The organism is Paraburkholderia sp. GAS333, from assembly GCF_050435665.1.
Classification (GTDB): Bacteria; Pseudomonadota; Gammaproteobacteria; order Burkholderiales; family Burkholderiaceae; genus Paraburkholderia; species Paraburkholderia fungorum_A.
Genome location: NZ_JBNDKS010000006.1, coordinates 230687 through 461372, shown reverse-complemented (window position 1 = coordinate 461372; position 230686 = coordinate 230687). Strand labels below are relative to the sequence as shown.

The window sequence follows — 230686 nt, the reverse complement described above, 5'->3', positions numbered from 1 at the left end:
GCGGCGCGTGCTACGAGCAAGGCCACTCATTCATTCGACCGTGTCGCGTTGAAGAAGACGCTGCGGCATCTGATTCTATTTCATAACGCGGTTGCGTCTGCGAGCGTCAATTTCCTCCTGCGTCATTTGAGATGTACGGCAATGCGGCAAGAGTAGCCCGCCGCGTATGCCGGTTATCTTCATGACCGTTCGCTGCAAGGGTGTTCTTTAATCTACTTGCTATTAAGCCCTAGCAACGTGCGTATCTGTTGCTCTGTCTCGTCATAGCGACCCTCGCCGAAATGGCTATACACCAGCCGGCCGTTTTGATCGAACAGATACAGCGCCGGCCAGTACTGATTGCCATAAGCATTCCACGTCGCGTACTGGTTGTCTTGCGCGACCGGGTATTGGATGCCGAAACGCTTGACAGCATTCTTCAGATTGTCCGCATTGTGTTCGAACGAGTACTCGGGCGTATGCACGCCGACAACAACGAGCCCCTTGTCGCGATAACGGGAGTACCAGTCCTCGACATGAGGAATCGTGTGTGCGCAGTTGATGCAATCGAAAGTCCAGAAATCGACCAGTACGACTTTGCCTTTTAACTGTTTCACGTCGAGTGGCGGACTGTTGAGCCAGCCGTCGATACCCTTGAAATCGGGCGCCGATGCACCGGTTTGCAGGGAAGCGGCGGGTGTGGCCGCGTTGCCGGTATAGGCGAGGCCGGCCAGCAATGCGACAGCGCTGACACCCGCAGCGACAGCGGCCATCCTGAGTCGATCGAACATGAGAAACCTCCAATAAGTCAGCAATGAACGTATTGGAGCGCGCGGACGTATCTCGCATATGTCCGGCGTAGTGGTGATACGAAACGTCCTGTATCGGTGAAACGCGTAGATACGTGGCGATACAAAACTGCGCGGTATTCGAGCTGCGATGGCCGCGCTGGTGCTTGCAACTGGCCAACTGGCCGCGTATCAAGACGCCCGCCATCGAGATACATTTCGATACGTCGCGGAAACACGCAGGATACATTGGGCGGTTCTAATCTCCCTATGCAGCCTCACCATGCAATGACGCCGATGTGTGCTGGCTCCACGCGTTTCTCACGTTTCACCAACCGAAAAAATAAGGATAAGACGATGAACCTTCGACAAGTTGTGGTGAGTGGCAGCCTTGCTGCGTTATTGGCGGCATTTTCAACCGTACCGGCATTCGCAGCGGACGCAACCGACGCGGCCCAGAATACCAACGCGGCAAACGCCGTAACCAGCCAACCCGCGCCTGCGACGAAGAAGTCGATTCGCGCGGCGAATCGCGCATTCTCCCGCACGGTGCAAAAAGCGCTGCAGAAAACCAAGGGTCTGGAACAGGCATCGATCGCGGTCTTCGGTAATGCGAAGACGGGTCAGGTGACGCTGGCGGGCCAGATCCTCAGCGAAGATCAGGAAGCGGTGGCGGTCAACGCGACGAAGCAGGTGCATGGCGTCACGCTGGTCAGCAGCAAGCTGTCGCTGCATCAGCAAGGCGGCGGCTAAGCTCGCCGCTTCGGCACGCTGAAGCATCGCACGACGGGGGCGTCCTCGTCGTGCGATGCCGTGTGAGCGCGGCCGCTTTCGCCCTACGATCACACCGGCTACTGGAGATCAGTCGATGACGTCGCTATCCGACGACAACATCGTGGTTCGCACGCTGCTGAACGTCCTCGATCCGTCTGCGGAACAACTCGACGTATGCGCGAGAAAACGCCATGTGGCGCTAACCCGATGCCGTATCAACAAGCGCTTGTCTACCGCCGAAGCGTGCCATCGCGCGATCAGACGGCCTGCGCAAATCACGGTGACGGAATGGTTGTCGTCAGCCACGATCAGCGTGTCGTGGGGCGACTCGTGCAGCGGTCGCTATATCGAGCAGATCTGGTGCAGCGGCTTGTCCCGCGTCACGTCCACCTGCGTGCTGACAGGCCGCACTATCAGGCGCGGCGACCGCGTATTTCGGCCCCGTACTCGCGGACTGCGCGTGCCGGCCAATGAAGATCAGATGATCCTCGCCGACGCGGTCGAGTACCGCACCGATCTGCCAATCGGTTGATCGGATCTCGCAACGCGCGACTCCCAAATCAAATTCAGCCTGTTTTCCAGCCTGCGGCTGACGCCGTGCGCCACGTGTGTCGCAATGTATCTGCCGCGCGCCTGGAAAAAGTAGCTTGCATTTTTACCATCGACAGACATACACCAGATACGTCGACCCGGTTAAATAAGAACCTGCAAAAAAAGCGATTCGGTCCAGACGTGGACGGCCATGTGCTGCGCCATACCGGACGCTGGAATCTGCAACGATGTGCGTGTGCACAAATGCTCACGCAGCCGGAATTCCGTACAACGTGCTTATTGGAGGCAACATGAGTGAACTATGGCGATTGTCCGCAGTTGAACTGGCCACGCGTGTGAAGACCCGCGAAGTGTCCGCGCGCGAGGCGGCGGAGTCCGCGCTGCAGCGTCTGGAAGCCGTGAATCCGATGATCAACGCGGTGGTCGCGCATCGGCCCGAGTGGGTGCTGCAACAGGCGGACGACATCGATCGCGCAATCGCACGTGGCGAGGATCCAGGGCCGCTTGCGGGCGTGCCCGTCACCACCAAGATCAACATCGATCACGCCGGGTTTGCGACCACCAACGGCACGCGTCTGCAGGAAGACCTGATCGCGGAAGTCAGCAGCCCCGCCGTGAATAATCTGCAAAAAGCCGGCGCCATCATGCTCGGCCGCACCAATTCGCCGACCTTCGCTTTACGCTGGTTCACGTCGAATCAGGTTCACGGTCGCACGTTGAATCCGCGCAATCCGTCGATCACGCCCGGCGGCTCGTCGGGCGGCGGCGCAGCGGCGGTCACGGCGGGCATCGGGCAGATCGCGCTCGGCACCGATATCGGCGGCTCGGTGCGCTACCCGGCGTATGCGTGCGGTGTCCACGGACTGCGGCCGACGTCGGGGCGCGTGCCCGCGTTCAATGCGTCGTCGCCGGAGCGCGCGATCGGTGCGCAACTGATGTCGGCAGCGGGCCCGATGGCGCGCACGATCGGCGATCTGCGGCTCGGTCTTCTCGCGCTCGCCGCGCCCGATCTGCGCGACCCCTGGTATATGCCGATGCCCTTGGTGGGGCGCGACGTGCCGTTGCGTGCCGCACTCTGTTTGCGTCCGGGCGGTATGCAGATCGCCAGAGAAGTCGAGGATGCCTTGCGTGATGCTGCGCAACGCCTCGCCGACGCGGGCTGGACGATCGAGGAAATCGACGACACGCCGTCGATGCGCGAAACGGCGCTGTTGCAGGAACGGCTGTGGCTCGGCGACGGCTTCGACGCGCTGGTCGATTCGGTCGCGCGTGACGGCGATCCGGGTGCGCAGGCGGTCGTCAACGCGGCGCGTCTGAAGGTGAAGGATCTCCCTGCCGATGTCATCAGCCGTTCGCTGGTGCGGCGCACGACGTTGTTGCGTCAATGGCGTCTGTTCCTCGATCAGTATGCGGTCGTGTTGATGCCGGTATCCGGCGAGCTACCGTTTCCCGACGATCTCGATCAGCAAGGGGCGGCGGGTTTCGATCGCGTGTGGGAAGCGCAGCTCACGATGCGCGCGCTGCCGGCAATGGGGTTGCCCGGTCTTGCAGTGACAACGCAACTCGTCAACGGGGTGCCCGTGGGTGTTCAGATTGTCGCCGCGCATTATCGCGAGGATCTGTGCCTGCTCGCGGGCGAGGCAATCGAAGCGCGCGGCGTGCCGGTTTCTCCGGTCGATCCTGGCGTTTGAGCGAAGGGCCAAGGGCGGTGGCATCGCTTTTGGCACTGATGAACCGATGAAATCACGCAGACGGGCGCGCATCGCCGTCTGCATTTTTTGCTAACCCATCCAATGGAGCATTGCATGAGCAGCCATGACGTCTACGCAAAACTGAAGGAACTTGGAATCGAATTGCCGTCTGTCGGTGTGCCGGCAGCAGCGTACGTGATGAGCGTACAGAGCGGCAATATGGTGTACCTGTCAGGCCATCTGGCAAAAAAGGACGGCAAGGTATGGGGCGGCAAGCTCGGCGATACGCTGAACACCGAAGAAGGCCAGGCCGCTGCTCGCGCGGCCGCAATCGATCTGTTCGCCACCTTGCACGCGCAGATTGGCGACCTCAACCGTGTCGCGCGGATCGTCAAGGTGATGAGCCTCGTCAACTCGACACCGGACTTCGTCGAACAACATCTCGTGACCAACGGCGCGTCGGACCTGATAGCCCAGGTGTTCGGCGAGAACGGCAAGCACGCGCGCTCGGCATTCGGCGTCGCGCAAATACCGCTTGGTGCATGCGTCGAAATTGAAATGACGGTTGAGATTGCGGCGTAATCGTGCCTGGAAACGAAACGGAGATGAAGTACCTCTCACTCATTCGATCTCAGCTACGTTGATAGAAATTATTGACGTCGGCGAGTTGCTACCGGGCGCGAGCGGTCGTCGAATAGCGCGCCGATGGTCTGTCGAGCCCGTGAAAGCCGGCTCATGATTGTCCCCACCGGCACGCCGAGCGTCTGAGCTGCTTCGTTATAGCTGAGTCCTTCGATTCCTACCAGCAGCATCACCCGTCGTTGGGTTTCGGGCAGACGTTGCACAGCCTGAACAATCTGCCGGTTCATTGCCTGTTGTTCGGGCGTGCATGCAGCCGGGTCGGCTACCGTTTCGAGAAAGAGGTCGTCCCAATCCATCCCGATTCGGTTACGCACGCTTCGCGAGCGCAGTTCGTTGATCCACGTTGATTGCACGATAGAGAACATCCAGCTCAGCGGAGCAGTTCCCGGTTGCAGCTGATGCGCGCGTTCGAGCGCGCGCAGGCACGCGCGCTGCACGAGGTCGTCGGCGTCGTGCCGGTCTCCTGAGATGCGCAGCGCGAACGCCCACAGCCGGGGAAGCATCGGCGGCAGCAGAGCCGGCAATTCTGTTGTCATCGACATAGGCTGTCGCCGATAGTGCGCTGCTTCGTCGCCAGTCTCAACGCAGCGGACGAAATGCCGCGCGAACTTCAGTAGCGAAAAGCTCCGGTTGCTCCCACGCGGCGAAGTGACCGCCTTTATCGACCTCGTTGAAATAAATGAGGTTGTGATACGCGCGTTCGGTCCAGCTACGCGGCGCGCGATAAATCTCGCCCGGGAAAATCGTCACCGCGGCGGGCATTGAAATATCGACGGCGTTGAAGTTGTTCGAATGATCTTCCCAGTAAATCTGTGCAGCCGATGTCGCGCTGTTCGTGAGCCAGTACAGCGAAATATCGTCGAGCATTTCGTCGCGCGACAGCGAACGCTCCGGCACGCCGCCGCTATATGTCCACTGCGAAATTTTGTCGTACATCCACGCGGCCTGTCCGACCGGCGAGTCGGCGAGCGCGTAGCCGACCGTTTGCGGGCGCGTCACCATCATCGACGAGTAACCGCAGTTGTCCCGATAGAACACGCTCAGCGATTCGTACGCCGCTTTTTCTTGCGGCGACAGGCTGGCCGGTGCGGGATCGCTGAGTGAAAGCGAACGGGCGATATCGGGTGGCACGGTTGCAGGCATGTTGACGTGAATGCCGATCAGGCCTTTCACTTTCTGCATGGCCATGCGGTGCGAAATCACCGAGCCGCAATCGCCCCCTTGCGACACGAAACGCGTATAGCCAAGCCGCGCCATCAATTCGCCCCACGCGCGCGCGATGTGATCCGAGCCCCAGCCGGTTGTTTTCGGCTGCTCCGAAAAACCGAAGCCAGGCAGCGACGGGATGACGATATGGAACGCGTCGTCGGCGCTACCACCATGTGCGGTGGGATCGGTGAGCGGTGCGATAACCTTGATCAATTCGAAGATCGAGCCAGGCCAGCCGTGAGTCATGATCAACGGCATCGCGTGTTTATGGCGTGAGCGCACGTGAATGAACTGAATGTCGAGTCCGTCGATTTCGGTCATGAACATCGGCAATGCGTTGAGCTTCGCTTCGCCTTTACGCCAGTCGTAGTCGGTGGCCCAGTAATCGACTAGCGCCTGCATTCGCGCCAGCGGCACGCCTTGCGATTCGTCGTTGACGGTTTCTTTCGCGGGCCAGCGCGTGGCCGCGATGCGCCGACGCAGATCGTCGAGTGCGGCCTCGGGCACGTTGGCTTTGAACGGGCGAATCGGGTCGCCGCCGGTTGCGGCGAACAACGTGCCGGGGATCAATCCCGCTGCGGCCACGGCGGCGGAGGCCGCGAGAATCTGGCGTCGGCGAGGCGAGAACGGTGATGAAGTCATGGTTATTATCCTGGCGCTAAAAAAAGCCGGCGCACCGATTACGGTGCACCGGCGTGTTATTCACGAGAAGGGCGCTCGATTTCGCGCGGCAGTTTTTAATACCTGAGCCGGCGGCGAGCCTTGAGTGCGGGTAAAACCCGCAACGCCGATCAAACGACCGTGATGACCACATCGATGTTGCCGCGCGTGGCCTTCGAGTACGGGCAGGTCTGGTGCGCGGCATCCACGAGTGCCTGGGCGACTTCGCTATCGACACCCGGCACGCTCACGTTCAGGCGAGCCTGCAGGAAGTACGCGCCGTCGGCGGTGACAAGATCGATTTCGGCATCGACAGCGGTCTCTTTCGGCAACGCGACTTTCAGCTTCTGCGCGGCCAGTCCCATTGCGCCGATGAAGCATGCCGACCAGCCCGCCGCCAGCATCTGTTCGGGGTTGGTGCCAGGCGCGGCCGAGCCGGGGCTGGACAGCTTCACGTCGAGGCGGCCGTCCGAACTGCGCGCAGTACCATCGCGTCCGCCGGTGGTGTGGGTCTTGCCGGTGTACAGCACTTTTTCAGCTTGGGTCATGATCGATTCCGATTGTTCAGGTTGAGTGATGAACGATGAATGTTCTGTTGGCTGAGGCTGGCTTAACTGCCTTGATAGAACTTGTTCAGCGCGGCGAGCTGACCGTCTTTCTCGGCGCGCACGAGTTCCTGTCGAACTTCGGCACGCGTTTTCGCGTGCGGAGTGTTTTGCGAGTCGAAACTGGCTGCGTGTGTGTCGGCAATAGAATTAGCTGTCGGATTGGCTGCATAAGCGGAGCCAGTCATCGCGCAGGCCGCCAATGCCAAAGCGAGCATCGTTACTTTCATGTCGTTCTCCTGAAACAGGGACCAGATTGGAAGCATCCGTTCGGTATCCGCAGACCGCAGAGCGTGGTGTCTGCATGAATGTCTTCAGCGGATTCCGTCGTTGGATGCATTAAAGCCAAACGAGGTATCTGGGTTATGTCGGGAGTGGGAGGTATTGCAAGGCTGTGTATCTGCGCGAACGGCATACACATTGGGAAACAATTCTGTCAGTTTGCTTGCGATGAATTAACGAAAGAGCAGGCATGCGGCCTCGATACGTCGAGTTCATATCGGACTTATTTCTGCCGCCGGCTTTTGTATCCCAATGTATCTATCCCACGTCTGGATAAGGACGCTTGCATAGCGTGGGCACAGCGAACACATTGCAGATACATCCGCGAGGTTAAATGTGCGGACGCAAGGTTGATCCAACTCTGCGTTGAACTCGGGCTGCGCGGCGATCTGCGTGCACTGATTTCATTCCCTCACCCGTACCTATGATCCTGGTGCCTTATGCCTGTCAGCGGGTCGCTCAATTCAACGCTATTTCAATTCCGCCGGAAAGAACCATGACTGATTTTCTGAAAAGATTCCTCGGCTCCGCAGTATTGATCGGTGGCCTGTGCGCATTTCAGGTTTCGCACGCGGCACCGCCACAGGATCTGAAGGGCAAGAATGTCGTGCTCGTGCATGGCGCATTCGCCGATGGTTCGAGCTGGGAGAAAGTGATTCCGCTGCTCGAAGCGCGCGGCCTTCATGTGGTCGCCGTGCAGAATCCGTTGAGTTCACTGGCAGACGACGTTGCCGCGACCAAACGCGTGGTCGATCAGCAGACCGGCCCGGTGGTTCTGGTCGGCCATTCCTGGGCGGGCGTGGTGATTAGCGAGGCGGGCAATGACGACAAGGTTAAAAGCCTCGTCTATGTCGCGGCGTTTGCACCCGATGGCGGACAGTCAATCGACGATATGACGAAGGGTATGCCTGCGCCCGTCTGGGCAAGCGAATTGCAAAAGGATTCCGCCGGCTATCTGACGCTTTCCACCCAAGCCGTGCTCGCCGATTTCGCGCAGGATCTGCCGCTGCCGGAGCGTCGCCTGATTGCCGCGACTCAAGGGCCGTGGGCCGCCGCGTGCATCGGCGAAAAAGTCACGACCGCTGCGTGGCATGACAAGCCGTCTTATTTCGTGGTCGCAGCGAAGGACAAGATGATCGATCCGAACCTGCAACAGAGCATGGCCAAAAACATTGGCGCGCATGTCACGAATGTCGATACGAGTCACGTGGCGATGCTCAGCCAGCCCAAGGCCGTCGCCGATACGATTATTGCTGCTGCGCAATCCGCACAGTAAGTGGGAATGCCCGGTTTTCCCCACAAGGCGAGACCGGGCATTTCCGAATCGTGCAGACTATGCTGTGTTATTGCGACCTGCGCCATGTGCCTGGCGGCACGCCGACGATCTGCGAGAACATCCGCGAAAAATGGCTCTGATCGGAAAATCCGCAAGCGACCGCAATCTCCGCGAGCGACGCATCCGAACTCACCAGCAGCCCACGCGCGCGCGCAATGCGTTGCTGAATCAGCCACTGATGCGGCGTGCAATGCGTCGTCTCACGAAACGCGCTGATGAAGTAACTGCGCGACAGATTGCACGCGGCCGCAATCTCTTCGATGGATATATTCCCGTCGGCTTCCGCAAGCAGCATTTCCTTCGCGCGGGCCTCCTGCGCACGCGACAGGCGCCGCTTCGAGCGGGTAGGTGCACCGGACGGTCCGGCATACTGGTCGACTACATACGTCGCGATCGCGGTGCCGAGTTGCTCGACGAACAGTGGACTCGCTTTGCCCGGACCTTCCAGCGTGAGCGCGAGAATTTGCGCGAAGTGACCCAGCACCGGGTCCTCGCGAACCAGCGGCGTCGCAAAGCCGCGCGGTTTGGCGCCTTGACGTTCGTCTAAAGCTTTAGCGATCGATTCAGTGGACAGTTCCATGAGTACAAAGTCGAAGGCGCCGTACATGTCGGCCTGGTAGTCGTCGGAGAAATCGCGAAGGTAAACCGAGTCGCGGCCGAAATGTTGCGACGCCTGATGCCGACCGGAAATCACCCGCCTGTGATGTCCCGTTTTCAACGACACGCCCACCAGCATGCCCCGATCGGAAGCGGGCGTCGCGACCGAACTGAGCGGGCCATTGCGCGTGCATTTTCGATAAAATTTGAATTCGCCTGCATCCAGTTCGAAGTCTTTGAGCAAGCGGTTCGACACGCAGCCCAACGAGTCTTTGGATCGTACCGGTGCCGCAACGGAGCCGTTTGTCTGGGAGGGCATGCTTCGTTACCTCGATTTCTTCACTGTCGGAGCGAATCGTAAGCTACCGAAATCGGGTTTGCGGGAATATGAACGATATTTAAGGTAAGACTTGCCGCGCGATCTCCGAATATGAACAAAATTTAATCCGTGACGCGCGGCATTGCGGGTAGATTCCAGCCCGATAATGGCCGTAGAGTACGTTGCGCCATCGTTTGACCAAACTGAACGTGCATCACCATAAGAGAGCCGAATGAAGATCTTGCTCGTCGAGGACAACGAGCCGGTTGCCCACTTCCTGAAGAAGGGTCTGGCAGAAGCAGGGCATGCAATCGACCACGCGGACAACGGGCAAGCCGGCTTGCAACTGGCCACGCGCGGGTCCTACGACGTGATCGTGATGGACCGGATGCTGCCGGGCGACCTCGACGGGCTGGAAATCATCGCGAGGCTGCGTGCTGCGGGCAATAAGGTGCCGATACTGATCCTCAGCGCGCTCGCGGCCGTCGACGAACGCATTAGCGGCCTGAAAGCCGGTGGCGACGACTATCTGGTGAAGCCTTTCGCATTCGGCGAACTGCTCGCACGAATCGATGCGCTGGTGCGGCGTACGCAGGAAGTGCCCGCCGACACCACGCTGACGGTCGACGGCCTGACTATCGATCTGATCTCCCGCAAAGTGACGCGCGACGGCAAGCCCATCGCGCTCCAGCCCCGCGAATTCAAGCTCCTCGCCTACCTGATGCGGCACGCGGGGCAGGTCGTCACGCGCACCATGCTGCTCGAAAATATCTGGGACTATCATTTCGATCCGCAGACCAATGTGATCGATGTCCACGTCAGCAAACTCCGGCAGAAAATCGACGCGGGTTTTGCGCGCTCGCTGCTCCACACGGTTCGCAATTCCGGCTACATGTTGACGGCCGACGACTGAACCCCAAGCTCAGCCGGCGGGTTGGCCGGGCTATCGAGGAACGCGTATGTACGACCAGACCATCGTTGCGCCTGAGGTCCTCGTGGACGATGGGGAGCTTGTGCTGTCGCGCGTCATCGGCAGGCAGGACGGTGAAGCGGCGCTTCTGCTGACGCCATCTCACGATTGCCGCTTGCCGTCCGCCCGCGTGGTCGAGCGACTCACGAATGCTATGTCGTTGCGTGCATCGCTTGATATACGCGGTGTCGCGCGGCCGCGCCGGTTGATCGAACTCGATGGTCAACCCGCGCTCGTCCTCGACGATCCCGGCGGCCTGCCGCTCGCGGGCATGCTCGGTGCGCCGTGGCCGCTCAGACGGTTTCTCGACGTGGCACGCGCGCTCGCCGCCGCACTCGCCGGCTTGCATCGACACGATCTGATCGTGCGCGACGTGCGGCCCGCGACCATTCTCGTGACGGATGAAAACTCGGTTGCGCTGACGCGCTTCGGCATGACGTCGGTTGCATCGGATGACGGCGCTGCGCCCGATCCGTCTGTTCTCGCCATGACGGAAGTCGGCTCGCTGATCTATATCGCGCCGGAATTGACCGGCCGCATGAGCCGCCGGGTCGACCGGCGCTGCGATCTTTATTCGCTCGGCGTCGTGTTGTATCAGATGCTCACCGGCGAATTGCCGTTCGACGCAACCACCGCCGCCGAGTGGATTCACTCGCACATGACGCGGCAGCCCGCGCCAATTGCGGGGCGCGTAGCCGACGTGCCGCCCGTGGTCGCGTCGATCGTGACGACGCTGCTCGCGAAGAGTGCCGACGACCGCTATCAGAGCGCGACCGCGCTCGAAGCGGACCTGGGTCGCTGTCTCGATCAATGGATCGCGCAGGCCGCAATCGACACATTCGAACTGACCACGCACGATGCCGTGCAGCGTTTGACGATTCCCGACCAGCTATACGGACGCCGCGCGCCGCTCGATGAACTCGACGCGGCGTTTGCGCGTATCGCGCGAGCGGGGCGCTGTGAACTGGTGCTGGTGGCCGGGCATTCCGGGGTCGGCAAGTCGGCGCTGGTCAGTCGCTTTGCACGCGATCTGACAGGCCGCTACGTCGCCGGAAAGTTCGATCAGTACAAGCGCGACATTCCATATGCAACGCTCGCGCAGGCGTTTCAGACACCAATCCGCCAGATTCTGACGGGCAGCGACGAACAGGTCGCGCATTGGCGCGAGCGTCTGCGCGATGCGCTCGGATCGAACGGGCAGTTGCTGGTCGACGTCATTCCCGAACTGGAACTGGTGGTCGGCGCGCAGCCTCCGTTGCCCGCGTTGTCGCCGCAAGATGCGCAGGCGCGCTTTCACACGGCGATGCGCCGCTTTATCGCCGTATTCGCGCAGCCGGGCGAGCCGCTCGTGCTCTTTCTCGACGACTTGCAGTGGATCGACGCGGCTACGTTGTCGCTGCTGGAACAACTCGTGGCCGTCGCGCCGGTCCACGATCTGCTGATTGTCGGCGCCTATCGCGACAACGAAGTCGGCGCGACGCATCCGCTGGCTCGCGTGATCGAGTCGATCAGGACGGCGGCCGGCCATGTCAGCGAGATCGTGCTGCAGCCGCTCGTCGCGGACGATCTGTGCCAGTTGACCGCCGACGCGTTGGGTAGCGACTGCGCGAGCGCGCGTCCGCTTGCGGGTTTGCTGTACGACAAAACCGGCGGCAATCCGCTGTTCGCCAGCCAGTTGCTGATGACGCTCGCCGACAGCGGCCAACTCGTGTTCGATCGCTCGTCGAGCGCATGGCGCTGGACTGTCGATACGATTCGCGAGCATCTGTCGTCCGGCGATATCGTCGATCTGATGGTGGACAAGATCGACGGGTTATCGGCCGAAAGCCGGGACGCGCTGGCCTATCTCGCCTGCCTCGGCGACGCCGTGCCGCTCGCCACGCTCGCGCAGGTGAGTGGTCACGCGCCCCGGCGAATCGAAACCGCGCTCGCGGATGCGGTGAGCGTCGGCCTGGTTCAGCACGTCGACGGCGCGTACCGGATGACCCACGATCGGGTGCAGGAAGCCGCCTACGCGCGAATCGCACCCGACGCGCGCCCGGCGCTGCATCTGAAGATCGCGCGCGCGTTGCTTGCGCAGACGCGGCCCGATCAGATCGAACGCGGCGTGTTCGAAATCGTCAGCCAGTTCAATCGCGCGCTCGATCTGCTGGCGAGTCCCGCCGAACGCGAGCAGGCCGCAACCCTGAATCTGATGGCCGCGCGGCGGGCGAAAAGCTCGACCGCGTTTGCGTCGGCGCGGCTGTATCTGACAACCGGGCTCGCGCTGTGCGACGCGAACGCGTGGACCGACAACTATCCGCTGGTGTTCGCGCTCGACTACCTTCTCGCCGAGTGCGAATTCTTGACCGGCGAGACGGAGCACGCGCGAATCCGCCTCGAAACGCTGGCAACGCGGGCCGCGAATCTCGTGGACCGCGCGTCGGTCGCCTGGCTGCGCGTCACGCTTTTCACGGCGCTCGATCGCAGCGACGTCGCGGTGGAGCTGTGCCTGGAGTATCTGCGCAGCGTCGGCGTCGATTGGTCCGCGCACCCGACGCGCGACGCGGCGTGCGACGAATATCAGGCGTTGCTCGCGCAGATCGACGGGCGGCCGATTGCATCGCTGATCGACTTGCCGTTGCTGAACTACCGCGACCGTCAGGCGACGCTCGACGTGCTGACCGCCGTGTTGCCGCCCGCGTTTTTCAGCGACGAGAACCTGGTCTGCCTCGTGTTGTGCCGGATGGCGAATCTCGGTCTCGCGCATGGAAATAGCGATGCGTCGTCGCTCGGTTACGCGTATCTCGGCATGGTGGCGGGGCCCTGTTTCGGCGACTACGAGGCGGGCTTCCAGTTCGGCGAACTCGGTCTCGCACTGGTCGACGAGCGCGGGCTCGACCGCTTCCGTGCGCGCGTCTACATGTGTTTCGCGTACCACGTAATGCCGTGGACGCGCCACATCGGCGCGGGCCTGCCACTGCTGCGGCGCGCGTTCGACGCCGCCAGCGAGCAAGGCGATCTCACGTACATGGGCTTCAGTTCATGCACGCTGATCACGAGCCTACTGGCCGCTGGGACGAACCTCGCTGAGATCGAGCGTCAGGCGCAGGAGCGGCTGGAACTCGTGCAAGCCGCGAAGTTCGGCCTGATCGTGGATATCATCACCGGCCAGTTGCGACTGATCCGTATGCTGCGCGGCGTGCCTCAGGATGCGGCATTCGACGAAGCCGATTTTGAGGCGCATCTTGCGTCCGACCCGTGCCTGGCGATTGCCGCCTGCTGGTACTGGATTCGCAAATTGCAGGCGTGCTATCTGGCCGGCGACATCGACGGTGCGCTGATAGCGGCCGATTTTGCGGAGCCGTTGCTATGGACGTCGTCCGGGCATTTCGAAGTTGCCGAATTTCATTTCTACGCGATGCTGGCGCGCTCGTCGAAGCTGGAGTTCGGCGCGGCGCTGCCGACCAGGTTGCACGCGCATTACGGGCAGTTGTCGCAATGGGCTGATCACGGCCCGGATAATTTTGGTTGCCGGTTCAGCCTGGTGCAGGCGGAACTGGCGCGCATCGCCGGTGCACAAATGGACGCGATGCGTCATTACGACAGCGCGATTGCGCAGGCCCGCGCGCATGGTTTCGTTCAGATCGATGCGCTCGCGCACGAACGGGCCGCCGCGTTTTACGATGCCGCAGGTTTCGCTGCCATCGCGCAGCTTTATTGGCGCAATGCGCGCGTTGCGTGGTCAACATGGGGCGCGGCGAGCCGGGTTGCGGCTATCGACGCGCGTGGCCTCGGTATCGAAGAAACGCCTGGCTCCGCGATCGTGCGGACGGCAACGAGTGTGGCGCCGTCCGTCCACGGGATGCCGCTCGACAGTCTCGATCTTGTCGGGATCGTCGAATCGTCGCAGGCGCTGTTTGGTGAGGTAGAACTGGAGCGCGTCATCCGTATTCTGATGAACGTGATGCTCGAACATGCCGGTGCCGAACGTGGACTGCTCGTGATTCCGCGAGGCGACGCGCTGTGTATCGAAGCCGAAGCCACGACGGGCCGCACCGGCATTCAGGTGGGCGTGAATGCCCGCGCGGTGGCGGAGAATGCGCTGCCGCTTTCGTTGCTGCACTACGCAATCCGTACCCGGCAATTCGTCCTGCTCGACAACGCGCAACCGTTGCCACCCGAGTTTTCCGCCGATCCCTATCTGCTCGCCGCGCGGCCGCGTTCGGCACTGTGTTTGCCGTTGATGAACCAGAAGCGGCTGATCGGCGCGCTATACCTCGAAAACAACCAGATGTCCGGCGTATTCACGCCGTCGCGCGTGTCAGTGTTGCGGTTGCTCGCATCGCAGGCCGCCATCTCGCTCGAAAATTCATCGCTACAACAAAGAGAAGCGCTGCTTGAAGAGAAAGACGCGCTGCTGAAGGAAGTCCATCATCGCGTGAAAAACAATCTGCAACTGATCAGCAGTCTGCTTAATCTGCAGGCTGCCAACGTGACCGATCCGGCCGTCGCCGAACTGTTTTCGGATAGCCGCAATCGCGTTCGCTCAATGGCGCTCGTGCATGAAAACCTGTATCGCGCCGGCAATTTCGCGCGTATTCCGATGGCGACGCATATCGAGCGATTGTGCGGGCACCTTGCGCGTGCGTACGATCTGCACCGTCAGCGGGTCGTGCTGGAACTCGCTGTCGACGAGGTTGATCTCGACATGAACACGGCAACCTCATGCGGGTTGATCATCAACGAACTCGTGTCGAATGCGCTCAAGCATGCGTTCGCGGGACGCGGCGGGAAGCTGTGCGTGTCGTTGCAACGCGATGTGCAGCACGATGGCAACGCGCACTACGTGCTGCGTGTCGCGGACGACGGCGTCGGCATCGACAAGGACTTTGCTGCGGGCAATGCAAGTTCGCTCGGCCTGCAACTGGTCGGCGACCTTACGCAGCAGATAGGCGGCGTGCTTGCTGTCGAGACCGGGCCGGGCACCGCCTTCACGGTCACGTTCAACACCGCTGGCGAGCGGGCTCACTGATATGGAGCATGCACGCATTCTGATTGTCGAAGACGACCGGATCGTCGCCCGCGATATCCAGCAACAGCTTCAGCGCATCGGCCATACGATTGTCGGCATGACCGCGCGCGGCGAAGACGCGTTGCAACTCGCACTGGATACGACGCCCGATCTCGTGTTGATGGACGTGCGTCTCGAGGGCGAAATCGACGGGATCGAAGTGGCGCGCGAGTTGCGCGATTGCTGCCATATTCCGGTGGTGTTCCTGACTGCGTACGCTGACAGCGAAACGGTAAAACGCGCGGCGCTGGCCGAACCGTTTGGCTACATCCTGAAGCCGTTTGAAGATCTTCAACTGGTGACGGTTGTCGAGATGGCGCTGTACAAGCACCGCGCCGAAGCGCGTTTGCGCGAAAGCGAGCGGCGCTATGCGATCACGCTGTCGAGTATCGGCGATGCGGTGATCGCGACCGACTGCGAATGCAGGATCACGTTTATCAACGCAGTGGCCGAGCGGCTCACGGGCTGGCAGCGTAGCGATGCGTTAGGCCGCAGGTTCGACGAAGTCTTCGTCGCGATCGACGAAGCGAACGGACTGGGCATCGAAGATCCGGTGCCGCGTGTGCTGAAATCCGGCACGCGCACGTCAACGCTTACCGGCACGTTGCTGGAATCTCTCGACGGCCGCCGCACGCCGGTCGAAGCGAGCGTGTCGCCGATCACCGACGATCGCGCGAAAGTCGAGGGCGTCGTCGTGGTATTCCACGATGTGTCCGAGCGACGTCAGGCCGAGCAGGCCGCGTGGCTGCGCAAAACCAACGCACGTCTCGAAGCTGCGATGTGCGGCTCGGACATCGGCGTGTGGGAAGTCGACATGCCCGACGGCGATGTGATGAGCGGCCGCGTGCATCTGACGAACATCTGGGAACGTCTCGGCTATGGTCCCGCAGCGGAAACGATGACCTCGGCGCAGTACATGCAGATCATCCATCCCGACGATCGCGGGAAGACCGAGCGTGCGATCGAAGATTATCTGGGCGGAAAGACCGCGTCGTTCGAACTCGAAAATCGTGTCATGCGCGCGGACGGCGCCTATCGGTGGATGCTGGTACGCGGGACCGCGCTGCGCAATCAACAGGGGCTGCCGGTGCGTTTCACCGGCACGGTGGTCGATATCACCGAGTTGAAGCGCGTGCAGGCCGAGCTGACCGAGATGATGCACGGCGTGCGCAACGTGTCGAATGCGATTGCTCACGATCTGCGCACGCCGTTGGCGGAGTTGCGCTCGCGTCTCGAATCGTTGTCGGTGTTACGGCCCGGCCCGGACGAAACGTTTTCCGAAGTCGATGCGGCGCTCGTCGATATCGATCGCGTGATGGCGATTTTCAATGCGCTGCTGCGGCTTGCGGAGATCGACTCGGGCATCCGTCGCGCGGGTTTCGTCGAGGGCGATATCGGCGATCTGGTGTTGGAGGCCGCCGAGTTCTATCTGCCGGTCGCGGAATTGCGCAATGTGAGCTTGTCGGTCGAATGTGCGGGCGATTTGCGCGCGGTGGCGGACCATCTGCTGATTGCGCAGGCGGTCGGCAATCTGATCGACAACGCGCTGAAATACGCGCCGGTTCAGGGGACCATTCGCGTGTCGGCCACACGCAATGCAGACGGCGCGATATCGATTGCCGTCGCGGATAACGGCCCCGGCATTCCCGACGCGGAGAAGGCCAAGGTCACCGGGCGCTTCTATCGCGGTGACGCAAGCCGGGGAACGCCGGGGGTCGGGCTCGGGCTCTCGCTCGTTGCCGCGGTGGCGACGTTGCACGGCGGCAGCGTCGCGTTCACGGACAATCATCCCGGCACGGTGGCGACGTTGCTGCTGGCGGTTTAGGCGTGTGACGCAGGTGCATGACTCAGGCGGAGACGGCGAGAATCACGCCGTCTCACCGTGAGCGCTCACCGCCGTGGCAGGCTGGAGTTGCGCCAGATGGCGCAGCAGTTTCGTCACCATCACCACGACGGTAATCGCGAGGATCACGAAAAACACGGCCAGCGGCGTCAGTTCCTGCACCGACACGAAGCCGGCCAGTCCCATCATCGCCGACGACACCAGCAGCAGCGCGCAGCCGAGAATCGCGCTCGTCAGACCGGCGATGTGCGGGAACAGCGAGTTGCCCTTCGCCATCAACGTGGGATACATCGCACCGGCGCAGAAGCCCATTACGAGCACGGGCGTTGCGAGCGTCCAGACGCGCAGGCCGACGGTCAGCGCGAGCACCAGCATCGCCATCGACGCGGCCGCCATCAGACGTGCGCCGAAGCGCAGCCGTTGCTCGGCGCTCGGCAGACGCGGACCGTGAATGCGATTCGACAGACCGCCCAGGAAGTACATCATCCCGATGCCGAGCGCGAGATAGCCGAAGAAGGTCGGCGGCTTGTGCAACGTGTTCTGCACCATGAACGGACCGACGATGTTGAACACCAGCAGGATGCTGTAGCAGAGACCCTGCGCGAGGAAACAGCTCTGGAACACCGGGCTCGACAGCACCTTGCCCGCGTTTGCCATCAGCGTGCGCGGCGCGAGATGCACGGGCCGCGGCAACGTCTCGCGATAACGCCACAGCAGCCCCCACATCACCAGCGAATAGACGAGCAGGAAGACGAGGCAGGCCTGCCAGCCGAACCACGTCTGCAGATGCGCGCCGATCACCGGCGCGACGATCGGCGCGAGTCCCCACGCGATCGACATGTAGGTGAACGCATGCACGAGCGCGTGTCCGGCGAACGAATCGGTGATGATCGCCTTCGCCAGCAGGTTCGTGGTGGCGATGCCGAAGCCCTGCAAACAGCGGGCGAGGATGAAGGTTTCCAGATTGGTCGCGGCGAGCGACAGCAGACAGCCGATCGTATAGATGACGAGCCCGAAAGCCAGCACGGGCTTGCGTCCGTGTGCGTCGGCGATCGGCCCGAAGATGAGCTGGCCGAGCGCGTAGGCCACCATGTAGCCGGACACGCTCGACTGGATCGCCTGCGGCGAGGTCGCGAAGAAGCGCGCCATGGCCGGCAGCGCGGGCACGTAGATGTCGATCGCGAGTTGCCCGGCGGACGCGAACAGGCAGATCAGAAACAGCAGGAAGCGCGGCGAGTTCGCGGCGTTGGGGGCGCGCGCGGGAGTGGCGGGGCGGTCGGCGGTAGGGTTGTTCATGACAGCAGTGAGAGAGGCGGTTTTTTCGGTGACGCGGTGTGAGTGCGCTGTTAGCCGGTCGATTGACGAGCGCGCTTTCTGGCGGCCGTTGGCGCACGGATCGGCGCGATTGACGGTGAGAACGCGAGAATTGATCGTCGACGGCGCCCGGCATCGGCCCGGAAGACGCGCGCGGCAAAGGTAGGATTATGTGCGTTTAGCCGCCGGCGTGCCTGGCGGCGCGCCGGCAGTTGTCGGACGCTATTGTAGCGGAGGGGTTTTGGAGACGGCTTTGGCGGGGGGGATCGTTGAGCGTGCGAGCGCGATCCGGTCGAGGGTTTGCCGCCGGGCTGTCCGGCAGGAGACAGCCCGGCGTTTTATCGGTGTGTCTCAGGCACACGCGACGACAGCGATCTCGACCAGTAACTCCGGCGTGGCTAGCTGCGCCTGCACAGTCGCGCGCGCGGGTGCGTGGCCTTGTGGAACCCATGCGTCCCACACTTCGTTCATGCCTGCGAAATCCCGGCTGATGTCCGCGAGCCAAACCTGTGCGGAAACAAGCCGGGTTTTGTCGATGCCGGCTTTCTCCAGAAAACCGTCGATTTTCTCCAGCACCCTAGCGGTCTGACCTTTGACGTCGAGCGTGACGTCGCCCGAAGTCTGGCCGCCGACAAATACCAGACCGCCTGCCTTGACGACGCGGCTCATACGTTGATTGGTGTCGATACGAACGATATCGCTCATTGAAATCTCTCCAGGGAAATAGAAAAGCAGATCGGAAAAACCCTCACGCAACCGGTTCGACAGCGCGATGGGATGACAAAACGAATCGGCGCTAATGCGCGACCGGCGATGCAGCTGCCGCGTGAGACGAAAGCGGGGAGGCGAGCGGGGCAGCGGCCGAGGCACGGCCGAACCGGTCGATGGCGAATGCGTCGAGGGAAAGAGAAGGCGTGCCGTCGAGCATCAGTTCCGACACGAGCTTGCCGCAGCCCGGCCCCAACTGAAAGCCGCTGCCGCAATAGCCGAACGAGTAATACAGATTCGACGCGGCGCGGCTCGCGGATATCACCGGCAGTTCATCTTGGGTAAACGCTTCGACGCCTGCCCACGCCCGGTTCACGCCGAGATGACGCAGATGCGGAAACAGATCGGTGACGGTCCGCGCGCTGCGCACGAGCCGGGCGAAATCGATCTCGCCGTGGCGGCCTGCCAGGTCTGCGATACCGATCAGCTTGCCGCCGATCACCACCGTGCCGTTGTCGAACTGTTTGAACGACAGCGGCCTGCCGGTTGCGCCGAGCGTCGCGTTGCAGAACGGTGCGACGCGGTGCGTGACCATCAGCATCAGACCTTCGGGATGCACGGGCACCGCTTCGCCGACCTGTTTCGCCAGTTCACCGGACCACGCGCCTGCCGTGACGAGCAGCTTGTCGGCGCTGAACGTGCCGCGCGGCGTGTGCGCAAACCAGCGCGTGCCGCGCTGTTCGATACGGCGCACGGGCGTGCCTTCGAGAAAGTTCGCACCGAGCCGTTGCGCCGCCAGCCGGAAAGCCGTGGTGGTTCGATAAGGCAGCGCGTAGCCATCGCGCGCGACCCAGATGCCGCCTGTCACATGCCGGGCGAGCGCCGGCTCGAGTTCGAGTACGGTCTCACGGTCGATCACCTTCTCGTGCGTGAATCCGTGTGATTCCAGCAACGCGACGCGCTCCCGGCACGCATCGAGTTCGGCGTCGGTCTCGGCGATTTTCAACTGACCGGAGGCGACGAAACCGCCATCCTCGCCATCGCCGAGCAGACTGGGCATGCCATGCCAGATTTCGCGCGACATCAACGCGAGCGGAATTTCCGGCAACGGGCGACCCAGCGTGCGCACGCCGCCTGCATTCACGCCCGACGAGTGGCGCGCGACGTAATCGGCTTCGAGCACGATGACTTTCGCGCCGCGTCGTGCGAGGTGGAAAGCGCTGCTTGTGCCGTGCAGACCACCGCCGATCACCAGCACGTCGGCTTCCTGAACCATGGTTGCGCGGTTGACGTCGGACGTGTCATTCACCGGCGAGTTCTCCGAGCGTGAGCGGCTTGATCGGCGGACGAATCCGGTAGTAGCCGACTTCGGCGGGCGAGACGCGGCGCGCGTCGGCAATCACCTCCGTGACCGTGAGCCCGCACATGCGCCCCTGACACGGTCCCATGCCGCAGCGTCCAAACGACTTCGCCTGATTCGGCCCGACGCAGCCGAGTTCGACGAACTTGCGCAACTCGCCGGCCGTGACTTCCTCGCAGCGGCAGACGACGGTTTCGTCGCGCGGAATGCGGTTGATGTCGCGCGGACGATACAGGCTGTCGAGAAACGGCCTGATGCGCATGACTCCCGCCAGCGCATCGCGAAGCGCGGCGGCTTCTGCATCGCGCGCCGTGCCGGTAATGGCACCGAGTTGCGCGGCGGCGGCGAGACCTGCGAGCGAGCCCTGCAACGCGGCTGCCTGCGCACCGCCGATGCCCGCACCGTCTCCCGCGACGAAGATGCCAGGCACGTCGAGTTCGCCCCATGCGTCGACGTTGGGCGTGAAGCACAGTTGGGCGTTGTCCCAGCGATGCGACGCCCGCAGCGCCTGCGTGAATTGGGTGTTCGGCACGACCCCCTGGTGCAGCAGGATCACATCGGCTTCGACACGATGTGCATTGCCTTGCGTGGTGAAGTGCAACGCGGCGGCACGCCCGGTCTGATCTTCGCCGATGCGCGCTTCGACGCGCAGATCGTCGGCCGCCTCGAAAATCGGCACACCCGCCTGCCGCAGCGTGCGAATCAGTTGCAGGCCTTTGCTCAGGAACGGCCACGCGCGCAGCGCCGCGAACATATGCCGTTTCGCGCGCCAGCGATCTTCGTGGCGCGTGGTGTCGACCAACGCGCGGATCGGCACACCGGCGCGCACGTACTGCCAGCCGAGCAGGTACAGAAGCGGCCCGCACCCGGCCAGCACGGGCGGCGCGGCAGGCACTTCGCCCGCGCTCTTCAGCAGGATCTGTGCGGCGCCTGCCGTGAGCACCCCCGGCAGCGTCCAGCCCGGAATCGGAAAAGGCCGCTCCAGTGCGCCGCTCGCGAGAATCACCCGTTGCGCGTCGAAGCTGCCGATCTTGCCGTCCTTCAGATAATTGACGCCGCGCTCTCTCGTGACCTGCCAGACGCTCGCCTGGGTGATGTGCTGTGCGCCGGATGCCGCGAACGCGTCGGCGATCGCGCTGCCGGCGGCATAGTCGGGTCCGAGAATCTCCTTGCGACGCGCATCGGCGCGGCCAATGCCGCGATAGATCTGGCCGCCCACGGCGTCCTGTTCGTCGATCAGCACGGTTTTCAGGCCCGCGCGCGCCGCACGCGTCGCGGCGCTCATGCCCGCAGGACCGGCGCCGACCACGACGACGTCGACAGATTCAGCAGCGAAATCAGCGGGCATGGGCATTCTCCAAAGGGGCGTCGATCGGATCGGCCGTACCGAACGGTGGCAGATCGCGTGCGCCTTCCTGCGAGCGGATGCGCATCCCTGCCTTGACTTCGACCATGCAGCTCTGGCGGCTCGGCACACCGTCGATCTCGACCAGACACTCGAAGCACGCGCCCATCATGCAGAAGGGCGCGCGCGGGGCGCCCGATACGGGCGTCGCACGAAAGCGCGAGACGCCGGCCGCGAGCAACGCGGCGGCAACCGAGCGGCCTCCCGGCACGGACAGAGGCTGATCGTTGAACCAGATGGCGACGTTCGCGGCGGTCGCGCCCGGCAGCGGCTTGAACAGGGTAGGAATCGATTGGGCAGTCATATCGGTTTCAGTGAGCAGGAGTCAGTTCCCGGGCGTGCTCGAAGCGCCGCGCGGAGAAAGTGGGCAGTTCGTCGGGCATGGGCGCGCCCATGATCCACGGCGCCACGCGCAGCGCATGAGCCGCCGCCAGCGTCACACCGCTATGGCAGGTAACGACGAACGCACCGGGGTGCGCATCGGACTGGTCGTAGACCGGAAAGCCGTCGGGGCTGTAGACCCGCAATGCCGCCCACATGCGCACGAGCCGCACATCCTTGAGCATCGGAAAGGCGCGTATGCCGCGTCGCGCGATATCGGCGAGCACATGCGTCGTGGTGAAGTCGTTGAAGCCGACTTCTTCCATCGAGTCGCCGAACTGCACGCTGCCTTCGTCGGTCTGGCGCACGTTGAGCGTCGGATAGTCGAGAAAGCGCGCGACGCGCTCGCTGACCAGCACCTGTCCGCGATTGGGCGCGACCGGCGCATTCAGTCCGACGAACGGCGCGAGCATGCGGTTGCCGAGTCCGGCGGCGAGCACCACTTTCGACGCGCGATACGTGCCGCGTTTTCCGTGTACGACGAAGCCATTCGCCTGCGGTTCGATCCGTTCGGCCCGTTCGCCGGAGACGAGCCGCACGCCGCGCGCCTGCATGGCCGTGTGCAATCCGCGCAGCAGCTTCAGCGGATTCACGTGACCGTCCATGGGCGAGTAGCTTGCGCCGATCACGTCGGGTCCTATCTGCGGGATGCGTGCGCGGACGTCCGCGGCATCGAGCATCCGGTACGGGTAGTCGCCCAGTTCCGTTTGCAGCGTCGAGAGGCGCTTGTCGCGTTCGGCGAGTTCGTCGTCGGTGAAGCAGAAGTGAAAGCCGCCCGGCTGACGCAGCGCGACATCGACGCCGGTTTCGTTGCGCAATGCGTCGGCGAGTTGCGGCCAGCGCGTCGCCGAACTGCGCGACCAGCGTGCGTAAGGCGACAAACCATAGCCCTTGCCCTGAATCCACACGAGGCCGAAGTTGCCGCGCGACGCACGAAAGCCGCCGTCGTCTTCGTCGAGCACGGTGACGCGCGCGCCTTCGCGGGCGAGTCCGTAGGCCACGGCCGAACCGACCAGGCCGCCGCCAAGCACCAGCACGTCGGGACTGGTAGTGCCTGTCAATGTCATCGGGCTTCTCCAATCAGAATGCGGTCCAGGCCGACCATGCGGTCGAGCAGGACCATCAGAAGAACCGTGCCGACGATCAGCACCGCCGACACCGAAGCGACCAGCGGATCGATCGTCTGCGCGATCTGGTTGTACATGGCGACGGGCAGCGTGGTGGTGCCGGGCGTCGCGACGAAGATGGTCATGGTCAGTTCATCGAAGCTCTGGATGAACGACAGCACCCAGCCGCCCGCGACCCCGGTGCGGATCATTGGCAGGACCACGCGGCGAAATGCGGTGAAGCGGCTCGCGCCACATGACAGCGCCGCGCGCTCGGCGTCGCTATCGAGTCCGACCGCCGCCGACAGCGCCAGCCGCAACGCGTACGGCAGCACGATGATCACGTGCGCACACACCAGCGACCAGAACGACCCGGACAGATGCAGCAGCGACAGAAAGCGCAAAAACGCGATGCCGAGCACGACGGCGGGAATCATCATCGGCGAGAGGAAGAAGCTGGTCAGCGCGGCGCGGCCCGGAAAGCGGTAGCGTGCGATGGCGAGCGCAGCCGGCACCGCAAGCAGCACGCCAATGGTCGCTGCCGCGAACGCGAGCCGCACCGACAGCCAGAAAGCCGACACGATGTCGTCGTTGGCAAGGATCGCGCGGAACCAGCGCAGCGACGCGCCATCGAAAGGCATCGAGATAAAGCCTTTGTCGGTGAACGCCACCAGCATGACGACCGCCAGCGGCGCCAGAATGAAGGTCAGGAAGAACGCGTTGTAGACGAGCCCGAGAATGCCGTTCTGTTTCATGATCGCTCTCCAACGCTTAATCGAAGATGTGCCGGAAGCGGCGTTCGGCGAGACGGCTGCAACCCATCACGATCGCCACGTTGGCGATCAGCAGCAACACGGCGATGCTCGCGCCGAGCGGCCAGTTCAGCGTGCCGAGGAATTCGTCGTAGGCGGCGGTGGCGACCACCTTCAGGCGCCGTCCGCCGATCAGCGCGGGCGTGGCGAACGCCGACGCCGACAGCGCGAACACGATGATCGAGCCGGATAAAACGCCGGGCAGGATCTGCGGCAGCACAACGCGGCGGAACACGGCGAACGGCGAACCGCCGAGCGAACGGCCGGCCCATTCCACTTGCGGATCGAGCTTCTGCATGTTGGCCCATACCGACATCACCATGAAGGGCACCAGCACATGCGTCAGCGCGATGATCATGCCTGTCATCGTGAAGACGAGGCGGATCGGTTCGTCGGTGATATGCAATGCTTGCAGGAGGTTGTTGAGCACGCCGTTGTTGCCGAGCAGAATCTGCCAGCCGAGCGTGCGCACCACCACCGAGATCAGCAGCGGGCCGAGCACGATCAACAGACACAGCGATTGCCACGGACGCTTCATCCGGGCGAGCACGATGGTCTCGGGCACGCCGAGCACGATGGACAGCAACGTGACGCCGAACGCGAGACCGGCGGTGCGCAGGAAGATCGTGCCGTAGTACGGATCGCTAACGACTTCCCAGTAATTCGACAGCGTATAGGCGGAGGTAACGCCCGCCGTGTCGCTGAAGACACGAAACGACAGCATCAACGTGAGCAGCAGGGGCACCAGCAGCAGGCCCACGAAAAGCAGCAGCGCAGGTCCCGACAGCAGCCAGGGCGCAGCGCCGGGACGGCCGTCCTCAAGCGTGGCCATGAGCGGTCTCCTGATCGTCTTGCGTGAGTACGCGCAGGTCGTCGTCGGTCCAGACGAGGCCCACCCGATCGCCTTCATCCGGTGGCGGCGCGCCGTAGTTCGGCTGCGCGACGCGCAACTTGCCGAGTTCGGTCTCCACTTCGAGCAACCACTGATTGCCGACGAATACCCGCGTCGCAATGCGTCCGTGCAGGCGCGCATTGCCGTTGGCGAGGTGAACCTTTTCCGGGCGGATATAGACGTTCACTGCGCCCTGCACATGACGTCCTTCGTGCGGTACGTGGAGCGTCGTTCCCGCAACCTCGACTTCCGCGCAACGTAGATTGCGCCGTAATACTTCCCCGGCAATCGCATTGGTGCGGCCGAGAAAGGTGGACGCGAACGGCGTGGCCGGACGTTCGTAGGCGTCATACGGTGTGCTCAGTTGCGCGATGGTGCCGCGATGCATCACCGCGATGCGATCGCTCATGGTCATTGCTTCGACCTGATCGTGCGTGACGAGAATCGTCGTGATGCCGAGGCGTTTTTGGATCGCGCGCAACTCGATGTGCATCTCTTCACGCAGCTTCGCGTCGAGGTTGGACATCGGCTCGTCGAGCAGCAGCAGTTCGGGCTGCATGGCGACGGCGCGGGCAATGGCCACGCGTTGCCGCTGGCCGCCCGACAGTTCTTTCGGATAACGATGACCCAGTCCGTCGAGACGCACGAGCGATAGCGCTTCGGCCACGCGCGCGTCGCGCTCCTTGCGTTTGACCTTGCGCATCTCCAGGCCGAAGCCGACGTTGGCCGCCACCGTCATGTGCGGAAACAGCGCGTAGCTCTGGAACACCACGCCGAGACCGCGCTTTTCGGGGCGTTCATGGGTGATGTCGCGTCCGTCGAGCAGAATGCGGCCGGTGGTCGGCGTGACGAAGCCCGCGACCATTTGCAGCGTGGTCGTCTTGCCGCAGCCGGAGGGGCCGAGCAGTGAGAGCAGTTCGCCGCGCTCGACCGACAGGTCGAGTTGTTCGATTGCCGTGAAGTCGCCGTAGCGTTTCGAGATGCCCTGCAGAGTCAGGAAGGCCATGCGTCTTGCTCCTTCATCAGATCGCGCGCCGCGCGGAAAGAAATGCCGGTGACGGAGTTCAACGCTCGACCGAGCGGTTCCAGCGTTCGGTCCACTCGGTCCGATGCTGGTTGATCGTCGCCCAGTCCATTGCGGTCAGCTTCGAGATCTGTTCGGGACCGTAAGGCACGCGCGCGGCGATGTCTGGCGCGAGCTTGACGGTCTTGTTGACCGGACCCAAACCGATGCCTTGCGCCTGTGCCGCCTGCACTTCCGGGCTCAGCAGGTATTGAACGAACTGCTGCGACAACTGCGGCTGGGCGTTTTCGGCGATCACGCAGGCTGCTACCTGCAACGCGACCGCACCTTCTTTCGGGTAGACGAATTTGAGCGGGAAGCCGGTGTTCTGCAAGGCCACCGCGCGGCCGCTGCCGTAGGGGGCGAGGATCACGTCGCCTGCCTGCATCTGGCCGTCCATCTCGCCTGGCGTCGGCGCCCAGGACAGCACGTTCGGCGCAACCGCCTTCGTCATTTCGGCGAAGCCAGGGTCGATGTTCTTCTCACCGCCGCCCGACAGACGCGCGAGCATGACGAGCGTATGCAGGCCGTAGGTGTTGGTGATCGGCGGCACACCGATCTTGCCTTTGATGCGGCTATCGGTAAGCGCTTTCCACGAATCGGGCGGCGGCAGGCCGGCCTTCCTGAACGCTTCCTCGTTGTAGCCGATGCCGGTTGCGACCATACCGACGCCGATCGAAGTCGGTCCGAGTTTCGCCAGCGGGTAGACGTCCTTCATCACCGGCGCGTCGTCGAGCTTCGCGCACAGGTTCAGTTGCATCGCCTGATACATGGGACCGTCGTCCATCACCGCGACGTTAATCTGCTGATGCCCTTTCTGCGCCTGCAGCTTGGCAAGCGTATCGCTCGAATTGCCCGCGACATAAACGATCTTGACGTTGTGCGCCTTCTCGAACGCCGGGATGATTTTTTGCCGGTAGACCTGTTCGTTCGAGCCGCCCACATTGGCGACGTACAGGGTGGTCTCGGCGTGGGCGACGAGCGGCGCGGCGAGGGCGGAAGCGAAGGAAAGCGCCGCGACGGCGGCGCGCGAAGGGGCGGACAGACGGCGATGCAACGCGCTTTTCATGACGACGATCTCCAGTTCCGATGTGGGTGGCGCGGGCTAGTCGGCCCGTCGATAAAATGCAGTGTCGCGCTGGCTGGCTATGTCGTCCAATACGAATAAAATACCTATCCATGCAAGAATGATATGGGTTGAAGGTGCTGGTCTAAGGGAAAATACGTATGAATCTCAAGCACATAGAGGCGTTTCGGGCCGTGATGGTGTCGGGTTCCATGACGGCTGCGGCCAAGGCGCTCTTCACGTCCCAGCCGAATGTGAGCCGGCTGATCGCGCAACTGGAACGCGACACGGGCTTGCAGCTTTTTCAACGCAGCGGTGTGCGGCTGATTCCGACCAGCGAGGGCGAAGCGTTCTTTCGCGAGGTCGAACGCGCGTTTGTCGGTTTGCAGGGCCTCGCGAACGCCGCCGCGCAGATTCGCAATCTCGGCAGCGGGCGATTGCGCATCGCGGCCATGCCGTCGGCGGGCATGACGCTGGTGCCGCATGCAATCAAACGCTTCGTCGGGTTATTCCCCGACGTCACGGTGTCGCTTCACGTCAACACGTCGGCGACCGTCAATCACTGGACGGCGTCGCAGTTCTGCGATCTCGGCGTGGCGGTGTATGTGAGTGAGGCATCCGATTGCGAAGTCGAGCAGTTGTCGAACGTGGCGGCCGTTTGCGTGATGCCGGACACGCATCCGCTCGCGGCAAAGCGCACCGTCAAGCCTGAAGATCTGGAGGGGGAGTCGTTCATCTCGCTGTGTCACGGTGACGGTACGCGAGCCATGATGGATGAAGTGTTTCTGCGCGCCGGCGTGCAGCGTGTCCTGGCGATCGAGGCGCAATACACCGCGATGTGCTGCGAGATGGTTCGCCACGGTATGGGCGTGACGTTGGCCCACCCGATCGTCGCTCGCGACTTTGCCGGGCCGGGCATCGCGATCCGGCCATTTCTACCGGCTACGCTGTTTCCAACTTACCTGCTATTCCCGCCGCACAGGCCGCGGGAGCGACTCGCTTCGGCATTCGTCGACGTGTTGAGGGGATTGCACGAGGAACTGCTTGCGGAAGTCGTGACGCCCATGCCGGGCGCGACGAAAGGCGCCCGGCGCAGAGCACGGACGCAGGCGTAGTTGCCTGCGCCCGAATTCCGCACCGGGCTGTTTGAAGATATCCGCTGTGCCGGTTTGGAAACGGCCACGCCCAATAACAGCGAGACTGCCCAACCGGGGCATCTGGACAGCCCCGGTTGGGGTTTCTGCCGCATCCTCAGAACTTGTGAACCAGACCCACTCCAATGCCGCGCGTATTGGTACCGGGAGTGACGGCGAGGCCCGAATAAGCGGTACCCGACAGCGTGTATTGAGCCTGGTTCCTGTTCTGGATAAAGCCGGCCGCCGTATAGAGTTCAGTCGACTTGGACAGTGAGTACTCGAAAAGCAGACCCAACTGCTGCGCGTTGTTGCCTTCTCCCGTGCGGTCGTACAGGTAACCGTACATCAGCGAAATCAACGCAAATGGCGAGATCTGATACGAGTCCGAGATCTGGTAGACGTCGTGCTGCTTGTATTTCGGCGTATTCGTCAGATGCTCCGTGTGATAAGCCAGCCAGATGCGGTTGGCTCCGATCGCATACGAAGCACCCGCGTTAAACACGGTAAATACCGCCCCCGGACCTGCCAATGCACCGCCTGCGAGCGTATAGCTGCCGCCGGCGCCGACGCTCGGCTCGTCACCGCGTTCATAGCCGGCCGCCACATTCAATGGCCCGTTGATGTACTGGAGAACGACGTTGTAGAACCCAATGCCGTTGCCCGACCCACCTGCCGACGAATCGCGCAATGCCACCATGAACTTGGCATTCAGACCATCGAAGGTCGGCGTGTAGTAGGAGATACCATTGTTCGCGCGGATGATCAGGCCATTGAAGTTATTCATCGGCGACGCGATGCTCTTGACCCAGGACGGGTCCATTGCTGCCTGGAGGACGTCGTAGGAAGGCGAGTTCTGCAACCCGAAGCGGACTTCGCCGAAGCCGCCGGACATGCCGACATACGCCAGACGATTGAACGCGTCGGCCGGATTGGTCGCGGCGCCCGTTTGACCTGAGAACGCTTGCTCCAACTGGAAATTGACGTGCAGGCCGCCGCCGATATCCTCAGTGCCCTTGAAGCCGTAACGTGTTGCGAAGAGTCCGCCTGGTACCGCGCGGACCGCCGAACTGTTGCTGCCCGACGAACTTTGATAGACGAAACCATTGTCGAGCACGCCGTAAAGCGTGACCGACGACTGCGCGAACGCGGCCGAAGTGGACGCGCACGACAAGACCGTGCCGCATGCGAGAGTGGCAAATTTCTTCAAGCGATATCTCCGTTGTTATCTGCATCTGGTTGCCGATGCTTTTTTGAATATTTATTATTCTGGATGCCTAATATATTGGCGATGAATCGACCATCGAGCATTCCTGTGTGCTCGCGTATGCCGGGGTTATAACGAGGAAAGTCTGTTCGGATCGGATGCCAAAATTATTGGCTGCCGAATCGAAGACCGGTAACGACGACGCAAACCAACAGCCTCAGTTCATTTCTCCATTCAATTCGATCTCCGTTGACTGCAGGTATTTATTGCCTGTTCGTTATCGATTCGGGAGAAAAAGTTATCGAAGCTCATTCGTTAAGGTTAAGTGCGCGGGAGGCGATCGGTCCATGCATAAAACTTAGATTGAATGGCATTTTTTAACTGACAATCTGGCCGGGTAAACCAGTATCGGCCACGCAGTGGAATAGCGTCCAAACCGCTGCGCCACCGTGCGAGCGGCGGCTTATCTGCGACGTTTGCCGTTGTTTCGCACTCGACGATGCAAAGGTCCTCGACGAGTGTCAGTGCTGGCGTTGTAGCGAGTCGGAATGGCAGCGTCGCTATGAAGCGGAAATCCGCACAAGGGTAAAATGCGGTGAAAACCGTGTGCGGAGTACCGCCTGCGGTGACGAATACGGAGACCTGATGAGTCAACTTGACTGGTATTTGACTGCAAATCTGAAAGCGCGCCACTTGCGTTTGATCCTGGCCGTCAATGACTTTGGAAATCTAAGCGAAGTCGCGTCGAACTCCTTCATTACGGTGTCGGCGGTTTCAAAATCGCTCAGTGAAATCGAGGGCGCACTCGGTGTAAAACTGTTTGAGCGTACCGTCAACGGCTTGCGACCCACCGCATATGGTGAATGCGTGGTCCGTCATGCTCGGGTTCTTCTGAGTGGGTTGGGGCGTGTTGCCGAGGAAATCAAGGCACTGCAAACGGGACAGTCAGGAAAGGTTCACGTTGGGGCGCTCCCCAGTCTGATTCCAACGATCATGCCGAAAGCGCTCGCGCGGCTCAAGCAACAATCGCCGCACGCCAATGTGTCGATTTTCGAGGGGCCGATGACGACACTATTGCAGGAACTACGGCGAGGCGAGCTGGATCTCGTGGTTGGACGGCTCCCTAATCAGTCGGCGATGGTTGGATTACAGGGGAAGGTTCTCATGTATTCGCAGGTCCGGCTGGTGACCGGGCCGCATCATCCGCTGGTGGGAAGAAAGGATTTGAAATGGAAAGATCTTCAGGACTTTCCGTGGGTGCTTCCGCCTCCAGGATCGCTATTGCGGGAGCCGATCGAAAGTACCTTTGCGCGTAATGGCATGTCCATGCCGCTCAATTACATCGAGACCCTTTCCGCTCATCTTAGCCGCGCCTATATCCAGTCCGAAGATGCAATCGCGCTGTACACGATAGATATCCAGTATCCGTACGCAGAAGTCAGTCCTATCCACGTATTGCCACTCGATCCAGGTTTTGTCAGATCTCCGCTCGGCGCTGCCTGGCGCGCCGATAAACCGCTCGTGCCAAGCGCAATGCTGATGCTGGGTTGCCTCGAAGAGGTCAGCCCGCTACTGGTGTCTACCGAGGTGGAGCGGTCGGCGGGCTCCGTGGGCTCAGGCGGGCAGTGATCCGCGAGGCGTGATGCGCGTCATCGGCAAAATTTCCTTCGATACCTCGTATTCCCGAGGTTTTACCATTTGGTTAAGGCTCAAGTAATTTTATTCAATCGACCGCATGACCGTGCGCTGGCAACATCCTGATCGCCTGACAGCCGGGTGTGGGGGGAGCGTGAATCATTGTCTCGACCTTCCGGCACTGAACAGCCGGCCCATTCCGGAAGGCCAGAAATTTTTTGTGGTGACGAGTCGCAGGCGCGGATCGGGTTTCGCCACAGCCAATTATTCAGGAGAGACAGATGTCAACGAAGGTTCACCTCAAGATCGCCATTGCGGATCATCCGCAGACGTCGGCCGTTCGTAACGGATCAATCCCCATTGAAGGTGTGGACGCGGAATTCGTCACCGTCAAACCGCAGATCGGCGCATTCCGGCGGATGGTGCGTGACGTCGAATTCGACGTGTGTGAACTGGCGCCGACCACCTACATCATTGCGCGCGCCTACGGCGCACCGTTCGTTGCCCTGCCGATCTTCGTGGTGCGACGCTTCCATCATGGCGGACTACTGGTGCGGCCTGACGCGGGCATCAAGCATCCGAAAGACCTCGAAGGGAAAAAGGTCGGCGTGCGTGCGTACTCGGTCACGACAGGCGTATGGACCCGCCAGGTACTGATGGATGAATTCGGCCTGGATTCGTCGAAGGTTACGTGGGTAGTCGACGATGAAGAACACGTCACGCAGTTGAAGCTGCCGTCGAACGTGATTCATGCACCCGAGGGCAGCTCGCTCGCCGACATGATGGCGAAAGGCGAACTCGCCGCAGGCTTCGGCGCGAACGCGGGCATTGGGCGCACGGGTGCGCCCACAAGTGGCTGGAAAGAAGTCGAAGCCGACTATCCAGATCTGCTGCCGAACGCAACCGAACTCGAAACGGAATACTACGCACGTACCGGCGTTTATCCGATGCATGGCACGATCGTCGTGAAAGATTCGGTGCTGGCCGAGCATCCGTGGATCGCGAAGTCGATTTACGACGCGTTTGCGCAGGCGAAGAAGGAGTGGCTGGCGCGTCTTGATGCAGGCGAGTCGACTAGCGCAGGCGATAACAAGTACCTGAAGCTGCGTCAGATTGTCGGTCACGATCCGCTGCCTTACGGTATCGAGGAAAATCGCAAGACCATCGAGGCACTGGAAGCCACTGCGTTCAAACAGGGCCTCACACCGCGCCGGATGTCGATGGACGAGTTGTTTGTCGACCTGCGTGTCTGAGTTGTGTGGTCATGAGCGGGTGACTGGTCACGGCTGCCATGCGATCAATGCGGATCGCTGGCGCCCTTTCACTAAGTAGACGCCCGGCTTTTGACAACCAGTTCCCGTCGCGCTTCGAGAGCGAAGGATCCTGTTCGACTATCGTTTGCGCTTTCGACAACGCGTCGTCCGGCGGGGAAGTTTCTTTTCCGCTGGACGACGCGTGCTCCGTTGCATCGCCCATTCGCGGCCTCTGCAGATTTCACAGGCTCGTTCCGAGCCGCTCCAACGCCGATCCTCCGCACCCGCTTCCCTCTATCGGAAGCGGGTACTTTGCATGGCCCCCCTATGCCTGACGATCCCGTTTTTTCATTCACCTGATCGATACGCGTCTTGCTGCCAATCGAACTCTTCGGCGAATCACTTGACGGTTTCCTCAAGCCACGACCAGATTATTTCAATAGACCTACGGCGACAAGCTAGCAAGAATTGCGGTGCTTCGAATCAAAAAGCAAAACAGAGACAACGCGATCCACCTCGAGACGGCCAACGTCTATGAGGCGTCACAAAGATGGATCGCGGATTACTACATGGAGACAGAAGCAGATATGAATCACAAGCTCGCATTGTGCGCTTGCGTGGCGTTGATGTATGTTGGACCGGCATCGGCTCAGGAAGTCAGCTCCAGCTCGGTTACGTTATACGGCTCGATCGACGAAGGCGTGCAGTACCTCAGCCATGCGGCCACCGGCAAAACGACTGGCAGCGCTTTCCAGATGGGATCGGGCATGGCGACCTCGTTCTTCGGCATGCGCGGGACAGAGGATCTCGGCGCGGGAGTGCAGACCATCTGGAACCTGGAAGGCGGTTATTCGCCGCAGAACGGTACGTCGAGCCAGGGCGGACGTCTGTTCGGACGCCAGGCCTACGTGGGTCTCGACGGCCCCTATGGTCGGCTGACGTTTGGCCGCCAATACACGATGCGCTTCTATGCCATGTCCGCGATCAACCCGTTTGGCGACGGTGCGCAGGGCCTGACTACGCTGGACAATGGCGTGGCGAACCCTCGTGCGGACAACGCCGTGAGCTATCGCGTCCACCTCGGTGCATTGGAAGGCGGCGTGAATTACAGCTTCGGCCGCGATGGAGTCGCAGCCACTCCTGTCAGCGTGGTCGGCAGTAATTGCCCCGGCGGAACAACCCCTTATCAGGAGTGCAAGGAATGGTCCGCGCTGCTCAAGTACACCGGCAACAACTGGGGTGCGGCCACCGCCTATGAGCGCAACAATGGCGGTACATCGGCGACCTACGGAGGACTCACGGCCCCGAACCTGACAGATAGCCGATACGTCCTGGGCGGTTACTTCAACGTAGACGGAGCGAGGTTCGGCGTTGGCTGGATCCGGCGTATCAACCTGGGCATCGCCACACCGAGAAGCGATCTGGTCTGGGTGACGGGAACGGTGCCTGTGGGGCACAACATTTCAATCGACGGCATGGTCGCCAATCTCAGATACGATCATTCGCCGAATAAAGCTCTGGTCGAAGTATTGCGCGGCGTCTATACGCTGTCCAAGACCACCTCGCTGTACGTCACGGCTGATCACATTCATAACAGCGGCAATCTCGCTCTTGCGGCGAGCACCATGTTGCCAGTCCAGGCGCCACCGCCGGGCGGCTCGCAGTTGTCCGTCATCGCCGGCATCAAGCATCGTTTCTGATCGCGGCGAGCCCGACCGAACTTCGTTGATCTGGTCCCCGGAAATTCAGCTTATATTGAACGTTTCGGGTGCCTAATTGAAATGGGGTAGAAAAGTAATCCTCTCGCAGATACCTCAATAGGGTGTCGCGCGAGGATTCAGTGATCGTGCCAAAGTGGTTCCGCTAACGTGTTCCGACGCGCAGCATCGCTGCGTCGTTTGCCGGCGACATATCCGCTATCGAATGGAAAGGCAGTTTCTGCTTCAGGCTGCCAAAATTGATCTCCATATCCTGCAGATAGTCGATGTCGTCGTGGGTCAACGACAGGTCCCGTGAGTAGGGTCGCTGGACCTGGTTGAAATTCCAGACTGCCTGCGCCGAAGCCTTATCGAATTTCTTTTGCGCATGCTTGCGCGCTTCGAAGAATGCATCATGCGCAGCCGGCGACATCAGGTAGTCGTAGAGCGCGCCGTAAGCCGCCATGACCGCGACGATGTTCGCGTGCTGGTCACGGAGAGCGGAATCGGCGGCATAAGCGGTCTGGAAAACACATCGGGGCAGAGTCTCCCACAAGTTGCCGCCGCTGATGGTCACGAGCCCATCATCGTCATTCAGATGCGAAATGCTCGAACAGCAAGCATCGGCCTCGCCTTTAACCACGGCTTCATGGCATTCGTCGTTGCTTCCCTTATCGATGAAATTTACCTGCGAAGCGTCAATGTTCGATTCCCGTAAAAGCTGGATTACCAGCATATGCAACAAGCCCTTTGCGGGGCCCACGGCGACTGATTTTCCTGTCAGGTCGGCAAGCGTTCTGATGTCGTCGGGCCGGGCGAAAATGGTCAACGCGCACTTTCGCATCCCTGCACCGACGATCTTCACCGGTGCGCCTTCAGCAATTCGCGGCAGCACGATGTTGGAGCCCGATACCATGCAGATATCCGCGGCGCCTGTGGCGATTGCGTTGAATGGACCGCTGGTGCCCGCGGCTTCGACGATGAGCGCATTGGCACCGAATTGCCTGAAGAAGCCCTGTTGCTCCATCAGTATGTTGAGCGTTGCATTCTCCAGGCCCGGATTGCTGACCACTGTCAGACGTGACGCACCGGCTTTCGCAATATACGGTGCCGTCAATGGGGCTGCGACGGCGCTTAGTGCGAGGCGTCCTGTCGTGCGCAAGAAATGGCGACGATTGAAAGTCTGCGGCATCTGAAATCTCTGTCTATGCTGTCGATGCACGTGTCGTGCGGCGCCTTGCGTTGTTGTCTGCTTCGGCGCGTGGACATTCACGGCGTTCGAGATGCCGGACGCACAAATCGCACTTCACGGTCTCGCGAGCCGCTCGCACCGACGCAATCCGCGATCGACGGTTGTTGAAAGATCCGGATATTGCGCGCGACAGATCCCATGGTCGATTGAATAAGATTACCGTGGACTTAACCAGATGGTAAAACCTGCGAGGGAGACACAACGTGTCAGAGCTTGATTGGTATCTCAAGATTAACGTGAAGGCGCGGCATCTGCGTTTGCTCGCGACCATCGACACCTACCGCAATCTGACTCAGGTCGCCGAGATCACACATGTCTCAGTGCCGGCGGTGTCCAAGTCACTGGCCGAACTTGAACGTGGACTCGGACTCACGCTATTCGAGCGCACCACGCACGGCATCGTGCCCACGCCGTACGGCGAGTGTCTGATTCGACATGCGCGATCGATCCTGACCATCCTGCATCAGGCCAGCGACGATCTGAAGGCGCTGAACTCGGGAACGGCGGGGAAGATTCACATCGGCATGTTGCCGGCTTCGGCGTCGGTGTTGCTGCCGCAGGCGCTCAATCTGCTGAAGCAACGCTCGCCCGGCACCAATGTGATGGTGACGGAGGGCACCACAGCGTTGCTGCTGCCGGAGCTTTGGCAAGGCCAACTCGACCTCGTTGTGGGCCGCTTGCCACCGACCGACACGCTGGGCAGCTTCGAGGAGAAAGAGCTTGTCGAGGAACCCGTGACATTGATGACGGGCGCACATCATCCATTGGCGCGCAAGAAGTCGTTGAAATGGTCCGACCTGCGGCCTTATCCGTGGATCCTGCCGCCACCCGGTTCGATCTTGCGCGATCCGCTGGAGCGGACGCTGGAAGCGCACGATGTGCCTCTGACCAACAATTACATCGAAACACTTTCGATTCACGTTGCACGAGCTCATCTTCAGGTGTCGGAGTGCATTGCGGTGATGGCCGGCGCACCTGTCAACGATTCGGGTCCGCGTCTGCACACGCTGCCTCTGAGCCTGCCGCAATTGCTGCGGCCCGCAGGCGTGTTGTGGAATCGTAATCGCGGCCTGAGCCCCAGCGCGAAACTGATGGTCGCGTGCCTGGAGGACGCTGCGCAGAGTATGGCGGTTGCCTCTGACAGCGCAGGCCGGGCGTCGTCCGCGCGCAAAAAGAAGTGAATGATTAAGCGCTTCCGCGAGCGTTCAAAGTTTGATGAGGCGGTCGTTGCTTCCTGCCTTGATTTGCTCCGGTGCGAAGTTCCTTTCCGGTTCTAACATCCCCCGCACACGAATCCGAACGACTTCGCGCCGTGACATAAAGCATTGGCGCAACGCATTCGGCCGACGAGACAGTCGTCGCTGCAGGGTCAGTGGAATCCTGCGATCATGCTTTCGCGCTCGGCTTGACCATTTGCTCAAGTGCAGCCCAGTTTTTATCAATTGACGGAAAGCGGCGTAGTGGCAAAAATTCGTTCTGTCGACTCGCTAACTGCTGGCGACAACACGAGCCACTATCGGTGGCAGCGACCTCGCACAGCTTGCCGTGATGACGGATCGCACAACAATCGGAGACATGCAGAACTATGAACTACAGGACCGCATTGCGCGCTTTCGCGGTGCTGATGGGGGTCGCCACCACGGCGGTTGCCGCGCCGGCTTCTGATCAGTCAGTTGAAAGTTTCTACAGCGGCAAGACGGTCACGCTTGTGGTCAGCGCCGATGCCGGTACACCCACCGATATCATTGCGCGGCAATTTGCACGCTTCTTCGTCAAGTACATGCCGGGACATCCGCAGGCAGTCGTGATGAACGTGATCGGAGCCGGAGGGATGGTGGCGGCAGCGTCCCTTCAGTCCCGACAGCCGGCCGACGGCACTGTCATGGGCTTCCTTCAGCGCAACAATCTCTATATACCGTTGCTCGATCCACGGCAAAGCAGGTTCGACCCGCGCAAGGTGAAGTGGCTTGGCAGTCTGAACAAAGTCGATTACTGCATGGTTGCGATGACTCGTTCAGGCGTCACGACCGCCGACGATCTGTTTAAAAAGAAGATGTTCAGTGGCGCGACAGGGTTCTCCAACGAGGATCGGACCTTACCGGCGCTATTGAATGAGTATCTCGGCACGAAGATGAGCGTCGTACCGGGTTATACGGGACGAGGCGAAGTTTATCTCGCGATGCAACGTGGCGAAGTCGACGGTTGGGCGTCGACCGTCGACGGGTTGAAGCAGGGCGATCCTGTGAGGCTGCTCGCCAGTGGAAAGATGAAAGTGTTGCTGGAACTCGGCTGGAAAAGCCCGCCTGAGTTTCCCAATGTTCCAAACCTGAGCGCCTATATCACCAACCCGGAGGTGAAGGCGGTCTTCAATCTGTTCCTTCTTCCCTTCGCGGCGGGACGGCCCATTGCGGTGCCTGCCGGCGTGCCGCCCGATCGACTCGCGGCGTTGCGTTCAGCCTTCGCCAGGACGATTGCCGATCCCGGGTTCCAGTCGGCGATGACAAGCGCCGGATTTCCAATCGATCCGATCGACGGCGCGGCAGTGGAGCAGATTGTCGACAAGCTTTACGCGACACCCGCGCCGCAACTGGAAAGCGCACGCAAGCTCATCTTTAGTCCGGGTTGAAGAGCGCGGGAGCGCGCAGGTTTTGCATCTGATTCCGCGCGCTCCAGGTCGTCATTGAAATAGCCTCAAGTCGGGTAGGTCATACATCTGTCGGAGATGGATGACATTACATTAGTTAGGAATACGGATAAATGAAAATGGAAATAATCGATATTCATCCCCATATCGTTTCGAATGACACGGTCCGCTATCCGATTGCTCCGCAACATGGGCATCGCTCTGACTGGTCCGCCACGCGACCGGTGACATTCGAAAGAATGATCGCGGAGATGGACGAGGCGGGCGTGTCGAAGGCCGCAATCGTGCACTCCTCGACAACCTACGGTCATAACAACGCGTACGTTGCGGACAGCGTGGCGCAACAGCCGAAGCGATTCACGGGCGTCTATTCGTTCGATCTGCTGGCGGTCGACGCGCTGGCTACGTTCGACTACTGGCTGGCCCGTGGAATGGGCGGCATTCGACTTTTTACCGGCGGCGCGACCCATCAGGGGGACGGGCGCTGGCTCGTCGATCCGGCGACTTTCCCGATCTGGGAGCGTTGTGCGGAGATCGGCATGACGATGGTGGTCCAGACGACGCTTACTGGTGTTCCCATGGTGGCCGAGCTGGCTGCACGATTTCCGAACGTAAGGATCGCGGTCGATCACTGCGCGCGGCCGGTTCTCGAAGGCGGACCTCCATACGCCGCTTGTGCTGAATTGTTCGAACTGGCGAAATACGAGAACGTCTATATGAAGGTAACGCCTCGCACTTTCGACCTCGCGCAGGCAGCGCCGGGCGGAGCAGATGCGTTCTTTCCTCATCTCGTGAAAGTGTTCGGTGCCGATCATCTGGCATTTGGTTCGAACTACCCGGCGTCGGCGGGGCCGCTCAGGAAGTTGATCGATCAGGGGCACATCTGTTTTGCGTCGCTCAGCGATGTAGAACGTGCGTGGGTCTGGGGTCGTACGGCGAAAATTCTATATCCGGCGCTGGCGGATAAGGAGCGGTAATGGGTTGCAGATGCGGGCAGTGAAAAGAAAGAATTGTCGACCGACAGCCTCCGTGCGCTCTATTTGCATCCGCTGGTCCGTACTGAAACCGTGCTCGAAGTAACGAGGCTGACAGTGGCCGAATCCGGGATTTCGCTCGATTGACCGTCTGATACGATGCCTGATCTTTGCCTCCGGCCGCCTTACAGAGTGAGCCTGCTGGGCTTGCTCGCCAATCTGGATGACTCATGGAATTTTTCAACGATGCAACCTTGTTGGCAGCAGGTCATGCTCTGTCGACACTCTTACAGTTCCACCGTCTCATCTTTCTCGTGTTCGGCGTCGTGGTCGGACTCGCAATCGGACTGTTGCCAGGGATCGGCGGACTGACCGGCTTTGCATTGCTGGTGCCTTTCACGTACACGATGGACCCGTATGCTGCTTTTGCAATGTTGCTCGGCATGGCGTCAGTCATCACCACGTCGGACGTGATCCCCGCCGTGCTGTTCGGCGTACCGGGCCACGCCGCTTCGCAGGCAACCGTTCTCGACGGTCTGCCGATGACGAAGCGAGGCGAAGCTTCACGTGCGCTCAGCGCGTGCTACATGTCGTCGCTTCTGGGCGGACTGATCGGTGCGGTTATCCTCGGCGTCTCCTTGCCTCTGGTTCGACCATTCGTGCTGTCGATCGGTACTCCCGAGATGCTCGGACTCACTATTTTCGGCATCTCGATGGTTGCGTCATTGTCGGGTAACGCGCCGCTGAAAGGTATCGTCGCGGCATGTTTCGGCATTCTCATCGGCATGATCGGCACGAATGTCGAGACCGGGCAAATGCGTTGGACCGGCGACCTTCTTTATCTGCAGGACGGCATTCCACTGGTGCCGATCATTCTCGGGATCTTCGCATTGCCGGAGTTGTGCGAGCTCGCAATCCGGCGCACGGCGATTGCGCAGAACGTGCAGTTCAGTTCACGCGAAGGAATGCGGCAAGGGGTGGCCGATACGCTGAAAAACTGGTTCCTGGTTCTTCGTCTGGGCAGTCTTGGTGCTGCACTGGGTGCGATCCCCGGCATCACCGGAGCGGTAACGGACTGGATTGCTTATGGTCATGCAATGCAAACCTCGAAGGGCGCGAGAGAAACTTTTACGACGGGCGACGTACGCGGTGTGATTGCCCCGGAAGCCGCCAACAATGCACGAGAGGGCGGCAGCCTGGTGCCGATGCTGGCGTTCGGCGTGCCCGGCGGCGCAGCTCAGGCCATCTTGCTGGGCGCGATGATGGTGCATGGTTTCATACCCGGCCCGGACATGTTGACCAAGCATCTGGACCTGACCTATTCGATGGTCTGGTCGATTGCGCTCGCCAATATCTTCGGCGCTGGCCTGTGCTTTTTACTGAGCGGGCAATTCGCCAAAATATCGACGCTGCGCTACACACTTATTTTGCCGGTCATCATGCCCATCATTTACGTGGGCGCGTTCCAGGGCTCGCGTAGTTGGGGCGATCTCTTTGTCCTGCTGATTGCAGGCGTGATTGGCTGGATCATGAAGCGGATGAAATGGACCCGCCCGCCGCTGATTCTCGGTCTCGTTCTCGGCGTGCTGATGGAGCGCTACATGACCATCTCTTTCATGCGCTATGGCACCCACTGGTTATTGCGGCCGGGCGTGATGGTTCTGCTGATTCTTGCTGCAGCGATCTTTTTCAATCCCCTGTTCAAGCTGGTACGCAGCGGCGGACTGGCGCGGCTTAAGCCGAGTGGGAAAGTTGTTTTCAAGCTCGAAGATCTGACCTACGCGTTCTTCATCGGGGTGGGCATCTACATGCTGGTGAGCGCACAGGGCTGGCTCTTCATGGCAAGAATAGGACCGACAGTGGTAGCGGGCATCCTCGTCGTTGCCGCGACGCTCAGTCTGGCGAATAAGGTTCTCGTGGCGCCTCCTTCGGGAACGGCGCGCGCTGGCGGCATCCACATGGATGTAGCCAGCAGCAACGAAGAGGCCTTGCCGAACAGAACGGTGTTGCTGCGGGCAGCGAAATTCCTTGGGTGGTTTATCGCGTTTCTCGTTTGTATGGCTCTGATCGGCATGATCCCGACCATCCCGCTGATGATCGTGGCCTTCATGCGTGTCGAAGGGCGCGAGTCGTGGCGGCTTAGCCTGATTCTCGCGCTGTGCGTGACGGCCGTGGTGTACGGCATCTTCCAGCAGGTTATCCACATACCGTGGCCGAGCAGTTTGCTGGGACAGTATTTCCCAATGCTTGCGGCAGGCGGCGCGTAATGACTCCGGTGGTCGAATAGCGCGCGATGCAATGCGTGTTGCGCGCGCGTGAAATTAATCTTGGCATCGTTTCATTGGAAGAAGAGAACATGACGGACAAAAGACTTGAACCTGTCGATCCACAGAAGGCCAGCGAAGAGCAGCAGAAAGTGATGGCGAGGCTTGGAGAAGGCCGAGGGCGCATTCCGACGCCGTTCAATATCTGGCTGCACAATCCGCATCTCGCAGAAGGAATGGAAATCATCGGTACGCATGTCGATCACTCGCCGGTGCTTAGCGAAGCCGAGACAGAGGTCGCGATCCTCTCGACGGCGGTGTTCTGGAACGCGCCTTACGTGATCGCCAATCACCGTCGGCATGCGCTTAAATCCGGGATTCCGGAATCGGTGGTCACGGCGATTCTTGAAAAGCGACGGCCCGAATCGGTCGATGGACGGCTAGGCGTAGTGTGCGAAGCGGTAGCCGATATTCTCGCAGGCGGTGTGATAGACGATGCGCGATTCGCTCGTTATGCAGCCGAACTCGGCCGCCCGGTGATCGTCGAATTGCTGATTACCATAGGCTATTTCACCTCCGTTTCACTCGCGATGACGTTGCACGCGCTTGAGCCCAAAAACTGATCGGGCGCTTCGCGCCGGAGCTTCTCCTCTCCTGGCGCGAGGTTTTCCTGCCGGATATGTGTGCCCACGCTTTTACATCTGCATCTGTAAAAAAATCGATTCCTGAATGACATCCCCTCGCGATACAACGCCGCATGCAATCGATGCAGGCACCGGCATGTCGGCACTGATTGGCCGTGCGTCGTTCAGGCGCTTCATGACAGCGCGAGTCGGCTCCATCACTGCCCAGCAGATGATCTTGCTGGCGATCAGTTGGCATATGTATGACCTGACATCCAGCGCATGGGATCTGGGCCTCGTCGGCCTCTTCCAGTTTCTGCCAGGACTCGCGACGACGTTTGTCGCAGGCCACTGCGCCGATCGCATGCATCGCGGCCGGATCGTCGCAGTCTGTCTTGCCGCTCAGGCTGTCACAGCTTCGGTGCTCGCTGCAGCGACGGTTTCTCATGCCGTGACGCGCGACGTACTGCTCGGTCTGTCTCTTGTCCTCGGCGCCATCCGCCCGTTCCAGATGGCGGGGCAGCAGTCGTTGCTGCCGATGCTGGTTCCGCAATCGTTGCTCGCGCGTTCGATGGCGCTCAGCACGGTCGTCCAGCAAATTTGCGTAGTCGGCGGCCCGGCGTGGGGCGGTCTCCTGTTTGCAATCGGAGTCAACGCCGTTTACATCACATGTGCCGTGCTTTTCAGTGCGAGCGCGGTCATGTGCGCATTCGTCCGTTACGACTACGTGCCGCCGCCGCGCGAGCCGGCCACGGTTGAGTCGATCCTTGCCGGTCTGCGCTTCGTGTGGAGCAGCCCTCTCTTGCTCGGCGCTATCTCGCTTGATCTGTTCGCTGTTCTGTTTGGGGGCGCCACCGCTTTATTGCCGGTTTACGCGAGAGAGATTTTGCACGTTGGGCCGCAAGGGCTCGGTTTGCTGCGTTCCGCCCCGGCTGTGGGAGCGTTATGCGTCGGCCTGATTTTGTCTCGTCATGCGATTCGAAGCGGGGTCGGCAAAAAGCTGCTGGGCGCCGTCGCCGTTTACGGATTTTGCATCGGAGCGTTTGGTCTGTCCCGGTCGTTTCCCCTATCGCTCGTTCTGCTGGCTATCTCGGGCGCGGCCGATACGATCAGTGTCGTCGTGCGGCAGACGCTGGTTCAACTGGAAACGCCCGATCGCATGCGCGGGCGGGTTTCCGCTGTCAACACGCTGTTTATCGGCGCAAGCAATCAGCTTGGCGAATTCGAATCGGGCACGACCGCTACGGTGTTCGGCGTGATCGGCTCAGTCGTGCTCGGGGGATGTGCAACCATTTTTGTCAGCATCGCGTGGAGTCGTTTGTTCAAGCCGCTAGCCCAACGCGACAGCTTGCACTGAACGTAGCGAGCCGGGTGCCTGAGGTTTTTTGCAGCGGGCAATGAGCTACAACCACTGCGCCGCAACCACCGCGCGATTCATTGCTCAGACTCACTTTCCGCTCGCAACCCTTCAACGAACGCTTGCTGAAGGGTCGTGCCGAGCCAGTCGGTTCGCACCGTATATCCGACTGCGCGGCTCGCTTCGGGCAATTCCAGTTCCAGCGCGACCAGCTCGCGTCCAGGGTAGGCATCGTGAATCTGTGCGCGCGAGAGGAGCGTGAGGCAATCGCTTTCCATCAGCATGGCCAGCATCATCGCGAGCGAACTGGTTTCGAGGACCAGCGGCGGCTTGACAGGCAGTTGCGCAAAAATGGAGTCGATCACCGCGCGGCGCGGCACATTGTGCTGCGGCATCACCCAGTCGTGGTCGGCGAGATCGGGGAGTGCGACGCTCTTGCGTCTCGCCAGGCGATGCCCTTTGCGCACGGCCACGACGTAGGGGTCGGCGAATAGTTCGATTTCCTGTGCGACGCCGGCAAGGCGAGGCTCGCGTAAGCCGCCAATGATGAGGTCGAGTGTTCCGCTGCGCAATTCCCGCAGCAGATGGGCATGCGAGCCTTCCTCGACGGTGACGCGCGCGGCGGGGTAGCGCTCCCTCAACCGTTGAATGGCGCGCGCGACGAGGCGCGGCGGCAGCAGCGGCAACACGCCGATTGCCACCTTCCCTGTGAGTTGACCCCGCGCATACGCCAGCTCCTCTCCCGCTTGCGCGATCTCATGGAGCGCGAGACTCAGGCAGCGCGCGAATTCGATTCCCGCCACGTTCGCCGACACGCTATGCACCCGACGGCGATACAGCGACACGCCGACGTTCTGCTCGATTTGGCGTGCAGCGCGATGCACCGCCGGCTGTGAAATGCCCAGCGACAGCGCCGCCTCTGCCGCAGACCCCGTTTCGGCGATCGCGACGTGACAGCGAATCTGCCCGTCGGTCAGGCGTCGGCAGATTTTGGCCGCCTGCGCCTGTGCCGCCGCTGTCTGACCGAGCAGATTCGTCACGGCGCGCTCCATCTGATCGAGCATGCGGCGCACACGTCGCTGCAGAATCTGGCCTTCACCCGTTAATTCACTGCCCCCGAATCCGCGTTCGAGCAATTGACTGCCGAAGCTCGCTTCGAGCTTGCTGATGGCGACGCTGACCGCCGGCTGGGTACGCCCGGCAAGGAGCGCCGCCTGTCCGATTCCTCCCGCCTCGCACACCGCGTCGAACAGGAAAAGACGCCTCAAACGTGCCTGATCGTCGTCCTGCGATGCCTTTCCGACAGCCCCCATTATTCCTCCCGGCCGACCTCTCCAAAACCCTCAGCTTAACGTAAATTTATGAGCTGGGCCTCACTTCATATTGAGGTGTTTGACGTGATCGAGATTACATTAACGTTCATTCAAGCAGAACATTTTCAGTCAGGAGCACGTTCATGGCCGTTGTTGTCGACACGCACACTCACGCAATTTCCTCAGATAAACAGAGCTATCCGCTTGCGCCGGTCGGCGGTCACCAGTCCGAGTGGTCGGCGAAGCGCCCCGTCAGCTTCGAAGGGCTGCTTGCATCGCTGGACCAGGCGGGCATCGACCGGGCTGTGGTGGTGCAGGCGTCGACGGTTTACGGCAACGACAATAGTTATGTGGTCGAGGCGGTGCGCAATCACCCGGACCGATTCGTCGGCGTATTTTCGATCGACGTGCTGGCGGACGACGCCGTCTCGCAACTGCAGCGCTGGCTCGACGCAGGACTCGCCGGGCTGCGTCTGTTCACGACCGGCACGACGATGCCGGGGCAGGCGGGCTGGCTCGACGACGAGCGCTCGTTTCCCGTGTGGGAATACGCGCAGCGTCACAACGTGTCGATCTGCCTGCAGATGACCTCACAGGGCATTCCCGCACTTCTCAACATGCTCGCGCGCTTTCCGGATATCCGGGTGCTGCTCGACCACCTCGCACGTCCTGACCTGGCCGGTGGTCCTCCGTACGAAGCGGCCGCGCCGTTGTTCAGCCTCGCGTCGCATCAGGGCGTGTTTCTGAAGTTGACGAACCGGACGATTGCCGAAGCGGGGCGGGGCGCTTCGACGCCGGCCGCGTTTTTCCCGCGCGTGCTCGACGCGTTCGGCGCAAACCGGATTGCGTGGGGCTCGAATTTCCCGGCTGCCGAAGGTGCGTTGCCGCAACTGCTGGCCGAAGCCCGCGAAAGCCTTTCGATGCTGCCCGCCGACGCGCAGGAGGCGATCTTCGGCGGCACCGCGCTTGAGGTGTATCCCGCACTGGCCGCCTGAGCCGTCGACTTCGAATGCAACTGGAACACCCGATCATGAGCAATACGACGCAACCTGTGCGACTGAAGACTGCGCTGAAAACCTATCCGCACACGCGAGCGCTGAAAGCGGGCGAACTGACCGATCCCGCAGTCGAACTGCTGTTCGAGGAGATCGAACCCATTCACGGTGCGTTCGCACCGATGGCCCGCCGCCAGGCCTACGACGTGAGCGAACTGGCAATCGTCACGTACCTGCAGGCGAAAGCCTACGGCAAACCGCTCGTGCTCTTGCCCGCCGTCGTTGCGGCGCGTTTCCAGCAAGGCTGCATCATCTATAACGCGCAGCGCGCCAAACCGGATCTCGGCAATCTCGCTGGCAAGCGCGTCGGCGTGCGAGCTTACACGCAGACCACCGGCATGTGGGTGCGCGCGATTCTCGGTGAGACCTATGGGGTGCCGCTCGAAGAAGTCGACTGGGTGACGATCGAAGGCGGCCATCTGGAAGAGTATGCCGATCCCTCCTTCGTTCGTCGGGCGGCTGGCAAGCAATTATTGCCGATGCTACGCGCGGGTGAAATCGATGCCGCGATTCTCGGCAACGATCTTCCCGACGATCCCGAATTCAAACCGCTGATTGAAAATGCGGCGGCTGCCGATCGAGAGTGGTATGCATTGCATCACTATGTGCCGATCAACCATGTGGTGACGGTCACGAGCGAATTGGTGAATTCGAATCCGCAAGCCGTGCGCGCGGTGTACGACCTGCTGAAACGCGGTAAGGAATCGGTGGCCGCGGACAATGCAGGGAAACCGGATAAGCTGCTGTTCGGGTATGACGCGCTTCGCGGGCCGTTGGAAGAAACTCTGGCGTTCTGCGAGCAGCAGGGTCTGTTACCCCGCAAGCTGACCGTCGACGAAATCTTCGCCGACAGTATGGGTGTTCTGGGCGACGCTGCGCGCTAACGCTGCATTCGTCCGTTTTACGATTTTTGAGCGAATCCGAATTCGCCGTAGTCTGTCAAGGAGACACCATGAGCCTGCCCGGCAAATCCGCCGCCGCGAAACCGAGGGAACGTCGCCCGTTCTATCTCGACTTATCTTTCCAGGTGCTGGCTGGCATGGCGATCGGTGTCGCCACGGGTTACTTCTTTCCGAAGTTCGGCATCAACCTGCAGCCCGTTGGCGACGCCTTTATCCGCATCATCCAGATGCTGATTGGCCCGATCATTTTCTGCACCGTTTGCAGCGGCATTGCGGGCGTCAACGACTTCAAGAAGGTTGGCCGTGTCGCGATCAAGGCGCTGCTGTATTTCGAAGTCGTGACGTCGATCGCACTGGTGCTGGGCCTTGTGGTCGTCAATGTGCTGAAGCCCGGCGTTGGTATGAACGTTGACATTCACAGCGTGCATTCCGCGGCAGTGGATACGTACGTCGCCAGCGCGCATCACGTCATCACGACGAGCGAATTTCTGCTGAATGTGATTCCGCACACCGCGATCAGCGCGTTCGCGGGCGGTGATGTGCTTCAGGTGCTGTTCTTCTCGGTGCTGTTCGCGTTCGGTCTCGCGGCAATCGGCGAACGTGCGCAGCCTGCATTGAATCTGATCGAAGCAGTGTCGGGATCGCTGTTCTGGATCATTGGGCTGACGATGAAAATCGCTCCCCTCGCGGCATTCGGCGCCATTGCATTCACGGTAAGCAAATTCGGTTTCGGCACATTGCTCTCGCTCGGCAAGCTGGTGCTCGAGTTCTATTTGACCTGCTTACTGTTTCTTCTGCTGGTTCTGTGGCCGATCGCGAAAGTGAACGGTTTCAGTCTGCTGCGTCTGATGCGGTATATCGGTGCGGAGCTATTGCTCGTGATCGGCACGAGTTCGTCGGAAACCGTATTCCCGCAACTGATCGATAAGCTGGAACGACTTGGTTGCGAGAAATCGGTAGTGGGTCTGGTTCTGCCGACTGCCTACACGTTCAATCACGACGGTACGTGTCTGTATTTTGCTGCAGCGGCAGTGTTCCTCGCTCAGGCGACCAACACGCCGATGACCTGGCACGATCAACTGGTGCTGCTCGCCGTTCTGTTGCTGACGTCGAAGGGCGCAGCAGGCGTTTCGGGTGCCGCCATCGCAGTGCTTGCGGCGACGCTCACAGCGTCGAACACGATACCCGTCGAATCCATTGCGCTGATCCTCGGCATTCACAAGGCGATGTCCAGCGGATTCGTTTTTACCAACATCATCGGCAATAGCGTCGCCACGATCGTGGTGGCGAATTGGGAAAAGGCGCTCGACCGCGTCGCATTACACCGTGAGCTGAAAGCGGGCTTCAAGGCACCTTCATCGTCGCCGGCCCGCCTCAATCAGACGACCAGCGGACACGCAGGCAACTAGCAGCATCTTCTCGCAACGACGGTGGCATCGAAGATCCGATGCCACCGGCCTGAAACGACCGGAACAGGTATCCAGATCGATACGCGTAATTAGTTATACGTATCGTGGGGAGAACTTTGTCCACCGTATCCTGCTTTATAAAAAATATATTGGAGACACTTGATGAAAGCAAAGGTTTGGAAAAGCATTGGCGTCGGGCTCTCGCTTGCTTCTGGCGCAGTTCCCGCATATTCGCAAAGCAGCGTGCAGATCTACGGGACCGCAGACGGTGGCGTCCGTTATCAGACGAATGCGGCAAAGGGCGGCGGCTCAGTGGTGACGATGAACTCGAACGGCTATTACAGTTCGAACAAGCTCGGTTTTCTGGGTAGAGAAGATCTGGGTGACGGCTGGAATGCTCACTTTCGCCTCGAAAGCGGTTTCAACCTCGGCAATGGTCAACTGGATAATACGACGGGCGTTCTGTTCAACCGGCAGTCGTACGTGGGTATTGGACATGAAAAATACGGGATACTCGATCTCGGACGCCAATACACGATTTCGCACGACATCATCAGCATTTACGATCCGTTCGGCTTTCACTTCACGCCGATCCTGCCGTTGACCACTGCATCTGACGGCACCCGCAACAACAATTCCATCAAGTACAAGAACAACTTCGGGCCGTTGCTGTTCGAAGTGGACAACTCGTTCGGCGGTGTGCCTGGCAATTTCAGCAGTGGAGCAACGCGCTCCGTCGGTATGAGCTACGAAATGGGCCCGGCCGACATCGGCGGAGTGTATGGACACCGCAATATTCTGACCGGCACCGCTTATCTCAGCGACAGCTATTACATGGCTGGCGCGGGCTACAGAATCGGCCCGGTGCGTCTGTCCGGCGGTTTCATGTCCGAAGACCTGCAAAACCCCACTACACCGCATCAGGTCACCAACAACGCGTTCGGCGGTCTGTCGTGGACCATCAGGCCCGATGTGATTTTCAACGGTGGCTATTACCAGACCACCGTGTCGACCGACAAGGCGAGCCGCCGCGGCCTGTCGATTATCTCGCTCGCCTATTTGCTCTCCAAGCGCACGACGTTGTACGGAGAGGTCGACTACACGACGTACAAACATGCAGTTGTCAGCACGCTCAACCCGACCGGTTCGTCAAGCCAGACGGCAGTGACCGTCGGTATCGACGTGCTGTTCTAGCCAAAGACCGGACACCTAGCCAGACGCGCGTGAGCGATGCACGCGCTGAATTTCAGGAGCCAGAATGATCATCGATATCCATGGGCATTACACGACTGCACCCAAAGCGCTGGAGAACTGGCGCAACAGACAGGTCGCCGCGATCGGTCAGCCGTCGCTCAGTCCGAATCCTTCCGAACTGAAGATCAGCGACGACGAACTGCGTGAATCGATCGAGACCAACCAGTTGCGCCTGATGCGCGAGCGCGGCCTCGATCTCACCATCTTCAGTCCGCGTGCGAGTTTCATGGCGCACCATATCGGCGATGTCGAAGTGTCGAGCACATGGGCGGCAATTTGCAATGAGTTGTGCTATCGCGTGAGCCAGCTGTTTCCGCAGCATTTCATTCCTGCCGCCATGCTGCCGCAGAGTCCGGGAGTCGATACCGCGACGTGCATTCCAGAGCTGGTGAAATGCGTCGAGCAGTTCGGCAATGTCGCGATCAATCTGAATCCCGATCCATCGGGCGGTCACTGGACCAGCCCGCCGCTCTCCGACCGCTACTGGTATCCGATCTACGAGAAGATGGTGGAGTACGACCTGCCTGCAATGATTCACGTCAGCACAAGCTGCAATGCGTGTTTCCATACCACCGGCGCGCACTATCTCAATGCGGACACCACAGCTTTCATGCAGTGTCTGACCTCGGACCTGTTCCACGATTTCCCCACGCTGCGCTTCGTGATTCCGCACGGCGGCGGTGCGGTGCCCTATCACTGGGGACGCTTTCGCGGTCTTGCGCAGGAAATGAAAAAGCCGCCGCTGGAAGATCATCTGCTCAATAACATTTTCTTCGACACCTGCGTTTATCACCAGCCCGGCATCAATTTGCTGACGGAAGTCATTCCCGTCGACAACATTCTGTTCGCGAGCGAAATGATCGGCGCCGTGCGCGGCATCGATCCGTACACGCAGCATTATTTCGACGATACGAAGCGCTATATCGAAGCCGCCGACATGCAGCCCGAGCAGCGCTACAAGATTTACGAAGGCAACGCGCGCCGGGTTTATCCACGGCTGGACGCCGCGCTGATTGCACAAGGACGTTGAACATGTACGAACTGGGCGTGGTTTATCGCAACATCTCGCGCGCGGACAGTCGTGTCGCGGAGGCACTCGGCGCACTGGGCAGCGCGACCGTGCACGAGGCAATGGGCCGGACCGGATTGTTCAAGCCGTATATGCGGCCGATCTATTCCGGCGCGATTGCATCGGGCACGGCGGTGACCGTGTTATTGCATCCCGGCGATAACTGGATGCTGCACGTCGCTGCCGAACAGATTCAACCGGGCGACCTCGTGGTCGCCGCCATCACCGCCGATTGCACGGACGGCTATTTCGGCGACCTGCTTGCCACCAGCTTCAAGGCGCGTGGCGCGCGAGGTCTCGTTATCGATGCAGGCGTGCGCGACGTCAGCGTGCTCGCCGACATGAATTTCCCGGTGTGGAGTAAGGCGATTTCGTCGAAGGGGACGATCAAGGCGACCCTCGGTTCGGTCAACGTGCCGGTGGTATGCGCGGGCGCGCTGGTCGTGCCGGGCGATGTCGTCGTCGCGGATCAGGATGGCGTCGTCGTGGTGCCGCAGGCAATGGCGGCGCGAACGCTCGAAAGCGCCAGCGCGCGCGAGGCGAACGAAGGGCAGAAGCGCGCGAGGCTAGCGTCGGGCGTTCTGGGGCTCGACATGTATCAGATGCGTGAGCCGTTGGACAAACTGGGGCTTCGCTATATCGATTGACGACGTCCACGAGTCGACTCACGGCATGCGCCAAGCCCATAAGCCACGCCGCTCAATGAATAATAAAGAGGACATTGGAGACATGACTGGCCGACGTAAGTTTCTCAAAGAGGCGCTCGTCACCGGCACGGCAGCGGTGCTGGCAAAACCGGGCGCGAGCGCTGCGCAGTCTGCCACTGACAAAGCGCCCGACGTCGAGCGTCCGCATCCGGCGCTGATCGCGGCCGAAACCCAGGCGCCGTCGTTGATGGAAGCACCGGCGGCCGACGCGGCGCACATCGGCAACCCCGGTTCGGATTTGATGGTGGACCTGCTGCGAATCGCAGGTATCGACTACGTGGCCGCGATGCCTGGTTCGACCTTTCGCGGCATTCACGAATCGATCGTCAATTACGCGGGCGACGTGCATCCGCAATTGATCGTTTGCACGCACGAGGAGGCGTCTGCCGCGATTGCGCATGGCTATGCCAAGGTCGCGGGCAAGCCGATGGCGTGCCTGGTTCATAGCACGGTGGGTCTGCAACACGCGTCGATGGCGATCTACAACGCGTGGTGCGACCGGGTGCCGATGATGGTGCTGGCAGGCAATATCGCCGACGCAACGAAGCGCCGTCCCGGCGTGGAGTGGTATCACACCGCGCAGGATCTCGGCGCGCTCGTGCGCGACTACACGAAGTGGGACGACTATCCGATGTCGCTTCAGCACTATGCCGAGTCGTTCATGCGCGCATACACGATGTCGGTCACGCCGCCGATGGAGCCGGTGCTGATCGTCGCCGATACCGAATTGCAGGAACAGCCGATCGCCGATCCGCGCGATATTCGCGTGCCGCCGCTGCGCGTAGCGACACCGCCGGTTGCCAGCGGCGAAGCACTGGCGACCGCAGCCGCCATGCTGTGTGGTGCAAAGACACCTGTCATCGTGGCCGATCGGGCTGTCAGGACGCAGGCGGCGATGGACACGCTGGTCAGGATCGCCGAGTCGCTCAACGCGCCGGTCGTCGATCAGCTCGGGCGCATGAATTTCCCGACCGGTCACTACCTCAATCACACGTCGCGACAAGCGAAGCTGCTTGCGCAGGCGGACGTGATTCTCGCGCTCGAAGTGGGCGACGTCTGGGGGTTGACCGGCACCGTGCCCGATACGATCGAGCGCCCGTCGAAACCGCGTGGTCACGGCGATGCCAGGGTCGTCAGCATCTCGACGGCTTATCTGTACGGTAAGTCGAATATGCAGGATTCAGAACGATATTCCGCACCGGCACTCGCTATTGCCGGCGATGCCGAAGCATCGTTGCCCGGCTTGCTTCACGCGGTGCTCGCGGCCATCACACCCGCGCAAAGCGAGATCGTTGCCGCACGCGAGCAGCCGATGAAACTCGCGTTCGCGGAAATGCGCAACAACGCGCGCGAAGCCGCGACGCGTGCGTGGGATGCCAGTCCAATCAGTACCGCGCGCTTGTGTCAGGAAGTCTGGAACGTGATCCGTCACGAGGACTGGGCAATGGTGTCGCCGCCCAACCCGATCAGTATGTGGCCGCTGCGGCTGTGGGACTTCACGAAGACTTACCAGTTCATTGGCTCGGGCGGCGGCTATGGAGTGGGTTACGGCGCGCCCGCGGCGGTGGGCGCTGCACTTGCCCATCGCGACGCGGGCCGCATCGCGGTCAATATCCAGACCGACGGCGATCTGATGGTGCTGCCCGGCGCGCTCTGGACGGCGGCCCATCACGCGTTGCCGTTGCTGACGGTGATGCACAACAACCGGGCGTGGCATCAGGAGACCATGCACATCCAGCGCATGGCGAGCCGTCGGGACCGGCATCCCGAAAGAGGGACGATGGGCACGCTGCTTCAGGACCCGCCGATCGACTTTGCCGCGCTGGCGAAAAGCATGGGGATGTGGGCGGAAGGGCCAGTATCGGAACCTGGCGAACTCGGGCCGGCACTCGCGCGGGCGATGTCTCAAGTGAAGAGCGGCAAGCCTGCGCTCGTCGATGTGCTAACTCAACCCAGGTGATGGAGCGGGAAATGAAGGCTCATTCGCGATTGACCGCGCATCTTGTGACACTCGTCGCTGCGGCGTCATGCATCGCATGGTCGAATTCGTCGTATGCGGATGCTGGCGCCGAAATCGACACTGGTCGCGCGCTGTACATGCAGAAGGGCTGCTACGAATGTCACGGCACATTCGGGCAAGGCAGTATTACGACCGGACCGGCACTCGCACCTCATCCGATACCACTGCCGGCCATGCAGGCCTACGTTCACGACCCGAAGGGGCAGATGCCGGTTTTCAGCCGAAAGATTCTCTCGGACGACGAGATTTCACGTATTCACGCGTACCTCGTGTCGATTCCACCAAGTCCTTCGGCTGACAGTATCGCGTTGTTGAGCAACGGCGCACCGTCGACGCCGGAAGCTGCGATGCCACCCGAACACGGTGCGGCCATCTACCGTGCAAACTGTGCCGCCTGTCATGGGCAAACCGGCGAGGGTGGAGTCGGGCCGGCATTGACCGGTATGTCGAGCCGTCGTCAGATGGCGGATATCGAAGCGCGTATTCGGGAACCGTCGGGCAGCATCATGCCGAAGCTGTTCCCAAATACGCTTAGCGCGGCGGACGTGCGCGATGTCGCACGATACGTGGCATCGATGAAGAGTGCCGAGTAGGGCGACAGATTGGCTGCCGGAGGACGAACGTCCAGTCGGACTTTTTCGCGCAAAATTTGCCGGATGTTCTATTCGGAGGTTGGTCATTTCCGCGGCGATTCGTGCCCCTCTGAAATGCCTTGTAGCGCCGTTAAAGTTCGTAACGAAAGGGCAATAAATAAGCAATTACCCTATTGGAGGTAACCCTTATACTGGCTTCATTGGTTAAGCAGACGAACGTCTCTTACGCAAACTTCTGGAGCTGAAAAATGACATTGCTGAGCAAAGCTGTTGCCGTCGCGATCATCGCGATTCCCGCGTTCTCGTACGCTCAGTCCACCCCGAACGTCACGCGTGCGCAGGTTCGCACCGAACTCGCGCAACTCGAAAAGGCAGGCTACAACCCGAACGTCGACGAAGAGTATCCGCGCGACGTGCAGCGCGCCGAGGCAATTGTGGCGGCTCAGAAAGGCGATGTCAGCGGCTATGGTTCGGACCTGGCCGGTACGACACAGTCGCGGCAGTAAGCAGCTGGATTTTGTTGACGTAACCTGAAGCACTTCGGGTTACGTGCAACGATCTCGACGATTCAGTCGAGCACACGGTATTCAAAGTGGGAGCAGAAAATCCAGGCCTGACTGGCTGGATTTAAACGAGGATCGCGCTTGCGATCTCGTGGAGAAATGGTGGCAGGGGAAGAAGGATTCGAACCTTCGAATGCCGGAATCAAAATCCGGTGCCTTAGGCCAACTTGGCGACTCCCCTACGCGAGGACCGAAACTATAACCAAAAAATTGGCAGAAGCCAATCCCCTCGCAAAATTTTTTTCGACACGCCGCTCTTGTGGGATGACGCGAGCGATTTTCAGCGGCGAGTGCCATCGCTACGAAGACACCCGCCGATCTGAACGAAGCCAGCGAGACGGCAATTGCCGCGTCGCTGGAAAGCCTTAATTACCGTTCGTGCCGTTAAACGTGACCATTTCAATCCAGTTCGCGCCCTTGCCAACCGGATACTGTCCGATTGCCGTGAGCTTGCCGGTCTTGCCGTCGATGCGATAAGCGCTCAGATTCGTCGACAGTTGGCCGACTGCAAGCAGGTACTTGCCCGACGGATCGATATTGAATCCGCGCGGCTGCTTTTCGGTGTCGTACGTAGCAAAGCGCGTCAGCTTGCCCGTTGATGTGTTCACCTTGTACGCCGACAGCGTGCTCGACGTGCGCTCGGACACGTACAGGAAGCGGCCGTCCGGCGTCAGATGAAGATCGGCTCCCCACGGCGTCGCTGCGCCGAAGTTGGGCGGCAGCACGGAGGCTGTGTCGATCGGCTTGACGGTGTCGTGAGCGGCATCGAAAGCGAGCACGTGCACCTTGCCGTCGAGTTCGTCGATGAGGTACGTGAAGCGATGATCCGGCGAAAACACGAAGTGACGCGGACCCGATTTCGGCGGAAGCGAATAGGCAGGCGCGGCGTCTTCAGTGAGCTGTCCATTCGACGCGTCGAATTTCAGGCGCAGCCACGCGTCCGAACCGAGCACCGACGCGAACACGTAACGGTTGTCGGGAGCAGGGCGGATTGCGTGGGCCATCGGCCCGGTCTTGATGGTTTGCTGCACGTTGCCAACGACACCGTTCGTGCCGATGCTGTTCACCGCGAGCATGTTGCCGCCGTACGACGCGGAAAACAGATAGCGGCCGGTGGCATCGGTCGAGATATACGCCATGCTTTCAGCAAGCGGCGATTTGCCAAGCTCGATCAGGCGGCCGTCGAGCGGATTGACCGCGAAGCTCACCACGCGATACGGCTTCGAGCGCACACCGGCATAAAGCCGCAGATGGTCCGGCGAAAACGCCATCGGCATTACCGTTCCGCCGACGTTCACGGTTTCCACCGGCGCAAGCGAGCCGTTCGACTCGTCGACGCTGAACACCGAAATATCCTGGCTATCCGCGTTCGACACGTACGCGTACGTCGCGGCCTGTGAGACGCCGGTAATCGAAACACCGGCACACAGCATTGCGATTGCGCCCACCACGCGTTTAACGTTCATATTCATTTCTCCGTTTATCGATAGTTCTATTTCTCTCGTGTCCAGATTCCAGGCGGACTCTGGACAATAAGACTGTCGGCCGTCGCACCTGTCAGTGCGTAGCGAGCCGGAATGCCGAGACGGCGTGCGTCATCGACTGAGCCTGCTCTTCGAGCGCGCTTGCCGCCGCGGCGGCTTCCTCGACGAGCGCGGCATTCTGTTGCGTGACCTGATCCATCTGCGTGACGGCCTGGCCGACCTGTTCGATGCCCGCGCTCTGCTCGATGGTCGCGGCCTTGATTTCATTCATCAGCGTGGCGACGCCGCGCACCGCGTGGACGATCTGCTTCATCGACTCGCCGGCCTGCGTGACAAGGCTGCTGCCGTTCGCCACGTCCTCGACCGATGCGCCGATCAGCGCCTTGATCTCGCGGGCGGCGTCTGCGCTGCGCAGCGACAGGCTGCGAACCTCGTTCGCGACCACGGCGAAACCGCGTCCCTGTTCGCCCGCGCGCGCCGATTCGACCGCCGCGTTCAACGCCAGAATATTGGTCTGGAACGCAATACTGTCGATCATCCCCGTGATCTCGGAAATCTTGCGCGAGCTTTGGGTGATCGTGTTCATGGTCTGGATGGCTCGCTCGACGACCGTGCCGCCGCCCTCGGCGACGTCGGCTGCGTCGGTCGCCTGGCGGCTGGCCTGCTGCGCGTTGTCCGCGTTCTGTTTAACGGTGGAGGTCAACTGCTCCATGCTGGCCGCCGTCTCTTCCAGTGCGGCGGATTGCTGTTCCGTGCGGCTGGACAGATCGAGATTGCCTGCCGCGATTTCACGCGCGCCGCCGTGAATCGCTTCGCAACTGTTGCGCACGTTCGCCACCGTCTGCGACAAGCCGCGCTGCATCCGCTGCATGGCCGCGAAAAGCTGGCCGATTTCGTTGGCGCTCGCGGCGGGAATGCGCGCGGTCAGGTCGTTCGCCGCGATCTGGTCGAGCAGGTTGGTCGCCTCGCTCAGCGGCGCGGTCACAATCCGCTTCAACGCGAAGTGCGACGCGACGATGAGCGCGAGAGCGGCGCACACACCGACAACGACGAGACTGATGACCCACGAATACTCCTGATCGTCCTGGGTAATCGCGTCGTTGGACAACGAACTGGCCAGGCTCTGGAATTTCTCGACGCTCGCTGAATACGCCGCGCCGTTCGCGGTAATTTCGCGGTCGTTGATCGCCGCGTACGCGTTGGTGTCGCCGGCACGCAGCGCGTCGGCGGCCTTTTTCAGCGTTTGTGCGAGTTGGGTCGACGAGTCGATCAACTGCTGCTTCAGTGCGTCGTCGATGCCTTTGAACGCAGCGGCATTCTGGAATGCGGTGGTTTCAGCGGCCGCACGATTGATGGTCGTCCCGGCGCTCTTCAACGCGGAGTCGCGGGTCGCTTCGTCGTTGCGCTCCTTGAGCGCGGAGTAAGCGCGAGTCAACGCGGCGCGGCTGCGGGTGGAATCCTTGTAGCCGTCGTTGACGAGGATTTCCTGGGTGGCGATCTGATGGACGCGATTCAGATTCTCGTTCGCTCGACTGAGCGCGGCGATGCCGACCGCACCTCCGAGCAGAATCATCACGGCAAAGATCAGGAAAACTGCGAGGAGACTGGTTCGAACCGAGACGTTTCTCATGCCGCTTTGAATCCGGGAGTTGTACGATGACTACTTTAACGGCAGATTACACGAACTCTTTAAGAATAGATTTGCTGAAGATCGCTGCAATCAGGGCGATCGCAACCATCTTTCGGGTCAAATGAGCCTGTTGCCGAACGGTTACGCAACAGACTCATCTGACCTCTGCGTTGACGGCTTATTTGGCCGCCAGCTTGCGCGCCTTGGCGGCGTCGCTCGCAGTCACGGCCGGCGCATGATTCGACCAGCCGCTGCGCACGAACGTGGCGAGTTGCGCGACTTCATCGTCGTTCAGGCGATACGCGAAGCCCGGCATCGGCAGCACTGAAGGCGCCTTCGCCGTCGAAGGCGTTTGCGCGCCCGCGAGAATGACGTGCAGCAGGCCCGCCGGGTCCTTCGCATTGACGACCGTCGCGCCGTCCAGATGCGGGAACACGCGCGGCGCTCCCTTGCCGTTCACGAAGTGACACGCGGCGCAGTTGTCGACGTAAAGACGCTCGCCCAAGGTCAATTCGCGGGCCGCCGTCAGTTTCGCCGTCGTCGCATCGGGCGCGGACGCGGACGTGGCCACCGGCTCCGCGTGCGCGGTCGCAGACGCGGGCAACGACTTCAGATACGCGGCAATCGCATTCACGTCGCTGTCCGTCATATGCGACGTGCTGTTGTAGACGACCGAGGTCATCTCGCCCGCGACGGCTGCCTTGCTGTTGCGTCCGGTCTGCAGATAGTCGACGACGTCCTGCTGGGTCCAGTGGGCCATCCCGCGCAGTGACGGCACGGTCCAGCCGTTCAGATCGCCGCCCGCGAGAAAGCTCGCGTCCGAGCCGTCGAAGGCCTTCTCGTTCATCGCGACGCCGCGCGGCGTATGGCAACTGCCGCAATGGCCGAGGCTTTCGACGAGGTACGCGCCGCGGCGAACCTGTTCGGTCGCGCCGTCGGGCGCGGCAAACGGCTTGTTCGGCGTGAACGCGAAGTTCCACAGCGCCATGCCCCAGCGCAGGTTGAACGGGAAGCTCAGGCTGGTGACCGGCGCCGCTTCGTCGACCGGCGCGACACCCTTCATGAAGTACGTGTACAGAGCATGGACGTCCGCGTCCGAGATCTTCACGTAATCCGGGTAGGGCATGGCGGGGTAGAGTCGCGCGCCGTCCGAGCGGATGCCTTTGCGAATCGCGTCGGCGAATTGCTGCTCGGTGTAGTTGCCGATGCCGTTACGCTGACTCGGCGTGATGTTCGTCGAGTAGATCGTGCCGAGTCCGCTTACGATCGGAAGGCCGCCCGCGAACGGCTTCTTGCCCGCCGCGCTGTGACATGCCATGCAATCGCCGGCGCGGGCCAGATACTCGCCGTGCTTGATCAACGCGGCGTCCTGTTCCGCGGACTGCGCGAACGCGAACGTCGGTGCGAGCGTCGCGCCTGCCGTGACCAGCAGTGCCGAGCCCAGAAGAGCTTTGAGTGTTTTGATTGCCGTCATGCTTGCACCAGCGGGCCGGGATTCTTGAGGTACTGTTCCTTGATCGCGCGAGCCGCAAAAATGGTAATTGCGCCGATCGTCGCCGTCGGGTTCGCCTGGAAGTTCTGCGGGAACGCGTTGCCGCCCGGCACGAAGACGTTGTGCACGTCCCAGCTTTGCAGGTACTTGTTCAGCGCGCTGGTTTCCGGCGAGTCGCCCATCACCGCGCCGCCGACGTTGTGCGTCGACACATACTTCGTGATGTCCCAGTGCGAATCGAGCGACAGGAAGCTCTCCGAGTAGCTGTCCGGATTCAGTTCCTTCGTGACGTCGAGCACGATCTTGCGCAGATGCTGCTGCAATTTCAGTTCGTTCTGCTTCCAGTCGAACGTGATGCGCAGCAGCGGCTGGCCCCACGGGTCTTTATAGGTCGGGTCGAGGTCGACGTAATGATCGCGATACGACATGCAGCTCGTGGTGATGCTGATTCGCATCGAGTGGCCGTACCAGTCCTGCATGCCTTCTTTCCAGCCCTTGCCCCAGGCGGGCGTGCCGTGGGGAAGCGCAGTGCCGATCGGCGCGCCCGACGATTGCGCGCTCTGGATCTTCGCTCCGCCGATCACGCCAAGGCTCGGGCCGTCGAAGTTGCCCGGCGAGATGTCGTTAAAGAGACGCCCGGTCGCGCCGGCCGTCGCAAACGGATTGAAGTTCTTGTCCTTGAAGAACAGGGTCGCGCCGCCGTTGCTGAGAAACGCATAGTTGCGGCCGACCACGCCCTTGCCGCTAACCGGGTCGTACGGCTTGCCGATGCCCGACAGCAGCATCAGGCGCACGTTGACGAACTGGAAGCCCGCCAGCACGACGATTTTCGCCGGCTGGAACACTTCGTTGCCGTGCTCGTCGGCGTAGGTCACGCCCTTCGCCGTTTTGCCGTCCGCGTGCATATCGACACGCAGCACGTTCGCCTTCACGCGATAGTCGAAGTTGTCCATCCGCTTCAGCGCGTCGAGCACGGCCGTTTGCGGCGATGCCTTCGAGAAGTTCAGGCACGGATACTTGCTGCAATAGCCGCAGTAGTTGCACGGTGCGATCTGGTTGCCGTACGGATTCGTCCAGGCGCGCGACACGTTCGCCGACGGATTCGGGAACGGGTGATAGCCGAGCTTGCGCGCGGCGGCGTCGAACATCGACGTATTGAGCGTGTCTTCGAGCGGCGGCAGCGGGTGCGGATTCGAGCGCGGTCCCTCGAAAGGATCGCCGCCTTCCTGGATTTTGCCGCGCAGGTTGCCGGTGGTGCCCGACAGGCCGCAGACCTTTTCGAAGAAGTCGTAGTACGGCTCCATTTCGTCCCAGGTGAACGGGAAGTCCTGCACCTGCATGCCCGCTTCGAGTTGACCCGGCTTGTACGCCTGGTCGGCGTAGGTCTTGAGCTTGAGGTCGGTCGGGGTCGGGCGGATCAGCACGCCGGTCCAGTGAAGCCCCGATCCGCCGACGCCGGTGCCGGGCACGAACGCGCCCCACTTGCGGGTGGGCAGCGCGGTGTCGCTGGCCGAGTGGCGCACGGTCAGCGCGCCGTCGCGCGGCGTGACCATGATCTTGTTGCGTACGCCGTACGCGTACTGGTCGGCGGGCTTCGGATAGGCGAAGTCGGCGTTGCTGCGATCTTCGCCGCGTTCGAGCGCGCGCACCTTCAGGCCCGCCTGAGCCAACTCGATGCTCATCAGCGAACCGGCCCAGCCGAGACCGACGACGACGACGTCGACTGCGTCATTGGTGATTTTTGCCACGATGTACCTTGTTGAAGCTGGTGAAGTCCGTTGCCGGCTTACGCGCGCATGCCCGTCAGGCTGACGGGGCCGAGCGGATACTTGACGTTGTGCTGCATGACCCATTCGAGGTAGCTTGCACGCGCGCCCGGAAAGCCGATGGCGATCCACGCTTTCATGCCTTTGTTGCCGCCGTAAATCGGGTCCGACAGATAGCCGTTCTTCGTATCGGACAGCAACTCCGCGAAGAACTGGCTGGCTTTCAACGCGTCTTCGCCGAGGTTCGCGAAGTTGACCTCGTTGCTTTGCAGCGAGCCGAGCGCGGCGTCCTTGCCGGCGGTGTCGAGATCGCTGAAGCGCTTGCCGTGCTGGCGCATGCACCATGCGTCCGTGGCCTTGATGCCACGCTGGAAAATCTGCTGCGGCGTGTACGGCAACTGGTAGCCGAGCGTCGCGGGTGCGTGGACGTCGAACGGACCTTGCAGATATACGTCGTGGCCCAACTCGCCGCGCAATTGCTGGTCGAGAAACACCGGGACGTTGGTTTCGAGTGCGCCGGGGCCGCGGCCGTCAGCGGGAATCAACCGGTCGCACGCGGCGAGGATGAACGACCACTCGCTGGCAGAGAAGAATTCGGGCGTGTAGCTGGCAAGATCGGGGGCCGCCATTTCGGCAGCCTCGGGGGCGCTGAGCGTGTGGACGGCGATGCCCAGGGCGGGAAGGCCGACCAACGCCGACAGCAAAAATTTTCGCCTGGAGGCGCTGGTTACCATCGACATAGTGAGGAATGCTCGTGGAGACAGAAACAATGCAGGGACGCACTGAAATGCAAAATTCGCTGTGCGCTGCGCACCGTAAAAAGGGCGGCGCGAGCGACATCGAGTGCTGTTTGGTGTGTCAGGCGATTCAGAAGCAAAGGGAGAGTCAATCGCTGCGCTGAAACAGACTGCGTCGCAGCAGAAGCGGGCTTGCGAACAACGTGGATACTGCGAGGTTGGTCGTCAGCCGCCGATCTTCACGGGGCGCTCAGTCCTGATTTGCTTAGCTGGACCACCTGGCCGCCTCAGCTTTCGGACCGCATTATATACGGGTTTCTACTATATGGTCAGTCATCGTATAAATGCGACGTTTATAACGATGAATGCGCGAAAGCAGCCCGTTCTTTATTGAAAAGGCTGCCGTTTTTATTTGATCGTGATATGAGATGTCGTACATCAACCGTCGCCAAACGCGAGCTTTAAATCTCCTTCAACAGCGTATCGGCGACCCGGATGCTGAGCGCCGCGCCCGTCAACGTTGGGTTGACGCACCCGACCGCAGGCATGACGCTGCATCCGGCAATGAACAGATTCTGGTGATCGTGCGCGCGGCAATCGGCATCGACCACCGAGTTTCGCGGATCGCTACCCATGATCGTCGTGCCCATGATGTGCTGACGGTTCTGGTGATTCACATCGGTAGCGGTCACGTCCGCGTTCAGGAAGCTCGCCATCCGCTGCAAATCCTTGACCGCGAAATCCCGTCCGGCATTCCAGTAATCGTCGACGCTGTAGTAGATGGACGGCACCGGCAAGCCCAGCGCATCGGTCTTGGTCTTGCTGGGCGTCACGCGATTCTGCGGCAGCGGCAACATTTCGAAGTCGACGGCCCAGTTCATATCGCGCGCGGAATGCAGGCGGATCTGTTCGTCAAGCTTGCTGCCCAGCACACCTTTTGCGATCAGCTTCGACGTGAGTTGCGCGGTCGGGACGGTATTGCGCACCTTGGTTTTATAGCTAGGGAAGTCCTTGCGGAACGCGCCGTCGCGATAGTTCATGTAGATCAGCAATTCGGTCGGCCCCTGACCCGGCCACATGTCTTCGCGCGCAAACATGCTCATGCTGATGCCGGTGTTGTCCATCAGGTTGCGGCCAACCATATCGGACGAGTTCGCGACGCCGTTCGGATAGTCGGCGGAGGTGGACATCAACAGCAGCTTGGGCGACTCGATCGCATGCGCGGCCAGCACGAAATAACGCGCGGTCAGCCGATGTGACGTGCCGTCCGGCTGCTTGTACAGAATCGCGCTGATCTTCTTGTCGGCGCCAACTTCGATGTGATACACCACCGCGCTTTCGAGCACTTTCGCGCCGTGTTTTTCGGCGTCGTCGATATGCATCGAGCCGTCGTACTTCGCGCCGATCGGGCACACCGGGTTGCAATTGTTGTTGCCCGCGCAAACCGGCCGGTTGCCGTAAGGACGGGTGGCGCGGCCATTCGGCTCGCTGATCGGATGGTAGCCGCCCGCGCCGAGCAATTCGGTCGCGCGATTGAAGAAGTAGCTGTTCGGCAGACCCTTCATCGGATACGGCTTGCTGCGCGGCGGGAAGGGTGCGCCGCCGTTGCCGCCCTGGTCCTCATCGTCGACGCCGCTGACGCCCAGCGCGTATTCCGCGCGGCTGTAGTACGGCTCGAGTTCGTCGTAGGTGAAAGGCCAGTCGCGGCCTCGACCGTAGAGCGTCTGGAGTTTGAAATCGTTCGGGATCATGCGCCACAGCGCCGAGCCGAAGTGCCAGGTCGTACCGCCGACAACCCGCAGATAAGCGGTTTTATACGGCACCGGGCCGGTCTGCTGCAGATAGTCGCCGTACGTGGACGGCGCATAAGGCATGCTCGGAAAAGGCGATCCGCCGCCTTGCAGCTTCATGTTCGCCAGCGACAGTTTGACCGGCGCATTGCGGAAGGTCTCGACGACATCCGCGCGTTTCACACGCGGGCCCGCCTCCAGAACGATGACCGATTTTCCTTCGCGGGCCAGCGAGCTCGCGACGAGTCCACCCATCACTCCCGATCCGATCACGATCACGTCTGCGTCGAAATTGCTCATTACTGTCTTTCTCGTTTGATTGCGCGGTTTTTTTTCGCTGGCTTTTGCGTTGTTTGCCGCGTCGCGCTAAAGCGGCAAGCCGTCGTGCTGCGTCAGGAAGATTGCGGCTTTGCGCCCCAGGCGAGCGGGCCCGGACCGTAGGTGGGCACCGCGAGTATTCCGCGCGTGGGGCGGTACATCAGCGCATCCGCGTAGGTGATGAGTTCGGCGTCCGCTGCGTCGCCGACAATGCCCAGATACCACGCCGACACGACGCTCGTCGCAGTGGCGAGCAATGTTGCATCGGCAGGCGTTGCCGCGAGGAACGCGTCCATATTGGAGAACTTCGCCTGATCGACGTGAGCGAGCAGCGCGTCGATCTTCGTCGCGAAACTCGCGTCGCGCCGCGACAGCGCGGCAAAAAAGCGGTCGCCGGTTTCGTGATCCAGATCGCTCTGACCGGTGACGAACATCGAGACGCGCAGGAACGCAGCCGATGTCGTGCCCGAAGCACCCTCGGCCGCCTGAGCGCGCGGCAGCCAGGACATCGGCGTCGAGGCGAGCGCGGCGATGGCGGTGCCAGCGGCGACCGCCAGAAACGTCCGTCGTGACGGACAGTGAGCGGCCGCGTCACGCTTCACGCTCGCTCGATGTTGCGGCGTGCTGGCGGTTTTAGATGTCGGCATGGTGAAGTCCTTCCGTCTGCGAGGCGAAATGAAGTAGAACGATGCGGTTGGCGGCGCGCATGATGTCAGGCCGCCGATTGCTTGCGCGATCCGCGTGAACGCGAGCGCATCAGCAAGACGAGCACGACGATCAGGATCAGCAGCACGCCGAGACCCGGCAGCGCAAAACGGCCGGCCTGTGCGATCAGCGGCGGCTTGCCACCGTCGCGGATGGCCGCGACATCGGTCGCACTGACCTTGACGGCCGGATTGCCGTACTGATGCAAAACGAAATTGGCGACATCCGCCACGTCCTGATCCGACAGACGATCGGTGAAGCTCGCGCCTGGGCCGAAGGCGGGCATGAAGGCGGGTTTGCCGTGCGCGTCGCGCTGCAGACCGAACAGGATCACGGCGATCAGGTTGTCCGGATTCGACGCGCCGGTAGCCGTGTTGTGATAGAGCGAAGGGTAGTCGTGATTGCTCAGCCCACCGCCGTTCACCTGATGGCACGCCGCGCACGAGCCCGAGAAAATCTGCCAGCCACGGGGCGGTTTGGCTTCGTTGCCTCGCAGTGCCGCCTCGTTCAGAGGCTGGCCGTAGGCGTAGCGGACGGTCTTTCCATCGGCGGGCATCGGCGCAGTCTGCTTCAGATACGCGACGATGGCGGCAAGGTCGGCATCGCTCAGATATTGCAGACTGTGATCGATCGCTTCGGCCATGGGTCCGGCGGCCTGGGCCTTGCCCGGCACCGAGCCTGTTTTCAGGTACTGCGTCAACTCGGCATCCGTCCATCCGCCGATTCCGCTGAGCGGGTCAGAACTGATATTCGGCGCGTACCAGCTGCCAAGCGAGCCGCCCGCGAACGCACGTGCGTCGTTCTGGCCCATCAGCGCATTGCGCGGCGTGTGGCAGGCAGCGCAGTGTTCAAGCGCGTTCGTCAGATACGCGCCCCGGTTGATCAGAGGCGACACGTGCGGGTCCGGCTCGAACGGCTTGCTGTCGAGGAACAGCGCGTTCCACAGCGCCATGGACGAGCGGATATTGAACGGGAACGGCAGCGCCGTGCTGGGCGGTACCGCATCGACCGGCGCGACCTCATGACGAAAATACGCATATAGCGCGTGAACGTCGTTGTCCGTCAGCGCGGCATACGACGTGTAGGGCATTGCCGGATAAAGATGCCTGCCGTCGCGGCGGATGCCCTGGCGCAATGCACGCGCGAAGTCGGCCTCGGTGTAGTCGCCGATGCCGCCTTGCGTCGACGGCGTGATGTTGGTCGAGTAGATCGTACCCATCGGCGAGTTGATCGGGTAGCCGCCCGCGAAAGGCTTGCCCCCTTGGGCCGTGTGACATGCGGCGCAATCTGCTGCGATGGCCAGATAGCGGCCCGACGAGATCAACGGCGAGTCGGCGGCCGACGATGCAACTGTGCCGCTGGCAATAGCCGGCGCGTTTGCGTGCTCAGGTGCTGAGGCATCCTGAGCGAACGCGTACGCGGGAAGCGACGCGGCGGCTGCCAATGCAGCGCTGACGAGAATGTGTGTGAATCGCATCTTCTTGTTGGATTGCTCGGCGCAGGGGGACGCGGCGCCATATACCGTCGATGAGAGCAGGGCGACCGGCTGACGCCTTGCATGCCGCTGTCGAGACGCACGAGGCAAATGCCGGTGCGCCTCGCCGTCGATTACAGCAGCTCGTACTCGATGAGTTCGAGCGGCGTTTCGCCACCGTTGGTCAGCGTGCGCGTACCGGCTTCGGTGAAAAACGCATCGCCTTTATGCAGGGTCGTCTGTTTGCCGATGTCGCCGGGGCTCTGCTCGATGAGCCGTTCGCCGGAGAGAATCACCCGCAAGCCGGGTCCGAACTGCTGATAGGGTGCGGCGATCTCGCCGGGCTGCAAACGCAGACGCCAGCCGCGTACGCGCGGCTTGTCGAGCACCAGCGAGAATGCGCCGACGCTTGCGCGGTCCGCATTGCCGTAGTTGCCGCGTTCCAGCGCGATCACTTCGAACGCGACCTGATGAATCAGCGAGTCGCCGATGTTGCTGACCTGATCGACGATGCCCGCGGTTTGATAGTCGCCGAAGCGGACCGAGCCCGTCTTCATGTCGACGACCTTGCCCGCGCCTTCGCCCTTGCGCTCGATGAAAGAGCGCGAACCATTGATGATGGTATTGACGAACGTCAGGTTCTGCGCGTGCCACATGGTCGACTGTCCGGGGCGGATCATCACGCGCATCACCCGCATCTGACTGTTTTGCATGATGACGTGGTGCATCGGCTCTTCGGCCGTCGGCACGACCCGGTTGCCCATTGCCGCAGCGGACGGCGGCGCGCTCACGCGGGCCTGATCGCCGTTGCCGTCGCTCTCGCTGGCCGCTTGCGCCGACACCGGCAGCAACGCGGGCACGGCCGACACCAACGCGGCGCTGGCCCCGAACAACATCGCACTTCTACGCTGCAGGTCGACCCCGTCGCGCGCTTCCTGACTTGCACTCACTTGCTTACTCTCCGTCTGAAACAATGTCTGTCACCGGGACGCCGTTCGAAACACGCCGCGCGCCACGCGTGCGAATACGCGCGGCGCGACAGTGTGTTCCCGCCGTTCCCGCCGTCCCTTACGCCTGAGATGAATCGAGCGCCGGTTCGCGGTCGCTTGTCCGCGACGTGATGAAGAACAGCATCGCGAGCACGCCGAGCAGATCGATCACCGCGCCCACCAGAAAACCGCTGTCGTATCCGCCGAGGTGCTCGACCGCCATGCCCATCAGCGCCGGTCCTACGATGCCGGAGATATTTGCGAGCAGATGCACGAACCCGCCGACGCCGCCAACATGCTCGGCCGGAATCAATTCGTGGATCGTCGCCCAGCAGCCCTGGCACGCGGCCGTGAGAAAGAGCACAGCCAACGCGACCAGCGTGACGATCGTGACCGTCGATTGCGCGTGCCCAACCGCCAGAATCGACAGACCGGACAGCGCCAGCGGCACGATTGCGCTCATCTTGCGAGCCAGCAGCTTGTTGCTCATCTTCTTGAAGAACATATCCGCGACGATGCCGCTGCCGAAGAAGCCGAGACCGCCGCACAGCCACGGAATCACGCTGACCACGCTCATCGCCTGGAGGCTCAGATGAAGGCTGTCCGTGAAGTAGCTGGGCATCCACGAAATGAAAACGTAGAGCATGTAGTTGGCGGCGAACAGACCGGCTGCCACGGCCAGCGTGCTGGGCCGGAACAGGAAGGTTTTGAGCGGCGTAGCACGCGCAGTGCTATCGCCCGTCGCGACTTCGACGTTGTGACGGCTGACTTCGATCAGTTCGCGCTCGGCGGTGCCCACGCGTTTGTTCTCTGCCGGCGTATTGGTGCCGAACAGGCGCCACGCGATCAGCCACACGATCCCCAGTGCCGCGACCACGACGAACGACACGCGCCAGCCGAGCGCAAAAGCCGTCAAGCCGACGATAGGGCCGGCAATCGCGCTGCCCACTGTCTGGCCGGAAAACGTGAAGCCGATCATCGTCGCGGTTTCCTCGCGGGGAAACCAGTTCGTGATCGTGCGGTTCGTGGTCGCGTTCATCGGACCTTCGCCGAAGCCGAACAGCGTGCGCAAGAAAAGCAGGGAGACAAATCCGCCCGCCGTCGCAGTCAGACCGCAGACCAGCGACCAGCCACCCATCGCCCACGAGAAAACGCGATGCGGCCCGTAGCGATCCGCGAGCCTTCCGCCGACGAACGCGAACAGCGAATAGCCCACGAAGAAGCTGCTGAAGATGAGCCCCATCCGCGACGGCGAGATATGCAGTTCATTCTTGAGGATCGGCGCGACCACACCTAACGCCGCGCGGTCCATGTAGTTGATGGCGCCTGCCAGAAACAGCAGGGTCGCTACGACATAGCGATACTTTCCAGGTTTCATCTCGTCTCCGAACGAACTAAGTTTTCTGTTTTTATGAGCCCACTGCCCGATTGAACCGCGCGTCGAATGCATAGAATCGCGCTGAACCAGCTCGGCATCGCGGGCTCCCGGCGCATCACGCAAAGCTCGCTATCGCAACCCAGTTTGCGTCGCCGCCGCCATCGACGTGTTCGAGCAGCTTGAGTCGTCCACTAGCCCGTTCGATCGCGTACAAGGCCACGCGCGAGTCGTTTTGCCCCGCGACGATCGCAAACTCGCCAGCTGGATCGATCGCGAAACTACGCGGGCTTGCAACGGTTTCAAGCGTGTCGATCAGTTCGATTCGTCCGGTCGACGGGTCGATTGAAAAGTGGCTCAGCAGGCCGTGACTGCGCTCCGACGTGTACAGAAACCTGCCGTCGGGCGTCATGCGAATGTCGGCGCAATAGATCGAGTCGGGGTCGGGTGTGTCGTCGGGACCCGGTGCAACGCCCGAGGGCGGGCGGGCGCGGCCCGGCACCATGCCTGCGGCCGCCGGAATCGACTCCACCCGCTGCAATTCGACGAACGGGGCGTCGGGCGAGGTTCGCTCGAACACGACGACGGTGCCGAGCAGCTCGCACAGCACATAGAGGAAGCGGCCATCCGCTGACATCGACGCGTGCCGCGGACCCGAGCCAGCGGGGGCGTCGAGTGAATACTCCGGCTGTTCGGCGAAGCGGCCATGCGCGGCGTCGAAGCGATACGCGTGAATGCGGTCGTCGCCGAGGTACGGGACGAAGGCGAGGTTGGTATGTCGATCGGGCACGATTGCATGCGGTTTGTCGCCGCCAGCGAGCGTGCTGGCCGGATCGCCTTGCAGACATCCTTCGGCGTCGATCTGAAACGAAGCCAGGAGATTGGCGCCGTAAGAGGCGCCCAGCAGCCAGCGCCCCGACATGTCGAAGCTCAGGTTCACGAGACTGTTCGCCACGGGCGTGCTCGCGAGCGGCGTCAGGTCGCCCGTCGTCCGGTCGATCCTGTAGCTGAGCAACGCATAGGGCGCGCGCCGTACGGCTGCGTGAAGCGTCGCGGTGCCCGGATCGATAGCGATCGGCATCACCATCGGGGAGGCCTTCGTCCGCGAAACGGGCGACAGCGATTTGCGCTCGCGATCGAGCACGTATCCGCTGATATCGCCATCCCGCGCATTCGAGATGAAGACAAAGGTTTTCGCCATGTCGCCTGCTGACGGCTCGTGCCGCGCTCCTGTGAAGACGCCGGTTGATCTCGCAAGTGATCGACCGGCGTCGAAATCTGCAATCGGTTGCATCATTAGGAGCGGGGTTCGCGTCAAAAATGATGCTAGATAAGTAATTTCCCCACTAAACAGATCGTCTTTCGTCGTATTCGCTTGAAACATCGCAAGATTGACGAGCGGGTTGAGGGCATAATACACTAAAATTTGAAACCGATTACAAATTGAGGCACCTGTCCTGACCGCGCCTGGCAGGCAGTACATGGAAACGCAGGCTATGAAGAACCCCACCGTCGACGACATCAAGAATGAAACGGCGCAGCCGTTACAAGTAGAAAGCAAACCGGCTCCCGCGCCGGTGCCGCGCGCGTTTCGCGACCTTCTTGCGCTCGATGACTTCGAGCGCCACGCGCAGCGCGTTCTGCCGCCGATGATTTTTCAGTACGTTGCAGGCGGCGTTGAAACGCAGTCATCGGTGAGGATGGCGCGCGATGCGTACTCGCGTTACGCATTCCTGCCGCGTATGTTCGTCGACGTGTCGGGCCGGGACCAGGGCGTCACGCTATTCGGGCGGCGCTATGCGACTCCGTTCGGTATTCCGCCGCTGGGCGGATCGGCATTTGTCGCCTATCGCGCGGACCTGCGCTTTGCCGAAGCGGCCCGGCGCCGCAACATTCCGATGATCCTCAGTGCGTCCGCGCTGATCAAGCTGGAAGACGTGATTGCCGAGAATCCACACGCGTGGTTCCAGGCTTATCTCGCGGGCGACCAGCCGCGTATCGACCGGCTGGTGGATCGGGTGGAGCGGGCGGGGTACGAAACGCTGGTCGTCACCGGCGATACGCCGATGCTCGGCAATCGCGAACACAACATCCGCAGCGGTTTCAGCATGCCGATCAAGATGACGCCGCGCGTCATGTGGCAAAGCGCGCTGCATCCGCGCTGGCTGCTTGGCACGGTCGCGCAAACGTTTCTGAAACACGGTGCGCCGCATTTCGAGAATACCGATGCTGAGCGCGGTCCGCCGATGATGTCCAAAAAGGTGCGTAATACCAATCAGCGCGACGAGCTGGCGTGGCGGCACGTCGAGGCGATCCGCAAGCGCTGGAAGGGCAATCTCGTCGTGAAAGGCCTGATGACGCCTGCCGACGTCCGTATCGCGCAGTCGTGCGGGGCCGACGGTGTGATCCTGTCGAATCACGGCGGCCGTCAGCTCGACTATGCGATCGCACCGCTCGAAACGCTGGAAGAAGTGGCGTCGTTCAAGCAGAACATGAAAGTGATGATTGACAGCGGCATCCGGCGCGGCACCGACGTGATGAAGGCGCTCGCGCTCGGCGCGGATTTCGTGTTCGTCGGACGGCCGCTGCTGTACGGAGCGGCGCTGGGCGGTGCCGACGGCGTGCTGCATGCAATCAAGATTCTGACCGACGAAATCGATCGCGATATGGCTTTGCTGGGGGTTCGCCGGATCGAAGAACTGACGCGTGAGCACGTTCGGCGGATCGCGTAACAGGTGCTCGTTTCATGCTGATCGCCCATCTACTCCCGATTTTCATGGCGTTGAAAAAATGATGAAACAGGATTCAAACCATCGACCCGTGCATTTGATGTCGGGCTTTGTCGTTCAAACGCCATTCGCCGTCGACATTCTGCCGCGCTTCGAGCAGTCGGGCGGGCAGGTGCGGATCGAATGGAATCCGACATCCGTGCTGGTCAAGGAGATCGCCGCAGGCAAGCGCGCAGACGCGCTGCTGGTGACTCGTGAAGCCATGGACCGGCTGGTTGAACAAGGCGTCGTCGATGCATCGACGCGCGTCGAGTTGCTGCGCTCCAATCTGGGTGTGGCCGTCAAACGTGGTGCGCCCGGTCCTTCCATCGGGGATGCCGATCAGTTCAGGGACGCTTTGCTGAACGCGCGTTCGGTCGCCTATTCGGACAGCGGCGCAAGCGGCATCTACTTCAGCAAGCTAATTGTGCAATGGGGTATTGCCGACCAGATCAATGCCCGCGCGACGATCATCAAGGACGGGCTGGCTGCTGAAAAGCTGTTGAGCGGCGAAGCGGATCTCGCCGTTCAGCAGATCAGCGAATTGCTCACCGTCGATGGGATCGAGATCGTCGGCCCGTTCCCACCCGGCGCACAGAACGCGCTTTCATTTTCTGCGGCCTGTTTTGCCGGTACGGACAACCTCGATGAAACGAAGCGCTTTCTGGCGCATATCAACGACGCCGCCGCGCGTGAAACGTATCGCCGTTACGGTCTCGAACCCGTCTGAACGGGTTCGCTGAAAGGATGTATCAGGCAGTGGTGGGGCGCGTCGCTTTCGGGCGACGCTTCGTCGCCGACCTGGCCGGCGCAGGTCCCGTACTGCTGCGCACGATCAGCGCCGTTTCTATTCGCGGCGAACCCGGCGGGTGCGGGACGTTGTCGAGGCATCGCAGCAGATAGTCGGCGGCCTGCTCGCCGAGTTGAGCAAGACCGACGCTGACCGTGGTGAGCGGCGGCGACAGGTGGGCCGCGAAATCGTAGTTGTTGAAACCGACAATGGATAGATCTTCGGGTACGCGAAGCCCTTTCGCCGATGCCGCCAGCAGCACGCCGAACGCCAGTTGATCGTTCCCGCAGACGATTGCAGTGGGCCGGTCTGACGCGTTGGATAGCATCTTGATCGCGGCCTGGCGCGCTTCGTTCAGCGTGAACGCGTCGTCGATAATCCGCTCGCGGGGCAGTTGATGCCCGCTGCCGGCAAGGCGCTTGCGAATGCCGCGAATGCGCTCGGTGACACGATCGTTGGTGGGCGGAGTACCGACGATCACGCCAATATCGGCATGGCCGAGTTGCACCAGGTGGTCGGCAATCAGATGGCCGATGGCCATGTTGTCATAACCGATGCTCGGGCGTTCCGGGTCGATGGCAAGAATCTGGATGCACGGCACGCGGTGCTGATCGATGCGTTCCCACATTTTCGGATCGTGCGTGCGGCCGACGACCAGCAGCGCATCGACGCCGTGGCCGAGCAACTTCGTCACGCCTTCCATTTCAACGGTGGGGTCGAAGTCGCTGCTGGCGAGCAGCAACGTGTAACCCGCGTCGTGTAGCCGCCTTTGAAACGCATTCAGCGAGCGTGAAAAGGTTTGCGTCTCGATGGTCGGCACCACTGCGCCGACCGTGAAAGTGCGGTTCAGCGAGAGCGCGCGGGCCGCGCCGTTCATCACGTAACCCAGTGCCTTGCAGGCCTCGCGCACGGCTTCCCGTTTGTCTGCGCGTACAGCCTCGGGACGATTGAGTACGCGTGACACCGTCGCAGTCGACACCCCCGCGAGGCGCGCGACGTCGCCGACGCTCACCCGCAGACGGCCTTCTGATTGCGGCTGATCGGATTCCGTTGCCATGCGTTGGCGTCTCCTGGATCGTAAGAATAGTGGTGGATTTATAGGCCCTATTATCGCGCTAAACCGGTTGCGGCCGCGTCGGCCTCAACGAAGTTTTACGCTTGCGTCGATCAACGCCTTCATTTGTGCGACGGCTGCATCGGGTGCGGTCAACACGGGAACGTCGGTTGTCTGGCGCACGGAATCGGCGGCGCGCGAAGTGGAAAAATGCGCGAGCATGATCGCGTCGCAGTCCGACAATTCCGGCGCGCGAGCCGCGACCAGGCGATTGTGCGATTCCACATCGCCTTTGCGCAGCAGGTCGATTGCGTCGTCCACGATGATCGTGCGCAAGGTCGCCTTCGATCCCGCTTCGCGCACGTACGCTTCGAACTCGTCGGTCATTGTTTTGACCGAAGGGCCGAAGGTCGCCAGCATGCCGATGTTGTTGCCGCGCGCGATGGCCGCCTGAAACATCGCCTCGTTCGGTTTGAGAACGGGCACGCCAGCCGATGCCGACAGCGCGTCGATAGCGGGGCCGAACGCGGAGCACGTGACGAGAATGCCGTCTGCGCCAATATCCTTTCCATACATTCCGAAGCGAACGAAGCGATCGATCATTACCTGGCCCAACTCCGTTTCGCGGGCACGATCGATCGTCAGTCCGTCGTCAAGCAGGTTGACGATCTCCGCTTCCGGCCAGTTGGCAGCGAACGCGGTATGGACGGGTTGCATGGCCACCGGGGTCGCGTGGAGTAGGACGATGCGAGACATGGCTTCTCCTGTCTAAAAGTTGATGCTAAAATTGTAACCGATTACAAATTTTGGCTGTGGTTTTGTCCAGATTTTCTTTATCCATGCTGGCCTGAGATTTCCGAAGGGTCTTCGTACCGGTTTTACTGGAAGCGCAATCCATGAACTTCGATTCGACTTTGCTCGGCTGTATCGCCGACGACTTCACTGGCGCCACCGATCTGGCCAGCATGCTGGTGCGCGGCGGCATGCGTACGGTTCAGACCATCGGCGTGCCCACCGCGCCGCTCGACACGTCGGCCCAGGCGGTCGTGGTCGCGTTGAAATCGCGTACATCGCCGAGCGGCGATGCGATTGCCGAATCGCTCGCGGCGCTGGAGTGGCTGCGCTCGCTCGGCTGCAAGCAGTTCTATTTCAAATACTGTTCGACCTTCGATTCCACCGACGCCGGCAATATCGGCCCCGTCACCGATGCGTTGATGAAAGCGCTCGGCACGGACTTCGCCATTGCCTGCCCGGCGTTTCCGGAAAACGGCCGTACCGTGTATCGCGGCAATCTGTTTGTCGGCGATCTGCTGCTGAACGAATCGGGCATGCAGAACCATCCGCTCACGCCGATGACCGATGCGAACCTGGTGCGCACGCTGCAACGTCAGACGCAATCGAAAGTCGGGCTGCTGCGTTACGACGCCGTTCAGCCCGGCGGAGAAAAGCTCGCCGCCGCACGTGCCGCGCTCAAAGCCGATGGCGTGCGTGTCGCGATTGCCGACGCGATCTCCGATGCCGACCTCTACACGCTCGGCGAAGCCTGTGCCGACGATGTTCTGCTGACCGGCGGTTCGGGACTGGCGCTTGGTCTGCCGGGTAACTTCGCCCGCGCCGGCTTGCTGGCGCAGGGCGACGATGCGCAAGCGCTGCCCGCAGTCGATGGACTCTCCGCGGTACTCGCAGGTAGCTGCTCGCGCGCGACGCAAGGGCAGGTCGCGCACTGGCGCGAAAACGGCCGTCCTGCGTTCCGCCTGAATACGCTGCAACTGGCGGAGAACTCGCAAAAGGTGATCGACGAGGCGCTCGGGTTCGCGCAGCAGCACATCGGCAAGGAACCCGTGCTGATCTATGCGACCAGTTCGCCGGAAGAAGTCGCGGCGGTGCAGGGCAAACTCGGCGTCGCCGAATCGGGGAGCCTCGTCGAGCACGCGCTCGCCGGGATCGCCCAGCGCCTGCGCGACGCAGGTGTGCGCCGCTTCGTCGTTGCAGGAGGAGAAACCTCGGGTTCCATCGTCAATGCGCTCGACGTGAAAGCGCTTACGATCGGACCGCAGATCGACCCAGGTGTACCCTGGACCGTTTCGAACGGTGACCAGCGCTATGCGCTCGCGTTGAAATCGGGCAATTTCGGCACCGTCGATTTCTTCGAGAAAGCACTGACGCAACTCGACAAGCTGATGGATCGCCCGCAATGAATACGACTATTTCTGCGGCTCAGCGGGCAGAGAACAGCGCGCGCGAGGAGATCGCGCGAATCGGCGCGGATCTCTATTCGCGCCGGTACACGGTCGGCTCGGCGGGCAACATCAGCGCGAGACTGGACGACGGCTGGCTGATCACGCCGACCGATGCGTGCCTCGGTCACCTCGATCCTGCCGCGATCGCCAAGGTGGATCGCGAGGGTAACTGGGTGAGCGGTGACAAGCCGTCGAAGACACTCGCGCTCCATCGCAATGTGTACGACACGAATCCGGCGATGAACGGCGTCGTCCATACTCATTCGACTCATCTGGTCGCGTTGTCGCTGGCGGGTGTCTGGAAGCCCGACGATATCCTGCCGCCGATCACGCCGTACTACGTGATGAAAGTCGGCCACATTCCGCTGATTCCATATCGGCGTCCTGGAGACCCCGAGGTTGCGGAGCGGATTCGCGCGCTCGCCAGCAGCGTACGCGGCGTATTGCTGGAGCGGCTGGGTCCGGTAGTGTGGGGCGCGAGTGTGTCGCAGGCGGCGTATGGACTCGAAGAACTGGAGGAGACCGCGCAACTCTGGTTGATGCAAACGACGAAGCCGGAGCCGCTCTCCGACGCACAGATCGACGAGTTGCGAACGACGTTCGGCGCGAAGTGGTAGTGGGAAATAGCCGCCGGAATCATGAAGACTCTGGCGGATTGCACGAGAAATAGCGGCGCAAATAATCGAAATTCACAAGCCGTCTGCTGCAGAACCTGAGAGAGCGTGCCATCGCGGCACGCAGAAAAATATAAGCGGGAAAGGCCGTCGCGAAATCGACATTCCGTGGCCTCTTCACCGCACTCCATTACCCCTTGCGAAAGTATTCGCTTGGCGGCACACCTAGCGTCTTGCGGAACATCGCGGCGAATGCGCTCGGACTGTCGTAACCATGTTCGAGCGCGACTTCGAGTATCGACGCCCCCGCGACCAGCCGGGGCAGACTGAGCAGCAGACGCGTATGCCGGCACCACGCGCCTTGCGTCATGCCGGTCTCGCGCTGGAAGGTGCGCGCGAGCGTGCGCTCGTTCATGTGCGCTTCAAGTGCCCAGCTTGCGAGCGTCACCACCTCGGACGGATGGTTGATCAATTGCGTGCATAGCCTGACGAGCGCGGGGTGACGCGGCATCGGCACATGCAGCGACAGTGTGGGCGCAATTTCAATCTCGTCGAGAATCAACTCCATGATGCGGCGCGCGCGTGCGCTGTCCGCCGAGCATTCGTCGATCCCCGCAGCCGTGACGATCAGCTCGCGCAGCAGCGTGCTGACCAGTATCACGCGGCACGCATCGGGTAATCCTTCTCTCGCCCCCGGCTTGACGAATACCGTGCGAATGCGCACATCGCCGGTGGTTTCAATTGCGTGCTGGGTGTCTCCCGGCACCCACACCGCGCGCCCGGTCGGCACGACCCAACTGCCGTCGCCGGTGCGAACGATCATCACGCCGGAAATCGCGTAAATCAATTGCCCCTGCCTGTGCGCATGCGATGGGAAGGCTGTCCGGCCAGGCGGATCGGTGGCGATGACCGCAACCGGATGGGTTTGCTCTGCTGGAGCGTAGTTCCGCGATGGGTTGTCCATTTTGCGACGATGAATGTTGATTCTGCGCGAGAAAAACCAGGGTCACGAGCTTAGCATTGCCGCTGTCTTTTCATCCTATTGACGTGGCAATCGATGACGAATTTCCGTTCGTGGCGTTTCTTTCAACCCACTTTGCGCCGTTCCCGCCGTGTGTTACGAGTCGCGCGTCTCGGCGCGCTTGCCAGCGTGATCGCGGGCTGCACGGTCGGGCCGCCGTACCGCGAACCTGCCGTGCCGGATGCCGCCAGCCGCCCGTTTGCGTCGACCGCCGCGGCGCCCGTTTCCGCCGCGCCGACGGTCGATTCCTGGTGGCAGTTGTATCGCGATCCCGCACTCGACGCCCTCGTGCAGCAGGCGCTCGCCAACAATCGCGATCTCGCGGTCGCGGCGGCTCATCTTCAGCGCGCGGAAGCAGTGTTGAACGAAGCTGGCGCCGCGCGTCTTCCCGACACGGACGTGGCGCTCGGCGGCAACTACGGCAAGCAGAGTACGGATCAGATCGTCGCGGCGGCGACCCACCAGAGCGCCGCTACGCGCTGGGCGTATGCGCCCTCGCTGGCGGTGTCGTGGGAGGTGGATTTGTGGGGCCGTGTGCGCGAACTGGTTGCGTCCGCGCAGGCCGACGCCGAAGCGACCGAGGCGGCTCGCGACGCGTTGCGCGTCGCCATCGCGGCCGAAACGACGGACGCCTACGCGCACGCCTGCAGCTTCGGTCAGCAGATCGACGTGGCGCAGCGCTCGCTGGCCATCGCCGAACGGGTTGCGCAATTGACGCAGATACAGCGCTCGCAAGGCCTCGTGTCCGAACTCGAAGTGGTGCGCGCGCAGGCGTTTGTCAGCGATACCGGGGCCACGCTGCCCGACCTGAAGGGCAAGCGCCGCGCGGCGCTGTATGAACTGGCCGTGCTGACCGGCCACACTCCCGCCGACATTCCGGTTGCGGCTTCGCAATGCCACGCCGTTCCATTGATTGCGACGCCGTTTCCGGTCGGTGACGGCGCCGCGCTTCTCAAGCGGCGTCCCGATCTGCGTGAAGCCGAACGACGCCTTGCCGCGGCCAGTGCGCGCGTGGGCGTGGCGACGGCGGAGCTGTACCCGTCGGTGGTGCTCGGCGGCTCGGTGGACTGGCTCTCGACGAGCGGCAGCCTTGCGTCGCTCGGTAACCAGTACGCGGTGGCCTGGGGCATCGGTCCGCTGATCAGCTGGCACTTTCCGAACATGGCCGTGAGTCGCGCGAAGCTCTCGCAAGCGCGCGCGGACAGCGCCGCCGAACTCGCGTCGTTCGACAGTCGCGTACTGAACGCGTTGAAGGAAACCGAGCAGGCACTCACGCTGTACGGCGCCGAATGGGACCGGCATCGCGCGTTGCAACAGGCTCGCGAACAGCATGCCCGCGCGTTCGAACTGGCTGAACTGAACTACAAGGCCGGCGCGCTCGATTTCCTCGACGTGCTCGATGCCGAGCGCGGTCTCGTCACGACCGATGCTGCGCTGGCGACATCGACCGAAGTTCTTGCGTCGGACCAGGTTGCCGTTTTCAAGGCACTGGGCGGCGGATGGCAGCGCTGAAACGCTCAGCGATACCGCTCCGATCATTCGTTATTTTTCATTGAAGGTTCCAGTTATGAGCACCACTGTCGCGCCTGAAAAGCGCACGATTCCCGGAAGAAAACAGTTGATTGCAGCAGGCGTCGTGATCGTCGCCGTGGTGGCGGTCGTGGCCGGTGTTCGCTGGTGGAGCGTCGGACGCTTCATCGAAAGCACCGACGATGCGTATGTGCGCGCCGACATCGTGGCGATGAGTTCGCATGTGCCGGGCTATGTCAGCGAGGTCGTGGTGCAGGACGACCAGCAGGTTCGCGCAGGCGACGTGCTGATAAGGATCGACGACCGCGATTATCAGGCGAAGGTGAATCGCGCGGAAGCGGCCGTTAATGCGGCGCTCGCGAATATTCGCGAGCAGGAAGCGGGAGTGGCGAGTCTCGACGCGCAAGTGACCCAGCAGGGCAGTCTTATCGCGCAGGCGCAGGCCGACGTGACTGCGGCAAAGGCCGACACCGTGCGCCGCGATGCCGATGCAACGCGCTATCGGGAGTTATATGCGCAGCAGGCGTCGAGCGGTCAGCGCCTGGAACTCGCGCGGGCTGAAGAACAGAAAGCGGCTGCTGTGCTGGCGAAAGCGAGCGCTGCCGTACAGAGTCAGCGGGATCAGCAGGACGTGTTGCGCAGGCGCCGGGAGCAGAGTCTTGCGGGTATCGAGCAGGCGAAGGCGCAGGTAAGCGAAGCGCGCGCGGCGCTCGCGCTGGCGCAGCTGGATTTGCAGCATACGGTGATCCGCGCGACTCGCGATGGTGTGATCGGCCAACGCACTGTGCGTCAGGGTCAATACGTGGAGACCGGCATGCCGTTGCTCGCGGTCGTTCCGTTGAACGACGTGTACGTGGTCGCCAACTTCAAGGAGACCCAACTCGGCGATATGCATGTCGGCCAACCGGTGGAGATCAAGGTCGACACTTATTCCGGGCATACGTTGCGCGGCAAGGTGACGAGTATTGCGCCAGGCTCCGGTGCGGAATTTGCGCTGCTGCCGCCCGATAACGCGACAGGCAACTTCACGAAGGTCGTGCAACGCATTCCTGTCAGGATACGGTTCGACGCATCGCATGAGGACGCGCGGCTGCTGCGCGCGGGCATGTCGGTCGTCGTGAACGTCGATACGCGCCACGCGGACGGCGGGCAGCCGTCATGACATCGACTGTCATTGCATCAGCAGATAAAGAAAAAATCCCGCTCCGTACATGGATTGCGGTACTCGGCGGCGTGTTCGGGTGCTTCATGGCAGGCATGAATGTGCACGTGACGAACGCGTCGCTGCCCGACATTCGTGGCTCGCTGGGCGCGAGTTTCGAAGAAGGATCGTGGATCACGACCGCCTATCTGGTCGCGGAAATCATCGTCATTCCGCTGACCGGATGGCTGGTGCAGGTCTTCACGATCCGCCGTGTTCTGCTGACGGGCGCGAGCGGCTTTCTGGTGTTTTCGCTGGCGTGTTCGGTCGCGCCGAACATCGACACGATGATCGTTGCCCGCGCGTTGCAGGGTGCATTCGGTGGCGTGCTGATTCCGCTGTCGTTCCAGCTGATCGTCACCGAGTTGCCGGTCGCGCGGCATCCGCTCGGTATGGCGCTGTTCGCAATTGCGAATAACGTCGCGCAGGCGGCGGGTCCTTCAATGGGCGGTTATCTGACCGATATGTACTCGTGGCGCTGGATCTTCTATCTGCAGATTCCGCCGACGCTTATCCTGCTCGGCGCAATCAGTTGGTCAATCAAGCCACTGCCGATGCATCTCGGGAAGCTGCGCAACGCGGACTGGCCCGGCATATTGACCATGGCAGTCGGCTTGAGCGCCTTGCAGATCGCACTGGAAGAGGGCGGCCGTCAGGACTGGTTCGCGTCGCCATTTATCGTCAACATGATGATCGTTGCGGCGCTTGGGCTAGGCGTGTTCGTCGCTATCCAGTTGCGCCGCCCGGAGCCGTTCATCAACTTGCGTCTGCTTGGCCGCTACAACTTCGGGATTGCGAGCCTCATGCAGTTTCTGTTCGGCGCGGTCGTGTTCGGCGTGGTGTTTCTCGTGCCGAACTATTTCGCGGAATTGCAGGGATATAGCGCGCGCGATATCGGGCTCGCGATGATCCCTTATGGACTCGTTCAATTCGTGATGTCTTTTCTGACGCCACCGTTGATGCGCCGGACCAGCGCGCGTACCGCGATCATTCTCGGCTTCGCGCTGGTTGCGGCGGGCTGCCTGATGAACATTCATCTGGATCGATACTCCGCGTCTAACGTGATCGTGCCTTCGCTTATTGTGCGCGGGATTGGGCAGTCGCTCGTCGTTATCGCACTGTCGGTGATGGCCGTCGATGGTCTGGAGAAAAGTCAGCTCGGCTCGGCGTCGGGATTGTTCACGATGGTGCGCAACGTGGGCGGCGCGATCGGCATTGCGATTGCGAGCCAGATTGTCGTAGAGCGCGAGAAATTGCACGCCATGCGTCTGGGCGAATCGATCACGCTGTTTTCGCCTGCATTCCGCGAGCGTGTCGCCTATCTCGCCAGGCTGCTCGCGAGCAATCACGCTCCGCGCGCCGACGTATTGCCAAAGGGCGACTTGAGCGGCGCACGCGAGCTTGCGTTAGGCATCATCAATCAGACCGTGGGCAGGGAAGCGTTGTTGATGGCGTACAGCGACACCTTTCTGATTGCCGGCATTGCGATGATCGCGTGTACGTTGGGGGCGTTCGTCTTAAGAAGTCGACGTAGTTGACAGGCGATTGAAAGACGGCGATGAAATTAAAGCGTCGGCGCAGAAACCGTCACAAAAGCGGCACACAATAGCGCACCTTATCCTTTTGAATCGATATCAGATGAACAGATCATTGGCCGCCGCGGCACTCGTCACACTGTGCTCCGTCGCGCACGCGAGTCCGGCCCCCGAGACGAATAACGGCTTTCTCACGGGCAAACTTTTTCAGGGTGGAAGCCAATCGCTGCGTACGGCGTACGTGATTGGCGTGCTCGATGGCTTTTCCTATTCGTCGGCGTTCGGCGCGCCGGATGCGAAAGTCGCGAAGTTGCAGCGCTGCATCGGCACGTTGCATGCAGATGCGCGTCAGGTCGGCACTATCATCGATAAATATGTCGATGCCCATCCCGAGTCGTTGACCGAAAAGATGCAACCCGTCGTGCTGAAGGCAATGCGGCAGGCTTGCTCGGCCGGCGGAGCCGCAATCGACTGACTATCTGTTGCGAATAAGCATCCTCTCGAGAGAGAGGATGCTTATTCGAATGCCTCGCTTCAATCCTCGCCACGCGAGGATTTCAATCCGGTTAATGCGCGACGGGCGCATACCGCGCCCGTCTTTCTCTCACTCAGCAATTACTTTCGAACGTTCTCGTAGCCGTCATCGAGCGTTTTCATAAACGCAATGATGTCGTTGATGTCGTCATCCGACATCGCGGGCTTGTCGCCCAGCTTGCGATCGAACGGGGCATCGGCAACGTCGATATTCGCCTGATACTGGGCAGGCAGATCGTCATACTTGAGAACCTTGCCCGATGCATCGTGCGGATAGATCTTCTCAGGACTCGTATTGCGCAGGTTGTAGAAGTCCATGACCTGCTTGAGATTGTGATACACGCCGTTGTGGAAGAACGCACCGCGATTTGCCGAGTTGCGCAGCGTCGGCGTCAGGAACATGCCGCAATACTGCGTGTCCTTCGTCATGTCGGTGCGGAACGGTCCGCACACGCCCATGTCGTAGAACTTCGGGTCTTTATTCAGCGCCAGTTGGTGATTGCGTGGAACGCCGAGCGCCTCATATTGCGTATCCGTGAAGACCGGCGGAAGACCGTCAGAACTCGGTTGACTCAAGTGGCAACCCGCGCAATTCGCCTTGTCCTTGTCGTTGAACAGGCGCAGTCCGCGCAGTTCGGCCTGAGTCAGGTGCGCTTTCCCTTCGAGCCACGCGTCGTACTTGCTCGAGAACGGGTGAAACGCCGGATCTTCGAACTGGTAGCGGCCAATCGCGAACATGGCTTCCGATACAAGCAGATTCTGATCGCTGACAACGCGCGGACCAAAAAGCTGCTTCATCGTATCGATGTACTTCGAATGCATGAGCTTATCGGCGACCGCTGCCACGTTCGGATTCGCCATTTCGACCGGGTTCGTCAACGGTCCGAGCGCCTGGTCCTGAAGCGTGCTTGCGCGGCCGTCCCAGAAGAAGCCGCCTTGCGGCACCATCGCCGGCGCAGCAGGCGCCACGCCCGCATTTTTCTGCGCACGTTGCACGCCTTGTGCCGCGGATGCGAGCACGTCGAGACTGATCGGCGCGGTGTCGGTATCGCCCTGATCGGGACCGATGCTGAACGGCGCCTGACGATACAGGTACGCAAGCGACGGCGCGGGCCGATAACCGGAGTCGGTCATGTGAGGGCCGCCGAGCTGTACGGTCAGATCGTTAGGAGGCCCGAAAGCGTGTGACGCGCTGTGACATGACGCGCACGACTGTTTGCCCGACGCCGACAGCGACGGGTCATTGAACATTTCCCTGCCGAGCATGGCGGCCGCGCTGAGCGGCGCGACCGGAGGGCGCAGCAGCGTGACAGGGTGCGCATTCGCGCCCGTCAGGTCTTCAACCTTGTCGCCGATCGCCTCGGGCATGCGTTCGGGGTAAAGCAGCGCGTAGCCGGTTACGACAGCGCATGCCAGCACGATGCCCGACAACGTCCACAGAATCCGGCGGCGCAGCGTGGGCCTGGCGGCGTCGGGAGACGGCTCGCGTCCGGTGGGGAGTTGCGAAGGCAGGCTAGCATTCGAAGGAGAGTTCATGGCAATAGCTGTAGCAAATCTGAACGACACATAAATAAGCAAGTCGAGCCACCGTACCGGCTGGCTCGACGCATTGACTGACTGTCTGTTGTCAACGTGCGGTTCATCGAATGTCATGCCGCAGGGTTGAATAAAAGCTTTCCCACGGCATGACAGACAGACCAACCGAACGTCTCAGTCTGACTACTTAGTCCGTCGCCGGCGCGGAAGACAGCTTCGCGCCAGTGTTCGTATCGACATACACAGCCGGCGTTGCGCCACCGTTCGTGAAGTCGAACAGGGCGTTCAGGCTGCCCGTCGCTGCATCGTGCGAACCGCCGCCCAGACGCGTGCCGCCGAGCCAGTTGTCTTCGATGAACTTGACAACCGAAGCTTGCGTGATCAGCGTGTGGTCGACGTAGTTGCTACGTGCATACGGCGAGATCACGACGAGCGGAACACGCGTGCCCGGACCGCAGCGGCCGTTCACGTTGGCACCCGACACGCCCACACCTTGCACGGCACCCGTTGCGTTACACGTACCGACGCCGTTCAGCTGGTCGGCGGTCGTGTCGAACGACGAGGTCGTCGGCGTTGCGTACGCATGGTCGTACCAGCCGTCCGAATCGTCGTACGTCAGGATGATGGCGGTGTTCTTCCAGTCGGGTTGTTGCTCCAGGAAGTTGACGACCTTCGTATAGAACGCCTGCTCGTCGAGCGGATCCGAATTGCCCGGGTGGCCGTCGCCGACTGCCGGTGCCTTCAGGTAGCTGACCGACGGGAAGTTGCCCGCCTTGACTGCTGCAAAGAAGTCGTCGGTGTCGTACTGGTGGTGAACCGGCGTAGCCGTCGAATCGAGCGGGTCGGTCTGGCCGATCAGCGCGGTCGAGGTCGGGCGCGTATGCGCCAGGTTGGCCGTCGTCGCGTAGTACTGGAACCAGTTGTGGTGCGGTACGTAGTCAGCCTTCGTTGCACCCAGAACCGACGAGTACGTGCTGCGCTTACATGCAGTCGTGCCGTTCGCGTTCGTGGTGGTCAGGTTGAAGCCGCCCATGAAGCCGCCCCACGAGATGTTCTTCGCGTTGAGCAGGTCGCCGATGTTCTTATTGGCCGAGGACATCACCACGTTATCGGTGGCGGCCGTCGACGAGCACGTGTCGCCGGTCGGGTCGGAGTCGCCGTTCATCGTGAAGCCGCCTGCGCCGTCGGCGATCACGTTGTCGCCCTGCGCTGCGCCGTTCGCGGGAACTGCACCGTTCGTCTGACCTGAGATGACTTCGATTGCACCCGGCGTCGACGGACCGTACGTGTCCGTGTACATGTTGTCGCTCATCGCAAAGTTCTGAGCGTAGTTCCAGAGCGCCTGGACGGTATTGCCGTCGTAGTAGCCCATCACGAGACCCGGCGTACCGAACGTCGACCCACTGCTCGCACCGTTGTTACCCGTGTACTTCGGGAACAGGTCGGCTGCACCGTTGTCGTAGGCGAGCTGTTCGTTGCGGTAGTCGTGCGACTGGCCGTTCGTGTTCGCCTGGCTGCGGTCGAGGCGGAACGGGTTGATGCCGCTGCCTGCCGAAAACGCGTTGTTCGCCGTGTTCAGGAAGTTCGGGTTGCTGGTCAGCAGCGACTTCTGGTTCAGGTTGTTGATCGTCGTCGGCGTGTTGGCCGCTGCCGTGAACGCAGGTTCGCCAACCGGGTTTTGCGCGTTCGGGTAGGTGCCGAAGTAGTGATCGAAAGAACGATTCTCACCGAAGATCACGACCAGGTGCTTGATCGGCGTAGCGGTGGTCAGCGCGTCCTGAGCGGACACGGTAACAGCCGGCGAAGAGGCGGCTGAAGTCGATGCGGGCGAGCTGTCATTGCTGTGACCGCATGCGCTCAGCACACATAGTGCTGCGGCAAACGGAATGGGCAAAAGGGTTCGGCGAAACATTTGGGGCTCCACATTCGCTGCCCAGTCCTTCCGTCGGTAAGTACGGAGGTCTGGAGGATTGTTGTTAGAAACGCGATGGCAAAACTCTTGGATGAAGCTGGCGCATTGGACCATTAAAGAGTGAAAGTTTTCGGGCAACATTCTGACTGTCGCCTTTCAAACATGCATACGTATTGCTTTAATCGACATGTCGATCCGATAACACGATGTTTTGAAATGCGCAGATGCGGAGGTGGTGTGGAGCGAGGAAGGTGTCGCGAACGTGCGATTCGTGCGGGTTTTAGCGGGAGAAGTGAGCGTGTGAGCGTTGTACTGTTCGGGGGCTTCGACTGTGTCGATCAATGCACTCCATGTGCCATCGATCCTTACCGCAGGAAACACTTGTATTGCTGGCGAAAGTTGTATTAGCGGGATGGATGTTAGTGAACAGATTGATAAGAAATCGCGACGTTGCCAATTTTTCTGATTTCACTCGCCCTCATTTCCGCCGACGGCTTGACCGGTCAGCGGCGAAAAATGAACTGTGTCGAGTGGCTTTAAAAAGCGGCGTGGTGTGTTGGGCGTGGCGACAACGAGGCGAGCCGCAACAAAAATCTGGAATGTGAGTTTTTCTGCGATCTCACTGTCGATCTGGAAAAAAGCCAGGCTCGCACGTCGATGCCGGATGAGATGGATCGCTTCGTCGTGGTCACTTCGACAGCAACTGCCGCGTTGATCTATTGCGCCGGTCACGGCTTTAGAGCGCGATGGCGAGAACCACCTGATTCCCATCAATCTGTCGCTGCCGGTCGCGACAGCCGTTCAATCGGTCCAGGGCGATACGCATTCGCCTGATCGTTCGATCAAATATTTTTTGGGTTGCGAAAATTCACCGTCGAGGCGAGCGTGGGCGACGCCTATTGCCTGAGCAACACTTTGCGATAGCCGTATTTACGTTGTTCTTGACAAACGATATTGGCCAAAAAAGAATGTCAGGCATCAAATGATAATTTGATCAAATAAAGAAAACCGGCGGATGTCGAGCCGGTTTCCACTAGCCGACTTCTCTACAAAGCCTTCAGATCATGACCAGACGCCCGTACCTTCGCCACTTGCCCTCGCTACTTCTGACAGGCGCGGCTATCGCCTCAATGCTCGCGTTTAGCGGGGCCGCGAACGCGCAAAGTTCCGTCACCTTGTACGGCATCGTTGACGCGGGCGTAGGTTACGTCAGCAACATTGGCGGCAAGAGTCAATTCATGCAGAGCACCTCGGTGATGCAGGCCGACCGGCTCGGCTTCAAGGGTGTCGAAAATCTGGGCGGCGGCACGAGCGCTATTTTCGTGCTCGAGAATGGGTTCAGTACGAGCACAGGGGCGCTGGGGCAGGGCGGCAAGCTATTCGGACGGCAGGCGTATGTCGGCTTGAAAGACGAACGCTACGGCACGTTGACGATGGGGAATCAGTACGACTACATGGGCGCAACGCTGGGCATGTACGAAACCTCGACGTGGTTGCTGGGCCAATATTCCGATCACCCGTTCGCCAACGACCGCGCAAATTCGTTGCGGCTCGCGAATTCGGTTCAGTACATGACGCCTGTCTGGTCCGGTTTCCAGTTCGGTGCGATGTACGGCTTTTCGAATCTGGCTGGCGACATCAACGGCGAAGGTCGGGCATACAGTTATTCGGCAACGTACAACGCCGGCCCGTGGAATGTGGCGGCGGCTTATACCGAGGTATCAGGATCGGCGTCGTCTCTCGATGTTTCGTCATTGACCGGCTTGCCGAGCGGCAGCGTCGTTGTGGGCGGCAGCTATCTGCGCACGATGGGTATTGCAACGAGCTACAAGTTTAGCCGCACGTTCGTGTATGCGATGTACACCCAGTCGTTGTATGCAGGCACTCGCGGCAAGGACATCGAAAACGTGATGTTCCGCAACGGCCAGGTTGGCTTTACCTACTTCCTGACGCCCGCGCTGCAGGCGGCGGCGGGGTACACCATGACTGCCGTCGGTGCGACCAAATTGCACCAGGTGAGCACGACGCTCGACTACGCCCTCTCAAAGCGCACCGACGTCTACGCAATGCTGTTGGCCGAGCACGCGCAAGGCAATAACGCCAGGGCCGCGATCATTGGAATTGGTACGTCGTCGAATGCGAATCAGGTTGTCGCGGACATCGGTATTCGTCATAAATTCTGACGGCGCATGTGAAAGGCGTGGACACGCGCCATCTGCAATCGCGAAGGGCGTGTAACGCTGAGCGATCGACCGGATGGCGCGCCCTTCAACAATCAAACAATGCCGGAAGTTGAGCGACCTGGCCAGGCTATTCGCTGACCAGCGTCGCCACAAATTAGCCGCTATATGCGGCTAATTTGCGTGAAAGCTCACGCCGTCACGCTGGTGTCGCGTCGATGCAGAATATCGAGCAGGAACTCGAACGACGAGCGGATATCCTTCTCCATCGCGGCGCGTGCCGACGCAGCGTCGCGCTTCTCGAATCCTTCTATCACGATGTGATGGTAGTTGGTGCCGGCCGTGTTGTACGGCACTTCCTGATTGCGTTCGACTTCTTCCGTAATGACCCGCATGTATGGCCCGCATTGCAGCCACACCGTCTCGATCAACTGAGGCAGCACGGTGGAGCCGGACAGGCGATAGATCAGGAAATGGAACTCCTGGTTCTTGACGAGGCTTTCGTGGATGCCGTCGTGTTTGATCGCAAGTTCGTGTTCGGCGATCAGCCGCTTGAGCTTGCGCACGGCGGCTTCGTCTGCGTGCGCGCAGGCCATTTCGGTGGCCAGGCCTTCGAGCGCAATGCGCGCTTCGCACAGATCCTGCAAATGCTTGGTGGTCACCTCGGGCACCTGAATCGTGCCGTTCGGTAAAGCCACCAGCCCATTCTCCACCACGAGTTGCCGCAGCGCTTCGCGCACGGGCATGGCGCTCGAGCCGAAACCCTCGGCGAGCGTGGCGACGGTCAACTGGGTACCGGGTTCAAAACGCCCTTGCATGAGCGAGGTGCGCAACTGCGTATAAATCGACTCCTGCATCGTCGACCGCTTTACGACGCGCTGGATCTGGTCAGCCATGATTGCTCCGTGATCGTTAGATCAAAACTCCCTGAATTTTATCATTTTGATTGTGGATCCGGCGCTCCAGACTACCCTCCGTTCCGTCTGAAAGTATCATCCGCCAAAAAAATGGCGCGCAATTTTTTGTTTTGATCAGTTTATAATCGCCAATTTCAATGCGGAACCAGCCGGAAAGTCAAACGGCGCGGCGAGACCGCAGCGGCAGCCGGAGTTTGCTATGAGGCAAAAAAAGCCGGTCAGAGAAGAATTTCTGACCGGCGAAGATAGCAACAACAAACATCACGAGGAAAACTTTACAGCGGGGCGCGAAACCTCATAGCGCGTCGAAGAATGCCTTCATGCGCGCCATCGCTTCGACGATCCGCTCCTTCGATTCCGAGCCGAAACACACGCGCAGGTGGCCTTCGCCGGCGCTGCCGTAAAAGCTGCCTGCTTCCACGACCACGCGCGCTTCGACCAGAATGCGATCCGCGCATTCCTGCGCGCTCAGTCCGGTCGCGCTGATGTTCGCGAACGCGTAAATCGTGCCTTCGGGGCGCGCGCAAGTGACATTGCGCATCGTATTGAGCGCATCCACGACGACGTCGCGCTTGGCCTTGTCGTCGTTCACGAGTTGCGCGAGCACGGCGCGCTCACCCGTCACGGCCGCGAGCGCGCCCGCCTGAATGAACGTGTTGACATGCGTGACATCGTTGGCCGTGATCTTCAGCAGGCCGGGCATCACATCGGCGGGGGCGGTCATGAAGCCGACGCGCCAGCCGTCCATCGCAAAAGACTTGGTGAACGCGAACATCGAGATCGTGCGCTCCTTCATGCCCGGAATCGAGCCGATGCTGATGTGCTTCGCGTCGTCGTAGACGATCTCTTCGTAGACCTCGTCGGACAGCACCACCAGATCATGACGAATGGCGAGATTCGCCAGCGCCTGCAATTCGTCGCGGCTATACACGCGGCCGGTCGGATTGGCGGGATTGACGATCACGATTGCCTTGGTGCGCGGCGTGATCGCGGCTTCGATTGCGGCCGTGTCGATGGAAAAATTGTTCGCGCGGTCCAGATCGACGATCACCGGCTTGCCGCCCGCCAGTTCAATCTTGCCGATGTGCTGCGGGTAATACGGCGCGAGCAGGATCACTTCATCGCCTTGATCGATCAACGCGAAGAAGGCGGCGAACGACGCATGCGTGAGGCCGTTGGTGACCAGAATGTCGTCGGCCGTTACGTCGAGGCGGTTGAATTCGCGCAGCTTGCCCGCCAGCGCTTCGCGCAATGCCGGAAGCCCGCGCATGTCGCTGTAGTGGACTTCGCCTCGCATCAGCGCATCCACGGTGGCCTGCTTGATCGGCAACGGGGTGTCGGCGTGCGGGCAGCCGAGTTCCAGATGAATCAGGTCGGCGTTATCGCCCGGCAGATTGCGGGCTTTTTCGTACATGCCATACGATTTTTTCGACGTTTCGGTGATGCGTTTAGCGAGTTTCATGTATCGGTTCCAGGGTGTCGCTGCCCGCCGTCACAGAAGACGCGGGTGCGGACCGGGTTGGTAAAAAAGTACGCAGCGAAGTTCGCGGCGACGGCTCAGACCGGCTTGCCTTCACTGCTTGCCCAGTTGGGCATCAACGTATTGGTCGGCAGGCTTTCGTCGATCATCTTGCGGGCGGTCTCGATTCCGGCGACGGGCAGGCCCGCCGGATCGAGCGCGCCGATCTGCACTAGCACCGACGCCTGGTCCCAGTAGATGTGCTCGTTGTAGAGCTTGTCGCCGCGAAAACACACGACCGCCAGCATCGGAATCTCGAAGTACTTGCCGGTGGGCGCGAGGCCGGGCAGCAGCCAGTCGATCTCGCGATCGTGGGTCGCACAGAACACGAATTCGTCGACGATGCGATCGGTGCCGATCGTGCGCGAAATTGGAATCAACCGGGTGTCGGCCGGATTCGCATCGACGAAGTGATATTTGTAGAAACGCTTGAGCTGGTCATGGCCGACACCGCCCGTCATGGTCGGCACATGGTTGACGTAAGGTTCGGCCACCATGGTCGGCATGATCGCATTCACGTCGCGCGTGGCGAACTCGTAGTAGCAGTGTTTTTCCCAGAGAGCGTCGAGGTCGTGTACCGGGCCGAGTACTTTGCGCAATACCGCGAGCGTTCTCGAATACGCCATCAGCGTGGCCGGTTTGTTGAAGTGCTCGCGCTCCGGTGTCGCAAATGCGTGATCACAACCCGGATAGACGTATTGTTCGATCTGCGGCTGGACGGCCAGTGCGCGCATGATCGTCTCGCGCGTGTCGAGCGGGCAGAACGCATCGTCGCCGGCGAAGTGGAACACCATCGGACACTGGATGCGCGGTGCTTCGTCGAGAAATGCATCGAGCCCGACGCCGTAGTAGCTCACCGCGCAGTCGATCGACGTGCGTGCCGCTGCCAGCATGGCGAGTTTGCCGCCGAGGCAATAGCCGATCGCGCCGATCTTGCCCGCGTGTTCGGGCTCTGCGCGCAAAGCCTGCATGGACGATTCGATATCGCGCACGGCGAGGTCGAGATCGATTTTGTCGTTGAATTGCAGCGCCTTTGCGAAATCCTGCTCGCCGTAACCCAGCACGACGCCAGGCTCCATGCGCCAGAACAGATCCGGCACCAGCACCACATAGCCTTCTTCCGCGAAGCGGTCGGCCATCGACTTCATGTAGTCATTGATACCGAAGATTTCCTGCAGCAGGATCAGCCCCGGTCCCGAACCTTGCGCGGGCGTGGCCTTGTAAGCGGCAAACGATTTGCCGTCGTGACTCGTTACCTCGATGAAGCGTCCCATTCGTTCCTCGTCAATTCGCTTGAATGCCTGTGGTGGTCGCGCGTGCTCGTCAACCGGCAGAGGCGGCGCGTGCGCCGACGATCTGCGTCTGAATCGTGAGGCGATCGGCGGCCAGCATGCGGGCTACGTCGTTCGCCATCTGACCGACATAGACTTCACGCTCGCCGCCGTCGAGCGCAGCCAGTGTTGCGTGGACGACCGCATCGGTCGACAGCTTGTCGCCTTCGTAATCGCGGCTCATATCGGTGTCGATGGCGCCCGGCATCACCGCAAACACGCGCACGCCGTGCGGCGCGAGTTCGGCGTCGAGCCCTTCGGACAAACGCAAGGCCGCCGCTTTCGACGCGCACAGCGTGGTCATCGGCGCGAGCGTGATGCGCGCGAGGATCGAGAGGATGTTGACCATCGCCCCGCGCGCCGCGATCAGTTGCGGCGAGAACGCCTGCGCCATCGACAGCGTGGCAAAGTAGTTGACTTCCATTTCCCGGCGCGCGGAGTCGGGCTGACTCGCCGACAAGGCGCCCGCCTGGAAGTTGACGCCTGCGTTGTTGATCAGCAGCGTGACGTCCGAGGCGATGCGCGCGGCGGCTTCGACCTGACTGGCATCGGTGACGTCGAGTTGCAGCGGCACCACGCGGCTATCGGCCGGATACGCGGGGTGTTCGGCCGGGCGGCGCATGGCCGCATAGATTTTGCCGGCGCCCTGCGCGAGCAGGACTTCCACGAATTTCGCGCCGAGGCCACGGTCGGCGCCGGTGACCAGCGCGACGGTATGTTTATCGATCGTCATCGGAAAGAGGGCGGTTAAGGTAGGCGGGCGGCGCGAAACCACGGTGGCGCCGGTCGTGCTGCGTGTCAGATGATGTGGAAGACGTCCTGGCTGTCGGCGAGCATCGCGGAGAGGCGCTCGACATCCTCGGGCAGCATCCACTGCTTGTCGGCCAGTCGCGAGGCGGCTGCGACCAGCGCTTTGCGCCACGCCTGTTCGTTGCCGTAGCGCGCTTCGAATGAGGCACGGCGGTCACGCGGAACAGCGGCCAGAACGTCGCCGCGTGCGAACGGGACGTACGAGCCATAGACGCTATACAGGCCGCCCGGCGCATAGCCCGACGCGCGCAGAGCCCATCCCGCATGCGTTCCCAGCGGGACCTCGACAAACGGATGACGAATGCCGGCCGTGCCGTTGCCGTCCTGATCGACGGCGGGCACGAAGACTGGATAACGATCGCCTTCGCGCGGCGGCACCGAGTCGTGATCGAGCAGCCGCAGCTCGTTGATCACGCCAGGTCCTTCGAGCCCCGTCGCGCCTTCGAAACGTTCGACGAATTGCGCGAGCGTCCACCATCCGCCATTCGCGTGGGAAGGAAACGCGCTCGCAGGCGGCTCGATTCCATCGTCGACCCATCGACGCATGGCGACCAGCAAAGCACGCAGCGTTGCACCGTAGGTGAGCGGGTTGCTCGCGTACAGCACAACCGGTGAGTTCGGCAACGGATAGTCGCCATGCGCGATACCGGTGACGAGATAAAGGCGCACATCGGGATCGTCGGGCAGGTCGCGTCCTTCGCAATCCGTCGCGACCAGCGACGCTCGCGCGGACCAGACTTCGGAGTCCGTATCCATGTGCATCAGCTTCGGCGCAGTGCCTGAAGCACGCGCTTTTGCGAAGATGCCGTCGGTTTTTCCGCTGATCGGGTCGCTCAGCGTTTGATAGGCGAACGGAAATTGATCGCCCGGAAAGCTGTGATCTTCATGCTGACGCGAATAGCGGCCCGGCTGCGAAAACGGCGCGTTGACCCATGCGCGGCGCGAACCGGAAATGATCGGCACCGCGCCGTCGAAGACGATTTGCGAGTCGAGACTCTCGTTGAAGCCCTGATAGATGAAGTCGCGCAGCACGCGTCCGCTTTGCGACAGACCGAAGCCGAGCGCGCGCGTTGGCTGACCGTTCGCGGGTGCGAGCGGATTCGGTGTGCCCTCGCTGTCCTGGGTTTCGTACTTCAAAAACGCCATGACGTCGCGCACGCTCGCATAGCCGAGGCCCATCACCACCGGGTCTTGTGCGTCGTAAATGAATTCGAAAATTGCGCCGCGGTCGAGCTTGCAATCGGGCAGGCGGTCGATCTGAATCCGGTTCCGGTCGAGAAAGCGCCACCGAATTCCTGCTGCGGCCACTCGCGGATCGCGCTCGTTCTGCCGCGCGGTGAGGCTCGCGCTCGACGCGTCCAGAGTGGCGGCCGGATACGACAGCGTGAGCACGTAGCTGTCGCTGCTGAGTTCCTGAAGGATCGCCCCGCGAATGGAGTCCGGCGCATCGAGCACGAACTCTTCCCAGCCCTTGCCGACGATAGGTTGACCGTCGCGTGTGGCCACCGGGAACTGCGCCAGCATACGGCCGCCACCCGGCTCTACATTGCCTTGCCACGCGGTCCAGACGATCGAATAGCCCTCGTGCATCAGGAAGCCGTTGCCGATGTCCTCCGGCTGGGTCGGCAACGCGACCACGGGCGCATTGTTGATGCGCACCACGCCTCGCTGGGTGCCGCGATTGAGCCACTCGTAAAACAGCCAGCCATTGCCGCGAGCGAGATCGACCGGCTTATAGAGATGAAAGTCGACGCTGTATTCGACCATACCGTTCGACGCACGCGGTGCGTGCACGAGGTTCGCGATGTCGTGGTTCAGCGGCGCGTCGGGGTCGATCTCGCAATGAGCGCGCCCCGACACCAGTTCGTAGCTGCCGACACATCCGTCCTTGCCGAACGCGACGCCCTCGAACACCGGCTGACGCGACAGGATTTCCAGTTTTTTGACGCCTGGCATTGATCGTTCTCCAGCTTTCAGGATTGCTCGACGGGTTGCGCGACGATACGCAGATAAGGGCGCAGCACCTGCACGCCAGCGGGATACATCTGCTCGGCTTTGTCCTGCGCGAGCGACGGCGGCAGCATCACCGGTTCGCCTTCGGTCCACGTCGACGAGGTCGCGACCCGCTTGCTCGCGGTGAGTTGCACTGCCTTGAGGGTACGCAGAATCTCGCTGAAGCTGCGGCCGTTCGTGACCGGATAGGTGAGCGTCATCGCGACCCGGCGATCCGGCGCGATCAGATAAGCCGAGCGCAACAGCGACGGCGACGATGCGTGCGGGTCCAGCAAGCCGAGCAGCGCGGGCACTTCACCGGCCGGATCGTTGATCAGCGCAAACGTCGGCGTGCATTCGAGCATTTCGCGCAGATCCTCGAGCCACGCCGACACCATGTCCTGCGGATCGACCGAGATGCCTAGCACGCGTGCGCCGCAGCGCTCGAATTCGGCGTGCAACTGGTCCAGTGCGACGAATTCGGTGCTGCAGGTCGGCGACATCGATTTGAATGCGAAAACGAGGGCCCAGCCGTCGCCGAGCCAGTCGGCGAAATTCATCGGGCCCTGGTTCGACACGGCTTCGAATTCAGGCAGCAAGGTTCCAACTGAGAGCGTCATGCGAATAGTCCTGTCCGGTCGTTCGAGGCAGCCTGAGTGGTGCTGCTGCCGTCCGTCACGTGGAAAAATTATTTGATCAAATGATCGTTGGACCGAGTTTCGCTGTGTAAAAAAGCCATGTCAAGCCTTTTGTTCCTGATAACGACGGAGCGTCGGCCCGATCAATCCGCGAAAAATTTGCCAGTTGCACAATTAATTATTATTTGATCAAATGATTTCGAGCGTGAACGGGAGGCCGTCAGAGCGGCCGTCGGGACACGAGAAATTAAGTGGAGAAATCATGAGTTCCAAAAGCATTGTCGTGTCGGAAGCGCGCAGCGGGTTGCAGATCCGTTTCCAGTTGCTGGAGCAGCAGGCGCCGGAAAGCACTGAATTCCTGTGGGATTTGCTGGCGACGCCGCGTGAGATGCCGGCGATTCATGCCATGTGGACGGGCCCGGAGATTTCCTGCCCGATTCCGACCGAGATGATCGATCCGCAACGCAATGCTCGCGCATTGGCGCCGGAAAACGCGACGGTCACGCCGCAGGCCGGCGACCTGGTGCTCGCTTATGTGCCCGCGAAAATGTGGGGCGGCAATCCGCAGCCTGTATTCGACCTGGGCTTCTTCTACGGTCCAGGCGGCCGGATGCTGTTCCCGATCGGCTGGCTCGCCGGGAACGTGGTGGCGCGCGCCGATCGCGACGATCTCGACGCGCTGGCGAAGGGCTGCGGCGCGATTCGCCGTGCCGGTGCGTGCACGCTCAGCCTGTCGAGGGCGTAAATGGCTCCGCAAGCTCATCGGCACGCGCTCCGGCAAAACTACTGGCCCACTGCGGCCGGCGCGGCCATCGCCTTTCCCCGGCTCGATGCCGATATCGACTGCGACGTGGTCGTGATCGGCGCAGGCATCATGGGACTCAACGCGGCGCTCGAACTGGCCGGCCGCGGGGTCAGCGTGGCGGTTGTCGAGGCGGAACATCCGGCTGCGGCGGCTTCTGGCCGCAATGGCGGTCTCGTGGTGCCGAGCCTGCCGCGTGTCGGTCCGCTCGACGTCGTGCGGCTGCTGGGCGATCGCTACGGACCGGAGCTGGTGCGGCTCGTCGCGGACGGCGCGCAAACGGTGTTCAGTACGATTGAGCGCCATCAGTTGAAGTGCGACGCGGTGCAGGGCGGCTGGATCAATCCGGCGCATGCGGGAGAACTGGTGGAGGGCCTGCAGGCGCGTGTTTCGGCATGGCAGCGCGCCGGCTCCCGGGCGACCTGGCTTAACGCAGCGGAAGCCAGACAACGGATCGGCAGCGACACGTTTCATGGCGCGCTCTACGACCCGAGCGGCGGCCATCTCAATCCGTTCGGCTATACGCAGGAACTGGCGCGGGTGGCGTCGGAAAAGGGCGCCCGGATTTTCTGCGAGTCGCCGGTGTTGCGCGTCGGGTCTGGTGGTGGCCGCTATGTCGTGCACACGCCGACCGGCTCTATCACGGCCAACACCATCCTCCAGTGCACGAATGCGATGCAGGGCGGCCCGCAGTCGCTGGCGCCAGCCGTTGCGCGCAGCTTCGTGCCATTGACGGTGTTCCAACTGGCCACTCAGGTTATTTCGGCTGACGTGCGCCGTACGATCCTCAAAGGCAATGAGGCTTTGTCGGACACCCGCAACAATCTGTTCGCATTGCGCTTCACGGCAGACGGACGGATCGTGACGGGCGGCATGGCGCCGGTGTCCCAATGGATGGCGGAGCCGCGTCTGCTGCGTTCGCTGGCGCGGCGCATGGAGCGGATTTTCCCGCAGCTCTATGAGGTGAAATTCGATTTCATCTGGAGCGGCGGCGCGGCGTTGACGCCGGACTTCCTGCCCCGGCTTTTCGAGGTCGGCAAAAACTGGTTCGCGCCGCTCGGATGCAATGGCCGGGGTATCGCCATGACGACCTCGTTAGGACAGCGCCTCGCTTCTTACGTCGTGGATCGCGATCCTGAAGTGCTGCCGCTGCCCATTACCTCGGCGGCGCCGATCAAGGCTCACACGTTCGCCCGTTATGTACCGCAGCTTCTGCTGCCGGTGGGCATCCTGCAGGATGCGATGCGTCGCTAGTCACCTGGTAATCCGTATCAATCTGAAGCGCGGCTACGCTCTCGTGCGTGACTGAGCCGCTCGCGTATTTTGTGGAGAATGAAAGATGGAAGCGATCGAATCTCCGATCAGGCTCGTGAAGCAGGTGGACTCCGATCACGTCGTGTTTCCGCACGACGACGGTTCGCGGGTTCCGTACAAGGTATTCAGCTCGCAAGCCGTGTACGAGCGCGAGCAGGAGCGCATCTATCGTGGGCCGACGTGGAATTTCGTCGCGCTCGAAGCGGAAATTCCCAACGCGGGCGACTACAAAAGCACCTTCGTCGGCGACACGCCGGTGGTCGTCACGCGTCTGGAAGACGGCTCGCTATCGGCCTGGGTGAACCGCTGTGCGCATCGCGGCGCATCAGTGTGCCGCAAGGCACGCGGCAACGCGACATCGCATACCTGCGTGTATCACCAGTGGAGTTTCGACAACAGCGGCAATCTGCTCGGTGTGCCATTCCGTCGCGGACAGAAAGGCATGACGGGCATGCCCGCCGATTTCGATCCGAAGAATCACAGCCTGCGCAAACTGCGGGTGGACAGCTACAAGGGTCTGGTGTTCGCATCGTTCAGCGATGAAGTCGCGCCGCTGCCCGAGTATCTCGGCGCGGAAATGCGGCCGTGGATCGACCGCATTTTTCATAAGCCGATCGAGTATCTCGGCTGCACGCGGCAGTATTCGAAGTCGAACTGGAAGCTCTACTTCGAGAATGTGAAGGACCCGTATCACGCGAGCATGTTGCATCTGTTTCATACGACCTTCAACATCTTCCGTGTCGGTATGAAAGCGCGTTCGATACCCGACGCGACTCACGGTCTGCACAGCATCATCACGGTCACGAAAACGGGCGAGGACACGTCGGCGGCCTACAAGCAGCAGAACATCCGCTCGATGGACGAAGGCTTTTCGCTCGAAGACGACACCGTGCTCGGTCATATCTCAGAGTACGAAGAAGACACGACGAATCACATCCAGCCGATCTTCCCGCAACTGGTGGTCCAGCAGATTCACAACACGCTGGTCGCGCGTCAGTTATTGCCGAAAGGCCCGAACAATTTCGAACTGGTTTTCCATTTCTTCGGCTACACGGACGACACGCCCGAGTTGCGCGAACTGCGCATCAAGCAGGCGAATCTCGTCGGCCCCGCAGGCTATATCTCGATGGAAGACACCGAAGCCACCGAACTCGTCCAGCGCGGCACGATTCGCGACGGCGATGCGACCTCGGTCATCGAAATGTCGCGCGGCAATCCCGAGCAGCAGGACACGGTGATTACCGAAAGCCTGATCCGCCGCTTCTGGGTCGGTTATCAGAAATTGATGGGCTATTGAAAAGGGTACGCAGATGGAAGCGATGAAGCTGTGGTTCGAATTGCACATGCTGCAGAACCAGTACATCAGTCACCTCGACAACGACCGGCTTGAAGCATGGCCGACGTTGTTCACCGAGGACTGCACCTACGAGATCGTGCCGAAGGAAAACGCCGACATGGGCTTGCCGATCGGCATCATCTATTGCACGAACCAGCGCATGCTGCGCGATCGCGTGGTGTCGTTGCGCAACGCGAACATCTATGAAGATCACACGTACCGGCATATGACGTCGGGGCTCGTCGTTACCGGTGAAGAGAACGGTGTGATCGAAACCGAGAGCAGCTACGTCGTGGTGCAGACGCGCTCGAACGGCGAGTCCGACGTGTACCAGGCGGGCAAGTACTACGACCGCGTGGTGCGTACGCAGGACGGTTTGCGCTATCTGGGTAAGCGCGTGGTGTACGACACGTCGCGAGTACAAACGCTGCTCGCGACGCCGATCTGAAGGAGGGCATATGGAACAGACACTCGAAAACTGGCAACCCATTGGTGTGCTGGACGATTTCACCGAAGGCGAACCCGCCGCTATTTTTGCGGGCGACCGGCAGATCGCGGTGTTCCGCCTCGGTGAGGAAGTGTTTGCGTTGAACGACCTCTGTACGCATGGTCATGCGCGTCTGTCGGACGGCTATGTGGAAGACGGTTGCGTCGAATGTCCGCTGCATCAAGGTCTGATCGACATCCGCACGGGCGCGCCGCGTTGCGCGCCGATCACCGAAGCGGTGCGTGCGTTTCCGATTCGTATCGTCGACTCGCGGGTTGAGATTCATGTCGACTGACCGGCATGTGATCGTCGGAGCGGGACATGCAGCGCGACGTGCGGCGGAAACGTTGCGCGCACGCGATCCCGGCGCGCACATCGTGATGATCGGCGCGGAGCCCCATGCGCCCTACGACCGGCCGATCCTGTCGAAAGATGCGTTGCTCGCGGAGGGTGGCGAACAGAAAGCGTTCATTCGCGACGCTGACTGGTACGGCGCGCAGGATATCGCGTTGCGTCTGTCCACCACGGTCGAGGCGATCGACCGTGAGCGTGCGGTCGTTCATCTGCACGACGGCAACGAAGTGGCCTACGACCGGCTTTTGCTCGCCACCGGCTCCCGCGTGCGATCGTTCGACGGACCGGTCGATCCGCGCGTGCCGTTGCACTACGTGCGTACGCTGGCCGATTCGCTCGTGTTGCGCGCTGCGCTCGCGCCAGGCAAACAGGTGGCGATTCTCGGCGGCGGCTTTATCGGACTCGAAGTCGCGGCTGCGGTCACGCAGGCCAACTGCACGGCAACCGTGATCGAACCGGCAAGCGTGTTGCTGCGGCGTTCGTTGCCACACGCGGCAAGCCAGTTCGTGGCCGCATTGCACACGCGCCGTGGCGTGAATCTATGGCTCGATACGACGCCCTCGGCAATCGGCTATCGCAACGGACGTGCGCTGATCGAGACCAGTCGAGGCGAACTCGAGGCGGACATCGTGGTAATCGGAATCGGCGTGCTGCCGAATATCGAACTCGCGCAGGCCGCGGGTCTCGACGTGAACAACGGCATTGTCGTCGACCAGCAATGCCGTACTGCCGATCCCGCCATCTTCGCGGCGGGCGAGGTGACGCAGCATTTCAATCCGCTACTGGCACGGAGTGTGCGCATCGAATCGTGGCAGGTCGCGGAGAATCAGCCCGCGATCGCGGCGGCGAACATGCTCGGCGACTGTCAGGTTTATGCAGAGTGGCCGTGGCTCTGGTCGGATCAGTTCGACTGCAATATCCAGACACTCGGCATGATCGAGGCGGAGCACAGGCTGATGACGCGCGGCAATCCCGAAGAAGGTCCGTTCTGCGTGATGGCGCTCGACGAGGCCGACCGGTTGCGCGCGGTCGTCGCGATCAATGCGGGGCGGGAGATGGGTGCGTGCAAGCGCCTGGTTGCAGCGGATCGTCCGCTCGATCCCGCAGGGCTGGCCAATCCGGCTGTGCCACTCCGATCGATGTTGATCAACTAGGCTGGAAAATCGCTGGGGTTGCGAGCGGTCCGTTCTCCAAACCTTGGGTTTCGGGGATGGCCGCTGTTCGCCCATACCGCGCGAAAACCCGCTAAATGAAGGCTTTTGTGCGTCTTGTCGTAATTCGCTTGACAGCCGATTTTTGCCCACAAAAAATCAGTCTCGATCACATAATTATTTGATCAAATATTCGGACGAAGCGGATCGAGGAGTAATCTCGATCTGACGTCGTCAGGCTCGAAATCTGGAAAAGGGGAGTCTCGTGTCGAGTACCAATGAATTCAAGACGGGGTGGGGCATCATTCTTGCCGCGACCATCGGCATCGGCACCAGCCTGACGACGATGGCGTCGTACAGTGCGGGTGTCTTTCTGCCGTCGCTCACCAAGACCTTCGGCTGGGCCGATTCGCAAGTCATGCTCACGTTCATGATCCTGTTCTTCGGATCGAGCCTGGTCGGACCGTACATCGGCACGCTGGCCGACCGCGTCGGTCCGCGCAAGATCGTGCTGGCGTCGGTAATCGGTCTCGCGATCGGATGGATGCTGCTGGCGTTCTCCAACGGTTCGATCGCGATGTTCTATCTGACGTATGCGGTCATCACGCTGCTGGGTGCAGGCACGCTGCCGGTGACGTGGACGAAGAGCGTCGTCGTGCATTTCAAACAGCATCGCGGCATTGCGCTTGGAATCTGCCTGGTCGGTACCGGCATCTTCGGCGCGCTGATCAAGCTCTACACTTTTCACATGATGGCGCTGGTGGGATGGCGGCTCGCTTATGTCGGGCTCGGCGCTTTCCTGCTGGTGATCACGCTGCCTATCGCCTTCATCTTCTTCCGCGAACCGAAGGTCGATGCCGCGAGTGCCGCCGTTGCAACCAGCGATGCGTCTGCCGCAATTCCAGGCCTCGCGTTCGGGCAGGCATTGAAGACGCCGGCGTTCTGGCTGCTGACCGCGAGCTTTTTCCTGTTGTCACTCGCGCTCGCCGGTATTGCGCCCAATCTCGAACGCTTCTGGACACGCTCGGGATTCAGCATGAGCGACGCGGTGAGCATCGCATCGTGGTACGGCATCGGTATCGTGATCGGTCGGTTGCTGACAGGCTGGTTTCTCGATCGCATCTGGGCACCGGTTGTCGTCTTCTGCATGCTGTTGCCGTGCGCGTTGTCGTTCGTGCTGCTGGCGCATGGTGTGACGAGTTTCTGGGTCGCTTCGCTGCTGGTGCTGATCGTGGGAACGTCGTCGGGCGTCGAATACGATGCGCTCGCCTATCTGGTGTCGCGTTACTTCGGCATGCGTGCGTACAGTGCAATTTATGGCGGCGTGTTCATCGGTTTTGCGGTCGGCGCAGGGCTGGGGCCGTTTTCGTTCAGCAAACTGCTGACCGTGCTCAACGGCTACGACGCTGTATTGTTGATCAATGCGGTGGTGGTCGTTGCGGGCGCGGGCGTGCTTCTTCTGCTCGGCGCGTATCCCCGCTTTGCCGGCATCGGCGATGAAACGAGGCCGACTCGCGAGCGGCCGTTTCAAGCCAACATTTCAGGCGAAGTGAAGTAAGGCTCGCCAGCTATCTGTAATAGGAGTTTCTGTGGCACATACGATCGAATCTGTACCCATTCTTTCATCCAGTCCCGGCACTCAGCGCTCGCTGAAAGTGCACCGCATCGGTCAAACCGGCGCGCGTCCGAAAGCGTACTTCCAGGCCGCGTTGCATGCGAACGAAACGCCGGGACTGCTGATCGGCCATCATCTGCTCGACCTCGCGCTGGCTGCCGACCGGGCAGGCAAGTTCAAAGGCGAACTGGTGATCGTGCCGTATGCGAATCCGATTGGTCTGTCGGATAACGTTCTGGGTAATCAGATCGGTCGGGAAGCGCTCGATGGCGGCGGCAATTACAACCGTGGCTGGCCCAGTCTGAGCAGCGGCGTGGCGGCGCGTGTCGAAGGCAGACTCGGCGCCGACGCCGAAACGAATAAGGCCGTCATTCGCGCGGCGTTGAAGGAGACGCTCGACGCGCTCAAGCCGGCCAACGAAGTGCAGTCGCTTCAGACCACGTTGCTCAAGCTCGCCATCGACGCGGATTTTGTGGTCGACTCGCATACGGAACTCGTTGCTATCGCGGGGATGGTGGTGGCGCCCTGGTGCGAGGCGATGCTCGATCCGTTCGTCGCCGAGATCGATCCGGGCCTGGTCCATGTCACGGATACGCCAGTGTTGTTCGACGGTACATGCAGCAAGCCCTGGCATGATATGGCGCAGCAGTTCGGCGGGCGCTTTCCGATTCCGCAGGGCAACGTCAGTGTGACGATTGAAATGCGCGGCGCGGCCGATGTGTCGGATGAACTCGCGCGCGGCGACGCAGAAGCGATCTTCCGGCATCTGGCGCGAATCGGCGTAGTGGAAGGCGAGTTCGACGCGAATGCAAAGTGGGCTGGCGAGAAAACCCCGCACGAAGCGATTTCGATGATGCGTACGCCGGTGGGCGGCGTAATCGTTTATCCGTTTCCGCTGGGCACGGACGTGAAAGCGGGCGATGTGATCGCGGAGATCATCGACCCAGCCGCCGACGATCCTGCACAGGCGCGCACGCAGATTCGTGCGCTGCGTCCTGGGCGGCTTTACGCGGCTGTGTCGAACCGCCTGGTGCGGCCGAACGACATCGTGATCAAGATCGCGGCAAACGATTTTGCGCATGCTTGATCCGGGTTTCCGCGAGACTGCGCGGGCCCGTGCTAAGGGAAACTCGGCGGAGTAGATTCCGCGTTCGGGTTTCCACTGAAACGAATCGTTGTCGATTTACGGTCGCATTGCGCGTCGTGTGGAGGAGAGCCAAACTATCAACTGGCTTTCTGATCACTTCTCCACATCCCGGAGGGACGCGCAATGACCAAGGTAAAAGTTGCTGGATTCAGTGTGTCGCTTGATGGCTTCGCTGCCGGTACTGCCCAGAGTGTCGATCATCCGCTGGGTATGCGAGGCGAGGAGCTATTCCAGTGGTTTTTCCCCACGCGCACTTTTCGGCAGATGGTCGGAAAAGAAGACGGTGACACGGGGCTTGATGACCAGTTCGCCCGGCGCGCAATGGACGGCTTCGGCGCTTTCATTCTCGGCCGCAATATGTTCGGACCGGTTCGTGGAGAATGGCCGGACGATCAATGGAAAGGATGGTGGGGCGACAATCCGCCGTACCATGCACCGACCTTTGTACTCACGCATCATCCGCGATCATCCATCGAGATGCTGGGCGGAACGACATTCCATTTCATTTCCGATGGCATTGAGAGCGCGCTCGAAAAGGCGCGCGAAGCGGCAGCCGGAAAGGACGTCAAGATTGGCGGCGGCGTCGAAACCGTGAAGCAGTATATTCGGGCCGGTTACGTCGATGAAATTCACCTTGCTTTTGCGCCGACTGCGCTCGGCCAGGGAGAGTCGCTCTTTAGCGGCCTCGATCTTCGCGCTCTGGGTTATCGGACCGTCGAGCACGTATCGTCGGAACGGGCCACGCACATTATCCTCGCGAAATAGCGTCGGCAAAAGGTTGGCTGGTGTCCTCCGACGAGTGCGTACAGAGATAATGCCGGTGTTTGAGCGAGGGAAATGATCAACCCAGGCAGACGCATCGATGCGGACGCTTGTCGGTCCGCTGGCCGGTCGCCGCCGCAGATTGCAGAGGCGATTCACGGCTACGCAGCCAACCTTCAGGCCGGTCTGACGCGATAGACTCCCGGCTGAACACATCTCAGCCACGACACGGACTTCACGGTCCTCGAGGAGAAGCAGCGGCATGGACCGGATGGCAGCAATGGAAACGTATGTGAGCGTAGTGGAGGCCGGCTCGTTTTCGGCGGCCGCCAAGCGGCTCAAGCTCGGGCAACCAGCGGTGTCGAAATCAGTCGCGCAACTCGAGGAGCGGCTCGGCGTGCGACTCCTGTTGCGCTCGACACGCGGCCTGACGCCCACTGATGCAGGTCAGCGCTTCTACGAGCACGCAAGGCGCGCAATCGAAGAAGTGGACCTCGCCGAGCATGTCGCGCGCGACGCGTTTACCGGACTATCCGGCGTACTGCGCGTCAGCGCAGCCGTGACCTTCGCGCGGCTGCATATTCTGCCCGCGCTGAAGACGTTTCTGGACCGGCACCCTAATTTGCAGATCGATATCGTGCTGGACGATCGCACCATCGATCTGCTCGAAAATGGTGTGGACGTAGCGCTGCGCATGGGCTCGCTAGACGACTCGACGATGACCGCGCGTCGCATTGCGCAAAGCCGTCGACGGGTTGTTGGAACGCCTGCGTATCTCGCTGAAGCGGGCGTGCCGAAGACGCCTGCGGACCTCAGCCAGCATCAGGTGATCGTGTATTCGTTGCGAGGCGGTGGCGAGTCGTGGGCGTTCAGCCAGCGCGGCAAGGAAGTGGCGGTCGTCGTATCCGGGCGCGTCAGCGTCAGCGCCGCCGAGGGCATGCGTACGACCTTGCTCGGCGGCATGGGCCTGGCGATTGCGTCGGAATGGATGTTCTCGCCGGAACTTGCCGACGGCACGGTTCAGGCCGTACTGACCGATTGGGAATTACCGTCGATCGACCTGTGGGCAGTCTTCCCGGCCGGACGCCTGGTGAGTGCGAAGGCGCGGGCATTCGTCGCTTTCGTCGAAGAGATACTTGGTGCCGCTGGCTACAGCCAAGGCGGCACGCCATCAGAAAACGAGCTTGCCGAATGACGCGCCGCTGTTGACAGATAACGCTCCTCGTCCTCGCTACCCGGCGGATTGTTCGCGGGTAACAGCGTGGCTCAGGCGTTGGCCGTCGCTTTCTCCAGAACCGGAAACATGTCCGACGGGTCAGGACGACGCGTGTAATCCGGGTTGACCTCGGAATACAGCACGATGCCATCCTGTCCGATGACGTAGCGCGCGGGCATCGGCAAGGTCCAGCCTGGGTCGTTGTTGAACGCCGGCAGATCGTTCTTCAGGTTCCTGTACAACTCGACCAGATATTCGGGCAACACAAAACGCAAGCCGAAGTCGGCGCCTGTCTGACCGTTCACATCGCTCAGCACCGGAAAATTGAGTTCGTTGGTGCGCACGGACTTGCGGCTGTTGACTGCTGTCTGCGGCGAGATCGCCACGACATTTGCGCCGTAGGCCAGAATCTGCGGCAGAACTTCATTGATCGCCTGCAATTCGATATTGCAGTACGGGCACCAGACGCCGCGATAGAACGTCACGACAAGGGGTCCTTTCACCAGCAGCGCTGCGGACGACACATCGTTGCCGTTCTGATCCTTCAGATTGAAATGCGGTGCGCGGTCGCCAGCCTTGATCGCGCGGCCCGCTTGCCCGCTCGCAATCAGCTCGGCTGTGGCGCGTTCCATCACCGGGTGAATCTCCGGAGGCGCGTTGAATGGCGGCTTGCCCGCCTTGAAGTCGGCCCGGAATGCGTCGAGTTTGTCTTGCAGTGACATGGGTGTTCTCCGTTGAGAGGAATAGAGGAGTCGGTAGATTCAGGCTGCGTTCTGCGTTGCGAGCCAATTCGGCTGTGGTAGTCAGGTCGAGCGCCAGGCCGCAGCCGATGCCCTCATCGGTCGTGCGACGCAGGCGCTGGTTCAGTCCGATCTCAGGCAGCGACAGCGACTGGTTTGGTCCACTCGTTGCCGGCCATGAAACCGTCGAGTTCGGTGTGAACGATGTGGTTGGTGTAGTTGCTCATCACCTTCGTCGCCACGCCCAGAATCACTTCGAGGACGTTCTGACGGGTGTAGCCCGCGGCGAGAAATGCGTCGACATCGGCGTCGGGAACGAAGCCCCGTTCACGCACCACGAGCGTCGTGAAATGATGTAGCGCTTCGAGCTTTACATCGGGCAGCGGCGTGCCGGCTCGCAGCGCGGCGATCACGCCGGCGTCCATTTTGATCATCTTCGCCAGCGTACTGTGACCGGCCATGCAGTAGTGGCAGTTGTTCTCGAAGTTCGAGGTCAGGTAGACGACCTGGTGCTCGTGCGGCGTCAGCGTGCTCTTCGAGAACAGGTCCCACAGCGCCGAGTAACCGGCCAGCAGCGCGGGCGACTCCGCCATATGCGCCTGAAGATTGGGAACGAAGCCGAAGGCCCGCTTCGTGTCTTCGAGGACGGCCTTCGAAGCGGCCGGTGCGTTATCGATCGTGTAGGTTTGGAAGTTGCTCATCGTTTTGCTCCTGTTGGTTGACGGTGAGCAAATGATGAAGGTTGGCCTCCTTTCGAAGAAGGCAGGCGCCGTCGATAACAGTCATTCCTGGCAGGCATAAAGCGAAGAGGATTGAACTGGGCTGCTTGTCCATGAATAAGCGGATGTCCGAAGTAGAAGTACCCACGCGACCTTACTGCGCTCGCAAGTGACATCTCCAGCGAAAATCCCGAGCGTCCTGCCAGCGCCTTCCGACCACCTGCCCATCGGTCATTTGACCGATACCCTCGCAACGCCTTCCTTGCGATCCTTGCGTTCATACCAGTCGCATGCGCCCAACCAGATAGTGCCCCGGCAAGACAGCGGCAAATCCAGTTGAACCGGCGATCTGCATCTGGCTGCGCTCGCCGATGGCCGCAGCGCACTTCCTACATTGGCTACGAAGAGATCGCTTTGAACAACGCAATCGTTCATCCCGTATGGGTCCGCACGTTTCACTTGATTAACGCCACGACCGTCGTTCTCATGTGCATGAGTGGCTGGCAGGTCTACGAGGCGTCGCCCCTATTCCAGACCGTCCGGTTTCCTGCATCGATCACGCTGGGTGGCTGGCTAGGTGGCGCGCTGCTCTGGCACCTCGCAGCAATGTGGATACTCGTTGCCAATTTCTTCGCGTATCTGGTTTTGGGGATCATCACTGGACGGCTGCGCCGGACCCTGTTCCCCGTCACGATTCGCGCGATTGCAACCGATCTCGTCGCGGCACTGCGCGGCAAACTCAGCCACCGTGATCCCAGTCAGTACAACGCCGTGCAGAAGCTCGCATATCTCGTCGTCATTGCTGACCTTGCGCTGGTGATCGCGTCCGGCCTGACGATCTGGAAGCCGGTGCAGTTTCCTGTTCTGCGCACGCTAATGGGCGGCTTCGACAACGCGCGCATCGTCCATTTCATTGCGATGAGCGTACTGACGGGTTTTCTCGCGATACACGTCGTCATGGTCGCGCTAGTGCCGCGATCTTTACTCACCATGATCCGGGGCCGATGACGATGACGTCGAATAAAGATAAGCGGATGCCCGACGCAGCGTCCATCATCAAGGACGCGCAAAAGGAACTGGGTTCGGCTTCGCGCCGCCTGTTTGGCAAGCGCATGCTGACGCTCGGTGGGCTGGCCATGTTGTCCGGCTGCGATCTGACAAACGACAAGTCGGTGAACCGGCTGTTGCGCACCATCTCCTCGTTCAATGACGGTGCGCAGGCGCTGCTGTTTGACCCACGCAGCCTTGCGCCGACCTATCCAGAGTCGATGATCACGCGGCCTTTCCCGTTCAACGCGTTTTACGACATCGATCAGGTGCCCGACATCGATGCACAGACCTACCGGCTCGAACTGACAGGTCTCGTCAAAGGCAAGCGCATCTGGACGCTGGCTGAACTCGATGCATTGCCGAAATGCAGTCAGGTTACGCGGCATATTTGCATCGAAGGCTGGAGCGCTATCGGCAAGTGGGGCGGAGTGCGCTTTTCCGATTTCCTGTCGATGGCCGGTGCGGATACGACGACGAAATATGTCGCGCTGCATTGCGCCGACAACTACTGGACAAGCATCGATATGCCAACAGCGCTGCATCCTCAGACGCTTCTAACGCTGACCTTCGACGACCAGATGTTGCCGCCGAAGTATGGATTCCCGATGAAGTTGCGCATGCCGACCAAGCTTGGCTACAAGAACCGAAGCATATCGTCGCCATCACCGTGACCAACGAATTTCCCGGCGGCTATTGGGAAAACCAGGGCTACAACTGGTTCGGTGGATCGTGATCCGCCAGCCCGCCAACAGCTTTATCCCCTCACATCAACGGAGCGTTTATGTCCATTCGTATCAAGCTTGCTGCCTCCCTCGTCGCATTCACGCTCGCTAGCGCGTCGTTTGCACAATCTCCCGCGATAAAGCCTGAGCGCATCCGCGGCGATATCGTGTCGTTGTCGGGCAATGCGTTGACCGTACATCGCCGTAGCGGCGATACCGTGACGCTTACCTTGACCGACGCGTCGAAGGTCAGCGCAGTGAAGACAATCCAGCTCTCCGATATCAAACCGGGTTCGTATGTCGGGGCGGCGGCCATGCCCGGTCCCGACGGCAAACTGACCGCGAGGGAAGTGCTGGTGTTCCCCGAAGCCGCTCGCGGAATGGGCGAGGGGCACTATGCGTACGATCTCGGCGCCAACAGTTCGATGACGAATGCCAATGTGGACACGGTCGTCGAGGGCACGAGCGGACGCGATCTGAAACTTTCGTACAAGGGTGGCAGCAACACGGTCACGGTGCCGACCAGTGCGCCGGTCGTGACGCTCGCGCCTGCAACGCGGGCTGATCTGATCGCGGGCAAGAAGGTGTTTGTCGTCGCGGTCCCGGCCAACGGCGGAGCACATGACGCGCAATTTGTCGTGGTCGAAAAGGACGGCGTTGTGCCGCCGATGTAATCGGCTTCGGCGTCGCAGCTTGACTCAGGTGAACGTCGCGTGGCAGTGGTTGCTGCGCGGCCTATGACCTGATTGGCGGCGTGCGTTGCACACCGCCTTCATCAACCAGTCTGGCGTGCGAGCGCGATCGTCAAAGCAGCCCCAGCGTCGACGCCTTTAGCGTTGCCGCTGCGCGCGACGAGCATTCGAGCTTGCGGAACACGTTTTCGACATGAGTGCGAACCGTGCTTGGGCTGAGCGTCAATTCACGTGCAGCTTCCTTGTTGCTGGCGCCTCGCGAAATAACGCGCAGCACGTCGATTTCGCGCGCCGTCAATCGCACACTCTGCGACGTGCTGCTCACTGGCCGTTTGACGACGATAGCATCGTCGGACAGCAGCGCATTCACCACCTCGGCGTTTAAACGGCCGCGTGCGGCCTCGTCACGCAAGTGTCGTGCGGCTTCGTCGGCAGAGAAGGCCGCACGCCACGGACGGACCGCGCGTAACGCGACATACATTACCGATGCCGCCAGCACGTTCGCTTCGAGCGTCAGCGATTGATCGCGCACTCCACGGAAATAGCCCGAACCGTCCGACCTTTCGTACGCATACGATGCGAGTTCGGCCGCTTCTCCGAGTGCACCGGCCTGCTTGCCGGCGCGCGATGTCCAGTACGGCACCAGCCTGACCTTTTCCCATGCGCTTTCGGATAAATGTTCGTTCGTATTCCAGATCCGGTTGGGCACCGATGCACGGCCAATACCGTGAACCAAGCCCGCGCGATAAACGCGTGCATGTGCCGATTTATCAGGCGTGAGCCGGGCGCAACATTCCGCGGCGGTCGCGGCGACTGCGCGCGAGAAGCCTGTCATCCACGGCAGCTTGAGATCGATGACGTCGGCGATCAATTCGACATCGGTGTCCTGTTGCATACGGGATGTCGTCAGCATGGCGTCTATGTCGGCGGTGGACGCCTGCTCCAGTTCCGTGAGCCAGCGCGCCGCGTTGCGGGTTGCCGTCTCGACGAGTTGTGCCGGATAGCGTGAATCGGCGCGCTGCGCAATCAGATCGAGCGTGCGCTCGATGCCATAGGTCCGGCTGAACGTTTCCATGTCGCCGGCAAGCGCGACGATGAGTACCGCTGCCGGCACTTCTTCGCGAGCGTGGTGAGCGGGCAGCCCGTGTCCATCCCACGACTCGAAGATGCGCCGCAACGCCGTTTCTGTCGAATGCGCAAGGCCCAACGTGCGCGCGACTTCGCCGGAGACCTCGCAGTGGATTTGCGCGAGCGGAGCAAGCACCGCGCCTGCTCCACCCAGCGCGTTGAGTTGCTCGGCCCAGCCCTGGCGATCTTCAAGCATTGCAATACGGATAGCGATGTCGTCACCGAAAACATCGGCGAAACCCGCTGCGTTTGCCGTGCAACCCGACCAGCGCAGCAGCGAAGTTTCGCGGACCGCGTCGTTCGTAGTTGGGTCTACCCCGGATGCTTCGGCGAGGCGTGTCGCAAGCCATGCAGTGCGTAGCGAATGGCCGGTGGGCTGTCCCATGCTTAGATCGCCGATGAAGGCGAGGGCTTTCACAGCATCGAACACGCGCACCGCGGACAGGGGGACGTTGTCGTCGGTCATCGAAATGAATGGATCAGTGCGGGTCGAACAGAACGCCAACTATACGCGAACCTTCTGGAACGTATCGGTCATTTGACCGATGCCGGCAACGCGAGCCGGATGCCATCATCTGTACCCATGCAGACGTCTTGTCCCGATGATCCCGGCGCGGTTCCGCCGACAGGTCATTGCAGCAGGGGCGTGGCGCGTCGCATCAGGCGACGCGATCGGCAAAATCATCAAGGAGCTTCAATGGCTGCTCATCTTTCCGAAACCCTTCGTCTTCAGGATGAACGGTGGCTCAAGTACTTTTACTTTACGCGTGCTGCGTTCTCTGTGATCTGGGTCGCGCTTGCGCTCATCGTCGGGCAGCATGTCGCGGCGATCGGAGCCGCACTGCTGGTTGTTTATCCGTTATGGGATGCGCTCGCCAATTACGTCGATATGTCGCGTAGCGGTGGAATGCGCAAAAATTCGACTCAAGCTTTTAACGTCTTCGCCAGCCTGGCGATAGCGATTGCGGTAATCGTCGTGTTGCACGTCGATACAAACTCGGTGCTCGATGTATTCGGAGTCTGGGCAGTTATGTCCGGATTGCTTCAGCTTGCCACCGCTGTTCGTCGCAGGAAGTATTTTGGCGCGCAATGGGCAATGATTCTGAGTGGCGGCCAGTCAGCGCTGGCGGGTGTGCTTTTTATCGCACAGGCGCATGCGTCGGTGCCGCCCGCCATCGTCAAAGTGGCCGGGTACGCAGGGGTAGGGGCGATCTATTTTCTTGTTTCCGCGTTGTGGCTGTCTGCGGGCCAGCTTCGACGCAAGTTCGCGTCGGTTCCTTAAAGCGCAGACGTTGAATTTGTTTTGATAGCGGGCAATCTGGACGTGCAGTGACGCCGCATTGGTCCGGCTGCGCGTTTTTCAGTATTCGATCGGCTTACCTGAATCTGAATGCGCCGACCGGTTTTGTCGATCACCTGCCGACGCTGGTCGAGAGCAGCCTTGAAAGCGGTAATCTGATCGCACAGTAGTTCGAGGGGATTGCGCTGCGAAGCGATTCGCAGCGCTTTGGTCATGGTTTCCACGAGTGCAGAAACCCTACGGTACTCGCGCGTGTGCAACCATCAACGCTGCCGCTCTCCTCTAATCTGCTCAATGCCGGCCAGTTGCCATGACCTATCGCCCGTCGCGCTGTTGAGCAGGTGCCAGATTTCCTGAAACGGCTCAGCCGTAGGTGCATCGTCTTCGCGCATGTAGCCGTGAAACCGGATGCTGGCTACCGTTTCTTCCTGACTGGTGACCGTTTCCAGCAGTTCGGCGTCAAGCTGTGTGACGTCGGTCATGCCCGTCGAGCGACCCCGTATCTCCAGATCCTGCTTCAGACGCATGAACATCTCCGGCGTCGTCAACTCGAACAGATCGCCTTGTTCGTTAAGATCCGATGCGCGCTGAAGGCGCAAGAAAAGTTCTTTCGCCGATACCAGCAACTCTTCGCGGCCGGCATCGCTCGCCAGATAGGTTGCGTATGGATTGCCCGTTGTCTGAGCGTGTCCGGCTGCCGTCTGCCCCCAGGTCCGGGCCAATGGCGCCGTACCCGGCTGCCAGTTCCGATCCGGCTCATGCGAGCCGTTCGCCTGTTGCCGATTGGAGGCGCCGTGCCCATACGCGAATTGCGGACGGCGCCGTGCAGCGATAAAGCGGAACAGCATCACCGCGGCCAACACGGCGAGTCCGATCAGCACCGCATTCGACAACATCTGCGCGAGTTCGGCACCCAGTCCGAACGACGAAAGCAAAGCCGCGATACCTAACCCTGCGGCGAGACCCGCTAACGGCCCCATCCAGCGATTACCCGCAGCAGCGGCTGGCGCTGCTGCGGACTGCTGTGCAGGTTGTGCCTGCTGGCTGCGCTGCCCCTGGGCGGAAGGTGCTGCCGATTGCGACTGGCGTCCGATACTTTGACCGCCTCCCACGCGTTTCGCTTCGGCTTCAGTGGAGATTGCCGCGCCGAACGCAAGCAGCCCAGCCAATCCGAGTGCCGCCGTACCGCGCGTTATCGTTGCGGCCGCCTGTCGTAGGCGGGTGATGATCTGCGTAAACATAAAAGCCTCGTCGATAGATAAGTCGGAAAGCAACCGGTTTCACGTGTTTCCCAGGCGATGGTCGTCGCGACCATGCTTACGAACAGTAATTAACTCAACCGCCCATACTTGCGCTCACTGTCGAATGAGGCCGCGTTGAAACGGGCGTAAATCCGTTTCCATGGATGTAGTTTTCCAACTGCTGAATGGTGTTCTCCTGCTCGCAAACCACGTTCATGATCAGGTCGCCGATCGAGATCATTCCAACCACCTGGCCGCAATCGATAACCGGCAGATAACGAATGCGATGCTCGGTCATCAGCGCCATGCAGTGTTCTGTCGTATGGTCGGGACCGACGTAATGCACAGTCGACGACATCACGTCGCGCACCGTGGTTTGACGCGAAGAACGGTCTCTCAGCACCACTTTTCGCGCGTAGTCCCGCTCGGTGATGATGCCTGCCACGCGCCCGTTATCGACGACGATGAGTGCGCCGACCTGACGATGCGCCATCGTCGCAATCGCGTCGTAGACCGATGCGGATGCCTGCGTCGACCATACGGCGCCGGTCGCCTTTGAACGTAGAAAATGTGCAACCGTCGTCATAAACCGCCTCCGTTGCTGATCGTTGATTTCCCGCGAATCGCGGAAACGAGGCTTCAATCTACGCGAACCTGACAAAACGTAAAATTCGTATTTTCTACGTTAATATTTCGGTTAATTCGTAGTGTTGGCAGATTGGAGCGGCAATGAATTTCAAGCATCTGCATTATTTCTGGGTCGCGGCTCGCGCGGGAGGCATCGTTCGGGCGGGCGAGCAGTTGCACATCTCGCCGCAAACCTTGAGCGGTCAGATCAAATTGCTGGAGGAGGCGCTGGACCGGAAGCTCTTCAGAAAAAGCGGTCGAGGCCTTGAACTGACCGATGCGGGGCGTCTCGCGCTCGATTACGCCGACGAGATTTTCTCTCTGGGCTCGGAACTCGAGAGTGTCGTGCGGCGCGAAAGCGAGGGCGGTGCGCAAACCCGCTTCCGGGTCGGCATTGCGGACTCCGTTCCGAAGGCGATTGCGTACCGGCTGCTGGAACCCGCATTGAGCGCGTCCGCCTCTATGAGAATGATTTGCCATGAAGGCAATCTGCATGCGCTGCTTGCGCAACTCGCCGTTCATCGTATCGATCTGATCATTGCCGACGCGCCGCTGCCGGCGGACGTCAATATCAAGGCGTTCAACCACAGCCTGGGCCGCTCGACGCTGGCCTGCTTCGGCACCAAGGCGCTGATCCGGGGCGGTAACGGGCGCTTTCCGTTGTCGCTCGCGCGGCTGCCTGTGCTGCTCCCTGGCATGGAGTCCGCCGTGCGCCGCAAGCTCGATCACTGGCTGGCGTCGCATGCGATATCGCCGCGTGTAGTCGGCGAATTCGACGACGGCGCCATGTCGATGGCGTTCGCCCGCGAAGGTCGCGGGGTGCTGTTCGCGCCGGCCGTGCTCGAAAGTCAGTTGCAGGCGGAACACGCGCTGGTCACGCTGGGGCATATCGACACGATTGTCGAAGAGTTCTTTGCCATTTCGATTGAGCGCCGGATCAGCCATCCGGCCGTGGCAATGATCATGGATGCGGCCCGCAGCGAACTGTTCAATGTCTGACGAGCCGGTGATCCTGCGCACTTGAGCGTGCGCGGTCCAGTTGCTTCCCGCTTTCATCTTCTGCAAGCAGCAAGAAAAACAAAGCTCAATTGATTGGTTGGGATTTGCTTCGCCGCTTTGTACCCTTGCGACGCAAGAACATCAGAATTTCTGTTTCTGCCGATGATCCGCCGATGAAAAACCTCGACCTCGAATTGATGCGCACCTTCGTGGCGGTCGCCGACGCGCATAGCTTCGCGGGAGCCGGGGTGCGCATCGGCCGCAGCCAGGCGGCAGTGAGCCAGCAGATGCAACGGCTCGAAGCGCTGGTGGGTATCGCGCTGTTCCAGAAAGAGGGGCGCAACAAGCCGCTCACAGCAGGCGGCCAGCAACTGCTCGGTCATGCGCGGGAACTGCTTCGCGTCAACGACGAGGCCGTGCAGTCGCTGGTAGGCGGCGCACAGGCCGGCGTTCTGCGAATAGGTTCGCCGCACGATGTCTCGGATACGTTGCTGCCGCCGATCCTCGCGCACATCGCGCGTTGGGCGCCAGGCTTGCGGATCGAACTCGATGTCGGCCGCAGTCCGTTTCTGATGGAAGCGCTGCGTCGCGGCGAGATCGACATGACGCTGTCGACGCGTGGAGACGCCACGCTGCAAGGGCTGCTGTTGCGTACATCGCCGACGGTTTGGATTTGCGCGTCCCAATACAAGCATGTACCGCAGGCACCGATTCCGCTCGTGCTCGCCGATGAGCCGAGCATCTTCGGCAAACTGGCCATCGAAGCGCTCGATGCCGCGCGGGTGCGCTGGCGCGAGGCGTACATCGCGTCGAACCTGCTGGGCGTGAAAGCGGCGATTCGCGCGCAACTCGGCGTCACCGCGCGCAGCATCGAATTGCTCGGACCGGAGATGCGGGTGCTGGGCGACAAGGACGGCCTGCCGCGTTTGCCCGATGTCGACTATTACCTGTGGATTCGGCCGCACAGCGCCAATCCGCTGGTGCGCCAGGCGTTCGAGCTGTTGTCGCAAGTCCTGCCCGGACGCCGGCTCGATCATTAAGCGCGGCCAGAAAATACATAAGCAAAACCGATCTGTCCGGCCCTGCGAAAATCTGCGCTCGATTTAAAAAATGCCAGTCTATTCAATGAGATGTGCGTTGTTCTCATTGCGGGAAGGCGTGCGGAAACCGCGCAATCTCTGTCCGACTCATAAAGATATTCCGTATAGATGGTTCCGGCGGTTGAGGGGCTGCCAATAGCATCCACGCATTCTGAAGCGTTCAGAGCGCGAGATCCTGTCATGAGCCCACTACCCAACGCCACGCCGAACCTGCCCGACGTTTCGCCCGCCGATCTGCCGGGCAGCCCGCTTGCCGCTGCCTTCGCGCAACCGTTCATGCTGGGCCTGTTCCTGCCGATCCAGAACGGCGGCTGGAGTCCGTCGACCCTGCCGCGCGGCACCGACTGGCACTTCGCCTACAACAAGGCGCTGACGCTGCAAGCGGAGGCGCTCGGTCTCGACCTGGTGTTCGGGCTCGCGCAGTGGAATCCGAAAGGCGGTCACGGCGGCGATATCCGTTATCGCGAAGACAGCCTCGATCCATTTGTGACGACCGCCGCGCTCGCCAGCGTCACGAGCCGCATCATGCTGATCTCGACCATTCACGTGCTGTACGGGCCGTGGCATCCGCTGCATCTCGCGAAGTTCGGCGCAACGCTGGACAGCATCACGGGTGGACGCTGGGGCATCAACGTCGTGACGGGGAACCTCGAAAGTCACGCGCGCATGTTTGGCAATCCGCAGATCGAGCACGACGAGCGTTACCGGATGGCCGACGAGTTCGTGCGTTTTCTGAAGACGTACTGGCATAGCGACGACAACGTCGATTTGCGCGGCGCCTACTGGCAAAGCGAAAACGCGTACGTGTCGCCGCGTCCGGCATTCGGCCGTCCGGTGCTGGTGAACGCGACGGGCTCGGGCGCCGGGATCGACTTCGCCGCACAGCATTCGGACCTCGTGTTCATCACCAGCCCGGCGGGCGCCGAGATCGAAGCCGCGCTCGACGTGCTGCCCGCGCACTGCGCGCGTATCAAGGCTGCCGCCGCCGCTCAGGGCAGGACGCTACGCACGCTGATCAATCCGATGGTGATCTGCAGGCCGACCGAGCGCGAAGCCTGGGCGTATCACGATGCGATCGTCGCCGCGCAGGACCGCGTGGCCGTCGACAACTTCTTCGCATCAGCACAGCAACGGGACAGCCACGCGTTTCGCGGACATCAGCGGGATCAGAAAGCGGTGGGCGGCAACATCCAGTTGATCGGCAGCCCGGAGCAGATCGTCGATTACATCCGGCGTCTGAAGCAGGCCGGTTGCGACGGTCTGCAACTGACGTTCTACGACTTCGAGCCCGACCTCGCGTATTTCGGCGAAGCGGTATTGCCGCTGCTCAAACAGGCCGGATTGCGCCTCTAAGCCGATCACGTCAAACAGCGGAGAGTCATTGCATGAGCGAATTATTCGAAGCCCCCGTGCTGCACGCGGAGCCACCGGTGCCGGAAGCACCAGAATTGGAAGCGCTGCTTGACGCAGCCGTTGCATTGTCAGAGCGATTGTCCGCCGACGCTGCGCAGGCCGATCGCGAGCGCAGGCTGCCGTTCGCGGCGATGCAGACGTTGCGCGATACGCGTTTGACCGCATTGCGGGTGCCTCGCGAGTTCGGCGGCGCGGGTGCTGACTGGCAGACCGTCGCACGCATTTTTATCTCGCTCGCTAAAGGCGACCCAAACGTCGCGCAGGCCTTTCTTGGACATTTCGTATTCATCGAGCGATTGCGGTTGATGGGCAGTGCTGCGCAGCAGCGGCGTCTGTTGCCGCTGGCCGCGAACGGCGCGCTGTTTGGCGCGGCGGCCGCGGAGCGTGGTGGCCGCTTTCGAGGCGAAATGGGGACGCGTTTGCGAAGTGCTAACGGTCACTTCGTGCTCGACGGCATCAAGCATTATTCGACCGGCGCGTTGTACGCCGATGTCCTCAAGATTCGCGCGCTCGATGAAAACGGCGAGATGGTTGCCGCGTTGGTGCCCGCCGATCGCGTCGGCATAGAAAGAATCGACGACTGGGACGGCATGGGGCAGCGCGGTACGGCGAGCGGCACGACGCTGCTGCACAGCGTGCCCGTCCATACGGACGAAGTCATGCGCATGCAGCCGTGGCTGTCGCGGCCGCATCATACGGGCGCGGCCGCGCAGATTCTTCACTGTGCGATCGAAGTCGGCATCGGCCAGGCCGCGCTCGCCGACGCGGCATGGTGGGCAAAAAATCGTGCGCGGGCCGTGAAGGAAAGCGGCATCGATTCCGCGTCGCAAGACCCGTATGTGTTGCACACCATCGGTCGCATCGCCGCGCGAATTCATGCAGCCGAAGCGATCGTGGACGACGCCGCGATCGCACTGGATATCGCGGCCGACAGCCGTTTCGGTGGAACTTCTTCCGACGAGCGCGTGTACGCGACGGCAGCGGCCGCCTCAATTGCCACCGCGCAGGCCAAGATCGTGTCGACACACGCCGCGCTCGAAGTCACGAAGACCATGTTCGACGCAGGCGGCGCCGCAATGACCACGCGTGCGCAAAATTTCGACCGTCATTGGCGCAATGCCCGCACGCATACCACGCACGATCCTGTCGCCTACAAGTGTCGCGCGGTCGGCAACTACGTCGTCAATCATGCGCCGCCGCCTTTGACTTTTTCGTATTGATTCCGGCCGCAGCGCATTCCGAATGCTGCGTTTTTCTTCGATCCCGCGAGTCATCGACCGACTCCGTTTATTCCGCTTCGAGACCCTCCATGACTTTCGATTTGCGACATCTCAGCCGTCGCCAGATGCTGCAACTGATGCTGGCCGGTTCTGGCGCCGGCCTGCTGTCGTCCGCCGAGGCAGCACAGAAACTGGCTGCCGCGTTGCCTGGATCTGTCGTGCGTGGCGGCACGTTGTTCGCGAACGTCACGCCCGAACCGGCGGGACTCGTGGCGGGCATCAATATTTCGAGCCCCGCCGTGGTGATTTCGGCGAACATCTTCGACGGCCTGCTGACCTACGACAACGAGTATCGTCCGCAACCGCAACTGGCGGAGTCGTGGACCACGGCGCCCGATGGCAAGTCGATCACGTTCCATTTGCGCCGTGGTGTGACCTGGCACGACGGTCAGCCGTTCACGTCAGCGGATGTCGAGTATTCGATATTGAATGTCGTGAAGAAAACGCATCCGCGCGGCGCGTCGAATCTCGCCAAGGTGATCGGTGTCGATACGCCCGACGCGCATACGGTGGTGTTTCGTCTGACTGGACCCTCGCCGGTGTTGTGGGCTGTGCTGTTCGGCACGGAGACGCAGATCGTGCCGAAACACCTCTACGAAGGCACCAATCCGCTGACCAACCCGTGGAACGCGAAGCCGATCGGCACCGGCGCGTTCATGTTCAAGGAATGGGTGCGCGGCAGCCACGTGACGCTGGAGCGCAATCCGAACTACTGGGACAAGGGAGCGTCGGGCAAGGACGACAAGCCGTATCTCGACCGCATCATCTTCAAGACCGTGCCGGACGCCGCCGCGCGTGCGATCGCGCTGGAAAACGGCGAGCTTGCTTTTGCGGCCAATAATCCGGTGCCGGAAAGCGATGTGGCGCGTTTGCAGAAGAACCCGAAGCTCGTGCTCGATACGGTCGGCTGGCAGGCGCCCGCGCCGATGTTCTTCTTCGACTTCAACTATCGCCGCAAGACGTTCGACGATATTCGCGTGCGTAAGGCATTCGCGCACGCAATCGACCGTGCGGCGATGGCGCGCATTGTCTGGTACGGGCTCGCGGATGTCGCGCAGAGTTGCGTGCCCAGTTATCAGAAACAGTTCTTCAAGGCCGGCTTGCCGCAGTACGAGTTCGACCCGAAGAAAGCCGAGCAACTGCTCGACGAAGCCGGTCTGAAGCGCGGACCCGACGGCGTGCGGTTGCGCATCGACCACGTCACCGAAGTGTCCTATGGCGACGTCTATCTGCGCGCGGCCGAACTGATGCGGCAGCAGCTTCGCAATATCGGTGTCGCGGTGACGCTGGTCAATCTCGATCTCGCGGGCGTGATTCGCAAGCTGTACACGGACCGCGATTTCGATACCGCGTCGATGTGGTATTCCGCTTACCCCGATCCGCAGATCGGCGTGACGCGCAGGTTCTGGAGCAAGAACATCAAGCAGGGCGTGCCGTCGAGCAATGCGTCGAGCTACTCGAATCCGCAGATGGACCGGATTATCGAAGGGATTCAGGAAGAGGGCGATGTCGCGAAACGAAAAGTGCTGATCGACCAGTTGCAGGAGTTTGTACAGAACGAAGTGCCGTCGATCAATCTTCTGGAGTTGAAGTTCTTCGGCTTTTATTCGAGCAGGCTTCAGGGGCTGCGAAAAGGGCCGATGTTGTTTTACTCGACGCTCGCCGATGCTTATTTGCAGGGGTAATCGTGATGCCAGCTATTGATTCCGCGTCTGCGAACTCGTCCGAAACTGAAAATGAAACGCTGTGCTCTGAAGAGTTGATGGCTCGCACCGAAACGCTGGCCATCGAATTGGCAGCCGAGTCCGCCGCATGGGACGAACGCGGAACCGCCAACCGCCCGGCCTTCGATGCGATTCGCGCGGCGCGGATCGGCGCGATTCGCGTGCCTCGCCAATATGGCGGCGCGGGCGGCACGATCGTCGATCTCGCGACCGTCGTCGTCGCTTTGGCGCGCGGAGATTCGAGCGTCGCGCAGGCGCTGTTGCCGCATTTCGTGTTCGTCGAACGGACGCTGCTGATGGCGCCACCGTCGCAAGCGGCCCGTCTGCTCGGTCGCGTAGCGCGCGGTGAACTGATCGGCGGTGCGTCGGCCGAACGCGGCGGACGTTTTCGCGGCGAGGTTCGCACGGCGCTCAGTCGCGACGCCGAGGGCTACCGGCTCAACGGCGTCAAACATTATTCGACGGGCGCGTTGATCGGCGATCTGCTGAAGGTGACGGCGCTCGATCCCGATGGCAACAGCGTGCTCGTCGTGCTGCCGCCCGAACGCGCTGGCATTGTCCGCCATGACGACTGGGACGGCATGGGTCAGCGCGGCACGTTGAGCGGCACGACGGAACTGATCGACGTACGTGTCGAAGCGGATGAAGTGATGCGCACGGATCGCTGGAAAACCGAGCGGCATCATACCGGCGCGGCGTCGCAGATCATTCACTGTTCAATCGAAATCGGCATTGCGCAGGCGGCGCTGCACGATGCGGCTGCGTGGATACGCGAAGGCGTGCGGCCCGTGCGCGAAAGCGGCGTGGATCGAGCCGCCGACGATCCGTACATCCTGCACACGATAGGCTCGATCGCCGCGCAGGTCAGCGCGGCTCGCGCACTTGTCGCGCGCGCGGCTGCGAAGATCGACGTGGCCGCGCAGGCGCGCTTTGGCGGCGCGTCGCCGGACGTGATCGCGCAGGCGGCCGTCGATGCGTCGATTGCGACAGCCGAAGCCAAGGTCATGTCGACCGAAGCGGCGCTGGATGCGGCGCAGGCGCTGTTCGACGTGGGCGGCGCCTCGACTACGCTGCGTCGGCACAACTTCGACCGGCACTGGCGCAACGCGCGTACTCATACCGTGCATGATCCGGCCGCGTGGAAATACCGCGCGATCGGCGACTACAACCTGAACGGGCAAGCTCCGCCCATCGACTACGGATACTGACGCATGCCCACTCAGTCAATGCCGCGCGTTTCCGCGCAAACGCTCAAACGATGGTTGCATGATGGCGATGAAATCGCGCTGTTCGACGTGCGAGAACACGGACAGTATGGCGAAGGTCATCCGTTCTTCGCGGTGCCGCTGCCGTATAGCATGCTCGAACGCGATGTCGGCCGCCTCGCGCCGAATCGTCGCGCACGCATCGTCGTCTATGACGACGGCGACAATCCGGCCGCGCAAGCCGCCAACCGTCTGCGGGAAATCGGTTACACGAATGTGCACGTGCTCGACGGTGGAACGCGGGCATGGAACGAGGCAGGCTTCGTGCTGTTCAAGGGCGTCAACGTTCCGTCGAAGGCGTTCGGTGAACTGGTCGAGGAGATTGCGGGCACGCCGCATGTGTCCGCGCTGACGCTCGCGCAATGGCAGCGCTCGGCGCATCCGCCGGTCGTGCTCGACGGGCGTCCCGTCAGCGAGTTTCATGCGATGAATATTCCGGGCGCTTCATGTTGTCCGAACGGCGAGCTTGCTTACCGGATCGACGCGATCGTTGCGGACCAGCACACACCCATCGTGATCAATTGCGCGGGGCGTACGCGCAGCATCATCGGTGCGCAGACGCTGCGTCATCTTGGCATCGCTAATCCCGTCTATGCATTGGCCAATGGCACGCAAGGCTGGTTTCTCGACGATCTTTCGTTGGAACACGGCCAGCATCGTCCTTATCCAACGAACGTGCAGCCCGGCGATGAGCGTGTGAGGGCCGCGCGTGCGTTGGCAGAACGTGCGGGCGTGGAGTGGGTGAGTGCGGCAACGGTGCGCGACTGGCTTGGCGCGGGCGAGCATTCCGTCTATCTATGCGACGTACGCACGCCCGGAGAGTTCGCGCAGGGAAGCTTGCGCGGCGCGCAGCACGCGCCTGGTGGCCAGTTGCAACAGGCCACCGATCAGTACATCGGCGTTCGCCATGCACGCATCGTGTTGTTCGACGATGACGGGATACGCGCGGCTGTCACCGCAAGCTGGCTGCGTCAGTTGGGGCACGCGGCGTTCGTGCTCGACGGTGGACTGCAAAGCGGACTGGAGTTGCCTGCGGACGCTCCATTCGCGACCGACCTGCTACCCGAGATTGACGCGCCGACGCTTGCTCGAAGGCTGGCGAATGGCGACATGTCGGTGATCGATTTACGTGCGAGTGCGGCGTGGATCAAAGGACACATTACCGGCAGCCTATGGTCAATTCGTTCGCGACTCGCGGCTGTACTCCAGCAATGCAAACCGGCGATCACGCTAGTGGCGGATGACGCGCGTATAGCCGCGTGGGCGGTTGCCGATTTGTCTAACGCGAATCGGTATGACTTTGCCGTGCTTTCAGGCGGCCTCGAAGCATGGCGGAAAGCGGGTGAAAGCGAGAGTACAGGTGCAGAAGCGATTTCTCCTGCGCAGAGAATTGACTATCTGTTCTTTACTCACGACCGCCACGCGGGCAACAAGGCGGCGGCGCGCGAATATCTCAGTTGGGAGACCGCGCTACTCGCGCAACTCGATGATGATGAGATCAAGGAGTTTCGCCCTCTGAAGTAGTCATCTTTGTACGACGGCCGGGAGCACGTCATCGGATCGTCGTTCCTGGCAGACTACATCGCACTGGCTGATGTCAAACTGTACTCAACGTCACGCGACAACCCGCCTTGACCCGATCGAACGCCAGAATCATTCCATGCATCGTGGCGACCGCGCTCGTCAAACTCAAGCCAAGTCCGTTGCCCGGCGTATGGCGGCTGGCCTCGCCCCGATAGAAACGCTGTAACACCGCCTTATGCTCGCTCTCGGGAATGCCGGGCCCGTTGTCCTGAACAGCGAGGTGAATGCCACGATGACGACGCGCCAACTGGATCGTCACTGATCCACGTTCGGGAGAAAACTTGATGGCATTTTCAATGAGATTGGCGAAGGCTTCGAATAGCAGATTCGGATCTCCATCCAGTTCGAAACTGCCGCCTTCTTCGATTTCGCATCGATATGTCAGGCCTTTTTCCTCTGCGGACGCCTCGTAGTACTCGTACACGTCTTTCAAAACTGAGGCGAGATCGAGAGACAGAAACGACTCGCGGCGCACACCACTTTCAATCTCCGAGATTCGCAGTAGCGCATTGAATGTGCGAAGCATGTCCGTCGCGTCGATGAACACGTCGTCGAGAGCCTGACGGAAGTCGTCGATTGTCAAAGCGCGACGCTGTACTCTTTCGAGCCCGGCAATCATCGATGTCAGCGGGGTTCGCAAGTCATGTGCAATTGCATCGCAAACGCCTTTTACTTCATTCATCAGCCGCTCGATTTCGTCGAGCATGCCGTTGACGACGCGTACGAGACTATCCAGATCGTCGTGGTGTCGATGCGTCGGCAGACGTTGCGACAGATCTCCCGCGACGATCTGTTTGATCGATGCCGTTACGGCGTCCAGTCGTCGAAGCGAGCCAAGGCCGATGAAAGCCGCGCCCATCAATCCGACGCCCAGAGTAACAAATGCTCCGACAAGCAGAACCTTGAGAAGGCCACCGTTGAAACTATTCAGTTCATGGGCATTCTGGCAACGCATTGCAAGGTACTCGTGCGGGAGTTCTGCGGTAATGCATCGAGCCGTCTGACTGATCGGCCCATCCTGCAAACGGATTGCAAACGGCTTTCCCGTGTAGGGAATCTGACTGGGCAAAGTCGTGATCGCACCGGCAACAAAGTGCCCATCATTTTTGAACAGACCGTTAGGCCGCTGATAATCCGGGTCGCTTTGACGAAGCACGGTAAAAAGCGCGGCTAGCTTCTCGGGTGAACTCCGTTGCATCGCCACGTATTCGCGACCCAACCAGTCGTCCACGCGCTGCGTTTCAAAACCGGTGATTGAAAAGTACAGATAGGCGAACAACGGCATCGACATTCCACCGAAGATGCCGAGAAAGACGACCGCGAGCCGGAAGCTCGTGGTGCGTCGAAGGTCAATCAGGCGCACGAAGGACATATCCGGAACCACGAACGGTGTGAATGATCGGAGCCGATCCTGTCGGATCGAGTTTTTTCCTCAGCCGGCTGATATGCACGTCGATCACATTGGTACGCTCTGCGAGCCGGTAATCCCAGACCGCCTCGAACAGCATCGTGCGACTGACGACCTGTCCTTCATGCCGGAGCAAATACTCGAGAATCCGGTACTCACGCGGCAATAGTTCGACTTCATTGCCCGCGTACACAACGGCGCGAGTGATCAGGTCGACGGTAAGCGGGCCGATGCGATACACCGGCTCATGAGGTGGCGGTTGGGTACGGCGCACCAACGAATCGAGACGTGCGGTCAGCTCAATAAATTCAAATGGCTTCACGAGGTAATCGTCGCCGCCGGCGCGCAGTCCCTTGACCCGCTCGTCGACCGTTGACAGTGCGCTGAGAATCAACACGGGTGTCGTCGTCGACGACTTGCGCAATGTTCGCAGCACATCGAGACCTTCCATACCACCGGGCAGCATGCGGTCGAGAACGATCGCATCGAACGCCTGTGAACTGGCAAGCGCAATTCCTTGCGGACCGGTATCTGCCGTTTCGACTGCATAGCCGTGATCCTGCAGCGCGACTTTGATCTCACGAAGTGTCTTTGCGTCGTCCTCGACGACGAGTACTGTTGGCATCACGCTTTCTCTTCAGATTTGGCGGGGCGGTGGTTAAAAAACACTGTCGGCGGTCACCTTTGTGGCCCGGGAACATCGCCCGCACCGGCGGGTTTTTATGCTCGGATCGACGCGAATTCCCCTGCGATTGTCGGGCTTGCGCGCATCGCCCAGGATGGTGTCAAGCAGGTTTCGTGACCAGAAAATCAGCAACAAACATTAAAAATAATTCATGAAACCCCGTTCATCTCGTTGATTTTGCGAGGAAATTGCAAAAAAACCATTTTTAATATATAAATGCGAACAATTCTCATTCTACGGCACAAACCCGCTTCCATGAAATTCGGTTCACACACTCTCAACCAGGGGGCAGAAGGGATAGCTCCGCGACGTCGCCGGTTTTTCCTGTCTTCATTGCTTTACGTCTTGGTTAGTATTCCTGCTGTGTCTGGCCACGCAGCGGAGCAGGAAACGAACGGTCTTCGTCAACCGCCGGCCAATTACATCGACACGTCCGGCGCAATCCAGGTCGTCGGAAACGACGGAATGGAGTCGGTTCTTGAAGGCTTCAATACGCTATTGTCGAGAACGCATCCTGACTTGCGATTCAAGCTATACCTGAAGGGCTCATCCACGGCGATTCCCGCATTGACGAGCGGTATCAGTGCTTTTGCTCCAATGGGCCGCGATATCTGGCCGACCGATCGCACTAACTTCAGGAATGCACACGGCTATGAGCCGGTCGATATAAAAATCGGTTACGCAGGATGGGGGCCGAGGACATCGTTCAAAACGCCTCCGGCTGTCTATGTCAATCAGGCCAATCCATTGCCCGGTCTGACGCTGACTCAGTTGAGACAGGTACTGGTGACGGGAGAGCCGCGTGGCGACATCACGAAATGGACGCAGCTGAACACTGACTCGAAGCAGGCGCCGCGTCAGATTCATATTTATGGCCTGGCTGACGATGGTGGCTCGGCTACTGCGTTTCGACTCGCCCATCTGGACGGTCTGCCGTTTTCGAGCCACTACGAGGCGTTGCCGACTGCGGCGGAAGTGATGCGCGCGGTAGCGGCGGACCCTTATGGGATTGGATTTGTGGGTTGGTTCAATGCGGGAAAAGTACCTGGCGCGCGGCTATTGCCCCTCGCCGCCTCTGAAGGGCAGCCGTACGCAATACCGAGCCAGCAGGATTTGACTGCAGACCGCTATCCATTGACGGCATATCTTCATATATATATCGATAAAGCGCCTGGGCATCCAGTTGCGCCGTGGCTAATCGATTATCTGAAACTCGCACTCTCCGCGCCGGGGCAAGCCGTTATTGCGAAAGAGCGGGATAAGGAGGGCGGCTTCCTGCCGCTGTCAGACGCGAGTAGACAGGCAGAGCTTGAGAAAGTCGAGCTACTCAGCAAGCCTTAGTCCAATTTTTCACTGTTAATGCAGTGCTCTGTGCTATCGACACATCGTTAGCGTAGAGAGGCTGCACGCCTGAAGCCGGACCTGTCATGCGCGATTACCTCATTAAACCTTACCGTCCATTTCGCAAAGCTTCCTCTCGACCGTAGCAAGCGGGTCTGCCTGATCCGCTTCTCCGCATGCCTGCGCGGGATCACATTTTCTGAGCGGGCTTGAACTCAATTTTCATTGGTATCGACCACCCATCCGATGCAGACGCGTTGCATTCGATGGGCGGTTGGGCCTTGCACGCTCTTTTCTTTTAGTCACATTCATGAATAAAGCTTCTCGCAAAAAAATTAATACCAACGCTATCCGACCGGGTTGCCCGGCAAACCGTCGACGCTCCATCGTGGTCGCGCTGTCGGTGATCGCATATGGCGGCCTTGCGGATTCCCCGGCCTTTGCAGCGGAGGCTGCCGCTGCGTCCGATGCGTCGGTGTCGACTCCAGCCGCTTCTAATAGCACTGACGACCGCGCCACGTTGGCCCCGATCGCGATCAAAGGCACGAAGCAGCCGACGGCCAGTCCCTACGCGGCGAAAACGGTACAAACCGGGCAGTACCGCGGCGTCGATGCGCTCGACGTACCCGCGACGGTCAACGTGGTGACCAGCGACGTGCTGAAAGCGCAGGCTGCGACGGGTCTGTTCGACGCGCTTCGCAACGTCGCGGGCGTGACCCGTCAGCAGTTGAGCGGCATCTCGTACGATCAACTGTCGGTTCGTGGTATCGCGCTCGACAACCGTCAAAGCTATTACCTCGACGGAGTACTTCCTATCGACAACAACATCTGGATGCCGATGGAGGACAAGGAACGCGTCGAAGTACTCAAGGGTGCGTCCGCACTGTATTACGGGTTCACGGTGCCGGCCGGGATCGTCAACATGGTGATGAAGCGCGCGGGCGACACGCCGGTGACATCGGCGTCGGTGCTGGTCGATTCGCATGGTTCGGTCGGCGTGCATGCGGACGTTGCTCGCCGCTTTGGCACGGAAAATCAGTTCGGTATTCGTGTTAACGCAATGGCCGAACACGTCGAGACACCTATTGATGGCGACCGCGGTTACCGCATGTTCCAGAGCGTCGCGCTGGACTGGAAGCCGACCAACCGCCTGACCTTCAAGTACGACCTCGAACACATCGATCAACGCGTCGTGGAGCAGGCCGGCATTACGCCGCTGGCTGCCGTCAACGGCGTCATTACGCTGCCGCAACTGCCCGATGCATCGAAGTTGCTGGTGCCTAACGACAAGCCGACCACGTCGACGGCGACTGCGCAGATTCTTCGCGCCGACTATCTGATCAACGACAACTGGAGCGCGAACGTGTCGATCGGTCAGTCGATCACACAGCGCAACCGGTGGCTGTGGATCCTGCAGAAATACGACGTGAACACGGGCACCGGCACGCTGCAAGGCAGCCAGCAGAACGGCCAGTTCTACGAGAACAAAAACGTGCGTGCCGAGTTGAACGGCAACTTCCAAACCGGCCCTTTCACGCATGACGTCACGTTTGGTGTGAACGAAAACTGGCTATTTCAGCCTGATTTCACGACGTATTACTACACGGCCACGCAGAACCTCTATTCGCCCGTCAGCATTACGAACCTGAAGGCGGGTACGTCGAAAGCGTTTTACGCTCAGCACATCAGTAACCAGGGCGCTTACGTTTTCGACCGGATCGGTTTGACGAAGGACCTTCAGTTCACCGCGGGCGTGCGGTATTCGTCGTATCACGCCACCCAGGCGCAAACCACTACGCAGAACGTCAATCGCACGTCGCCGTCGGCAAGCCTTCTCTACAAGATCACGCCGCAAACCAGCATCTATGCGAGCTATATCGAAGGCTTGGAATCGGCCGGCAGCGCGCCGGCAACCGCGACCAACGCGTATCAGGTTCTTCCTGCAGCAGTCAGCAAACAGGAAGAGGTTGGCGTGCGCCACCGCTTCAACAACGGTTCGCTTGCGTCGATTGCTGCGTTCCAGATCCGGCAACCATCCGCGAGCACTGATGCCGATGGTGTCTACGCATTGAATGGCGTAGGCCGTTATCGCGGTATTGAGTTTTCGTATCAGGGCGACATAACGCGCGATCTGTCTATCGTCACGACTGGCATGTGGTTGAACGCGGAGCTTGTCGACAGCACGGATTCGACGACGCTTGGCAAGCGTCCGGAAAACACGCCGCGTTATACAGGTAGCGTCTTTCTGAACTATCGCGTTCCGCACGTCTACGGCTTTTCGGTGAATGGCGGTGCGTATTTCGTTGGACAGCGTCCTATCAACGACGCGAATCAGGCTTTTATTCCGGGCTATACGCTGTTTTCCGCGGGGGCGCGCTACGAGACTCATCTGTTCGGACGTAACGCGACGTTCCAGTTGAACATCGAAAACGCGTTCGACAAACACTATTGGGCGTCCGCCGGATCGAGCCAGCTGGGTATCGGACTTGAACGCACTATTTCGCTGACCTCGACATTCGATTTCTAAGCGTGTCACAAGCTGATAGAAACCTCTTTTAACCGGAAATGATCATCATGTTGAATCTGCTGATGGATGCAGTTGCTGCTGCTCGCGAGAGCTATTCCTCTGCAATTGAAAACGCCAAGGCGCCGTGGTGGTCCCGGTCTACTTCATCGATGGAGTAAGGAATGCAAAAAGCGAATCACTGATACCACAGCGTGTTCGCCATTCGTCGCCCGGTTGCCGACAGCACCGACCCGCCAGCCTTAACGGGCGATAGACAGCGCCTCAATCGACTGCCGGCTCCGCACCCAGCTGACCGGCACCGTCCGAGCGGCCATGCTTCACAAGCGAGATCGTCACTGCGGCGATTAAGGCCGGCACGGCGATCGCAAGGAAGTTCTGCGCCAGAGGCAGCGACATGCCGACAATCACGCCGATCACGATGGGCGCAAGTATCGCCCCCGCCCGGCCAACACCCAGCATCAGACCCAGGCCGGTTCCCCGGCAGGCGACCGGGTAGAACTGACCGCAGTAGGCACACGACAGGGTTTGTGTGCCGATCGTGCACGCGCCGGCTACGCCGACAAGTACAAACCGCACCCACGTCGGCATGTCGTAGCCGAGCAGTGCAATCGACACGGCGGCGACGATGAACATGACCACCAGCACGAATTTGATGTGCAGGCGATCCGCCAGCCAGCCGCCGCCGATCGCGCCAATCGTCGCGCCGAGGTTGAGTACGAGCACGAAGATCAACGCGGAGCCGAGGCTGTAGCCCGCGCTTGCCATGAACTGAACCAGCCACGCGTTGAGCGCATAGACGATGAAGAGCGACATGAAACTGGTCAGCCAGAACATCACCGTGCTTGGCCCGCGACCTTCGGCGAAGAGCGCGCGCAGCGGCGAGCCAGGCTGCGTGGCCCGCGCCGCCAGCACAAACCGGTCGCCGTCCTGACGCACATGGTGCGGGGCGATGCGCGCGACGATTGCCTGCAGCTCGTCGATTCTGCGTTGCCTCAGCAGGAAAGACATCGATTCCGGCATCTGCTTCCAGAGCAGCGGAAGGATGATGGCGGGCGCTGCGGCTGCGAGAAACACACTCTGCCAGCCGTAGGACACGATCAGGCTTTTGCCAACCACGGCGGCGATCATGCCGCCCACCGAGTAGCCGGAGAACATGACAGTGATCAACGTGCTGCGCATGCGGGCCGGCGCGTATTCGCTCATCTGCGCGATCACATTGGGCATCACACCGCCCATGCCGAGGCCAGCGAGAAACCGCAGGATACTGAAACTCACCGGATGGCTGGTCATGCCAGCTCCGGCGGTACACAGGCTGAAGAGGGCGATGCAGATGACAATCACGCGGCGTCTTCCCACGCGGTCTGAAATCGTGCCGAAGATGGCATTGCCGAACATCATTCCGAACAGCGCTGAACTCACCATGAAGCCCGCCTGCGTTGCGTCTACCCCCATCTCCTTCATGATCGAAGGCAGGGCGATGCCGGCGACGGCGAGATCGTATCCATCGAAGATAATCGCCATCGCACACCAGAAGAGCACGACACGATGAAACCTCGTGAACGGCGCGTCGTCCGCCAGCCTGCCTACGTCAATCTGCCGCATGCCTGTCTCCTTCGCTGCCCGGCAATGGCCAGGCTTTTTGGTATGGTTGTGCTACATGTTCCGGAGCTAGTCCAGGCGAAAGAATCCGCGTGCATTACCCGTGAGAATCTGCTGCCGCTGGGTGGTGTCGAGAAAGCCGGCACCCCGCACCAGCGTGCCGACTTCCTGCTCTCCGAGCGGAAACGGGTAGTCGGAGCCGAGCATCACGCGATCGACGCCCATCACGTCGACGAGCAGGCGCAATGCGCCTTCGTCGAAGACGACGCTGTCCACATGCAGCCGGTGGGCATATTCCGAAGGCGGCCGTGGGCAATCCCTGCGCACGATGTCGCGATGCTTCCACGCGTTGTCCGCACGTCCGAGCAGGAACGCGAAGCTGCCGCCGCCATGGGCAAAGCAGATGCGCAACGACTCGGGGATGCGTTCGAGCGCACCGGAGAGAATCAACGACATCATGCCGAGCTGGGTTTCGGCCGCCATCGAGACGAGCCAGGGCAGCATCCACTGCTTCATGCGCTGGCCGCCTCCCATCATGTCCCAGGGGTGCACGAGAACAGGGATGTCGTTCTCTGCGCAATGGATCAGGAAATCGACGAGGTCCGGGTGATCCAGATCCCTGTCGCCCACATGGTTGCCAATCTGCACGCCCACGCAGCCTGCGGCGACGGCGCGGGACGCCTCTGCGCAGGCAAGCCGCGTGTCCTGCAACGGCACCTGCGCGAGCGGCCTGAGCCGGTCCGGATGTCCGGCACAGAACGCGAGTGCCTTGTCGTTCATCTGGGTGGCCCAGTCGGCCGCTCTCGCCGGGTCCCATGCGTAGCCGAACATCACTGGCGTTGCGCATACCAGTTGCATGGCAATGCCATGGGCGTCGAGTTCGGCAACGCGGAAGTCGGCATCCCAGAGCGCGCGGTATACAGGCCGGAACGGCTGGTCGGCGAGCATGATCTGGCCAGTCTCGCCGGATGGGTCGATGGCAAGCCATGGCGCGCGCTCCGCGTCGACCGCCTGCGCTTCCTGGCGGCTAATGGGAGGAAGGAAATGCGAGTGGATATCGATCATGTGAAGTTTCTGGTCAGCGTGCGATGCCAGGCCTTGAAGTCCTGCCCCGGGTGAATCTCGCCGCAGCGCGAGCAGCGCCGCTCTTCTTCCGGGCTCGCGTAGAACGTGTCATAGACCGGCGGCAGGTCGGTCACGATGTTCGTGAGTCCCATTTCATAGCGCTTGATGAGCGTGCCGCAGGCCGCGCAGCTCCACTGAAGCGCATCGGGTTCGCCTGGCGGCCGCTTGCGTTCGACCACGAGACACTGGCTGCCGGCCTCGGGCCGCTGTGGTGAATGCAGGGTGTGGGGAGGCAACAGGAAAATGTCGCCCTCGTGCAGATCGACGCGGTCGTAGCGTCCGTCCTCCCAGAGCAGCAGATAGGCATTGCCCTTGAACTGGTAGAACAACTCCTCGACGGGGTCGTCGTGGAAGTCACTGCGCTGGTTCGGCCCACCTACGACCGTGACCATGAAATCGCTGTCCGCCCAGATCTGCTGGTTGTTGACGGGCGGCTGAAGCAGGTGGGCGTTTTCGTCGAGCCAGCGCTGGAAATTCAGCGGTCTACCGTACCTGAGATTGAGCATGCGGGTCATCCTGTTGCGGGAGGGGGTGATAGGCGACGGCCCTGATCTCGATCAGCAGATGCGGATGGGGTAGCTGGTGTACGGCTACCGTCGTGCGGGTTGGTCCGTCATAGTCGAAGTATTCGGCCCAGATTTCGTTGAATCCGCCGAAGTCATTCATGTTGACGAGAAAAACCTGGGTCTCGACGAGGTCGGCCAGAATCGCACCGGCGCTCGCAAGAATGTCGCGGATGTTCTCGATGACCGCACGCGTCTGAACGCGAATGTCGAGACGGGTGACGCCCAGTTCGTCGGCTTCGGCGCCGGCAAAACTGTTGTCCGGCCGCCGCGAACTCGTTCCCGAAACATAGAGAAAGTCGCCGGCACGCTTGCAGTGCGGAAATCGCCCTCGTGGCCTGGCTTTTCCCGCAACCCTATGCGCTTCTACTGACATGACAGCAGTCTCCTTACGAATGAAGTGGATCTCGTGCCGATCCCGATGGCGACCGGCCGCGCGGTTTTATTTCGGTTTCCTTATTTAGGTATCCTTGTGCGTCGCAAACGAGACAATGCCGAGGGAACGCACGCCGCAGCCAATACTGCATTTGACGTGCAGCTCCGGCCGCAGTGCTTCGGCTGCGGTAGCGGCGCCAGCCATGATCAGCGAGCCCGCCGGCAGACTCGCGCCGCTCGCATGCAGCAGCCGGGACGCCTGCACCACCGAACGCAGCGGATGGCCGAGGATGGCACCGGTCGAACCTGCCTGCACATCCCGGCCGTTGAACTGCATGCGTACGCCGAGATTTCCGAGTTCTTCGAACGCCCGCGACCACCCCCCCACGACCATCCCTGCCGATGAGCAGTTGTCTGCCACCACGTCTTCGAGGCTGAACCTGAAGTCGCGATAGCGCGAATCGATGATCTCCATCGCCGGGGCGACTGCTTCCAGATAACCGGCGGCTTCCAGCGCCGTAAGAGGTGCATCGATCGTCCTGCGTGTCACGAAACAGAGTTCCGGCTCCACACGGGGATGGACGTAACGGCCAAGATCGACCCGACCACCATCCTCTTCGATCATCGCGTCGGTGAGATAGCCCCAGATCAGGCTATCGACGCCCATCTGCACCATCTTCGCGCGGCTTGTGAAGCCAAGTTTGATCCCCTTGATCTGCTCGCCGCGCGCGACCCGGTGCTGAATCGACGCCCGCTGGATCGCATAGGCGGTGTTCAGATCGAAGGTGCCTGGCGGGAACTGGGGAATGGCTCGCGCCTGCTTCGCGGCTGTATCCAGCGCGAGCGCTACGTCGCCGATGGTCTGGCTCATGTCGGTTCCTGGTCAATGTGTTGGGGGACGGGCAGCCAGCCTGGCATCGGATGTTGTCGTTCTGTGCAGCGGCTGCCCGGTACTGCCTTACGCTGGTTCCCTGTGGGCGGCACCGTGACGCTGCTGCAGGTCGAGCGCCACGTCGACAATCATGTCTTCCTGGCCGCCGACCATGCGCCGCCGTCCCAGTTCCACCAGGATATCGACGGTCTTGAGCCCGTATTTTTCAGCCGCTGTTTCGGCGTGCCGCAGGAAGCTCGAATACACGCCGGCATAACCAAGCGCGAGCGTTTCCCTGTCAACGCGTACCGGCCTGTCCTGCAGCGGCCGGACGATATCGTCGGCGGCATCCATCAGTCCGTAGAGATCGCAACCGTGATTCCAGCCCGAAACCGAGGCCGCGGCGATGAAGACTTCCAGAGGCGCATTGCCCGCTCCCGCGCCCATGCCGGCGAGGCTGGCGTCGATGCGATCGCAGCCTTCCTCGACCGCCACGATGCTGTTGGCCACGCCGAGGCCAAGATTGTGGTGCGCGTGGATGCCTGTTTCCGTGTCGGGTTTCAGCGCATCCTTGAACGCGCGGAAGCGGGCGCGTACGCCATCCATCGTCAGGGCGCCGCCGGAGTCCACCACGTAGACGCACTGGGCGCCGTAGCTCTCCATGAGCTTCGCCTGCTCCGCGAGTTTCGCGGGGGAGGCCATGTGGCTCATCATCAGGAAGCCTGCGACGTTCATGCCCATCGAGCGTGCAGTTTCGATATGCTGGCGTGCCGTGTCGGCCTCGGTGCAATGGGTCGCCACCCGGACAATCCTTGCGCCGGCTGCGAAGGCTTCGCGCAGATCGTGCACGGTGCCGATGCCCGGCAGCAGCAGCGTGGCCACCTGGGCGCGCCGCACCGTCTCCGCCACGGCGGCGATCCATTCCACGTCGGTATGGGCGCCGAACCCATAGTTGAAACTGGAGCCAGCCAACCCGTCGCCATGAGCGACTTCAATGGAATCGACGCCGGCCTTGTCGAGCGCGCCCGCAATGGCCCGCACCTGCCCGACCGAATACTGGTGGCGCACGGCGTGACTGCCGTCACGCAGGGTCACGTCGGAGATATAGAGTTTCCTGTTCGTCATGGCTGGTCTCTCACACTGATGCCGTCACGGCGGGCTGGCCACACGCCACGGATTCCGCTACGCGCTCGGCGCAAACCAGCGCGGCGCTGGTCATGATGTCGAGGTTGCCGGCATAGGCGGGCAGGTAGTGCGCAGCGCCTTCCACTTCAAGGAAGATCGAGGTCTTCAGACCCGTCCTGCGACCGACGCCGGGCACCAGCACCGGCTGCTCGATGCGATCGAACTGCACGCGCTGCTTGAGGCGATAACCCGGAACATAAGCCTGTACGCGTTCGACCATCGCTGCGACGGCTGCCTCGATGGCCGCCTGGTCGGTGTCATCCGTGAGGCAACTGACGGTGTCGCGCATGATGAGCGGCGGCTCTGCCGGATTGAGGATAATGATGGCCTTGCCTTTCGTCGCGCCCCCCACGGTTTCGATGGCGCTGGACGTCGTTTCCGTGAATTCGTCAATATTGGCGCGCGTGCCGGGGCCGGCAGACTTGCTGGCAATCGACGCGACGATCTCCGCGTAGTGCACCTGGGTCACGCTGGCCACAGCCGCGACCATCGGAATGGTTGCCTGACCGCCGCACGTGACCATGTTGAGGTTCGGCGCGTCGAGGTGCTGGTCAGCGTTGACGCAGGGCACCACGTAAGGTCCGATCGCAGCTGGCGTCAGGTCGATGACCCGCACGCCATGCGCCTGCAGCACGGCATTGTGATGGGCGTGCGCGCCCGCACTGGTGGCATCGAAGGCGATGCGGATGTCGCCGAAGTCGGGCAACGCGAGCAGGCCGTCGATGCCTTGGGCCGTCACGCTCACGCCGAGGCGCGCGGCGCGCGCGAGCCCTTCGGAAGCGGGATCGATACCGACCATGGCGCCCATCGCCACCCGCCTGCCATGGCGCATGACCTTGATCATCAGATCGGTGCCGATATTGCCGGAACCGATAATGGCAACCTTGCATGGTTTCATCTCAGGCATCTCCTTGCTTGCTATTGACGTGGAACGAGGCAGTCACGCTGCCGAGGCCTTCGATATGGGCAGTCAGCACATGGCCGTGTTGAACCGGCACCATCGGGCCGAGCGCGCCGGTGAGGATGATGTCGCCCGCCTTGAGCGGCGCGCCGACGCGGCTCATGGTATTGGCCAGCCAGATCGCGGCATTGAGCGGGTGACCGAGGCAGGCGGCGCCAGCGCCGACCGACACAGGCTCGCCGGCCAGTTCCATGCACATGCCGCAGTTCGCCAGGTCGAGCGCCCCAAGCGAAACCGGCCGCGTGCCGAGCACGAAGAGGCCCGACGATGCGTTGTCGGCAATCGTGTCGGTTAGCTGGATATCCCAGTTGGCAATGCGGCTGCCGACGATCTCAATGGCCGGCAGTGCGAACGCAGTCGCCTGAATGATGTCGGCAACGGTATGCACGGCATGCGGCAGATCGCGTTCCAGCACCAGCGCGACTTCGGCCTCGGCCTTGGGCTGAAGCACATCGCCGCAATCGATTTCCTCGCCGTCCTGACGGGCCATGTGGGCGAACAGCATGCCGAAATCCGGCTGGCTCACACCGAGCTGGCGCTGTACGGCCACAGATGTCAGCCCGATCTTGCGGCCGACCAGCCGGCGGCCGGCAACAAGCGCGCGTTCGGTGTTGTACTGCTGAATAGCGTAGGCGGCAGCGATCGGATCGGCACCGCCGAACCGGGCAATCTCATCGCGGACCGGCAGGCACGGTTCGCGACGTTCGGCGGCCAGCCAGAGTCGATCTGCGGCTTTGATAAGTTCTGGGTTCAGCATGCGGTATCTCGCAACGGGTTCAGGGATTGACGCAGATCGTGGTGAGGGAGGAATAGAAATCGAGTGAGTGACGTCCCCCTTCGCGACCAATGCCAGACAGGCGGGTGCCGCCGAACGGCGTGCGCAGATCGCGCAGGAACCACGTATTGACCCAGACGATACCCACGTCGAACCTGCGGGTAACACGATGTGCGCGAGAAAGGTCGCGGGTCCAGACAGAAGCCGCCAGACCGTAGCGGGAATCGTTGACGCGCGCCACGACTTCGTCATCGCTATCGAAGGGCGCAATATGGCAAACTGGACCGAAGACTTCTTCCTGGACACAGCGCGCCGAATCCGGCAGTCCCGTCCAGATGGTCGGCTGCACATACGCACCGTTGTCGCGTTCGTCGCCAAAACGAGGCACGCCGCCGCCGCACACGACGGTGGCCCCTTCGTCGCGAGCCAGCGCAAAATAGGAAAGCACCTTCTCGCGGTGACCATGTGAGATGAGGGAACCGATGTCCACGCCATCGGCGTTGGGATAGTCGATACGCAATGCTTCAGCGCGCTCTTTCATCGCCCCCACGAAGCGCTCGAAGATGGAGCGTTCCACATACACCCGTTCCGAACACAGGCAGACCTGCCCGGTGTTGGTGAAACTGGAGCGCATGACGCCGGCCACGGCTTTGTCGAAATCGCAGTCCGCAAACACCACCGCCGCATTCTTGCCGCCCAGTTCAAAGGACACTTCCTTCACGCCGTCTGCGACCGCCTTCATGATGGTGCTGCCCGTTCGCGATTCGCCGGTGAAGGTGAGGGTGTCGATGCCGCCATGCGTTGACAGGAATTCGCCCGCCGAATCAACACCGAATCCGTGCACGAGATTGAAGACGCCAGCCGGCACGCCGGCTTCGTGCATGACCTCGGCGAGCAGGGTCGCGCTACCGGGGGTCTCTTCCGATGGCTTGACCACGACGGCATTCCCGCAGGCCAGTGCGGGTGCGACCTTCCAGGTCAGCAGCAGCATTGGCAGGTTCCACGGCGAAATGATGGCGACCACGCCGTGCGGCTTGCGCACCGTGTAGCTGAAGATATCGCCTTCAGCAGCACGCATGTCGAAGTATTCGCCCCCTGCCTGGGCGGCCAGGTCGGCGAAGGTGCGAAAGTTCTGTACGCCACGGCGGATATCAAGCGCACGTGCCTGATGTTCAGGTCGCCCGGTGTCGGCGACTTCGGCGGCGACGAAAGCATCGAAGCGCTTTTCGATGCCGTCGGCGATCGCATGCAGTACCTTGGCGCGCTCCGTGGCAGAGGTGTTGCCCCAGGGGCCATGCATGGCGGCTCTGGCGGCGCTCACGGCGCGATCGACGAGACTGGCATCGGCTTCGCACACAGTGCCGATGACGGCGCCATTGACGGGCGACACATTAGGGAAACGGCGGGCGGATTCGACGAACTGGCCGTCCACGTAGTTCCGGTACAGAGTGGGACATGACGACACGACAGACTCCTATGGCGGGTTGGGAGTCAGTGTATTGAGATCGCCTATTCCTGAAAAATGAATAATTAGTCTTCCTGTATTCCGACGAAGAATACCTGCGCATGACGATGCAGGCATCGAGGGCCGGGGCTTGTGGGGTTGCCATCGATATGGAATCCTGCGTGATCCTTTCGCGCTGAACACCTTACGCCCCATGTCCGTTCACAATCTCGCCGGCCCCACCTCACTTGGCCGAAAACTGCGCTTCGCGCAGATCGTCGTATTCGAGCAGGTCCTTCGCAGCGGCTCGATCGTGCGCGCCGCACGAGCGCTCAACATGACGCAGTCTGCTGTCACGAAAGTGATCCAGGAACTGGAAAGCAATATCGGCGGGGCGCTGCTCGTGCGCAGCAACCGTGGTGTAACCGCGACCGAGTTCGGCAAGCTCGTTGCGAGGCGCGCCAAGGCGCTGCTCGGCGAGATGCGACACCTGACTGACGAGATCAACGCCTTTCACAGCGGCACCTCCGGTCAGGTGCTGGTCGGCACGTTGATATCGGCTTCGGCGGTACTGCTGCCGCGCGCCATCCAGCTGCTGAAGGAAAAAGCGCCCGAAGTGATCGTGACCCTGCGCGTCGCGCAGATGGATCAGCTGTTGCAGGCGCTGGTGGTCGGGGATCTCGATGTGGTGGTCGGCCGGGTTCCAGAAGATGGAAGCTGGCGCACGGCCGCCCCGCAACTCGCGACAGAAATCCTGCATCGGGAACAGCTTTGCATCGTCGCCGGGGTGCATCATCCGCTCGCGTCATGCGCCTGCAGTACGTTGCCGGAATTGACCGCATTTCCGTGGATCCTCCCGACGCGCGATTCCTCACTGCGTCAGACGACGGATCGCCTGTTCTACGACGCAGGCCTGCCCGTACCGACGAATATTGTTGAATCGCTTTCCGTACTGACCAACGTCGCCCTGATGTTCGACCAGAAGACGATCGGGCTGATGCCGCGCTCGGCCGCCGAGCAGTTCGTCGGGCGAGGAAGTCTTGCCATCATTCCGCTCGACCCTATGCCGGCGTTCGGAGATGTGGGTGTCTTCACGGTCGCTGACGCATTGACGGTGCGAGCCGTTGAACTGTTCAAGGACTGTTTGCGCGCGGCAGTGTTGGAAATCTGACGTCATTGGATGGGTGCTACACACTTCCTGACCCGGACGCCCGGACGGGTGAGCACCGAAATGAGCCTTCAGGTACTGGCGTACAAGCTCAAGCGAGTCATGAATATACTTGGGGTTGCCAGGACAATGAGGGCAATCAGGATGGCTGGGAGCTAAGGCCCTGAGGGGCTTCTTGCGCTCGCGATGCTCAAATAGCACAAGTTCGACACATCTAACTTGATTGACCCGACCATCAACCTCGGCCTCAGCCGCGAAAATTGCGTTTCCAAACGGCCTCGGCCGGGTTTTGGCCGTTCGGGAACGCCGCGCCCACGACATCCAAACGACGCTTACACACCAGCAAGCAGTCGTTCAATTCACACGCGCTCTGGAACATGGCAGTACAGGGCCGAGCTTGATGCTCTCGGAACTTTCCGACCACAGTCCGACCGGTTGACAACGATAAACAGGATTATTTAGAATATGATCACTTCCTAAATCGAGCAACAAGATGATCCAGGCAGTCGCGGGGCGCCCTCGGGGACGGCCCAGAGAATTCGATGAAGAGCAGGTTCTCAGTCGTGCCATCGCGCTGTTTAGCGCTTCGGGGTACTCGGCCGCTGGGATCAGTGATCTCTCACAGGCTACTGGTCTGACCGCCGGTAGCCTCTACAAGGCCTATTCGGATAAGGAAGGCATTTTTGCCAAAGCGCTTGAGTGCTATATCACCAGGCGCGAGGCCGAGGTCGCAGCCATGCTGAAAGCTGCCGATAACGGACGTGCCAGCATCGCGGCACTGCTCGCCCTTTATGCGCGGCTGAGCCAGGGCCGGGAGGGCAAACTCGGCTGTCTACTGGTGGCAGGCGTTGCTGAGCTACCTCAATTCTCCCGCGTGGGCGATGTGGTGCGCGGCCAGCTTGCGCGGCGGAGAGATCTATTGGTCAGACTGGTCGTCCAGGGGCAGGACGACGGTTCTATCACCACTCAGAGCGCGCCGACGACGGTTGCCGACCTGTTGCTTGCGCTGCTGCAGGGTATGCGGGTGCTTGGGAAGGCCGGATCATTTAGCGAAGACGCAGACGCATTCGTAGCGCTTGCACTTAAAGTCCTGGACCGACCATGAACAGTTCGATTGTTTTCGCGCTTATGGCTGGGACCATGCTACCGCTCCAGGCAGTGATCAACGCGCGGCTCGCACGTCCACTGGGATCGCCACTTTGGGCTTCCGCCGTGTCTGGCACAGTTACAACGATCGCTCTCGTTCTGATCGGTCTAGCCACCTGTCGCGGCTTGCCGCGAGGTGATGGCGGCGCCGATGTGCCGGTCTGGGCATGGACAGGCGGCCTGTGTGGCGCCCTCGCGCTGGCAGCGATGACAGCCACGGCACCACGACTTGGCTCCGCGACCATGATCTCGACGGTCATCACAGGGCAGGCCATGTTTTCTCTTGTTATCGATCAATACGGGTTGTTCGGGTCGCCGTCCTACCCCATCACGTCACGGCGGGTCATCGCAGTTTGTCTACTGATCGTCGGTGCATTGCTTCTTTCGAAAAGGACTTCTACATGATACATGGCGTGCTTCCGGCTGCCCCCGCCGGCTTTGAACATCGGTTTGCAACCGTGAAAGGCCTGCGATTCCACTATGTCGATGGCGGCGCGAACTCAGAACGTACCGTGGTCCTCATCGCAGGTTTTCCAGAGAGCTGGTATGCGTGGCGCAAGGTCATGCCGTTGCTTGGCAGCCGCTTCCGCGTTGTGGCCATCGACCTGCCAGGCCAGGGCGATAGCGATCGACCGATAGACGGCTACGACACGCAGACGGTGGCGCAACGTGTGCACGATCTCGTGAGCCATCTCGGACTCAAGCGATATAGTCTCGCCGCTCATGACGTCGGCGCGTGGGTTGCTTTTCCCTACGCTCACCTGTTCGGCGAAGAAGTCGATGCGCTTGCACTGATGGATGCGGGTATTCCAGGCATTACGCTGCCGGATACGCTTCCATCTTCTTCCGACCGGTCGTGGAAGACCTGGCACTTTTCTTTTCACGCGGTCCCGGACCTTCCAGAGATCCTTCTTGCAGGACGTGAAAGAGCCTATCTGGAATGGTTCTTCTGGAGTAAGACGGCTAATCCGGCCTGCTACGGCGAGGAAGAGATTGTCGAGTATCTGAGGACCTACTGCGCGCCAGGAGGAATGCGCTCAGGACTCGCGTTCTATCGCGCCGCGGCGCTCTCGGTCGAACAGAATCGCGCGCTGACGCGCGATCGGAAGCTCACGATGCCGGTGCTCGGTCTCAGTGCAGACCAGGGATCGATCCCGGATATGTCGGCTGCGCTGCGCCCATTCGCAAACGAGGTGATAAGCGAGACCATCGTGAATTGCGGACACTTTCAGCCGGAGGAACAGCCGGAAGCCGTGGCCGATGCACTAGTGCGGTTTTTTGGTTCAATCTGAAATCTGTACAGCGATTCAGCATTTCATTCCCTAAGGCAACCAGCGGGGGCCACAGAGGTACTAGCACATTTCGGGCTTCACTCTTCGCTGGCACATGTTTCACGTCACGCAGGAAAGTTCGCCTGGCCGGCACTAAGCTGCCCGTGCGCCATGCGCCACTGGAATGGGCGCCTGAGTGGAGGAGATAGATCTGACGATGCCAAGTCCGTCGGGGCTGTACAGATTGCGCAAAGGCACGCCGATTGGGTAGGGTGGCTGACCAACGTTAGCTTGTTTATTGTTTCCGGTGTCTTCTGCTCAACGGTGTCGACGTGTCGTCCCCACCGTGGAAGAGAGAGTGGCTTAACCCCGAAGCTCATGGCCTGCTGGAAACGGTCCCGGCATCGGTATTTGGAAAAGCCACTAACTTCGATATTGCGCTTCGGGCAATTTCGCGCTATCGAACTCCTCGATTTCCTAAAAGCGGCCCCTCACGCTAGCGACGTTATTGGACTTGCTAGCGCCTCGGTGAACGTCGCTAGCGTCAATTGTGGGCGCCAACAGGCGCATTGACGCCCGGCGTTACGCCAATCAATCTTGGTCCTACGAAAAAGATTCTACGATTTTCGAGAATTCGAGAATCGTATGTCACAGCTTCGCGGTTGCGACAGTCAATTTGGAACTATTTTTTAGGTCCGGCAGCGTAGCATTTAGGGTCATTGATAAGGACAGTGGCCACATGAGCAGAACCGGGAATTTTCGATATTTCGATTACGCAGCAACTACGCCGGCGGATCCCAGAGTCATCGAAGCGATGGTCGGATGCCTGGGCGAAGCCGGCGTGTTTGGCAATCCAGCCTCCTCCTCACATGTCGCCGGGTTGCGCGCGCGCGACATGGTCGAACATGCACGCAAGCAGGTCGCCGATCTGATTGGCGCACAACCCTCCGAAATCGTATGGACCTCCGGTGCGACGGAGTCAAACAATCTCGCCCTCAAAGGTTTCGCCGATCTCGCGCCAGCCGGCGTGCATCTCGTCACAAGCCAGATCGAGCATAAGGCGATTCTCGACACCGCGGCTTACCTCGAACGTCGCGGGCTGGACGTCACTCATGTGAAACCTTCAGCGAACGGTGAAATCACGCTCGACTCCGTCGCCGCCGCGCTCAGGGAGAACACCGGCCTCGTCTCGTTGATGCTCGTCAATAACGAACTCGGTACGCTGACGTCGATTGCCGCGATCTCCCGTCTCGTGCACGAAGCAGGCGCGTTGCTGCACGTCGATGCGGCACAGGCACTCGGAAAGACGCCAATCGACGTCAAGGTAATGGGCATCGACATGATGTCGATGTCCGCGCACAAGGTGTATGGCCCCAAGGGCATCGGCGCGTTGTATGTGAATCAGGCATCGCGCGATCTCATTGCGTGCCAGATTCATGGTGGCGGACATGAGTTGGGACTGCGCTCGGGAACATTGGCCACGCACCAGATTGTCGGCATGGGCGCAGCGTGTGAACTGGCGCAGCAGGAAATGGCCGCCGATAACGAACGAATTGCGATGCTGAGCGAGGAGCTGCTGGCCGGCATCCTCGCGTTGGGCGGCGTGACGCACAACGCGGCCAGTGCGAACCGGATTCCCCATACGTTGAGTCTTACGGTGGCATCGCCGAATTTCTTCAGTTTCATGCTGACCGGCGATATTGCCGTCTCGTCGACCTCCGCGTGCAACTCGGCTGCGGGCGGTCCGTCGCATGTGCTGACCGCGCTCGGTCTCGACGAGGCCGCTGCATTGCGGACCATCCGGCTTAGCCTCGGGCGCTATACCACCAAGGCCGACACGGAGTTCGCCGTGGACTGCTTCCGAAACGTAATCGGTCAATGTCAGGAAACCGCGAAGGGACGGGCGACTGAAAGCGCCTGAGAATCGGGACGGCACTGAAAGGCCGTTCCGATCCGGCCAAAGCAGGCAACCCGGCAATCACCCATCTGCAAGTAATGAACAGTACATCATTGACGGTGGAGGGTTTTTTCGATCCGGCCACGAGCACGATCAGCTATCTCCTTGTCGATCCGCACACGCTGCAGTGTGCGTTGATCGATAGCGTGCTGGACTACGACCCCAAGTCGGGACGAACCGGAACACGCACGGCCGACCAGTTGATCGCGCGTGTGACGGAATTGAATGCACAGGTGGTGTGGCTGCTGGAGACGCATGTGCATGCGGATCACCTGTCGGCGGCGCCGTATCTGAAGTCGAAACTCGGTGGACAAATCGCCATCGGTGCGCACGTGACCGACGTACAGCGGATCTTCGGGCAGGTATTCAATGCCGGTGCCGATTTCACGTGCGACGGCACGCAATTCGATTGTTTGCTGAACGAAGGCGACACGCTTGAGGTCGGCACGCTGAGCCTGACGGTGATCCATACGCCCGGTCACACGCCGGCCTGCGTGACGTATCTGGTCGAGTACGAAGATGCGGCGGTGGCCTTTGTCGGCGACACCCTGTTCATGCCCGACTACGGAACGGCGCGCTGCGATTTTCCCGGCGGAGACGCGCGAACCCTGTTCCGGTCGATCAGCAAAGTACTCAGCCTGCCGCCGCAGACCGTGCTCTACATGTGCCACGACTACGGTCCCGGCGGACGATCCGTCCAGTTCGCCAGCACGGTGGCCGATGAAATCGGGCGCAACATCCATCTCGCCGGCGGCATCACCGAGGACAGCTTCGTCGCGATGCGTGAAGCGCGCGACAAGACATTGGCGATGCCCGCGCTGATGTTGCCGTCGGTGCAGGTGAACATGAGGGCGGGGCATTTGCCGCCGCCCGAGAATAACGGCGTGTCGTACATGAAGATTCCGGTCGACGCGGTGTAGGTAGCGACGACTCATGCAGTTCAACCGAACCATGATGAAAACGATAAAACGGTCCTTCAGCTGTTGGGTATCGCCGCGATGTCCGGAGATGGACGTCCGCAACGTGTCTGCCGTAGGCCATCACCGGGCCGGTAAGCCTCAGGCGAGGCGGATGTAGCATGCCCATTTCCCTTTCTCTTGGCGCGCTGGTGGGTGCCATTCTCGGCTTGACTGGAGCCGGGGGCGGCATCCTCGCCGTTCCCGTGCTGGTGTTCGGCATGGGCTGGTCAATCCAGCAAGCGGCACCGGTCGCGCTAGTGGCCGTCGCGGGAAGCGCCGCGATCGGCGCATTCGAGGCGTGGTTGAGGCACATGGTGCGCTACCGTGCCGCGCTTCTGATGACGATGACAGGTGTCCCGATCGCGTCGGTCGGCATGCAGGCGGCGCGACTCCTGCCGCAGCGCGCGCTCCTGATCGGCTTCGGCGTCGTCATGCTGTTCGTTGCCGCGCGGCTGGTTTTCTCCGCTGCAAAAAAAGCCGGCGCCCATGACGACCTGCATAACCCGTGGGCGCTCTGCCGCATCAACCCCAGCACAGGACGTCTTGCGTGGACGCCGCTGGTCGGCGTATCGATTGCCGCGACCGGCGCGTTGAGCGGCTTGATGACAGGTCTTTTCGGCGTTGGCGGAGGATTCGTCATCGTGCCGATTCTCAGGAAGATTACGAACGTCTCCATGCACGAGGTCGTGGCGACTTCGTTGATGGTGATTGCCCTCGTCGCGACGGGCAGCGCTGTGGTGAGTGTTGCGCAAGGCACGGCGTTTCCGCTTCGCTTCGCGCTCTGTTTCAGCGCAACGATGGCCGTGGGCATGCTCGCCGGCCGGCTGGTCTCGCGCCGTCTGTCTTCCCGGCATACTCAGATCGGCTTCGCGTGCATTCTCGTCTGCGTGTCGTTTGGTATGGTCGCGAAAGGCCTGATTCACGCGTAGGCGTGAATGAAACGCCCATGGGCTGGCTCGCGCTGTTTGCGCGTTATGGGAGAGGAGCCGCCACTGCGGACCCCGCGGGATGCGCAGTTCATTTTGTATCGGTAGAATCCGCGCAGAGTTTGTGAATGGCGAACTCCGGCTGTTTTTTGGGGCCGTAATCCGATCGATATCGACACCATGACCGCACCGACTGCCACGCCAACCATAGATCGTGCCGCGAAAGAAGCCATCGGTTGGGAGGCCTTGCTGCGAGGCGGCGACGCGACCGCTGCCGAGCGTGAGCAGTTCGAGGTCTGGCGCCGTTCCGATGGCTCGAATGAGGCGGCGTGGGCGAGGCTGCAGGAACGGCTGGTCAGGCTGCGAGGCCTGCAGGGCGGTTCGGGCAACGCAATCCGCCGTGCGCTTGACCAGCCGAATCCGGGCAAGCGGCGTCTGCTCAAGGCCGGCGCCAGTGTGGCTGGCCTTGTTCTGGCGGGGATTGCAACCCGCCGCATCGTCAGTACCTTCTCACTCGACGCCGATTTCCACAATCCCGCGAAGGTGCCCGAAACGCTTGCATTGAGCGGCGGGTTGCCTCCGGTCACGCTCGGTGCGAGCGCGCGGGTCTATACCGAAGGCCGGGGCGCCGGCGATATCTACCTGGCGTCTGGCCAGATCGCCACCGACGGGGGCGCCGCAAAGATGACACCGCTTTCGATCACGAGTCGCGACGGCCTCGTTCTGTCGAACGGCGCCCGCCTCAGCGTCGATGTGCTGCCTGCGCACACCGTGGTCGCCGTGCAAGGGGGGGACGCGATTCTGTCGGCGCGGCAAGGGGCTCGCGTGCATATCGCGGACGGCACGGCCTGGTCCATGACGGCGCGGCGCGTCGCACAGATGCCGGAAACCTCAGCGGATATTTTCTCGTGGACCGAAGGCAAGCTGGTGGTGCTAAACCGGGGCGTACCGGACGTCGTCGCCACACTCGGACGCTATTTTCACGGCTACATCAGCTTTCCACAGGTTGCGCTGGAGCGCAGGGTAAGCGGTGTGTTTCCGCTGAACGACCCCCATGCAGCCTTGCAGCAGCTCGCTGAAGGTCTTGGTTTGTCGGTCACCATTTACGGCAATGTGCTGGCTGTCGCGACCGCAGTCTGAGATCGCGTCTGCCAGTCTTCTTCTCCCATCTCCTTGTCTGGCGGGCTTTTCAGCCCGCTGAAAAAATTTTCATTTTCGGGTGTCACTTTTCTCCGCTCGTTGCACAAGCTCAATAAGAGGCGTGTTATCGCCCGGACTTTATCGTGCTTTTGAACGGAGCAAACGTGGTCGACCATATCGACAAGGCAATCCTCGCGGTTTTACAGCAGGACAGCACGCTTTCGGTTTCTGATATCGCCGACCGCGTCGCACTTTCCACGACGCCGTGCTGGCGCCGCATCCAGAAGCTCGAACAGGACGGTGTGATTGCGCGCCGCGTGGTCCTGCTGGACGCGCAGAAGCTGAACGTGGGCGTGACCGTGCTCGTCGAGATCAAGACCTCCCAGCATACGGCGGCGTGGCTCGCGCGCTTCTGCGCAGTCGTTGCCAGCATCCCGGAGGTGGTCGAGGTGTACCGCATGAGCGGTCATATCGATTACATGCTGAAGGTGGTGGTTCCGCACATATCGGCGTACGACAGCGTCTACAAACGGCTGATCAACGAAGTCGACATTTTCGACGTCAGTTCGAGCTTTTCGATGGAGACGATCAAGCACACGACGGTGCTACCGCTGGACTATGTGTCGTAACGCGGCGACATCGTCAACAGGCGGTGAACTGGTATTCCGGTAGACAGGCAGCTCGAAGAAATCAAATTCCGGGATCGGTCGAAAAAGCGAATTTTTTCAAAAAATCATTTCACGCTTTGATCTATAGACTTGCTTCATCAGCGGTGAGGAAAAAGTGGCGGCGTGCAGTGCAGGTTGTGGCGCAGGAATGACAGCACAGCCGAAGCTTTGCCGGACAACTTCATTCTGAAGCGGATTCACGACAAATTGATGAACACTGGAATCGTGTAGTAGCACAACTAACTAACAGCGTTGGTAAAGAAATACACTCGACAAGGGCAAGGGAATCAAAGTGACTATCAAGATTGGTACTCGAAGCATTCGCAGCAACGTAGCCGGGGTAGCTATTGCTGTTGCAGTCTCGCAGTTGTTCATCGCGGCGTCGGCTCACTCGCAGCAGGCTGTGGAACACACCTATCACCTCGCCCGCGGTCCGCTGGACCGTACTCTTGTACAGATCGCGCAGACGGCCAATGTGCGTTTGAGTTACGACGCTTCGCTGGTGCAGTCGTTGCAATCGGCGCCCGTCGAAGGCAGCTATTCCGCAGAGGGTGCGATTCGCGAGGCGCTCAAGGGTACCGATCTCGAACTGAGTTCGACACCGGCCGGCAATCTGACAATCCAGAAGGCGAAAGCGACGGTATCGGCCAACCCAAACTCCGCGGCGTCAGCACCCGCTGCAGCAGCCACTGCTGACGCCTCGCTTCCGCTGATCAGCGTTGCTGCGAACCGCGATTCCAATGGAACGGGTTTTGTGACCGAAAGTTCGACAACGCTCACTCGTTCGGACGTAGCGCTGTCCGATACGCCGAAGTCGGTGACGGTCGTCAATGCCGCGGTGATCCAAAGTCAGAATGCGCAGAGTCTCACGGATATTCTGCGCAATGTGTCGGGTGTGGTGGTCGAACAAGGGCCATTTGGTACGCCCACCTATGCGGTGCGCGGCTTCACTGGAAACAGCTTTGGCAGTACCGGCATCACGTCGAATGGCTCGCCGGTTCAAAGCTCGTTCGCGGGTTTGACGCCGAGCATTGCCATCTCCAGCGTCGAAGTACTGAAAGGACCGTCGGCGATCGTCAACGGTAACAATCCTCCTGGCGGCGTGATCAACCTCGTGAAAAAGGCCCCGCAGGCCGATCCTTTCCACGAAATTCAGGTGGGTTACGGCAGCTACGGCGACATGCAACTCGCCTTCGACTCGACCGGTGCGATTACGTCGGATCAGAAGCTGCGCTATCGCTTCATCATTTCCGGCGAGCGTGCCGGAGAAGCGCCGATGGGATACGACGGCAAGCGAAATCTGTATATCGCGCCGACTATCGAATGGAAAGACCGCGATACGGATATCACGGTCGGCTACGAGCGTACGGTTTCACGGCAACCGTTCCCTCAGTTCACGATGGGCTATGAGTCGGGGGACTTCTATCGCAACTACTGGGATCATCCGTTGGGGAACGCGTCCGATCATTTCAGCCTCCAGTCCGACAATGTGTTCGTGAAGGCCGAGCAGAAGCTGACGAACAACATTACGTGGGTGAGCAATGCGACGTACAACAAGTCACGCCAGCTTCTGCAAGGCTGGGCACCGCTCACGCCGATCGCCGCGGACAACACGTCATTGTTCATGCCCGACAATTCGCTGCAGTATTACTACTCCTGGAGTCTTTCCAACTATCTGCGCGCAAAGTACAACATTGGCGAGTTGAAGAACACCATTGTCGTGGGCTGGGACTTTACGGCCACGCATTACAACCAGGCAGACGGCAGTAATTCGGGGGCGATCGTCCAGGCCAATGTATTCGATCTGCCCGCTTTCGACAGTGCCGGCGACGGCGCGATGTTGCCTTCTTACGGCCTGGGCTACAAGCAGAATTCGTATTACTTGCAGGAACAGGCAACGTTTCGCAATCTCAGCGTGCTCGCCGCCATTCGCCGAGACACCTTCATTGAAACCGGGACGCCGGGCACGACGCAGGCGGCTTACAGTCCGAGCGTCGGCATTCTGTATCGCCTGACTTCCGATGTCGCGGTCTACGCGAACTACAACCGTGGCTATCAACCCGCGACCGCGACTAAATACGGCGGTGGACTGCTGCCGCCGCAAATCAGCCAGCAGGCGGAAGTCGGTGCCAAATTCGATTTTCTGGATGACAAGCTGTCGATCACGACGGCGGCTTACCGGATCTCGTATAGCAACTACAACATCAGCGATCCGGAGCACCTGGGCTACTACCTCTCCACGGGCGGCGCGGTCAGCCGTGGCTTCGAAGTGGATATCGCCGGACAGCCGTTGCCGAACGTCAATGTGGTTGCCAACTACACCTACAACAATTTCCAGCAACCGGGCGGCGCGACGACGACGGTCAATCTGCCGAAGAACTCCGCGAGCTTCTGGGCCACCTATAACTTCACGATGCCGAAGTTGCAGGGCTTCGGCGTGGGCCTCGGCTTCTTCTTCAACGGCAGTCAGTATGTCGACAGCACCGGGCAATACCGTCTGCCGAGTCAGCTCGAAACCGACGTTGGACTGTTCTACCGGAAGAAAGCCTATGGTCTGAACCTGTCGGTGAAGAACATTTTCAACCGCAACCTTTACACGAGCAGCTCGACCGCCTCTTTCATTCCGATGGGACCGGGGCGGACCGTGATGCTGACCGGAACTTATGATTTCTAACCCGGTCACCGTGCAGCGCGCTGTCGTGCTGACGCCGGATCGCGACGCAGGTCCGGCGCTACCCGGCCAGGCGCGCCGCAGCGTTATCGCGGCAGCCGTGGTGCTGGCGCATGCGCTGGGTCTGTACGTCGCGGTGCATCAGAGCACGGTGTCGATGCGCCTCGAAGACAGCGGGAGCGGAGTGAGGTCGGTGCAGGCGCGGCTGGTTGCCGCGCCTGCCTCACCGGCGCCGACGCCGCATGAGCTTCAACCGGAGACGCAGCCGGTGCCGAAGCCGCAACCGCAGAAGCCCGTGCCCGAGAAACCGAAAGTGGCGCGGGTGCTGTCGACCGAGGCGCCGGCGGCGCGGGCGGTTGCGGCGGCATACGCGCAGCAGCCGAAGCCGGACCCAGCCGCGCAGCCGATTCCCGCACCGGCCGTGACGACGACACCACCGGCAGCCCAGCCGGCAACACAAGCGACACAGCCCGCTGCACAAGTTCCCGATCAGTTGGCCTCTCCCAAGCAGATCAGCGCGGGCGAATTGCAGCAACTCGGTTGCCAGATACCGTCACCGGAATATCCCGCGAAGGCACGGCGCCTGCAGCAGGAGGGCACGGTGGTGGTGGGACTGACAATCGACCCGGCGGGCGCTGTCAGTGCCGCGCAGGTGGTCAGAAGCAGCGGATCGCCAATGCTCGATGCGGCTGCCGTTGCCGCCATCCGGGGCGGCCGTTGCCATCCCTATCGGACCGCCGGCATTCCCCGCGCCGTGCAGGCGACCCAACCGATTGCCTTCAACCTGAACGATTGACTTTGCTCTAACCGGAGTAACACATGGAACAGTACGGCATTGCCAATGTATGGCAGCAGGGTGATCTCGTCACCCGATTCATCTTCGTTTTTCTTCTTGGCATGTCGATCGTGTCGTGGTTCGTGATTCTGACGAAGGGGTGGGCAAACCGGCGTCTCGAATCGATGGGAAAACGCGCGCAAACCCGCTTCTGGTCGACGCAATCCATCAGCGAAGGGATCGATGCACTCGGCAGCGATGGCGACGATCCCTACCGTGCGCTCGCCGTGGCAGGTCGCGAAGCCAGCGAGCAGCATGCCGGCAACGATCCGTCGATGCAGGGCAGCCTGAGCGTCAGCGAATGGGTGGCACGCGGTCTGCGTAACGCATTCGACGACGAGGTGGCACGCATGCAGAACGGCCTCGCGGTTCTCGGCTCGATCGGCAGTACGGCGCCCTTCGTGGGTCTGTTCGGCACGGTGTGGGGTATCTATCACGCGCTGATGGCGATCGGCATGTCCGGGCAAGCCAGTCTCGATCACGTCGCGGGTCCGGTGGGCGAGTCGCTGGTCATGACGGCGATCGGCCTGTTCGTCGCGATCCCTGCGGTGCTCGGTTTCAACTACGTCAATCGCGGCAATAAGCGCGTTAGTCATCGTTTGAACCGCTTTACACACGAGCTTCATGTCTACTTCGTCACGGGCGCCAAGGCTCGTACGGAAGAGCACAAGGCCACGGAAGTAGCGCCGGCCGCGAAGCGCGCGAATATCAACGTGGTCGCCTGAGCGGAGCCGTCATGTCAATTGTTTCCGATAGCAACGACGAAGGCGGGATGAACGACATCAACATGACGCCGCTCATCGACGTCATGCTGGTGTTGCTGATCATTTTTCTGGTGACCCTTCCTGTCATCAACAAGGCAGTGAAAGTCGATCTTCCACAGGCCGCGGCGCAGCCCGCTGTTTCCAGAACCGCTGATATCGATCTGTCGGTCATGGCGGACCAGACCATGCTCTGGAACAAGGAGCCGATCGACGAACCTGCATTAAAGCAGCGAGTTGCCGCAACGGCGGCACAGGGTGAGCCGCCGGCCGTCAATATCAATGCCGATCAGCATGTCGAGTACGGCAAGGTCGCGGCGATACTCGCCGACCTGCAAGGCGGCGGTCTGAACAGGATCAACTTCGTGATGGCGCAGCCGGAGGGGCGCCCATGAGTGTCAGCCGGGCATTCCCCAAAGATCGTGCTGAAGATCGGGAGGCACAGCGAGCGTTCCCGTCGGTGTGGCGGATCATCCTGCCGTACTGGAAAACAACAGACGGTCTGATTTCGCTGCTCATGCTGGCATACGTGCTGGGCGCCGGATGGGCCGGCACGTACTTCATGTTGTGGAATAACCGCTGGACCGGGCGTTTTTACGATGCAATCGGCGCGTCGAAATTCACACTCCTGCCTCCGCTGCTTTCGTCGTTCCTGTTAATCGCGATGATCGGTGCGGCAATCACCATGGGCGCGGTGTTTCTCCAGCAAATCGTGCAGATTCGCTGGAGGCGGTGGCTCACGGCCTGGCTTGGCGAGCAGTGGCTCTCCAATAACACCTATTACGGAATCGAACGGGACCGGCAACTCGAAAACGTCGATCAGCGAATTGCCGAAGATGTGAAGCTCTTCGTGAGCGACACGTTGAACCTCGTACTCGGGCTGCTTCATGTACCGGTGAGCGTGGTGTCGTTCAGCATCGTGTTATGGCAACTGGGCGGACCGTTGACATTTCCCGTTGGCTCGACGGAGTACACGATTCGCGGATATCTGGTATTTGCCGCGTTTCTCTATCAAGGTGTGATCTTTTTGGCGACGCATCTGCTGGGACGCAAGCTCATTACGCTCAATGCCAAACAGCAACGCGTGGAAGGCGATTTTCGTGTGCTGATGGTGCGGATTCGTGAGTTCGCCGAGCAGATCGCGTTTTTCCAGGGGCAGACCCAGGAAAGACGGCGCATGTCGGATGCGTTCAGGTCCGTGGTGGCGAATCTCTATGCGACGCTATGGGTGAACACCCGCTTGTCGTTGTTCACGAACATTGTCGGGCAGGTCAGTTCGGTCATTCCAACCTTGCTGGTGCTTCCGCAACTGTTTGCAGGAGGCATGACGCTCGGGAGTCTGATGAGATCGAACGGTGCTTTTTCATCGGTAACCAGCGCGCTGTCTTTTTTCCCGCAGGTCTATCCGGGTTTTACGTCGTGGCGGGCGGAAGCGAATCGTCTGCGCGAGTTCCTGTTTGTGAGCGAGAACCTGCCGCAGATGGGCATTACGTTGGCGAACGGGCCCGACGGCACTGTTGCCGCTCACGATCTGGTTCTTCGGAGCGCGACATCCGAAGTGCTCGCACGGGTGCCTGATTTCACGCTAGCGCCTGGTCAGCGGTGCCTCGTGCGCGGTCGCTCCGGGTGCGGGAAAAGTACTTTGCTGAGAGCGCTTGCGGGTTTGTGGCCTTACGGATCGGGCCGCATTACTTGCAGCGCGGCGGATGCCCTCTTTGTGCCACAGCGAAGCTATCTGCCAACTGGAGCGTTGAAAGCAGCGATTACTTATCCGCAGGACATGGCGTCATTCCCGGACAGCGAATGCGCAGAGGTTCTACGCAGTTGCGGTCTGTCGCGGTATGCCGACGCGTTGCATGAAGAGGACCAGTGGAGCAGCCGGCTTTCCGGCGGCGAACAGCAACGCATTGCGTTCGCGCGCGTCCTGCTCGCGAAGCCGTCGACGCTGTTCCTCGATGAATGCACGTCGGCGCTCGATGCACAGAGCGAGAGAGAGCTTTATCAATTGCTAATGGAGCGTTTGCCGCGCTCGACCATTGTCAGCGTCGCGCATCGAAAAGAACTGCTGGCCTTTCATGACCGCACGCTGGACTTTACCGATCCCGAATCGGCTGAAGCCAGGGAAGACGCTCCTTGTGTCGATCCGGCGAGCATTCCGGTCGGTCAGGGCATCTGATTGCTCACCCCACATAAGCATTGCACCGATTCTCCTTCGGTCTATATCCAACAGGAAAAAATATGAGTCAGTTGAAGGACGTCACGGAAGCAAGTTTTGACGCGGACGTCGTAAGCAATTCCCGGCCGGTGCTGGTGGACCTTTGGGCCGAGTGGTGCGGCCCGTGTAAAGCGCTGTCGCCTACGTTGAAAAAAGTCAGCGAGCAGTTCGTCGGAACGGTCGATTTCGTCAAAGTGAACGTGGATGAGAATGCGTCCATCCGCGACCGCTTCGGCGTGCGCGGCATTCCCACGCTGCTCCTGCTCGACAAGGGCGTTGAAGTGGGACGTGTAGTGGGAAGCCGCAGCGCGGCACAGCTGGCGAAGTTTATCGACGGTTACCTCGGTACGTCGACCGAGCTTCCGAAGCTGGATGCGAGCCAACTCAAGGCATTCAATGGGAATCCGGCAAAGAAGCAGGAGATTGTCGCGAGCCTGCGTTCGCTTCTGTCGCGCAAGCACGCCAATCTGTCGGAAGCGATGTGGGAGGGTGATCTCAGCGGTGCTATCCAGTTTGCGGCCAATACCGCCGATATGGACGATTGCGCGCTCAGCTTAGGGATAGCTTCGGACGTACTGAGTGTTGTCGAAACGCTTTCGACCTACCGTGGAACTCACATAGGCGCTGCGGAATTCGTGACCGGCTGGCTCGATGCGGTAGAGATTGGCGCAACGTTGACTGCGATACCAGGCCGCCTGTTAATCCAGGTACTGCGCAATGCGCGCTTGAACGACGCACTTTCTACGAATGAGCGGGCCCAGGCCGTCAGAGATCAATTACTCGCACTGTACGACGGCGCGCCAACCGCTTCAGCGGAATTCGCCGCCAGTCTCGGCGCGGCAAAAGAACAGGCTGCAAAGATCGACGATCCGATCCTCAACGGCATTCTCACAGCGTCGGCCGTGCCGCTAAGCGATCCTTCGATACTGGCTCAGATTGTTTTTCTCGTCACGAATATCCGCTCCGCGCAGCTCCGCGCCGAGGTCGACTGGACGGGGCAGGACGAGGCCCGATTTGCGGAGAGCATGCAGGGACTGGTGAACGAGGCGATTGCGCGCGGCGAACAATCCGGTCGCGGCGACGCTTTGCTCGAGCTTCTGCGTCAGCGTGATCCGGAATTGGCACGACGCTTTGCTCACCACTATTTCGAGGGATCGGAAGCACGAGGTGCGACGGGTCGTGCTATTGGCGATGCGCTGATCGAGTTGACACGTACCTTCCATTGAAATGAAATCTGGCGCCACCGGCCGGCGTTTTACCTCCCGGCAAACGTATTCTGTTGCGGGCGAAAAGGTTGGAACAGCTTGCTAGCGACAGATGAATTGGCGAGCTATTTTGCAAAAGAATTCCCGACGTGATCGGTAGACTTGATTGCTTCGACGGTGAGGAAAAAGTCTCGAGATCGAATGACGGATGTTCGTCAAAGTCATCAACTCCAGATCACCTCATGTTTCCCGACTATTGGAGCAATGTTATGCAGGGTGGCGCCATTCAGTTTCACGACAGCGTCAGGCAAATGGAAGAGATCGCGAGCCGTGCCATCGGCATGGCTTGCGATGCGGGCGCCGATGGCGTGCGCGTGGAAGTAGTCGAGTTTGAATCCAAAGCGGCGACGGTTCGCGTGGGAGTGCCGTCGGAGAGAACCGTCCGGCTCGAATCGGAGATTGTGATTTCCGTGTATCGCAACGGCAGTCGCGCGGCAACCAGTTCGTCGGATCTCTCCGACGTCGGCTTGAAGCGCGCAGTCGTCGCGGCGCTCGATATTGCGAAGGTGACGGCGCCGGACCCGGCAGCGGGTCTCGCGCAAACCGGCGAGTTGGCAAGCAGGTTTCCCGATCTTGAGTTGTACCGCCCTCATGCTGCGAGTCTCGATGAGTTGATGAGCGTCGCGGCGCGGGCGGAAGAGGCCGCATTCGCCCATAGTCCGCTGATCCGCACATCGAATGGCGCGAGTATGCACACGTCGTCAGGCGTGGCGTTGCTGGCGACCTCGGCGGGATTCGCTCAAAGCGCTCCGTGGTCGTCCTACTCGCTCTCCTGCGCGCCGGTGGCGGTGGGAGAAGACAGCAAGCAGATTGGTTTCTGGAGCCATGCAGCGCGTTCGTTCGACGATCTCGAACAGCCCGACTCGATTGGCGTTCGCGCGGCACAGCGTGCCATCGGATCGCTGGAGGCCAAGCCGATCTCCACGCGCCATGCCGCGGTGCTATTCGAGCCGTCTGCCGCGATGGCGCTGGTCGGAGAACTGATCGGCGCAGCTTCCGGCGATGCACTGTATCGAACCGGCTCTTTTCTGAAGGACCGGCTAGGCGCTGCCATTTTTCCGGCGCACATCAGCGTGCTGGAAGATCCGTTCGTCAAACGGGGGATGGCGAGCCGCCTGTATGACGGTGACGGTGTCAGCGGTCAGCACAGATGGATTATCGAAAACGGCACGCTACAGGGCTATTTTCTCGGTTTGTACGCGGCTCGCAGACTGAACAAGACGCCGACGGGTAATGGCGCGGGAGCGCACAACCTGGTCGTGAGCAGCACGCAGACGACGCCCGCCGACGATTTCGCTGCGATGCTCGACAAGCTGGGCAATGGGCTGCTGGTGACTGAAATGGTGGGCGGCGGCGTGAATCGCCTGACCGGCGATTTCTCGCGCGCGGTCAAGGGCTTCTGGGTCGAGAACGGGCAGATTCAGTTTCCGGTAGCGGGAATTACGTTGGCCTCGAATCTGAACGCTATCTTTAGTGATTTGCTGGCGGTCGGCAACGACACGTTGACGCGAGGCGCCGTGACAACAGGATCGTGGTTGATCGGGAAGATGAAAGTGGGCGGCAACTGAACGGTCCATCTGTAACCAGTGCTGCGCAATTGCGGCATCAGAAAAAATTGAAACGGTGCATGAGTCGTCGGTGACGCGCGGCGACCGCTTTACCCCATAGGTACGTTGGACATGAATCTCAACCTCGATGTTGTCAAGACCTTGCCGTCATCCGATGAACTCCAGGCAATCGCGTACGCCGGCCTGCTGGAGAAAAACGGTGTCGATGAATCACACCTGACTGCGGCATTGCGTTCCGCGCTCGGTACGTCTGGAAGCTACGCAGACATTTATCTGAAGGAAACGCTGTTCGAGTCCTGGTCGCTGGAAGGCGGCATGGTCCGCTCTGGTTCGTTCAATTGCAACTCTGGCTTCGGCATTCGTGTACTGCGCGGCGAGGAAGCGACAACCGCGAGCTCGCAACGCGTCGATGCCGAATCGCTGCGCCGTCTGTCAGGTCAGGTCGGCGGCTCACGCACCGACGCTTCGGCGCTTCTGAATGGGCCGTTGCAAGAACTCACCGAATCGCCGGTGCTGTACGACGCGCATCACCCGTTCGAAGGACTGGACGGCGTACAAAAAATTGCGTTGCTGCAAAAGATCGACCGTCTCGCTCGCTCGCGGGATCCGCGAGTGGTCGAAGTTAATGCCATGCTCGCGGCGACTTACGAGAAGGTCTGGATTGGCCGGTTCGATGGTTTGAGTTGCGGCGACGTGCGTCCGATGCTGATGCTGTCCGTCAATGTGCGCGTACGCTCCGCCGCGAGACAGGAAAATGCGAGCGGTGGTATAGGCGGTCGATATGGCGTCGAGGCGTGGTCGGACGAAGAATTGAAAGAACTGATCGACGGCCGCGTGGATGCTGCATTGCGCAAGCTCGAATCGCAGCCGGCGCCGGCGGGCACGATGAGTGTCGTAGTCGGTCCCGGATGGAATGGCGTGCTGTTGCATGAGGCGGTCGGTCACGGTCTGGAAGCCGACGGGATTCGCCGCGGAACATCGGCATTTGCCGGCCGGATCAACGAGAAGGTTGCGCATGAGGACGTCACCATCGTCGACGACGGCACGCTGATGGGGCGGCGTGGTTCATTGAATGTCGACGATGAAGGAAATCCGACCCAACGTACCGTTCTGATCGAACGCGGGGTCTTGAGTGGCTATATGCAAGACTCGCTGAACGCGCGGCTGATGGGCATGAAGCCGACCGGGAATGGCCGACGCGAAGGCTATGCGGCCGCGCCGATGCCGCGCATGACCAATACGTTCATGCTCAACGGCACGCGCGATCCGCGTGAGATTGTCGCGTCAGTTGAAAAAGGCATCTACGTGGCGGGTCTTCAGGGCGGCCAGGTCGATATCACCAGCGGCCAGTTCGTCTTCGAGGCATCCGAGGCGTTCCTGATCGAGAACGGGAAAATCACGGCGCCCGTGAAAGGCGCCACGATCACGGGCAACGGCCCGGAGACGATCAGGAAGATCCGTATGGTCGGCAACGATCTTGAACTGGACCCCGGTCGGGCCGTATGCGGCAAAGCGGGGCAGTCGGTGCCGGTGAGCGTCGGTCAGCCAACCGTGAGAGTCGACGATATGACGGTCGGCGGAACGGCCTGACTACCAGCTTTGTTGAGAGCGTTAAAAAGAGCGCGCTCGCGGTGATACCGCCAGTGCATCTCACACGACGACAACACGCGTATACAACGTGAAGACATGGACCCATCGGCTCGACCAGTCGAGTCGGATCAGCAGGACACGCAGGGCCGAGCTTCTGCCTTTGCCGGAAGCGATTCGCGATGTTCTCTCGCTTGAGTATCACCTTCAGCTTGAAGCATTGCGAGCGGGCGCCGGCGCCCTGATGGCGTTGCAGGTCATACTGCGAGTGGCGCTTGCCGCCAGCATGCTGCGCGATCTCGGCTATGGCGGGGCGAGCCTGCGGCCCTATGCCGAGTACGAAGAGAGGGCCGCCGAAGCCTTGGCGGGCGGCATCGGCGACCGCTATTGTCTGAACGATCGTGGCGTGCACATGTATGCGGCGCTTCTCACCGAACACGACGCGCAACTGTCGATTGCGCCGCTGAACGTGATCGACCAGATTGCGCGCCGTCTCGAACGCTATAGAAAGGCGGCTTGACAATCAGGTTGGCGACCGGGCCGCTTCAGCCGACCTGATAACACTTTTCAAGCGCCTGTGTGATGTATTTACGGACCATGCTGCTCGATACGCCTAGCCGTTCGCCGATTTCGGCGTAAGTCAGGCCATCGACCTGGCTGTAGATAAAAGCACTTTTTGCCTTCGACGATAAACCGCTCAAAGCCTGGTCGATGAGAAAAAGCGCTTGTGTTATTTCGGCGAGGTTTTCCGCCGACAGTGCGAGTGGTTCATCCTGTAGCGCCAGCGAGTCGAGGTACGCGCGTTCGAGATCGCGCCGCCGCCACAATTCGAACGTCAATCGCTGCGCAATCACGGTCAGAAAAGCGCGCGGCTCGCGGACCGAACCGAGATCTTCGACACCGGCCAACTCGACAAACGACGATGACGCAAGATCTTCCGCGTCGGCGTGTGAACCCACGCGGCGTTGCAGCCTGGACTTCAGCCACGTATAGCTATGACGGAACTCGTTGCTCAGCCATGTTGACCGCGACAACGCCAGCCCATCATTAATGAGCTGTTTTGTCGGCGATTGAACAGTCAATGAGCCGTCGTTCATCTGACACTGTTTCCTGGACGGTGATGTGGGTTGGTTAAAGTGAGCCGCTATGACCTGCACGTCAAATTCAAACTACGAACGTTTGCGCACGTAGTATGCCATTTCAAAATAGGGGTGTCCGTGCGTAGTTTGAATCCAACATAAGGCTTGAAATCTGCCGGAGCTGGTCTTCGGATAGAGGCGCGTCGCGGCATACGCAGATTTATTTCCGCAGACATCCCGTTCGTGAAAACCCGTTCCGGAGAAAGCTCGTTCCAGCGGCCAATTTGGAAAAGATGTTCTCCTCTCCACGCGTAACATCTTCGTCAGCAGAGCGGCGTCGCGGATGATCGCGACAGTCTGTCTTCGCTTCGAGTGAGTAACCAATACCACGGGGATCGGAGAGCCTGGCGACGAACCTGAGCAGGTCGGCTTTCATCTGGACGGCGCACGCTGTCGAATTTCCGGTGCCGTCATTGTCGCAAGGAACTCTCCGTCACACCACCAACGAAACGATCGATGGATATGCGTTTGAACGCTAAGCGCGTCCAGCTCGATTGACCCGGCAAAACAGCGCATAAAGCCGGGCCACTGCTTCTGCGCTTCGCCACCCTTTCTTCTCTTTGACACATGACAGTTTCATTCAAGGTTCAGATTCGCAGACACTCGTTTTTTACCTCATGCGATTGCCTCATACTCGGTGTTTTCGATCAACCGGAGTTGACCGGGATTGCCGCCGACATTGATGCAATGCTAGGCGGCAAGCTGACCAGACTCAAGGCGTCAGGGGATATCGACGTAAACGCGGGTAAGACATTATGGCTTCACGAGGTCGACGGGATAGACGTCGCGAGGGTGCTTGTCGTCAGTCTGGGCAAAGCCGATGAATTCAATGCCCGGCGATATAAGGAGGTGCTGCGCTCGACATGGCGTGCCGTGTCCTGTTCGAGAGCAGTGAAGGTCGATTGCAGGTTACCGCTTCTGTCCGTGAGGAATCTCGATCTGAGTGAACGCATTCGGCTCGCTGTCGTTGAACTGCGCTACGAGAGTTATCGATTCGTGCAGATGAAGAGCAAGCTCGATCTCGAGCAGTGCGTGCTGGAATCGGTTGTATTCGACGTCGATGCGGATGACAGCGGCAACGCACAAACCGCGGTTCAACATGGGCTCGCTCTGGCAAATGGAATGGACTTCGCGCGGGACCTCGGCAATCTGCCTGGCAACGTGTGCACGCCTTCCTATCTGGCACAGGCGGCCACGCAGCTCGCGAAAGACTGGACCATGAAAGCCGAGGTACTCGGCCATGAAGAGATCGAGGCCTTGAAAATGGGCTCATTCCTGTCGGTGGCCCGGGCGTCGACTGAAGCACCGCAACTCATCGTGTTGCAATACGAAGGTGGAAAAACTGGCGCGGCACCGGTGGTGCTGATAGGCAAAGGCATTACATTCGACTCGGGCGGTATTTCGTTGAAGCCCGGGGCAGGGATGGACGAAATGAAGTACGACATGTGCGGCGCCGCTGCGGTTCTCGGCACGCTGCGCGCCATTGCGGAAATACGACTGCCACTCAATGTTGTCGCGATCGTGCCCGCCTGCGAAAACATGCCTGGCGGTAATGCAAACAAGCCGGGCGATATCGTGACCAGCATGAAGGGGCTGACGATCGAAGTGCTCAATACCGACGCCGAAGGTCGGCTGATTCTGTGCGATGCGCTGACTTACGCGGAGAGATTCAAACCAGCCGCGGTCATCGATGTGGCGACGCTTACAGGTGCCTGCGTGATTGCATTGGGCGATCATCATAGCGGCCTTTATGCGAAGGACGAAGCGCTTGCCGCCGAACTGCTACAGGCCTCGAGCCAATCTTCCGATGCGGCCTGGCGCCTGCCGCTCGATGACGAGTATCAGGAGCAACTCAAATCGAATTTCGCGGATGTCGCTAACATTGGTGGTCGCAAAGCAGGCAGCGTGACGGCCGCGTGCTTTTTGTCTCGCTTTGCAGAAGAATATCCGTGGGCACATCTGGACATTGCCGGTACTGCATGGACGGAAGGCGCGTCCAAGGGGGCTACCGGGCGCCCTGTGCCACTGCTGACCAGGTTTCTCGAAAATCGCGCGGGGATGCATTGTGTCTGATGAGATCTTTCATGAGACTCAAAGAGATAAAAGCATCGGATCAAGAGGATCAAGGCCGCCAAATGATTTTCGCGAGCCGACGCAATACCCGAAGTTGTTCGGGTTATCAAAGCGCAACGCACACACGGACGCCTGTAGATACCTCTTTGAGATCCACAGGACTAAGGCATTTCTGTTGGCAAGAGCGCGGCTATAAAAGTTCAGTCGAACGCTCTCGCCTAGGCAAGTGGATTTTCGCTAGCGGGCTTTGCTTAAACCGCTAGCGCTGCCGAAATCGTTGCCTTCCACGAAGTAGTCGGGCGGTTAAGCAACTTGCTCAACGTCCGGCTATCGTCGAAAAGCGCTCCGTGCGCTGCACAGGCATCTGAATCAGCAAGCAGCTCAGCGAGAGGGGCTGGCAGACCGGCGCCAAGTAGCATCGCTTTGAACTCGTCTTCGGGGAGGTTCGCATAAACGATCTCCTCGTGCGTTTGTGTCGCCAATTCCTGTGCAAACTCGCTCAGCGTATATGATTCGTCACCCGCGAGTTCATAAATGCGACCCGATTCAAAGTTGTCGCTCGCGAGAATATTCGCCGCAGCTTCAGCATAGTCTGCGCGCGCTGCCGATGCGATGCGTCCCTCGCCCGCGCTGCCGGCCAGCGCGTTGTGTGCGCGCGCTGCCGGAATGCCAGCAGCATAGTTTTCCGTGTACCAGCCGTTGCGTAGCAAAACATATGGGACGCCCGATGCCTCCAAAGCCTCTTCGGTCTCACGATGTTCCCCGGCGATGCCAAGTTCCGATTTATCTGCGTGCAGGAGACTCGTGTACGCGATCATCCCGACTCTCTGACGTCGTGCTGCATCAATCACATTGGCGTGCTGCGCACTCCGGTTACCCAGATCATTGGACGAAATCAGTAGAAGACGTTCAATGCCGCTCAACGCCGCGTCGAGCGACTCCGGCCGACGGTAATCGCCAATACGCACATTTACACCGAACGAAGCAAGACCGGCTGCAGCTTCGTCGCTGCGTACCAATGCATAGATCTGTTGACGCGAAACATGTTTCAGCAACGCAGCAATAGTGAGGCGGCCGAGTTGACCGGAAGCGCCGGTGACGAGAATGCTCGATTGGGTGGTCATTTGAATTCCTTTGGTCTTCAGGAGAGGGTAGGTATATGATAGAGACCTAATCGAGAGTGCAAAAGGAGGCAGTTTTTTATGTCCAAGTTACCAAAAAGTAACCTTCAGGATCCGCGAGACCACCTCAACGCCGCGGCGAAACGTTTCGACGGATGGCAGGCGCTTGGTTTTGACGCCAGTCGTTGCCCAGTGCGTAATGTGCTCGATTTCATCGGCGATAAATGGACAACGCTGATTTTGATGTCGCTAGCTGGTGCGCCTCGCAGATTCAACGAGATAGTCCGCGTCGTCCCGGACATTTCAAAACGTATGTTGACGCAAACGCTGCGTTCACTTGAGCGCGATGGCCTTGTCACGCGGCATGTGTTTCCAACAAAGCCGCCGAGCGTTGAATATCGATTGTCTCCGATAGGGCGCTCGGTTCTTGAACCACTGGACGGACTTGTCGCCTGGGCGGAAAGTCATTTTGAGGCGATTGCTCTTGCGAGGCGAGGATATGACTCAAGCGGCGGGAGCGAAGCGGCAAGTGCGACCGGGGACGTTTAGCTACTCTGAACTCGCACACCGTATTCCGTGACGGAAATTTAATTGTGTTATTTCACGCGCGGCAAAAATTCAATCTGTCCTGCGATCTCTATTCCGCGATCCGTCATTCGATACATTGCCACGTTGTCGTCTGCGAGGAAAATGGGGACGTTTTCCGGCAAAAATGTCAAGTCTGTCAGTTTTCTGACAAGCTCGCGCCCTATTGTTTAAGTTAGGCTCAAGTATTTTCTTTGGCATGAAAAAACCGCCGGTTGGGGGCGATACGGGTACAGAGTTACCCGATCAAAAAAGTCGCACTTTGCGATCTCCACATAACAGACTCCATCGATGAATGGACCGCAACTATTTGGATCGATGAGATGAAAGTACTGGTGATCGACGATGAAATCAAAGTTCTCAACTATCTCCACAAAGGCTTGGCAGAGCATGGCTGGATGGTAGATTGCGCAGCAGATGGGCACGATGGCTGCGCAAAAGCACTGACTTTCGATTACGACGTCATCGTTCTCGACGTGATGTTGCCCGGCATGGACGGTTTTGCCGTCTTGCGATCGATTCGCGAGGAAAAGCAGACGCCGGTGATCATGTTGACCGCGCGAGAAAGAGTCGACGATCGAGTGCGGGGATTTCGCGGCGGCGCCGACGACTACCTGATCAAACCGTTCTCTTTTCTGGAACTGACGGAGCGTCTTCTTGCTCTGGTAAGGCGCAATCGGGTTCAGGACACTATGACCATCACGGTGAGTAATCTGGAGGTCGATCTCGTTAAGCGGCAAGCTTGGCGCGACGGTGTTCGTCTTGAACTGACCGCAAAAGAATTTTTGCTTCTGAGTTTATTGGCACGTCGAGCAGGCGAAATTGTTTCGAAAACGGCGATCACAGAGTATGTGTGGGATCTCAACCTTGAAACCAACGGTAATGTGGTTGAATCGGTCGTGAAGCGGTTGCGGGCAAAGCTCGATGCGCCTTTCCGCGGGAAAATGTTGCACAACATTCGAGGAATGGGGTATCTACTGGAAGAACGAATTCGGACGGACACATGATGAGCCGGTCAATCACCGCTCGTCTAACGCTTCTGTTTGCGGGGGCCGCGGTAGCAGTCTTTACCGTGGTAGCTGGCGGTCTGTATTTCGTCATGCGAACACAGTCCAGAGACAATCTCTGGGACGCACTCGAAACGCGCACCGCAATTGCCCAGTCGATCGTGCAGCACGTCAGTACACCGGAAAAATGGCCCATTGTCAGAGATCGCCTCGCTGACATTAGCCTCCCCGACCGAAGTACCTTGATTCATATCGCTTCGAGTGACTCAAGATTCGCCTACGGGTCTCCGATTCAAGGTAGCGTGTCCCAAAAATTCAGCAATGGCTACAGGTTGGTCTCTGTCATCGGGCGTCCTTATCCGGTGCTTGTTACTACGATCAACGTTAAGGCTGATGGGCAGAGACCTGAGCTTCAGCTTACCGTAGCCATGGATAGCGCCAATAGCCAGCGGACGGTACACGCGCTATTTATTGCGATGTTGATTCTGTTTGTTGCGGCTAGCAGCGTAGTCGTGTTGTTGGGCTTTACGTTGTCCAGGATTGGGCTGCGCCCTCTGCAAAGGCTGTCGGATGAGGTGGCGAGTTTGCGCCCAGACAACCTGAGTTACCGACTTGGTGTCGAGAGTCTGCCTAGCGAGTTACACAATCTTGCGGTTGCTTTTAACGCCGCGCTTGCACGTCTGGATGAAGCTTTTGCCCGTCTCGCGTCGTTCAACGCAGACGTTGCGCATGAATTGCGTACGCCTATCGGTATCGTAATTGGAGAAACCGAGGTGGCGCTCGGCCGGAATAGGTCGGTTGACGAACTTCGCTCTACTCTCCAGTCGAACCTCGAAGAGTTTGCTCGGCTCAAGACGATCGTGAACGATATGCTTTTTCTCGCAAAAGCAGACCGCGGTGAGTACGCTAAGGAACTCCGTGCAGTCTCCTTGCGAGGTGAGTGCATGAACCTGGTGGAATTCTTCGAGACGCTGATAGAGGACGCATCTCTGAACGTAGTAGTGGACGGAGATGCAATTGTTGAGTTGGACGTGTCTCTGTTCCACCGTGCGCTTTCCAATCTATTGCAAAACGCCATCGAGCACGCACCGCAGCGAACGAAACTGACACTATCTATTGTCGAACTTAACGACGACGCACATCTGACAGTATCGAATATCGGACCGGCTATTCCAGAGGCGAAGATCGGTCACCTTTTCGAACGCTTTTATCGCGTAGAAGAGGCTCGGGCCAATAGCAATCGAAATCATGGACTGGGATTAGCGATAGTCAAGGCAGTCGCAGCGATGCATGGCGGTACGGTGATGGCGCGGAGTCTGAATGGTGTGAATAGTTTCTCCATTTCTCTTCCTAAAGCCCAACCCGATGCGCGTGAAACCTATTCGATAACGCCTCGCAAATGGGCTGAGAAATCGAGAATTGGGGTGCAGCGGTCGAAATCAACCTGAGGATGAAAAGAGTAAAGGGGATGGTTCGCGCGCTTCGGGAAAGCGCTGCGCCGACTGCCTGACAAGTTTGCCAATATCGCGCCAGAATTTGGCCACATCTGAAACGTAGACTGAAGTAGGAGTCTGGCAATGGATCATGCGTTGCATGATTGATCAGAATCCGCTTGCACTTTTAATCTACGAAGGAGTCGGTCATGATGCGAATAGCCCAAGTTACAATAGTCATCACATGCGTGGCATGTACCACGTCTGTATTCGCGCAGGAAACTGGCGGAAATGCAGAAACCACATCGACTGCTGCCAGTCAAAATTCGAACGCGGCAAATAATAGTGGCGTCGGTATGGAGACAAACGGTCAGACCTTTGCCGGGAGCAGGACGGGATTGACCCGAGCCCAGGTAGAACAGGATCTATCCAACGCCGAGCGGAGTGGCCAACTCCAGACGCTTTATTCTACGGTTTATAAAGGAAGCTAAGCGAGGTTCACAACAGCAACTATGTGGTTTATCAATCTAACGCGCACAGATACCACGCGACCTGAATGCGCAGGTACCTGTGCGCTCGAATAGCGCCTGGCTACATCACGGGCGAAATTTTTCCATCAATATTGATCGATTTTCTCGCGAAGTGGTCAGCAAGATTAGAAGAAAGAAGACACACGATGCTTGGGGGACAACTGGGCGGCGGCACACCCAGAGCAGGAGTTTTTTTCAACGACACATTTGCAAATTATCGTATTACGACTGCACAACTTCGCCAGTTCAAAGGCAGAATTCAACGATTAAAACATGGGTTGAGTGGGATATGGCGATGAACATGCCACAAACCCGTCGCATAGAAATCGTACGTTCGGCGATCGACGCACCGGGTAAATTGGTTCGCCTGGATTATCGTGATTGTTCGCTGTTGCGAATGTCATTGAATAACAATAATGCTATGTCACCAATAACAAAAATAGAAAATCACGGTTCTGGATGCGCTGGCGTCGGCGGCGCAGGTACCTTTAATATGAACGCAGTATACGCGCCGGATCGATCCAGGCCAGTTGCCTCGGCTATGCCACAGCGACCGAAAAGATTACCGCTCGTCGGCGTCGCTGTCATCATTGCCAGTCATTTGACATTGTAGCGCCAGGCTTGCACCCTAAGATCCGTGGCTCTACCAATAGCTGCGCTAATAGGCTTGGCGCCTGACCTGCCATGTGGATCGTCAAAGTTGCGCTCACTCGGCCGCACACGTTCATCGTTATGGCGATAGGCATTTTAATGGCTATGCCGTTTGTTCTGTTGACAATGCCAACAGACGTTTTTCCATCGATCGATATCCCGGTTATCAGCATCATCTGGAGTTACAGCGGATTGTCCGCATCTGACGTGGCGACCCGAATTACCGCAGTGAACGAGCGCGGTCTTACCACGACAGTGAGCAATATTCAGCATATTGAATCACAGTCGCTTCCCGGCATTTCCGTCATCAAATTATTTTTGCAACCGCGCGCAAGCGTAGAGGCGGCGCTCGCGCAGACTGCAGCACTGGAGCAATTCGAGTTAAGGCAAATGCCTCCGGGTGCCACTCCGCCGTTGATCATCACCTATTCGGCTTCGAGCATTCCGGCGATCCAATTAGGCTTGTCCAGTCGAACCATGACAGAGCAGGCTGTAGCCGACGTGGCGCTCAATTTTTTGCGACCGCAGTTGGTGACGATACCGGGGGCACAAGTTCCGGTTCCGTATGGTGGTAAGACGCGCGTGGCATCGGTCGATCTCAATTCGCGAGCCTTGCTGGAGAAGGGGCTTACACCGATCGATATCGTTAATGCTGTGACCGCCCAAAACCTGATCCTGCCGACCGGGACGGCAAAACTCGGAGAAACCGAATACACATTCGGCATGAACGGATCGCCAGCCACGATTGAAGCGCTAAACAACATACCAGTCCGCACGCTGAATGGCGCGACGACCTACCTGCGGGAAGTTGCGCACGTGCGTGACGGCTTTTCCCCTCAAACAAACATCGTACGTCAAGACGGAGTTCGGGGCGTACTGGTGACGCTCCTGAAGAGCGGTGATGCATCCACGCTTGAAGTTGTTAAAAACCTCAAGGGGCTCCTTCCGCACGTCAGCCAAACGTTGCCTCAAGACCTTAAGATCACTCCTCTTTTCGATCAGTCAGTATTTGTTAGCGGTTCCATTAACGGCGTTATCCGGGAGGCGCTAATTGCTGCTGCTCTAACTGCTGTCATGATCTTGCTGTTTCTGGGAAACTGGCGCAGCACATTGATAATTGCGGTTTCCATTCCGCTGTCGATCTTCTCTTCTTTGATTGTGCTGCATGGATTGGGCGAGACGATCAATATCATGACGCTGGGAGGCCTGGCGTTGGCTGTCGGGATCCTGGTCGACGACGCGACAGTGACAATCGAAAATATCGAGCGGCATCTGCATATTGGATCGAATCTCGAAACCGCAATCCTGGACGGGGCAGGCGAGATTGCGACACCGGCACTGGTTTCCACGCTATGTATCTGTATTGTATTCGTACCAATGTTTTTTCTGGGCGGCGTCGCCCGCTATCTCTTTACGCCGCTTGCGGAGGCGGTTGTATTTGCGATGATCGCTTCATATCTGTTATCACGTACACTCGTTCCGACCTTGGCTTTCTTGTTGATGAAGAATGCGAGGCCAGTACAGGGTAGATCGGATGTCTCCTTATTCGGCAGGGTACACCAGAGATTCGATCGATGTTTCGACAGAGTTAGAAAAAACTATATAGTTCTTCTCGGGATTCTGCTTGCAAGGCGTCGAGTATGCGCTGCAGTTTTTCTTGGTTTCTGCTTTTCGTCGATCACACTTGTTTCAGTTCTAGGCCGTGACTTTTTCCCGTCAGTTGACGGAGACGGTATTCGTCTGCATATGCGCGCCCCTAGCGGGTTTCGTATCGAAGAGACGGCCAGGCTGGCAGATAAAGTCGAGCAAGTCGTGAGAGAAGTTGTCCCACAATCCGAGCTTGACACAATTCTGGATAACCTTGGTCTGCCATACAGTGGCATCAATCTTTCTTACAGCAATTCAGGGACCATCGGCAGTCTGGACGGCGAAATTCAGATAGCGCTTAAGCAAGGCCATCGGTCGACGCGGAACTACGTCGATGAATTACGAGCGGTGCTTCCAGAACGATTCCCGGGCGTCGAATTTTTCTTCCAGCCAGCCGATATGGTCACGCAGATATTGAATTTCGGGCAGCCGGCGGCGATAGACGTCCAGGTAGTGGGTTCGAGCTTGACATCGGATATGAGCATTGCGAGTCATCTTCTAAAGCAGATACGGCAAATCCCTGGAATTGTCGACGCGCATATTCAGCAACGAAACAACGAACCTGCGTTTCTAATGAATATGGATCGTACAAGGCTTCAGGAAGTTGGCCTGACGGCGAATAGTGTTGCGCGTGATTTATTGATCTCGATGTCAGGAAGTTCACAGACATCACCGTCATTCTGGGTTAACCCGCAAAACGGCGTTGAGTACCCACTTTCGGTGCAGACTCCACAGTACGATTTATCGACGATGGACGACATTTTGCGAATGCCGGTGTCGCCCGATGGAAACGTCGCTCCTCAGTTGCTCGGAAACCTCGCTGTGCCGCAGCCCGGTGTTCAACCGGCAATTGTCACGCATTACAATATTCGACCTGCTATCGATCTTTATGTAAGTGTCGAAGGTCGTGATCTTGGATCTGCTGCGGCCGAGGTTGATCGCCTTGTAGACAAAGCTCGCGCATCGTTGCCTCGAGGTACAGATCTGGTCTTACGCGGTCAGGTCGAGACGATGCGCGCTTCGTTTTTGGGGCTAGGAGTTGGTGGCGCCGCAGCTGTGGTACTGGTGTACCTGTTGATGGTGATCAATTTCCAGTCATGGATTGACCCGCTCATTATCATCAGCGGCCTGCCTGCTGCTATCGCGGGGATCATATGGATGCTTTTCGCAACCAGCACTCATCTGAGTGTTCCCGCGCTGACAGGGGCCATCATGACAGTAGGGGTGGCGACCGCGAACAGTATTCTGGTGGTCGCCTTTGCCCGCGATCGGCTCATGTCGGGCGTGACTCCGTTAGTTGCTGCGCTTGAGGCTGGTGCGACTCGTGTGCGGCCAGTGCTCATGACCGCCGCCGCGATGATCATCGGAATGATACCGATGGCGCTTGGCTTTGGAGAGGGTGCGGAACAGAACGCGCCGCTCGGTCGCGCGGTTATTGGAGGGCTTCTGTTTGCGACTGTGTCCACACTGCTGTTCGTGCCAGTGATGTTCGCAGGAATCCATGGACGTCTTCGGCGGAAACATGTCGCCATGCCGCAGGACGACACGAACTGTAGCAATGACGATACCCGCGAGCAGAAGCCTGTCGATGGCGAAACTTTGTCACATGATGAGCAACCACCTGAAACGCCTGTGAGTGGAACCGCCACCCGGGACGCAGACGTCGGTCTACCTCCGCGATGGCTCGTCGTAAAGCGTGCGAAGATTGGGGCCGCCGTTGTGATACTGGTACTGGCCGCGGCTGCAGTGCGGGCAATATCGGAAAATCTCCGCAATTCCGGTCACGTCTCCGAAATCACTACCAAGAACGCACGTGAGTATGTCAGTGTGGTTTTGCCGTCGACAACGGCAAACAACATGAGTATTAATTTGCCAGGAACCGTTCGGGGCGTCGTCGAATCACCTATATTTGCGCGCGCAACGGGCTATGTTCTGCACCGTTACGTGGACATTGGAGAACGGGTGAAGCAGGGGCAGCTTCTGGCTGACCTCGATACCCCTGAAGTAGATCAGGAACTCAACCAGGCTGTCGCTAAACGTACCCAATTGATGTCAAGTCTTGCGCTCGCCAGGACCTCCTTACAACGCTGGCAGAAGTTGCGCCAACACGATGATGTTTCGCAGCAGGAACTTGACGAGCGCAAAAGCACGTTTGATCAGGACGTCGCCAATCTGGACGCTGCTGATGCAGATGTGCGACGCTTACAGCAGTTGGAATCATTCAAACGTATCCAGGCTCCTTTCTCGGGTGTCGTCACGCAACGTAATGTGGACATCGGCGACCTTGTCGACGCCGGGGGCGGCAACAAGTCGTTGTTCGGAATGGTAAAGCCGGAGCTCCTGAGAATTTACGTTGAGGTTCCTCAAGCGTATGTGCAAAACGTGAGGGAGGGCGAGGACGTTACCGTGACCCAACCGGAGCTTGATGGAAAGCAATTTCACGGATTCGTCTCGAATGTGTCTGGTGCAATCGATGTGTCGACGCGGTCGCTACAACTGGAGGTGCGATTAAGTAATCCCGATGGTGTGTTGCGCCCAGGCGCGTACGTCCAGGTATCGCTGGCTGCCATTTCACACGGCCCCTTGCTAATACCTGGTAATGCACTGCTATTCCGCGGCAATAGTCCACGCCTGGCGGTTGTCGACCCCAATGGAAAGGTCCGGTTGCGGCGTATCGTCATCGCGCGAGACTTGGGTGAATCGGTCGAAGTCACTAGCGGTATTGGTTCTTCTGACAGAGTTATCACCAATCCGAGCGACTTTATTGAGGATGGCGATAGTGTTGTGGTCAAGTCGGTTGAGCACTTGAAATATTAGTCCTAGTCGCTTTGCCGCTGAGTTCGGAGCACGTGCAACTGGACCTGTCTCTTATAGTTTTTCGCCGGTTGCAAATGACCGGGGGTCTTTCCTGCCGCGGTGCGACATTAGCTGATGTCAGGCAGTGCTGTATTAGTAGCGTGATAGTTGCGCGGCGAGCCGATCTCCCTTCACTACGGAAGCGCCTCCTGCCTGCATTTTTTGCGCGACAGGAAGCCATTGGTTTGCAGTCTCGGCGGGATGGTCGACAGTCGGCGCGGGCCGAATACACTCTCGTCGCCGAGCAGCGTATGAGCAACTCCGGAAGGCGGGCGTGGTCTTCCTGCGAGCCGCCAGGCTCCGGAAAGGCGTTTCTGAAGTTGGCGCCGCAGATTTCATGGTGGGAGCGTCGAGCCTCAGCGCAATGACTTGCTTGGGAAGTTCGAGGATCGACTGTTAAAAGGACATTGGCCCGGGAAGATGTGGGCGACCTCCAGACGCGAATTCCACTGGCACTGTGAACAGAAATCGATCCTCGTGCGATGCGATTGTGCGAGGAGTCAGCTCGTTTGGCGGCGGGGTTGATGGGAGTACGTGATGTGTCCCGTCCCACGCTATCGCAGTGGGAGAAGAGGACTCTCCCCAAAACGTTGACTGTCGAGCTTCTGTGCGTGCATCGGAGCGCGCGCAGAAGCTCGCGCCAGAGTACATCCAGACCGCTTCGGCTGTGCCTCCTCAGGTATGCAATGGCAGATGACGCCAGGTCGTCGACGCCAGGGGCCGAGAGGTACCGGAGGTGGGTGCGTTCGCAACTCGTTTATCTTCGCGTCAGTGAGTCGTCGGGCGTGAGGGAACTCAGCGAACCAGTTTCTCAGGACGGGGGCGTGCCAGTGATACGTTCGAGGGTCGCGTGCCGCATTCGACGTTGTCGGGAACTGCAGTCAGGGAGGCTGCGAAGCCGGGATTGCTCAAGAATGGCCACGGAAAAGCCAAATACACTGTAATTTCCCGCACAGGATTTGGGCGGAGTCGTTTAGAAATCACTACCGGTGTTCCCTCGCCGGCTTTCAGATGTACCGGATGTAATTGGTACCGGACCAACATTAGCTACGCTTGGCCCGCTGGCGTCTGGCGGAATAACGAAATGCCGGGTTCCGATCGCACCGTTCGTAGCACTTGATCTCGTCAACCGAACCATTCTTGGATGCCCGGGCGGGAATGGACTGCGACGCTTGTGCGTTCGGCAAAAGCCGATTTGCGCACGAGCAGCTAGTTGCAGGTCGAATGGCGAGTCGTCTTGAGCATATGTCTGTCTTGCAACGGCGCGAAATCTGGTGTGCATCCGTCACATAGGGGCATGTGGCAAGATCGGTTCAATGAGTTGGGGCGGCAATGACGATCCCGGCATTTCAACCGATGGTGGAGACGATAGTGTCCTTGCACGACAGCCCGCACACGCATGATCCCGACGAGGAGCCGCAGGGTTTCTGGTTATTCTCGCTGAACCGTCGCGAGCGCGTTACCTGGGCCGCCTGCTTTGGCGGACGTGTCCTCGACGCAATGGATTCGCAGGTCTACGCGCTGATGCTGCCGACCCTCATCGGCGTGTTCGCACTCACGCGCGGGCAAGCCGGCATGCTTGGCAGCCTGACCACGGTCGTCGCTGCATTCTCCACGCTGATCGCGGGCGCCGCAGCCGATCGCTTCGGCCGCTTGCGGGTCTTGCAGATTGCGATTGCGATCAGCGCGATATCGACGGCGCTTGCCGCTTTCGCGCACAGCTTCACCTATCTTGCGGTCATGCGGGCTATTCAGGGCATCGGATACGCGGCCGAGTTGACGGCTAGCTCGACGCTCGTCAACGAGATGATCCGCTCCCGTTACCGCGCCCGCGCCGTATCGGGGACGCAAAGCGGCTACGCAATGGGTTATGCAATCGCGGTGGGCAGTATGCTGGCTGTGCACGCGCTGGTGCCCGCAGATTACGCGTGGCGGGTCTTGTTCGGCCTCGGAATCATCCCGGCCCTTTACGTCATCCTGCTGCAACGCTTTGTAGGCGAGTCGGCGCTGTTTCTCGCGGCAAAAAAGACCGCGCCGGCTGCGCAGGACCAGTCCTCGCTGCTCGATCTGTTCCGGGGCAGCAATGCACGCAACACGCTCGTGACCGCCATGATTTCCGTGGGCGTGTATGGCGCGGCGCAAGTGATGATCTTCTGGTTGCCGACCTATCTGCAAAGCGCTTTTCATCTGGACGTCACGCATACGGGCGGCTATCTCGCGTTGAACATCGCGGGCTCCTTCGTCGGGCCGTGGCTGTACGGGCCAATCAGCGACCGCTACGGCCGCCGTCCCGTGTTCCTGCTGTTCCTCGCGATGCAGGCCGTGGCTGTCCCTGTCTATCTGTCCGTGAGCGGCTCGCTCGCACTGACTCTCAGCGTCGGTCTGGTCGTGGGTTTGCTGCAGGGCGGTCTCGCCACGGGCGTGCAACCGATGCTCGGCGAACTGTTTGGTACGCGAATCCGTGGCCGCGCGATTGGGCTGAACAATGCGTTCGTGCGGGCAACCGCAGCGATCGCGCCGGCAGTGGTCGGCGTCATGGCCGGACACACGGCGTTCGGCATCGCGATGATCGCGGTGGCCGTATCGCTCTACCTCTTCGCGGCCGTTGGCGTGCTGCTCGCTCCCGAAACGCGCGGGTTGGATCTGGCGGCGGATGCTAAAGATCCGGACGCTACGCCGTCCTCGCAATCAGGCCGCACGGGCGGTACGCCCGGCCCCGTTTCGCACACATCATCTGTGGAAATCTGAACACTATGATTCACCTGACCCTGCGGGCCGGCATCCGCTCGATGCCGCTGACCGACCCGTTACTGGATGGCCGCGTCGGCAGCGACCTAATCAAGCTCGAAGCGTGCGGCGCGACACCTTACACGGATACGTTCCGGCGCATGGCGCGCGATCTCGCTTACGACATTGCAGAAATGCCTGTCGCGACCCAACTCCTTCTGGCCGACGCAGGTGCACCGCTGACGGCGATGCCGATCGTGCTCGCGGGCGGCGGACTGCCTCATGCAGCGCTTGTCTGTCTGACCGATTCGGACATTCACGGTCCTGCATCGTTGCGCGGCAAACGCATTGCCATTCGCGCGTATGCGCAGACAACCGGCGTCTGGATTCGCGGCGTGCTGCAACACGAGTACGACGTCGCGCCCGCCGAACTCACGTGGGCAACGACTGAAGATTCGCATGTAGCGAGCTTTGTCGATCCGGCGAACGTGCAACGGGTCGAAGACAAAGACCTGGTTGCGCTTCTCCGGCGTCGCGAAGTGGACGCGATCGTCGCGTCGCCGCATGTCGTCAAGGGCGCGACGGATTTGCGCCCCGTGATTGAAGATGCCGCGACTGCCGCTCAGGCCTGGGCGCAACGCGAGGGTGTACATGGTGTGAACCATGTGTTGTCGGTGCAGCGCGCGCTGATCGAACGCGCGCCTTGGGCGGCCGGGGAACTTGCCCGCTGCTTCACCGCGGCGCGCGATCTCGCCGCGCACGATGCACAGGACGGCAAGCGTTTCACGCCGTACGGTGACACAGCCAACCGCCGATCGATCGACCTGATGCTGCGTTATGCCCATGAACAGCAGATGACCGCACGGCGCTTCGAATACGACGACCTGTTCATCGCCTGGCCACAAGCGTTAGAGGCGTGACGCGCTGACAACGGTTGCTGCTTAGGCGCGTCCACCAGAAACACCACTGCGGCAAGCATCGCGGATGCCGCCGGATTTACGGGAGGAACCAATTATGGGCTCGACATTCTTCGAGAAAGTCTGGAACGAACACATCGTCCACGCATTCAGCGAGCGTGAATGCCTGCTGGCTATCGACCGGCTGGTCCTGCACGACATGAGCGGAAGCGAAGCGCTGTTCCAGCTCGACAAGGCCGGTCGGGTGCCGATCAAACCGGAGATGGTGTTCTCGACGGTCGATCATTTCATCGCGACTTTTCCGGGGCGTGGGCCCAACGACGAGCGCCCGGTATCGACCGGGGGCACCGGTTCGAATACCGGCGCAGGGGTCGAACGGATGGCGATTCTGCGCAATCTGTCGAACAAGTTCGGCGTGAATTTCGCCGACGTAGGCACGCGCAACCAGGGCATCACCCACGTGATGGCGACGGAGGCGGGCATTGCATTGCCGGGCCTGATGATCGTGTGCGGCGACAGCCACACTTCGACGATCGGCGGGATCGGGGCGGTTGCGTGGGGCATCGGCGCATCCGAAGCACAGCACGTCGCAGCCACGCAGACCATCCTGCAAACGCGCCCGAAGATGATGCGCGTGACGATCGATGGCGTGCCTGGACCTAATACCACCGCGAAAGACATCGCGTTGCACCTGATCCGCCAGATCGGCGCGCAGGCAGGCGTGGGTTATGCGGTCGAGTTTGCGGGCAGCACGATACGCGATATGCCGGTCGAAGGGCGCCTCACGCTGTGCAATATGGCGATCGAGTTTTCCGCGAAGATGGCTTCGGTGCCCCCTGACGAAAAGACCTTCGCCTACCTGAAAGATCGTCAATACGCGCCGAAAGATTCCGCGTGGGACGAAGCCGTGCGTCACTGGCGCACGCTGCGCAGCGACGACGACGCGGTGTTCGACATCGAGATCCATCTGGACGTGAATGGCCTGCAACCGCAGGTTACGTGGGGGCTCAGTCCGCAACATACCGTGGGCCTCGGTGAACATGTACCCGATCCGGCCGGGGAAGCCGACCCGATGCGTCGCGCCGCGATGGAACGCGCGCTTGCATACATGCAGCTGACACCGGGTGAGCCGGTGATGGGTTTGCCGATCGACGTTGCTTACATCGGCACCTGCACGAATGCTCGGCTTTCTGATCTGCGCGAGGCTGCGAAGGTGTTGAAGGGGCATAAGGTTGCGCCAGGGGTTCAGGCCATCTGTGTGCCGGGTTCGAGTTCCGTGCGAGCGGCTGCTGAAGCCGAAGGGCTCGACAAGATTTTTATCGATGCGGGCTTCGTGTGGAACGAGTCGGGCTGCTTTGGTTGCACTGGTCTGCCAAGTGCACGTGGAGCAAGAACGATCAGTTCAGCCAACAGAAATTTCGAGAATCGTGGCGGCCTGCAAACCCGGACGCACCTCGCCAGCCCGGCGACCGTGGCGGCGAGCGCGCTTGCCGGCCGGATTGCCGATGTCCGGGACTTTGAAATCGTAGGGGTCTGACAGATGGAACCATTCGTTCGAACGACAGGTGTCGCGGCAGCGATCCAGCGCAACAACATCGATACCGACCAGATCGCGCCGGGTCTGTTTGCCGCGAACACCCCGAAGGAAAAGCACGCGGAAGCGCTGTTTCGCAACATGCGCTATCTGGGCGACGAGCCGAACCCGGAATTCGTGCTAAACCGTTCGCCGTGGGACAAGGCCGAGATCCTTGTGGTGGGCGAGAACTTCGGCTGCGGGTCGTCGCGGGAGGCGGCAGCCAAGGCGCTGCGAGCGTTCGGCATTCGCGCGGTGATTGCGCCGAGCTTCGGCGGCATCCTGTTCAACAACTGCTTTCGCAATGGGATCGTGCCTGTAGTGCTGCCGAAGGAAGTCGTCGCGCACCTGGCCGACGACGCTGACCACGCAGGCGACGGCGCACGGATCACGGTCGATCTGGAGGCGTTGACGGTCACCGATAACGCAGGCCATGCGTATGCATTCACGGCACCGGAGCAGCAGCGCACGATGTTGCTGCACGGTCTCGATGAGATCGACTTCACGCTTGGCATGCGCGCTGAACTCGAAGCGTTCTGGTCACGCGACCAGCAGCGGCGTCCATGGGTTTATCAACCCGGTAAGGCAAACGACGCGAGATAAATGCGTCTTGGTAATACATCAAACAGATCTGGCAGCGGCCGCTTCGAACAGAGCCGCGCTTCATAACAGGAGGAAGACAATGCCTTTGACTCGTCGCAATTTTTTGCGGGGGGCCGCTGCGGTCGGTGCGGCTGCGGCAACCGTGGGAAGACCCGGGTACGCTTTCGCGGAGAACAATGGGGCCGCCTCGAGCGCACTCGCGGCTGACGCCGCACGCTTTCTGCCGGCCGAGCAATTGCCGATGAAGCCCGTCATCCATTCGCCGTGGATGGCCAATGGCGTCGCGCTCACACGCGATAACACGGTATTTCTCGGCTTACCGCGTTGGCCTGGCCACGAAGTCACGCCATCGGTGGCGCGCATGGCGGCTGATGGCACGGCATGGCCGTTCCCGGGCGGCGACTGGAACAACTGGCGTCCGGGAGCGGACGGCACAAACGCGTTCGTCTACGTCAACTCGGTGCATATCTTCGATGACGACACGGTATGGGCCGTCGATCAAGGTGCATTGCGTACGGAAGTCGCGTTGCCGGGTGCGCAGAAACTTGTGCAACTGGATGCTCACACCGGCAAGGTGCTGAAAATCATCCGTTACGACGACAACATTCTGCCGCCGGGTTCGAAGCTAAACGATTTGCGGCTGCACGGTCCGCTGATCTACAACACCGATTCCGGTCTTGGGGCGATCATTGTCCACGATCAGCGAACGGGTAAGACGCTGCGCCGGTTGTCGGGCCTGTCGCAAGTTCTCGCTTCGCCCGAACCGCCCCGGCCGGGTTCCCATCATGTGACGCCGAAGGCCGATCTGATCGAGATCAGCCCGGACGGCGAGTGGCTATCGTGGGCGTCGCCAACGGGGCCCTTCCGGCGCATCCAGACCCGCTACCTGTGGGACGAGAGCATGCCGGACGCCGTTCTGGCCAATTACGTCGAGACATGGTTCGAGACGCGACTGGTCGGCGGGTCCGCGATGGACACCCTCGGCAATCTCTATCTGTCGGACATCCACGGCCAACGGGTGATCCTGCGTTCGCCGTCGGGGCAGGAGGCCGTGCTCGCATCGCACCCGGAACTGTTCAGCGCGGACGCGTCGTTCATCAGCGCCGACAGAAAACTGTATGTACCGTCGCCACAAACGGAGCGCACTGCGTTATTCGGGGGCACGGATCGCACGCAGCGGCCGTTTCTGACCTTCGTCGTGGACCTGCCCAAAGAATTCGCCGGCATCCCGCTTGGCGATGCGATCACCGGCCGGCCTGCCTGAGGGTCGCGCCGGTACGACCATAAAGAGTGCACTAGCGGAGATGAGCATGATCGTCATGTCATCTTCCGCTGGCACGTCTCGCTGAAAACACAATCCGCAACGGCATCCTGTCCCGAATCGGCGCTATGGCGGCGACTCGGGCGTGTTCGCGCAGCAGGTTCGATTCGTGGGTTCGCAGCCCCTATATCTGGAGGAGAAAGAAGATGAGCAAGTTCGTAAGTTCGTTGATAGTCAAGGCTGCCGTCGCGGTGTCGTTGGCATCTCTTGTACAGTTTGCCTGTGCGCAGCCGGCTTCCGAGCCGGGATCCGTTACGTCGAAACCTACCCGGGAGCAGCGCAAGGCGGCACGCAAGGAAGCGCGGGCTCGCAAGAACGCCGAGTTGAAAAAGCTTCAGCAGAATGGCTATAACCCCGCCGCGCGCTCTGATCTGAACTACCCGCAAGACTTGCAGAAAGCGCAGAGAAAAGCCGCCGCGGGGCAATCGGCGAGTCAGTAACTAGCAGGTTTGTTCACGCGGGCCGAGCCGCGCCGTGTTCAGACGATATCGGCTGTCGCGCTCTGCGACAAAGCCGGTATCGCTCATGACGTCCCCGTCGCATAAGTCGCAAATGTAATGTCACGGCTGCGGACAAACCGGATGCCGGCTGTCCGCAGCTATGCGGCAACGAGGATTCATTCCCGCGTCAGATCGCCGTCGACGAGACGCCAGATAGAGCGCGGATTGTCGGCACGAAGTGCTGCGGGCAGGAGCGAGTCGGGCGCGTCCTGATAGCAGACTGGTCGCAGGAAGCGCTCAATCGCGGTAGCGCCCACCGAGGTACTGCGGCCGTCGGAGGTCGCGGGAAATGGACCGCCGTGAACCATCGCGTGCGCGACTTCTACTCCAGTCGGAAAGCCATTGAAGAGAATGCGTCCAGCCTTGCGCTCCAGCAACGGCAGCAATTCGCGTGCTTGCGCATGATCGTCGTCGTCGATTTGAACAGTGGCTGTCAACTGCCCTTCGATGTGATTCAGTACCGCTTCGAGCTGGGCGTGATCGCGGCATGCGACGATCAGTGAGCTCGGCCCGAAGACCTCCTGTTCGAGTGCTGCGTTGGCAAGAAAATCGTCCGCGTCGGCGCGCAGCAGGATAGGGACCGCGTCGTACGGACCGGCGGCGTCCAGGCCACTCGCGATTTGTGTTACCCCGGAGGTCGCGGCGAGTTGCTCGACGCCACGACGATAGGCAGCATGGATGGCGGGCGTGAGCATGGTGGCCGCGATCTTCGCCGAGATCGCATCCGCCGCATCCGCGCAGAATGCATCGAGCGCCGCGCCGGCGATACCGAAAACGATGCCCGGATTGGTGCAGAACTGTCCCGCGCCAAGCGTGAGTGAGTCCACATAGTCTCGTGCAATCGATTCGCCTCTCGCCGCCAGCGCGGCCGGAAGCAATACGACCGGGTTGATGCTGCTCATTTCCGCATAGACAGGAATCGGCGCAGGGCGGCTCTGGGCAATGTTCGTCAGCGCGCGGCCGCCCTGACGCGAGCCGGTGAAGCCGATCGCCTGGATTGCCGGATGCTTCGCGAGTGCTTCGCCGATCCACGTGCCTTCGCCCAGGATCATCGAGAAAACCCCGGCGGGCATGCCGGTATCCTGAGCTGCCTTCGTTACCGCTCGCGCCACCAACTCCGATGTCCCGAGATGCGCCGGGTGCGCCTTGACGACGACCGGACAGCCGGCAGCGAGCGCCGATGCGGTGTCACCGCCTGCGATCGAAAACGCGAGCGGAAAATTGCTCGCCCCAAAAACGGCCACTGGTCCGATGCCGATGCGCTGCAGTCTCAAGTCCGGGCGTGGGGATGGCGCGCGCTCCGGCTGGGCGGTGTCGATCACCGCACCGTGCCAACGTCCGTCCCGAACGACCGAGGCGAACAGGCGCAACTGATTGACTGTGCGAATTCGTTCGCCTTCGAGGCGAGCGAGCGGCAACGCGGTCTCCAGATGAGCACGCTCGGTCAGCGCCGTGCCGAGACTTGCGATCTCCCAGGCAATCGCGTCGAGGAACTGGGCGCGTCGTTCGTCGGAAAGACGACGGTACGGATCGAACGCCAACGCCGCGAGCGAGCAGGCCCGATCGACATCATCCGGCGTCGCGCAGCCGAAAGCGGGGCTCAGCGCTTCGCCGGTCGCGGCTGCGTGTGCGTGAATGGGGCCGCGTTGACCGCTAATCGGCTGACCGCCGATCATCATGTTTCCTCGAATCTCCATTGGCGCGCTCATGCGTTAAATCGCAGCGTGGGAGTGATCTGACACGGGTCGGTGCGAAGCTCGATCAGCGCGGGCAGGCCGGACGCCTGAGCCGCTGCGAATGCCGCCGGGAAGTCGGCAGTTTTTTCGACCCGGCAAGCGAACGCACCGAACGCGTGCCCGAGCGCGACGAAGTCGGGATTGCGCAGCGCGGTCCCCGAAATGCGACCGGGGTACTCCCGTTCCTGATGCATGCGGATCGTGCCGAGCATCCCATTGTTCACGACGATCACAATCGCTGCAGCACCGTATTGAACGGCGGTCGCCAACTCCTGCGCATACATCATGAAACAGCCGTCCCCGGCCAGGCAGACGACGCTGCGCTCCGGGTTGTGAATCTTCGCGGCGATTGCAGCTGGCAGGCCGTAACCCATCGCGCCATTGGTCGGTGCGAGCTCGGTGGCGGCGCTCTTATAACGATAGAAGCGATGCAGCCAAACGGTGTAGTTGCCCGCGCCGTTCGAGAGAACCGCGTCGTCGGGCAGTACTTCGTCGAGGTGGGCGACAACCTGGGCGAGATCGACGCCATCAAGTTCGTTGCTAGCGGCCGGCGGCGTCGAAAAAGCCACGAAATCGGCACGGGCGTTTTCGGTCCACGCCTGCCAGCCAGGGGAAGGGGCTGACTCAAGCGAGTCGAGCGCGAGCGCGAAAGCACTCAGGTCTGAGACGATCGGCAGATGCGCCTGGAAAACGCGTCCGAGTTCCTGTGGATCAGGATGGACGTGGATCAGCGTTTGCCGGGGCGTCGGGCTTTCAATCAGCGTATAGCCCGACGACGTCGTTTCCGCGAGTCGCGAACCGATGACGATCAGCAGATCAGCTTTCTTCACACGTTCGGCGAGCTTCGGTGCCACACCGAGCCCCAGCATGCCGACATAGTGAGGGTCTCTGTTGTCGAACAGATCCTGACGGCGAAACGAAGCGGCGACCGGCAACTTGTTTCGGACGACAAAGCGCTTGAGCGCGGCAACGGCTTGCGCGTCCCAGCCCGTGCCCCCGACGATTACGAGCGGGCGCGACGCCGCTGCGACGCGGGTCCTTAATTCTTCGAGGGCCTGTCGATCAGGGGCGGCATGCGCGAGCCGAACAGCGGGCGCGTCCTGAGCCTCGGCGACTCCGAACAGCACATCTTCAGGCAACGCGATAACCACCGGTCCTTTACGACCCGACATCGCAATACTGAACGCTTTCGCAACGATCTCCGGAATGCGCTCGATGCTGTCGATCTCGGTGACCCACTTCGCGATGCCGCCGAACATCTGCCGGTAGTCGACTTCCTGGAATGCGCCGCGTCCCATCATCTGACGATCGACCTGGCCGATAAACAGGATCATCGGCGTCGAATCTTCGCTGGCGGTATGGACGCCATTGCTCGCGTGTGTTGCGCCTGGTCCGCGTGTGACGAAGCAGATGCCCGGGCGTCCGGTCAGCTTGCCGTACGCATCGGCCATGTTCGATGCAGCGCCTTCGTGGCGCGTGGTGATCGTGCGGATACCGGGGGTGTCGTGCAGTGCGTCGAGTACTGGCAGATAGCTCTCGCCAGGCACGCAGTAGACGGTATCGACGTGATTGATTGCGAGTGCGTCGACGAGAATGCGGCCGCCGTTGCGCCGCTCAGCAGTTTCTGACATGTACTTCAAGCTCCTTTTTTTGGCGGCGCTCCGCTTGACTATCTTCTGCGCCGTATTGCCCACGTTACGCACTGTGCAGCATGCGGGCATGCGGCCATTATGCGGGGCAAAATACAAGGAACTCGTTGTGTGATGTGCATAGCAGCTTTGCGCTTCCGGAAGCCGGGTAGTCAGTGAGCGCAAGTGGAACGCATGCTGTGCTGTTATAACTGCGTGGCTGCGTCCGCGCGGCTGGTTTGAATAAGGATGTCGTGCGGACGAAAGCGTCAGGCCGAGTGTCCTTCTGCAACCTCCGCATCAGGCCACTTACCGCCTTCGACCAGGTCGACCATGATTTGCCGGATCGCTCGCAGCACTTCCCACTGCGCGGGGATGGGCGGTCGATTTCGGCCAGAGATGATCGCCACGTCACGAACCATGTCGGGTTCGAGGCGGGTCGCTTGCAGTTTTCCGGCTTGCAATTCCTCGTAGACCGCCGCAACAGGCAGGATCGTACAGCCGCAGTTTTCCACGACGAGTTGCCTCGTGATGTAGACAGAGGAATCGCACTCCATAGCGATTTGCAGCGACTTCGAATGCTGCGCGACACATGCTTCGACTCGTGTACGGATGCCATGCGAAGGCGAGGGCACGATCATTGGCACGTCAGCTAGCCGTTCTATCGGAAAAGCCGCAGGAAGCGGCCCGAATTGCATCGGCGCAATGAAGCTCAGCCGCTCGCGCAGGATCACGTCGACGGCACCGAGGAAGGCGCGATTCTCCGGCAAATAGGCGATCGCCGCGTCGACTTCGCCGCTCGCAATCCATTCGTGAATATGACCGGCCAGGCCTTCCTTGAAACGCATCTTGATGCCCGGGTAGCGCTCCTGCAATGACTTGCCGATGGAGCCGAACAGAATCTTGGCGATGGTGGGCGGCGCGGCAAGGACAATGCTCGACGGGCCTTGATGCGCGGGAGCCAAAAGATCGGCATTGGCCTCGTCGAGCGTTTTCTTGATGCTCTGAGCGTAAGCAATCAGGCGGTGGCCGCTTTCGGTCAGCATCAAGCCACGTCCGCTACGGTAGAACAGTCGCGTATTCAGTTCCGATTCGAGAGCGGAGATGCGCCGGCTTAGTGCGGACTGGGATAACCCTATCTCGACCGCGGCTCGCGACAGATTACCGTTCTCAGCGACACCAAGAAACATCAAGAGATCTTCTGAATGCATTGTATGACCGGGCGGGAGCACGCTCAGGTTCCTTCAGAGGAACCAGCCGTCGCATTGTTGTAGGGGAAGATTCGAGTATATCGCTCCGGGCCTGCTATCGATATCGGCAGGCTGTGCGAACGAGCGTTCGCAGCGGTATGCGCAAGAGAACCTGCGTCGCGCACATAGCTGCTTTGCGTTTGGCCGATTGCATCGGCTTGGCACGTCAGGCGACACTTTCCGTACACCGTCTGACGTTGAGGTGAGTGCCGCCCGGCGTCGACTCATCAAGCAATCCATTTAACCTGCCGTATTGAGCTGCCATGACAAGTGCCCCGAAACCATCCGCCGACGTGATTTCGCAACTCGCCCCAAGCGGTGTGCTGCGTGCCGCGATCAATTACGGCAACCCCGCGCTTGCCAGCAAGGATGCCGCCACGGGAGATCTGGGCGGCGTATCGGTCGACCTCGCGCGCGAGCTCGCGTCGAAACTCGGCATTCCTGTTGAACTGGTGGCGTTCTCATCGGCCCGCAGTGTCGTGGACGCCGCTAGACAGAATCTGTGGGACGTCGCGTTCAGCGGTATAGATCCCGAGCGCGCGAAAGAGATGGATTACTCGGGACCCTACCTGCTGATTGAAGGGGTCTATCTCGTGCGCGACGCGTCGCCGATACGCACGAATGAGGAGGTCGATCGTCCGGGTCACCGCATCGCCGTGAGCCGTGATAGCGCGTACGACCTCTTTCTCAAACGCGAGATTCGCGAAGCTGAGCTGGTGCGCGGCGACGACCCGACCCGAATCGCGGACATGTTGATCGAGCAGAATCTCGACGTGGTCGCCGGTGTGAAGGCACGAAGCGAACTGGACGCGCAACGGATCGGCGGATTGCGGATGCTCGAAGGCAATTTCATGGAGATCCGTCAGGCGATGGCGACCCCGAAGCGCCGCCCTGAAGCTGCACGCTACGTGGCGGAGTTCGTTGAAGAGATGAAGGCATCGGGTTTCGTCGCACGAGCGTTGAAATTACATCGGGTCGACAGCGGCAAGGTCGCGCCACCGAGCGCGCGATGAGTGCATGCGACCGGCGCTGCGTTTAACGCTTCGCTGAGTTGCGCTCGCCGGATAGCTGCTGTGCATCTGCTGCATCATTTTCACGGTTCCCGTATGGCATGCTTGCAGCAACGTATGACGCTCATCGGACAAAGAATAGTTCGACCAGAAATACCCTCGATGAGTAGCTGAATCAGATTGAAGATAGAACGTACATTATTCAGTACATCTATTTTAAAAGCCGAAGTTCGTTTGCGGCTTGATGAAAAAAAATCTAACAGGAGACAGCATGAAAAGGTTTTCGGCATTTGCCGCGGCCGCCGTAGCCGCTATCAGTCCAGGCATTGCACACGCGCAGAGCAGCGTGACGCTTTATGGTCTTGTCGATGTAGGCATCGCTTACCAGAGCAGTTCGGGCGCGTTGGGCCAAACCTCAGGCGGCCATTCCGCCGTGACGATGGTGAACGGCGTGCGAGGCGCGACCGTGTGGGGTTTGAAGGGCATTGAGGATCTCGGCGGCGGCACCAAGGCAGTGTTCCGGCTGGAGCAGGGCTTCAACGCGTCGAATGGCGCGATGACCACGCAAGGCCTTGCATTCAAGCGGCAGGCGAACATGGGACTGACGAACCCGGACTACGGCTCATTGATTGTGGGTCGAGGCTTTTCGGAGTACGTGATCCTGCTGTCGCCATGGAGTCCGACCCAATGGCTGACGGGCTTCTTCGGTGCGCACCCAGGCGACATCGACATGCTCGACCTGAACTACGTGAACAACCAGATTTCGTATACGTCGCCGACGATGCATGGGTTCACGTTCGCTGGGTCGTATGCCCTTGGCGGTCAGCCTGGCAGCATCAACAGTGGCTCGACTTATAGCCTCGCGGCACAGTACAACGCTGGCCGGGGAGGAATGGCTGTAGGCTTCCTCCGGATCAACAATTCCGCTTCCGGCGGCGGTGCGTGGGGGCAGTACACGACACTGAGCAACAACGGTGCGGAGCCGTCCATTTCAGCACTGACCAACGGCTATCAGTATGCGCAGGCGCAGCAACGTGTGGCTGTTACGGGCGGTTGGAAGATCACTCCTTCGTTCGATCTTTCCGGGTCCTTGTCGAATACCCAATATATACCGGGCATCAACTCTCATTTCTCTACCGAGGCGGTGTTCAACTCCGCGGGCCTCGTCGCTCACTGGATGTTTGGACCCGCATGGTCCTTCGCAACCGGCTATGCGTTCGTGCACGCGTCCAAAGCCAACGGTACGGATGGCGCGAACTACCATCAGGTGACCAGCCAGGTCTACTACTCGCTGTCGAAAGCAACCGGGCTTTACGCATTGGCGGCGTGGACACACGCGAGTGGTGAAACTCTGAGTGCGACCGGGACGGTGATCCGCGCGACGCCCACGATCGGCGACGGCTTCAATGGCACGCCGGGCACGGGCACTAACGTATTCGCTGCTGGCGTCGGCATTCTCCATCGCTTCTGACATTGGCTGGTCCTTGTCTTTCACGGCGGCAGCGGGGTAGTCAGTTTTTTGTAGGTTTCATCGAAGGCTCTCCGAGTCTTGACGCGGCTTCGGCCGCGTTTTTTTTCCGAATATCGAGCGATGGTGATGGGCGATGACTATTGCCATCAGCTAACAGAAAGGTTTGCAGTTTCAACGAGGTCCGTTTTAACCTCCAGGTTTTCTCCACTGGAATGAGTAGACTGTAATGTCGGATTCGATGCTCCGATTCGTCTCGCTCCCGGAGGTTAATCATGAAAGCGCTGCTCAAAGTAATCGCTACCGCTTCGGCGTTGCTGGTTTCCGCGATTTCGTTTGCCCAATCGACAACTCGCGCCGACGTAAAAGCCGATCTGGAGCGAATCGAGCAGGCTGGTTTTAATCCGGCCGTGGCGTCTGACCCGTATTATCCAGCCGATATGCAGGCGGCGCAGGCGCGTAACCAGGCGGGGATTACACGCTACGACGGCACGGAATATCCGCTGCAACCAGGTGCGCTAATGAACGGCAATGCAACAAATGTTGACTACGTCCCTGTGCAATAGACAGCCTGGCGGACTTTGGATGACGTCACAGCCCCTGTTTGCTGGCTGACGCGACTGTGGCGGTGTTCGCCGAATCGGCCGATGCTCGCGACTCGCGAAGTGTGCGTTCGGCGTGGCGCAGTTCGTACGGGTAGTTGATATTGGCGGCGCCAGGCTGGAAGCCAGCCTGTTCCAATTGCGAAAGTTCCGCGCGGACTTGCGCACGAGTGACGCCTTGATCTGTCGTCGACGCAAGCGAAAGCGTCGGCAGCACGAGCGCGACGGCGAGTACACATGAAATAACGTTACCAGTCATGGAGAGATCCTGTTTAACGGTTGAATTGAGTACCCTCTGCAGTGGTATTGGCAGTATTTAGGGTTTCTACTAGATTGACAAAGTCTACCGCCGAGAAGCCACGCCTGGTGCGCAACAGTTGCATACCCGATTTGCATTTCCTGCATATCCGGACGATATAAACCACACGTTGATGGCATCGATCGACATATTTTTTAAAGGCATGTTGACCCCATCGCGGAGAAGTGAAACTCGAACGCGTTGGCCAGTAAGAAGCATTCGAAATGCACGCTGCAGTAGCACTCCGTTTTCGGGCTTCGTCGCGCCAATGTTGAGAACCTTTCAGTAGCGACCTACACCCGCTGCATGTTCCGTCTTGTCCTTCTAATATGGCAATCGTGTCATTTTCGCGTCGGCTTGCTGCCTGGCGATATCGGCTACCCTGTTCGAGCCTTACTCCAACGAGCGCCTATGACATCATGGTACCGATGCATGACCAGGGTCCAGAAGCTCACGTTCTGGGCGTGCTGGGGCGGATGGGCGCTCGATGGCATGGACGTGCAGATCTTCGCGTTCGTCATTCCTGCGCTTGTCACGCTATGGGGAATGACGAAACCTCAGGCAGGGATCATCAGTACTTCCGTTCTCGTCACTTCGGCCATAGGCGGCATCGTGGCAGGCGTACTCGCAGACCGCTTTGGACGAATGCGCGTGTTGCAAATCACGATCTTGTGGTTCGCAACCTTTACAGGCCTCTCCGCTTTCACACATAACTTCCATCAATTGTTAATCACGCGCAGTCTGCAAGGCCTGGGCTTCGGCGGAGAATGGGCAGCCGGGGCGATTCTGATCGGTGAAGTCGCTAACAAGGAGTCACGCGGGCGCGCTGTTGGCAGTGTGCAGGGAGGGTGGCCCGTGGGTTATGGCGTCGCTGCACTTTTTTATTTCGTGAGTTTCACTTTGCTCACACCAGCATGGGCATGGCGAGTGCTGTTTCTCATCGGTGTGCTGCCGGCGTTATCGGTGTTATGGCTTAGGCGAAACGTCCCTGAATCGCCCGCCTTCGTTGCGGCAGCGAAAGCACGCGAGACGATAAGCGTGAGACAGACATTCGGTCAGATCTTCTCCAGGAAGATCGTTCGCAGGACCGCGACTGCATCACTGCTTGCTGCCGGTGCACTCGGCGGCAATTACACCATGCTCACGTGGCTGGTGACGTTTCTGAAGCAGAACCATGGAATGAGCGTGGGTACTACCACGATCTATATCGCCGCGAATATTTTCGGTTCTTTTTGCGGGTATATGGGGGCGGCTTATATGAGCGACGCACTGGGCCGCAAAAAGACATTCGTCATCTCGGCACTTTGCGCGGTGACAGCCGTGCTTCTCTACACGATGACGCCAATCAATGGACCGCTGATGTTATTGCTGGGCTACTTACTGGGTATGTTCCAGTCCGGCATTGTGTCTGGAATGGGTGCCTGTTTCTCCGAACTATTTCCTGCACATATCCGTGCGAGTGCGGGGGGATTTTCATATAACTTTGGGCGAGGAGTTGGGTCGCTGATTCCCGCAGCAGTCGGATTGACGAGTGCCGCGTGGGGCCTTGCGCCGTCCATCGGCGTCTGGGCGGTCGGTTCCTATTCGCTCGTGTTTATCGGTGCGCTGCTGATGCCGGAGACTCGTAACAAGGAACTGGAATCCGGCCTTTGAGTCGACTCGAATCCATTCATTGAATTTTTTAAGGAACCAGGAACATGCAAATAGATATGAAAGGGCGTGTGGCAGTCATTACTGGCGGGAGCAAAGGCATCGGTCGGGCAATAGCCGCGCGGATGGCTCAAAGCGGTGCCGATGTTGCGCTCCTTGCCCGCCGACCCGAGGCGCTCGAAGAGGCACGAACTTTCGTGTCCGGCACGGCCACGGGACGGGTGCATATTGTCCCTTGCGACGTGACAAAAGCCGATGCAATCGCCTCCGCGTATTCGGATGTGATGAACGTGTTCGGCAAGATCGATATCGTGGTCAATAACGCGGGGATCGCGCAGACGGGCCCGTTCGCGTCGATTTCGGACGAGACATGGCAGGCCGATCTGGACCTGAAGCTATTCGCTGCGATCCGATTGACCCGGCTCGTATGGCCGCAACTGATCGAGCGCCGCTGGGGCCGCGTGATCAACGTGCTCAACATCGGTGCGAAGGCGCCGAAAGCCGCATCGGCACCCACATCCGTGTCTCGTGCCGCGGGCATGGCCTTGACGAAAGTGCTGGCAGGAGAGGGCGCACCTCACAACATCCTCGTCAATGCGCTGCACGTGGGACTGATCGACAGCGACCAGTGGGCGCGCAAACATGCGCAGACGGGCAACGGCTCCTATGATGATTTTCTCGCCGACATGGCGAAAGGCGTACCGCTGGGACGAGTCGGCACAGCCGAAGAATTTGCCAACGTGGCGTGCTTTCTTGCGTCGGATCTTGCGAGCTATGTGACCGGTACTTCGATCAATGTCGATGGAAATATGTCGCCGGTCATGTAGTCCCCCTGTTCCGCCATTTTGTCGAAGAGGTAAAAGATCCATGACGAGCTGGAAAGACAATTTTGCGAGTGTGCTGCTGAGCGCTTCCCTTCTGACAGTACTCCCCGTTGCATATGCAGCGACGCCTCGACAATCGGAGTTGCTCGACGCGGCGACGAGGCTCGGTGCACAGTACGACGCGAACTATGCCATTCAAGATCCGAATGCAATGGCGGCGTTATATGCGCCGGACGGCGTGCTGGTTTCGCCAGCGGGAAATATCATCCATGGCCATGACGCGCTGGTTGAGTACTACAGGAACCGCTTCGCCAATGGTGCCGTCAAGCATCACATCGAGATGCAGGAGGTGCATGTTCAGGGGAATGGTGGCTATGGAGTCGCCCACATAACCATTCAATCAAAAGATCCGAGTGGTGAACTGCATACGGAAACCGGCAACCTGGTGGCCGTCTTCGTCAAGAGTGCAGATGGCTGGCATTTTCGTCTGATCGAACCGAGTATTCCGCCAAAAAGCGGGAACTAGGCGTCCAGGATGCGCGACAGTGCCCCTCCCGCTGTCGGCAGTCAGCGTACAAAGAATCAGAATTCAAACATACAGGAAGAGATCATGCGTTTCGAGAAACACCTGGGTAGTCGGGTAATGGCGCTGCTGATTACGGTATTTGTCTCGGTGACAGCGCAAGCCGATCCGGCACCGGGCACAGCGTGGACGGAGCCCACCACGGGCATGGAGTTCGTCTGGGTGCCGGGTGGTTGTTTCAATCAGGGCGCGACGAATGGGGCGGACAAGGAACAGCCCGTGCATCAAGTGTGCGTAAAGGGATTCTATCTGGGCAAGTACGAGGTGACCCAGGCGCAATATCAGAAACTGATGGGCTCCGATCCGAGCGAATTCAAAGGCCCGAAGCGACCGGTCGAAAGAGTTTCTTGGGTCGACGCAGAGGCCGCCGCGCAGAAACTGGCCAAACAGAGCGGAACCAGAATCGGCCTGCCCAGCGAGTCGCAATGGGAATACGCATGCCGTGCCGGCGAGCAGCAGGACGTTTATTGCGGCACCGGCGATATCGCGGGGCTGGCGTGGTACTCGGATAACAGCGATGACACGACCCACGACGTTGGCGGGAAGCGTCCGAACGCCTGGAATCTGTACGACATGACGGGCAATGTATGGGAGTGGACGCAAGACTGTTATCACAGCAGTTATGAAGGTGCTCCCAAGGATGGTAGCGCCTGGATCACCGGTGATTGCGACGATCGGGTTACACGAGGTAGCGGCTGGAATCGCGCAGCGTCTCGCGCACGGTTTTCCTATCGCGGTGGCGATGGCGCCGATCACCGTGACGACAATATCGGATTCCGTCTTGCGCGAGCGCTGCCATAGTTTCACTGGCCGCTATCTCCCGGTGGTCGTCGGCCGGACTTCAGTCGTGACACAGTTCAACCTGTAGCGGAGCGAAGGGTATGAAACCAATCGTTGCAATCCCGTCCGCAGGCGAGATGGGTGCGGCCTTGGCCGCGCAACTCACCGCGCGCGGCGTGACCGTTCTGACCAGGCTCGAAGGACGTAGCGAGGCGAACCGCCGACGCGCCGACCTTGCGGGTATGACCAGCGCAAAAGACGACGACCAGCTACTCGATGCGGATTTCCTGCTGTCGGTCTTGCCACCCGCGCACGCAACCGGGTTCGCACGGCGTATCGCGCCAGCGCTGATTCGGGCGCCGCGTCGTCCCCTCTATGTCGATTGCAATGCAGTCAGTCCCGATACTGCACTCGGGATTGCGAAGATCATCGAAGAGAATGGTGGACGCTTCGTCGATGCAAGCATCATCGGCTTTCCGGCCAAACCTGGTGCGACGGGCGGTCCGAAGATTTTCGCCAGCGGACCGCTCGCTGCTGAACTTCAGGTTCTCGGCGCATATGGTCTTGACATCCGGGTGCTCGATGCGCCGGTTGGTTCTGCTTCATCGTTGAAGATGTGCTACGGAGGCCTGACTAAAGGACTGGTTGCGCTGGGTTCTGCGTTGATCCTCGCGGCCCAGCGAAACGGCTCGACGGACGCGCTGCGAGCCGAGCTGCAGGCCACTCAGCCACATCTGTTCGCATGGCTGCAGCGGATGGTGCCGGACATGTTCAGAAAGAGCCATCGCTGGGTCGCCGAATTGGATGAAGTGGCCGCGCTGATGGGTGATCGTGCCGAGCATGAAATATTCGCAGGCGCGAGTGGGTTATTCGAGCGACTCGCCGCCGACGAGCACGGCGAGCAAGCGGAGATTGATGTGCTGTCGACCTTTTTTGCACGACTCCAGGACGACGATAGAGACGCGATGCATCACGTACGTTCACCCAATTGGACGTGACGCCGGAGGCCGCTATCGGGTCGCGTGCTGCCGATCACGGTATCGGCGAAATTGAAGCGGATCATGCTATTTGCATGAGTCGCTACCGGCCATCGGGAGTCAGTCTGGACGACCACCGTTTGGACATTCGTGCGAGCGCTTCGCTCGATTAACGGCCCTTCGACCACTGATGACGTACATGGTGTCGTCAGCCACTGCGGCCGTTCAAGGGACCCTGTTCGAAATGCAGCCACACTTTCCTTTTCCTCACCGCGTTTGACAGGAGCACTCCAAGTCTTCACTTGTTGAACTGTGTCGAACAGAGCCCGCTGACGCGCCCCCTCACGCCTAATCCCTTTTCTGTCCTCTGACATGATTCCGTTCCGGCGATCGTCCACATCATTTAGTGGCTGTCGTCCTGTGGCGAATCGCGCGGCAAGCGTGTCCGACTTTCTCTTCGAGCGTCATTGCTCTATCTCGGTGCGAAACCAAAGCAGCGCTGCATTCGCAGTACTTTGAGAGCAGATCCAGTTATTTAACCAGTCGCTCGAGGCGCCCGGCAGGAGCGGTAGCGATGGATTGCTCGTTCTGACTGCATCTGGTTCATTCAATCGTCTGCTGGTTTTCCCGTCCGTGATCCGCTTGACGCAGATGCTCGCTGGCCTCCGCCATGCGGTGCGCTGTCTAGACAGGTACTCGGGTTTTTACGGACAGCGGTTCGCTTGCTATAGGCCACAGTCGGCGCTAAAGTTATTCCATACAACGGTATCACATTCCGTTAAACGGAATTTAATCAGTCAAGCGATGCTTTTGAAGCCGCAAATCACGCAGGAGACAAACTCGCATGTCGGCGAACTCACACACGAATATTCCACGAGCGCGTTGGTACAGGATCGGCGCTCTGCTCTTCCTTATCTACCTGATCTGTTTCGCTGATCGAAGCAACATCGGCGTGGCGGCGCCCGAAATGGTGCGTGAAATGGGTTTGTCCGGTGCGGTGACCGGCGCGTTGCTGTCGGCGTTTTTCTGGGGATATGTCGTGACCCAGTTGCCGGGGGGCTGGCTGGCCAGTCGCATCGGACCTAAACGGGTCATCGTCGGGGCGCTGCTGGTGGTGGGAGCGACCGGCTGTCTCACAGGCGTCGTGACGCGTCTTCCTGCGTTGCTCACCATTCGCTTCGTGATGGGCCTCGCGGAAGGCGTCGTATGGCCGTCGTTCGCGGTGCTGTTCATCAACTGGTTTCCCACCGCCGAGCGTGGTCGTGCTGTCAGCTTGTCCCAGTACGCACTGCCGCTCGCGTCGGTCATCATGGCGCCGCTCGCGGGCTGGATGATCCGCGAGTTTCACTGGCGCACCATGTTCGTGATGCAGGGCATTCCGGCGCTCGTACTGGCAGTGGTGTTCTGGGCTGTCGCTTCTGAAGATCCGGTTGTGGACCGTCGTCTGTCGAAAGCGGAGCGCGACTATATTGTTGCGGGCCGTACCGAAGCCATGATCGAAGAAGGCAGTTTTTCCGACGTGCTGCGCATGCCGACCGTGTGGGGCTTGTGTCTTACCTATTTCTTGTGGATTACCGGCATGTACGCGTTCGGCATGTGGGCGCCCACGCTGCTCAAGCAGTTGTCCGCGACCATGGGTATGGATACGGTCGGCTGGCTGACCGCCGTGCCCTATGCGTTTGCCACCGTCGCCATGTATCTCGTCTCGCGTGCGGCCGACCGCTCACACTTCTCTCGCGGATGGTACGTATCAGGCGCGTTGTGCATTGCCGGCCTCGCGTTGCTCGGGCAGCATTTCGTGGCGAATACACTCGGTATGAACATGGTGATGCTCGTGCTCGCCGGCATCGGCATCTATGCGGCGCTGGGGGCGTGGTGGAGCTGGGCATTGGCCAATGTGCCGCGCAATCAGGCCGGCCCGGCGATCGGCCTGATCAATCTGTTCGGCAATGCAGGCGGGATCTGTGGACCATTATTCGTCGGGCTGGCGGCAGCAGGCGGTAAGGCTAGCGACGGGCTCTACCTGATCGGCTTCGCCTTGCTGCTCGGCTCGCTGGTGGCACTGCTGCTCGCATCGAAGAAGCGGGTGCAGCACGCGGCACCTGTCGGTCACGTTCTGCATTGAGATCCGGGCCTTACTTCCATTCCCAACCATGAACCCAGTCATTTTCGTTGCGGACGACGAGGCGCGGCTCTTCTGCCGTGGTCCCGGGCAAGCTCCTGAGCGCAAGAGTGCGCCGGTGCTGATGCTGCATTCGCTTTTTTTCGACGGCTCGATGTTCGACGCGGTTCGCAGTCTCCTGCCCGCCACGCTGGCGGTATATGCGCCGGATCACCGCGGCCAGGGGCAAAGCGAGGCAGGCCGGTACGCACCATCGATCGACCGCCTTGCAAGCGACACGATTGGCATCATCGAAGCGCTGGGCGAGGGCCCCGTGCATCTGGTTGGCAGTTCGATGGGCGGCTACGTCGCCTTGCGCATCGCAGAGCGTCGTCCCGACCTGCTGCTCTCATGTGTGCTGTCATGCTGTACCGCACATGCCGAGCGTCAACCGGAGCGTTTCGCGGCACTCGAGCAGCGTATTCGCGAGGAAGGCACGGCCCAACTGGGGCCGACGCTGCTGCAAACCATGTTCGGCGAGCGCTTCGTCGCCGAAAATAGCGATGCTTGCCAGGCGTGGCAGAGGCATTTCGAGGGCCTCGGCCCGAGCGCGGCGGAGGCAGTTCACGGCGTGTTCTCGCGACCCGGCTACGAGGCGCTCCTCAACGATCTGCGCCTGCCGCTGCTGCTGTTCAGTGGCGAAATGGATCGCGCAAAACGCCCGGCGGATATGGAATACATCGCTGGGCGCGTGCCGGGTAGCCGTCATGTGACGGTGGCTGATTCGGGACATACGCCGCCAGTAGAAAACCCTGCTTTGTTCGCGCGCGAGTTACAGCGTTTCTGGGACTCATTGACGCCCGGCGCGAAGACTCACGCGCCCGGCTGACATCGCGCGGTCACGCATTTAATTGAAAAGGAGTTGTTCCAGATGCCAAGTGAATTTTCGGATCGGACGTCGGGCACCGGTTACGCACAGGATGCGCTGCCGTTTCGCGACATTGCTGAAGGGCCGCGCCCCTGCGCATTTGAATTGCGAAATGGCGACGTGCTTCTGCGCGGCAGCCAAAGTCGCTCGTCGGGCAGCAAGGCATTTCCGGCTCGCGAAGTATGCATGGAAACCGGGGCGCGTGACATGGAGCCGATGCTGTTCGGGCCGTACGGCACGCTGTATTCATTTTCGACGGTCCGTGTGTCGTCCACGCGCGCAACGCCCTATACGATCGGCTATGTCGATTTTCCGAACGGCGTGCGCGTGCTCGCCAATCTGGACCCTTCGCTCGATCCATCCGCTCTGGCTTGCGATACGCCCGTCGAGGTGCGAGCAGATGGAGATGTCTGGTTCGTCACGCCGTCCAAGCCCCACGCTGGAGAAAAAGCATGAGTGAAGCGTATATCGTCGGAGCGGCGATGATCCCGATGGCTAAGCACCGCGAATCGAGCTATTCGGGTCTCGCCATTCCCGCTGTGCTGAACGCGCTGAAATCAGCTGGCGTCGCACCGAAGGAAGTCGACGCGGTGGTCTGCGGTCACGCCTTTGGCGGGATGCTGACCGGCCAGCGCATCGTCAAGGAGATGGGCATTGGCGCGGTGCCCGTCACCAACGTCGACAACGCGTGTTCGGGCGGCGCGACGGCATTGCACCTCGCTTGGAAAGACGTGCAGGCCGGCCGGCACGACATCGTTCTGGTGATCGGCGTGGACAAGCTCACGCAGTTCGGTGGAGGCACCTTGCCGCTCGTCACCGAAGATCCGGAGGTGCAACAGGGCATGGTGATGCCGGCGCTCTACGCCATGCGCGCACGGCGATATCTGCACGAACGTGGCGTCGGCATCGACACGCTCGCGGGCGTCAGCGTCAAGGCGCGACGCCATGGCGCCCGCAACCCGTACGCGCAGTTCCGCAGCGAAGTGACAACCGAAGAAGTGCTGGCATCACGGCCGATCTGCGATCCCTTGACTCTGCTGCAATGCTGCCCGACCGGGGACGGCGCGGCCGCCGTGCTGGTCGTCTCCGAAGCCGCCCGCAAGCGGCTTGGTCGACCCGCCGTGCGGATCGCCGCGTCGATCCTGCACTCGGGCCAGGCGACCGCCGGGTTTCGCGACATGCTGCGTCCCGAGATTTCGTATCACTCGGCCGCCGATGCCTATGAAGCCGCGGGTTTCGGTCCGCAGGATCTCGACCTGGTCGAATTGCACGACGCATTTTCGATTGCCGAACTCGTCTATTACGAAGCGCTCGGCCTGTGCGAGCCGGGTGGCTCGGCAGCATTTCTGAACGCCGGCCGTTCGACCTACGGCGGCGATGTGGTTGTCAATCCGAGCGGAGGGCTTTTGTCCAAGGGACACCCCGTCGGTGCCAGCGGAGTCGCCCAGGCTGTCGAGGTGTATTGGCAACTCACCGGGCAGGCGGGCGAGCGTCAGGTGCCGGACGCCAAACGCGGATTGAGTCACGTGACGGGCGGCGGCATCGCCGGGCTGGACCACGGCGCCTGCACCGTACATTGCTTTGAACGAGTCTGACATGAGCGAAATCGAGACAGGCCCGCGGACGCAGGAAGCCAGCAGCGGTACGGTAAGTCGCGCTTTGCAGTTGCTGGCGTTCATCGCGGACGCGGGTGGCAGCGTAAGCGTGAAGCAGATCGCCGAGCAGATGGCGTTGGCTCCCTCTACTGCGCATCGGCTGCTGAATCTGCTGAAAAAAGACGGCTTCGTCGATTCGACTCCCGAGGGCCGTCAATATGTGATCGGACCTCAGTTCTATCGGGTCGCCGCGCGTGTCGTCAACGCCGTTTCGCCGCGCGACATCGCGCAGCCAGTGATCGAGTCGATTGCGAACGCGTTCAGCGAGACCGTGTTGTTCGGCATTTACCAACCCGCCCAGCACGCGTTGCATTTCGCGGCGCGGGCCGACGGCCAGCAGAAACTGAAATACGAAATCTCCATGAATCAGCCGCTTTCGCTGGTTTGGGGCGCATCGGGGAAAGCCATTCTTGCGTTTCTCGCCCCCGACGTGATTCGCACCATCGTCGGTCTCGAAGGACCGTCGCCGGCGACCGGGGCCATGTTGCCGCCCGCCGCCGAGATCGAACACGAGCTGGCGCAGATTCGTGAGCGCGGCTATGCGGTTAGCGACGGCGAAAAATTACCGGATGCCCGCGGCATCGCCGCGCCGGTGTTCGGGCCGAAAGGGGTGATCGGCTGTATCTGCCTGACTTCGCCGAAAGCCAGGATGCCGCATGGCGATATTCACGCGATCGGCATTGAAATCCGCTCACGCGCTGCAGCGCTTTCTCGCGACCTTGGAGCACCGTTGACATGATCGCAACACCACACACGGACGCCACGCTGAAGGCCAGTCTGCCGCTTGCCGGCTATCGGATTCTCGACCTGACGACCTTTCTGTCCGGCCCGTTCTGCACCCAGATCCTGGCAGACCTCGGCGCCGAAGTCGTCAAGGTCGAGGCCCCGGAAGGCGACTCGAGCCGAGCCATTCCGCCGCACTTCGTCGGAGACGATAGCGCCTATTTTCTGGGTGCGAACCGTAACAAGAAGAGCCTCGCCATCGATATGAAACACCCGGAAGGGCTGGCTCTCGTCAAGCGTCTGATCGGCGAAGCGGACGTGGTCGTGGAGAACTTCCGGCCTGGAGTGGCGGGGCGCATCGGCCTGCACATCGAGGCGCTGCGCGAAGCGCAGCCGTCGTTGATCTGGGCATCGATCAGCGGCTTTGGACAAACCGGGCCGTGGCGGGACAAGCCCGCTTACGACATGATCGTTCAGGCGCTGTCCGGCGTCATGAGCCTGACGGGCGAGCCGGGACGCCCGGCGGTACGGCTCGGCATTCCCGCGGGCGATATGGTCGCGGGCATGTACGCCGCGATTGCCATCAACGCGGCGTTGGCGGATCGCGAACGTCACGGAGCAGGTCGCACGATCGACGTCTCCATGCTGGACTGCCAGCTCGCGATGCTGTCGTATCAGTCCACGTATTCGCTCGTTGCGGGCGTCACGCCGCAACCTCAGGGCGCGCGGCACGACTCGATTCCGACCTATCGCTCCTTCACTGCAGGCGATGGCCGCGAACTCGTCGTCACAGCCAATACGGAACGCATGTGGCGCGGTCTGTGCGCAGCACTGGACCTCGACGAACTGCCGGGCGACCAGCGGTTCGATAGCGGCAGCAAACGCCTCGCCAGTCGCGACGCTCTTTGGCCTCTGCTCGAAGCCGCGTTTCTCACGCGCTCTGCGGCGGAATGGATCGAACCGCTGACGGCCAACGGCGTCCCCGTCGCGCTGATCAAAACCGTGCCGGAAGCACTGACCGACGCGCGTGAGGCGGGCCGTGGCATGGTGATCAGTGTCGAGGATGAAACGGGAAACCGTGCGGATGTGGTCGGCAACCCGATCAAGTTCTCGGGTGCGGTCGAAGCGCCCGCGACCTACCCGCCGGCGCTGGGCGCAGACGCACATAGCGTGCTGGGCGAGTGGTTAGCTTGCCCGACCGACGAAATCGGCGATCTGCAGGACAAGGGCGTCCTTCTCAGTCGTGCCGCACTGACGCCATGAGCTCGCTCGCAACCCCGACAGTGTCGCCAGGCACACCGGAATCGGCGTGGCGACAAAGCGGCACCGGCGTCGCCGGAACGGTGCTCATGCTGCATTCGCTCGGGCTCGATGCCCGCGCGTTCGACGGCATCCGGGCCGCTTTGCCCGACGACTGGCACATCGTTTCATTCGACCAGCGCGGCCACGGCAAAGCTGCGGCCACGGCTGCGCGCTCGCTCGACGAACTCGTCGACGACGCCTGCCAGGTGATCGACTCCTGCACCGCGCGTCAGGTTCATCTTGTGGGTCATTCGATGGGCGGCGCGGTTGCCGCTCTCTGCGCCGCGCGTCTCGGCCCGCGCGTGGCATCGCTTGCGCTGATCGCGACGCCGGCTGCTGGCTTCCCGGCGTTCAACGCGCGCGCACAGGTTGCGATCGAAGAGGGTATGCAGACGGCGATTCCGGCGACGCTTGAACGCTGGTTCGGCGCCGAACCAGTGCAGAGCGAAGCCGGGGCAATCGCCTATGCGCAAGACGCATTGAGCGAGATGGCCCCAACTGGTTTTGCTGCTGCATGGCGCGCGCTGGCGAACTTCGAGGGCTATCAGCCGATCGGACAAAAACTGCCTCGCACCAGGCTTATCGCCGGCGTCAGAGATCTGTCGACGCCGCCATCTTCGATGCGCTCGATTTTCAATACGCTCATCGCGGCCGGAGCACAGCCCACTCCTGTCTTCGATGAAATCGACGACGCCGGGCACATGCTGGTGCTCACGCATGCGCCGGCTGTGGCAGCGTCTTTGCAGACACACTGGCTTTCCGCAGTTCGCCAGTTGTGATGGCAACACTATTTTTTGGAAAAGGATCATGACCGGAGAGAAAACATACGCTACGCCTCGCCTGTTGAGCGATTGCGTAGCTGTCGTGACAGGTGGTGCCGCCGGCATTGGCCAGGCCGTCGTGGCTGCGCTCGTCGAGAAGGGCGCACGGGTGGCCTCTATCGACCTGACTACGAATGGCGTGCCGGCTGGCGCCATAGGGTTGATCGCCGACGTGCGCGATCAGCACGCCCTCGACCGCGCGATCGGTGAGTTCGGTAACCAGCACGAGCGGATCGATATTCTGGTGAACAATGCCGGTGTCAGCTTCGTTGGCACGATCGAGGACGGCAGCGAAGAAGAGTGGCGGCGCCTGTATGACATCAACGTGATGGGCATGATGCGCGCCACGCGCGCGGCGTTGCCGTTTTTGCGCAAGTCCGGCGCGGCTTCGATCGTCAACATGTCGTCCTGTACCGCCGTCAACGGTTTTGCCCAGCGTGCGCTCTACTCAGCGACCAAGGGCGCCGTTCATTCGATGACGCTCGCCATGGCAGCCGACCTGGTCAAGGAAGGCATTCGCGTGAACGGCGTGGCGCCAGGTACCGTCGACACCCCGTTCATGGCGGAACTCGCTGCGCGTGCCCCGGATCCCGCGGCGAAGCGCGCCGAATTCGAAGCGCGTCAGCCCACCGGTCGCATGATCGCGCCGCAGGAAATCGGGGAGGCCGTCGCCTACCTCGCCAGCCCGGCCGCGCGTTCAACGGTCGGCACCATCATTCACCTCGACGGTGGCCTCGGTCCTTTGCGCGTCGCGCGCTAGGCACAGGACTCGTCATCCCTATCGACATGTCGTTACTCAAGGAATACATCATGGAATTCTCAGGAAAGGTCGTCATCATCACGGGCGCGGGTCAAGGTATTGGTCGCGCTTATGCACTTGAATTCGCGAAGGCGGGCGCATCGGTTGTGATCGCGGACCTGAACATCGAGCAGGCCGACAAGGTCGCCGCCGAGGTGAAGGCTGCCGGCCACAGGGCGCTCGCGGTGAAAGTGGACGTGTCGAACAAGGAAAGCGCGACGCAGATGGCGGCCGCGGCACTCGAGGCGTTTGGCCGCATCGACGTTCTGATCAATAACGCGGCAATTTTCTCCACGCTGAAGATGAAACCCTTCGACGAGATCGACGGGGACGAATGGGATCGCGTCATGGCGGTCAATGCGCGCGGCGTGTTCTTCTGCGCGCAGGCGGTTGCACCGACGATGAAGGCAGCCCGTTACGGCAAGATCATCAACATCTCGTCGAGCGTGGTGGTCACCGGGCGTGCCAACTACGCGCACTACGTCGCTTCGAAAGGCGCAGTGGTCGCCTTGACTCGCGCGCTCGCCACGGAACTCGGCGAATTCACCATCAATGTCAACGCGATCAGTCCGCATGGGATCGTCACCGAGGTGCCGCGCGACACCATCAAGCCGGAACAGTGGGACGCGATTCTTTCGGCGCAGGCGCTCAAGCGCAAGGGTGACGTCAATGACATGGTTGGCGCGACGATGTTCCTCGCTTCGGATGCGAGCAAGTACATGACGGGCCAAACCTTGAACGTCGATGCCGGGTTGCGTTTCAACTGATTCGCTGCGGCAGTTACGCCCTTTGCGTTTTCGGACGTGAAGGGCAGTTCGGCAACTCACTTCAATTTTCAGGAAACCAGCTAATGAGCACGGCGTTCACAGCGCAAATCCAGCGCACAGGTAACCGGAAACACCGTATCGCGGTGATCGACGGTCCCAACATGTCCAATCTCGGCGCGCGCAGCAAGAAGGTCTACGGCCGGATCGGCTCGCTCGACGAACTGAAGGCTTATGTCGCGGATTACGGGCGTCAACTGGGTGTCGAAGTCGAGAACTTTTCGTCTAATCATATTGGGGACATTCTCGAGTTTATTCACGAATCGGCTTCGCGGGTGGACGGGTACATCATCAATCCGGCAGGCGCGACGACAATCGGCGAGGGTATCCGCCACGCGCTGGAAGATTCGGGCCGGCCGGTTCTGGAAGTGCACTTCGCGAACATTGCAGCTTCGGCGGGCGCGGCGCGCGGTCTGGGCGGCGGCAGTATCCAGTCGAGCTTTACACACACGGCGACCGGCGTATGCATGGGCATGCGCCAGTACAGCTATATCGCGGCACTGACCGCGCTCGTATTTGGACTCGATGACAAGGAATTCCTCGGCACAGCCGAGGATTGATCGTCGGGAGAAGCACCGGATGCTGCATTGCTTCGCGCAATGCAGCCACTACAAATGATGGAGACAGAAGGAAGGTGAACCATGAGACTGCATGTCCTGGATTTAGGGCAACTAACTTTAGACCAGAATTTGATGGTAAGTGGATCGAGCATCGCCACGGCATCGAATCCGGACGCACCTAACCGACTGATCGACATTCCGGTGTCCGGTTACTGTATTGAGCATGCGGAAGGCAACGTTCTCTTCGACCTTGGGTGCAATCCGAATGCCATGGGTCCGGAAGGCCGTTGGTCCGAGTTCTTACAGGATCTGTGCCCGCACAAAGGGGGCGAGGAGTGCGACCTGCCGAACCGGCTTGAACAGATCGGGTTGGGTCCGAACGACATTCGCTACGCGGTGCTGTCTCACCTGCATAACGATCACGCCGGCTGCGTCGAATACTTCAAAAAAACGAAGCTGATTGTTCACCGGCGCGAATTCGAACTGACTCTGCGCACATTCGGATTGCGCGACGACAAAACGCCCTACGTTCTAAAAGATGTCGAAGCCTGGACGAAGACGGATCTCGACTGGCATCTGCTCGACTCGGAAGAGGCGGAAATTCCACTCGTAGAAGGTGTCGACATCTTGAACCTCGGGTCCGGACATTCCGCGGGAATGCTCGGCCTGAAAGTTCAGACCAAAGAGTTGGGCACAGTCATTCTCGCTTCGGATTCGATCTACCAGGAAGCCAACTTCGGTCCTCCGACTATCTTGCCAGGCGTCGTTTATGACCCGGCCGGTACGGTTCGGATCGTCGAGCGAATCCGCAATCTGGCAACCCGAACAAAGGGCCATGTCTGGTTCGGGCACGACCCCGCCCAGTTCGCGACTTTGCGGAAGTCAACCGAAGGTTACTACGAGTAGCCTGAGCCTACCGTTGAGGAGCAGCCATGGATTCAGTCACTACCGGGGCCGGGTGCGAGCGCGCGGAAACGGATCAGCAACAACCGCCAGTTGTGATGTCTCGGGAAAGGCTGCGTTCTTCTGACGAGCAGCTTCACGGATTCGAGTCGGATGCCGCAGTGCCTGCCCCGGAGGGCGACGCCAGTTACCTCCTGAAGGCTGCGTCTATCGCCAAAAGCTTTGGTCCTACACGCGTACTGAACGGCTTTGACCTGTCGATTGCCGGCGGGGAGGTTCATGCGTTTCTCGGCGGCAACGGAGCGGGCAAGTCGACATTCATCAAGATTATTTCCGGCCAGATAGAGCGAGACGGCGGAACGCTCCAATTTGACGGCGCGTCCGTTGGTGATTCGATGCGCGCGCATGTGATCACGGGTCAGATCGGCGTGGTCAATCAGGAGCTTGCACTGCTACCGCATCTTTCGGTCGCGGAAAATATTGCGATGCCGCGTTTGCGCAATGGCACGTCGACATATAACTGGCGCTCGGCGGAGAAATTGGCGATCGACGCCTTGTCGCTCATCGACGCGGATTTTGCGAGGCGTTCGGTTTCACGGCTGGTCGGTGACCTGACGTTGCACGAGCGCCAGTTGGTCGAGATTGCCCGTGCGCTCGGTTTAGGCGCCAAATTATTGCTGCTCGACGAGCCGACCGCGAACTTGACTGCAAAGGAAACCGCGCGACTGTTCGCGGTAATCCGTCGTTTGGTCGCGGACTCTGCGCTCTCAGTTCTGTTCGTGTCTCACCGCATGAAGGAGATCCGCCAGATCGCCGACGTATGCACGATCATTCGCGACGGCAGGACAGCTGTGAACCGTGTCGCGCTAGGCGCGATCACCGATGCCGAGATTGTCGAGTACATGGGACAGAATGCGGTGCATGAGTCGGCTGCCGGCGCGGCTGACAACGCCGAATCGCCCGATTCGACACGTGTATCGCGCAAAACCGCAATTGACAGTGCGGCGCGCGGAACTTCAGAGGCGGTCCGCATCCAGCGCGACGCTATCGTCGTCGACATTACTCCTGGCTCCATTATTGGACTTGCCGGTGCACCGGTCGGCCCGTCAGCACTCATCAACGCATTGACGGGAATCGCGCCCGACGCAGCATGGTCGATTACGCGAGGTGGGATCCCTGTGAATTACAGACATCCAGCAGCCGGAGCGCGCGACGGCGTGGGTTTTGTTTCAGGAGACAGGTCGAGCAAGGGCATCCTTGCCACGCTGTCGATTAAAGACAACCTGGTCGCAAGTTCCAGAGTCATTGGCAAACGGAAAACGGTTGGCCGTGCGGAAGTCGCCCAAAGCATCAAACTGCTCGACGCTTTGAGAATGCGTGTGGGTTCTATCTGGGACTTGCCCGCCACGTTGAGCGGCGGCACGCAGCAGAAACTTTTGATCGCTCGTTGGCTGTTGATGAAGCCCAGGCTCCTGGTGCTGGAAGAACCAACCCGTGGCGTCGATATACGAACCAAACGGGAAATCTACGCGCTAATCCGGGAAATGGCCGCGCAGGGAACCGCGATTGTCTGGTGGTCCACCGAGTTCATCGAACTGGTGGAACTGTGCGACACCGTACTTGCATTCGAGCTCGACGGAAAGCCTACCCGAGTACTGCAACACGCGGACGTCAATGAAACGCAGTTGGCCGATGCGACAGGTATGGTCGCGTGACCGAGTCTGAACATACACATTAACGACCCTATCTGGAGACAGTCATGAAATCTACTATCCAACCGGTTGTCGACGCACAGGGTCCATCTCGTGATGCATGGCGACGTTTGGTATCGACGTACCGGACGGAAATCGCCATAGCGATCGCCATCGTTGTCATTGAACTCGCGGTCGGCCTGTTCGTTCCCGCAGCGTTGTCTCAAGGCAATCTTTCCAACGTGGCACAGGCTTCGGCGCCCCTGGTCATCATGGCTTTCGGCGTTTTGCTGGTCATTATCACGGGCGGCATCGACCTGTCTGTTGGTTCGGTGTTCTCGCTCAGCGGAATGATCACTGGTGTGGCTATGACACACGGGTACGGCGCTGTCACGAGTAGTGTCGCCGGACTGCTGGTAGGTCTCGTGTTCGGAGGGATAAACGGCGCTCTCGTCACGGTAGTGGGACTCGCACCTTTCGTCACAACTTTAAGTACCTACGCAATAGCTGGAAGCCTCGCTTTCATCGTAAGCGATGGACACTCGCTCACCATCAATGATCCTAACTATTGGATGCTGAACGCCGGGATGCTGATTCCCGGTATTCCAAATTATGTTTTGTGGTGCGGGTTGATGCTTGTCGGCATTGAGTATTGCCTGCGTAAGGTTGTCGCCGGCCGCTGGTTATACGCAATTGGCAGCAGCAGTTCTTCGGCACGTGTGATTGGCATTCCAGCGCATCGGGTACGGTTCGGTGCTTATGTTCTGTCCGGATTGTTCGCGTCGTTCGCCAGCATCGTGAGCGTTTCCTATATCAGCAATGCCGAAGCCACAGCGGGATCGAGTCTGATGTTGCAGGCGATCGCTGCGGTGGTGATTGGAGGAGCCAGTCTCTTTGGTGGCACGGGCTCGGCAGTCGGCGCACTGCTTGGCGCGTTGATGATCACCATTATTCAGAACGGCGCAAATTTGATTGGTGTGAACAGTTTCTGGCAAGGCACTGTTACCGGTGTAGTCATTCTAATTGCGGTCCTGCTGGACCGTGTCACGAAAGCCCGCCGTTAAAGACGTTAACGCGAGCGAAATCAGGAGACAGGAAATGGCAAAGCATATGTTGCAATCCGCAGGAAAATTGCTCTGCAAAGCCGCGAGAGCGGGAGCCGGATTTGGCGCCGTAGTGGTCGTGTCGACCCTGTACACGCACGCCGCTATCGCCGCAGACAAGCCGACGGTTGCCTATATTGCACCGGCGATCGACTATCCGTACTGGCAGTGGGTCGCCTACGGCGTGAAGCAGCGAGCTGCGGAGCTCGGCATGAATTATGTCGAATTGAGTTCCGATAATTCGCCGGCCAAGCAGATGGACAATATTCACACTGCTCTGACTAGAGGCGCCACTGCGATTGTCATGGGACCCGTCAGTTCGAGCAGCACGCCGCCGGTACTAAGGCTTCTGAAGTCCAAATCTATTCCTGTGGCGTTCACTGGGATCGGTCCGCAAACGGGAGAGACCGACTATACGTCGGCGGTAACCGCGAATAATTACGACACCGGAAAGCTCGAAGCCAGCTATGTTTGCAAGCTTGCAAAGGATCGTGGTGGTAATAAGGTTGCCATGCTCTCGCTTCCGCAAGATCGTGAGAATGCACAGAAGTATCTGAAGGGTGCGAACGAAGCTTTCAAGAAAGATGGCTGCGATCTGGTCCAGATTCTCGAAGCGCATGATCTAAGCGTCAATGAAGCGGTGACTGAGGCGAACGACATCCTGACAGCGAATCCTGATGTCAAAGCGATATACGCGATGTTCGACAACGCGGGTATCGGCGCTGCAAAAGCGCTTCAGACGCGCGGTCTGGTTGGAAAGGTCGGCGTAGTGGCCGCAGACGGAAGTCCGTCGACGATCAAGCTGGTGCGCGATGGCGTGATTCAGGGCGTATTCGTGCAGGGTGCAATGGGCCAGGGCATTGATGCAACGACTCAGGTATTCAACGCGCTCAATCACAAGCCGACCACCCAGGTGCTCTCATTTACCGAAGTTCTCGTGACTGGAGATACGGTAGACCGTCCTGATGTGCAAGCGGCCGTGAAGCGTGTATACCCGCCGTCAGTAGGGAAGTACTAAGTCCAGCGAGATGGGCTCGGCGCTCGTGAGTTATTTGCATCAACACATTGGCTCGGATGGCGCTTCGCAGGAAAAAAGCGAGGCGCCATGTTTTGTTTGCGCGACTGTGATGCAGTGAGAAATTGATAGAGACATCAACGATGGCGAATGAACAGATCACTATGCGGCGCGCGAGTTCCTCACTGCGCGTCACATTGGCCAGTTTTGTCGGCACAACGCTCGAGTTTTATGATTTTTTCATATACGGAACGATGGCCGCGCTGGTGTTCAAGCAACTGTTTTTCCCTGGCTACAGCACATTTGCCGGGACCCTGGCGTCATTCGCCACTTTTACAGTTGGCTTTGTAGCGCGGCCGCTTGGCAGCGTACTGTTCGGCTATCTGGGTGACCGGTTTGGACGTAGAGGTACGTTGGTCGTGTCGCTCGGCATGATGGGCGGTTCAACGGTGGCAATCGGTTTGTTACCGGGCTATCAGTCAGTAGGGATAGCCGCGCCGGTATCTCTGGTCGTCATACGGCTTGTACAGGGTCTCGCGCTCGGCGGCGAGTGGGGCGGAGCAGCGCTTTTGCTGGTCGAGAGCGCAGCTCCGGGCCGTAAATCGCTGATGGGCAGCGTAGTGCAGATGGGGGCGCCGGCGGGACTGTTGCTCGCCACGGGCGTGACCGCGTTGAGCAGCGTTTTCGCTGGCGAACATTTTCTGGAGTGGGGCTGGCGCATTCCGTTTCTGTTCAGTGCCGTGTTGCTGGGCGTTGCTTTCTGGATCAGAAGCGGTGTGGCCGAGACGCCAGAATTTCTGGCGATGCACGAGCGGCAGAAGGCCCTTCCTCGCGCGCCCATGGTGGGCGTGTTGCGTGATCGTCTGAGAGACCTGGGCGTTGCGTTTGGTCTGGCCAGCCCTGGCAATGCAGTATTTTTCCTGGTTAGCACCTACACCCTTAGCTATACGACGTCTAATCTGGGGATGCCTCGTGCGCAGGTGCTGTACGCGCTCATGCTGGCGTCTGTCGTCTATCTGTTTGCTATTCCATTTTTTTGCTGGCTTGCAGATCGTATTGGACAACGCAGCATTATTGGATTTGGCTGCGTGATGACAATCCTATTCGCGTTTTTTTATTTTAAGGCTCTCGGTAGCGGCTCCATTGTTATCGTGTTTCTTTCGATGTGCGGTGCGCTTTCGCTCGCCCATGCCTCTTTACAGGCGCCGCAGGCCAGCCTGTTTTCATCGTGGTTTCCGGTCGAGCAACGGTACACGGGTGTGGCTCTCGCGCAGGCCATTCCTACCACCGTCGTTGGCGGAACGGTACCGTTGATCGCTACGCTGCTCGCCGCATCGAGCAGTGGCATTTACCTGATCGGCGTCTATGTTGGCGCGCTCGCCATTCTCGGGTTGTTCTGCGTGTTTGCTTCCGGGAGATCTGCATCACGTGTGCAAACTCCGATCGCGGTTGACGGAACCACGGAAGTCCGTGGGACAACGTGCGGCAGTTGAAATCCGCGTTGCCGACACTGGTCATTCGATCAAGGCAGGCCCATTTCGACCCAGGTCAGATATCCTGGCGGTTCATCTGATACCGCGACGGTGCGGCCCCGTTGCGGTCGGAAAAAAATCTCGAGAACGCGGCAGATGATGAAAATCCCAGAATGTCGCTGATATCCGCGATCGACACGTTTCGATCCAGTAGCAGCCGTTCCGCTTCGGCCAAACGTGCCTTCGCCAGAACGGTCTGAAAGTTGGTGCCTTCTTTTTGCAAACGGCGATATAGCGCCGAGCGGGAGATCTGCAACTGATCGCACATATGCATGAGCGGGTCCGCTCGAGCCTCTGCGAGATCTGCGTTCTGCAGTATTTCTGTCAAATGCCGCTCAACTCGGGTGGCAAAGGAATTTCGTTGTAGCAACTGGATGCGTTCGAAGTCGGCCTGGCGTCGAAGCATCGTGTAGCTAGTCTCGTTGAAACGTTCATAAGGCGAGTCCGCCAGGGGCGCGACGAGACAAAGCTGGTTTCTGGCCTGTTCGAAGCGCACGGAGCAACCTGCCAGCGCGTGAACGCGGGCGAGCGGTGCGAACGCGCTGCCAGTGAGTTCCAGCACGGTACTGGCTGCAACTTTGCCCGTGTATTGGCGCAGCAATCTGACTACCATGGCCAAGGTTGCGAACGCGCCGAAGGCGTCCGTCGCGCTCCCGTTGAGCAGATAGTCGAATCGGTATTTGTCGCCGGATCGGCTCAGCGACACGTCGTCTGCGTTACCAATCAGGACGCGATAGTGCAGAAAGTGAAGGAACGCCTCATGCAACGTGGGCGCATTTGTGGCGAGAGCAATGACCGTTCCGAATGGCGGTATTGCCGGGACACCCATCGCTTCTTCCACGAGATCGCGCGCATTGACTCGACGCCGGGCAAGATCGAGGAGTGCTGCAAACTTGACGGACGAGATGCGTGCGTCCGGTCGTACGTCCGACTCGCTGATGCCAGTCAATAGCCGGTATTCCTCGGGTCCAATGCCTTCGCGTAGCGCTGCGGCCATGGCGAGCTGAACGACAGCCGACGATGCCGTTTTTTCTGTGAAAGTCATTGCCGAAGCCTGAGATATAAAAGATGGGCGCGGTTTGCGCCGCGCCCATCCATTCGCGTCAACTTCTGACGCGAAGTCGTACCTCAGTCATACGAGGCCAGCAGGCGCCCGGTAATTGTCTGCGTTGTGGTAACCGCATTCAAGTCCCGCGACGAGCCCCCCACCTTAATAACATAGCCTCCATCGGGCAATCGCCAGCTATGAGCGGCCACGTCCCAGATCGCAAGTCGTCCCGCACCGACGGTGACGCTGACCGAACTCTTTGCGCCCGGAGCCAATGTCACTTTCTTGAAACCGATAAGGCGTTGCGGCGGTTCGTTGGCGACGGCAGGAAGCTCCGCATAGACCTCCGCGACTTCGGTGCCGGCGACCGAGCCAGTATTGGTTAGCGTGAAGTTGACCGTCAGGTTACCGCTGGAATCGATCGAACTGGTCGCGTTCGAGTAGCTGAACGAGGTGTATGAAAGGCCGAAACCAAAAGGGAACAATGGATCGATGGACTGCGAGTCATACCAGCGGTAGCCCATGTTCAAACCTTCCGCATAGACGACCTGCTTGTTTGTTGCCGAGATCGCCTGCTGTGGCAAATCAGTCTCGGTCAACGGAAAGCTCAGCGGCAGTTTGCCCGACGGGTTGACTGCACCAAACAGCACGTCGGCGATTGCCGGGCCTCCCTGCATCCCGGGATACCAGGCTTCCAGCACGGCGTCGACATTGCCAAGCCAGGGCATCGTCACGGCAGTACCGGTCTCGAGCACCACGACCGTGCGCTTCGCGCTCTCGGCAACGGCCGTGATCAACGCATCCTGGTCGTATGCCTGATTAGCCGCGTCTGTCGTGGCGTTTGGCAAGCTAAGGTTCGTCAGATCGGAGCCCTCGGTTTCCCATTGAGTGCCGAAGACGATGGTGACGTCGGCCGTGGCAGCTGCCGCCGCGGCGGCCGTTGCGTTGGTGCCGTCGAGATAGGTCACCGTTGCGCCCGGAGCCGCTGCCTGGATGGCTGCCAATGGCGACGAATCATAGTAAGTCGCGCAGGCAGTGACGCCGCCCACCGTCGCAGTCGGCTTCAGACAGGGCACTGCATTGGCATCGCGCGACGGCACGAGTGCTGAGCCACCGCCCGAGAGCACACCGAAATCGGCGTGGCCGCCCACGACCAGGATGCTCTTGACGGATGACGCGGCGAGAGGAAGAACGTGTGCCGTGTCACCGCGAGCCACGTTGTTGCGCAGCAAGACCATGGATTGCTGCGCAACCGTGCGAGCCACGGCATCGCCAGCAGCCTGGTCGATCGTTCCGCTAGTGCTGGAGGGAGGGGCATCAAGCAGGCCGACGTATGCCATCGTGTGAAGCTTGCGCTGAACCATGTCGTCGAGGCGCGACTGCGGAACCGTACCGGCCTGAATCGCGGCGGCGAGTTTCTGGTTGAAAAATGTCTTCACGCCCAGGAACCCGACGCTGTCGTCGGTGGAGCCAGCTTCCTCCTCGTCGACGCCCGCATTGGCCGCCAGCGCGGTGTCGTTGATGGCGACGAACCAGTCCGACTGGACAGTGCCTTTGAAGCCCCACTCGGTCTTGAGAATATCGGTTAGCAGAGTCTTGTTCTGGCAAGACTTCAACCCGTTGACGAGGTTGTATGCACACATCACATTGCCCGGCTTACCCTCGCGGACACCGATCTCGAACGGCAACAAACTCAGTTCACGCAGCGTCCGCTCGTCGATCACCGAATTGGACGACATGCGGTTGGTTTCCTGATCGTTCGCCGCGAAATGCTTGATCGTGGCAACGACATTCTGCGATTGCGTGCCTTGCGTACGTGCCACGATCATGTTGCCGGCAAGGATCGGGTCCTCGCCCATGTACTCGAATGTGCGACCGTTGCGGGGCTCCCGCGCCAGGTCGACACCGCCGCCGAGACCGACGTCGAAGCCGCGGACGCGCAATTCGGTTGCGATCAGCGTACCGTAAGTTTTCGCCAGATCAACGTCCCAACTCGCGGCCAGAGCTACGGGAGAAGGTAGCGACGTCGCACCTGTCGTGACAGAAGTGATAGAGCTTCCGACGAGCCTCGTCTGGTAGACACCAGTGGCCGAGTCGGCAATCGTATAGTCGGGAATGCCGAGTCGCGAAATTCCGGGAATGTAGCCGGCGCCGCCGACGGGGCCGACACCCTCGCCGGTGCCGTGCACCATTTGAATCTTTTCTGCCTGAGTCATCTGTGCGAGCAGGGCAGACGCCCGTGCCGTGGCTGCGGCGTCGGATGCTGCTTCCGCTGCGGCTGCAGGGTCTGTTGGCGCGGCTGTACTGGCAGGAGTGTCATTTCCGCCGCAGCCAGACAATGCAGCTGCGAAGGTCGCGGCTACCAGCCACGCGAGCCTGTCTTGTCTCATCTTGTCTCCGTCTTATCGTCGCCATGAACCATTTCACGCCGACTTTGTGTAATCGAATGGAAGATATCAAGATTGGAATAACGACGCTTTTCAATACGTTGCGTCATTTATCCCGAGGTTGCGTGACGCAGCGTCTTCGGGCAAGCCCTGGTTGGTTATCGGATTGTCGTCATCGTTCCGGTACCTGAGGCTGCGTTTTTCGAGGTCATTGCGGAATGAGAAGTTTTGAGGATTGAACAAAGGAACTGAGTGAAAGATATCTTTGTTAGCTCTCTATGGACTGAAGCGATATTGCGAAATCCTTCTCAGACTTCGTCAACTTTTCGTCTTTAGATAGTACGACGGTGCCACGGCGAGTACTTCCTTTAACGAGTCCTTGTCGTGATACTTCAGCGATTGCCCTATTGACGGTATTGACATGAATCATCAGCAGATCGGCGATCAGGCGCTGTGTCGGCAGCGTCGCGCCGACGGGAAGTACTCCGCATCTGATTGCAGATTTGACGGATTCCACCAGTGTGTTATGGATACTGCCACGGCGTTCGGCGAGATCGGGTAACCAGTTTTGCATGGGCGTTTGCTATCCAGGCGCGCGGAGTTGGTCAGATTTTGACTGTCGGGAATTGAGAAAAGGTTCGTCGCTTCATTCGTCAAGATAGCCTGCCTCAAGGGGACGTCGCGGGAGGGCTGCCTTTTCCCACACTCGACTTCTACTATCGAATGACAGCAGATTTCCGCAAGTCGTCGATGATCTTCGTAATTTGTTCCTGCTGTGTCTGCCTGACAAGCATAGGTTTCATTTCTTCGAAGGCAGGCACTTTAAGAGGACGAGTCGCCTCGACCTGCAAGACGTGGTAGCCATCGTCAGCATTGACTGCGGGGTCGGTCACTCCGCCGTTCTTCAGGTTTTGCATCGCATTCGCTACCGGTTTGATGAAGCGGCCGGGTGTTGTCCAGCCACTATCGACGTTATTAAAGCCCGGTTGCGATATGCCCGCGTCCTTGAGAGCGTCCTGAAATCTGGCGCCATTCTTCAGCTTGCGCACAATGGCGTTTGCATCGGCTTCGTTCTTCACCACAACTTCCTGAACCTTGTATTCCTGTCCGGTGCCGGCGGCGCGCATGCGGTTGTAGGTTGCGCGAAGTTGTGCGTCGTCGGCAGGATGGGTGGCCAGGAAGTCCTCGACATAACGACGGATGATGATGGTTTGTCTCGTCGCCTCGGCTTCCGCGAGAGCCTTCCGATAGGCTGTATCGGCTTCGGCGACGACATCGGGTTTCCTGTCGATGCCGGATTGGTGGGCAGCCTCCAGCAACAGTTCTCGACGGGTAATTTCGTCCCGTACCTGACTCTGCAGCATCGTGGGATCACTCATTCCATTTGCGCGCAGATGATCGGCGTACATAGACGCGGTGGTTTGCGATATGGGCGTTCCATTGATTGTCATGAACGCTTTGTCGCCGGCGTTAGCGCTGCTGCATGCTGCAGCGGCCAGAGTCGCAATCAAGATCCGAACGGCGGGTTTCATAGGGTCGAATTCCAGATGAAGGACGCCACGACTCGAATCGGCCGTGGCGTACAAAGTGGCGAATGTCAGGCGTCAGCGCGTAAATGTGCCGAGAGTCGTCAGGTTGCCGGACGAGTTACCCACATAAACCGTGTAGGTGCCCGACGGGATCACGAACTGCTGGCTTGTCTTGTTCCAGATACCCAGCGGATGATTGGTCGCTGCCGGATCGATGGCAATTGTCGTCGTGGCCGAAGATCCATGCGCAACAGCAACCTTCTGATAGCCGACCAGACGCTTCGGCGGCTGCGTCAGCGCATCGCTGCTCGGGACGCCGAGATAGACCTGAACCACTTCCGAGCCGTCTACTGAACCGCTGTTTTTGACGGTGGTCTTCACGTAGTATTTCGAATCCGAACTTGAGGCCGGCGTGAAGGTGGAATTCAGATCGAAGGTCGTATAAGACAGCCCGAAGCCGAACGGGAACGCGGGCGTAATCGAGTTGGTGTTGTACCAGCGATAACCAATGTTCAGCTTCTCGTCGTAGCTGACCGTCGGCTTGCCGCCTTCGAGGACGCCCGGGAACTGATACGGAGTCACCTGGCCCATGAATGCCTTGCCCGCTACGGGGAAGGTTACGGGCAATTTGCCGTTCGGGTTGGTTATCCCGTAGAGCACGTTGGCGACGATGTTCCCGTCTTCCTGGCCGGGGAACCAGGCTTCTACGATGGCTGGCCCCGCGCTGCCGACGAGAGACGAGTCCATCGTGACGCCGGCTGTGTCTTTCAATACCAATGCCGTTTTGGCAGTCATCGACCTGGCGGTTGTGGACGTCAGACCCATCACGCCCTGGATCATCGCGACGGTGTTGCTGTTACCGGCAGCGGCAGCGGTGGTCGCCGACGTGGAGGTATTCGTATACCAGTCCAGGTTATCGCCCACTGCAGAGAGCGTCGTGCCGGCAGTCGTCGCGAACGACGCGCGATCGGCGCCTTCCTCGGATATCGTTCCCGCCATGATGATGACCTGATCGGCACCGGCCGCGGCAGACAATGCGTCGCTATAGGTCGAAGGCACACCGTCGATTGTCGCCGTCGAGTTGGCATCGTCGACCAGGATCAGATGAACAGAGGCCGTGGTGTTTCCGAGCGAGGCAAGGACGTTCTGCACGCCTTGTACGGGAGTGACGGTGTAAGTCGGAACGACATCGGAGCTACCGCCGCCGAAGCCGAAAGCCACGCCTACTTTGGCGCCGCCTGCTACCGCCTGTTGCGCGTAGACCTGAGTCTTCTTGCCCATCACGACGATATTGTGAGCGGTGCTCGCAAACGGAAGTGCGCCGTTGTTTTGCAGAAGCACTGCCGACTTCGCGCCGATGGATTGCGCGTGCGTACCGCCTGCAGTGAAGTCGATGGCGGTCTGCACGAGCGGACGGTCGAAGATGCCCATGCGGAACATCTGGGTGTAGCGGGGCAGGAGCGCGTTGTTAATGTCGGTCTCGGTGAGCGTACCGGCGGCGAGCGCAGCATTCAGGTTTGCGGGCGTCCATTGGGAGATCAGGAAAATCTCCATGTCCATGCCGGCCTTCATCGTGTTCACCGTCGATTTGGCGGCGGCGTTGTCGGACTGGACGTAACCGGTGAACCCCCACTGGTTGCGAAGAACACCGGTCAGGGTGTCGGGGTTCTGACAGGATTGGTACCCGTTGACTGAGTTGTAGGAGCACATCACAGCCGCGACCTTGCCGTCTTTGACAGCCATCTCGAATGGCAGCAAGTACAACTCGTGCAGCACCTGATCATCGATGTTTTCGACGAGGCCGCCAGTCCGATTCGTTTCCTGCTCGTTAGCGACAAAGTGCTTGGCCATCGCAATGACGCCATTGCTCTGTACAGCAAGCGTTTCTGCAACCGCCATCGTTCCGCTGAGGTACGGGTCTTCACCGAAGTACTCAAAATTGCGACCCAGCACGGGCAGGCGAGCGAGGTTCATGCCGGGCGCTTCAAAGACCTGCAGTGCCAGATGATCCGCTTCCGTGCCGACAACGTTGCCGAATTCCGTCGCTACGCCTGGATCGAATGACGCAGCCATGGCGATGGCAGAGGGGAGCGCCGTGGCCTTCGCGGACAAAGGATTACCCAGCACCGCTTGCAGGTTAGTGGGATCGACGCTTGTGGGGACGCAGTCATTTTGTCCGATGCCAACTGGACCATTGGTAATTCGCAGCGACGGTATTTCCAGTTCAGGAATGCCGTTGACGTGGCGGGCGCCGAGGCAGGACGGTATTTCAGGAACGATGGTGGCGCCTGACGTGACGAGTTGCTGTTCCTTTTGCGCGAGCGTCAACGCAGGTACCAATAAAGAGGCGCGTTGCTCAGGAGTTAGCTTCGTGTCCATCCAGGGATGAGTCATCGTCTTGGCTTTGTCGAGCTCTGACTCCACATTGCCGTCCCCACCACAGGCCGACAGCAGCACAGATATCGCTGCTGCGCTCAGCATGCTGCGTTTGAAGGTGTTCATAACAGTCTAGTCTCCTAAAAAGGTAGCGTTTTATTTCTAGTGTTGGAGGAAATTTTTCCAGCCGGAACTGTGGTCAAAACACCGGGTGTCCATTGATCAGGCTTGGCAACCAGGTGGAGAACATCGGTACGTAGGTGACGAGGTTGATCGCGCTGAAGATAGCCAGGTAATACGGCCATGCCACCTTGGTGGTTTCGCCAATCGAGACATTGCCAATCGCGCAACCAATGAACTGCACGGACCCGATCGGCGGATGCACGAGACCCAAAGCACAGTTCAGCAGAATCATGATCCCGAACTGCACGGGACCGACGCCGTTGTGCATCGCCATCGGCAGGAATAGGGGCGTGGTGATCAGGATGTGCGCCGCCATGTCGACGAACGTACCGAGGAAAACCTGGATGATGTTGATGTACAGCAGCATCAGCCACGGCAGTGCCGTTGCGCCGTCGAGCATGCGCTCGATCGCGTCCGGGATCTCCAGATACGCCATCTGGAAGCGCAGCATGTTCGACACGCCGATCAGCAGCAGCACTACGCCCGTCGTCTTGGCAGCCTTCGACAACGCATGACCGAGCTTCTTCATGGTCATCGTGCGATACACGACGATGGTCAGAATCAGCGAATAACCGACGGCAATCGCGGCGGCTTCCGTGGCGGTGGCAATACCCTTGGCCACGCACACCAGAATGATCGCAATCACCATCAGACCCGGCACCGCGCCGAGGAAAGTACGCGCTACCGCCATCCAGCCCGGGAAGCGCTGCAGTTCGGTCGAACCGTCCGGGCGACGCGGATAACCGTATTTGACCGCTTGCCAGTAAGCCGCGATCAGCACGAAGCCCATCACCCACAGCACCGGCAGAAGACCGGAAAACAACAGATCGCCAATCGACACGCCGCTCATCTGCACGCCATTCAACGTGCCGGTGATGCCCTGCGCGGCGAACGCGTAAATGATCATGTTGGTCGAGGTGGGCATCAACGCACCCGCCAGCGACGAGTGCGTCGTCACGTTGACGGCGTAAGCGGCGCTGTAGCCTTCGCGCTTCATCAGCGGAATCACGACGCCACCCATCGCGGATGTATCAGCCGCGGGCGAACCCGACACGCCGCCGAACAGCGTGCACGCGACCACGTTGGCCATGCCGAGACCGCCGCGGAAGTGACCCACGGTGGCCTGCGCGAAACGCAGGATGCGATCGGCGATCCCACCGTGCAGCATCAATTCGCCGGAGAAAATGAAGAACGGGACCGCGAGGAACGAGAACGCGTTCATGCCCGAGATCATCGACTGCATCGCAGTCGCCGCCGGCAAACCTTCATACAGATACGTGAGGACGCACGAGAGCCCCAACGCGAATGAAACCGGAACCCCTAGAACGAGGAAGACGAGAAAACTGACAGCAAGGAGGGCAAGTTCCATGATTGTTCTATTTTTGTTTCTTGACGAAGAGCGCCAGCAGGTGCTCGAACGAGAACAGCGCAATGCAGACGCTGGCGACGACCGGAATCAGATAACGCACTCCTTCTGGAACGCCAATGATCGGAATCCGGTCCTCCATCGTGGTCATCGCCATTTCCGAACAGCCGAAGAAAACCGCCACCGCAAAAGCGATCAGGCAAAGATGCTGGATCCCCGCAGCAATGGCCTGGCCCTTCAGCGAAAGATTCTTCACGAGCGAGTCGAGCCCGATATGGCCGCCTTCGCGAACCTTGAGCGCGGCGCCGAACATCGCGATCACGATCACCAGCAGCAGCGCGATCGGCTCGACGTAATCGGGTGCGTCGTTGAAGACATAGCGCATCACGACGCTATAAATCACCAGCAGACAGAGAGTGGCGAGGCTGGTCGACGCAACGACGACCAGCGCGCGAAAAAGAAAATCATTCGGGCGTTTCAGAAAACTCATGACGTCATCCTTGCTTACTCAGCGAACTGATTGACCACTATTGCGGGACCTCGCATGCGAGGTCCGGCGTGCAGTAGAAAAAGCCCGCAGGAGTTCTCGTGCAAGGCTTTTCTCCCGGAGACTTTCAATTGCCGGGAGAATGTACTTATTTGATTGCCTGGATTTCGTCGACGAGCTGCTTCATTTGCGGGGTCTTTTCGTACTTCGCCCACACCGGTTGCATTGCCGTCACGAAAGCCGCGCGGTCGATCTGCGCCGGCTGGACGATCGTTGCGCCGCCCTTCGTGACTGTCTTCGCGGCGTCGGCTTCACGCGCGGTCCACAGCTTCTGGTAGTACGGCACCGAATCGGCCGCCGCCTTCTTGATGATCTGCTGCTCCTGCGGCGTCAGCGTGTCCCACACCTTCTTCGAGAACACCAGCACTTCCGGCGTCATCGAGTGTTGTGTTTCGGAAAACACCGGCGCAACCTCGAAGTGTTTGGTTTCCTCATATGACGGAATATTGTTTTCTGCCGCGTCCACCAGACCCGTCTTCAGGCCCGTATAGACTTCGGCGAACGGCATCGGCGTCGGCGTGCCGCCCATTGCCCTGATTTCGTCGACCATCAGGTCCGAAGGCTGAACGCGCACTTTCAGGCCCTTCATGTCGGCGGGCGAATGGATTGCCTTTTTGGTGTAGATGGAACGCGCGCCGCTCTCGTAGAACGTCAGCGCGATCATGCCCTTCGCGGCGAACGCGTCGAGAATCTTCTGGCCTTCCGGGCCGTACATGACCTTGCGGAAATGGTCGATGTCGCGGAACAGGAACGGCAGCGACGGAAGCATCGATTCAGGCACAATCTCGTTGAACGCGGCACCGTTGGCACGCACCATGTCGAGCGCGCCGATTCGCACCTGGTCGACAGTGTCGTTTTCCGAACCCAGTGCGCTGTTGCCGAATACCTTCACAGAATCCTTGCCGCCGGTAGCCTTATTGATCTCTTCGCCCATGTACTTCACGGCCATATTGGTCGGATAAGTATCGCTGTGCACGTCTGCGACACGGAATACCCGTGCGTGCGCCGACACAGTGCTGAACGCGAGAACCGAAGCCACGACGATCATTGAAAGTCGGGAGGAGAGCTTATTGTTCATCGTTAATTCCTCGATAAATTGGCTATCTAATCGATTGCGGATAAGACATGAATCAATGTGCCGCGCTGGAGCCGCTTTACACCTGTCGTTGCGGACGTTGCATCGCGCTACAGTGTTTAGGTTTGCAAATTATTTTGGTCTCCCGGTCCGAATGCCGACTGATGCACCCAGACGAGGCGAAGCCGCCTGGAAATAAGCGCAAGCGAAGCAGCCCGCGCCGGCTGCCAACGAAGTCTATTCAGAAAAAATTATGCGCTTTGTTGTTGTCGGACGACTGATGAAGTCTAGGAATTGTGATGACCGTTGTACAGTCCGTATTTACCCTTGAAATCTTGATTTCTCTGACGACGCTCTTTACAGGGCCAAATTCCTTATCATTCTGTGATGTGTGGATATTGAAAACCTGATTTGGCCACGCTGTAGTAGTGGAGGGCACGTATCCAAGTTGATATTAGTCATCAGACGTCGTATGTGAAAAAACGATCAATGTCCGCGAGCTGGAATTTGATTTCAGTTGTCTTGGATGCCCATTGCCAGCGGCCCGCCGGTCAGGCTTCGAGCCAACGTTGGCTGGGCGTGCGGATTGCGCCATTGCCGAGCGGCGGGAGATGTCGAACAGTGGGAGGAACTTGGACGGGTGCCTTTTTTATTTCGGACAGGGGGCGGGGAAACTAATAAGCCGAATAATTTCGACGCCGTTTTTTTTGACTAGCGAGGTGATGTAGGGGTCGTCATATTCTCAAACGTGACTACCATACCTGCAGTGACAACTACAGAGGTCACTGTGGGAGTGTCAGTGGCTGCGAATGGCTGGCTGCGCGGGGGAATGGATTCAACGTAGAGAAAGTCGAGCAGGCAAATAGACAATAGCTAGGAAATTCCTGTCCCGGATCACTATTGGGTAGCAGTCTCGTGAGAGACCAGTTTCTGCAACATGAGAGCCTTCGTCCGAAAGGCGGTCTAAAACTCAGCGCTTATATCAACGGCAAAGGTTTACACCACATTGAGTAACGCAATAGCAGTTTCTTGTAGATCACTCAGAACCCGTTGGATTGCCTTTTCAGCAGACTCTTTTCCAATTGGCATGTTGGTACTCAGTGCCGCCACCACTTCCCCGTGTCGATTCTTCACTGGAACCGCTAGTCCTCGAACGCCCGACTGGAGTTGTTGTTCGACAATAGCGTACCCGTTTGCCCTCGCGGTCTGCATCGCCTCCAGTACTCGTGCTTTGCTTGTCAGGGTGTGCGGGGTGAATGGATGGAGATCGGATGCATCGAGCCATCGGCGCATTGCTTCCTGGTCGGTCCAATGCGCGAGCAGGGCAATGCCTGCAGAGGTGAGGGGAGCTGGAACCCTCGCGCCCAAAACGAAGCCGGTAGTCATTACGCGTGAGGCACTATTTCGGGCAATAAATACCAGCTCCCATTCGTCAAGCACGCTCACGTAGACGGATTCGTTGATGCGGGCGCTGAGTTGCTGAAGATACGGTTGAACGAGTTTAGGCAGGCGTGCGGAATCAAAATACGACCAACCGACCCGTAGCACGCGCGGAGTGAGTCCGAATTGCTTGCCATCGCCCGTAACGTAGCCGAGATGTTGAAGGGTGAGCAAATACCGGCGCGCTGCTGTTCGCGTCAAGCCAGTGCGCGCGCCGGCTTCGGATGGGGTCATGCGAGCGTGTTCGCTATCGAACGCCTCCAGGATGGCGAGTCCCTTTTCTAATCCGGCGATCCAGTCACGTTTGTCGAGTGGAGGACGATCCATGGTACATGCCCTAATGGTAATGGTTGACCGACGACTTCCCGAATAGCGCTAATACCGGTTGGGAAGCTGGGGCATCGCTTTCGAATTAGCTATCTGTCGGTGCGAACAAAGAATCGCACGACTACGTTGCGCTCTGTGAGACATCGATCCGGCTCCACTCGGCTCGCGCGGCGGAGCGGGATAGACGCAGGACTGAAACGCGAAGTCTATCAAGCTAATTCGCGGCCTTGCAACTTACGCGGCGGCTGGCTCAATACGCTGTCCGGCGGCGTCCGATCGGCGATTCGTCCCATTTTCCCGGTCAGGATAAACCCGAAAAAAGATCGATGATCGAACAGGTCGATGCGATTATCGCGCAAATTTATGGCACAAAGCGTTGCGTGGGGAGGGATGCTTCACTAAGCTTCACGCACACTCGGGGCGACCTACGTTCAGATCTACAACCATAATCAATCGAGACACGCTATGACATTCGCAGTTAACTCGTCCAACTCAAAGTCGTACGTGGGCGCGGACAAAGATCGTGCACGCAAGGCTGCGATCGGTAGCTTTGTGGGAGCGGTCGTAGACTGGTACGACTTCCTTTTATACGGAATAGTCGCGGCCCTGATTTTCAATACGGAATTTTTTCAGAAGGTAAGTCCGGCCATGGGAACGCTGGCCGCATTCGCGACCTTTGGCGTGGGCTTTCTGTTTCGCCCGCTTGGAGGGTTTGTGTTCGGTCACTATGGTGACCGGCTGGGCAGAAAGCGCATGCTGGTTTTGACCGTGATAATGATGGGGCTATCCACTGCCGCGATCGGCTTTCTTCCGACATTCGCATCGATCGGCTGGTGGGCGCCAGTACTGCTCGTATTGCTGCGCGCTATTCAGGGCTTCGCAGTGGGTGGAGAGTGGGGCGGTGCTGCACTGATGGCAGTCGAAAGCGCGCCGGAAAAGAAGAAGGCTTTCTATAGCAGCGGCGTGCAGGTGGGCTACGGTGTCGGACTCGTTCTTGCGACCGGCATAGTCTCGATTCTCACGTCGACGTTGGACAACGATGCGTTCAGGTCATGGGGCTGGCGCGTTCCGTTTGTATTCAGTGTCGTGCTGGTGCTGATTGGCCTGTGGGTTCGATCGAGCATGGACGAATCGAGGGAGTTCGTCGAGAAAGTCGAGAAGGCTCAAAAGCGTGCGCGTCTGCCGATATTCGAGGCACTGCGTCAGAATCCGAAGGCTTTCCTGTTGATTATCGCTTTGCGGCTCGCCGAACTTTTTACGATGTACATCGTCACGGCGTTCGCGTTGAGTTATTCCACGACCAACCTCGGCATGCCGCGCCAGTTTTTCCTGAATATCGGCTTGCTGGTAGGCGCGGTCAGTATCTTTACTATTCCGCTGTTTGCGATAGCTGCTGACCGCTTTGGTCGCCGTCGCGTTTATATCACCGGGGCGATTATCGGCACGCTCTCCGCGGTGCCATTTTTCCTTGCACTTGAGGCCCGCTCGACATTCTGGATCGTCGTATTCGCCGTGATGCTTGCAAATGTCGCGCATGACATGCTGGTAAGCGTTCAACAACCGATGTTCACGGAACTGTTCGGTACCGAGTTTCGCTATAGCGGCGCGGGCGTGGGATATCAGTTCGCTAGTGTCGTAGGCGGCGGTTTCACACCCTTTATCGCGGTTGCGTTGGTCAATATGGCGGGCGGCTCCTGGCATCCTGTCGCGGCGTATCTCGCGCTTGGCTGCCTGCTTTCGGTGTTGGTTGCGTCGAAGATGAAGACGCGATAGGTGTTGCAGTTACGGCTGCTTTGAGCGGCCTTTTTTTTGCTGTCACGCAACAACACAAGCTGTTTAACCGATGTAGAGGATAGTTGTCCTCTTGTGTGGTTAATTATATGGATCTATCAATTGAAAAAATTGCGAGCGCGTGGCAGTCCGCCTTCCGCAGTACTTGATAAGTAACTTTCTAATTGTCGCTGTAATTACGCTGCAACTTTTGAGCAACAGCGCAAACGCCGAAAGTAAATGTCGCGAATCTCGACATTGAATTGAAGTCACAGTAAGAGGCGGGATTGGTTTGCCGCATTCGGATGAATTGGCGTTCGGGACGAGAGGGGATAGCGTTGATCTACAACTTTGAGTTCGTTCTATTTCGATTCTTACATATATAGCGACGTTTCGAGGGTGGAGAAAGCATGCCGGCCCTGGTCATGCAAGGCACCAGTGCCGACAACTCCGTGCGATTAGAACGACACGACCATCCCTATCATCCCGACAAACTGCCCGGACGTCGAAGAAGGCGTAGTGTTCTGCGAGTCGCCAACAGAAGCGACTGCGGAGACGATATTTCCTGCTCCCTTCGACCCTAGTGTCTCACCCGTTGCATGTTGATATGCCTGGACAGCGTACAGCGTCGTACGTTTGGACAAATGGTACGACTCCCTGAGCGAATATTGCTGATAGCGTGCGGCATCGTTGATGCCGTTGGCCTGCGACGCGAGCACATACGAGAATGCGCCAGCGACGTCGAAAGCCGGTGAAAATTGATAGGCGGCCAGCGCCGCATAGGTGTTGAATACCGCAGTATCGTGAAAAATCGAGCTCGCGTCTGGCGTATAGACAACGTTCGAATAGTTCAGGCCGAGAGTTGCACTACCTATTTTGTAGTTGCCTGCAGCAGACGACAGCCGAACCGACTTCGCTGAAAGATAGCCTGTATTGACCGGTGACGTTGAGAAGCTGCCGGACGAAGTAGCTGCAAACGTACCGGTCGTGGTATCGGCATTATCAATTTGCAAATAGCCCGCCGCAACTGCGAATGGCCCATTGGAATAGCGCAGTGCACCACTGAACGTTTGACCACGCCCCATACTTCCGGCAATGCCGCTGAAGGCATACATCGCGCTGGCCTGGGCACCGCGATAGGACGGTGACGTGTAGACGAACGAATTGTTCGCGCGAATTGTCGTGTCGAGGCCGTCGATATCACCAGCGTGTGCTCCGGTAGCGCCGGTTGTCCAGTTGCTCGATGCGAGTGGCCCGACAAATTGCATGTAGGGCGTGTACTGACGGCCAGCAGTCACCGTACCATAGACGTCATGTTGTAAGCCGACATAGGCCTGCCGATTAAAAATCTGCGTGGACGACGAGAGTGCGCCTGTATTCGGATCGAAGCCGTTTTGCAGATCAAAGACCGCTCTGAGTCCGCCACCGAGATCTTCGGTACCTCGAATTCCCCACTTCGATGCATACAGATTGCCCTGACGCATATACACGTTGGAATGGCCCTTCTGGTTGTTCACATACGCAATGGCGTCGTCAACCATGCCATATAACGTGACGCTGCTCTGCGCGTGCGCTGGACCAATTAACGCCCCAGAAGAAAGGGCGATAACAGAACTGATTATTTTATGAGAGCGTTTTGGCATTTCTCCTCCGTGCTTTAAATCGAGTAGATGAAAAGCCGGCCAGCAATATGCATTGCTATCCCGTCTTAACACGATTAGTAGTGCAGTTGACTGTGTGTTTTTCTGATCGCATTCAATGCGGTCTGAAGCGTAGTTTTGTATGCCTGGTTCTTCAATACCCGCGACGACCCCGATGATCGATCATCGAACGTAAATGTGCGTTTATCGAACGGAGCGCGGGTTAATCCCGATTCGCTGACTTACCTGTTCTGAATGACTTTTTCAGGCGGAAGGGCGGCTGAGGCTCAACAGGCCGCAGCGCGGATCTTCTCCAATCGAGCGAACAACGGTGTTGCGTATGCGCACAGCATGCTCAGAGAAAACCCTATATGCGTGCGAATATCGCGCGGCGGCGTGCGATTATCGTCCGTTTCGAGAGGCCTGTTGCTTGTGTGAGGCCTCTTGTCAACGCTAAGCTGCCGTGTTCGCCGAAACAACACGGTCAGCCATGAAAATAACTGGAACAACTCGCATTTTTTATTGCATCGCTGATCCGGTCGCTCAAGTACGGGCACCTGAACTTTATAACTCCATCTTCTCCCGGCATGGCGTTGACGCCGTGATGGTGCCATTGCAGGTCAAGCCGGAACATCTCGACGAGACGCTTCGTGCGCTATTCGCTTCTCCGTCGGTAGGCGGCGCAGCGTTATCCATTCCTCACAAGGCAGCAGCAGCGGGCATCGTAGGTCGCGCAACGCCTGAAGTAACGATAGCAAACGCAGTAAATGCAATTCGTCGCGGTCCCGACGGCGTGTTGGAGGGCGCACTTTTCGACGGGCTGGGGTTTGCGCTTTCACTCGACAGGCTGGGTCTGGATATTCCCTCCCGCCGGGTCTTGATCATCGGAGCAGGCGGTGCGGCTTCTGCACTTGCGGCGGCGCTTGCTGGGCGCGGGTGCACACAGATCACTCTGTTCGACCCGGACAATTCACGCGCCAACCATCTTGCAGCGATGGTCCGCGCCGCTTATCCGGCATGTCAAATCGAGGCTGTCCAATCGAACGATCCGGCTGGTTTCAATCTGGTCGTCAATGCATCGCCGCTAGGCCTGAAAGCAGACGATCCGTTGCCGGTGCCTGTCGATCGACTCTCCGCCGACACGTTCGTCTACGACATCCTCATGAAGGGGCAGCCAACCCTATTGCTTCGTTCGGTTCGTGAACGCGGACTATCAGGCGAGCCGGGTTATGACATGCTGGTTCAGCAAACCGCTTTGTATCTCGACTATTTTGGTTTTCCGGAACTTGCTCGAGCGAACGTCGAGGAAGAAGCAACGCAACGGCAATTACTTGCGGCGAGCGACGGCGGCAAAGTATGACCAACCGACTCCGCATTGGCGACCGACAATGGAAGATGTGGCTCAAGCGAGATCACGCGTGAACAGACAGCACAAGATTACAGGAGACTTTTAATGAATAAGCCGGGGAATGAAGTGCAAAAGGCAACGACATCGCCAGCCCGTGCAGCAATGGCCAGTTTCGTGGGTGCCGTGATGGACTGGTACGATTTCTATGTCTATGGACTGGTCGCCGCGCTCGTCTTTCCACACCTGTTTTTTCCTGCCAGCAACCCGTCGACCGGGACCTTGCTCACGTTTGCCACCTTCGGCGTAGGTTTCGTCGCTCGTCCGCTCGGGGGTGTCGTGTTCGGGCACTTCGGCGATAAGGTCGGGCGCAAAGCGATGCTCGTGATTACGCTGGCACTGATGGGGCTTGGCACCACGCTGGTCGGCCTGTTGCCTACCTACGAGAGCGTCGGCGTGGCCGCACCTCTGATGCTCGTCGGTCTTCGTTTTGTTCAGGGATTCGCGGTGGGCGGTGAATGGGGTGGCGCGACTTTGATGGCAATCGAAAACTGTCCCGAAGACCGGCGCGGTTTTTTTGGCAGTTTTGTTCAGGTCGGTTCTTTCGTCGGGCTTCTGGTCGCAACGGGCGTGGTCTCGTTGATCAACCTGCTGACGACCGACACGCAGTTCCTTTCCTGGGGCTGGCGCATTCCATTTTTGCTGAGTGTCGTCGTGGTTGGCGCGGGCTATTGGGTGAGGCGTTCCGTCGACGAATCGATGGAGTTCAAGGAAGAAGTGAAATCGGGCGAAAGCGAGCCCATTCCTCTCGTTGCCGCATTTCGTGCGCACCCGTGGTCGTTTCTTGCAATCATCGCAATGCGCCTTGCCGAGCTTGTCAGCTTCTATGGTGTGACGGTTTTTGCCCTTAATTACGGGGTAAAGACGTTTGGTATTTCGCGTGGCGCACTGTTGAACGCGACCATGCTGATCGGCGTTGTAGCGATTTTCCTGATCCCATTGATGGGTGCGCTTTCCGACCGTATCGGGCGACGTCCGGTTTATGTCACCGGCGCGTTGATTGGCGCACTGGGCGCCTTTCCGATGTTCTGGGCACTGGAAAGCGGCAATCTGCTCTTCATCTGCCTCGCGTTTGTGCTGATAGGTAATTTCTGCTGCAACCTCGTGGTCTCGGTTCAGCAACCACTTTTCAGCGAGATGTTCTCGCCGGCATTTCGTTATAGCGGTGCCGGTTTCGCCTATCAACTGGCAAGTGCGGTCGCGGGCGGCTTGACACCGCTAATCTCGGCAGTGCTCGTAATCCAGGACAACGGCGGATATACGTCGGTTGCGGGTTATATGGTGGGAGCTTGCCTCGTGTCTGCCGTCGTCGGCCTGATAGTCGGGCGTCGTCGCGAGGTCGACAGAGACACGCTGCACGCGCATTGACCGCCGTGATATTTATCGGCAAGTAGCTGGGTATTTTGAAAAGGAGAAACTAATGAGCGAATCAGGTGCGCGCAGGACAACGGGTCCGCGCAGAGTTGTGACGGGGCACGACGACAGCGGACGCTCGGTCGTGATTGAAGATCGCCTTTCACCTAACGTGACTTACCGGACCGAAACTGGCGGAATTCTTTCGACATTGGTCTGGGTGACGGATGGCGCGCCGGCCGATATCTCAGGTAGGGAAGACGCGGCCGATCGCAAGATGGGGGTGCCACCGCCTGCAATGGGCACGGCTTTTCGGGTAATCGAATTTCCGCCGTTCGACCCGGCGCTGGAAAACAAGCCGAACGATGAGATACAGCGCGATTGGGGTATGCAAAACTCCGCGCTGCTCGGTCATCCGCCGCGGCATCCCTTTATTCATCGCACGAAGACGATCGACTACATCGTTGTGCTTGAGGGAGAAATCGACATGTTGCTCGACGATGGAGAAGTCCATCTCGAGGCGGGTGATACGTTGATCCAGCGCGGCACGAACCATGCGTGGATCAATCGCGGAACGAAGCCATGTCGTGTCGCGATCATCTTCATCGATTCTAAGGAACCCGAAGAAGTGGCACGGCATCACGCCAACACTTGACGATCGGGCTGTCTCGCGCGAGAGGAGCGCGCGAGGCGGCTGGTTCATCCCGTTGATATCAGATTGCTCAGGTCCATGACGGACGCATCAATTTCTTTGGTACTCAATGCCTTGAATCATTTTCACCAACTCATCGACTCCGGTTATATCCGTTGAGGGGTTACGAAAGTAATTCAGAACCAGGTGAAGCGGTGTCATTGCAACATCGAGTTCGACCAGCGTAGGGAACAGGCAATCCTCACTCCCGCAATCACCATGCTGCGGATGCGCCGCCATGCGCGAAGATCAGAATAGGGCGCTTGCGTTGTGTGCTAAAGGGCGTGAAAAGATCGAACTTCTCTTTCAGCTCAGGCCCGTACGCGATGTCTCGCCTAACTTCAACGCCGTGAGCGGGGATGGCCGGCTGGAGCGGCGCGTAGATCGCAGCTGTTCCGCTCGGGTCGACGTGTCGCCCCATAGACGCGATTCTTGCTGCGATGTCTGGCGGCACTTGCGCAAACGTAGAATTGCTGCAAGCTGCTGAAACAATGCTCGCTACCATTAGAAGATATCTTGGGCGTAGGGCCTTGGTCGGTACTAAATGCACTTGAGTTGTCAATGCCCGATGTTAACCTGTCACGTGCTTACGAAGTCCGACAATGCATTTCAGGCAGTTACTGTACCTCGCTGTTCCACCGTCACCGGGTTTGCGGCGTTCTCGATCAGGGCGATCACGAACAGGAAGGTCGCGGAAACGAGAGTGCCGATCACGCCGCCGATCGCCTTCATATCGGCCATGTTGTTTTGCAGGGCGGTCGCGGTTGCGGCAATGCCGATCGATGCAAGTATGACAATCGTCGAGTGCCCGAGCGAAAACATGAGCCCGACCGTGATCGGGCGTGTGTTCTCTTCCATCATCTTGCGCGTTACGTTGTCGATGGCGGCGATATGATCCGCATCCACCGCATGGCGAAGGCCGAATGAATACGCAAGCAGGCTCGTTCCCATCAGCAATGGATAGCGATGGAACGCAACAAAGGCCCACACCCATACGCCGATGTTGAACAGGGTCAACACGCCGTACAGGCCCGCGATTTTCTTGCGTAATGGGCTTCCGGCTTCGACGAATAACGTCTGGATCAATGCGTTCATTCAGCCTCCCCTTACAGCACGCGTGCCGCGGTGCGCCGCTTGACCATATCGAGCAGTTCGCGATTCATATGCGGCGACGACTCGATTGCCTGAACGCCCTGCGCAATCATACTTTCGAGGGTGTGCGGCCAATCCAGTCCCCACAGCAGTTGTTCCGGTCCGGCCAGCGATAGCAGCGACGGCAAATGATGTGGCGCGGGAAAGCCGGCAAGATCGTAATGCAGCCGCTGAGTTGATCGATGACTGGAATGGGTCCATCGTCCGATTTGACAAGCCGGTTGCCGACAGCATCGAGCCGGTCGGCGAGTGCAGGCAATGCGGCACTTGCGTGTGCGATCACATAGCGAATACGCGGATAGCGTTCAAGCGTGCGTGAGAACAGCAGATTCGCAACGGCGCGTGTCGTGTCAAGCTGGAACTCGAAGATCGGCGCGGCCCACGGTCCGCCTAACTGGGATACGGCGGCAGGTGAGGTTGGATGGATTAAGACGAGCGACCCCAACCCGAACTTGGTTTGATGTTCGACGGCCGGCTTACCGAGGATTTCAAGCTCCGCACAGGCACTTTCGTGAGCGTGGGGCCCCTACGCGCCCGCGCAATAGCGGAAGGCGCACCGTATGTGCAGGATGTCGTAGTGGCTGGTGTCAATCGCGATGACATTGGCGTGCTCGTATTCGCGCAGCATTGCCGAATGCCGCCGACTCGCCGCTGCGGACGCCGACGCTACAGCAACCGATATTCTGACGAGTGACGCGGTCCGCAGTTATTTCGCGGACTGGGTTGCTCAACTCAATCGCACTGCGACCGGCAGCGCGACACGCGTTGGACGCATCAGATTGCTGGACGTACCGCCATCGCTCGATGTTGGCGAGATCACCGACAAAGGCGCTATCAATCAGGCCATCGTCCGGCGTCACCGAGCGACGCTGGTCGATCACATGTACGACGAGTTTTCCGACGACCGGCTTGTGATCCGGGCATGACGAACTCTGGCGCCCGCGCGGCCAGCATGTTGTGGTTTGCGATTGCTGCGTGATCCATGCGAATTCGTCGGTTTGCCACGGTAGCCGACGAAACAGCATCGTTCGCTGTGGAACAGGAAAGCGAAACCACGGCGCGCAAAATTCCGCGAAGACTCGGCGCTGTGTGCCGCCCAGATTCGTGCTCTCCTGCTGACAACGCAAATGAGGAATGCGCGCTGCGGCGACCACAATAGTGTTCGATAACGTTTTCTTATCAAAATCGCGTCTTCATGTTGCTTGATCCAATCGTTTGCGTGGCGTCAAATGATATGCATTCTTCTCCCGATCAAACAAGGACGCCACGCAAAACCACGCTTGCATGAGGGTCGGACTTCAGCGATCTCGCTGCGTCGCCAGACCGTTATCTCGCCGTGTGTGCAGTGTGAAAAGAATGCTATGGATACTTTGGAAAGCATGCGAGTGTTCTCGCGAGTCGTCGCTGAAGGCCATTTCTCGGCCGCAGGTCGACGGATGAATTTGACGACAAGTCAGATTTCACGCGCAATTTCTCATCTGGAAGCGCATCTGCGCACCCGTCTGTTGAACCGGACGACGCGCACGCTCGCGCTGACCGAAGCAGGCGAACGTTATCTCAGTCACTGCCACAGGATTCTCAACGAGATCGATCAGGCGGAAGCGGAAGCGAGCGGCGCACAGATCAACCCGGCGGGCACGCTTAGAGTTCATTCGACATCCGGCTTTGGACAGCATCATGTGGTGCGTTCTCTGCTGCGGTTTCGCCAGCGCTATCCGTCGGTGCGCGTCGATCTGACGTTTTCAGACACCGCGCCGAACCTGCTCGAAGACGGTTATGACTCTGCGTTGCTTCTCGCGCCGAATCTGCCGGACTCCGCGATGATCGCGCATCGACTGGGAAGGGTTGTGGGCGTAGCGTGCGCGTCGCCGGCCTATGTGCAGCAACACGGCGAACCCGCATCTCTGCGCGACCTCAGGCGTCATACGTGCCTGCAACTGACCAACCCGGCGTTCCCCGCCGGCAAGTGGATATTCGACGGCCACGACGGGCCTCAAACGGTGACGCCAGGACCGTCGGCATTCGCGATCAACGACGCCGACGCGCTCGAGTTGGCGATCCGTCAAGGCGCCGGTATAGGCTTGCTGCCGGTGGCATCCGCGCTACCACGTCTGCGGACCGGTGAGCTGGTGCGCGTGCTGCCTGAGTTCGCCATGCAGGCGCTCAACGTCTATGCGGTCTATCCGTCGGGTCGGTATGTCGACGCCAAGATCCGCGCATGGATCGACTTCCTGCGCGAAGACATGCCGCCGGTATTCGACGCCGACGTCGCGGCGCTCGGCGCCTTCCCGGTTCTGCTGGAGGCAGCATGAAATTGAGTTCTTTGCCTTGATCTGGGATAAGAAATTCTTATCGAAAACGCCGGTTCCCATATATTGATCAGCTGACGCATGACGTGTCTAATGGTGCATCCGCTTAACAACGCGGAATCGATCACTTAGGAGCATGAAGGCGCTCCCGCGCCGCATTAAGAGCAGCGCCGTCTGAACAGTCACCCAGGCATTGTCGAAAGAGCGGACACGGTTTCGAACCGTTTCGTCCGAGGAGATCCTGCGCGCTTTGCAGACCGGTTTCGACGAATCGTGACGCGGCTCCTGTCGCATTTTGAATTGAATAAGAGGTCGAATGAAATCCTTAATCCGGCAAAAGAGATTGCACGCCGCCATGGCCTGTGCAATCAGCCTGAGCTTCCTTGTAGCGGGATGCGGCAAGACCGCCCCGGTGGCGTCGAACACGATGGTCGTCGGCACTTACACGGTGACGACGCAGCCCATCGAACTGACAAACGAAGTGCCGGGCCGCACCAATGCATGGCGGATTGCCGAAGTCCGGCCCCAGGTGTCCGGCGTGATCCAGAAGCGCCTGTTCGACGAAGGGACGACCGTGAAACTCGGTCAACCGCTGTACCAGATCGATCCGCGTCCGTTCCAGGCTACTTACGACAAGGCCCAGGCGAGTCTTGTCAGCACGCGTTTGCTGGCTGAGCGCGATAGCAAGCTGCTGCTCGAAAACGCCGTTAGCAAGCAGCAGAACGACGATGCGCAAGCTGCCTATCAGCAGGCCGCCGCCGATGTCGAAACCGCGAAGATCAATCTCGAATACACCCGCGTGCTGTCGCCGCTGACGGGCTTTATCGGCCGCTCTTCCGTGACGGAAGGTGCGCTCGTGCAGAACGGTCAGGCGACAGCGCTCGCAACAGTCCAGCAGATCGACCCGATCTACGTGGACGTCACCGAATCGTCCGACGCGCTATTGCGGCTTCGCAAGGAACTGGCCGAGGGGCATCTCGCTTCCACGGGCAAGGATCAGGCAGCGGTGCAACTCGTGATGGACGACGGTTCGGTCTACAAGCGCACGGGTAGCCTCGCGTTCTCCGAAGTGAGCGTCGATCAGGGCACGAGTTCGGTTACGTTGCGCGCGATCTTCCCGAACCCGGATCACGAACTGCTGCCGGGCATGTACGTGCGCGCACGACTCGACGAAGGTGTCGATCAGAACGCGATTCTCGTGCCGGAGCAGGCAGTGCAGCGCGATACGACGGGCGCCGCCTACGTGTGGCGAGTCGACGCACAGAGCAAGGTGCAGATGCAGCGCATCGGCGTGGATCGCGTCGTGGGCAATACGTGGCTCGTGACTTCGGGCCTGAAGCCTGGCGACAAGCTCGTCGCGGAAGGCACGCAACTGATGCAGCAGGATATGTCGGTGGCGACCCAGCCTGCGGATACGGTGCATATCGATCTCGGCAATAGCGGTGTCGAACCAGCAAAGGCAGGCGCGAATACTGCGTCCGTCGCATCGCCCGCGAGCGCCGTTCAAGTGGCCAACGCAAGGGGCTAACACCATGTCCAGATTCTTTGTTCACCGGCCCATTCTTGCCTGGGTTATCGCGATCGTCATCATTCTGGCGGGCGTGCTTTCCATCAAGGCCCTTCCAGTCAACCAGTATCCGAACATTGCCGCGCCCGCGGTGATCA

General features: G+C 60.1%; 195 protein-coding genes, 1 tRNA gene and 7 pseudogenes (2 of these 203 cut by a window edge). 126 read left to right on the top strand and 77 right to left on the bottom strand.

Features of this window, described 5'->3' with window-relative positions; translation table 11 throughout:
- Positions 1–52, top strand: partial view of a sensor histidine kinase gene (locus ABH945_RS29325; RefSeq protein ID WP_429252934.1) — the end only. Its footprint begins 1061 nt before the window's first position; only the last 52 of its 1113 coding nucleotides appear in the window; its start codon lies off the left edge, out of view; its stop codon occupies positions 50–52.
- Positions 53–212: 160 nt separating this feature from the next.
- On the opposite strand, the gene ABH945_RS29320 is transcribed toward ABH945_RS29325, so the two are convergent.
- Positions 213–770, bottom strand: a complete 558-nt coding sequence (locus ABH945_RS29320) for a thioredoxin family protein (protein ID WP_429252933.1) — start codon at positions 768–770, stop codon at positions 213–215.
- 354 nt (positions 771–1124) lie between these two features.
- Between ABH945_RS29320 and ABH945_RS29315 the strand changes: the two genes are divergently transcribed.
- From ABH945_RS29315 to ABH945_RS29300, 4 genes are all read left to right on the top strand, one after another.
- Complete coding sequence (locus ABH945_RS29315) at positions 1125–1520, top strand: BON domain-containing protein (RefSeq protein ID WP_429252932.1); 396 nt, start codon at positions 1125–1127, stop codon at positions 1518–1520.
- A gap of 115 nt (positions 1521–1635) precedes the next feature.
- Positions 1636–2073, top strand: a complete 438-nt coding sequence (locus ABH945_RS29310) for a DUF3331 domain-containing protein (protein ID WP_429252931.1) — start codon at positions 1636–1638, stop codon at positions 2071–2073.
- Positions 2074–2383: 310 nt separating this feature from the next.
- Positions 2384–3784: an amidase family protein gene (locus ABH945_RS29305; protein ID WP_074771560.1), complete on the top strand. Its 1401-nt coding sequence runs from the start codon at positions 2384–2386 to the stop codon at positions 3782–3784.
- A gap of 114 nt (positions 3785–3898) precedes the next feature.
- Entirely contained in the window at positions 3899–4366 is a 468-nt protein-coding gene (locus ABH945_RS29300) for a RidA family protein (RefSeq protein ID WP_429252930.1), read from the top strand.
- 68 nt (positions 4367–4434) lie between these two features.
- On the opposite strand, the gene ABH945_RS29295 is transcribed toward ABH945_RS29300, so the two are convergent.
- The 4 genes from ABH945_RS29295 to ABH945_RS29280 all read right to left on the bottom strand — a co-directional run bounded on the left by ABH945_RS29295 (position 4435) and on the right by ABH945_RS29280 (position 7130).
- The gene (locus tag ABH945_RS29295; RefSeq protein WP_074773200.1) at positions 4435–4962 is read right to left on the bottom strand and encodes an RNA polymerase sigma factor; all 528 of its coding nucleotides are present in this window, start codon (positions 4960–4962) and stop codon (positions 4435–4437) included.
- 43 nt (positions 4963–5005) lie between these two features.
- Entirely contained in the window at positions 5006–6277 is a 1272-nt protein-coding gene (locus ABH945_RS29290) for an epoxide hydrolase family protein (protein WP_429252929.1), read from the bottom strand.
- Positions 6278–6426: 149 nt separating this feature from the next.
- Positions 6427–6843 (bottom strand): organic hydroperoxide resistance protein, encoded by a 417-nt coding sequence (locus ABH945_RS29285; protein ID WP_074771557.1) that lies wholly within the window; start codon positions 6841–6843, stop codon positions 6427–6429.
- A gap of 62 nt (positions 6844–6905) precedes the next feature.
- A complete protein-coding gene (locus ABH945_RS29280) occupies positions 6906–7130 on the bottom strand; it encodes a DUF4148 domain-containing protein (RefSeq protein ID WP_429252928.1) in 225 nt (74 codons plus the stop codon).
- A 548-nt stretch (positions 7131–7678) separates the two neighbouring features.
- Here ABH945_RS29280 and ABH945_RS29275 point away from each other — a divergent pair.
- The gene (locus ABH945_RS29275; protein WP_429252927.1) at positions 7679–8458 is read left to right on the top strand and encodes an alpha/beta fold hydrolase; all 780 of its coding nucleotides are present in this window, start codon (positions 7679–7681) and stop codon (positions 8456–8458) included.
- A 67-nt stretch (positions 8459–8525) separates the two neighbouring features.
- On the opposite strand, the gene ABH945_RS29270 is transcribed toward ABH945_RS29275, so the two are convergent.
- The gene (locus ABH945_RS29270) at positions 8526–9434 is read right to left on the bottom strand and encodes a helix-turn-helix domain-containing protein (protein ID WP_429252926.1); all 909 of its coding nucleotides are present in this window, start codon (positions 9432–9434) and stop codon (positions 8526–8528) included.
- A gap of 232 nt (positions 9435–9666) precedes the next feature.
- Here ABH945_RS29270 and ABH945_RS29265 point away from each other — a divergent pair, with 232 nt between their 5' ends.
- Genes ABH945_RS29265 through ABH945_RS29255 form a run of 3 tightly spaced genes read left to right on the top strand, consistent with a single transcriptional unit; the run spans position 9667 to position 17282 of the window.
- Positions 9667–10347 carry a winged helix-turn-helix domain-containing protein gene (locus tag ABH945_RS29265; RefSeq protein ID WP_429252925.1) on the top strand — a complete coding sequence of 227 codons (681 nt, stop codon included), beginning with the start codon at positions 9667–9669 and terminating at the stop codon, positions 10345–10347.
- Positions 10348–10393: 46 nt separating this feature from the next.
- Entirely contained in the window at positions 10394–15418 is a 5025-nt protein-coding gene (locus tag ABH945_RS29260; RefSeq protein ID WP_429252924.1) for an AAA family ATPase, read from the top strand.
- A 1-nt stretch (position 15419) separates the two neighbouring features.
- Complete coding sequence (locus ABH945_RS29255) at positions 15420–17282, top strand: hybrid sensor histidine kinase/response regulator (protein WP_429252923.1); 1863 nt, start codon at positions 15420–15422, stop codon at positions 17280–17282.
- Between the two features lie 42 nt (positions 17283–17324).
- Here ABH945_RS29255 and ABH945_RS29250 read toward each other — a convergent pair whose 3' ends face one another.
- From ABH945_RS29250 to ABH945_RS29205, 10 genes are all read right to left on the bottom strand, one after another.
- A complete protein-coding gene (locus tag ABH945_RS29250; protein WP_429252922.1) occupies positions 17325–18596 on the bottom strand; it encodes a multidrug effflux MFS transporter in 1272 nt (423 codons plus the stop codon).
- A 369-nt stretch (positions 18597–18965) separates the two neighbouring features.
- Positions 18966–19319 (bottom strand): RidA family protein, encoded by a 354-nt coding sequence (locus ABH945_RS29245; RefSeq protein WP_429252921.1) that lies wholly within the window; start codon positions 19317–19319, stop codon positions 18966–18968.
- 91 nt (positions 19320–19410) lie between these two features.
- A complete protein-coding gene (locus tag ABH945_RS29240; protein ID WP_429252990.1) occupies positions 19411–20598 on the bottom strand; it encodes an NAD(P)/FAD-dependent oxidoreductase in 1188 nt (395 codons plus the stop codon).
- A 25-nt stretch (positions 20599–20623) separates the two neighbouring features.
- Complete coding sequence (locus tag ABH945_RS29235) at positions 20624–22030, bottom strand: FAD-dependent oxidoreductase (RefSeq protein WP_429252920.1); 1407 nt, start codon at positions 22028–22030, stop codon at positions 20624–20626.
- Complete coding sequence (locus ABH945_RS29230) at positions 22020–22391, bottom strand: (2Fe-2S)-binding protein (protein WP_429252919.1); 372 nt, start codon at positions 22389–22391, stop codon at positions 22020–22022. The genes ABH945_RS29235 and ABH945_RS29230 overlap by 11 nt, the downstream gene beginning before the upstream one ends.
- Positions 22392–22398: 7 nt before the next feature.
- Entirely contained in the window at positions 22399–23535 is a 1137-nt protein-coding gene (locus tag ABH945_RS29225) for an NAD(P)/FAD-dependent oxidoreductase (protein ID WP_074771546.1), read from the bottom strand.
- The gene (locus ABH945_RS29220; protein ID WP_429252918.1) at positions 23532–24329 is read right to left on the bottom strand and encodes an ABC transporter permease; all 798 of its coding nucleotides are present in this window, start codon (positions 24327–24329) and stop codon (positions 23532–23534) included. Before ABH945_RS29220 ends, ABH945_RS29225 begins: the two co-directional genes overlap by 4 nt.
- A gap of 16 nt (positions 24330–24345) precedes the next feature.
- The gene (locus ABH945_RS29215; protein WP_074771544.1) at positions 24346–25218 is read right to left on the bottom strand and encodes an ABC transporter permease; all 873 of its coding nucleotides are present in this window, start codon (positions 25216–25218) and stop codon (positions 24346–24348) included.
- On the bottom strand, positions 25205–26284 hold the full coding sequence (locus ABH945_RS29210; protein WP_429252917.1) for an ABC transporter ATP-binding protein: 1080 nt from the start codon (positions 26282–26284) through the stop codon (positions 25205–25207). Before ABH945_RS29210 ends, ABH945_RS29215 begins: the two co-directional genes overlap by 14 nt.
- Before the next feature lie 58 nt (positions 26285–26342).
- Positions 26343–27410 (bottom strand): ABC transporter substrate-binding protein, encoded by a 1068-nt coding sequence (locus ABH945_RS29205; protein ID WP_429252916.1) that lies wholly within the window; start codon positions 27408–27410, stop codon positions 26343–26345.
- Positions 27411–27568: 158 nt separating this feature from the next.
- On the opposite strand from ABH945_RS29205, the gene ABH945_RS29200 reads away from it, so the two are divergent.
- The gene (locus ABH945_RS29200; RefSeq protein WP_429252915.1) at positions 27569–28522 is read left to right on the top strand and encodes a LysR substrate-binding domain-containing protein; all 954 of its coding nucleotides are present in this window, start codon (positions 27569–27571) and stop codon (positions 28520–28522) included.
- Between the two features lie 136 nt (positions 28523–28658).
- Here ABH945_RS29200 and ABH945_RS29195 read toward each other — a convergent pair whose 3' ends face one another.
- Entirely contained in the window at positions 28659–29750 is a 1092-nt protein-coding gene (locus ABH945_RS29195) for a porin (RefSeq protein WP_429252914.1), read from the bottom strand.
- Between the two features lie 642 nt (positions 29751–30392).
- Between ABH945_RS29195 and ABH945_RS29190 the strand changes: the two genes are divergently transcribed.
- The 3 genes from ABH945_RS29190 to ABH945_RS29180 all read left to right on the top strand — a co-directional run bounded on the left by ABH945_RS29190 (position 30393) and on the right by ABH945_RS29180 (position 34335).
- Positions 30393–31376: a LysR substrate-binding domain-containing protein gene (locus tag ABH945_RS29190; RefSeq protein WP_429252913.1), complete on the top strand. Its 984-nt coding sequence runs from the start codon at positions 30393–30395 to the stop codon at positions 31374–31376.
- A 287-nt stretch (positions 31377–31663) separates the two neighbouring features.
- Complete coding sequence (locus ABH945_RS29185) at positions 31664–32635, top strand: ABC transporter substrate-binding protein (RefSeq protein WP_429252912.1); 972 nt, start codon at positions 31664–31666, stop codon at positions 32633–32635.
- Between the two features lie 569 nt (positions 32636–33204).
- On the top strand, positions 33205–34335 hold the full coding sequence (locus ABH945_RS29180) for a porin (RefSeq protein WP_429252911.1): 1131 nt from the start codon (positions 33205–33207) through the stop codon (positions 34333–34335).
- A gap of 163 nt (positions 34336–34498) precedes the next feature.
- On the opposite strand, the gene ABH945_RS29175 is transcribed toward ABH945_RS29180, so the two are convergent.
- Complete coding sequence (locus ABH945_RS29175; protein WP_429252910.1) at positions 34499–35524, bottom strand: ABC transporter substrate-binding protein; 1026 nt, start codon at positions 35522–35524, stop codon at positions 34499–34501.
- A gap of 263 nt (positions 35525–35787) precedes the next feature.
- Between ABH945_RS29175 and ABH945_RS29170 the strand changes: the two genes are divergently transcribed.
- The 6 genes from ABH945_RS29170 to ABH945_RS29145 all read left to right on the top strand — a co-directional run bounded on the left by ABH945_RS29170 (position 35788) and on the right by ABH945_RS29145 (position 43446).
- On the top strand, positions 35788–36765 hold the full coding sequence (locus ABH945_RS29170; protein WP_429252909.1) for a LysR substrate-binding domain-containing protein: 978 nt from the start codon (positions 35788–35790) through the stop codon (positions 36763–36765).
- Between the two features lie 422 nt (positions 36766–37187).
- Positions 37188–38210 (top strand): Bug family tripartite tricarboxylate transporter substrate binding protein, encoded by a 1023-nt coding sequence (locus ABH945_RS29165; RefSeq protein WP_429252908.1) that lies wholly within the window; start codon positions 37188–37190, stop codon positions 38208–38210.
- Between the two features lie 131 nt (positions 38211–38341).
- The gene (locus ABH945_RS29160; RefSeq protein ID WP_429252907.1) at positions 38342–39205 is read left to right on the top strand and encodes an amidohydrolase family protein; all 864 of its coding nucleotides are present in this window, start codon (positions 38342–38344) and stop codon (positions 39203–39205) included.
- Between the two features lie 227 nt (positions 39206–39432).
- The gene (locus ABH945_RS29155; protein ID WP_429252906.1) at positions 39433–41469 is read left to right on the top strand and encodes a tripartite tricarboxylate transporter permease; all 2037 of its coding nucleotides are present in this window, start codon (positions 39433–39435) and stop codon (positions 41467–41469) included.
- A 35-nt stretch (positions 41470–41504) separates the two neighbouring features.
- Positions 41505–42089 (top strand): carboxymuconolactone decarboxylase, encoded by a 585-nt coding sequence (locus tag ABH945_RS29150; RefSeq protein WP_429252905.1) that lies wholly within the window; start codon positions 41505–41507, stop codon positions 42087–42089.
- Between the two features lie 157 nt (positions 42090–42246).
- Positions 42247–43446 (top strand): MFS transporter, encoded by a 1200-nt coding sequence (locus ABH945_RS29145; RefSeq protein WP_429252989.1) that lies wholly within the window; start codon positions 42247–42249, stop codon positions 43444–43446.
- A 77-nt stretch (positions 43447–43523) separates the two neighbouring features.
- Here the strand turns inward: ABH945_RS29145 and ABH945_RS29140 are convergent, their stop codons facing one another.
- Positions 43524–44759: a LysR substrate-binding domain-containing protein gene (locus ABH945_RS29140; protein ID WP_429252904.1), complete on the bottom strand. Its 1236-nt coding sequence runs from the start codon at positions 44757–44759 to the stop codon at positions 43524–43526.
- A 143-nt stretch (positions 44760–44902) separates the two neighbouring features.
- Between ABH945_RS29140 and ABH945_RS29135 the strand changes: the two genes are divergently transcribed.
- The 9 genes from ABH945_RS29135 to ABH945_RS29095 all read left to right on the top strand — a co-directional run bounded on the left by ABH945_RS29135 (position 44903) and on the right by ABH945_RS29095 (position 54274).
- A complete protein-coding gene (locus ABH945_RS29135) occupies positions 44903–45754 on the top strand; it encodes an amidohydrolase family protein (RefSeq protein WP_429252903.1) in 852 nt (283 codons plus the stop codon).
- A gap of 14 nt (positions 45755–45768) precedes the next feature.
- Positions 45769–46698 (top strand): hypothetical protein, encoded by a 930-nt coding sequence (locus ABH945_RS29130; RefSeq protein ID WP_429252902.1) that lies wholly within the window; start codon positions 45769–45771, stop codon positions 46696–46698.
- Positions 46699–46766: 68 nt separating this feature from the next.
- A complete protein-coding gene (gene dctA, locus ABH945_RS29125) occupies positions 46767–48125 on the top strand; it encodes a C4-dicarboxylate transporter DctA (protein ID WP_429252901.1) in 1359 nt (452 codons plus the stop codon).
- Positions 48126–48287: 162 nt separating this feature from the next.
- A complete protein-coding gene (locus tag ABH945_RS29120; protein ID WP_074771526.1) occupies positions 48288–49319 on the top strand; it encodes a porin in 1032 nt (343 codons plus the stop codon).
- 64 nt (positions 49320–49383) lie between these two features.
- Positions 49384–50409 (top strand): amidohydrolase family protein, encoded by a 1026-nt coding sequence (locus tag ABH945_RS29115; protein ID WP_074771525.1) that lies wholly within the window; start codon positions 49384–49386, stop codon positions 50407–50409.
- A 2-nt stretch (positions 50410–50411) separates the two neighbouring features.
- Complete coding sequence (ligK, locus tag ABH945_RS29110) at positions 50412–51095, top strand: 4-carboxy-4-hydroxy-2-oxoadipate aldolase/oxaloacetate decarboxylase (protein ID WP_429252900.1); 684 nt, start codon at positions 50412–50414, stop codon at positions 51093–51095.
- An 82-nt stretch (positions 51096–51177) separates the two neighbouring features.
- On the top strand, positions 51178–53115 hold the full coding sequence (locus ABH945_RS29105; protein WP_429252899.1) for a thiamine pyrophosphate-binding protein: 1938 nt from the start codon (positions 51178–51180) through the stop codon (positions 53113–53115).
- Between the two features lie 11 nt (positions 53116–53126).
- Positions 53127–53768: a c-type cytochrome gene (locus ABH945_RS29100; protein ID WP_429252898.1), complete on the top strand. Its 642-nt coding sequence runs from the start codon at positions 53127–53129 to the stop codon at positions 53766–53768.
- Positions 53769–54016: 248 nt separating this feature from the next.
- Complete coding sequence (locus tag ABH945_RS29095; protein WP_074771521.1) at positions 54017–54274, top strand: DUF4148 domain-containing protein; 258 nt, start codon at positions 54017–54019, stop codon at positions 54272–54274.
- Positions 54275–54434: 160 nt separating this feature from the next.
- Here the strand turns inward: ABH945_RS29095 and ABH945_RS29090 are convergent.
- The 12 genes from ABH945_RS29090 to ABH945_RS29035 all read right to left on the bottom strand — a co-directional run bounded on the left by ABH945_RS29090 (position 54435) and on the right by ABH945_RS29035 (position 69292).
- A tRNA-Gln gene (locus ABH945_RS29090) sits at positions 54435–54512 on the bottom strand.
- Positions 54513–54696: 184 nt separating this feature from the next.
- Positions 54697–55803, bottom strand: coding sequence for a lactonase family protein (locus ABH945_RS29085; protein ID WP_429252897.1), 1107 nt, complete (start codon positions 55801–55803; stop codon positions 54697–54699).
- Positions 55804–55888: 85 nt separating this feature from the next.
- Positions 55889–57445 carry a methyl-accepting chemotaxis protein gene (locus ABH945_RS29080; protein ID WP_429252896.1) on the bottom strand — a complete coding sequence of 519 codons (1557 nt, stop codon included), beginning with the start codon at positions 57443–57445 and terminating at the stop codon, positions 55889–55891.
- A gap of 178 nt (positions 57446–57623) precedes the next feature.
- Complete coding sequence (locus ABH945_RS29075; RefSeq protein ID WP_429252895.1) at positions 57624–58919, bottom strand: c-type cytochrome; 1296 nt, start codon at positions 58917–58919, stop codon at positions 57624–57626.
- On the bottom strand, positions 58916–60685 hold the full coding sequence (locus ABH945_RS29070; protein ID WP_074771518.1) for a GMC family oxidoreductase: 1770 nt from the start codon (positions 60683–60685) through the stop codon (positions 58916–58918). Before ABH945_RS29070 ends, ABH945_RS29075 begins: the two co-directional genes overlap by 4 nt.
- Before the next feature lie 38 nt (positions 60686–60723).
- On the bottom strand, positions 60724–61407 hold the full coding sequence (locus ABH945_RS29065; protein ID WP_429252894.1) for a gluconate 2-dehydrogenase subunit 3 family protein: 684 nt from the start codon (positions 61405–61407) through the stop codon (positions 60724–60726).
- A gap of 494 nt (positions 61408–61901) precedes the next feature.
- Complete coding sequence (locus ABH945_RS29060) at positions 61902–63530, bottom strand: GMC family oxidoreductase (RefSeq protein WP_429252893.1); 1629 nt, start codon at positions 63528–63530, stop codon at positions 61902–61904.
- 92 nt (positions 63531–63622) lie between these two features.
- Positions 63623–64195, bottom strand: a complete 573-nt coding sequence (locus ABH945_RS29055; RefSeq protein WP_083380171.1) for a sugar dehydrogenase complex small subunit — start codon at positions 64193–64195, stop codon at positions 63623–63625.
- Between the two features lie 65 nt (positions 64196–64260).
- Positions 64261–65730, bottom strand: a complete 1470-nt coding sequence (locus ABH945_RS29050; RefSeq protein WP_429252892.1) for a c-type cytochrome — start codon at positions 65728–65730, stop codon at positions 64261–64263.
- 131 nt (positions 65731–65861) lie between these two features.
- The gene (locus ABH945_RS29045; protein ID WP_429252891.1) at positions 65862–66677 is read right to left on the bottom strand and encodes a cupin domain-containing protein; all 816 of its coding nucleotides are present in this window, start codon (positions 66675–66677) and stop codon (positions 65862–65864) included.
- Between the two features lie 118 nt (positions 66678–66795).
- Positions 66796–68094, bottom strand: coding sequence for an MFS transporter (locus ABH945_RS29040; protein ID WP_074771515.1), 1299 nt, complete (start codon positions 68092–68094; stop codon positions 66796–66798).
- 115 nt (positions 68095–68209) lie between these two features.
- Positions 68210–69292 (bottom strand): lactonase family protein, encoded by a 1083-nt coding sequence (locus ABH945_RS29035; protein WP_429252890.1) that lies wholly within the window; start codon positions 69290–69292, stop codon positions 68210–68212.
- Between the two features lie 319 nt (positions 69293–69611).
- Here ABH945_RS29035 and ABH945_RS29030 point away from each other — a divergent pair, with 319 nt between their 5' ends.
- Entirely contained in the window at positions 69612–70823 is a 1212-nt protein-coding gene (locus ABH945_RS29030) for an alpha-hydroxy acid oxidase (protein WP_429252988.1), read from the top strand.
- 61 nt (positions 70824–70884) lie between these two features.
- Complete coding sequence (locus ABH945_RS29025; protein ID WP_429252889.1) at positions 70885–71589, top strand: molybdate ABC transporter substrate-binding protein; 705 nt, start codon at positions 70885–70887, stop codon at positions 71587–71589.
- A 22-nt stretch (positions 71590–71611) separates the two neighbouring features.
- Here ABH945_RS29025 and ABH945_RS29020 read toward each other — a convergent pair whose 3' ends face one another.
- A complete protein-coding gene (locus tag ABH945_RS29020; protein WP_429252888.1) occupies positions 71612–72706 on the bottom strand; it encodes a LacI family DNA-binding transcriptional regulator in 1095 nt (364 codons plus the stop codon).
- A gap of 84 nt (positions 72707–72790) precedes the next feature.
- The gene (locus ABH945_RS29015) at positions 72791–73459 is read right to left on the bottom strand and encodes an aspartate/glutamate racemase family protein (RefSeq protein WP_429252887.1); all 669 of its coding nucleotides are present in this window, start codon (positions 73457–73459) and stop codon (positions 72791–72793) included.
- A 140-nt stretch (positions 73460–73599) separates the two neighbouring features.
- On the opposite strand from ABH945_RS29015, the gene otnK reads away from it, so the two are divergent.
- Together otnK and ABH945_RS29005 are read left to right on the top strand one after the other, a co-directional pair.
- Positions 73600–74901 (top strand): 3-oxo-tetronate kinase, encoded by a 1302-nt coding sequence (gene otnK / locus ABH945_RS29010; RefSeq protein ID WP_429252886.1) that lies wholly within the window; start codon positions 73600–73602, stop codon positions 74899–74901.
- Positions 74898–75560 (top strand): aldolase, encoded by a 663-nt coding sequence (locus tag ABH945_RS29005; RefSeq protein ID WP_429252885.1) that lies wholly within the window; start codon positions 74898–74900, stop codon positions 75558–75560. The genes otnK and ABH945_RS29005 overlap by 4 nt, the downstream gene beginning before the upstream one ends.
- Before the next feature lie 187 nt (positions 75561–75747).
- On the opposite strand, the gene ABH945_RS29000 is transcribed toward ABH945_RS29005, so the two are convergent.
- Positions 75748–76521, bottom strand: a complete 774-nt coding sequence (locus ABH945_RS29000; protein ID WP_429252884.1) for an AraC family transcriptional regulator — start codon at positions 76519–76521, stop codon at positions 75748–75750.
- A 93-nt stretch (positions 76522–76614) separates the two neighbouring features.
- Between ABH945_RS29000 and ABH945_RS28995 the strand changes: the two genes are divergently transcribed.
- From ABH945_RS28995 to ABH945_RS28980, 4 genes are all read left to right on the top strand, one after another.
- The gene (locus ABH945_RS28995) at positions 76615–78090 is read left to right on the top strand and encodes an efflux transporter outer membrane subunit (protein WP_429252883.1); all 1476 of its coding nucleotides are present in this window, start codon (positions 76615–76617) and stop codon (positions 78088–78090) included.
- Positions 78091–78145: 55 nt separating this feature from the next.
- Entirely contained in the window at positions 78146–79270 is a 1125-nt protein-coding gene (locus ABH945_RS28990; protein ID WP_429252882.1) for an HlyD family secretion protein, read from the top strand.
- Positions 79267–80847 (top strand): DHA2 family efflux MFS transporter permease subunit, encoded by a 1581-nt coding sequence (locus ABH945_RS28985; protein ID WP_429252881.1) that lies wholly within the window; start codon positions 79267–79269, stop codon positions 80845–80847. Before ABH945_RS28990 ends, ABH945_RS28985 begins: the two co-directional genes overlap by 4 nt.
- Before the next feature lie 100 nt (positions 80848–80947).
- Complete coding sequence (locus ABH945_RS28980) at positions 80948–81319, top strand: hypothetical protein (RefSeq protein WP_429252880.1); 372 nt, start codon at positions 80948–80950, stop codon at positions 81317–81319.
- 140 nt (positions 81320–81459) lie between these two features.
- On the opposite strand, the gene ABH945_RS28975 is transcribed toward ABH945_RS28980, so the two are convergent.
- From ABH945_RS28975 to ABH945_RS28965, 3 genes are all read right to left on the bottom strand, one after another.
- Positions 81460–82914, bottom strand: coding sequence for a cytochrome-c peroxidase (locus ABH945_RS28975; protein WP_429252879.1), 1455 nt, complete (start codon positions 82912–82914; stop codon positions 81460–81462).
- 187 nt (positions 82915–83101) lie between these two features.
- Positions 83102–84826, bottom strand: a complete 1725-nt coding sequence (locus ABH945_RS28970; protein ID WP_429252878.1) for a phospholipase C — start codon at positions 84824–84826, stop codon at positions 83102–83104.
- A gap of 468 nt (positions 84827–85294) precedes the next feature.
- Entirely contained in the window at positions 85295–85597 is a 303-nt protein-coding gene (locus tag ABH945_RS28965; RefSeq protein WP_429252877.1) for a hypothetical protein, read from the bottom strand.
- A 293-nt stretch (positions 85598–85890) separates the two neighbouring features.
- Between ABH945_RS28965 and ABH945_RS28960 the strand changes: the two genes are divergently transcribed.
- Positions 85891–87009, top strand: coding sequence for a porin (locus ABH945_RS28960; protein ID WP_429252876.1), 1119 nt, complete (start codon positions 85891–85893; stop codon positions 87007–87009).
- A 188-nt stretch (positions 87010–87197) separates the two neighbouring features.
- On the opposite strand, the gene ABH945_RS28955 is transcribed toward ABH945_RS28960, so the two are convergent.
- From ABH945_RS28955 to ABH945_RS28930, 6 genes are all read right to left on the bottom strand, one after another.
- Positions 87198–87902: a GntR family transcriptional regulator gene (locus tag ABH945_RS28955; protein ID WP_074771502.1), complete on the bottom strand. Its 705-nt coding sequence runs from the start codon at positions 87900–87902 to the stop codon at positions 87198–87200.
- A 316-nt stretch (positions 87903–88218) separates the two neighbouring features.
- Positions 88219–89385 carry a pyridoxal phosphate-dependent aminotransferase gene (locus tag ABH945_RS28950; protein WP_074771501.1) on the bottom strand — a complete coding sequence of 389 codons (1167 nt, stop codon included), beginning with the start codon at positions 89383–89385 and terminating at the stop codon, positions 88219–88221.
- Positions 89386–89480: 95 nt separating this feature from the next.
- Positions 89481–90716 (bottom strand): dienelactone hydrolase family protein, encoded by a 1236-nt coding sequence (locus ABH945_RS28945; RefSeq protein WP_429252875.1) that lies wholly within the window; start codon positions 90714–90716, stop codon positions 89481–89483.
- A gap of 49 nt (positions 90717–90765) precedes the next feature.
- Positions 90766–91506: an SDR family NAD(P)-dependent oxidoreductase gene (locus ABH945_RS28940; RefSeq protein ID WP_429252874.1), complete on the bottom strand. Its 741-nt coding sequence runs from the start codon at positions 91504–91506 to the stop codon at positions 90766–90768.
- Positions 91507–91571: 65 nt separating this feature from the next.
- A complete protein-coding gene (locus ABH945_RS28935; RefSeq protein ID WP_429252873.1) occupies positions 91572–93539 on the bottom strand; it encodes an alpha/beta hydrolase domain-containing protein in 1968 nt (655 codons plus the stop codon).
- Between the two features lie 17 nt (positions 93540–93556).
- Entirely contained in the window at positions 93557–94195 is a 639-nt protein-coding gene (locus ABH945_RS28930; RefSeq protein ID WP_429252872.1) for a redoxin domain-containing protein, read from the bottom strand.
- A 280-nt stretch (positions 94196–94475) separates the two neighbouring features.
- Here ABH945_RS28930 and ABH945_RS28925 point away from each other — a divergent pair, with 280 nt between their 5' ends.
- The 10 genes from ABH945_RS28925 to ABH945_RS28880 all read left to right on the top strand — a co-directional run bounded on the left by ABH945_RS28925 (position 94476) and on the right by ABH945_RS28880 (position 104376).
- Positions 94476–94958: a DUF3830 family protein gene (locus ABH945_RS28925; protein ID WP_074771496.1), complete on the top strand. Its 483-nt coding sequence runs from the start codon at positions 94476–94478 to the stop codon at positions 94956–94958.
- Complete coding sequence (locus tag ABH945_RS28920; RefSeq protein WP_083380166.1) at positions 94959–96269, top strand: NAD(P)/FAD-dependent oxidoreductase; 1311 nt, start codon at positions 94959–94961, stop codon at positions 96267–96269.
- An 85-nt stretch (positions 96270–96354) separates the two neighbouring features.
- Complete coding sequence (andAc, locus tag ABH945_RS28915) at positions 96355–97626, top strand: anthranilate 1,2-dioxygenase large subunit AndAc (RefSeq protein ID WP_074771495.1); 1272 nt, start codon at positions 96355–96357, stop codon at positions 97624–97626.
- A 13-nt stretch (positions 97627–97639) separates the two neighbouring features.
- On the top strand, positions 97640–98113 hold the full coding sequence (gene andAd, locus ABH945_RS28910; RefSeq protein ID WP_429252871.1) for an anthranilate 1,2-dioxygenase small subunit AndAd: 474 nt from the start codon (positions 97640–97642) through the stop codon (positions 98111–98113).
- A 10-nt stretch (positions 98114–98123) separates the two neighbouring features.
- On the top strand, positions 98124–98447 hold the full coding sequence (gene andAb, locus ABH945_RS28905; protein WP_144161209.1) for an anthranilate 1,2-dioxygenase ferredoxin subunit AndAb: 324 nt from the start codon (positions 98124–98126) through the stop codon (positions 98445–98447).
- Positions 98437–99660: an anthranilate 1,2-dioxygenase system ferredoxin--NAD(+) reductase gene (gene andAa / locus ABH945_RS28900; protein WP_429252870.1), complete on the top strand. Its 1224-nt coding sequence runs from the start codon at positions 98437–98439 to the stop codon at positions 99658–99660. The genes andAb and andAa overlap by 11 nt, the downstream gene beginning before the upstream one ends.
- 262 nt (positions 99661–99922) lie before the next feature.
- Positions 99923–101215, top strand: coding sequence for an MFS transporter (locus ABH945_RS28895; protein ID WP_074771491.1), 1293 nt, complete (start codon positions 99923–99925; stop codon positions 101213–101215).
- A gap of 31 nt (positions 101216–101246) precedes the next feature.
- Complete coding sequence (locus tag ABH945_RS28890) at positions 101247–102359, top strand: succinylglutamate desuccinylase/aspartoacylase family protein (RefSeq protein WP_429252869.1); 1113 nt, start codon at positions 101247–101249, stop codon at positions 102357–102359.
- Positions 102360–102542: 183 nt separating this feature from the next.
- The gene (locus tag ABH945_RS28885) at positions 102543–103184 is read left to right on the top strand and encodes a dihydrofolate reductase family protein (RefSeq protein WP_429252868.1); all 642 of its coding nucleotides are present in this window, start codon (positions 102543–102545) and stop codon (positions 103182–103184) included.
- A 259-nt stretch (positions 103185–103443) separates the two neighbouring features.
- Complete coding sequence (locus ABH945_RS28880; protein WP_429252867.1) at positions 103444–104376, top strand: LysR substrate-binding domain-containing protein; 933 nt, start codon at positions 103444–103446, stop codon at positions 104374–104376.
- A gap of 71 nt (positions 104377–104447) precedes the next feature.
- Here the strand turns inward: ABH945_RS28880 and ABH945_RS28875 are convergent, their stop codons facing one another.
- Together ABH945_RS28875 and ABH945_RS28870 are read right to left on the bottom strand one after the other, a co-directional pair.
- Positions 104448–105119 carry a peroxiredoxin-like family protein gene (locus ABH945_RS28875; protein ID WP_429252866.1) on the bottom strand — a complete coding sequence of 224 codons (672 nt, stop codon included), beginning with the start codon at positions 105117–105119 and terminating at the stop codon, positions 104448–104450.
- Between the two features lie 152 nt (positions 105120–105271).
- Entirely contained in the window at positions 105272–105838 is a 567-nt protein-coding gene (locus ABH945_RS28870; protein ID WP_429252865.1) for a carboxymuconolactone decarboxylase family protein, read from the bottom strand.
- Between the two features lie 432 nt (positions 105839–106270).
- On the opposite strand from ABH945_RS28870, the gene ABH945_RS28865 reads away from it, so the two are divergent.
- The 3 genes and pseudogenes from ABH945_RS28865 to ABH945_RS28855 all read left to right on the top strand — a co-directional run bounded on the left by ABH945_RS28865 (position 106271) and on the right by ABH945_RS28855 (position 108302).
- The gene (locus ABH945_RS28865; RefSeq protein WP_429252864.1) at positions 106271–106864 is read left to right on the top strand and encodes a cytochrome b/b6 domain-containing protein; all 594 of its coding nucleotides are present in this window, start codon (positions 106271–106273) and stop codon (positions 106862–106864) included.
- A gap of 2 nt (positions 106865–106866) precedes the next feature.
- A pseudogene (locus ABH945_RS28860) lies at positions 106867–107639 on the top strand (molybdopterin-dependent oxidoreductase).
- A gap of 48 nt (positions 107640–107687) precedes the next feature.
- Positions 107688–108302: a hypothetical protein gene (locus ABH945_RS28855; RefSeq protein WP_074771484.1), complete on the top strand. Its 615-nt coding sequence runs from the start codon at positions 107688–107690 to the stop codon at positions 108300–108302.
- Positions 108303–108432: 130 nt separating this feature from the next.
- Here the strand turns inward: ABH945_RS28855 and ABH945_RS28850 are convergent, their stop codons facing one another.
- Positions 108433–109914, bottom strand: coding sequence for an HD domain-containing phosphohydrolase (locus ABH945_RS28850; protein ID WP_429252863.1), 1482 nt, complete (start codon positions 109912–109914; stop codon positions 108433–108435).
- A 231-nt stretch (positions 109915–110145) separates the two neighbouring features.
- On the opposite strand from ABH945_RS28850, the gene ABH945_RS28845 reads away from it, so the two are divergent.
- The gene (locus tag ABH945_RS28845) at positions 110146–110730 is read left to right on the top strand and encodes a DUF308 domain-containing protein (RefSeq protein WP_429252987.1); all 585 of its coding nucleotides are present in this window, start codon (positions 110146–110148) and stop codon (positions 110728–110730) included.
- Positions 110731–110777: 47 nt separating this feature from the next.
- Entirely contained in the window at positions 110778–110918 is a 141-nt protein-coding gene (locus tag ABH945_RS28840; RefSeq protein WP_429252862.1) for a hypothetical protein, read from the top strand.
- Positions 110919–111011: 93 nt separating this feature from the next.
- Here the strand turns inward: ABH945_RS28840 and ABH945_RS28835 are convergent, their stop codons facing one another.
- Both ABH945_RS28835 and ABH945_RS28830 read right to left on the bottom strand, forming a co-directional pair.
- Positions 111012–111989: a Tim44 domain-containing protein gene (locus ABH945_RS28835; protein WP_429252861.1), complete on the bottom strand. Its 978-nt coding sequence runs from the start codon at positions 111987–111989 to the stop codon at positions 111012–111014.
- 94 nt (positions 111990–112083) lie between these two features.
- On the bottom strand, positions 112084–112575 hold the full coding sequence (locus ABH945_RS28830; protein WP_074771480.1) for a CBS domain-containing protein: 492 nt from the start codon (positions 112573–112575) through the stop codon (positions 112084–112086).
- 143 nt (positions 112576–112718) lie between these two features.
- On the opposite strand from ABH945_RS28830, the gene nhaR reads away from it, so the two are divergent.
- From nhaR to ABH945_RS28795, 7 genes are all read left to right on the top strand, one after another.
- On the top strand, positions 112719–113615 hold the full coding sequence (nhaR, locus tag ABH945_RS28825; RefSeq protein WP_074771479.1) for a transcriptional activator NhaR: 897 nt from the start codon (positions 112719–112721) through the stop codon (positions 113613–113615).
- 173 nt (positions 113616–113788) lie between these two features.
- Positions 113789–114655, top strand: coding sequence for a LysR substrate-binding domain-containing protein (locus ABH945_RS28820; RefSeq protein WP_074771478.1), 867 nt, complete (start codon positions 113789–113791; stop codon positions 114653–114655).
- 240 nt (positions 114656–114895) lie between these two features.
- The gene (locus ABH945_RS28815) at positions 114896–116068 is read left to right on the top strand and encodes an LLM class flavin-dependent oxidoreductase (RefSeq protein WP_429252860.1); all 1173 of its coding nucleotides are present in this window, start codon (positions 114896–114898) and stop codon (positions 116066–116068) included.
- Between the two features lie 32 nt (positions 116069–116100).
- Positions 116101–117348 (top strand): acyl-CoA dehydrogenase family protein, encoded by a 1248-nt coding sequence (locus ABH945_RS28810; protein WP_429252859.1) that lies wholly within the window; start codon positions 116101–116103, stop codon positions 117346–117348.
- 89 nt (positions 117349–117437) lie between these two features.
- A complete protein-coding gene (locus ABH945_RS28805; protein ID WP_429252858.1) occupies positions 117438–119093 on the top strand; it encodes an ABC transporter substrate-binding protein in 1656 nt (551 codons plus the stop codon).
- Positions 119094–119170: 77 nt separating this feature from the next.
- Positions 119171–120340: an acyl-CoA dehydrogenase family protein gene (locus ABH945_RS28800; protein ID WP_429252857.1), complete on the top strand. Its 1170-nt coding sequence runs from the start codon at positions 119171–119173 to the stop codon at positions 120338–120340.
- A gap of 3 nt (positions 120341–120343) precedes the next feature.
- Positions 120344–121921, top strand: coding sequence for a rhodanese-like domain-containing protein (locus ABH945_RS28795; RefSeq protein ID WP_429252856.1), 1578 nt, complete (start codon positions 120344–120346; stop codon positions 121919–121921).
- Positions 121922–121994: 73 nt separating this feature from the next.
- On the opposite strand, the gene ABH945_RS28790 is transcribed toward ABH945_RS28795, so the two are convergent.
- Entirely contained in the window at positions 121995–123344 is a 1350-nt protein-coding gene (locus ABH945_RS28790; protein WP_429252855.1) for an ATP-binding protein, read from the bottom strand.
- The gene (locus tag ABH945_RS28785; protein ID WP_429252854.1) at positions 123331–124014 is read right to left on the bottom strand and encodes a response regulator transcription factor; all 684 of its coding nucleotides are present in this window, start codon (positions 124012–124014) and stop codon (positions 123331–123333) included. The genes ABH945_RS28790 and ABH945_RS28785 overlap by 14 nt, the downstream gene beginning before the upstream one ends.
- 315 nt (positions 124015–124329) lie before the next feature.
- On the opposite strand from ABH945_RS28785, the gene ABH945_RS28780 reads away from it, so the two are divergent.
- Together ABH945_RS28780 and ABH945_RS28775 are read left to right on the top strand one after the other, a co-directional pair.
- A complete protein-coding gene (locus ABH945_RS28780; RefSeq protein WP_429252853.1) occupies positions 124330–125415 on the top strand; it encodes a PstS family phosphate ABC transporter substrate-binding protein in 1086 nt (361 codons plus the stop codon).
- Between the two features lie 388 nt (positions 125416–125803).
- Positions 125804–127942: a TonB-dependent siderophore receptor gene (locus ABH945_RS28775; protein ID WP_429252852.1), complete on the top strand. Its 2139-nt coding sequence runs from the start codon at positions 125804–125806 to the stop codon at positions 127940–127942.
- A 261-nt stretch (positions 127943–128203) separates the two neighbouring features.
- Here the strand turns inward: ABH945_RS28775 and ABH945_RS28770 are convergent, their stop codons facing one another.
- The 9 genes from ABH945_RS28770 to ABH945_RS28730 form a co-directional block, all read right to left on the bottom strand.
- A complete protein-coding gene (locus ABH945_RS28770) occupies positions 128204–129544 on the bottom strand; it encodes an MFS transporter (protein WP_429252851.1) in 1341 nt (446 codons plus the stop codon).
- A gap of 66 nt (positions 129545–129610) precedes the next feature.
- Positions 129611–130606, bottom strand: coding sequence for an amidohydrolase family protein (locus ABH945_RS28765; RefSeq protein ID WP_429252850.1), 996 nt, complete (start codon positions 130604–130606; stop codon positions 129611–129613).
- A complete protein-coding gene (gene nbaC / locus ABH945_RS28760; protein WP_429252849.1) occupies positions 130603–131172 on the bottom strand; it encodes a 3-hydroxyanthranilate 3,4-dioxygenase in 570 nt (189 codons plus the stop codon). The genes ABH945_RS28765 and nbaC overlap by 4 nt, the downstream gene beginning before the upstream one ends.
- Positions 131150–131605: a RidA family protein gene (locus tag ABH945_RS28755; RefSeq protein ID WP_429252848.1), complete on the bottom strand. Its 456-nt coding sequence runs from the start codon at positions 131603–131605 to the stop codon at positions 131150–131152. Before ABH945_RS28755 ends, nbaC begins: the two co-directional genes overlap by 23 nt.
- An 84-nt stretch (positions 131606–131689) precedes the next feature.
- Positions 131690–132475, bottom strand: coding sequence for a 2-keto-4-pentenoate hydratase (locus ABH945_RS28750; RefSeq protein ID WP_429252847.1), 786 nt, complete (start codon positions 132473–132475; stop codon positions 131690–131692).
- 87 nt (positions 132476–132562) lie between these two features.
- Positions 132563–133600 (bottom strand): 4-hydroxy-2-oxovalerate aldolase, encoded by a 1038-nt coding sequence (dmpG, locus tag ABH945_RS28745; protein WP_074771467.1) that lies wholly within the window; start codon positions 133598–133600, stop codon positions 132563–132565.
- Between the two features lie 10 nt (positions 133601–133610).
- The gene (locus ABH945_RS28740) at positions 133611–134558 is read right to left on the bottom strand and encodes an acetaldehyde dehydrogenase (acetylating) (RefSeq protein ID WP_429252846.1); all 948 of its coding nucleotides are present in this window, start codon (positions 134556–134558) and stop codon (positions 133611–133613) included.
- A 1-nt stretch (position 134559) separates the two neighbouring features.
- Entirely contained in the window at positions 134560–135378 is an 819-nt protein-coding gene (locus ABH945_RS28735; protein WP_429252845.1) for a 2-keto-4-pentenoate hydratase, read from the bottom strand.
- A 19-nt stretch (positions 135379–135397) separates the two neighbouring features.
- Complete coding sequence (locus ABH945_RS28730) at positions 135398–136861, bottom strand: 2-hydroxymuconic semialdehyde dehydrogenase (RefSeq protein WP_429252844.1); 1464 nt, start codon at positions 136859–136861, stop codon at positions 135398–135400.
- Positions 136862–137054: 193 nt separating this feature from the next.
- On the opposite strand from ABH945_RS28730, the gene ABH945_RS28725 reads away from it, so the two are divergent.
- From ABH945_RS28725 to ABH945_RS28635, 19 genes and pseudogenes are all read left to right on the top strand, one after another.
- Positions 137055–138011 (top strand): LysR family transcriptional regulator, encoded by a 957-nt coding sequence (locus ABH945_RS28725; RefSeq protein ID WP_429252843.1) that lies wholly within the window; start codon positions 137055–137057, stop codon positions 138009–138011.
- A pseudogene (locus ABH945_RS28720) lies at positions 138012–138167 on the top strand (IS5/IS1182 family transposase); the annotation flags it as partial.
- 334 nt (positions 138168–138501) lie between these two features.
- A complete protein-coding gene (locus tag ABH945_RS28715; protein ID WP_429252842.1) occupies positions 138502–139113 on the top strand; it encodes a TetR/AcrR family transcriptional regulator in 612 nt (203 codons plus the stop codon).
- Complete coding sequence (locus ABH945_RS28710; RefSeq protein ID WP_429252841.1) at positions 139110–139559, top strand: DMT family transporter; 450 nt, start codon at positions 139110–139112, stop codon at positions 139557–139559. The genes ABH945_RS28715 and ABH945_RS28710 overlap by 4 nt, the downstream gene beginning before the upstream one ends.
- Entirely contained in the window at positions 139556–140446 is an 891-nt protein-coding gene (locus ABH945_RS28705) for an alpha/beta fold hydrolase (protein ID WP_429252840.1), read from the top strand. Before ABH945_RS28710 ends, ABH945_RS28705 begins: the two co-directional genes overlap by 4 nt.
- Before the next feature lie 718 nt (positions 140447–141164).
- Positions 141165–142328, top strand: a pseudogene (locus ABH945_RS28700) (cysteine desulfurase family protein); the annotation flags it as partial.
- A gap of 92 nt (positions 142329–142420) precedes the next feature.
- A complete protein-coding gene (locus ABH945_RS28695) occupies positions 142421–143302 on the top strand; it encodes an MBL fold metallo-hydrolase (RefSeq protein WP_429252839.1) in 882 nt (293 codons plus the stop codon).
- Positions 143303–143460: 158 nt separating this feature from the next.
- Positions 143461–144270: a sulfite exporter TauE/SafE family protein gene (locus ABH945_RS28690; RefSeq protein WP_429252838.1), complete on the top strand. Its 810-nt coding sequence runs from the start codon at positions 143461–143463 to the stop codon at positions 144268–144270.
- Between the two features lie 177 nt (positions 144271–144447).
- Positions 144448–145407: a DUF4880 domain-containing protein gene (locus ABH945_RS28685; RefSeq protein ID WP_429252837.1), complete on the top strand. Its 960-nt coding sequence runs from the start codon at positions 144448–144450 to the stop codon at positions 145405–145407.
- A gap of 164 nt (positions 145408–145571) precedes the next feature.
- Positions 145572–146036 (top strand): Lrp/AsnC family transcriptional regulator, encoded by a 465-nt coding sequence (locus ABH945_RS28680; protein ID WP_429252836.1) that lies wholly within the window; start codon positions 145572–145574, stop codon positions 146034–146036.
- 331 nt (positions 146037–146367) lie between these two features.
- Positions 146368–148749, top strand: a complete 2382-nt coding sequence (locus ABH945_RS28675) for a TonB-dependent siderophore receptor (protein WP_429252835.1) — start codon at positions 146368–146370, stop codon at positions 148747–148749.
- Positions 148739–149542 carry an energy transducer TonB gene (locus tag ABH945_RS28670; protein WP_429252834.1) on the top strand — a complete coding sequence of 268 codons (804 nt, stop codon included), beginning with the start codon at positions 148739–148741 and terminating at the stop codon, positions 149540–149542. The genes ABH945_RS28675 and ABH945_RS28670 overlap by 11 nt, the downstream gene beginning before the upstream one ends.
- A gap of 23 nt (positions 149543–149565) precedes the next feature.
- Positions 149566–150306: a MotA/TolQ/ExbB proton channel family protein gene (locus tag ABH945_RS28665; protein ID WP_429252833.1), complete on the top strand. Its 741-nt coding sequence runs from the start codon at positions 149566–149568 to the stop codon at positions 150304–150306.
- An 11-nt stretch (positions 150307–150317) separates the two neighbouring features.
- Positions 150318–150737: an ExbD/TolR family protein gene (locus ABH945_RS28660; protein WP_429252832.1), complete on the top strand. Its 420-nt coding sequence runs from the start codon at positions 150318–150320 to the stop codon at positions 150735–150737.
- Positions 150734–152518, top strand: a complete 1785-nt coding sequence (locus tag ABH945_RS28655; protein ID WP_429252831.1) for an ABC transporter ATP-binding protein/permease — start codon at positions 150734–150736, stop codon at positions 152516–152518. Before ABH945_RS28660 ends, ABH945_RS28655 begins: the two co-directional genes overlap by 4 nt.
- A 62-nt stretch (positions 152519–152580) precedes the next feature.
- Positions 152581–153783 carry a thioredoxin gene (gene trxA / locus ABH945_RS28650; protein WP_429252830.1) on the top strand — a complete coding sequence of 401 codons (1203 nt, stop codon included), beginning with the start codon at positions 152581–152583 and terminating at the stop codon, positions 153781–153783.
- 248 nt (positions 153784–154031) lie between these two features.
- Positions 154032–155390: a metallopeptidase TldD-related protein gene (locus ABH945_RS28645; protein ID WP_429252829.1), complete on the top strand. Its 1359-nt coding sequence runs from the start codon at positions 154032–154034 to the stop codon at positions 155388–155390.
- 111 nt (positions 155391–155501) lie between these two features.
- Positions 155502–156980, top strand: coding sequence for a metalloprotease TldD (gene tldD, locus ABH945_RS28640; protein ID WP_429252828.1), 1479 nt, complete (start codon positions 155502–155504; stop codon positions 156978–156980).
- Positions 156981–157068: 88 nt separating this feature from the next.
- Positions 157069–157497, top strand: a complete 429-nt coding sequence (locus ABH945_RS28635) for a Fis family transcriptional regulator (RefSeq protein ID WP_429252827.1) — start codon at positions 157069–157071, stop codon at positions 157495–157497.
- 25 nt (positions 157498–157522) lie between these two features.
- Here the strand turns inward: ABH945_RS28635 and ABH945_RS28630 are convergent, their stop codons facing one another.
- Complete coding sequence (locus tag ABH945_RS28630; RefSeq protein WP_429252826.1) at positions 157523–158074, bottom strand: sigma-70 family RNA polymerase sigma factor; 552 nt, start codon at positions 158072–158074, stop codon at positions 157523–157525.
- Positions 158075–158683: 609 nt separating this feature from the next.
- Here ABH945_RS28630 and ABH945_RS28625 point away from each other — a divergent pair.
- Positions 158684–160189 carry a leucyl aminopeptidase gene (locus ABH945_RS28625; RefSeq protein ID WP_429252825.1) on the top strand — a complete coding sequence of 502 codons (1506 nt, stop codon included), beginning with the start codon at positions 158684–158686 and terminating at the stop codon, positions 160187–160189.
- Between the two features lie 251 nt (positions 160190–160440).
- Here ABH945_RS28625 and ABH945_RS28620 read toward each other — a convergent pair whose 3' ends face one another.
- Entirely contained in the window at positions 160441–161313 is an 873-nt protein-coding gene (locus tag ABH945_RS28620; RefSeq protein WP_429252824.1) for an SDR family oxidoreductase, read from the bottom strand.
- Positions 161314–161391: 78 nt separating this feature from the next.
- On the opposite strand from ABH945_RS28620, the gene ABH945_RS28615 reads away from it, so the two are divergent.
- The 14 genes and pseudogenes from ABH945_RS28615 to ABH945_RS28550 all read left to right on the top strand — a co-directional run bounded on the left by ABH945_RS28615 (position 161392) and on the right by ABH945_RS28550 (position 177600).
- Positions 161392–161859: a winged helix-turn-helix transcriptional regulator gene (locus ABH945_RS28615; protein ID WP_429252823.1), complete on the top strand. Its 468-nt coding sequence runs from the start codon at positions 161392–161394 to the stop codon at positions 161857–161859.
- A gap of 359 nt (positions 161860–162218) precedes the next feature.
- Positions 162219–162902 (top strand): response regulator, encoded by a 684-nt coding sequence (locus ABH945_RS28610; protein ID WP_429252822.1) that lies wholly within the window; start codon positions 162219–162221, stop codon positions 162900–162902.
- Positions 162899–164350: a heavy metal sensor histidine kinase gene (locus tag ABH945_RS28605; protein WP_429252821.1), complete on the top strand. Its 1452-nt coding sequence runs from the start codon at positions 162899–162901 to the stop codon at positions 164348–164350. The genes ABH945_RS28610 and ABH945_RS28605 overlap by 4 nt, the downstream gene beginning before the upstream one ends.
- Before the next feature lie 194 nt (positions 164351–164544).
- Positions 164545–164826, top strand: a complete 282-nt coding sequence (locus ABH945_RS28600; protein WP_429252820.1) for a DUF4148 domain-containing protein — start codon at positions 164545–164547, stop codon at positions 164824–164826.
- Between the two features lie 334 nt (positions 164827–165160).
- Positions 165161–165478, top strand: a complete 318-nt coding sequence (locus tag ABH945_RS28595; RefSeq protein WP_429252819.1) for a hypothetical protein — start codon at positions 165161–165163, stop codon at positions 165476–165478.
- A gap of 71 nt (positions 165479–165549) precedes the next feature.
- A pseudogene (locus ABH945_RS28590) lies at positions 165550–168747 on the top strand (efflux RND transporter permease subunit); the annotation flags it as partial.
- 48 nt (positions 168748–168795) lie between these two features.
- On the top strand, positions 168796–169980 hold the full coding sequence (locus ABH945_RS28585; protein ID WP_429252986.1) for an efflux RND transporter periplasmic adaptor subunit: 1185 nt from the start codon (positions 168796–168798) through the stop codon (positions 169978–169980).
- 1410 nt (positions 169981–171390) lie between these two features.
- The gene (locus ABH945_RS28580) at positions 171391–172767 is read left to right on the top strand and encodes an MFS transporter (RefSeq protein WP_429252818.1); all 1377 of its coding nucleotides are present in this window, start codon (positions 171391–171393) and stop codon (positions 172765–172767) included.
- Between the two features lie 5 nt (positions 172768–172772).
- The gene (locus ABH945_RS28575) at positions 172773–173666 is read left to right on the top strand and encodes a hypothetical protein (RefSeq protein WP_429252817.1); all 894 of its coding nucleotides are present in this window, start codon (positions 172773–172775) and stop codon (positions 173664–173666) included.
- Between the two features lie 94 nt (positions 173667–173760).
- A complete protein-coding gene (locus tag ABH945_RS28570) occupies positions 173761–175200 on the top strand; it encodes a 3-isopropylmalate dehydratase large subunit (protein ID WP_429252816.1) in 1440 nt (479 codons plus the stop codon).
- Between the two features lie 3 nt (positions 175201–175203).
- On the top strand, positions 175204–175839 hold the full coding sequence (leuD, locus tag ABH945_RS28565; RefSeq protein ID WP_429252815.1) for a 3-isopropylmalate dehydratase small subunit: 636 nt from the start codon (positions 175204–175206) through the stop codon (positions 175837–175839).
- Positions 175727–175987, top strand: a pseudogene (locus ABH945_RS28560) (twin-arginine translocation signal domain-containing protein); the annotation flags it as partial. The gene leuD and the pseudogene ABH945_RS28560, both read left to right, overlap by 113 nt.
- Positions 175988–176080: 93 nt before the next feature.
- The gene (locus tag ABH945_RS28555; protein ID WP_429252993.1) at positions 176081–177103 is read left to right on the top strand and encodes a hypothetical protein; all 1023 of its coding nucleotides are present in this window, start codon (positions 176081–176083) and stop codon (positions 177101–177103) included.
- 203 nt (positions 177104–177306) lie between these two features.
- Entirely contained in the window at positions 177307–177600 is a 294-nt protein-coding gene (locus ABH945_RS28550) for a hypothetical protein (RefSeq protein WP_429252814.1), read from the top strand.
- A gap of 176 nt (positions 177601–177776) precedes the next feature.
- Here the strand turns inward: ABH945_RS28550 and ABH945_RS28545 are convergent, their stop codons facing one another.
- From ABH945_RS28545 to ABH945_RS28535, 3 genes are all read right to left on the bottom strand, one after another.
- A complete protein-coding gene (locus ABH945_RS28545) occupies positions 177777–179357 on the bottom strand; it encodes an aldehyde dehydrogenase (NADP(+)) (protein WP_429252813.1) in 1581 nt (526 codons plus the stop codon).
- Between the two features lie 8 nt (positions 179358–179365).
- Positions 179366–181027: a thiamine pyrophosphate-binding protein gene (locus ABH945_RS28540; RefSeq protein WP_429252812.1), complete on the bottom strand. Its 1662-nt coding sequence runs from the start codon at positions 181025–181027 to the stop codon at positions 179366–179368.
- A gap of 266 nt (positions 181028–181293) precedes the next feature.
- Positions 181294–182214 (bottom strand): LysR substrate-binding domain-containing protein, encoded by a 921-nt coding sequence (locus ABH945_RS28535; protein ID WP_429252811.1) that lies wholly within the window; start codon positions 182212–182214, stop codon positions 181294–181296.
- 323 nt (positions 182215–182537) lie between these two features.
- Between ABH945_RS28535 and ABH945_RS28530 the strand changes: the two genes are divergently transcribed.
- The 3 genes from ABH945_RS28530 to ABH945_RS28520 all read left to right on the top strand — a co-directional run bounded on the left by ABH945_RS28530 (position 182538) and on the right by ABH945_RS28520 (position 185318).
- On the top strand, positions 182538–183287 hold the full coding sequence (locus tag ABH945_RS28530) for an ABC transporter substrate-binding protein (protein WP_429252810.1): 750 nt from the start codon (positions 182538–182540) through the stop codon (positions 183285–183287).
- Between the two features lie 268 nt (positions 183288–183555).
- On the top strand, positions 183556–184755 hold the full coding sequence (locus ABH945_RS28525) for a porin (RefSeq protein WP_429252809.1): 1200 nt from the start codon (positions 183556–183558) through the stop codon (positions 184753–184755).
- A gap of 272 nt (positions 184756–185027) precedes the next feature.
- Complete coding sequence (locus ABH945_RS28520) at positions 185028–185318, top strand: DUF4148 domain-containing protein (protein WP_429252808.1); 291 nt, start codon at positions 185028–185030, stop codon at positions 185316–185318.
- 25 nt (positions 185319–185343) lie between these two features.
- Here ABH945_RS28520 and ABH945_RS28515 read toward each other — a convergent pair whose 3' ends face one another.
- Positions 185344–185613: a DUF4148 domain-containing protein gene (locus ABH945_RS28515; protein ID WP_429252807.1), complete on the bottom strand. Its 270-nt coding sequence runs from the start codon at positions 185611–185613 to the stop codon at positions 185344–185346.
- Between the two features lie 471 nt (positions 185614–186084).
- On the opposite strand from ABH945_RS28515, the gene ABH945_RS28510 reads away from it, so the two are divergent.
- From ABH945_RS28510 to ABH945_RS28415, 20 genes are all read left to right on the top strand, one after another.
- Positions 186085–187305 (top strand): MFS transporter, encoded by a 1221-nt coding sequence (locus ABH945_RS28510; protein WP_429252806.1) that lies wholly within the window; start codon positions 186085–186087, stop codon positions 187303–187305.
- A gap of 44 nt (positions 187306–187349) precedes the next feature.
- Complete coding sequence (locus ABH945_RS28505; RefSeq protein ID WP_429252805.1) at positions 187350–188129, top strand: SDR family NAD(P)-dependent oxidoreductase; 780 nt, start codon at positions 187350–187352, stop codon at positions 188127–188129.
- Between the two features lie 40 nt (positions 188130–188169).
- Positions 188170–188652 carry a YybH family protein gene (locus ABH945_RS28500; protein ID WP_074774798.1) on the top strand — a complete coding sequence of 161 codons (483 nt, stop codon included), beginning with the start codon at positions 188170–188172 and terminating at the stop codon, positions 188650–188652.
- Between the two features lie 84 nt (positions 188653–188736).
- Positions 188737–189510, top strand: coding sequence for a formylglycine-generating enzyme family protein (locus tag ABH945_RS28495; protein WP_429252804.1), 774 nt, complete (start codon positions 188737–188739; stop codon positions 189508–189510).
- Between the two features lie 80 nt (positions 189511–189590).
- Positions 189591–190487 (top strand): DUF1932 domain-containing protein, encoded by an 897-nt coding sequence (locus tag ABH945_RS28490; protein ID WP_429252803.1) that lies wholly within the window; start codon positions 189591–189593, stop codon positions 190485–190487.
- A gap of 823 nt (positions 190488–191310) precedes the next feature.
- Positions 191311–192591, top strand: coding sequence for an MFS transporter (locus tag ABH945_RS28485; RefSeq protein WP_429252802.1), 1281 nt, complete (start codon positions 191311–191313; stop codon positions 192589–192591).
- 28 nt (positions 192592–192619) lie between these two features.
- Entirely contained in the window at positions 192620–193456 is an 837-nt protein-coding gene (locus ABH945_RS28480; protein WP_429252801.1) for an alpha/beta fold hydrolase, read from the top strand.
- 42 nt (positions 193457–193498) lie between these two features.
- Positions 193499–193951, top strand: coding sequence for a Zn-ribbon domain-containing OB-fold protein (locus ABH945_RS28475; protein WP_429252800.1), 453 nt, complete (start codon positions 193499–193501; stop codon positions 193949–193951).
- Complete coding sequence (locus ABH945_RS28470; RefSeq protein ID WP_429252799.1) at positions 193948–195090, top strand: thiolase family protein; 1143 nt, start codon at positions 193948–193950, stop codon at positions 195088–195090. Before ABH945_RS28475 ends, ABH945_RS28470 begins: the two co-directional genes overlap by 4 nt.
- Position 195091: 1 nt before the next feature.
- On the top strand, positions 195092–195889 hold the full coding sequence (locus ABH945_RS28465) for an IclR family transcriptional regulator (RefSeq protein ID WP_429252798.1): 798 nt from the start codon (positions 195092–195094) through the stop codon (positions 195887–195889).
- Positions 195886–197136 carry a CaiB/BaiF CoA transferase family protein gene (locus ABH945_RS28460; RefSeq protein WP_429252797.1) on the top strand — a complete coding sequence of 417 codons (1251 nt, stop codon included), beginning with the start codon at positions 195886–195888 and terminating at the stop codon, positions 197134–197136. Before ABH945_RS28465 ends, ABH945_RS28460 begins: the two co-directional genes overlap by 4 nt.
- Positions 197133–197954: an alpha/beta fold hydrolase gene (locus ABH945_RS28455; RefSeq protein ID WP_429252796.1), complete on the top strand. Its 822-nt coding sequence runs from the start codon at positions 197133–197135 to the stop codon at positions 197952–197954. Before ABH945_RS28460 ends, ABH945_RS28455 begins: the two co-directional genes overlap by 4 nt.
- Before the next feature lie 28 nt (positions 197955–197982).
- On the top strand, positions 197983–198756 hold the full coding sequence (locus ABH945_RS28450; RefSeq protein ID WP_429252985.1) for an SDR family NAD(P)-dependent oxidoreductase: 774 nt from the start codon (positions 197983–197985) through the stop codon (positions 198754–198756).
- A gap of 50 nt (positions 198757–198806) precedes the next feature.
- Complete coding sequence (locus tag ABH945_RS28445) at positions 198807–199562, top strand: SDR family NAD(P)-dependent oxidoreductase (protein WP_429252795.1); 756 nt, start codon at positions 198807–198809, stop codon at positions 199560–199562.
- A gap of 83 nt (positions 199563–199645) precedes the next feature.
- Positions 199646–200179 (top strand): type II 3-dehydroquinate dehydratase, encoded by a 534-nt coding sequence (locus ABH945_RS28440; RefSeq protein ID WP_429252794.1) that lies wholly within the window; start codon positions 199646–199648, stop codon positions 200177–200179.
- 81 nt (positions 200180–200260) lie between these two features.
- Entirely contained in the window at positions 200261–201085 is an 825-nt protein-coding gene (locus ABH945_RS28435; RefSeq protein ID WP_429252793.1) for an N-acyl homoserine lactonase family protein, read from the top strand.
- Positions 201086–201111: 26 nt separating this feature from the next.
- Positions 201112–202797, top strand: coding sequence for an ATP-binding cassette domain-containing protein (locus ABH945_RS28430; protein ID WP_429252792.1), 1686 nt, complete (start codon positions 201112–201114; stop codon positions 202795–202797).
- A gap of 44 nt (positions 202798–202841) precedes the next feature.
- The gene (locus ABH945_RS28425) at positions 202842–203837 is read left to right on the top strand and encodes an ABC transporter permease (RefSeq protein WP_429252791.1); all 996 of its coding nucleotides are present in this window, start codon (positions 202842–202844) and stop codon (positions 203835–203837) included.
- A 34-nt stretch (positions 203838–203871) separates the two neighbouring features.
- Positions 203872–204894 carry a substrate-binding domain-containing protein gene (locus ABH945_RS28420; protein ID WP_429252790.1) on the top strand — a complete coding sequence of 341 codons (1023 nt, stop codon included), beginning with the start codon at positions 203872–203874 and terminating at the stop codon, positions 204892–204894.
- Positions 204895–205016: 122 nt separating this feature from the next.
- On the top strand, positions 205017–206384 hold the full coding sequence (locus ABH945_RS28415) for an MFS transporter (protein ID WP_429252789.1): 1368 nt from the start codon (positions 205017–205019) through the stop codon (positions 206382–206384).
- Between the two features lie 55 nt (positions 206385–206439).
- Here ABH945_RS28415 and ABH945_RS28410 read toward each other — a convergent pair whose 3' ends face one another.
- From ABH945_RS28410 to ABH945_RS28370, 9 genes are all read right to left on the bottom strand, one after another.
- Positions 206440–207468, bottom strand: a complete 1029-nt coding sequence (locus tag ABH945_RS28410; protein WP_429252788.1) for an AraC family transcriptional regulator ligand-binding domain-containing protein — start codon at positions 207466–207468, stop codon at positions 206440–206442.
- Between the two features lie 83 nt (positions 207469–207551).
- Positions 207552–209861 carry a beta-glucosidase gene (locus ABH945_RS28405; RefSeq protein ID WP_429252787.1) on the bottom strand — a complete coding sequence of 770 codons (2310 nt, stop codon included), beginning with the start codon at positions 209859–209861 and terminating at the stop codon, positions 207552–207554.
- 265 nt (positions 209862–210126) lie between these two features.
- Positions 210127–210432 (bottom strand): GntR family transcriptional regulator, encoded by a 306-nt coding sequence (locus ABH945_RS28400; protein ID WP_429252786.1) that lies wholly within the window; start codon positions 210430–210432, stop codon positions 210127–210129.
- A 142-nt stretch (positions 210433–210574) separates the two neighbouring features.
- Positions 210575–211390, bottom strand: coding sequence for a peptidylprolyl isomerase (locus ABH945_RS28395; protein ID WP_429252785.1), 816 nt, complete (start codon positions 211388–211390; stop codon positions 210575–210577).
- A 72-nt stretch (positions 211391–211462) separates the two neighbouring features.
- Positions 211463–213889, bottom strand: a complete 2427-nt coding sequence (locus ABH945_RS28390; protein WP_429252784.1) for a beta-glucosidase — start codon at positions 213887–213889, stop codon at positions 211463–211465.
- 73 nt (positions 213890–213962) lie between these two features.
- Positions 213963–215315 carry a TRAP transporter large permease gene (locus tag ABH945_RS28385; RefSeq protein WP_429252783.1) on the bottom strand — a complete coding sequence of 451 codons (1353 nt, stop codon included), beginning with the start codon at positions 215313–215315 and terminating at the stop codon, positions 213963–213965.
- A 7-nt stretch (positions 215316–215322) separates the two neighbouring features.
- Complete coding sequence (locus ABH945_RS28380) at positions 215323–215802, bottom strand: TRAP transporter small permease (RefSeq protein WP_074768114.1); 480 nt, start codon at positions 215800–215802, stop codon at positions 215323–215325.
- A 145-nt stretch (positions 215803–215947) separates the two neighbouring features.
- Positions 215948–216937, bottom strand: a complete 990-nt coding sequence (locus ABH945_RS28375) for a TRAP transporter substrate-binding protein (protein WP_429252782.1) — start codon at positions 216935–216937, stop codon at positions 215948–215950.
- Positions 216938–217930: 993 nt separating this feature from the next.
- Positions 217931–218701 (bottom strand): IclR family transcriptional regulator domain-containing protein, encoded by a 771-nt coding sequence (locus tag ABH945_RS28370; RefSeq protein ID WP_429252781.1) that lies wholly within the window; start codon positions 218699–218701, stop codon positions 217931–217933.
- Between the two features lie 465 nt (positions 218702–219166).
- Here ABH945_RS28370 and shiA point away from each other — a divergent pair, with 465 nt between their 5' ends.
- Positions 219167–220474: a shikimate transporter gene (shiA, locus tag ABH945_RS28365; protein WP_429252780.1), complete on the top strand. Its 1308-nt coding sequence runs from the start codon at positions 219167–219169 to the stop codon at positions 220472–220474.
- 455 nt (positions 220475–220929) lie between these two features.
- Here the strand turns inward: shiA and ABH945_RS28360 are convergent, their stop codons facing one another.
- A complete protein-coding gene (locus tag ABH945_RS28360; RefSeq protein ID WP_429252779.1) occupies positions 220930–222114 on the bottom strand; it encodes a porin in 1185 nt (394 codons plus the stop codon).
- A gap of 460 nt (positions 222115–222574) precedes the next feature.
- Here ABH945_RS28360 and ABH945_RS28355 point away from each other — a divergent pair, with 460 nt between their 5' ends.
- The 3 genes from ABH945_RS28355 to ABH945_RS28345 all read left to right on the top strand — a co-directional run bounded on the left by ABH945_RS28355 (position 222575) and on the right by ABH945_RS28345 (position 225524).
- Positions 222575–223471 carry a shikimate dehydrogenase family protein gene (locus ABH945_RS28355; RefSeq protein ID WP_429252778.1) on the top strand — a complete coding sequence of 299 codons (897 nt, stop codon included), beginning with the start codon at positions 222575–222577 and terminating at the stop codon, positions 223469–223471.
- Between the two features lie 93 nt (positions 223472–223564).
- Positions 223565–224884 (top strand): MFS transporter, encoded by a 1320-nt coding sequence (locus ABH945_RS28350; RefSeq protein ID WP_429252777.1) that lies wholly within the window; start codon positions 223565–223567, stop codon positions 224882–224884.
- A gap of 52 nt (positions 224885–224936) precedes the next feature.
- Positions 224937–225524: a cupin domain-containing protein gene (locus tag ABH945_RS28345; protein WP_429252776.1), complete on the top strand. Its 588-nt coding sequence runs from the start codon at positions 224937–224939 to the stop codon at positions 225522–225524.
- A gap of 705 nt (positions 225525–226229) precedes the next feature.
- Here ABH945_RS28345 and ABH945_RS28340 read toward each other — a convergent pair.
- Both ABH945_RS28340 and ABH945_RS28335 read right to left on the bottom strand, forming a co-directional pair.
- Positions 226230–226655, bottom strand: a pseudogene (locus ABH945_RS28340) (HoxN/HupN/NixA family nickel/cobalt transporter); the annotation flags it as partial.
- Positions 226656–226666: 11 nt separating this feature from the next.
- Positions 226667–226840 (bottom strand): hypothetical protein, encoded by a 174-nt coding sequence (locus ABH945_RS28335; protein WP_429252775.1) that lies wholly within the window; start codon positions 226838–226840, stop codon positions 226667–226669.
- Positions 226841–227154: 314 nt separating this feature from the next.
- Between ABH945_RS28335 and ABH945_RS28330 the strand changes: the two are divergent.
- The 4 genes and pseudogenes from ABH945_RS28330 to ABH945_RS28315 all read left to right on the top strand — a co-directional run.
- A pseudogene (locus tag ABH945_RS28330) lies at positions 227155–227638 on the top strand (feruloyl-CoA synthase); the annotation flags it as partial.
- Between the two features lie 435 nt (positions 227639–228073).
- On the top strand, positions 228074–229024 hold the full coding sequence (locus ABH945_RS28325) for a LysR family transcriptional regulator (RefSeq protein WP_429252774.1): 951 nt from the start codon (positions 228074–228076) through the stop codon (positions 229022–229024).
- A gap of 313 nt (positions 229025–229337) precedes the next feature.
- Entirely contained in the window at positions 229338–230549 is a 1212-nt protein-coding gene (locus ABH945_RS28320) for an efflux RND transporter periplasmic adaptor subunit (protein ID WP_429252773.1), read from the top strand.
- A 4-nt stretch (positions 230550–230553) separates the two neighbouring features.
- Positions 230554–230686: the start of an efflux RND transporter permease subunit gene (locus tag ABH945_RS28315; RefSeq protein WP_429252772.1), read on the top strand. Its footprint extends 3029 nt past the window's final position; only the first 133 of its 3162 coding nucleotides appear in the window; the start codon lies at positions 230554–230556; its stop codon lies beyond the right edge, outside the window.

Bases quoted from the DNA above. Each gene is read 5' to 3' on its own strand.
- ABH945_RS28945 (WP_429252875.1), bottom strand. From the start codon at position 90,716: ATGGGACGCTTCATCGAGGTAACGAGTCACGACGGCAAATCGTTTGCC.
- ABH945_RS28660 (WP_429252832.1), top strand. From the start codon at position 150,318: ATGTCAATTGTTTCCGATAGCAACGACGAAGGCGGGATGAACGACATC.
- ABH945_RS28845 (WP_429252987.1), top strand. From the start codon at position 110,146: ATGGCTGCTCATCTTTCCGAAACCCTTCGTCTTCAGGATGAACGGTGG.
- ABH945_RS28500 (WP_074774798.1), top strand. From the start codon at position 188,170: ATGACGAGCTGGAAAGACAATTTTGCGAGTGTGCTGCTGAGCGCTTCC.
- ABH945_RS28705 (WP_429252840.1), top strand. From the start codon at position 139,556: ATGATACATGGCGTGCTTCCGGCTGCCCCCGCCGGCTTTGAACATCGG.
- ABH945_RS28940 (WP_429252874.1), bottom strand. From the start codon at position 91,506: ATGACGATCGATAAACATACCGTCGCGCTGGTCACCGGCGCCGACCGT.
- andAa (WP_429252870.1), top strand. From the start codon at position 98,437: ATGTCGACTGACCGGCATGTGATCGTCGGAGCGGGACATGCAGCGCGA.
- ABH945_RS28370 (WP_429252781.1), bottom strand. From the start codon at position 218,701: ATGGATCGTCCTCCACTCGACAAACGTGACTGGATCGCCGGATTAGAA.
- ABH945_RS28920 (WP_083380166.1), top strand. From the start codon at position 94,959: ATGGCTCCGCAAGCTCATCGGCACGCGCTCCGGCAAAACTACTGGCCC.
- ABH945_RS29185 (WP_429252912.1), top strand. From the start codon at position 31,664: ATGTCAACGAAGGTTCACCTCAAGATCGCCATTGCGGATCATCCGCAG.
- ligK (WP_429252900.1), top strand. From the start codon at position 50,412: ATGTACGAACTGGGCGTGGTTTATCGCAACATCTCGCGCGCGGACAGT.
- ABH945_RS29300 (WP_429252930.1), top strand. From the start codon at position 3,899: ATGAGCAGCCATGACGTCTACGCAAAACTGAAGGAACTTGGAATCGAA.
- ABH945_RS29115 (WP_074771525.1), top strand. From the start codon at position 49,384: ATGATCATCGATATCCATGGGCATTACACGACTGCACCCAAAGCGCTG.
- ABH945_RS29050 (WP_429252892.1), bottom strand. From the start codon at position 65,730: ATGCGATTCACACACATTCTCGTCAGCGCTGCATTGGCAGCCGCCGCG.
- ABH945_RS29280 (WP_429252928.1), bottom strand. From the start codon at position 7,130: ATGAAAGTAACGATGCTCGCTTTGGCATTGGCGGCCTGCGCGATGACT.
- ABH945_RS28770 (WP_429252851.1), bottom strand. From the start codon at position 129,544: ATGCGGCAGATTGACGTAGGCAGGCTGGCGGACGACGCGCCGTTCACG.
- andAb (WP_144161209.1), top strand. From the start codon at position 98,124: ATGGAACAGACACTCGAAAACTGGCAACCCATTGGTGTGCTGGACGAT.
- ABH945_RS28345 (WP_429252776.1), top strand. From the start codon at position 224,937: ATGAGCGAATCAGGTGCGCGCAGGACAACGGGTCCGCGCAGAGTTGTG.
- ABH945_RS28400 (WP_429252786.1), bottom strand. From the start codon at position 210,432: ATGCAAAACTGGTTACCCGATCTCGCCGAACGCCGTGGCAGTATCCAT.
- ABH945_RS29270 (WP_429252926.1), bottom strand. From the start codon at position 9,434: ATGCCCTCCCAGACAAACGGCTCCGTTGCGGCACCGGTACGATCCAAA.
- ABH945_RS29245 (WP_429252921.1), bottom strand. From the start codon at position 19,319: ATGAGCGATATCGTTCGTATCGACACCAATCAACGTATGAGCCGCGTC.
- ABH945_RS29205 (WP_429252916.1), bottom strand. From the start codon at position 27,410: ATGAAAAGCGCGTTGCATCGCCGTCTGTCCGCCCCTTCGCGCGCCGCC.
- ABH945_RS28460 (WP_429252797.1), top strand. From the start codon at position 195,886: ATGATCGCAACACCACACACGGACGCCACGCTGAAGGCCAGTCTGCCG.
- ABH945_RS28645 (WP_429252829.1), top strand. From the start codon at position 154,032: ATGCAGGGTGGCGCCATTCAGTTTCACGACAGCGTCAGGCAAATGGAA.
- ABH945_RS29240 (WP_429252990.1), bottom strand. From the start codon at position 20,598: ATGGTTCAGGAAGCCGACGTGCTGGTGATCGGCGGTGGTCTGCACGGC.
- ABH945_RS28995 (WP_429252883.1), top strand. From the start codon at position 76,615: ATGACGAATTTCCGTTCGTGGCGTTTCTTTCAACCCACTTTGCGCCGT.
- ABH945_RS28420 (WP_429252790.1), top strand. From the start codon at position 203,872: ATGGCAAAGCATATGTTGCAATCCGCAGGAAAATTGCTCTGCAAAGCC.
- ABH945_RS28695 (WP_429252839.1), top strand. From the start codon at position 142,421: ATGAACAGTACATCATTGACGGTGGAGGGTTTTTTCGATCCGGCCACG.
- ABH945_RS29260 (WP_429252924.1), top strand. From the start codon at position 10,394: ATGTACGACCAGACCATCGTTGCGCCTGAGGTCCTCGTGGACGATGGG.
- ABH945_RS28780 (WP_429252853.1), top strand. From the start codon at position 124,330: ATGAAATTCGGTTCACACACTCTCAACCAGGGGGCAGAAGGGATAGCT.
- ABH945_RS28710 (WP_429252841.1), top strand. From the start codon at position 139,110: ATGAACAGTTCGATTGTTTTCGCGCTTATGGCTGGGACCATGCTACCG.
- ABH945_RS28385 (WP_429252783.1), bottom strand. From the start codon at position 215,315: ATGGAACTTGCCCTCCTTGCTGTCAGTTTTCTCGTCTTCCTCGTTCTA.
- ABH945_RS28935 (WP_429252873.1), bottom strand. From the start codon at position 93,539: ATGCCAGGCGTCAAAAAACTGGAAATCCTGTCGCGTCAGCCGGTGTTC.
- ABH945_RS29080 (WP_429252896.1), bottom strand. From the start codon at position 57,445: ATGAGAAACGTCTCGGTTCGAACCAGTCTCCTCGCAGTTTTCCTGATC.
- ABH945_RS28815 (WP_429252860.1), top strand. From the start codon at position 114,896: ATGAGCCCACTACCCAACGCCACGCCGAACCTGCCCGACGTTTCGCCC.
- ABH945_RS28555 (WP_429252993.1), top strand. From the start codon at position 176,081: ATGAAGCCCGTCATCCATTCGCCGTGGATGGCCAATGGCGTCGCGCTC.
- ABH945_RS29020 (WP_429252888.1), bottom strand. From the start codon at position 72,706: ATGGCAACGGAATCCGATCAGCCGCAATCAGAAGGCCGTCTGCGGGTG.
- ABH945_RS29040 (WP_074771515.1), bottom strand. From the start codon at position 68,094: ATGAAACCTGGAAAGTATCGCTATGTCGTAGCGACCCTGCTGTTTCTG.
- ABH945_RS28430 (WP_429252792.1), top strand. From the start codon at position 201,112: ATGGATTCAGTCACTACCGGGGCCGGGTGCGAGCGCGCGGAAACGGAT.
- ABH945_RS29145 (WP_429252989.1), top strand. From the start codon at position 42,247: ATGTCGGCACTGATTGGCCGTGCGTCGTTCAGGCGCTTCATGACAGCG.
- ABH945_RS28360 (WP_429252779.1), bottom strand. From the start codon at position 222,114: ATGCCAAAACGCTCTCATAAAATAATCAGTTCTGTTATCGCCCTTTCT.
- ABH945_RS28685 (WP_429252837.1), top strand. From the start codon at position 144,448: ATGACCGCACCGACTGCCACGCCAACCATAGATCGTGCCGCGAAAGAA.
- ABH945_RS29035 (WP_429252890.1), bottom strand. From the start codon at position 69,292: ATGGCGAAAACCTTTGTCTTCATCTCGAATGCGCGGGATGGCGATATC.
- ABH945_RS28610 (WP_429252822.1), top strand. From the start codon at position 162,219: ATGAAAGTACTGGTGATCGACGATGAAATCAAAGTTCTCAACTATCTC.
- dmpG (WP_074771467.1), bottom strand. From the start codon at position 133,600: ATGACGAACAGGAAACTCTATATCTCCGACGTGACCCTGCGTGACGGC.
- ABH945_RS29215 (WP_074771544.1), bottom strand. From the start codon at position 25,218: ATGGCCACGCTTGAGGACGGCCGTCCCGGCGCTGCGCCCTGGCTGCTG.
- ABH945_RS28440 (WP_429252794.1), top strand. From the start codon at position 199,646: ATGAGCACGGCGTTCACAGCGCAAATCCAGCGCACAGGTAACCGGAAA.
- ABH945_RS28380 (WP_074768114.1), bottom strand. From the start codon at position 215,802: ATGAGTTTTCTGAAACGCCCGAATGATTTTCTTTTTCGCGCGCTGGTC.
- dctA (WP_429252901.1), top strand. From the start codon at position 46,767: ATGAGCCTGCCCGGCAAATCCGCCGCCGCGAAACCGAGGGAACGTCGC.
- ABH945_RS28490 (WP_429252803.1), top strand. From the start codon at position 189,591: ATGAAACCAATCGTTGCAATCCCGTCCGCAGGCGAGATGGGTGCGGCC.
- ABH945_RS28785 (WP_429252854.1), bottom strand. From the start codon at position 124,014: ATGCCAACAGTACTCGTCGTCGAGGACGACGCAAAGACACTTCGTGAG.
- ABH945_RS28755 (WP_429252848.1), bottom strand. From the start codon at position 131,605: ATGTCAGTAGAAGCGCATAGGGTTGCGGGAAAAGCCAGGCCACGAGGG.
- ABH945_RS29250 (WP_429252922.1), bottom strand. From the start codon at position 18,596: ATGAACAACCCTACCGCCGACCGCCCCGCCACTCCCGCGCGCGCCCCC.
- ABH945_RS29120 (WP_074771526.1), top strand. From the start codon at position 48,288: ATGAAAGCAAAGGTTTGGAAAAGCATTGGCGTCGGGCTCTCGCTTGCT.
- ABH945_RS29105 (WP_429252899.1), top strand. From the start codon at position 51,178: ATGACTGGCCGACGTAAGTTTCTCAAAGAGGCGCTCGTCACCGGCACG.
- ABH945_RS29220 (WP_429252918.1), bottom strand. From the start codon at position 24,329: ATGAAACAGAACGGCATTCTCGGGCTCGTCTACAACGCGTTCTTCCTG.
- ABH945_RS28960 (WP_429252876.1), top strand. From the start codon at position 85,891: ATGACCAGACGCCCGTACCTTCGCCACTTGCCCTCGCTACTTCTGACA.
- ABH945_RS28665 (WP_429252833.1), top strand. From the start codon at position 149,566: ATGGAACAGTACGGCATTGCCAATGTATGGCAGCAGGGTGATCTCGTC.
- ABH945_RS28550 (WP_429252814.1), top strand. From the start codon at position 177,307: ATGAGCAAGTTCGTAAGTTCGTTGATAGTCAAGGCTGCCGTCGCGGTG.
- ABH945_RS28810 (WP_429252859.1), top strand. From the start codon at position 116,101: ATGAGCGAATTATTCGAAGCCCCCGTGCTGCACGCGGAGCCACCGGTG.
- ABH945_RS28535 (WP_429252811.1), bottom strand. From the start codon at position 182,214: ATGTTTCTTGGTGTCGCTGAGAACGGTAATCTGTCGCGAGCCGCGGTC.
- ABH945_RS28615 (WP_429252823.1), top strand. From the start codon at position 161,392: ATGTCCAAGTTACCAAAAAGTAACCTTCAGGATCCGCGAGACCACCTC.
- ABH945_RS29000 (WP_429252884.1), bottom strand. From the start codon at position 76,521: ATGGACAACCCATCGCGGAACTACGCTCCAGCAGAGCAAACCCATCCG.
- ABH945_RS29265 (WP_429252925.1), top strand. From the start codon at position 9,667: ATGAAGATCTTGCTCGTCGAGGACAACGAGCCGGTTGCCCACTTCCTG.
- ABH945_RS28435 (WP_429252793.1), top strand. From the start codon at position 200,261: ATGAGACTGCATGTCCTGGATTTAGGGCAACTAACTTTAGACCAGAAT.
- ABH945_RS28735 (WP_429252845.1), bottom strand. From the start codon at position 135,378: ATGCTGAACCCAGAACTTATCAAAGCCGCAGATCGACTCTGGCTGGCC.
- ABH945_RS29100 (WP_429252898.1), top strand. From the start codon at position 53,127: ATGAAGGCTCATTCGCGATTGACCGCGCATCTTGTGACACTCGTCGCT.
- ABH945_RS28925 (WP_074771496.1), top strand. From the start codon at position 94,476: ATGAGTTCCAAAAGCATTGTCGTGTCGGAAGCGCGCAGCGGGTTGCAG.
- ABH945_RS28955 (WP_074771502.1), bottom strand. From the start codon at position 87,902: ATGGCTGACCAGATCCAGCGCGTCGTAAAGCGGTCGACGATGCAGGAG.
- ABH945_RS29130 (WP_429252902.1), top strand. From the start codon at position 45,769: ATGCAACTGGAACACCCGATCATGAGCAATACGACGCAACCTGTGCGA.
- ABH945_RS28450 (WP_429252985.1), top strand. From the start codon at position 197,983: ATGACCGGAGAGAAAACATACGCTACGCCTCGCCTGTTGAGCGATTGC.
- ABH945_RS28540 (WP_429252812.1), bottom strand. From the start codon at position 181,027: ATGTCAGAAACTGCTGAGCGGCGCAACGGCGGCCGCATTCTCGTCGAC.
- ABH945_RS28505 (WP_429252805.1), top strand. From the start codon at position 187,350: ATGCAAATAGATATGAAAGGGCGTGTGGCAGTCATTACTGGCGGGAGC.
- ABH945_RS29175 (WP_429252910.1), bottom strand. From the start codon at position 35,524: ATGCCGCAGACTTTCAATCGTCGCCATTTCTTGCGCACGACAGGACGC.
- ABH945_RS28965 (WP_429252877.1), bottom strand. From the start codon at position 85,597: ATGGGAATCAGGTGGTTCTCGCCATCGCGCTCTAAAGCCGTGACCGGC.
- ABH945_RS28850 (WP_429252863.1), bottom strand. From the start codon at position 109,914: ATGACCGACGACAACGTCCCCCTGTCCGCGGTGCGCGTGTTCGATGCT.
- ABH945_RS29075 (WP_429252895.1), bottom strand. From the start codon at position 58,919: ATGACGGCAATCAAAACACTCAAAGCTCTTCTGGGCTCGGCACTGCTG.
- andAd (WP_429252871.1), top strand. From the start codon at position 97,640: ATGGAAGCGATGAAGCTGTGGTTCGAATTGCACATGCTGCAGAACCAG.
- ABH945_RS28455 (WP_429252796.1), top strand. From the start codon at position 197,133: ATGAGCTCGCTCGCAACCCCGACAGTGTCGCCAGGCACACCGGAATCG.
- ABH945_RS29315 (WP_429252932.1), top strand. From the start codon at position 1,125: ATGAACCTTCGACAAGTTGTGGTGAGTGGCAGCCTTGCTGCGTTATTG.
- ABH945_RS28830 (WP_074771480.1), bottom strand. From the start codon at position 112,575: ATGACGACGGTTGCACATTTTCTACGTTCAAAGGCGACCGGCGCCGTA.
- ABH945_RS28625 (WP_429252825.1), top strand. From the start codon at position 158,684: ATGACAGTTTCATTCAAGGTTCAGATTCGCAGACACTCGTTTTTTACC.
- ABH945_RS29310 (WP_429252931.1), top strand. From the start codon at position 1,636: ATGACGTCGCTATCCGACGACAACATCGTGGTTCGCACGCTGCTGAAC.
- ABH945_RS28795 (WP_429252856.1), top strand. From the start codon at position 120,344: ATGCCCACTCAGTCAATGCCGCGCGTTTCCGCGCAAACGCTCAAACGA.
- ABH945_RS29290 (WP_429252929.1), bottom strand. From the start codon at position 6,277: ATGACTTCATCACCGTTCTCGCCTCGCCGACGCCAGATTCTCGCGGCC.
- ABH945_RS28750 (WP_429252847.1), bottom strand. From the start codon at position 132,475: ATGAGCCAGACCATCGGCGACGTAGCGCTCGCGCTGGATACAGCCGCG.
- ABH945_RS28545 (WP_429252813.1), bottom strand. From the start codon at position 179,357: ATGGAGATTCGAGGAAACATGATGATCGGCGGTCAGCCGATTAGCGGT.
- ABH945_RS28395 (WP_429252785.1), bottom strand. From the start codon at position 211,390: ATGAAACCCGCCGTTCGGATCTTGATTGCGACTCTGGCCGCTGCAGCA.
- ABH945_RS28575 (WP_429252817.1), top strand. From the start codon at position 172,773: ATGATTCACCTGACCCTGCGGGCCGGCATCCGCTCGATGCCGCTGACC.
- ABH945_RS29295 (WP_074773200.1), bottom strand. From the start codon at position 4,962: ATGACAACAGAATTGCCGGCTCTGCTGCCGCCGATGCTTCCCCGGCTG.
- ABH945_RS29200 (WP_429252915.1), top strand. From the start codon at position 27,569: ATGAATCTCAAGCACATAGAGGCGTTTCGGGCCGTGATGGTGTCGGGT.
- ABH945_RS28485 (WP_429252802.1), top strand. From the start codon at position 191,311: ATGTCGGCGAACTCACACACGAATATTCCACGAGCGCGTTGGTACAGG.
- ABH945_RS28595 (WP_429252819.1), top strand. From the start codon at position 165,161: ATGAACATGCCACAAACCCGTCGCATAGAAATCGTACGTTCGGCGATC.
- ABH945_RS28880 (WP_429252867.1), top strand. From the start codon at position 103,444: ATGGACCGGATGGCAGCAATGGAAACGTATGTGAGCGTAGTGGAGGCC.
- ABH945_RS28405 (WP_429252787.1), bottom strand. From the start codon at position 209,861: ATGAGACAAGACAGGCTCGCGTGGCTGGTAGCCGCGACCTTCGCAGCT.
- ABH945_RS28510 (WP_429252806.1), top strand. From the start codon at position 186,085: ATGACCAGGGTCCAGAAGCTCACGTTCTGGGCGTGCTGGGGCGGATGG.
- ABH945_RS28980 (WP_429252880.1), top strand. From the start codon at position 80,948: ATGAACAGATCATTGGCCGCCGCGGCACTCGTCACACTGTGCTCCGTC.
- ABH945_RS28835 (WP_429252861.1), bottom strand. From the start codon at position 111,989: ATGTTTACGCAGATCATCACCCGCCTACGACAGGCGGCCGCAACGATA.
- ABH945_RS29235 (WP_429252920.1), bottom strand. From the start codon at position 22,030: ATGCCCGCTGATTTCGCTGCTGAATCTGTCGACGTCGTCGTGGTCGGC.
- ABH945_RS28445 (WP_429252795.1), top strand. From the start codon at position 198,807: ATGGAATTCTCAGGAAAGGTCGTCATCATCACGGGCGCGGGTCAAGGT.
- ABH945_RS29055 (WP_083380171.1), bottom strand. From the start codon at position 64,195: ATGCCGACATCTAAAACCGCCAGCACGCCGCAACATCGAGCGAGCGTG.
- ABH945_RS29095 (WP_074771521.1), top strand. From the start codon at position 54,017: ATGACATTGCTGAGCAAAGCTGTTGCCGTCGCGATCATCGCGATTCCC.
- ABH945_RS28410 (WP_429252788.1), bottom strand. From the start codon at position 207,468: ATGACTTTCACAGAAAAAACGGCATCGTCGGCTGTCGTTCAGCTCGCC.
- ABH945_RS28820 (WP_074771478.1), top strand. From the start codon at position 113,789: ATGAAAAACCTCGACCTCGAATTGATGCGCACCTTCGTGGCGGTCGCC.
- ABH945_RS28470 (WP_429252799.1), top strand. From the start codon at position 193,948: ATGAGTGAAGCGTATATCGTCGGAGCGGCGATGATCCCGATGGCTAAG.
- leuD (WP_429252815.1), top strand. From the start codon at position 175,204: ATGGAACCATTCGTTCGAACGACAGGTGTCGCGGCAGCGATCCAGCGC.
- ABH945_RS28725 (WP_429252843.1), top strand. From the start codon at position 137,055: ATGTCCGTTCACAATCTCGCCGGCCCCACCTCACTTGGCCGAAAACTG.
- nhaR (WP_074771479.1), top strand. From the start codon at position 112,719: ATGAATTTCAAGCATCTGCATTATTTCTGGGTCGCGGCTCGCGCGGGA.
- ABH945_RS28950 (WP_074771501.1), bottom strand. From the start codon at position 89,385: ATGAAACTCGCTAAACGCATCACCGAAACGTCGAAAAAATCGTATGGC.
- ABH945_RS29085 (WP_429252897.1), bottom strand. From the start codon at position 55,803: ATGAATATGAACGTTAAACGCGTGGTGGGCGCAATCGCAATGCTGTGT.
- ABH945_RS29025 (WP_429252889.1), top strand. From the start codon at position 70,885: ATGAAACAGGATTCAAACCATCGACCCGTGCATTTGATGTCGGGCTTT.
- ABH945_RS28520 (WP_429252808.1), top strand. From the start codon at position 185,028: ATGAAAGCGCTGCTCAAAGTAATCGCTACCGCTTCGGCGTTGCTGGTT.
- ABH945_RS28425 (WP_429252791.1), top strand. From the start codon at position 202,842: ATGAAATCTACTATCCAACCGGTTGTCGACGCACAGGGTCCATCTCGT.
- shiA (WP_429252780.1), top strand. From the start codon at position 219,167: ATGACATTCGCAGTTAACTCGTCCAACTCAAAGTCGTACGTGGGCGCG.
- ABH945_RS28605 (WP_429252821.1), top strand. From the start codon at position 162,899: ATGATGAGCCGGTCAATCACCGCTCGTCTAACGCTTCTGTTTGCGGGG.
- ABH945_RS28870 (WP_429252865.1), bottom strand. From the start codon at position 105,838: ATGAGCAACTTCCAAACCTACACGATCGATAACGCACCGGCCGCTTCG.
- ABH945_RS28655 (WP_429252831.1), top strand. From the start codon at position 150,734: ATGAGTGTCAGCCGGGCATTCCCCAAAGATCGTGCTGAAGATCGGGAG.
- ABH945_RS28390 (WP_429252784.1), bottom strand. From the start codon at position 213,889: ATGAACACCTTCAAACGCAGCATGCTGAGCGCAGCAGCGATATCTGTG.
- ABH945_RS28885 (WP_429252868.1), top strand. From the start codon at position 102,543: ATGACCAAGGTAAAAGTTGCTGGATTCAGTGTGTCGCTTGATGGCTTC.
- ABH945_RS29005 (WP_429252885.1), top strand. From the start codon at position 74,898: ATGAATACGACTATTTCTGCGGCTCAGCGGGCAGAGAACAGCGCGCGC.
- ABH945_RS28670 (WP_429252834.1), top strand. From the start codon at position 148,739: ATGATTTCTAACCCGGTCACCGTGCAGCGCGCTGTCGTGCTGACGCCG.
- ABH945_RS29160 (WP_429252907.1), top strand. From the start codon at position 38,342: ATGAAAATGGAAATAATCGATATTCATCCCCATATCGTTTCGAATGAC.
- ABH945_RS28570 (WP_429252816.1), top strand. From the start codon at position 173,761: ATGGGCTCGACATTCTTCGAGAAAGTCTGGAACGAACACATCGTCCAC.
- ABH945_RS29275 (WP_429252927.1), top strand. From the start codon at position 7,679: ATGACTGATTTTCTGAAAAGATTCCTCGGCTCCGCAGTATTGATCGGT.
- ABH945_RS28465 (WP_429252798.1), top strand. From the start codon at position 195,092: ATGAGCGAAATCGAGACAGGCCCGCGGACGCAGGAAGCCAGCAGCGGT.
- ABH945_RS29060 (WP_429252893.1), bottom strand. From the start codon at position 63,530: ATGAGCAATTTCGACGCAGACGTGATCGTGATCGGATCGGGAGTGATG.
- ABH945_RS29255 (WP_429252923.1), top strand. From the start codon at position 15,420: ATGGAGCATGCACGCATTCTGATTGTCGAAGACGACCGGATCGTCGCC.
- nbaC (WP_429252849.1), bottom strand. From the start codon at position 131,172: ATGCTCAATCTCAGGTACGGTAGACCGCTGAATTTCCAGCGCTGGCTC.
- ABH945_RS28495 (WP_429252804.1), top strand. From the start codon at position 188,737: ATGCGTTTCGAGAAACACCTGGGTAGTCGGGTAATGGCGCTGCTGATT.
- ABH945_RS28740 (WP_429252846.1), bottom strand. From the start codon at position 134,558: ATGAAACCATGCAAGGTTGCCATTATCGGTTCCGGCAATATCGGCACC.
- ABH945_RS28600 (WP_429252820.1), top strand. From the start codon at position 164,545: ATGATGCGAATAGCCCAAGTTACAATAGTCATCACATGCGTGGCATGT.
- ABH945_RS29190 (WP_429252913.1), top strand. From the start codon at position 30,393: ATGAGTCAACTTGACTGGTATTTGACTGCAAATCTGAAAGCGCGCCAC.
- ABH945_RS28855 (WP_074771484.1), top strand. From the start codon at position 107,688: ATGTCCATTCGTATCAAGCTTGCTGCCTCCCTCGTCGCATTCACGCTC.
- ABH945_RS29285 (WP_074771557.1), bottom strand. From the start codon at position 6,843: ATGACCCAAGCTGAAAAAGTGCTGTACACCGGCAAGACCCACACCACC.
- ABH945_RS28630 (WP_429252826.1), bottom strand. From the start codon at position 158,074: ATGAACGACGGCTCATTGACTGTTCAATCGCCGACAAAACAGCTCATT.
- ABH945_RS29140 (WP_429252904.1), bottom strand. From the start codon at position 44,759: ATGGGGGCTGTCGGAAAGGCATCGCAGGACGACGATCAGGCACGTTTG.
- ABH945_RS28325 (WP_429252774.1), top strand. From the start codon at position 228,074: ATGGATACTTTGGAAAGCATGCGAGTGTTCTCGCGAGTCGTCGCTGAA.
- ABH945_RS28515 (WP_429252807.1), bottom strand. From the start codon at position 185,613: ATGACTGGTAACGTTATTTCATGTGTACTCGCCGTCGCGCTCGTGCTG.
- ABH945_RS28320 (WP_429252773.1), top strand. From the start codon at position 229,338: ATGAAATCCTTAATCCGGCAAAAGAGATTGCACGCCGCCATGGCCTGT.
- ABH945_RS28765 (WP_429252850.1), bottom strand. From the start codon at position 130,606: ATGATCGATATCCACTCGCATTTCCTTCCTCCCATTAGCCGCCAGGAA.
- ABH945_RS28805 (WP_429252858.1), top strand. From the start codon at position 117,438: ATGACTTTCGATTTGCGACATCTCAGCCGTCGCCAGATGCTGCAACTG.
- ABH945_RS29305 (WP_074771560.1), top strand. From the start codon at position 2,384: ATGAGTGAACTATGGCGATTGTCCGCAGTTGAACTGGCCACGCGTGTG.
- ABH945_RS29320 (WP_429252933.1), bottom strand. From the start codon at position 770: ATGTTCGATCGACTCAGGATGGCCGCTGTCGCTGCGGGTGTCAGCGCT.
- ABH945_RS28990 (WP_429252882.1), top strand. From the start codon at position 78,146: ATGAGCACCACTGTCGCGCCTGAAAAGCGCACGATTCCCGGAAGAAAA.
- ABH945_RS28715 (WP_429252842.1), top strand. From the start codon at position 138,502: ATGATCCAGGCAGTCGCGGGGCGCCCTCGGGGACGGCCCAGAGAATTC.
- ABH945_RS28970 (WP_429252878.1), bottom strand. From the start codon at position 84,826: ATGTTTCGCCGAACCCTTTTGCCCATTCCGTTTGCCGCAGCACTATGT.
- ABH945_RS28690 (WP_429252838.1), top strand. From the start codon at position 143,461: ATGCCCATTTCCCTTTCTCTTGGCGCGCTGGTGGGTGCCATTCTCGGC.
- tldD (WP_429252828.1), top strand. From the start codon at position 155,502: ATGAATCTCAACCTCGATGTTGTCAAGACCTTGCCGTCATCCGATGAA.
- ABH945_RS29210 (WP_429252917.1), bottom strand. From the start codon at position 26,284: ATGGCCTTCCTGACTCTGCAGGGCATCTCGAAACGCTACGGCGACTTC.
- ABH945_RS28530 (WP_429252810.1), top strand. From the start codon at position 182,538: ATGACAAGTGCCCCGAAACCATCCGCCGACGTGATTTCGCAACTCGCC.
- ABH945_RS29230 (WP_429252919.1), bottom strand. From the start codon at position 22,391: ATGACTGCCCAATCGATTCCTACCCTGTTCAAGCCGCTGCCGGGCGCG.
- ABH945_RS28375 (WP_429252782.1), bottom strand. From the start codon at position 216,937: ATGAACAATAAGCTCTCCTCCCGACTTTCAATGATCGTCGTGGCTTCG.
- ABH945_RS29225 (WP_074771546.1), bottom strand. From the start codon at position 23,535: ATGACATTGACAGGCACTACCAGTCCCGACGTGCTGGTGCTTGGCGGC.
- ABH945_RS28985 (WP_429252881.1), top strand. From the start codon at position 79,267: ATGACATCGACTGTCATTGCATCAGCAGATAAAGAAAAAATCCCGCTC.
- ABH945_RS29015 (WP_429252887.1), bottom strand. From the start codon at position 73,459: ATGTCTCGCATCGTCCTACTCCACGCGACCCCGGTGGCCATGCAACCC.
- ABH945_RS28875 (WP_429252866.1), bottom strand. From the start codon at position 105,119: ATGTCACTGCAAGACAAACTCGACGCATTCCGGGCCGACTTCAAGGCG.
- ABH945_RS28350 (WP_429252777.1), top strand. From the start codon at position 223,565: ATGAATAAGCCGGGGAATGAAGTGCAAAAGGCAACGACATCGCCAGCC.
- ABH945_RS28975 (WP_429252879.1), bottom strand. From the start codon at position 82,914: ATGAACTCTCCTTCGAATGCTAGCCTGCCTTCGCAACTCCCCACCGGA.
- ABH945_RS28480 (WP_429252801.1), top strand. From the start codon at position 192,620: ATGAACCCAGTCATTTTCGTTGCGGACGACGAGGCGCGGCTCTTCTGC.
- ABH945_RS28525 (WP_429252809.1), top strand. From the start codon at position 183,556: ATGAAAAGGTTTTCGGCATTTGCCGCGGCCGCCGTAGCCGCTATCAGT.
- otnK (WP_429252886.1), top strand. From the start codon at position 73,600: ATGAACTTCGATTCGACTTTGCTCGGCTGTATCGCCGACGACTTCACT.
- trxA (WP_429252830.1), top strand. From the start codon at position 152,581: ATGAGTCAGTTGAAGGACGTCACGGAAGCAAGTTTTGACGCGGACGTC.
- ABH945_RS29155 (WP_429252906.1), top strand. From the start codon at position 39,433: ATGGAATTTTTCAACGATGCAACCTTGTTGGCAGCAGGTCATGCTCTG.
- ABH945_RS28475 (WP_429252800.1), top strand. From the start codon at position 193,499: ATGCCAAGTGAATTTTCGGATCGGACGTCGGGCACCGGTTACGCACAG.
- ABH945_RS28620 (WP_429252824.1), bottom strand. From the start codon at position 161,313: ATGACCACCCAATCGAGCATTCTCGTCACCGGCGCTTCCGGTCAACTC.
- ABH945_RS29180 (WP_429252911.1), top strand. From the start codon at position 33,205: ATGGAGACAGAAGCAGATATGAATCACAAGCTCGCATTGTGCGCTTGC.
- ABH945_RS28800 (WP_429252857.1), top strand. From the start codon at position 119,171: ATGGCTCGCACCGAAACGCTGGCCATCGAATTGGCAGCCGAGTCCGCC.
- ABH945_RS29135 (WP_429252903.1), top strand. From the start codon at position 44,903: ATGGCCGTTGTTGTCGACACGCACACTCACGCAATTTCCTCAGATAAA.
- ABH945_RS28930 (WP_429252872.1), bottom strand. From the start codon at position 94,195: ATGACGCTCTCAGTTGGAACCTTGCTGCCTGAATTCGAAGCCGTGTCG.
- andAc (WP_074771495.1), top strand. From the start codon at position 96,355: ATGGAAGCGATCGAATCTCCGATCAGGCTCGTGAAGCAGGTGGACTCC.